This window comes from Streptomyces sp. NC-S4 (assembly GCF_054353315.1).
The window spans coordinates 8212611-8439118 of sequence record NZ_CM135937.1; the positions used below are offsets into that span (position 1 = coordinate 8212611).

At 73.6% G+C, this 226508-nt stretch carries 204 protein-coding genes, 1 tRNA gene and 4 pseudogenes (2 of these 209 cut by a window edge); 110 read left to right on the forward strand and 99 right to left on the reverse strand.

Annotated features, from left to right (window positions below):
• Positions 1–449: the 3' portion of a hypothetical protein gene (locus ACXNSR_RS36760; RefSeq protein ID WP_458639668.1), read on the forward strand. The gene continues 55 nt to the left of window position 1, outside the view; 449 of the gene's 504 nt are visible here — the last part of the coding sequence; the start codon falls outside the window, past its left edge; its stop codon occupies positions 447–449.
• A 15-nt stretch (positions 450–464) separates the two neighbouring features.
• Here the strand turns inward: ACXNSR_RS36760 and ACXNSR_RS36765 are convergent, their stop codons facing one another.
• The gene (locus tag ACXNSR_RS36765) at positions 465–917 is read right to left on the reverse strand and encodes a MarR family winged helix-turn-helix transcriptional regulator (protein WP_458639669.1); all 453 of its coding nucleotides are present in this window, start codon (positions 915–917) and stop codon (positions 465–467) included.
• A 190-nt stretch (positions 918–1107) separates the two neighbouring features.
• On the opposite strand from ACXNSR_RS36765, the gene ACXNSR_RS36770 reads away from it, so the two are divergent.
• From ACXNSR_RS36770 to ACXNSR_RS36780, 3 genes are all read left to right on the forward strand, one after another.
• Positions 1108–2340 (forward strand): MFS transporter, encoded by a 1233-nt coding sequence (locus ACXNSR_RS36770; protein WP_458639670.1) that lies wholly within the window; start codon positions 1108–1110, stop codon positions 2338–2340.
• A gap of 64 nt (positions 2341–2404) precedes the next feature.
• Positions 2405–2833, forward strand: a complete 429-nt coding sequence (locus ACXNSR_RS36775; protein ID WP_458639671.1) for a GlcG/HbpS family heme-binding protein — start codon at positions 2405–2407, stop codon at positions 2831–2833.
• Positions 2834–2895: 62 nt separating this feature from the next.
• A complete protein-coding gene (locus ACXNSR_RS36780) occupies positions 2896–4533 on the forward strand; it encodes a beta-N-acetylhexosaminidase (RefSeq protein ID WP_458639672.1) in 1638 nt (545 codons plus the stop codon).
• A gap of 30 nt (positions 4534–4563) precedes the next feature.
• Here the strand turns inward: ACXNSR_RS36780 and ACXNSR_RS36785 are convergent, their stop codons facing one another.
• Positions 4564–4872 carry a DUF3040 domain-containing protein gene (locus tag ACXNSR_RS36785; RefSeq protein WP_458639673.1) on the reverse strand — a complete coding sequence of 103 codons (309 nt, stop codon included), beginning with the start codon at positions 4870–4872 and terminating at the stop codon, positions 4564–4566.
• 114 nt (positions 4873–4986) lie between these two features.
• Positions 4987–5805 (reverse strand): endonuclease I family protein, encoded by an 819-nt coding sequence (locus ACXNSR_RS36790; protein ID WP_458639674.1) that lies wholly within the window; start codon positions 5803–5805, stop codon positions 4987–4989.
• Between the two features lie 218 nt (positions 5806–6023).
• On the opposite strand from ACXNSR_RS36790, the gene ACXNSR_RS36795 reads away from it, so the two are divergent.
• A complete protein-coding gene (locus ACXNSR_RS36795; protein WP_458639675.1) occupies positions 6024–6590 on the forward strand; it encodes a DJ-1/PfpI family protein in 567 nt (188 codons plus the stop codon).
• A gap of 78 nt (positions 6591–6668) precedes the next feature.
• On the opposite strand, the gene ACXNSR_RS36800 is transcribed toward ACXNSR_RS36795, so the two are convergent.
• Positions 6669–7490: a glutamate ABC transporter substrate-binding protein gene (locus ACXNSR_RS36800; RefSeq protein WP_458639676.1), complete on the reverse strand. Its 822-nt coding sequence runs from the start codon at positions 7488–7490 to the stop codon at positions 6669–6671.
• 446 nt (positions 7491–7936) lie between these two features.
• Between ACXNSR_RS36800 and ACXNSR_RS36805 the strand changes: the two genes are divergently transcribed.
• A complete protein-coding gene (locus tag ACXNSR_RS36805; RefSeq protein ID WP_458639677.1) occupies positions 7937–8491 on the forward strand; it encodes a TerD family protein in 555 nt (184 codons plus the stop codon).
• Positions 8492–8652: 161 nt separating this feature from the next.
• Here the strand turns inward: ACXNSR_RS36805 and ACXNSR_RS36810 are convergent, their stop codons facing one another.
• A complete protein-coding gene (locus tag ACXNSR_RS36810; RefSeq protein ID WP_458639678.1) occupies positions 8653–9285 on the reverse strand; it encodes a TetR/AcrR family transcriptional regulator in 633 nt (210 codons plus the stop codon).
• Positions 9286–9437: 152 nt separating this feature from the next.
• Between ACXNSR_RS36810 and ACXNSR_RS36815 the strand changes: the two genes are divergently transcribed.
• The 7 genes from ACXNSR_RS36815 (at position 9438) to ACXNSR_RS36845 (ending at position 16659) form a co-directional block, all read left to right on the forward strand.
• On the forward strand, positions 9438–10307 hold the full coding sequence (locus ACXNSR_RS36815) for a phosphatase PAP2 family protein (RefSeq protein ID WP_458639679.1): 870 nt from the start codon (positions 9438–9440) through the stop codon (positions 10305–10307).
• Positions 10304–11194: a DMT family transporter gene (locus ACXNSR_RS36820; protein WP_458639680.1), complete on the forward strand. Its 891-nt coding sequence runs from the start codon at positions 10304–10306 to the stop codon at positions 11192–11194. The genes ACXNSR_RS36815 and ACXNSR_RS36820 overlap by 4 nt, the downstream gene beginning before the upstream one ends.
• A gap of 76 nt (positions 11195–11270) precedes the next feature.
• Positions 11271–11537, forward strand: a complete 267-nt coding sequence (locus ACXNSR_RS36825) for a GlsB/YeaQ/YmgE family stress response membrane protein (RefSeq protein WP_458639681.1) — start codon at positions 11271–11273, stop codon at positions 11535–11537.
• Between the two features lie 195 nt (positions 11538–11732).
• Positions 11733–12212 (forward strand): ribonuclease E activity regulator RraA, encoded by a 480-nt coding sequence (gene rraA, locus ACXNSR_RS36830; RefSeq protein ID WP_458639682.1) that lies wholly within the window; start codon positions 11733–11735, stop codon positions 12210–12212.
• 113 nt (positions 12213–12325) lie between these two features.
• Positions 12326–13957 carry a peptide-N4-asparagine amidase gene (locus tag ACXNSR_RS36835; protein ID WP_458639683.1) on the forward strand — a complete coding sequence of 544 codons (1632 nt, stop codon included), beginning with the start codon at positions 12326–12328 and terminating at the stop codon, positions 13955–13957.
• Between the two features lie 27 nt (positions 13958–13984).
• On the forward strand, positions 13985–15703 hold the full coding sequence (locus ACXNSR_RS36840) for a serine/threonine-protein kinase (protein WP_458639684.1): 1719 nt from the start codon (positions 13985–13987) through the stop codon (positions 15701–15703).
• Positions 15704–15753: 50 nt separating this feature from the next.
• Positions 15754–16659, forward strand: a complete 906-nt coding sequence (locus ACXNSR_RS36845; RefSeq protein ID WP_458639685.1) for a squalene/phytoene synthase family protein — start codon at positions 15754–15756, stop codon at positions 16657–16659.
• A gap of 25 nt (positions 16660–16684) precedes the next feature.
• On the opposite strand, the gene ACXNSR_RS36850 is transcribed toward ACXNSR_RS36845, so the two are convergent.
• Positions 16685–17407, reverse strand: coding sequence for a transglycosylase SLT domain-containing protein (locus ACXNSR_RS36850; RefSeq protein ID WP_458639686.1), 723 nt, complete (start codon positions 17405–17407; stop codon positions 16685–16687).
• Positions 17408–17802: 395 nt separating this feature from the next.
• The gene (locus tag ACXNSR_RS36855; RefSeq protein WP_458639687.1) at positions 17803–18711 is read right to left on the reverse strand and encodes a dihydrodipicolinate synthase family protein; all 909 of its coding nucleotides are present in this window, start codon (positions 18709–18711) and stop codon (positions 17803–17805) included.
• Between the two features lie 71 nt (positions 18712–18782).
• Here ACXNSR_RS36855 and ACXNSR_RS36860 point away from each other — a divergent pair, with 71 nt between their 5' ends.
• The 3 genes from ACXNSR_RS36860 (at position 18783) to ACXNSR_RS36870 (ending at position 22361) form a co-directional block, all read left to right on the forward strand.
• A complete protein-coding gene (locus ACXNSR_RS36860; protein ID WP_458639688.1) occupies positions 18783–19769 on the forward strand; it encodes a LysR substrate-binding domain-containing protein in 987 nt (328 codons plus the stop codon).
• Positions 19770–19842: 73 nt separating this feature from the next.
• Positions 19843–20928 carry an S-(hydroxymethyl)mycothiol dehydrogenase gene (locus ACXNSR_RS36865; protein ID WP_314247657.1) on the forward strand — a complete coding sequence of 362 codons (1086 nt, stop codon included), beginning with the start codon at positions 19843–19845 and terminating at the stop codon, positions 20926–20928.
• 122 nt (positions 20929–21050) lie between these two features.
• Positions 21051–22361 (forward strand): alpha/beta fold hydrolase, encoded by a 1311-nt coding sequence (locus ACXNSR_RS36870; protein ID WP_458639689.1) that lies wholly within the window; start codon positions 21051–21053, stop codon positions 22359–22361.
• A gap of 1 nt (position 22362) precedes the next feature.
• Here the strand turns inward: ACXNSR_RS36870 and ACXNSR_RS36875 are convergent, their stop codons facing one another.
• Positions 22363–23154, reverse strand: a complete 792-nt coding sequence (locus ACXNSR_RS36875) for an MBL fold metallo-hydrolase (RefSeq protein ID WP_458639690.1) — start codon at positions 23152–23154, stop codon at positions 22363–22365.
• An 18-nt stretch (positions 23155–23172) separates the two neighbouring features.
• Here ACXNSR_RS36875 and ACXNSR_RS36880 point away from each other — a divergent pair, with 18 nt between their 5' ends.
• Together ACXNSR_RS36880 and ACXNSR_RS36885 are read left to right on the forward strand one after the other, a co-directional pair.
• Positions 23173–23934: a PIG-L deacetylase family protein gene (locus ACXNSR_RS36880; protein ID WP_458639691.1), complete on the forward strand. Its 762-nt coding sequence runs from the start codon at positions 23173–23175 to the stop codon at positions 23932–23934.
• Positions 23935–24006: 72 nt separating this feature from the next.
• Positions 24007–24840, forward strand: coding sequence for an enoyl-CoA hydratase/isomerase family protein (locus ACXNSR_RS36885; RefSeq protein ID WP_458639692.1), 834 nt, complete (start codon positions 24007–24009; stop codon positions 24838–24840).
• On the opposite strand, the gene ACXNSR_RS36890 is transcribed toward ACXNSR_RS36885, so the two are convergent.
• The 3 genes from ACXNSR_RS36890 to ACXNSR_RS36900 all read right to left on the reverse strand — a co-directional run bounded on the left by ACXNSR_RS36890 (position 24827) and on the right by ACXNSR_RS36900 (position 27817).
• Positions 24827–25630 (reverse strand): hypothetical protein, encoded by an 804-nt coding sequence (locus ACXNSR_RS36890; RefSeq protein ID WP_458639693.1) that lies wholly within the window; start codon positions 25628–25630, stop codon positions 24827–24829. The two genes, ACXNSR_RS36885 and ACXNSR_RS36890, sit on opposite strands and share 14 nt — an antisense overlap.
• A gap of 36 nt (positions 25631–25666) precedes the next feature.
• Positions 25667–26572: an SDR family oxidoreductase gene (locus ACXNSR_RS36895; RefSeq protein WP_458639694.1), complete on the reverse strand. Its 906-nt coding sequence runs from the start codon at positions 26570–26572 to the stop codon at positions 25667–25669.
• Positions 26573–26668: 96 nt separating this feature from the next.
• A complete protein-coding gene (locus tag ACXNSR_RS36900; protein ID WP_458639695.1) occupies positions 26669–27817 on the reverse strand; it encodes a hypothetical protein in 1149 nt (382 codons plus the stop codon).
• 214 nt (positions 27818–28031) lie between these two features.
• Between ACXNSR_RS36900 and ACXNSR_RS36905 the strand changes: the two genes are divergently transcribed.
• Genes ACXNSR_RS36905 through ACXNSR_RS36915 form a run of 3 tightly spaced genes read left to right on the forward strand, consistent with a single transcriptional unit; the run spans position 28032 to position 31311 of the window.
• Positions 28032–29009, forward strand: a complete 978-nt coding sequence (locus tag ACXNSR_RS36905) for an NADPH:quinone oxidoreductase family protein (protein ID WP_458643490.1) — start codon at positions 28032–28034, stop codon at positions 29007–29009.
• The gene (locus ACXNSR_RS36910) at positions 29006–30199 is read left to right on the forward strand and encodes an acyl-CoA dehydrogenase family protein (protein WP_458639696.1); all 1194 of its coding nucleotides are present in this window, start codon (positions 29006–29008) and stop codon (positions 30197–30199) included. Before ACXNSR_RS36905 ends, ACXNSR_RS36910 begins: the two co-directional genes overlap by 4 nt.
• Complete coding sequence (locus tag ACXNSR_RS36915) at positions 30196–31311, forward strand: acyl-CoA dehydrogenase family protein (protein ID WP_458639697.1); 1116 nt, start codon at positions 30196–30198, stop codon at positions 31309–31311. Before ACXNSR_RS36910 ends, ACXNSR_RS36915 begins: the two co-directional genes overlap by 4 nt.
• Here the strand turns inward: ACXNSR_RS36915 and ACXNSR_RS36920 are convergent.
• Entirely contained in the window at positions 31220–32431 is a 1212-nt protein-coding gene (locus ACXNSR_RS36920; RefSeq protein WP_458643491.1) for an MFS transporter, read from the reverse strand. The two genes, ACXNSR_RS36915 and ACXNSR_RS36920, sit on opposite strands and share 92 nt — an antisense overlap.
• 154 nt (positions 32432–32585) lie before the next feature.
• On the opposite strand from ACXNSR_RS36920, the gene ACXNSR_RS36925 reads away from it, so the two are divergent.
• The 6 genes from ACXNSR_RS36925 to ACXNSR_RS36950 all read left to right on the forward strand — a co-directional run bounded on the left by ACXNSR_RS36925 (position 32586) and on the right by ACXNSR_RS36950 (position 38658).
• A complete protein-coding gene (locus tag ACXNSR_RS36925) occupies positions 32586–33236 on the forward strand; it encodes a VC0807 family protein (RefSeq protein ID WP_458643492.1) in 651 nt (216 codons plus the stop codon).
• 5 nt (positions 33237–33241) lie between these two features.
• On the forward strand, positions 33242–34450 hold the full coding sequence (locus ACXNSR_RS36930) for an aromatic ring-hydroxylating oxygenase subunit alpha (RefSeq protein WP_458639698.1): 1209 nt from the start codon (positions 33242–33244) through the stop codon (positions 34448–34450).
• A 971-nt stretch (positions 34451–35421) separates the two neighbouring features.
• Positions 35422–36510, forward strand: coding sequence for a sugar ABC transporter substrate-binding protein (locus ACXNSR_RS36935; protein ID WP_458639699.1), 1089 nt, complete (start codon positions 35422–35424; stop codon positions 36508–36510).
• A gap of 286 nt (positions 36511–36796) precedes the next feature.
• On the forward strand, positions 36797–37336 hold the full coding sequence (locus ACXNSR_RS36940; RefSeq protein WP_458639700.1) for a GNAT family N-acetyltransferase: 540 nt from the start codon (positions 36797–36799) through the stop codon (positions 37334–37336).
• Positions 37337–37395: 59 nt separating this feature from the next.
• Positions 37396–37764, forward strand: coding sequence for a tyrosinase family oxidase copper chaperone (locus ACXNSR_RS36945; RefSeq protein ID WP_458639701.1), 369 nt, complete (start codon positions 37396–37398; stop codon positions 37762–37764).
• A 30-nt stretch (positions 37765–37794) separates the two neighbouring features.
• Positions 37795–38658 carry a tyrosinase family protein gene (locus ACXNSR_RS36950; RefSeq protein WP_458639702.1) on the forward strand — a complete coding sequence of 288 codons (864 nt, stop codon included), beginning with the start codon at positions 37795–37797 and terminating at the stop codon, positions 38656–38658.
• An 87-nt stretch (positions 38659–38745) separates the two neighbouring features.
• On the opposite strand, the gene ACXNSR_RS36955 is transcribed toward ACXNSR_RS36950, so the two are convergent.
• The gene (locus ACXNSR_RS36955) at positions 38746–39030 is read right to left on the reverse strand and encodes a chaplin (RefSeq protein WP_458639703.1); all 285 of its coding nucleotides are present in this window, start codon (positions 39028–39030) and stop codon (positions 38746–38748) included.
• Between the two features lie 97 nt (positions 39031–39127).
• Positions 39128–39451: a hypothetical protein gene (locus tag ACXNSR_RS36960; protein ID WP_458639704.1), complete on the reverse strand. Its 324-nt coding sequence runs from the start codon at positions 39449–39451 to the stop codon at positions 39128–39130.
• A 106-nt stretch (positions 39452–39557) separates the two neighbouring features.
• Between ACXNSR_RS36960 and ACXNSR_RS36965 the strand changes: the two genes are divergently transcribed.
• Positions 39558–41033, forward strand: coding sequence for a carboxylesterase/lipase family protein (locus ACXNSR_RS36965; protein WP_458639705.1), 1476 nt, complete (start codon positions 39558–39560; stop codon positions 41031–41033).
• On the opposite strand, the gene ACXNSR_RS36970 is transcribed toward ACXNSR_RS36965, so the two are convergent.
• Positions 41011–42309, reverse strand: a complete 1299-nt coding sequence (locus ACXNSR_RS36970; RefSeq protein ID WP_458639706.1) for an alpha/beta hydrolase — start codon at positions 42307–42309, stop codon at positions 41011–41013. The two genes, ACXNSR_RS36965 and ACXNSR_RS36970, sit on opposite strands and share 23 nt — an antisense overlap.
• A gap of 331 nt (positions 42310–42640) precedes the next feature.
• Positions 42641–43327 carry a GNAT family N-acetyltransferase gene (locus ACXNSR_RS36975; protein WP_150261243.1) on the reverse strand — a complete coding sequence of 229 codons (687 nt, stop codon included), beginning with the start codon at positions 43325–43327 and terminating at the stop codon, positions 42641–42643.
• Between the two features lie 540 nt (positions 43328–43867).
• On the opposite strand from ACXNSR_RS36975, the gene ACXNSR_RS36980 reads away from it, so the two are divergent.
• The 3 genes from ACXNSR_RS36980 (at position 43868) to ACXNSR_RS36990 (ending at position 46503) form a co-directional block, all read left to right on the forward strand.
• On the forward strand, positions 43868–44278 hold the full coding sequence (locus tag ACXNSR_RS36980; RefSeq protein WP_458639707.1) for a VOC family protein: 411 nt from the start codon (positions 43868–43870) through the stop codon (positions 44276–44278).
• A 33-nt stretch (positions 44279–44311) separates the two neighbouring features.
• Positions 44312–44995 (forward strand): (2Fe-2S)-binding protein, encoded by a 684-nt coding sequence (locus tag ACXNSR_RS36985; RefSeq protein WP_458639708.1) that lies wholly within the window; start codon positions 44312–44314, stop codon positions 44993–44995.
• Between the two features lie 89 nt (positions 44996–45084).
• Positions 45085–46503 (forward strand): alpha/beta hydrolase family protein, encoded by a 1419-nt coding sequence (locus ACXNSR_RS36990; RefSeq protein ID WP_458639709.1) that lies wholly within the window; start codon positions 45085–45087, stop codon positions 46501–46503.
• 20 nt (positions 46504–46523) lie between these two features.
• On the opposite strand, the gene ACXNSR_RS36995 is transcribed toward ACXNSR_RS36990, so the two are convergent.
• Together ACXNSR_RS36995 and ACXNSR_RS37000 are read right to left on the reverse strand one after the other, a co-directional pair.
• Positions 46524–48299: a S8 family peptidase gene (locus ACXNSR_RS36995; protein ID WP_458639710.1), complete on the reverse strand. Its 1776-nt coding sequence runs from the start codon at positions 48297–48299 to the stop codon at positions 46524–46526.
• 265 nt (positions 48300–48564) lie between these two features.
• The gene (locus ACXNSR_RS37000; RefSeq protein ID WP_458639711.1) at positions 48565–49971 is read right to left on the reverse strand and encodes a cation:dicarboxylate symporter family transporter; all 1407 of its coding nucleotides are present in this window, start codon (positions 49969–49971) and stop codon (positions 48565–48567) included.
• Positions 49972–50076: 105 nt separating this feature from the next.
• On the opposite strand from ACXNSR_RS37000, the gene ACXNSR_RS37005 reads away from it, so the two are divergent.
• Both ACXNSR_RS37005 and ACXNSR_RS37010 read left to right on the forward strand, forming a co-directional pair.
• Positions 50077–51693 carry a sensor histidine kinase gene (locus ACXNSR_RS37005; RefSeq protein ID WP_458639712.1) on the forward strand — a complete coding sequence of 539 codons (1617 nt, stop codon included), beginning with the start codon at positions 50077–50079 and terminating at the stop codon, positions 51691–51693.
• Positions 51690–52403, forward strand: coding sequence for a response regulator (locus ACXNSR_RS37010; protein WP_458639713.1), 714 nt, complete (start codon positions 51690–51692; stop codon positions 52401–52403). The genes ACXNSR_RS37005 and ACXNSR_RS37010 overlap by 4 nt, the downstream gene beginning before the upstream one ends.
• On the opposite strand, the gene melC2 is transcribed toward ACXNSR_RS37010, so the two are convergent.
• Together melC2 and melC1 are read right to left on the reverse strand one after the other, a co-directional pair.
• On the reverse strand, positions 52349–53206 hold the full coding sequence (melC2, locus tag ACXNSR_RS37015; protein WP_458639714.1) for a tyrosinase MelC2: 858 nt from the start codon (positions 53204–53206) through the stop codon (positions 52349–52351). The two genes, ACXNSR_RS37010 and melC2, sit on opposite strands and share 55 nt — an antisense overlap.
• Positions 53203–53589, reverse strand: a complete 387-nt coding sequence (gene melC1, locus ACXNSR_RS37020) for an apotyrosinase chaperone MelC1 (protein WP_458639715.1) — start codon at positions 53587–53589, stop codon at positions 53203–53205. The genes melC2 and melC1 overlap by 4 nt, the downstream gene beginning before the upstream one ends.
• A gap of 468 nt (positions 53590–54057) precedes the next feature.
• Here melC1 and ACXNSR_RS37025 point away from each other — a divergent pair, with 468 nt between their 5' ends.
• The 3 genes from ACXNSR_RS37025 to ACXNSR_RS37035 all read left to right on the forward strand — a co-directional run bounded on the left by ACXNSR_RS37025 (position 54058) and on the right by ACXNSR_RS37035 (position 57342).
• Positions 54058–55449, forward strand: coding sequence for a glutamate decarboxylase (locus ACXNSR_RS37025; RefSeq protein WP_458639716.1), 1392 nt, complete (start codon positions 54058–54060; stop codon positions 55447–55449).
• Positions 55450–55521: 72 nt separating this feature from the next.
• Entirely contained in the window at positions 55522–56448 is a 927-nt protein-coding gene (locus ACXNSR_RS37030) for an NAD-dependent epimerase/dehydratase family protein (protein ID WP_458639717.1), read from the forward strand.
• 33 nt (positions 56449–56481) lie between these two features.
• Positions 56482–57342, forward strand: a complete 861-nt coding sequence (locus ACXNSR_RS37035; protein WP_458639718.1) for an RNA polymerase sigma-70 factor — start codon at positions 56482–56484, stop codon at positions 57340–57342.
• Positions 57343–57381: 39 nt separating this feature from the next.
• Here the strand turns inward: ACXNSR_RS37035 and ACXNSR_RS37040 are convergent, their stop codons facing one another.
• Positions 57382–59025 (reverse strand): sigma-70 family RNA polymerase sigma factor, encoded by a 1644-nt coding sequence (locus ACXNSR_RS37040; protein WP_458639719.1) that lies wholly within the window; start codon positions 59023–59025, stop codon positions 57382–57384.
• Between the two features lie 139 nt (positions 59026–59164).
• Positions 59165–59944 carry an IclR family transcriptional regulator gene (locus ACXNSR_RS37045; protein ID WP_458639720.1) on the reverse strand — a complete coding sequence of 260 codons (780 nt, stop codon included), beginning with the start codon at positions 59942–59944 and terminating at the stop codon, positions 59165–59167.
• Positions 59945–60113: 169 nt separating this feature from the next.
• Between ACXNSR_RS37045 and ACXNSR_RS37050 the strand changes: the two genes are divergently transcribed.
• Together ACXNSR_RS37050 and ACXNSR_RS37055 are read left to right on the forward strand one after the other, a co-directional pair.
• Positions 60114–60734 carry a bifunctional 4-hydroxy-2-oxoglutarate aldolase/2-dehydro-3-deoxy-phosphogluconate aldolase gene (locus tag ACXNSR_RS37050; protein ID WP_458639721.1) on the forward strand — a complete coding sequence of 207 codons (621 nt, stop codon included), beginning with the start codon at positions 60114–60116 and terminating at the stop codon, positions 60732–60734.
• A gap of 2 nt (positions 60735–60736) precedes the next feature.
• Positions 60737–61753 (forward strand): PfkB family carbohydrate kinase, encoded by a 1017-nt coding sequence (locus ACXNSR_RS37055; protein ID WP_458639722.1) that lies wholly within the window; start codon positions 60737–60739, stop codon positions 61751–61753.
• Here ACXNSR_RS37055 and ACXNSR_RS37060 read toward each other — a convergent pair.
• The 3 genes from ACXNSR_RS37060 to ACXNSR_RS37070 form a co-directional block, all read right to left on the reverse strand.
• On the reverse strand, positions 61750–62955 hold the full coding sequence (locus tag ACXNSR_RS37060; RefSeq protein ID WP_458639723.1) for a serpin family protein: 1206 nt from the start codon (positions 62953–62955) through the stop codon (positions 61750–61752). The genes ACXNSR_RS37055 and ACXNSR_RS37060 overlap by 4 nt on opposite strands.
• An 81-nt stretch (positions 62956–63036) precedes the next feature.
• Positions 63037–64368: a glycoside hydrolase family 18 protein gene (locus ACXNSR_RS37065; protein ID WP_458639724.1), complete on the reverse strand. Its 1332-nt coding sequence runs from the start codon at positions 64366–64368 to the stop codon at positions 63037–63039.
• An 82-nt stretch (positions 64369–64450) separates the two neighbouring features.
• Positions 64451–64957 (reverse strand): DUF4352 domain-containing protein, encoded by a 507-nt coding sequence (locus ACXNSR_RS37070; RefSeq protein ID WP_458639725.1) that lies wholly within the window; start codon positions 64955–64957, stop codon positions 64451–64453.
• 205 nt (positions 64958–65162) lie between these two features.
• On the opposite strand from ACXNSR_RS37070, the gene ACXNSR_RS37075 reads away from it, so the two are divergent.
• Together ACXNSR_RS37075 and ACXNSR_RS37080 are read left to right on the forward strand one after the other, a co-directional pair.
• A tRNA-Trp gene (locus ACXNSR_RS37075) sits at positions 65163–65236 on the forward strand.
• Positions 65237–65526: 290 nt separating this feature from the next.
• Positions 65527–66903 carry a PE-PGRS family protein gene (locus ACXNSR_RS37080; RefSeq protein WP_458639726.1) on the forward strand — a complete coding sequence of 459 codons (1377 nt, stop codon included), beginning with the start codon at positions 65527–65529 and terminating at the stop codon, positions 66901–66903.
• Between the two features lie 29 nt (positions 66904–66932).
• On the opposite strand, the gene ACXNSR_RS37085 is transcribed toward ACXNSR_RS37080, so the two are convergent.
• Complete coding sequence (locus tag ACXNSR_RS37085; protein ID WP_458639727.1) at positions 66933–67331, reverse strand: VOC family protein; 399 nt, start codon at positions 67329–67331, stop codon at positions 66933–66935.
• Positions 67332–67489: 158 nt separating this feature from the next.
• Positions 67490–69139 carry a N,N-dimethylformamidase beta subunit family domain-containing protein gene (locus tag ACXNSR_RS37090; protein WP_458639728.1) on the reverse strand — a complete coding sequence of 550 codons (1650 nt, stop codon included), beginning with the start codon at positions 69137–69139 and terminating at the stop codon, positions 67490–67492.
• A 226-nt stretch (positions 69140–69365) separates the two neighbouring features.
• Between ACXNSR_RS37090 and ACXNSR_RS37095 the strand changes: the two genes are divergently transcribed.
• On the forward strand, positions 69366–69980 hold the full coding sequence (locus ACXNSR_RS37095; RefSeq protein WP_458639729.1) for an RICIN domain-containing protein: 615 nt from the start codon (positions 69366–69368) through the stop codon (positions 69978–69980).
• A gap of 72 nt (positions 69981–70052) precedes the next feature.
• Here ACXNSR_RS37095 and ACXNSR_RS37100 read toward each other — a convergent pair whose 3' ends face one another.
• Positions 70053–70346 carry a hypothetical protein gene (locus ACXNSR_RS37100; protein WP_458639730.1) on the reverse strand — a complete coding sequence of 98 codons (294 nt, stop codon included), beginning with the start codon at positions 70344–70346 and terminating at the stop codon, positions 70053–70055.
• 108 nt (positions 70347–70454) lie between these two features.
• Positions 70455–71834, reverse strand: coding sequence for a DUF7927 domain-containing protein (locus tag ACXNSR_RS37105; protein WP_458639731.1), 1380 nt, complete (start codon positions 71832–71834; stop codon positions 70455–70457).
• Positions 71835–72368: 534 nt separating this feature from the next.
• Here ACXNSR_RS37105 and ACXNSR_RS37110 point away from each other — a divergent pair.
• The gene (locus ACXNSR_RS37110) at positions 72369–73046 is read left to right on the forward strand and encodes a hypothetical protein (protein WP_458639732.1); all 678 of its coding nucleotides are present in this window, start codon (positions 72369–72371) and stop codon (positions 73044–73046) included.
• A 48-nt stretch (positions 73047–73094) separates the two neighbouring features.
• Here the strand turns inward: ACXNSR_RS37110 and ACXNSR_RS37115 are convergent, their stop codons facing one another.
• Entirely contained in the window at positions 73095–73448 is a 354-nt protein-coding gene (locus tag ACXNSR_RS37115; RefSeq protein ID WP_458639733.1) for a hypothetical protein, read from the reverse strand.
• 131 nt (positions 73449–73579) lie between these two features.
• Positions 73580–74689, reverse strand: a complete 1110-nt coding sequence (locus tag ACXNSR_RS37120; RefSeq protein WP_458639734.1) for a LacI family DNA-binding transcriptional regulator — start codon at positions 74687–74689, stop codon at positions 73580–73582.
• Between the two features lie 194 nt (positions 74690–74883).
• Between ACXNSR_RS37120 and galT the strand changes: the two genes are divergently transcribed.
• The 3 genes from galT (at position 74884) to ACXNSR_RS37135 (ending at position 77486) form a co-directional block, all read left to right on the forward strand.
• Positions 74884–75927, forward strand: coding sequence for a galactose-1-phosphate uridylyltransferase (galT, locus tag ACXNSR_RS37125; RefSeq protein ID WP_458639735.1), 1044 nt, complete (start codon positions 74884–74886; stop codon positions 75925–75927).
• Positions 75924–77084, forward strand: coding sequence for a galactokinase (gene galK, locus ACXNSR_RS37130; RefSeq protein ID WP_458639736.1), 1161 nt, complete (start codon positions 75924–75926; stop codon positions 77082–77084). The genes galT and galK overlap by 4 nt, the downstream gene beginning before the upstream one ends.
• Positions 77085–77162: 78 nt before the next feature.
• Positions 77163–77486 carry a hypothetical protein gene (locus ACXNSR_RS37135; RefSeq protein ID WP_458639737.1) on the forward strand — a complete coding sequence of 108 codons (324 nt, stop codon included), beginning with the start codon at positions 77163–77165 and terminating at the stop codon, positions 77484–77486.
• Positions 77487–77537: 51 nt separating this feature from the next.
• Here ACXNSR_RS37135 and ACXNSR_RS37140 read toward each other — a convergent pair whose 3' ends face one another.
• Entirely contained in the window at positions 77538–77972 is a 435-nt protein-coding gene (locus ACXNSR_RS37140) for a hypothetical protein (RefSeq protein WP_458639738.1), read from the reverse strand.
• Positions 77973–78570: 598 nt separating this feature from the next.
• On the opposite strand from ACXNSR_RS37140, the gene ACXNSR_RS37145 reads away from it, so the two are divergent.
• Positions 78571–79524: an aldo/keto reductase gene (locus ACXNSR_RS37145; protein WP_458639739.1), complete on the forward strand. Its 954-nt coding sequence runs from the start codon at positions 78571–78573 to the stop codon at positions 79522–79524.
• 64 nt (positions 79525–79588) lie between these two features.
• On the opposite strand, the gene ACXNSR_RS37150 is transcribed toward ACXNSR_RS37145, so the two are convergent.
• Both ACXNSR_RS37150 and ACXNSR_RS37155 read right to left on the reverse strand, forming a co-directional pair.
• Positions 79589–80464 carry an ABC transporter permease gene (locus tag ACXNSR_RS37150; protein WP_458639740.1) on the reverse strand — a complete coding sequence of 292 codons (876 nt, stop codon included), beginning with the start codon at positions 80462–80464 and terminating at the stop codon, positions 79589–79591.
• Positions 80461–83166 carry an alpha/beta fold hydrolase gene (locus tag ACXNSR_RS37155; RefSeq protein ID WP_458639741.1) on the reverse strand — a complete coding sequence of 902 codons (2706 nt, stop codon included), beginning with the start codon at positions 83164–83166 and terminating at the stop codon, positions 80461–80463. Before ACXNSR_RS37155 ends, ACXNSR_RS37150 begins: the two co-directional genes overlap by 4 nt.
• A gap of 163 nt (positions 83167–83329) precedes the next feature.
• On the opposite strand from ACXNSR_RS37155, the gene ACXNSR_RS37160 reads away from it, so the two are divergent.
• Complete coding sequence (locus ACXNSR_RS37160; protein WP_458639742.1) at positions 83330–84862, forward strand: ATP-dependent DNA ligase; 1533 nt, start codon at positions 83330–83332, stop codon at positions 84860–84862.
• 161 nt (positions 84863–85023) lie between these two features.
• Here the strand turns inward: ACXNSR_RS37160 and ACXNSR_RS37165 are convergent, their stop codons facing one another.
• The 3 genes from ACXNSR_RS37165 to ACXNSR_RS37175 all read right to left on the reverse strand — a co-directional run bounded on the left by ACXNSR_RS37165 (position 85024) and on the right by ACXNSR_RS37175 (position 87629).
• Complete coding sequence (locus tag ACXNSR_RS37165) at positions 85024–86034, reverse strand: ATP-grasp domain-containing protein (RefSeq protein WP_458639743.1); 1011 nt, start codon at positions 86032–86034, stop codon at positions 85024–85026.
• On the reverse strand, positions 86031–86282 hold the full coding sequence (locus ACXNSR_RS37170; protein WP_458639744.1) for a hypothetical protein: 252 nt from the start codon (positions 86280–86282) through the stop codon (positions 86031–86033). Before ACXNSR_RS37170 ends, ACXNSR_RS37165 begins: the two co-directional genes overlap by 4 nt.
• 366 nt (positions 86283–86648) lie before the next feature.
• Complete coding sequence (locus ACXNSR_RS37175; RefSeq protein WP_458639745.1) at positions 86649–87629, reverse strand: magnesium transporter CorA family protein; 981 nt, start codon at positions 87627–87629, stop codon at positions 86649–86651.
• 202 nt (positions 87630–87831) lie between these two features.
• Between ACXNSR_RS37175 and ACXNSR_RS37180 the strand changes: the two genes are divergently transcribed.
• From ACXNSR_RS37180 to ACXNSR_RS37195, 4 genes are all read left to right on the forward strand, one after another.
• Positions 87832–88533, forward strand: a complete 702-nt coding sequence (locus ACXNSR_RS37180; protein ID WP_458639746.1) for a helix-turn-helix domain-containing protein — start codon at positions 87832–87834, stop codon at positions 88531–88533.
• 16 nt (positions 88534–88549) lie between these two features.
• Positions 88550–88717 (forward strand): DUF6126 family protein, encoded by a 168-nt coding sequence (locus ACXNSR_RS37185; protein WP_458639747.1) that lies wholly within the window; start codon positions 88550–88552, stop codon positions 88715–88717.
• Positions 88718–88787: 70 nt separating this feature from the next.
• Positions 88788–89870 (forward strand): NAD(P)H-dependent amine dehydrogenase family protein, encoded by a 1083-nt coding sequence (locus ACXNSR_RS37190; RefSeq protein WP_458639748.1) that lies wholly within the window; start codon positions 88788–88790, stop codon positions 89868–89870.
• On the forward strand, positions 89867–90361 hold the full coding sequence (locus tag ACXNSR_RS37195; RefSeq protein WP_458639749.1) for a carboxymuconolactone decarboxylase family protein: 495 nt from the start codon (positions 89867–89869) through the stop codon (positions 90359–90361). Before ACXNSR_RS37190 ends, ACXNSR_RS37195 begins: the two co-directional genes overlap by 4 nt.
• Before the next feature lie 111 nt (positions 90362–90472).
• Here the strand turns inward: ACXNSR_RS37195 and ACXNSR_RS37200 are convergent, their stop codons facing one another.
• Positions 90473–91087 carry a TetR/AcrR family transcriptional regulator gene (locus ACXNSR_RS37200; RefSeq protein ID WP_458639750.1) on the reverse strand — a complete coding sequence of 205 codons (615 nt, stop codon included), beginning with the start codon at positions 91085–91087 and terminating at the stop codon, positions 90473–90475.
• A gap of 75 nt (positions 91088–91162) precedes the next feature.
• Here ACXNSR_RS37200 and ACXNSR_RS37205 point away from each other — a divergent pair, with 75 nt between their 5' ends.
• Entirely contained in the window at positions 91163–91756 is a 594-nt protein-coding gene (locus ACXNSR_RS37205; protein WP_458639751.1) for a DUF3995 domain-containing protein, read from the forward strand.
• A gap of 86 nt (positions 91757–91842) precedes the next feature.
• On the opposite strand, the gene ACXNSR_RS37210 is transcribed toward ACXNSR_RS37205, so the two are convergent.
• The 3 genes from ACXNSR_RS37210 to ACXNSR_RS37220 all read right to left on the reverse strand — a co-directional run bounded on the left by ACXNSR_RS37210 (position 91843) and on the right by ACXNSR_RS37220 (position 95682).
• Positions 91843–93480 carry a GMC oxidoreductase gene (locus ACXNSR_RS37210; RefSeq protein ID WP_458639752.1) on the reverse strand — a complete coding sequence of 546 codons (1638 nt, stop codon included), beginning with the start codon at positions 93478–93480 and terminating at the stop codon, positions 91843–91845.
• A gap of 72 nt (positions 93481–93552) precedes the next feature.
• Positions 93553–94197, reverse strand: coding sequence for a DUF6629 family protein (locus ACXNSR_RS37215; protein WP_458639753.1), 645 nt, complete (start codon positions 94195–94197; stop codon positions 93553–93555).
• Positions 94198–94200: 3 nt separating this feature from the next.
• Complete coding sequence (locus tag ACXNSR_RS37220) at positions 94201–95682, reverse strand: MFS transporter (RefSeq protein WP_458639754.1); 1482 nt, start codon at positions 95680–95682, stop codon at positions 94201–94203.
• A 164-nt stretch (positions 95683–95846) separates the two neighbouring features.
• On the opposite strand from ACXNSR_RS37220, the gene ACXNSR_RS37225 reads away from it, so the two are divergent.
• From ACXNSR_RS37225 to ACXNSR_RS37245, 5 genes are all read left to right on the forward strand, one after another.
• Positions 95847–99455, forward strand: coding sequence for a S8 family serine peptidase (locus ACXNSR_RS37225; RefSeq protein ID WP_458639755.1), 3609 nt, complete (start codon positions 95847–95849; stop codon positions 99453–99455).
• Positions 99456–99596: 141 nt separating this feature from the next.
• A complete protein-coding gene (locus ACXNSR_RS37230; protein ID WP_458639756.1) occupies positions 99597–100388 on the forward strand; it encodes a serine hydrolase domain-containing protein in 792 nt (263 codons plus the stop codon).
• A gap of 55 nt (positions 100389–100443) precedes the next feature.
• Positions 100444–100953, forward strand: a complete 510-nt coding sequence (locus tag ACXNSR_RS37235; protein WP_458639757.1) for a protein-tyrosine phosphatase family protein — start codon at positions 100444–100446, stop codon at positions 100951–100953.
• 90 nt (positions 100954–101043) lie between these two features.
• Positions 101044–102570: a cytochrome P450 gene (locus ACXNSR_RS37240; protein ID WP_458639758.1), complete on the forward strand. Its 1527-nt coding sequence runs from the start codon at positions 101044–101046 to the stop codon at positions 102568–102570.
• 118 nt (positions 102571–102688) lie between these two features.
• Positions 102689–103645, forward strand: a complete 957-nt coding sequence (locus ACXNSR_RS37245) for a hypothetical protein (RefSeq protein ID WP_458639759.1) — start codon at positions 102689–102691, stop codon at positions 103643–103645.
• Here ACXNSR_RS37245 and ACXNSR_RS37250 read toward each other — a convergent pair.
• Together ACXNSR_RS37250 and ACXNSR_RS37255 are read right to left on the reverse strand one after the other, a co-directional pair.
• On the reverse strand, positions 103631–105028 hold the full coding sequence (locus ACXNSR_RS37250) for a GntT/GntP/DsdX family permease (RefSeq protein ID WP_458639760.1): 1398 nt from the start codon (positions 105026–105028) through the stop codon (positions 103631–103633). The genes ACXNSR_RS37245 and ACXNSR_RS37250 overlap by 15 nt on opposite strands.
• Positions 105029–105040: 12 nt before the next feature.
• Positions 105041–105562: a gluconokinase gene (locus tag ACXNSR_RS37255; RefSeq protein WP_458639761.1), complete on the reverse strand. Its 522-nt coding sequence runs from the start codon at positions 105560–105562 to the stop codon at positions 105041–105043.
• A gap of 131 nt (positions 105563–105693) precedes the next feature.
• Between ACXNSR_RS37255 and ACXNSR_RS37260 the strand changes: the two genes are divergently transcribed.
• The gene (locus tag ACXNSR_RS37260; protein WP_458639762.1) at positions 105694–106425 is read left to right on the forward strand and encodes a FadR/GntR family transcriptional regulator; all 732 of its coding nucleotides are present in this window, start codon (positions 105694–105696) and stop codon (positions 106423–106425) included.
• 45 nt (positions 106426–106470) lie between these two features.
• Here the strand turns inward: ACXNSR_RS37260 and ACXNSR_RS37265 are convergent, their stop codons facing one another.
• The gene (locus ACXNSR_RS37265; RefSeq protein ID WP_458639763.1) at positions 106471–107406 is read right to left on the reverse strand and encodes a sigma-70 family RNA polymerase sigma factor; all 936 of its coding nucleotides are present in this window, start codon (positions 107404–107406) and stop codon (positions 106471–106473) included.
• Between the two features lie 196 nt (positions 107407–107602).
• Between ACXNSR_RS37265 and ACXNSR_RS37270 the strand changes: the two genes are divergently transcribed.
• Complete coding sequence (locus ACXNSR_RS37270; RefSeq protein ID WP_389802436.1) at positions 107603–107950, forward strand: hypothetical protein; 348 nt, start codon at positions 107603–107605, stop codon at positions 107948–107950.
• Between the two features lie 2 nt (positions 107951–107952).
• On the opposite strand, the gene ACXNSR_RS37275 is transcribed toward ACXNSR_RS37270, so the two are convergent.
• The 3 genes from ACXNSR_RS37275 to ACXNSR_RS37285 all read right to left on the reverse strand — a co-directional run bounded on the left by ACXNSR_RS37275 (position 107953) and on the right by ACXNSR_RS37285 (position 110860).
• Complete coding sequence (locus ACXNSR_RS37275) at positions 107953–108330, reverse strand: hypothetical protein (RefSeq protein ID WP_458639764.1); 378 nt, start codon at positions 108328–108330, stop codon at positions 107953–107955.
• A 246-nt stretch (positions 108331–108576) separates the two neighbouring features.
• Complete coding sequence (locus ACXNSR_RS37280; protein ID WP_458639765.1) at positions 108577–108963, reverse strand: VOC family protein; 387 nt, start codon at positions 108961–108963, stop codon at positions 108577–108579.
• 7 nt (positions 108964–108970) lie between these two features.
• Positions 108971–110860, reverse strand: coding sequence for an ABC transporter ATP-binding protein (locus tag ACXNSR_RS37285; protein WP_458639766.1), 1890 nt, complete (start codon positions 110858–110860; stop codon positions 108971–108973).
• A 140-nt stretch (positions 110861–111000) separates the two neighbouring features.
• Between ACXNSR_RS37285 and ACXNSR_RS37290 the strand changes: the two genes are divergently transcribed.
• Both ACXNSR_RS37290 and ACXNSR_RS37295 read left to right on the forward strand, forming a co-directional pair.
• The gene (locus tag ACXNSR_RS37290; RefSeq protein ID WP_458639767.1) at positions 111001–113091 is read left to right on the forward strand and encodes an AMP-binding protein; all 2091 of its coding nucleotides are present in this window, start codon (positions 111001–111003) and stop codon (positions 113089–113091) included.
• 120 nt (positions 113092–113211) lie between these two features.
• Positions 113212–113784, forward strand: coding sequence for an allene oxide cyclase barrel-like domain-containing protein (locus tag ACXNSR_RS37295; RefSeq protein ID WP_458639768.1), 573 nt, complete (start codon positions 113212–113214; stop codon positions 113782–113784).
• Between the two features lie 69 nt (positions 113785–113853).
• On the opposite strand, the gene ACXNSR_RS37300 is transcribed toward ACXNSR_RS37295, so the two are convergent.
• Positions 113854–115656, reverse strand: coding sequence for a GNAT family N-acetyltransferase (locus ACXNSR_RS37300; protein WP_458639769.1), 1803 nt, complete (start codon positions 115654–115656; stop codon positions 113854–113856).
• A gap of 95 nt (positions 115657–115751) precedes the next feature.
• Here ACXNSR_RS37300 and ACXNSR_RS37305 point away from each other — a divergent pair, with 95 nt between their 5' ends.
• Complete coding sequence (locus tag ACXNSR_RS37305; RefSeq protein ID WP_458639770.1) at positions 115752–116174, forward strand: DUF350 domain-containing protein; 423 nt, start codon at positions 115752–115754, stop codon at positions 116172–116174.
• 83 nt (positions 116175–116257) lie between these two features.
• Here the strand turns inward: ACXNSR_RS37305 and ACXNSR_RS37310 are convergent, their stop codons facing one another.
• Positions 116258–117487, reverse strand: coding sequence for an acyltransferase family protein (locus tag ACXNSR_RS37310; protein ID WP_458639771.1), 1230 nt, complete (start codon positions 117485–117487; stop codon positions 116258–116260).
• A complete protein-coding gene (locus ACXNSR_RS37315; protein WP_458639772.1) occupies positions 117484–118605 on the reverse strand; it encodes an alpha/beta hydrolase in 1122 nt (373 codons plus the stop codon). The genes ACXNSR_RS37310 and ACXNSR_RS37315 overlap by 4 nt, the downstream gene beginning before the upstream one ends.
• Positions 118606–118850: 245 nt before the next feature.
• Here ACXNSR_RS37315 and ACXNSR_RS37320 point away from each other — a divergent pair, with 245 nt between their 5' ends.
• Entirely contained in the window at positions 118851–120008 is a 1158-nt protein-coding gene (locus ACXNSR_RS37320) for a calcium-binding protein (RefSeq protein ID WP_458639773.1), read from the forward strand.
• A gap of 644 nt (positions 120009–120652) precedes the next feature.
• Here the strand turns inward: ACXNSR_RS37320 and ACXNSR_RS37325 are convergent.
• Both ACXNSR_RS37325 and ACXNSR_RS37330 read right to left on the reverse strand, forming a co-directional pair.
• Positions 120653–121123, reverse strand: a complete 471-nt coding sequence (locus ACXNSR_RS37325) for a lamin tail domain-containing protein (RefSeq protein WP_458639774.1) — start codon at positions 121121–121123, stop codon at positions 120653–120655.
• A gap of 444 nt (positions 121124–121567) precedes the next feature.
• Entirely contained in the window at positions 121568–121963 is a 396-nt protein-coding gene (locus ACXNSR_RS37330; protein ID WP_458639775.1) for a hypothetical protein, read from the reverse strand.
• 697 nt (positions 121964–122660) lie between these two features.
• On the opposite strand from ACXNSR_RS37330, the gene ACXNSR_RS37335 reads away from it, so the two are divergent.
• Both ACXNSR_RS37335 and ACXNSR_RS37340 read left to right on the forward strand, forming a co-directional pair.
• Positions 122661–123149, forward strand: a complete 489-nt coding sequence (locus ACXNSR_RS37335) for an NUDIX hydrolase (protein ID WP_458639776.1) — start codon at positions 122661–122663, stop codon at positions 123147–123149.
• Positions 123146–123625 carry an NUDIX domain-containing protein gene (locus ACXNSR_RS37340; protein ID WP_458639777.1) on the forward strand — a complete coding sequence of 160 codons (480 nt, stop codon included), beginning with the start codon at positions 123146–123148 and terminating at the stop codon, positions 123623–123625. Before ACXNSR_RS37335 ends, ACXNSR_RS37340 begins: the two co-directional genes overlap by 4 nt.
• A gap of 730 nt (positions 123626–124355) precedes the next feature.
• On the opposite strand, the pseudogene ACXNSR_RS37345 reads toward ACXNSR_RS37340, so the two are convergent.
• Positions 124356–125078 (reverse strand): annotated as a pseudogene (locus tag ACXNSR_RS37345) (IS5 family transposase); the annotation flags it as partial.
• A 97-nt stretch (positions 125079–125175) separates the two neighbouring features.
• On the opposite strand from ACXNSR_RS37345, the gene ACXNSR_RS37350 reads away from it, so the two are divergent.
• The 4 genes and pseudogenes from ACXNSR_RS37350 to ACXNSR_RS37365 form a co-directional block, all read left to right on the forward strand.
• Positions 125176–125790 carry a hypothetical protein gene (locus ACXNSR_RS37350; protein WP_458639778.1) on the forward strand — a complete coding sequence of 205 codons (615 nt, stop codon included), beginning with the start codon at positions 125176–125178 and terminating at the stop codon, positions 125788–125790.
• A gap of 702 nt (positions 125791–126492) precedes the next feature.
• The gene (locus ACXNSR_RS37355) at positions 126493–126957 is read left to right on the forward strand and encodes a hypothetical protein (protein WP_458639779.1); all 465 of its coding nucleotides are present in this window, start codon (positions 126493–126495) and stop codon (positions 126955–126957) included.
• Positions 126944–127159 (forward strand): hypothetical protein, encoded by a 216-nt coding sequence (locus ACXNSR_RS37360; RefSeq protein WP_458639780.1) that lies wholly within the window; start codon positions 126944–126946, stop codon positions 127157–127159. The genes ACXNSR_RS37355 and ACXNSR_RS37360 overlap by 14 nt, the downstream gene beginning before the upstream one ends.
• 375 nt (positions 127160–127534) lie before the next feature.
• Positions 127535–127831, forward strand: a pseudogene (locus tag ACXNSR_RS37365) (hypothetical protein); the annotation flags it as partial.
• Here the strand turns inward: ACXNSR_RS37365 and ACXNSR_RS37370 are convergent.
• Positions 127788–128342: a transposase gene (locus ACXNSR_RS37370; RefSeq protein WP_458643493.1), complete on the reverse strand. Its 555-nt coding sequence runs from the start codon at positions 128340–128342 to the stop codon at positions 127788–127790. The pseudogene ACXNSR_RS37365 and the gene ACXNSR_RS37370 overlap by 44 nt on opposite strands.
• Positions 128343–128753: 411 nt before the next feature.
• On the opposite strand from ACXNSR_RS37370, the gene ACXNSR_RS37375 reads away from it, so the two are divergent.
• Complete coding sequence (locus ACXNSR_RS37375; protein WP_458639781.1) at positions 128754–129764, forward strand: hypothetical protein; 1011 nt, start codon at positions 128754–128756, stop codon at positions 129762–129764.
• Positions 129765–129939: 175 nt separating this feature from the next.
• Here the strand turns inward: ACXNSR_RS37375 and ACXNSR_RS37380 are convergent.
• From ACXNSR_RS37380 to ACXNSR_RS37390, 3 genes and pseudogenes are all read right to left on the reverse strand, one after another.
• Positions 129940–130139: pseudogene (locus ACXNSR_RS37380) on the reverse strand (Tn3 family transposase); the annotation flags it as partial.
• Between the two features lie 403 nt (positions 130140–130542).
• Entirely contained in the window at positions 130543–131223 is a 681-nt protein-coding gene (locus tag ACXNSR_RS37385; protein ID WP_458639782.1) for a response regulator, read from the reverse strand.
• Complete coding sequence (locus ACXNSR_RS37390; protein ID WP_458639783.1) at positions 131220–132587, reverse strand: sensor histidine kinase; 1368 nt, start codon at positions 132585–132587, stop codon at positions 131220–131222. Before ACXNSR_RS37390 ends, ACXNSR_RS37385 begins: the two co-directional genes overlap by 4 nt.
• Positions 132588–132703: 116 nt before the next feature.
• Here ACXNSR_RS37390 and ACXNSR_RS37395 point away from each other — a divergent pair, with 116 nt between their 5' ends.
• The gene (locus ACXNSR_RS37395) at positions 132704–133651 is read left to right on the forward strand and encodes an AEC family transporter (protein ID WP_458639784.1); all 948 of its coding nucleotides are present in this window, start codon (positions 132704–132706) and stop codon (positions 133649–133651) included.
• Between the two features lie 33 nt (positions 133652–133684).
• Here ACXNSR_RS37395 and ACXNSR_RS37400 read toward each other — a convergent pair whose 3' ends face one another.
• Both ACXNSR_RS37400 and ACXNSR_RS37405 read right to left on the reverse strand, forming a co-directional pair.
• On the reverse strand, positions 133685–134440 hold the full coding sequence (locus ACXNSR_RS37400; RefSeq protein ID WP_458639785.1) for a DUF4839 domain-containing protein: 756 nt from the start codon (positions 134438–134440) through the stop codon (positions 133685–133687).
• An 83-nt stretch (positions 134441–134523) separates the two neighbouring features.
• Positions 134524–135567, reverse strand: a complete 1044-nt coding sequence (locus ACXNSR_RS37405; RefSeq protein ID WP_458639786.1) for a MarR family transcriptional regulator — start codon at positions 135565–135567, stop codon at positions 134524–134526.
• A 145-nt stretch (positions 135568–135712) separates the two neighbouring features.
• On the opposite strand from ACXNSR_RS37405, the gene ACXNSR_RS37410 reads away from it, so the two are divergent.
• Complete coding sequence (locus tag ACXNSR_RS37410; RefSeq protein WP_458639787.1) at positions 135713–136357, forward strand: hypothetical protein; 645 nt, start codon at positions 135713–135715, stop codon at positions 136355–136357.
• 46 nt (positions 136358–136403) lie between these two features.
• Here the strand turns inward: ACXNSR_RS37410 and ACXNSR_RS37415 are convergent, their stop codons facing one another.
• The 4 genes from ACXNSR_RS37415 to ACXNSR_RS37430 form a co-directional block, all read right to left on the reverse strand.
• Positions 136404–138509 (reverse strand): xanthine dehydrogenase family protein molybdopterin-binding subunit, encoded by a 2106-nt coding sequence (locus tag ACXNSR_RS37415; protein ID WP_458639788.1) that lies wholly within the window; start codon positions 138507–138509, stop codon positions 136404–136406.
• 100 nt (positions 138510–138609) lie between these two features.
• Positions 138610–139617 (reverse strand): FAD binding domain-containing protein, encoded by a 1008-nt coding sequence (locus ACXNSR_RS37420; protein WP_458639789.1) that lies wholly within the window; start codon positions 139615–139617, stop codon positions 138610–138612.
• Positions 139614–140147, reverse strand: a complete 534-nt coding sequence (locus ACXNSR_RS37425) for a (2Fe-2S)-binding protein (RefSeq protein ID WP_458639790.1) — start codon at positions 140145–140147, stop codon at positions 139614–139616. The genes ACXNSR_RS37420 and ACXNSR_RS37425 overlap by 4 nt, the downstream gene beginning before the upstream one ends.
• Positions 140148–140310: 163 nt before the next feature.
• A complete protein-coding gene (locus ACXNSR_RS37430) occupies positions 140311–141723 on the reverse strand; it encodes a lamin tail domain-containing protein (RefSeq protein WP_458639791.1) in 1413 nt (470 codons plus the stop codon).
• A 687-nt stretch (positions 141724–142410) separates the two neighbouring features.
• Between ACXNSR_RS37430 and ACXNSR_RS37435 the strand changes: the two genes are divergently transcribed.
• The 4 genes from ACXNSR_RS37435 to ACXNSR_RS37450 all read left to right on the forward strand — a co-directional run bounded on the left by ACXNSR_RS37435 (position 142411) and on the right by ACXNSR_RS37450 (position 144683).
• Positions 142411–142626 carry a 3-oxoacyl-[acyl-carrier-protein] synthase III C-terminal domain-containing protein gene (locus ACXNSR_RS37435; protein ID WP_458639792.1) on the forward strand — a complete coding sequence of 72 codons (216 nt, stop codon included), beginning with the start codon at positions 142411–142413 and terminating at the stop codon, positions 142624–142626.
• A gap of 97 nt (positions 142627–142723) precedes the next feature.
• Positions 142724–143866, forward strand: coding sequence for an SMI1/KNR4 family protein (locus ACXNSR_RS37440; RefSeq protein ID WP_458639793.1), 1143 nt, complete (start codon positions 142724–142726; stop codon positions 143864–143866).
• Positions 143867–143989: 123 nt separating this feature from the next.
• Positions 143990–144211 (forward strand): hypothetical protein, encoded by a 222-nt coding sequence (locus ACXNSR_RS37445; protein WP_458639794.1) that lies wholly within the window; start codon positions 143990–143992, stop codon positions 144209–144211.
• Between the two features lie 76 nt (positions 144212–144287).
• Positions 144288–144683 (forward strand): hypothetical protein, encoded by a 396-nt coding sequence (locus tag ACXNSR_RS37450; RefSeq protein WP_458639795.1) that lies wholly within the window; start codon positions 144288–144290, stop codon positions 144681–144683.
• On the opposite strand, the gene ACXNSR_RS37455 is transcribed toward ACXNSR_RS37450, so the two are convergent.
• Together ACXNSR_RS37455 and ACXNSR_RS37460 are read right to left on the reverse strand one after the other, a co-directional pair.
• Entirely contained in the window at positions 144634–145857 is a 1224-nt protein-coding gene (locus tag ACXNSR_RS37455) for a trypsin-like serine peptidase (protein ID WP_458639796.1), read from the reverse strand. The two genes, ACXNSR_RS37450 and ACXNSR_RS37455, sit on opposite strands and share 50 nt — an antisense overlap.
• Before the next feature lie 12 nt (positions 145858–145869).
• Complete coding sequence (locus tag ACXNSR_RS37460; RefSeq protein ID WP_458639797.1) at positions 145870–147444, reverse strand: FAD-binding oxidoreductase; 1575 nt, start codon at positions 147442–147444, stop codon at positions 145870–145872.
• Positions 147445–147606: 162 nt separating this feature from the next.
• Between ACXNSR_RS37460 and ACXNSR_RS37465 the strand changes: the two genes are divergently transcribed.
• A complete protein-coding gene (locus ACXNSR_RS37465; protein WP_458639798.1) occupies positions 147607–148803 on the forward strand; it encodes a cytochrome P450 family protein in 1197 nt (398 codons plus the stop codon).
• Between the two features lie 779 nt (positions 148804–149582).
• On the opposite strand, the gene ACXNSR_RS37470 is transcribed toward ACXNSR_RS37465, so the two are convergent.
• Positions 149583–150815 (reverse strand): MFS transporter, encoded by a 1233-nt coding sequence (locus tag ACXNSR_RS37470; RefSeq protein ID WP_458639799.1) that lies wholly within the window; start codon positions 150813–150815, stop codon positions 149583–149585.
• A gap of 319 nt (positions 150816–151134) precedes the next feature.
• Here ACXNSR_RS37470 and ACXNSR_RS37475 point away from each other — a divergent pair, with 319 nt between their 5' ends.
• Positions 151135–151683 carry a hypothetical protein gene (locus tag ACXNSR_RS37475; RefSeq protein ID WP_458639800.1) on the forward strand — a complete coding sequence of 183 codons (549 nt, stop codon included), beginning with the start codon at positions 151135–151137 and terminating at the stop codon, positions 151681–151683.
• Between the two features lie 105 nt (positions 151684–151788).
• Here the strand turns inward: ACXNSR_RS37475 and ACXNSR_RS37480 are convergent, their stop codons facing one another.
• The gene (locus ACXNSR_RS37480; RefSeq protein ID WP_458639801.1) at positions 151789–152442 is read right to left on the reverse strand and encodes a class I SAM-dependent DNA methyltransferase; all 654 of its coding nucleotides are present in this window, start codon (positions 152440–152442) and stop codon (positions 151789–151791) included.
• A 58-nt stretch (positions 152443–152500) separates the two neighbouring features.
• Entirely contained in the window at positions 152501–154015 is a 1515-nt protein-coding gene (locus tag ACXNSR_RS37485; RefSeq protein ID WP_458639802.1) for an IucA/IucC family protein, read from the reverse strand.
• A gap of 108 nt (positions 154016–154123) precedes the next feature.
• Here ACXNSR_RS37485 and ACXNSR_RS37490 point away from each other — a divergent pair, with 108 nt between their 5' ends.
• A complete protein-coding gene (locus tag ACXNSR_RS37490) occupies positions 154124–155698 on the forward strand; it encodes an IucA/IucC family protein (RefSeq protein WP_458639803.1) in 1575 nt (524 codons plus the stop codon).
• Between the two features lie 135 nt (positions 155699–155833).
• On the opposite strand, the gene ACXNSR_RS37495 is transcribed toward ACXNSR_RS37490, so the two are convergent.
• The gene (locus ACXNSR_RS37495; RefSeq protein ID WP_458639804.1) at positions 155834–156958 is read right to left on the reverse strand and encodes a DUF6183 family protein; all 1125 of its coding nucleotides are present in this window, start codon (positions 156956–156958) and stop codon (positions 155834–155836) included.
• Positions 156959–157132: 174 nt separating this feature from the next.
• Here ACXNSR_RS37495 and ACXNSR_RS37500 point away from each other — a divergent pair, with 174 nt between their 5' ends.
• Positions 157133–158743, forward strand: coding sequence for a sulfatase-like hydrolase/transferase (locus ACXNSR_RS37500; protein WP_458639805.1), 1611 nt, complete (start codon positions 157133–157135; stop codon positions 158741–158743).
• Positions 158744–158770: 27 nt separating this feature from the next.
• Here the strand turns inward: ACXNSR_RS37500 and ACXNSR_RS37505 are convergent, their stop codons facing one another.
• The 6 genes from ACXNSR_RS37505 to ACXNSR_RS37530 form a co-directional block, all read right to left on the reverse strand.
• The gene (locus ACXNSR_RS37505) at positions 158771–159085 is read right to left on the reverse strand and encodes a hypothetical protein (protein ID WP_458639806.1); all 315 of its coding nucleotides are present in this window, start codon (positions 159083–159085) and stop codon (positions 158771–158773) included.
• A gap of 83 nt (positions 159086–159168) precedes the next feature.
• Entirely contained in the window at positions 159169–159975 is an 807-nt protein-coding gene (locus tag ACXNSR_RS37510) for a DUF6234 family protein (protein WP_458639807.1), read from the reverse strand.
• A 68-nt stretch (positions 159976–160043) separates the two neighbouring features.
• On the reverse strand, positions 160044–160655 hold the full coding sequence (locus tag ACXNSR_RS37515; protein ID WP_458639808.1) for an amidohydrolase family protein: 612 nt from the start codon (positions 160653–160655) through the stop codon (positions 160044–160046).
• 121 nt (positions 160656–160776) lie between these two features.
• Positions 160777–161643 carry an SDR family oxidoreductase gene (locus ACXNSR_RS37520; protein ID WP_458639809.1) on the reverse strand — a complete coding sequence of 289 codons (867 nt, stop codon included), beginning with the start codon at positions 161641–161643 and terminating at the stop codon, positions 160777–160779.
• 72 nt (positions 161644–161715) lie between these two features.
• Positions 161716–162207 (reverse strand): hypothetical protein, encoded by a 492-nt coding sequence (locus tag ACXNSR_RS37525; protein WP_458639810.1) that lies wholly within the window; start codon positions 162205–162207, stop codon positions 161716–161718.
• 173 nt (positions 162208–162380) lie between these two features.
• A complete protein-coding gene (locus tag ACXNSR_RS37530; protein ID WP_458639811.1) occupies positions 162381–162908 on the reverse strand; it encodes a MarR family winged helix-turn-helix transcriptional regulator in 528 nt (175 codons plus the stop codon).
• 187 nt (positions 162909–163095) lie between these two features.
• On the opposite strand from ACXNSR_RS37530, the gene ACXNSR_RS37535 reads away from it, so the two are divergent.
• From ACXNSR_RS37535 to ACXNSR_RS37545, 3 genes are all read left to right on the forward strand, one after another.
• Positions 163096–163914, forward strand: coding sequence for a GntR family transcriptional regulator (locus tag ACXNSR_RS37535; protein WP_458639812.1), 819 nt, complete (start codon positions 163096–163098; stop codon positions 163912–163914).
• Between the two features lie 367 nt (positions 163915–164281).
• A complete protein-coding gene (locus tag ACXNSR_RS37540; RefSeq protein ID WP_458639813.1) occupies positions 164282–165343 on the forward strand; it encodes a quaternary amine ABC transporter ATP-binding protein in 1062 nt (353 codons plus the stop codon).
• The gene (locus ACXNSR_RS37545) at positions 165343–167136 is read left to right on the forward strand and encodes an ABC transporter permease/substrate binding protein (RefSeq protein ID WP_458639814.1); all 1794 of its coding nucleotides are present in this window, start codon (positions 165343–165345) and stop codon (positions 167134–167136) included. Before ACXNSR_RS37540 ends, ACXNSR_RS37545 begins: the two co-directional genes overlap by 1 nt.
• 133 nt (positions 167137–167269) lie before the next feature.
• Here ACXNSR_RS37545 and ACXNSR_RS37550 read toward each other — a convergent pair whose 3' ends face one another.
• Positions 167270–169474, reverse strand: a complete 2205-nt coding sequence (locus ACXNSR_RS37550) for an MMPL family transporter (RefSeq protein WP_458639815.1) — start codon at positions 169472–169474, stop codon at positions 167270–167272.
• 239 nt (positions 169475–169713) lie between these two features.
• On the opposite strand from ACXNSR_RS37550, the gene ACXNSR_RS37555 reads away from it, so the two are divergent.
• The 5 genes from ACXNSR_RS37555 to ACXNSR_RS37575 all read left to right on the forward strand — a co-directional run bounded on the left by ACXNSR_RS37555 (position 169714) and on the right by ACXNSR_RS37575 (position 173760).
• A complete protein-coding gene (locus tag ACXNSR_RS37555) occupies positions 169714–170943 on the forward strand; it encodes a sensor histidine kinase (RefSeq protein ID WP_458639816.1) in 1230 nt (409 codons plus the stop codon).
• Positions 170940–171608 carry a response regulator gene (locus tag ACXNSR_RS37560; protein ID WP_458639817.1) on the forward strand — a complete coding sequence of 223 codons (669 nt, stop codon included), beginning with the start codon at positions 170940–170942 and terminating at the stop codon, positions 171606–171608. Before ACXNSR_RS37555 ends, ACXNSR_RS37560 begins: the two co-directional genes overlap by 4 nt.
• A 143-nt stretch (positions 171609–171751) precedes the next feature.
• On the forward strand, positions 171752–171982 hold the full coding sequence (locus ACXNSR_RS37565) for a hypothetical protein (protein ID WP_458639818.1): 231 nt from the start codon (positions 171752–171754) through the stop codon (positions 171980–171982).
• 57 nt (positions 171983–172039) lie between these two features.
• Entirely contained in the window at positions 172040–172723 is a 684-nt protein-coding gene (locus tag ACXNSR_RS37570) for a hemerythrin domain-containing protein (RefSeq protein WP_458639819.1), read from the forward strand.
• Positions 172724–172848: 125 nt separating this feature from the next.
• Positions 172849–173760 (forward strand): TIGR03619 family F420-dependent LLM class oxidoreductase, encoded by a 912-nt coding sequence (locus tag ACXNSR_RS37575; RefSeq protein ID WP_458639820.1) that lies wholly within the window; start codon positions 172849–172851, stop codon positions 173758–173760.
• Here the strand turns inward: ACXNSR_RS37575 and ACXNSR_RS37580 are convergent.
• Positions 173738–177178 carry a BTAD domain-containing putative transcriptional regulator gene (locus tag ACXNSR_RS37580; protein ID WP_458639821.1) on the reverse strand — a complete coding sequence of 1147 codons (3441 nt, stop codon included), beginning with the start codon at positions 177176–177178 and terminating at the stop codon, positions 173738–173740. The two genes, ACXNSR_RS37575 and ACXNSR_RS37580, sit on opposite strands and share 23 nt — an antisense overlap.
• Positions 177179–177288: 110 nt before the next feature.
• The gene (locus ACXNSR_RS37585) at positions 177289–178512 is read right to left on the reverse strand and encodes an FAD-dependent oxidoreductase (protein ID WP_458643494.1); all 1224 of its coding nucleotides are present in this window, start codon (positions 178510–178512) and stop codon (positions 177289–177291) included.
• A gap of 149 nt (positions 178513–178661) precedes the next feature.
• Between ACXNSR_RS37585 and ACXNSR_RS37590 the strand changes: the two genes are divergently transcribed.
• Positions 178662–181109 carry a glycoside hydrolase family 31 protein gene (locus ACXNSR_RS37590; protein WP_458639822.1) on the forward strand — a complete coding sequence of 816 codons (2448 nt, stop codon included), beginning with the start codon at positions 178662–178664 and terminating at the stop codon, positions 181107–181109.
• Here the strand turns inward: ACXNSR_RS37590 and ACXNSR_RS37595 are convergent.
• Positions 181106–181642 carry a DUF6817 domain-containing protein gene (locus tag ACXNSR_RS37595; RefSeq protein WP_458639823.1) on the reverse strand — a complete coding sequence of 179 codons (537 nt, stop codon included), beginning with the start codon at positions 181640–181642 and terminating at the stop codon, positions 181106–181108. The genes ACXNSR_RS37590 and ACXNSR_RS37595 overlap by 4 nt on opposite strands.
• Before the next feature lie 192 nt (positions 181643–181834).
• Here ACXNSR_RS37595 and ACXNSR_RS37600 point away from each other — a divergent pair, with 192 nt between their 5' ends.
• Entirely contained in the window at positions 181835–182743 is a 909-nt protein-coding gene (locus tag ACXNSR_RS37600) for a LysR family transcriptional regulator (protein ID WP_458639824.1), read from the forward strand.
• A gap of 153 nt (positions 182744–182896) precedes the next feature.
• Here the strand turns inward: ACXNSR_RS37600 and ACXNSR_RS37605 are convergent.
• The 3 genes and pseudogenes from ACXNSR_RS37605 to ACXNSR_RS37615 form a co-directional block, all read right to left on the reverse strand.
• Positions 182897–184018: pseudogene (locus ACXNSR_RS37605) on the reverse strand (MFS transporter); the annotation flags it as partial.
• Entirely contained in the window at positions 184015–184614 is a 600-nt protein-coding gene (locus ACXNSR_RS37610; protein ID WP_458639825.1) for a TetR/AcrR family transcriptional regulator, read from the reverse strand. The pseudogene ACXNSR_RS37605 and the gene ACXNSR_RS37610, both read right to left, overlap by 4 nt.
• Positions 184615–184666: 52 nt before the next feature.
• Positions 184667–185629 carry an NADP-dependent oxidoreductase gene (locus ACXNSR_RS37615; RefSeq protein ID WP_458639826.1) on the reverse strand — a complete coding sequence of 321 codons (963 nt, stop codon included), beginning with the start codon at positions 185627–185629 and terminating at the stop codon, positions 184667–184669.
• A 124-nt stretch (positions 185630–185753) separates the two neighbouring features.
• On the opposite strand from ACXNSR_RS37615, the gene ACXNSR_RS37620 reads away from it, so the two are divergent.
• Both ACXNSR_RS37620 and ACXNSR_RS37625 read left to right on the forward strand, forming a co-directional pair.
• Positions 185754–186818 (forward strand): GlxA family transcriptional regulator, encoded by a 1065-nt coding sequence (locus tag ACXNSR_RS37620; protein ID WP_458639827.1) that lies wholly within the window; start codon positions 185754–185756, stop codon positions 186816–186818.
• Complete coding sequence (locus tag ACXNSR_RS37625) at positions 186815–187057, forward strand: DUF6158 family protein (RefSeq protein ID WP_458639828.1); 243 nt, start codon at positions 186815–186817, stop codon at positions 187055–187057. The genes ACXNSR_RS37620 and ACXNSR_RS37625 overlap by 4 nt, the downstream gene beginning before the upstream one ends.
• Before the next feature lie 378 nt (positions 187058–187435).
• Here ACXNSR_RS37625 and ACXNSR_RS37630 read toward each other — a convergent pair whose 3' ends face one another.
• Both ACXNSR_RS37630 and rpmG read right to left on the reverse strand, forming a co-directional pair.
• Positions 187436–187684: a type B 50S ribosomal protein L31 gene (locus ACXNSR_RS37630; RefSeq protein ID WP_458639829.1), complete on the reverse strand. Its 249-nt coding sequence runs from the start codon at positions 187682–187684 to the stop codon at positions 187436–187438.
• 31 nt (positions 187685–187715) lie between these two features.
• A complete protein-coding gene (gene rpmG, locus ACXNSR_RS37635; RefSeq protein WP_458639830.1) occupies positions 187716–187880 on the reverse strand; it encodes a 50S ribosomal protein L33 in 165 nt (54 codons plus the stop codon).
• A gap of 109 nt (positions 187881–187989) precedes the next feature.
• Here rpmG and ACXNSR_RS37640 point away from each other — a divergent pair, with 109 nt between their 5' ends.
• Together ACXNSR_RS37640 and ACXNSR_RS37645 are read left to right on the forward strand one after the other, a co-directional pair.
• Complete coding sequence (locus ACXNSR_RS37640) at positions 187990–188571, forward strand: TetR/AcrR family transcriptional regulator (RefSeq protein ID WP_458639831.1); 582 nt, start codon at positions 187990–187992, stop codon at positions 188569–188571.
• A 47-nt stretch (positions 188572–188618) separates the two neighbouring features.
• Complete coding sequence (locus ACXNSR_RS37645) at positions 188619–190139, forward strand: MFS transporter (protein WP_458639832.1); 1521 nt, start codon at positions 188619–188621, stop codon at positions 190137–190139.
• Here ACXNSR_RS37645 and ACXNSR_RS37650 read toward each other — a convergent pair.
• Positions 190102–191478 (reverse strand): helix-turn-helix domain-containing protein, encoded by a 1377-nt coding sequence (locus ACXNSR_RS37650; protein ID WP_458639833.1) that lies wholly within the window; start codon positions 191476–191478, stop codon positions 190102–190104. The genes ACXNSR_RS37645 and ACXNSR_RS37650 overlap by 38 nt on opposite strands.
• Positions 191479–191616: 138 nt before the next feature.
• Here ACXNSR_RS37650 and ACXNSR_RS37655 point away from each other — a divergent pair, with 138 nt between their 5' ends.
• Positions 191617–193005, forward strand: a complete 1389-nt coding sequence (locus ACXNSR_RS37655; protein ID WP_458639834.1) for a M64 family metallopeptidase — start codon at positions 191617–191619, stop codon at positions 193003–193005.
• Positions 193006–193023: 18 nt separating this feature from the next.
• On the opposite strand, the gene ACXNSR_RS37660 is transcribed toward ACXNSR_RS37655, so the two are convergent.
• The 4 genes from ACXNSR_RS37660 to ACXNSR_RS37675 form a co-directional block, all read right to left on the reverse strand.
• A complete protein-coding gene (locus ACXNSR_RS37660) occupies positions 193024–194487 on the reverse strand; it encodes a hypothetical protein (RefSeq protein WP_458639835.1) in 1464 nt (487 codons plus the stop codon).
• A gap of 34 nt (positions 194488–194521) precedes the next feature.
• Positions 194522–194863 (reverse strand): hypothetical protein, encoded by a 342-nt coding sequence (locus ACXNSR_RS37665; RefSeq protein ID WP_458639836.1) that lies wholly within the window; start codon positions 194861–194863, stop codon positions 194522–194524.
• Positions 194864–195012: 149 nt separating this feature from the next.
• Positions 195013–195201: a DUF6381 family protein gene (locus tag ACXNSR_RS37670; protein ID WP_030718106.1), complete on the reverse strand. Its 189-nt coding sequence runs from the start codon at positions 195199–195201 to the stop codon at positions 195013–195015.
• Positions 195202–195329: 128 nt separating this feature from the next.
• The gene (locus ACXNSR_RS37675; protein WP_458643495.1) at positions 195330–196076 is read right to left on the reverse strand and encodes a VOC family protein; all 747 of its coding nucleotides are present in this window, start codon (positions 196074–196076) and stop codon (positions 195330–195332) included.
• A gap of 244 nt (positions 196077–196320) precedes the next feature.
• On the opposite strand from ACXNSR_RS37675, the gene ACXNSR_RS37680 reads away from it, so the two are divergent.
• The 5 genes from ACXNSR_RS37680 (at position 196321) to ACXNSR_RS37700 (ending at position 201178) form a co-directional block, all read left to right on the forward strand.
• Positions 196321–197298: an isopenicillin N synthase family dioxygenase gene (locus ACXNSR_RS37680; protein ID WP_458639837.1), complete on the forward strand. Its 978-nt coding sequence runs from the start codon at positions 196321–196323 to the stop codon at positions 197296–197298.
• A 91-nt stretch (positions 197299–197389) separates the two neighbouring features.
• Positions 197390–198568 carry an alpha/beta hydrolase family protein gene (locus tag ACXNSR_RS37685; RefSeq protein WP_458639838.1) on the forward strand — a complete coding sequence of 393 codons (1179 nt, stop codon included), beginning with the start codon at positions 197390–197392 and terminating at the stop codon, positions 198566–198568.
• A 143-nt stretch (positions 198569–198711) separates the two neighbouring features.
• Positions 198712–199245, forward strand: coding sequence for a GNAT family N-acetyltransferase (locus ACXNSR_RS37690; RefSeq protein ID WP_458639839.1), 534 nt, complete (start codon positions 198712–198714; stop codon positions 199243–199245).
• 191 nt (positions 199246–199436) lie between these two features.
• A complete protein-coding gene (locus ACXNSR_RS37695; RefSeq protein WP_458639840.1) occupies positions 199437–200060 on the forward strand; it encodes an ankyrin repeat domain-containing protein in 624 nt (207 codons plus the stop codon).
• A complete protein-coding gene (locus tag ACXNSR_RS37700) occupies positions 200057–201178 on the forward strand; it encodes a YncE family protein (RefSeq protein ID WP_458639841.1) in 1122 nt (373 codons plus the stop codon). Before ACXNSR_RS37695 ends, ACXNSR_RS37700 begins: the two co-directional genes overlap by 4 nt.
• A 24-nt stretch (positions 201179–201202) precedes the next feature.
• Here ACXNSR_RS37700 and ACXNSR_RS37705 read toward each other — a convergent pair whose 3' ends face one another.
• Complete coding sequence (locus tag ACXNSR_RS37705) at positions 201203–201481, reverse strand: hypothetical protein (protein ID WP_458639842.1); 279 nt, start codon at positions 201479–201481, stop codon at positions 201203–201205.
• Positions 201478–202233 (reverse strand): HNH endonuclease family protein, encoded by a 756-nt coding sequence (locus ACXNSR_RS37710; protein WP_458639843.1) that lies wholly within the window; start codon positions 202231–202233, stop codon positions 201478–201480. Before ACXNSR_RS37710 ends, ACXNSR_RS37705 begins: the two co-directional genes overlap by 4 nt.
• Positions 202234–202435: 202 nt before the next feature.
• Here ACXNSR_RS37710 and ACXNSR_RS37715 point away from each other — a divergent pair, with 202 nt between their 5' ends.
• The 5 genes from ACXNSR_RS37715 to ACXNSR_RS37735 all read left to right on the forward strand — a co-directional run bounded on the left by ACXNSR_RS37715 (position 202436) and on the right by ACXNSR_RS37735 (position 215381).
• The gene (locus ACXNSR_RS37715; protein ID WP_458639844.1) at positions 202436–203302 is read left to right on the forward strand and encodes a DUF4132 domain-containing protein; all 867 of its coding nucleotides are present in this window, start codon (positions 202436–202438) and stop codon (positions 203300–203302) included.
• Between the two features lie 23 nt (positions 203303–203325).
• Positions 203326–208227, forward strand: a complete 4902-nt coding sequence (locus ACXNSR_RS37720) for an ATP-binding protein (RefSeq protein ID WP_458643496.1) — start codon at positions 203326–203328, stop codon at positions 208225–208227.
• Between the two features lie 112 nt (positions 208228–208339).
• Complete coding sequence (locus ACXNSR_RS37725) at positions 208340–209500, forward strand: ATP-binding protein (protein WP_458639845.1); 1161 nt, start codon at positions 208340–208342, stop codon at positions 209498–209500.
• Positions 209497–213507, forward strand: a complete 4011-nt coding sequence (locus tag ACXNSR_RS37730) for a vWA domain-containing protein (protein ID WP_458639846.1) — start codon at positions 209497–209499, stop codon at positions 213505–213507. The genes ACXNSR_RS37725 and ACXNSR_RS37730 overlap by 4 nt, the downstream gene beginning before the upstream one ends.
• Positions 213504–215381 carry a hypothetical protein gene (locus ACXNSR_RS37735; protein WP_458639847.1) on the forward strand — a complete coding sequence of 626 codons (1878 nt, stop codon included), beginning with the start codon at positions 213504–213506 and terminating at the stop codon, positions 215379–215381. Before ACXNSR_RS37730 ends, ACXNSR_RS37735 begins: the two co-directional genes overlap by 4 nt.
• Here ACXNSR_RS37735 and ACXNSR_RS37740 read toward each other — a convergent pair.
• Positions 215368–215823: a MarR family transcriptional regulator gene (locus ACXNSR_RS37740; protein WP_458639848.1), complete on the reverse strand. Its 456-nt coding sequence runs from the start codon at positions 215821–215823 to the stop codon at positions 215368–215370. The two genes, ACXNSR_RS37735 and ACXNSR_RS37740, sit on opposite strands and share 14 nt — an antisense overlap.
• A 114-nt stretch (positions 215824–215937) precedes the next feature.
• Here ACXNSR_RS37740 and ACXNSR_RS37745 point away from each other — a divergent pair, with 114 nt between their 5' ends.
• Positions 215938–216804, forward strand: coding sequence for an alpha/beta fold hydrolase (locus ACXNSR_RS37745; protein ID WP_458639849.1), 867 nt, complete (start codon positions 215938–215940; stop codon positions 216802–216804).
• Between the two features lie 34 nt (positions 216805–216838).
• On the opposite strand, the gene ACXNSR_RS37750 is transcribed toward ACXNSR_RS37745, so the two are convergent.
• Positions 216839–217336 (reverse strand): HAD domain-containing protein, encoded by a 498-nt coding sequence (locus tag ACXNSR_RS37750; RefSeq protein WP_458639850.1) that lies wholly within the window; start codon positions 217334–217336, stop codon positions 216839–216841.
• Between the two features lie 24 nt (positions 217337–217360).
• Between ACXNSR_RS37750 and ACXNSR_RS37755 the strand changes: the two genes are divergently transcribed.
• Entirely contained in the window at positions 217361–218095 is a 735-nt protein-coding gene (locus ACXNSR_RS37755; protein WP_458639851.1) for an MOSC domain-containing protein, read from the forward strand.
• A gap of 30 nt (positions 218096–218125) precedes the next feature.
• On the opposite strand, the gene ACXNSR_RS37760 is transcribed toward ACXNSR_RS37755, so the two are convergent.
• Positions 218126–218632, reverse strand: a complete 507-nt coding sequence (locus ACXNSR_RS37760; RefSeq protein ID WP_458639852.1) for an RICIN domain-containing protein — start codon at positions 218630–218632, stop codon at positions 218126–218128.
• A 229-nt stretch (positions 218633–218861) separates the two neighbouring features.
• Between ACXNSR_RS37760 and ACXNSR_RS37765 the strand changes: the two genes are divergently transcribed.
• Positions 218862–219533, forward strand: a complete 672-nt coding sequence (locus ACXNSR_RS37765) for a hypothetical protein (protein WP_458639853.1) — start codon at positions 218862–218864, stop codon at positions 219531–219533.
• On the opposite strand, the gene ACXNSR_RS37770 is transcribed toward ACXNSR_RS37765, so the two are convergent.
• A complete protein-coding gene (locus tag ACXNSR_RS37770; RefSeq protein ID WP_458639854.1) occupies positions 219517–221145 on the reverse strand; it encodes a carboxylesterase/lipase family protein in 1629 nt (542 codons plus the stop codon). The genes ACXNSR_RS37765 and ACXNSR_RS37770 overlap by 17 nt on opposite strands.
• Before the next feature lie 167 nt (positions 221146–221312).
• On the opposite strand from ACXNSR_RS37770, the gene ACXNSR_RS37775 reads away from it, so the two are divergent.
• A complete protein-coding gene (locus ACXNSR_RS37775; RefSeq protein WP_458639855.1) occupies positions 221313–222239 on the forward strand; it encodes a hypothetical protein in 927 nt (308 codons plus the stop codon).
• 34 nt (positions 222240–222273) lie between these two features.
• On the opposite strand, the gene ACXNSR_RS37780 is transcribed toward ACXNSR_RS37775, so the two are convergent.
• The 3 genes from ACXNSR_RS37780 to ACXNSR_RS37790 are packed head-to-tail and all read right to left on the reverse strand — an operon-like array spanning position 222274 to position 224959.
• Entirely contained in the window at positions 222274–223299 is a 1026-nt protein-coding gene (locus ACXNSR_RS37780) for an NAD(P)/FAD-dependent oxidoreductase (protein ID WP_458639856.1), read from the reverse strand.
• Positions 223296–223850 (reverse strand): isoprenylcysteine carboxyl methyltransferase family protein, encoded by a 555-nt coding sequence (locus ACXNSR_RS37785; protein WP_458643497.1) that lies wholly within the window; start codon positions 223848–223850, stop codon positions 223296–223298. Before ACXNSR_RS37785 ends, ACXNSR_RS37780 begins: the two co-directional genes overlap by 4 nt.
• A gap of 47 nt (positions 223851–223897) precedes the next feature.
• Positions 223898–224959 carry a type III polyketide synthase gene (locus tag ACXNSR_RS37790; RefSeq protein ID WP_458639857.1) on the reverse strand — a complete coding sequence of 354 codons (1062 nt, stop codon included), beginning with the start codon at positions 224957–224959 and terminating at the stop codon, positions 223898–223900.
• A gap of 76 nt (positions 224960–225035) precedes the next feature.
• Between ACXNSR_RS37790 and ACXNSR_RS37795 the strand changes: the two genes are divergently transcribed.
• Positions 225036–225920: a UbiA family prenyltransferase gene (locus ACXNSR_RS37795; protein ID WP_458639858.1), complete on the forward strand. Its 885-nt coding sequence runs from the start codon at positions 225036–225038 to the stop codon at positions 225918–225920.
• A 34-nt stretch (positions 225921–225954) separates the two neighbouring features.
• Here ACXNSR_RS37795 and ACXNSR_RS37800 read toward each other — a convergent pair whose 3' ends face one another.
• On the reverse strand, positions 225955–226508 hold the 3' portion of the coding sequence (locus tag ACXNSR_RS37800) for a PHP domain-containing protein (RefSeq protein WP_458639859.1). The gene runs 481 nt beyond the window's last position; only the last 554 of its 1035 coding nucleotides appear in the window; the start codon falls outside the window, past its right edge; the stop codon is at positions 225955–225957.

A 226508-nucleotide genomic window follows, 5' to 3' on the forward strand; every position in this document is an offset into this window, starting at 1 on the left:
AGGCCCTCGACGCGCGCGCGGACAGCATCGACGTCCGCCGGCTGCGGCCCGCGGAACCGCCGGGGGCGCACCCGCGACGGCTGCCGATGGCCGGGCTGCGGCGGTTCGCGCTGCCGCTGGCGGGCCTGGCGGCGGCGGCCGCCGCCGGGATCGGCTACCTGCTCCTCGCCCCGGATCCGTCACCCGGTCCGGGGCTGCCGGCCACTCCGCCGCGCGTCACGGCGCCCGGCCCGTCCCCGCAGGACCCGACGTCGCCCGCCCCGCAGCCCTCCGGATCCGGGCGGCGGACCCCGTCCGTGTCCACGCCCCCGACCGGGTCGCCGAGCCCGTCCCCGTCGGTCCCGGGCTCACCGAGGGCGTCGCGGTCGGAGCCGCCGTCGGCGAGCCCGTCCAGCGCGCGGCAGGGCGCCGCCACCTCCTCGCCGCCGCCGAGCCCCACCCCGCGCTAGCGCGGGGCCGCCCGGTCAGTTCCGGAGGTTCTCCACCGCCGTGACCAGCGGGGCGAGTTCGGGGTTGCGCGAGGCCTCGTCCAGGGCCTCGCGCAGGGCGGTGTCGTTCGTGGGGCGGGCCGCGGCCAGCAGGGCCAGGCCCGCCTCGCTGACGTCGGTGTAGATGCCCCGACGGTCGGTGTCGCAGATGTAGCGGTTCAGCAGGCCGCGGTCCTCCAGCCTGCTCACCAGCCGGGTCGTCGCGCTCTGGCTGAGCACCACCGAGTCGGCGACCTGGTGCATCCGCAGGTGTCCGCCCGGCCCGTTGTGCTGGCGGCTGAGGACGTCGAGCAGCGAGTACTCGCGCACGCTGAGGCCGTGGCCGTTCTGCAGGGCCCGTTCGATGTGCGCCTCGATCCGGCCGTGCAGGAGCGAGAGGGCGCACCAGCCCTGGGAGAGGGCGGTCAGCGCGCTGTCCGTGGCCGTCATGGGCTCCTCCATCGAAGCGTCGAAGCGTGCCGTGCGGGCGTGTGAACACCAGGATATGCCACCTCTGCAATAGCCCGCGCTTGCAAATATCCCGCGTCTGCAATTAATGTGGACGCACGTAAACGGCGGCAGCATCGATGGACGCAGGCCGCATCCGCACCACCACAACCTCCCTGAAGGGCACCTCCCCATGCCTCTCGCACTCCTCGCCCTCGCCGTAGGGGCCTTCGGGATCGGCACCACCGAATTCGTGATCATGGGCCTGCTCCCCCAGGTCGCCGGCACGTACGGGGTCTCGATCCCCACCGCGGGCTTCCTGGTCACCGGCTACGCCCTCGGCGTCGTCCTCGGCGCGCCCCTCATGACCGTGCTCGGCACGCGCGTTCCCCGCAAGCGCATGCTGATGCTGCTCATGGGCCTGTTCATCGCGGGCAACGTGCTCTCCGCCCTCGCCCCTGCCTTCGGCCTCATGCTGGCCGGCCGTGTCGTCGCCTCGCTCGCCCACGGCGCCTTCTTCGGCATCGGCGCGGTCGTCGCCGCCGAACTCGTCGCCCCCGAGAAGAAGGCCGGCGCGATCGCCATGATGTTCACCGGACTGACGGTCGCCAACGTCGTCGGCGTCCCCCTCGGCACCTTCGTCGGGCAGACCCTCGGCTGGCGCGTCACCTTCCTGATCGTCGCCGCGCTCGGCGTCGCCGGTCTGCTCGGCATCGCCCGGCTGGTACCCGAGCTGCCCCGACCCGAGGGCGGGGTACGGATCCGCCGCGAGCTCGCCGCCTTCCGCAACGTCCAGGTACTGCTCGCGATGGCGATGACCGTCCTCGGCTTCGGCGGCGTCTTCGCCGCGATCACCTACATCACGCCGATGATGACCGACGTCGCCGGCTTCGCCGACACCTCCGTCACCTGGCTCCTCGTCCTCTTCGGCCTGGGCATGGTCGCCGGCAACCTCATCGGCGGCCGGTACGCCGACCGCGCGCTGATGCCGATGCTGTACGTGGCCCTGGGCGCCCTGGCCCTCACCCTCGCCGTCTTCACCCTCACCGCCCACACCAAGGCCGGCGCGGCCCTCACCCTCGTGCTGATCGGCGCCCTCGGCTTCGCCACCGTGCCGCCGCTCCAGAAGCGCGTCCTGGACCAGGCCGCCGGAGCGCCCACCCTGGCCTCCGCCGTCAACATCGGCGCCTTCAACCTCGGCAACGCCCTCGCCGCCTGGCTCGGCGGACTCGTGATCGCCGCCGGCCTCGGCTGGACCGCCCCCAACTGGGTCGGCGCGGCGCTGGCCGCCTCCGCCCTGGTGCTCGCCCTCGTCTCGGGCGCACTGGAACGCCGTACGTCGCGGCGCGCCGCCGGTGACGGGCCCGGCGCCGCCGTGGCGGCCGACGCGTCCGGGGCGGCCGTGGCCGTCCCCGCCCACCACTGATCCGCCGCCCTCCCCGTACGCACGCACCCCGTACGCACCCCCCGCTCGCAAGGAGAAGCACCGCATGTCCACCCGCACCCGCACCGCCGTCGCCCCCCTGACCACCGGGGACGCCGAGCTGCTCGTCGCCACCGCCGAGGCCGCCGCCGAAGCGGCCGGGGCCACGGTCAGCGTCACCGTCCTCGACGCCGGTGGCCACCTGCTCGCATTCCGCCGCGACGACCGCGCCGTGCTGATCTCCGGCGAGACCAGCACCCGCAAGGCCTACACCGCGCTCCAGCTGAACGCGCCCACCGCCGACCTCGTCGACGCCGTCCTGCCGGGCAGCCCCTTCCACACCCTGCCCACGGCCCTCGACCGGCCCCTGCTGTTCATCGCGGGCGGACTGCCCGTCCACCGCGACGGCCGCCTCATCGGCGCCATCGGCGTCGGCGGCGGCGCCCCCGACCAGGACCACGCCTTCGCCGCCGCCGCGCGGGACGCCCTCGTCTGAGACCGCCGGGTCGCGGGCCCGTGTCCCGCGTGCCACGTTGGTACGGGGGACACGGGCACATGATGAGCACACCGAGACGGCACACGAGGGTCCGCACCATCGCGACGGCAACGGTCGCCGCGCTGGTCACCTTTGCCCTCCCGGGCTGCACGGCCGCCTCGGACGAGGCGCGCGCCCGCGGCCCCGCGGACTCCTCCACCGCCCCCGCCGCGACGGCGGCGCGCCCGGCCGAGGCCGCCCCCACCCCCACCCCCACCCCGAGCCCGACGTACCCCCTGTCCACCGCCCCGCGCACCATCCCGGCGGTACGGGAGCACGTACCCGCCCGCGGGCCCGGCTGGAAGCCCACCCCGGATGCCCGCGTGGTCGTCGCCCCCGACGACACCGCCGCGCTCTCCGACGAGGCGAAGCTGCTCGCCGGTGAGCTGCGCATCGGGTACGGGGAGTCGGCGGCGCCGCGGGCCGGGGACGTGCAGCTCTCCCTGGACGCGGGAGCCGCGGGCGGGCCGGAGTCGTACACCCTCGACGTCAAGGACGGCCGCGTCCGGATCAACGGCCCCGACCAGGCCGGGGTCTTCTACGGCACCCGCACCCTCAAGCAGGCGGTCAAGAGCGGCGGTTCGGCCCCCGAGGGCACCGTGCGCGACGCCCCCGCCAAGCCGCAGCGCGGCCTCAACCTCGACATAGCCCGCAAGTACTACTCCCCGGACTGGATCGAGGACCGGCTGCGCGAGATGGCCGACCTCAAGCTCAACCAGCTCGGCCTGCACTTCTCCGACGACCAGGCCTTCCGCATCCAGTCCGACACCCACCCCGAGATCGTGTCCACCCCGCACCTGACCAAGGCGCAGGTCCGCGAGATCAACGCGCTCGCCGCCCGGCTGCACATCACGGTGGTTCCCGAGATCGACTCGCCCGGCCACCTCGGCGCGGTCCTGCGCGCCCACCCCGACCTGCAGCTGCGCGACACGCAGGGGCGGGCGGTCAAGGGGGCCGTCGACATATCGAACCCGGCCTCCGCCAAGCTGGTGGACGAGCTGCTGCGCGAGTACATTCCGCTCTTCCCCGGCAAGGCCTGGCACCTGGGCGCCGACGAGTACCAGGCGCTCGTCTACCGCGACCCGCAGGCCTCCTTCCCCCAGCTCGCCCGCGCCGCCCAGCAGCGGTACGGGCCCTCGGCGCGGGTCCAGGACCTCGCTACGGGCTGGCTGAACGACCGCGCCGCCGTGGTCCGGCCGTCGGGGAAGGCGCTCAAGGCGTGGAACGACGGGTTCTTCGCGGGCGGGGTGACGAGCGCCGCCAAGGACATCCAGGTCGAGTACTGGACCGGCAAGGAGAACGGTGCCCGGCCGCCGCTGGAGTACCTGCGCGAGGGCCGCAAGCTGGTCAACCTCAACGACGAGTACCTCTACTACGTGCTGGGGGAGCCGAACCAGTTCACGTACCCCACCGGGAAGCGGATCTACGAGCAGTGGACCCCGCTCGTCCTGCGCGGCACGACCCCCGTACCGGCCTCGTACGGGCCGCAGATCCTGGGCGGTCGCCTCGCCGTCTGGAGCGACCTGGCCGGCGCCCAGACCCAGGCCCAGGTGGCGGCCGGGATCCGGACGCCGCTCGCCGCGCTCTCCCAGAAGGTGTGGGACGCGCGCACGCCCCAGCTGCCCTGGGCAGACTTCAAGACCCTCGCCGACCGGCTCTGACCCGGCCCCGGACGGCTTGCGCCGCGGACCCTACAGCTGCCCCGTCCGGTCGACGCGCCGGCGACGGCGCTGGAGCCACTGGCCGACCAGGGGCAGCGCCAGGACCACCGCCGACGTCCAGACGGCGGCGAAGACCCAGATCAGGAGCCGGGAGACGGTGAGCGAGGCCGCCACGAAAAGCACCGCCGCCACCGCACCGAGCAGCCAGGCGGCCACGGTGCGCTGACGACGGTGCGACGTGGACCGCAGGATCCGGTCGAGGGAACGGTCACTCCTGAGTTCTGCCTCGATCGCGGAGAGGGCGCGCTGCTCGCGGTCCGAGAGTCCGGCTCCGTCCATCACGACGTACCTCCGCCGGCTGCTGCCGTCGGGCGCGGGTCGCAGCCTCTGGCCGGGAAATACCCTGCCTGACGCTGCCCAACCCCGCGGGGACGCCGTGACCGCGGGCCCCGGTCACCAGATGGAGTCGACCCACTCCGGGTGGTCGACGAACGGGTTGCGGTTGTGCTGGTACCGGTCGAATATCACCTGGTTGCGGCGCTGCTCGAAGGCGTCCGGCGGGTCCATCCGGTTCCACTGCTTCAGCAGGCTGATCCGGCCCATCGCGGGAGCCGAACCGTTGTTGACCTTGTCGTTCAGCTCCAGGTTCGCGAAGCCGTCACCACCGTCGTAGCGGACGGCCATGTACAGCAGCATCCGTGCCACGTCGCCCTTGACCGCGTCGCGCGGCTCGAAGGAGTCGGCGTCGGTCAGGCTGCCCGGTGCCTCGGCGACCGGGCTGCCGCCCTTGTCGAAGTCCTTGTTGCCCCGGGTGCTGTTGACGGTGACGTCCTCCGGGCGCAGGTGGTGCAGGTCGGTGCCCGGGCCGGTGGCGGTGCCGAAGTCGCCGTGGCTCTTGGCCCAGACGTGCTCGCGGTTCCAGTCGTTGGCCCCGCCGCCGTTCGCCGCCTTGGACTGGGAGCGGCCGGAGTAGACGAGGATGACGTTGTTGGGGTTCGCCGGGTCCTCGTCGGTCACCTTCAGGGCGTTCCACACACCCTCGTAGGTGACCTTGGACTGGGTCTTGATGATGTCGTGCAGGGCGGCCTTCAGGGCGGGTCCGGTCTTGCCCTGGGCGTTCGCGTAGTAGTCCGCGTACGGGTCCGCCGCTGCGGCCGCCGGGTTCTCCGCGGCGGCTTGGCGCTGCTGGCCGGCGGACGCGGCCGCCGGTACGGCGAACAGGGCGGCCGCCGCGAGGCAGGCCGCCCAGGGGGTCAGGCGCGAGATTCTCATCTGGTGGGGGGTACCTCTCCTTACGCACCGTCCCCGCCCGGGGAATTGGCGGAGTGTCAGTGGCAGTGCGAGGGTCACATTGTCATGTGCCGAACAGGTGAAGGCCATGTGTCGGGAGTGGGTGATCTTCGTGTGTGCCGGGCGCGCGCCGCGGGCAGGGTAGCGATGGCCCCGGGTGGGGCCCGAGCGACCGTGACCAGCCCTATCTGGAGCAGCCCATGGCAGTGAAGATCCTCATCGTGACCGGCGACGCGGCCGAGTCGCTGGAGGTCCTGTATCCGTACCAGCGCCTGCGCGAGGAGGGGTACGAGGTCCACATCGCGGCGCCGCAGGCGAAGAAGCTGCGGTTCGTGGTCCACGACTTCGAGGAGGGCTTCGACACCTACACCGAGAAGCCCGGCTACACCTGGCCCGCCGACCTGGCCTTCGCGGACGTCGTCACCGAGGACTACGCGGCCCTGGTAGTCCCGGGCGGCCGGGCGCCGGAGTACCTGCGCAACGACCCCGAGGTGCGCCGGATCCTGGCCGCCTTCGCGGAGTCCGACAAGCCGATCGCGCAGATCTGCCACGGCCCGCTCATCACGGCCGCGGCCGGGGGCCTGGCCGGCCGCCGGGTCACCGCGTACCCGGCGCTGGAGCTGGACATGAAGGCGGCCGGGGCCGAGTTCGAGGACTCCGAGACCGTCGTGGACGGCACCCTGGTCTCGGCCCGGGCGTGGCCGGACCACTCGCGCTGGATGCGGGAGTTCCTGACCGTGCTGCGCGGCAAGGCCCCGGTGGCCTGAGCCGGACCGCGGAGCACGCACAGGCGGCCGTGACCCCCGTGCGAGGGGGTCACGGCCGTCGGGTCGTGTCCGCGGGCGTCAGCTCACGGGGGTGATCGCCGGAGCCGGCTCGTACTTGTAGTTCGCGCCGAAGTTCTTCTTCACGGCCGCCTCCCAGGAGCCGTCGGCGACCATCTTCTTCAGCGCGTCGTTGATCTTGCCCTGAAGCTCCTTGTTGCCCTTCTTGACGCCGATGCCGTAGTTCTCGTTGCTCAGGCTCTGGCCGAGCAGCTTGAACTTGCCCTCGTTGCCCTTGCGGGCGGCGTACCCGGCCAGGATGGAGTTGTCGGTGGTCATGGCGTCGACCCGGCTCTCCTGGAGCGCGACGACGCAGTCCGAGTACCCGCCCATCTCCAGCAGGCCCGCCTTGGGGGCGAGGTTCTTGCGGAGGTTCTCGGCCGAGGTGGAGCCGGAGACCGAGCAGAGGCTCTTCGAATTGAGGTCCTCGGCCTTGGTGATCGAACTGTCGTTGGCGCGGGTCAGCAGGTCCTGGTGCGCGACGAAATACGGGCCGGCGAAGTCGACCTTCTCCTTGCGCTTGTCGTTGATCGAATAGCTCGCGACGACGAACTTGACCTCGTTGTACTGGAGCAGCAGCTCGCGGTCGTTGCTGTAGACCTGCTTGAATTCGATCTTGTCCGGCTTGTAGCCGAGCTCCTTGGCCACATAGGTGGCGACGTCGACGTCGAATCCGGAGTAGGTGCCGTCGGTCTCGCGCATGCCTATGCCGGGCTGGTCGAACTTGATGCCGATGGCGAGGGTCCCGTCCCCCTGGTCCCCATCGTCGAAGACGCCGCACCCGGAGGCGGTCAGGGCGATCGCGATCACTGCGGCGACCGCACCGGCCTGGGGAACCTTCATGCTGCACTCTTTCCTGGGGAACGCGGGACGCGTCACCGGGATTGCCGGTGGCGTGTGGAACCGCGCGAATGTGGGGGACGTCTGGACGCGTGTACGAGGAAGCTAGGAAGCGGAACGGCTTATCGTCACTACATTTGAGGAAAACTTGAGGATAACGATCCGGACAGTTGCCGATCGGGGGGTTGGCGCAGGTCGGAGTGGGGGAAAGGGGCGGGCGCGAGGGCGGGTCCGGCGTGGTCGGACGGGAATGCTGCGCTATTGGGTTAAGGGGTGTAAATCGGTTTTGTCCGAAGAGTGCGGCTGCCCGAAATCCGGTATGCGCGGGCTCCCGCCCCAGCGGGCGGCCGAACCGGCCGAAATGGCCGGAAATATAGGGTCGTTCGGGTCGGGCCGGGGGGCTCGTGGGATCATGGACGGGCAATGCCCGTGAACGAAGGGGGAGTTCGGTGACCGGTGTACGCAAGGGGCTGGCCAAGGTGGAGTTCGCGCTGCGGTGGGACCCCAGCCCGGCGGGTACGCCCGCGAACGACCTCGACATAGTCGCCGCGGTCTACGGCGCCGCCGACCCGCACGGGACGCCCGTCCAGCTCGTGCACTTCGGCAGCCGGTCGCCCGACGGGACCATCACCCTGAACCGGGACAGCCACACCGGCCAGGGCTTCGGCTTCGACGAGGTGATGACCATCGAGCTGCACCGGATGGCACCGGAGTCGAGCCGGGTGGTGGTCGGCGTGGTCATCCAGAACGCCGACGCCGACGCCGACGGCGGCGTCGCGGGCCGTACGAAGACCTTCGCGGACATCGGCGGCACCGGGTTCCGGATCCGCGAGGGCCACACCGACCTCGCCCAGGGTGACTTCGCGGCCGTGAGCGCCGCCACCGCGGCCACCGTCGCCGAGTTCACCCGCGACGCCTCGGGCCCCTGGTCCTTCGGCCTGCGGCTGCACGGGTTCGAGGCCGACCCGGAGGCGTTCGCCCGGACGATGGGCGCGCTCCGCTGACGCCGCCCGTCCGGGCGGGCGGGTGCGGAGCCGCGAGGGCCGGGCGGCGGCCACCCCTGGGGTGAGTGGCCGCCGCCCGGTCCGGGTGGCGCGCTGCCGCCGTCCCCACGAGGCAGCGCGGGCAGGTCGCCGTCAGGTCATCGGGACGGCGGCCCGCCGGTTCAGGGGGCCGGGTCGGCCGGGAGCCCGGTGGGGCGGGCGGGCGCGAGCCCGAGGGACGGGAGCATCACGGCGTCGACGAACCTGACCAGGTAGTCGGCGTCCGCGTACCGCCCCTCCAGCACCGGCCGGATCCGCAGCACGCCCATCAGCTGGGCGGGCAGGAACTCCACGGCCGGATGGTCCGCGGCGATCTCGCCGCGCGCCACGGCCCGTCCGACCATCTCGGCGAACGCGGCCAGCTCGGGCTCGACCAGCGCCTCGCGCAGGGCGGCCTGGAGTTCCTCGTCGCTGAGCACGGCGTGCCCGAGGGCCTGTGTCAGCCGGGTGTCCCTGCCGGAGGTGCCGGCCGCGATCCGGGCCGCCTCGCGCAGGTCGCCGGCCAGTGACCCGGTGTCCACGGCGACGAGGGTGCCGCGCCGGCCCGCCCGCAGGGCGGCGGCGACGAGCCGCGGCTTGGTCTTCCACTGCCGGTAGAGCGTCGACTTGCCGCAGCTGGCCCGGGCGGCGACGCCCTCCATGGTCAGGGCCTCGTAGCCGGACTCGCGCAGCTGCTCCAGGACGGCGTCGTAGAACTCCTGCTCACGCTCCGGGGTGATCTTGGAGCGGCGCGCGGGGGTCGGTGGCGACGTCATGGATGCGGCTCTCCTCAGGGGCGCCTCGGCGGCAGTTCCACTACGGAAGTGTACGGGAACGCGACCGTATCGGTACACCAACGTATCGATACGCCAATGTATCGATACACTGGCGTGTCGCTGTGCGCGTCAACAGGAAGAGAGACCGGGGGATGAGCTCCCACACCACACCTGCCGGGCCGGCAGCCGGACCGAGAGCCGCGCGCCGCCGCCTCATACGCGAGCTGCTGCTCGTCGTGGGCTTCTTCACCGTCTACAAGGCGGGCCGGCTGCTCTCGACCGACCGCACCGACGAGGCCTTCCGCAACGCGGCGCGCACATGGGACGCCGAGCGCTTCCTGCACCTGCCCGGCGAGGGCGCGGTCCAGCGGCTGCTGCTGCACGGGGACGCCCTCGTCACCACCGCGAACACCTACTACGCGGGTGTCCACTTCCCCGCGACCGCGCTGTTCCTGATCTGGCTCTACATCCGGCGCCCGGCCCACTACCTGTGGACGCGACGCGTGCTCGCCGGACTCACCGGAGCCGCCCTCGCCCTGCACCTGGCCTTCCCGCTCGCACCCCCGCGACTGCTCGACGCCGCGGGGCTCATCGACACCGCACAGGTCTACGGCCCCGCCGTCTACAAGGCCGCACCGGCCGAGGACACCCTGGCGAACCAGTTCGCCGCCATGCCCTCACTGCACTTCGGCTGGGCGCTGATGCTCGCGCTCGGCATGATCGCCGCCACCTCCTCGCGGTGGCGCTTCCTGTGGCTGCTGCACCCGCTGCTGACCCTGCTCGTGATAGTCGGCACCGCCAACCACTACTGGCTCGACGCCGTCGTGGCCGCCGTCCTGCTCTGGGCGGCCCTGCTGCTCGTCCCGAAGCCGCGCACGAGCGACCCGGATCCGGACCGGGGCAGGGACCCGGATGACCCGGACCGGGAGCGGACGGCGGGCCCGGAGCCCGGCCGGGACCTCCCCGTACGCGGCCTGCCGAGCCCGCGGGGCGCGGACGCGCCCGTAGGAGCCGGACGATGAACGACACCGCCCTCGCCGTCGGACTCTGCCTGGCATCGGCCGTGGCCTACGCGGCCGCCGCCGTCGCCCAGGAAAGGCTCGCCCGGGCCGCCGTCGCGCGCACCGCCAAGGCCCTGCTGGGCTCCGGCGCCTGGTGGTGGTCGGCCGGGCTGAACGCCGCCGCCGCGCTGCTGCACGCGGCCGCCCTGCGCTACGGCCCCCTGACCCTGGTGCAGCCGCTCGGCGCGCTCACCCTGGTGGCCGCCGTCCCGCTGGGGGCGCGCAGGTCCGGCCGCCGGGTGGTGGCCACCGAATGGCGGGGCACCCTGGCCACCGTCGCCGGGCTCGGCCTGCTGCTCCTCCCGGCCTCCGGGCCCGCCCCCGACGACACCCTCACGCTGATCGAGGCGCTGGCCGTCTCCGGCGCGACCCTCGCCGTGATCATGATGCTGACCGCGGAGAAGGATCCGCGCTCGGGCCTGCGCCACGCGACCGCCTCCGGGCTGGCCTCCGCGGCGGCCTCCGCCCTGACCCAGACGGTGGCCGTGGCGGCCGGTCGCGGCGGAGCCCTGCTCAGCTTCCGGGTCGTCTCCGTGGCCCTGCTCGTCATGGTCTTCGCCGTCGGCGGGATGCTCCTGTCGCAGCGCGCCTACCGCGGCGGACTCGGCGCCCCGCTGGCCGTGGTGAACCTCGCCAACCCGCTGGCCGCGGCCGTCATCGGCATGGTCCTGCTCGGCGAACGGCTCCAGGGCGGAGTGCCCGGGCTGCTGCTGGCCGTCGCCGGGGCCTTCCTGGCGGCGCGCGGGGTGGTCCTGCTCACCCGGACGCCCGCCGCCGGTACGGGTCCGGGCGCCGGCCCCGTACCGGGTGCCGAGCTCCCCGTACCGGTCGGCCGCGTGGCGGTCTGAGCGGCGGAGAACCGATCCGCCGCCGGGCGCGTCCTCCCAGGAGAACACCCGAACGACAGAAGCGGAGTGACGGGACATGGGGATCGTCAGCTGGATCATCCTGGGACTGCTGGCCGGGGGCATCGCCAAGGTCCTGCTGCCCGGCCGCGACCCCGGCGGCCTGATCGGGACCACTCTCATCGGCGTCGCCGGAGCCTTCATCGGCGGCTGGCTGTCGGCGAAGTTCCTGGACAAGCCCATCCAGACCGAGTTCTTCGACCTCGCCACCTGGGGCTCGGCCATCGCGGGCTCACTGGTCCTGCTGATCGGCTACCGCATCCTGTTCGGCAACTCCCGCAACTGACCCGGCGGCACGGCGGCACGGCGGCAAGCGGTCCCGGCCCCGGCGCCGACCTACCGTCCGCCCGTCGGGTTCCGGCCGATCCGGGCCGCCCGTGCCGGGTCCCCGGGACACCCCGTCGCGCCGGACGACCGGCGGACTACGCCGGCCGCACCACCGCGACGCACCCGCACGAGCAGCGAGGAAACCGGTAGCCAGATGAGTGTCACCCCCGTCCCCACCGCCGACCTGTACGACGAGCACGGCGAGGCCCTGGCCATCTGCGCCACCGCGTTCCGCCAGTTCGGCGGCCGCCGGCTGTTCGCCGGCCCCGTGCGCACCGTGCGCTGCCACGAGGACAACGCGCTGCTGCGGACCCTGCTGCACACACCGGGCGAGGGCGCGGTCCTGGTCGTGGACGGCGGCGGCTCGCCGCGGACCGCCCTCGTCGGCGACCTCATCGCGGGCGCGGCCGAGGCCAACGGCTGGGCCGGTCTGATCATCAACGGCTCCGTCCGCGACAGCGTCGCCCTCGGCGGGCTGGACCTCGGCATCAAGGCGCTCGGCACGGTCCCCCGCAAGAGCGGCAAGACCGGCGACGGCGCGGTCGACGAGCCCGTCACCATCGGCGACGTCACCTTCCGCGCCGGGGACACCGTCCACGCGGACGACGACGGCGTGGTCGTCCTGCCCCGCTGACCTCCGGACCGCCGACCGGCGGGCCGGGCCGGGGCCGGGGCGGTCCAGAACCGGCCAGGGCCGCAGCACCGGCCCTGGCCCGGCCCCGCCGGGCCGGGCTTCACTGCGGGGCCATGAGACGACGACACAGGTTCACCGGCCTGCTCGGCGCGATCGCGCTGACCGCCGCCACCCTGGCCGCCGGGGGACCCGCGAACGCCGCCGGGACCCCGGCCGCGGACCCGCCGCCCGCCGAGTTCGGCACCGACTGGCACGACCCCCTCACCGCGGCCCCGCCCGTCGCCCGGCCCGCGACGCGGTCCTGCCAGGTGACCCTCGCCGAGGCACAGTTCCGCGACTTCACGCCCTACCGGGGCAGTTACGCACCGCCCGCCGCCTGCGGCACGGGCGGCTGGGCCAAGGTGGTCCTCCGCCTCGACGGCAAGGTCAGGGGCCGCCAGTACGACCGCCTCGGCCACCTCTCCCTCGGCGGGGTCGAGATCCTGCGCACCTCCACCCCGCAGCCCTCGCCCGACGGCATCACCTGGTCCGTGGAGAAGGACGTCACCCGCTACCGCGACACCCTCGCCCGCCCGCAGCCCGTCGAGATGCTCATCGGCAACGTCGTGAACGACACGTACACCGGCGTCATCGACGTCAGGGCGACCCTGACCTTCTACGCCGCCGACGGCCGCAACCCGGCCCCGGACACCCCAGACCGCGTCCTGCCCCTCACCTCCCCGTCGGTCACCACCCCGCGCAACACCGAGCGCCTCCTCGCCGAGGTGTACGCCACCGGCTCGGGCGGCGGCTGCGAGGAGTACTGGTACATGACCACCCCCGACGCGGCCCCGTACTCCTGCAAGGCCGCCGACGGCCCGTACCGCGAGGTCCGGGTGTCGGTCGACGGACAACTCGCCGGCATCGCCGCGCCGTTCCCCACGGTCTGGACCGGCGGCTGGTCCAACCCCTTCCTCTGGTACGTCACGCCCGGCCCGCGCGCCTTCGACGTCCAGCCGATCCGCTACGACCTCACCCCCTACGCCGCACTCCTCAACGACGGCCGGCCGCACCGAGTCGAGGTCTCCGTCGCCGGGGTTCCCGCCGGGCAGAGCGGCTGGAGCACCCCCACCAACCTGCTGCTCTGGCAGGACGAGGCCCGGGAGGTCGTCACCGGCGCCCTGACCCGGTACGAGCGGAGCGAGCCGGCCGGCCACTCCCGGTGGACTCCCGCCGCCCCCGGCGGGCAGCACCGCCTGGACACCGAGGGCAGCCACCGGCTGACCGTCGCCGGACACCTGAACACCTCCCACGGCCGCGTGGCCACCACCGTCACACGCGACGTACGGGGCACCTCCGTGCACCGCTGGACCGACGGCGAGAACCAGGACGCGCTCACCGCCACCTGGACCGAGGAGGAGAGCGTGACACGAGGGGCGGTCACCACACGGACCGACCGCACCTACACGATGGACGGCGAGACCACCCTCGGCGCCGGCGACCGGCTGCGCACCGTCCTCTCGCTCGGCGACCGCGCCGACACCGTCACCCTGCGCGGCGGCAGGGTCCTCGACCGCTCCCGGCTCGACGACCGGTACACGGGCGACGCCACCTACACCGCGAACGTCCCGCGCGACCAGCGGCACGCGGTCGCCACCACCTCCGCCCGCTACCGGTTGTACGGGTCCTCAGTACCCGGCGGGTGTTACGACCGGACGGTGGCCACCGCTCAGGGCACGCTGACGGTGGACCGCCGACACTGTTGAGCCGGCCGCCCCCTACGATGAGCGGCCATGGATAAGAGTGAGGCCGGCAGACAGCTGATCGACGGCCGTTTCGAGCTGGTCGCCCCCTTGGGCAGCGGGGGCATGGGCACGGTGTGGCGCGCCCGCGACATCGCCCTGCATCGTGAGGTCGCGCTCAAGGAGGTGCGCCCGCCGGACCCGGCCACCGCCGCGGCCCAGCCGGGCCTCGCGGACCAGATGCGCGAACGCGCCGTCCGCGAGGCCCGGGCCCTCGCGCGTCTCGCCCACCCCCACGTCGTGACGATCCACCACATCGTCGAGCCCGCGGAGGGCACGGACGGGCACCCGTGGATCGTCATGGAGATGGTCCGGGGCGGCTCCCTGCACGACCGTCTGGAGTCCGGCCCCATGCCGCCCGCCGAGGTGGTGCGGCTCGGCCTCGACGTGCTGTCCGCGCTGCGCGCCGCGCACGCCGAGGGGATCCTGCACCGTGACGTGAAGCCCGCCAACGTGCTGCTGCGCCCCGACGGGTCGGCCGTGCTGACCGACTTCGGCATCGCCGCGCTGCACGACTCCACCGGACTCACCGCGACCGGCGTGCTGATCGGCTCCCCGGAGTACATCGCGCCCGAGCGGGTCCGCGGGGAGGAGGGGCTGGCCGCCTCCGACCTGTGGTCGCTCGGCATGCTCCTGTACGTGGCCGCCGAGGGCACCAACCCGCTGCGCCGGGCCACCAGTCTGGCGACGGTCGTCGCGGTGCTCGACGAGCCCATCCCGGCGCCCGTGCGCTCGGGCCCGCTGGGGCCCGTACTGGAACGGCTGCTCGTCCGGGACCCGGCCGCGCGGCCCGACGGGGCGCAGCTGGAACAACTGCTCCGGGAGGCGAGCGCCGCTTCCGGATCCGGCTACGGGCCTGCGGCCTCCACGCCGGTCGCCGCCGCGCCGGCCGTGTCCGCACCGGCGGTCTCCGCGCCGACCGCGCCGGCCGCGTCCGCCGTCCCGGGGCAGTACGGCCCGTACGGCGGCCCGTACGGCTCGCCCACCCCGCCGCCGTACGGCCACGGCGCCTCCCCCTACGCGGCCCCCACCGCGGCCGTCGCGCTGACGCCCGCACCGCGCAGGCGCCCCGCCCTGATCGGCGCCGCCCTCACCGTGGTGCTGGCGGCCGCGGTCGTCGGGATCGTCCAGTTGATTCCCGACGGGAACTCCGGGGGCGACGACGCCGCCGACTCCCGTGCCACCCGGCCCGCCGTCGCCACCCCGGGCGGCACCGCCGCCGCCACCCCCGGTGCGAAGGCGAGCACTGCCAAGACCGACACGGCTCGCGGCAGCATGCTCACCCCGCAGAACATCCGGATCGCCCTGGACGCGCTCAAGGAGAAGACCGGCACCACCACCTTCGTGGACCTCAAGGTCTACGAGGGCTACGTCCTCGCCTCGATCCCCACCGCCCCCGGCGCCGATACCGTCGACGCCTGGCAGTACCGCGACGGTGCCGCCAAGCGCACCGGCCCGGACGGCACGGTCGAGGAGGGCGAGCCGCTGATCGACATGGCCACCGTCAACTGGGACGCGCTGCCCGGCCTGCTGGAGCAGTCCAAGAAGGACCTGGGCGTCGAGAAGCCGACCTCGACCTACGTGATCGTCGAACCCTGGATGATGGACCAGGTCCCCTGCATGCGGCCCTACATCACCGACGAGTACGGTCGCGGCGGCTACGTGCTCGCCGGGATCGACGGCAAGGTCAAGAAGGTCACCAAGCTCTGACATCGTCTACCCGTACGCACGTACGGTCCGACGCGTTCAGGAGTACGACCATGCCCAGTTGGCGCACCACCCTCACGGGGGCCGGCATATCCGGCCCCCGGCTGCGCGACGACTACACCCACGCCGCGCGCCGGGTGCTCCGCCGTGAGCCCGCCCCGTACCTGGCGCTGCGGCTGCTCGCCGCGCCGCCGCTGGTGCCCGCTCTCGCGGCGGGTCTCGCCTTCATGAACCTGGTCGACGACGTCGCCGAGACCGGCACCCCGCAGCAGCGGGCCGCCGGTCTCGCCGCGTTGTCCGAGCGGGTGGAGGCGGCCCTGGAGTCCGGGGACAGCCCCGACCCCCTGCTGCGGGCCTACGCGCACGCGGTGGACTCCCGGGCCCTGCCCCGGCACTGGGTCTCCCGCTTCCTGCGAGGCGCCGCCACCGCAGAGGCCGCCTTCGACGGCTTCGCCGCGGAGGAGGACTTCCAGGCGTACCTCGACGCCTACGCGTGGCCCGGGGTGCTGGTCTTCACCGGGCTGCAGTACCAGGGCGGCCCCGACCCGGAACAGGCCGCGGGCTGGCGGCGGTTCGTCGACGCCGCCCAGCGCGTGGACTTCCTCGCCGATCTCCACGGCGACCTCGCGGACGGCCGGCTCTGCATCCCGCGCGCCCGGCTCGACGAGCACCGGGTGACCCGGTCCGACCTGGAACAGGCCCGCGACACCCCGGCCGTACGCGCCCTCCTGGCCGCCGAGTGCCGGCGGGCCCGTGCGGCCCTGGACGCCGCCCGCGGCATCGGCGGCCTCGCCGAACCCGGGCTGCGTCCCGTCATCGCGACCATGACGGAGCTGATGGCGCACCAGCTGACCGCCGTGGAGCGGGCGGGTGCCGCCGCCCTGCGCCGGGACATCGGCTACGGCGTGGCGGCGCCCCTGCGGATCCTCGTCCGCGCCGCCCGCCGTCGCCTGGTGTGAACCGGCGCGGGAGTTCCCCGGTTTCTCAGTAGGCCCCGTTGACGTTGTCGATCGAGCCGTACCGCGCGGCCGCGTAGTTGCAGGCGGCGGTGATGTTGGCGACCGGGTCGTAGGAGTTCGTCGAGGTGCCGGGCACGTGGTAGGCGCGGAACGTCGGATCGATGACCTGGAGCAGTCCCTTGGACGGGATGCCGTTCCGGGCGTTGATGTCCCAGTTGTTGATCGCCAGCGGATTGCCCGAGGACTCCCGCATCACATTGCGGTGAATTCCGTTGTAGGAGCCGGGAATACCGTGCTTGGCCATGACCGCGAGGGACTCGCGGATCCACCCGTCGAGATTGTTCGGGTAGGCGGTGGCGGGCTTGGCGGCGGGCTTGGCAGCGGGTTTGGCGGCGGGCGCGAGGGTGGTCCGGGCGGCGGACCTGCTCGCACGGTCGGGCTCCGCCTGGGTGCCGAGCTGCAGCTTGATGCCGGGTCTGATGATCGACGGGTTGTCACCGACGACGCTCCGGTTCGCCGCGTAGAGCTGCTGCCAGCCGCCGCTCACGGAGTGCTTCGCCGCGATCTCCGAAAGGGTGTCGCCCGCGACCACGGAATACGTCGTGGGGGCGGCGGCCGTCTCCACCGCCCCGGCGGTGGTCGCACTGATCAGCGGGAGAGTGAGGGCCGCGCCACTGGTGCCGGCGAGCGCCAGCCTGCGGGTGATCCGGTGGTGCTTCGGCCGACGGTGCTTACCCTTTGCAGGCATGGCGGAATTCCTCACGTGGGGGGACGGGAGATCCCGGGCGGGGGGCCGTATTCGGCAGCTGACCACCAGGAACGAGGTGACCGTAGGCGAGCCCGCCGCGCGGGAACAAGACCCGAATTCCACCGATAGATCGACATCTCGCTATCGGTCGGGTAAATGACCTTGAAGGGGTATCGGCGCAATAGCCGATTCCCTTTCCGGGAAAAGGGAATCGGCTGTCTGTCGGAAATGATGTTGAGATGTCCGGTGTGTCTCACATCACGGGTCGCCGGCCGGACGGCCAATACGGTCAAGTCCGCCCGCTAAGCGCCTCATTCGGGCGACTCGCCCTTAGGTGTCAAATCGCCCATCCAGGACTCTTTCCGGCGGAATTTCGACCGCTGTGCGCCCCGGTGTCACGCCAGCCGGCCCAGGGCGGCCGTCAGGGCCGCCACCGCCCCCGGCGAGGCCGGCAGCAGGGGCAGCCGGACGTCCGGGGTCGGGATCCGCCCCTGGGCGTGCAGGACGCCCTTGACCACCGCCGGATTGGGCTCGGCGAACGCCGCCGCCGACATCCGGGCCAGCGCGTGCCCCAGCGGCCGCGCCCGGGCCACGTCGCCCTCCCGCCAGGCGGCGGCCAGCTCCACGAAGCGCTCCGTCGCCAGATGTGCCGAGGCCAGGATCCCGCCCACCGCACCCATCGCCAGCAGCGGGGACAGGTACGCGTCGTCACCGGCCAGCACCTCGAACCCGGCCGGCAGGTCGCCGAGCAGCGCCACCGCGTCCTCGCCGATGCCGCCGCCCGCGTACTTCACGCCGACGACCCCCGGCAGGGCCCCGAGCGCCCGCAGCGCGGCCGCGTCCAGGGGCTGCCCCGTCCGGTACGGGATGTGGTAGACGATCAGCGGTACCGGGCTCACCTCGGACAGCCGCGCGAAGTGCGCCAGCACCCCGGCGGCCGCGGGCCGGACGAACGGCGGCACGGTCACCAGCGCCGCCCGCACCTCCGGCCACCGGGCCAGCCGGGCCAGCGAGGCCTCGGCGGCGCGGGTGCCGCCGGCCCCCGCGCCGACGGTCAGCGCTGCGCCCCGCTCCCCGCAGACCCGGGCGCACACCGCCGTGACGAGGTCGCGCTCCGCCTCGTCGAGAGCGGCCGCCTCCGCGGTGGTGCCGAGCGCGACGATGCCGGCGGCGCCCGCGTCGAGCACCTCGTGGGCCAGCGCCTCCAGCGCCTCGGAGGCGACCTCCCCGGTGCGGGTGAAAGGAGTGATCAGCGGTACGTGGATCCCGTGCGACGGGAGGTTCTCTGCGATGTCCTGTGCCATGCCCCCGAGCCTTGCCTGCCCGAAGGATCAAATCCAGTTCGCTTTTCTTACCCGACCCGTAAGCTGAGCCGATGCTCGATGTACGACGCCTGCGCCTGCTGCGCGAACTCGCCCGCCGCGGCACCATCGCCGCCGTCGCCGAGGCCCTCAGCTTCAGCCCTTCGGCGGTCTCCCAGCAGCTCGGCGTCCTCGAACGGGAGGCCGGCCTGCCCCTGCTGGAGCGCACCGGCCGCGGGGTCCGCCTCACCCCGGCCGGCCAGAACCTGGTCGGACACGCCGAAGCGGTCCTCGAACGGCTGGAACGGGCCGACGCCGACCTCGCCGAAGCGCGCGGGGGCCTGGCCGGAGCCCTGCGCATCGGAGCCTTCCCCACCGCCACCCGGGCCATCGTCCCGGCCGCGCTGACCGCCCTCGCCCGGCGCCACCCGGGGCTGGAGCCGATGGTCTCTGAGACGGACCCCGCGGCGGTGGCGCACGCCCTGCGAGCCGGGGACCTGGACGTGGCCCTGGTGCACGAGTACGACTTCGTGCCCGCCGGGCCCGAGCCGGGCCTGGCCACCGAACCGCTCTACGCCGAGGCGATGTACCTGGCCGCGCCCGCCGCCGAGAGCCCCGTCCCGCCCGGTGGAACCGCCGAGTCCGGGGAGCCCGCCGAGTCCGGGGGAACCGCCGAGTCCGAGGGGTCCGACCAGGGCGCGGTCCTGCGCAGACACGCCCGGGCGCCCTGGATCACCGCCACCCCCGGCACCCTCTGCCACGCCATGACCCTCCGGGCCTGCCAGGCCGCCGGATTCACCCCGCGGGTCCGCCACCAGGTCGACGAGTTCGCCACCGTGCTCGCCCTCGTCGCGGCGGGCCAGGGGGTGGCCGTCGTACCGCAGCTCGGGGTCACGGGCCCGCCCGATCCGGCCGTACGCCTCACCCGCCTGCTCATGGAGCGCCGCACCCGGCTCGCCTTCCGCAGCGGAGCCGGCGCGCACCCGGCCGTGGCGGCCTTCGGCACCGCAGTTCGGGCCGCCGTACCACCGGATCTGGCCGGGTCGCGCGCCGGAACGTGACACAACTCCCGTACCGCGTGCCGTCCGTGTACGTTCGTTGATCCAGACGGATACGATCAGAGCGGGGTACGACGTGACGCATCGCGTACGAGGGGTCATCGCCCGGAGCAAGGGCGCACCGGTGGAGACGACGACGATCCTCGTGCCCGACCCGGGACCCGGCGAGGCCCTCGTCCGGGTGCAGGCCTGCGGGGTCTGCCACACCGACCTGCACTACCGTGAGGGCGGCATCAACGACGAGTTCCCCTTCCTGCTCGGCCACGAGGCCGCCGGAGTCGTCGAATCGGTCGGCCCGGACGTCACCTCCGTGGCCCCCGGCGACTTCGTGATCCTCAACTGGCGCGCGGTGTGCGGCACCTGTCGCGCCTGCAAGCGCGGACGCCCCTGGTACTGCTTCGCCACGCACAACGCCACCCAGCCCATGACCCTGGAGGACGGCACCCCGCTCTCCCCGGCCCTCGGCATCGGCGCCTTCGCCGAGAAGACCCTGGTCGCGGCCGGCCAGTGCACCAAGGTGGACCCGGCCGCGGCCCCGGCCGCCGCCGGACTCCTCGGCTGCGGAGTGATGGCCGGCCTCGGCGCCGCCCTGAACACCGGCAACGTCGGCCGGGGCGACTCCGTCGCCGTCATCGGCTGCGGGGGAGTGGGCAACGCGGCCGTGGCCGGAGCCCGCCTCGCGGGCGCCTCGCGGATCATCGCGGTGGACCTGGACGACCGGAAGCTGGAGTGGGCCCGGGGCCTCGGCGCCACCCACACCGTCAACGGGCGCACGGAAGACGTGGTCAAGGCCGTCCAGGCCCTGACCGGCGGCAACGGCGCGGACGTGGTCATCGACGCCGTGGGCCGCCCCGAGACCTACCAGCAGGCCTTCTACGCCCGCGACCTGGCCGGGACGGTCGTCCTGGTGGGCGTACCGACCCCGGAGATGAAGCTCGAACTCCCGCTCCTCGACGTCTTCGGCCGCGGCGGCGCCCTGAAGTCCTCCTGGTACGGGGACTGCCTGCCCGAGCGCGACTTCCCGCTCCTGATCGACCTCTACCTGCAGGGCCGGCTCGACCTGGACGCCTTCGTCTCCGAGACCATCCCGCTCGACGGCGTCGAGGACGCCTTCGCGCGCATGGAACGCGGCGAGGTCCTCCGCTCGGTCGTCGAGTTCTGACCTCCGGGCGGACCCCGCCGGATCGGGTCCACCTAGACTCGCACCACACCCCGCGCCCCGCCGGAACCCGGCCGGGGCGCGGCCCTTCGTCGCCCACTACCTCGTACCCCTGGGGGCCGTCCGTGACCGTCGCACACAGCTACCGCCAGCCCGGCACGGTCCTCACCGACCACCGGTTCTCCGTCCCCCTGGACCACGCCCGCCCGGACGGGGAGCGGATCGAGCTGTACGCCCGCGAGGTCGTGGCCGCGGGCAAGGACCCCGAGGCGCTGCCCTGGCTGCTCTACCTGGAGGGCGGTCCCGGCTTCGGCGCCCGCCGCTTCGTCGGCCGCCAGGCCTGGCTGGAGCGCGCGCTGACCGAGTACCGGGTGCTGCTCCTGGACCAGCGCGGAACCGGCCGCTCCACCCCGGTGAACCGGCAGACCCTGCCCCTGCGCGGCGGCCCCGCCCAGCAGGCGGAGTACCTCGCCCACTTCCGCGCCGACTCCATCGTGCGCGACGCCGAGGCCATCCGCCCCGGCCTGACCGGCGGTGCGCCCTGGACCGTGCTCGGCCAGAGCTTCGGCGGCTTCTGCACCACCCACTACCTCTCCACCGCGCCCGAAGGCCTCACCGCCGCCCTGATCACCGGCGGCCTCCCGTCCCTGACCGCCGGCGCCGACGAGGTCTACGAGGCCGCGTACCCCCGCATCGAACGCAAGAACCGGGCCCACTACGCCCGGTACCCGATGGACGTCGAGCGCGCCCGCGCGATCGCCGCCCACCTCGCGGAGCGCCCGGCGGAACTCCCCGGCGGCCACCGCCTCACCGTCGAGGGCTTCCAGTCCCTCGGCATCCTCCTCGGCGGGGGCGACGGCAGTCACCGGCTCCATTACCTGCTGGAGGACGCCTTCGTACCGACCCCCGCCGGACCCGCCCTCTCCGACGCCTTCCTGGAGAACGTCCGCGCCGAGCTCTCCTTCGCCGGGCACCCCCTCTACGCACTGGTCCACGAAGCGATCTACGCCCAGGACCCCGCCGCTCCCACCGCCTGGGCCGCCGAACGGGTACGAGCCGGCCACCCCGGCTTCGACGCGGGCAAGACCCTCGCGGGCGACGAGCCGCTGCTCTTCACCGGCGAGACCATCCACCCCTGGCACTTCACCACCGACCCGTCCCTCGCCCCGCTGCGCGAGACCGCGGACCTGCTGGCCGCCCGCACCGGCTGGCAGCCGCTCTACGATCCGGCACGCCTGGCCGCCAACGAGGTGCCGGTGGCCGCCGCCGTCTACCACGACGACATGTACGTGGACACCGCGCACTCGCTGGAGACGGCCCGGTCCGTCCGGGGTCTGCGGACCTGGGTGACGGACGAGTTCGAGCACGACGGCATCCGCGCGGGCGGCACCCGCGTCCTGGACCGCCTGCTGTCCCTGGTCCGCGACGAGGCCTGAGTCAGCCGGGCTCCACGAACGCGCGGGTCAGGTGCGCGGTGGCCAGCAGGGCGCCGCGCCGACGGGCCCGCGCCAGCAGGTCCTCCCGGGAGGCCCGGGCGGTCTCCCGGTCGCGCTCGTGGGAGTACGCCACCGCCGGGTCGGCCAGCTGCACCGCGTGCACCAGTACGTCCCCGGTGACCATCACGTCCCGGGCCCCGGCGCCCCGGTCGACCAGCACCGACTGGTGCCCGGGGGTGTGCCCGGGCGTCGGCAGCAGGGTGATGCCGGGAGCCAGCCGGTGGGTACCGGCCACCTCGTGCAGCTGCCCGCTCGCCCTCAGCGGCGCCACCGTCCAGTCCCACACCGGGTCCGCCCGGTCCAGCCCGGCCACCTCCGCGCGCTGCACCACGTACCGGGCCGCCGGGAAGAAGGGTTCCCCGTCCTCTCCCGACGACCAGCCCGTGTGGTCCTCGTGAAGGTGGGTCAGGACCACCGCCTCCACGTCGGCCGGGGCGATCCCGGCCACCGCGAGGGCCTCCGGCAGCCGCCCCGGCACCGGCGCCCAGGCCGCGGCGGGGGACCGCGCCGGGCCGACCCCGGCGTCCACCAGCACCCAGCGGCCGCCGGGCCGGGCGATCGCGAAGCACCGGAAGTCCAGCCGCCACGCCCCGTCCGGCCCGGACGCGCCCGGATCCAGCTCCCCGGCCCGCTCCCACGCTGCCTCGCCCGCCTCCGGAAAGGCGGTACGGGCCGGCTCGAAGAAGATCCCCGTGGCGTCGAGCAGCGCCACCACCCGCCCCTGTCGGTCCATTCGCCTATTGTGCGAGACATGACCGAACAACCTGACCAGCAGCCCGCCTTGCAGCCCATGCCCACCGACTGGACGCGCGCCCTCGCGGTGGTCGCCCACCCCGACGACCTCGAGTACGGGTGCGCCGCGGCCATCGCGCACTGGACGGACGGGGGCCGGGAGTTCGTCTACCTCCTCGCCACGCGCGGCGAGGCGGGCATCGACAGCATCGCCCCCGCCGACTGCGGTCCGCTGCGCGAGGCGGAGCAGCGGGCGAGCGCCGCGGTCGTCGGCGTGTCCGAGGTGGAGTTCCTGGACTACCGCGACGGCGTCGTCGAGTACGGCCTCGGCCTGCGCCGGGACATCGCCGCCGCCATCAGGCGGCACCGGCCCGAGCTGATCGTCACCCTCAACCACCGCGACACGTGGGGCGGCGCGCAGGGCGGCGGCTACTGGAACACCCCCGACCACAAGGCCGTCGGCCGGGCGGTGCTGGACGCGGCCGGGGACGCCGGGAACCGCTGGATCTTCCCCGAACTGACCGAGCAGGGCCTGGAGCCGTGGAACGGAGTGCGCTGGGTCGCGGTCGCCGGATCCGCCACCCCGACGCACGCGGTGGACGCCGGCCCCGGGCTGGAGCGCTCCATCAAGTCCCTCCTGGAGCACAAGGCGTACATCGAGGTGCTCACCGACCAGGACCCCGAGGAGTACGTCCGTACCTTCCTCACCGGGAACGCCGAGCAGGCCGCGGCCCGGTTCGGCGGCCGGCCGGCCGTGGCGTTCGAGGTCTTCCCCCGCTGACCGGCCGCCCCTAGTCTGACGATCCGTCAGTTCGGCGGGTCGTCAGCCATCGGGCCGGGGGTGCGGGACACGGTGATCGACACCATCTCCACGGAGATCGCGGAGGGTGAGGAGCGGATCAGGCTGGAGGCCGCGGACGGCGTCGCGGTCCTCACCCTGTGCCGCCCGGACCGGCTCAACGGCTGGAGCTGGGAATCCACCCGCCAGCTCGGCCTGCTCGCGGACCGGATCCGCTTCGACACGTCCGTACGGGCGGTGCTGCTGCGGGCCGAGGGACGGGCCTTCTGCGCGGGCATCGACGTGACCGCCCCGGGCGGCGCCATCACGGGCGACTCCCCGGCCGAGCGCACCCGCAACTACTACGAGGGCATCCGCTGGGTGCACGAGCGGTTCGCCGTCCTCGCCCGCCTCCCGCAGCCGGTGGTGGCCGCCGTCCAGGGCTACTGCCTCGGCTTCGGATTCGAACTGGCGCTGATGGCCGATGTCCGGGTGGCCGCCGAGGACGCCGTCTTCGCGCTCCCGGAGGCCGGGCTCGGGGTGGCGGTGGACGCGGGCGGCGACCTGCGCATCGCCCGCGAGGCGGGCGCGGGCTGGGCCAAGTACCTGGCCCTGACGGGCCGGCGCATCGACGCCGCGACGGCACAGCGGCTCCACCTCGTCCAGCTGGTGGTCCCCGGCGAGGACCTGGAGGCCGCCGCCCGCGCCGTGGTGCGGGAGATCGCCGACAACGCGCCGCTCGCCGTCCAGGGCATCAAGCGCGCGATCGACGGCTACGCCGACGCCACCCTCCCCTCGGCGCTCGACCGGGTGGCGATGACGGCGGCCCTCACCCTCACCTCGGAGGACTGCCGGGAGGGGTACACCGCCAAGGCGGCCCGCAGGCCCCCGCGCTTCAGCGGAGGCTGAGCACCGGCCGGGTCGAGAACTCCTCGTACATGCCCTCGCCGTCCGGGCCGTACGTGAACTCGGCCGCGTACGGATTGCGGTTGGCGGTGGCCAGCGGCAGCCAGCCGAGCAGATCGCCGTACCCGCCGCAGACGGCCTCCCCGCCGTCGCCGCCGTGCACCCGGGCCGGGTCCGCGCTCAGCTCCGTGCCGTAGCTGTCGTAGGCGATGTGCAGCCCGAAGGCGTTCGGTTCGTGCCGCGGGCCGGCGCCGCCCCCGTACGACGGCTCGTCCAGGGGGCACTCGTTCCCCCACCGGAACAGGGTGCCGGCCCCGGCCCCGCAGGCGTGCTCCCACTCGTCGGCGCCGGGCATCCGCAGCCCCTGCGCCGCGAGCGCGGCCGGCATCCCGGCCGCCTCCTCGGTCAGGGCCTCGTCCTCCACGGCCATGAGCACGGTGGCCAGCGTCGCGGTGCGCGGCGGGCTCAGTACGTCGGCGAGATAGGCCTTGAGGTCCTCGTGCCCGTACCCGTACCCCTCGTCCACGCTCGCCGCGAAGTCGGCGGCCTGCGCGGGGGTCGGCTCCCAGGCGTCCGGGTCGAACCCCAGCCGCACCGTCCCGCCGGGCACGAGGGCGAACTCCCGCCCCCCGCGCTCGATGCGTACGCGGTGCAGCGGCCCGCCCAGGTGGCCGACGGCGTCGAGCAGCACCACCCGGCCGCCCACCTGCGCGGCGGCCTCGTGGGCGAGACGTCCGGCGGCGGCCGGGTCGAGCGAGCGCCAGCGGTCGAGGGTCAGATCGGCGAGAGACATGGTCCGATCCTCGCACCGCCCACTGACAGCCGGCGTTCAGGGGGAGGGGGTGAAGGGGCCGCGGCCCAGCTGCGTGCGGACCGGGACCACCTCGGGGTTGACCACCGACCGGCGCTGCCAGTTCGCCCCGTCCACCACCAGCGTGTGCCCGGTGATGAACCGGGCGTACGGCGAGGCCAGGAAGGTGGCGGCCCAGCCCAGTTCGCGCGGCGCGCCGACGCGCAGGGCGGGCTGCCGGGCGTCCCGCGCGCCGGGCGCGGCGCGCCCCAGGCCGCCCCGGATGTCCTCGGTCATGTCGGCGTGCGGGAACAGCCCGGGTACGAGCCCGTTGATCTGGATCCCGTACGGGCCCCACTCGACGGCGAGCGTCTCCACCAGGCTCTTCACCCCGGCCTTGGCCGCGGCGCTGTGGGCGAAGCCCGGCCCGCCCGTCCAGGCGTACGAGGCGCCGATGTTCACGATCGAGCCGCCGGTGCCCGCGGCGAGGTGGCGGCGGCCGAACTCGCGGGTCATCAGCCAGGTGCCCGTCAGGGTGATGTCGACGACCGCCCGCCAGGCGTTCGGCGACAGGTCCTCCGCCGGGGAGGGGAAGTTCGCGGCCGCGTTGTTGACCAGTACGTCCGGCAGGCCGAAGGCGGCCTGCGCGGCGTCGAAGACCCCGGCGACCCGCTCGGGATCCCTGATGTCGCAGACGGCGGCCGTCACCCGGCCCGCGCCGGGGACGGCCGCCAACTCCTCGCGCGCCGCCTTGAGCTGATCGGCGCGCCGGCTCGCGATCACCAGATCGGCGCCGAGCCGGGCGAACTCGGCGGCGATGGCCTTGCCCAGCCCGGTGCCGCCGCCGGTCACGAGGACCACCTGGCCCTCGAAGGTCCCGGAGGGCAGGGCGGCGGCGCCGAGCGCCGGGGGCGCGGGCAGCCCGCGCCGGATCTCGTCCGTCATGGGGCATCGATAGCGCGCGGGCGCCGAGATCGCCATCCCCCGGACCGGGCGGACCGGCCGCACCGGCCCGGGAGCGGGGTCCGCGACCCCTGGCGGTCAGCCCTTCGGGGCGTACGCCTGCTTGCTCGCGCAGGTCCAGACCACGGCCTTGCTCTCGCGCGTCTCCCGGTCGGTCATCATCCCGGCGACGCGGTCGTCGTCGGTGGCCGCGAAGGCCCGGCTCAGCGGCACGCCCGGGGTTCCGGCAGGGAAGGGCAGCACCAGCGGCTCCCCCTTGCCGGGCCAGTAGACGGCCTGGAAGAAACTGGGCCAGCTCTCCTCGAAGTTGGTGGCCGTGCCGACGGCCACGTTCGTGGTCGGGCTGCTGCCGGAGAGCTCCAGGTCGTGGTAGCCCTTGGCCCGGCCCGGGTCGGTGGGCAGCGCGTCGTACGGCTTCTTCCAGACGGCCGGGGTCAGCTTCGGGTCGTTGCGGTAGTAGTAGTCCTCCAGGCCCACCACCCGGCCGCGGTCGTCGATGTCCCGGCCGACCGTCGAGAACGAGGAGTGGTAGCCGTTCCACACCTCGAGGCTGTAGGGCGGGTAGCCGCCGGCCGGCCAGACCACCGGAAAGGTCTTGGTGACCATGATGTCGTTCTCGGCGTCGAAGTACGCGCCGGAGACCGTGCCGAGGATGTCACCGCGCTTGTTGATGCCGCTCAGCGAGGTGACCTTGCTGCCGGCGATCGCGTCGGCCGGGACCGGCAGTTCGCGCACTACCTTCCCGTTCACCCACTCCTTGGCGACGCCCTTCTCGGCGTAGACGACCCGCCCCGACTCGTTGACGTCGACGTCGAAGACACGTCCCTCCAGGCCCGGAGAGCCGAGCGGCTCGGAGGTCGTGGAGCCCTGCTGGTGGGTGAACGCGACCATGGACTGGTCCGAGGTGCGGGTGGCCGTGCCCACCATCAGGCCCTTGGCGCTGACCGCCTTGACGCTGCCGCGGTCGAAGCCGGCGGGCAGCGGGACAGGGTGGACCGTGTGCTCGGCGCCGGTCCAGTAGACGGGCAGGCCGGCGCTGTCGCCGACCACGGTCCCGCCGGTGCCGAAGCCCACCGCGGTGGAGCCCGTCGACCCGGGCAGTCCCGGAAGGATCTCGATCCCCGGAGTGCAGGAGGCCGCCGTGCCCGCTGCCGAGGCCGGACCGGCCGCGGTGATCAGGCCCGCCAGAACGATCGCGGCTCCGGCCGCGGACATGCTTCTTCTCATGTGGTGGTCCCCCCTGGACAGGTGCTGTTCCCCGTTGAGTCATGACACGTGCACGCCACATGTTGCCTGATCTTGAGACGGATGTGGCCTGAATGACGCGTGTTGATCCGGACCGGATGGTTCTCCACCTCGACCGATGGTTCACAGGAGGGCAAGCGACCGCTTAGTATGCGCGCGGAGCGTGTGGTTCATCGACGGCGGCTGGAGGCCCCGGATGCAGGCATGGCGAGTACATACCCCCGGCGAACCCCGAGAGGCACTTCGTCTCGAAGAGATTCCCGAACCGGTGCCGGGAGAGGGCGAGGTGCGGCTGCAGGTGCTCGCGGCGAACCTCAACTTCCCCGACGCGCTGCTCGTCCGCGGCCAGTACCAGATCCGCCCGCCGCTGCCCTTCACCCCCGGCGTCGAGATCTGCGGCCTCACCGACGACGGGCGCCGCGTCATCGCCACCCCGAGCCTGCCCCACGGCGGCTTCGCCGAGTACGTCATCGCCTCCGAGCGGGCCCTGCTCCCGGCCCCCGAGAGCCTGAACGACGCCCAGGCCGCGGCCCTGCACATCGGCTACCAGACCGGCTGGTTCGGCCTGCACCGCCGGGCGCGCCTCCAGCCGGGCGAGACCCTCCTCGTGCACGCCGCCGCCGGCGGGGTCGGCAGCGCCGCCGTCCAGCTCGGCAAGGCCGCCGGGGCCACCGTCATCGGGGTCGTCGGAGGCAAGGCCAAGGCGCGCACCGCCGAGGAACTCGGCTGCGACCTGGTGATCGACCGTACGGCCGAGGACGTCGTCTCCCGGGTCAAGGAGTTCACCGGCGGGCGCGGCGCCGACGTGATCTACGACCCCGTGGGCGGCGCCTCGTACACCGCCTCCGCCAAGTGCGTGGCCTTCGAGGGCCGCATCGTCGTCGTCGGCTTCGCGAGCGGAGACATCCCCGCCCCCGCCCTCAACCACGCCCTCGTCAAGAACTACGCGATCCTCGGCCTTCACTGGGGCCTGTACGCCGCGAAGGACCCGGCCGCGATCCTGGCCTGCCACACCGAACTCACCCGCCTCGCCGACGAAGGCGCCATCAAGCCCCTCGTCAGCGAACTCGTCGCACTCCCCGCCGTGGCCGACGCCGTGCAGCGGCTCGCCGACGGGACCACCACCGGCCGCGTCGTCCTGGCCATGCCCCGGCAGCCGGGTGTGTCCCGATGACCGCGATCACCGCCGAGCACCTGCTCGCACGCGTCCGGGGCCTGCTCGCCGCGCACCCGCCCGCCGACACCGACCGCGCCGACTTCCTGCGGGCCCGCTTCGACGCCGGCCTCGCCTGGGTCCACTACCCCGAGGGCCTCGGCGGACTCGGCGCGCCCCGCTCCCTCCAGGCCGCCGTCGACGCCGAACTGGCGGCCGCCGGCGCACCCGACAACGACCCGCGCCGCATCGGCATCGGCCTCGGCATGGCCGCCCCCACGATCCTCGCGTACGGCACCGACGAGCAGAAGCGGCGCTTCCTGCGGCCCCTGTGGACCGGCGAGGAAGTATGGTGCCAGCTCTTCAGCGAGCCCGGTGCAGGATCCGACCTCGCCGCGCTCGGCACCCGCGCGGTCCGCGAGAGCGGCTCCGGCGACTGGATCGTCGACGGCCAGAAGGTGTGGACCTCCAGCGCCCACACCGCCCGCTGGGCCATCCTGATCGCCCGCACCGACCCCGGGCTCCCCAAGCACCAGGGCATCACCTACTTCCTCTGCGACATGCACGGCCCGGGCGTCGAGGTCCGGCCGCTGCGCCAGATCACCGGCGAGGCCGAGTTCAACGAGGTCTTCCTCACCGGCGTCCGCATTCCCGACGCGCACCGCCTCGGCGCCGTCGGCGAGGGCTGGGCGGTCGCCCGCACCACCCTGATGAACGAGCGGGTCTCCATCGGCGGCATGCGCATCCCGCGCGAGGGCGGCATGATCGCCCCCGTCGCCGCCGCCTGGCGCGACCGCCCCGAGCTGCGCACCCACGCCCTCCACCAGCGGCTCCTGGAGCTCTGGGTCGAGGCCGAGGTCGCCCGCCTCACCGGGGAACGGCTGCGCCAGCAGCTCGCCGTCGGACAGCCCGGTCCCGAGGGGTCGGGCATGAAGCTCACCTTCGCCCGGCTCAACCAGGAGATCAGCGGACTGGAGGTCGAACTCCTCGCGGAGGAGGGCCTCCTGTACGACGACTGGACCATGCGCCGGCCCGACGGCGTCGACTTCACCGGCCGCGAGGCCGGCTACCGCTACCTGCGCGCCAAGGGCAACAGCATCGAGGGCGGCACCAGCGAAATCCTCCTCAACATCGTCGCCGAACGCGTCCTCGGCCTGCCCCCCGAGCCGCGCGACGACAAGGACCTCGCCTGGAAGGACCTGAGCCGATGACCACCCCGGCGGCACCGAGCGACCTGCTCTACTCCCAGGCCGAGGAGGAGCTCCGCTCCGCCGTGCGCGCGCTCCTGGCCGACCGCTGCGACGCGAGGAGCGTCCTCGACCGGGCCGGTACGGACCGGCCGCACGACCCCGCGCTCTGGCACACCCTCGCCGTCGGGATCGGCGCGGCCGGTCTCCTCGTCCCCGAGAAGCTCGGCGGGCAGGGCGCGAGCCACCGCGAGGCGGCCGTGGTCCTCGAGGAGCTCGGCCGGGCGGTGGCGCCCGTCCCGTACCTGACGAGCGCCGTGCTCGCCACGGAGATCCTGCTCGGCTGCGACACCGCGGAATCCGCGGCGCTGCTGCGGGAGCTGGCCTCGGGTCGCACCGTGTGCGTCCCGGCCGTGCCGCTGACCCTGGCTCCGGGCGCGCCCCTCCCGGCCTCCGTCCACGACCTCGGCGACGGGACCCTGACCGGCGCGGTCACCTCCGTGGCGGACGCGGTGGCCGCCGACGTCCTGCTGGTCCTGGCCGACACCGGGCTGTACGCCGTCCCGGCCGCCACCGCGGGGCTGGCCCCCCGGGTCCCGCTGGACCTGACCCGCCCGCTCGCCACCGTCACCCTGGAGGCCGCGGCCGGCACCCGGCTCGCCGACGCCGGAACGGCCCGGGCGGCCGTCGCCGGAGCGCTGCTCTCCGGGGCCGGACTGCTCGCCTCCGAGCAGCTCGGGCTCGCCGAGTGGTGTCTGAAGGAGACGGTCGGCCACGTCCGGGGCCGCCACCAGTTCAACCGCCCCGTGGGTTCCTTCCAGGCCCTCAAGCACCGCCTCGCCCGGCTCTGGCTCGACGTGGCCTCCGCGCGCGCGGCGGCGCGGGCCGCGGCCGACGCGCTGGCAACCGAGGCCCCCGACGCCCCGCTGACGGTCGCCGTGGCCCAGGCCTACTGCTCGGGCGTGGCCGTCCGCGCCGCCGAGGAGTGCGTACAGCTGCACGGCGGGATCGGCATGACCTGGGAACATCCGGCCCACCTCTACCTCAAGCGGGCCAAGGCCGATTCCCTCGCCCTCGGCACGGCGGGCCACCACCGCGGCCTGGTCGCGGACTTTGCGGAACTCCCCGCGCCGTAGTACGGCCGTGGTCTTCGCCTGACAGGTCGGCAGCTTTCGGCGGTGTGCGGCCGCGTCGTCCCCAGGGGCCGGTGGGGATCGGCGTTGTCCGCGGCGGCGCCAGTACGACCGGTGCAGGATGTGGCCACTGTTCGCCCGTGGCCGGGTGAGGCGCGTGATCAGGCGTCGGATTTCGGGGAGGAGAGGGGATGAGCGGGGTGGATCCGTCTCTGCTGTCCCGGCGCCAAGTTCCCTGGCGCGTGGGCGGCGATGACGCGAGGGTGATGTGGCGTTGCCCGCCGGGGTTCAGCAGGGACACCACGGGCAGGAGCAGGCCCGCGGCAGCGGCCGTCAGCAGCAGCGCGGGCCGCAGGACCGGATCCCCCGCGGCGGTCCGCACCCCGTCGGCCGCCCCTGCCAGGAGGCCCTCCCCGTGAGGGGACCGTTCGACGTCGAGGGCCGGCCGGACGCAGACGAGCACCACGAGGACGATCGCGAAGGTGACCGCATCGGCGACCGCCGCGCCGGTCAGCCCCGCGGACGCGACGAGCAGGGCGCCCACCGGAGCCCCGAGCAGCGAGGCCATCTGGCTGCCGGCCTGCTGCATGGCCAACGCCCGCGGGAGTTGCTCCTTGCCCACCAGGCGGCGGGGCATGGACCCGGTGGCCGGCAGGTAGAACGCGTCGACCGTGCCGATGACGACGGCGACCGCGACGAGGAGCCAGGGTGACGCGCCCAGGCGCAGGCCCATCAGGGCCAGTACGAGCGTGGCCGTGAGCATCACGGCGTCCCCGGCGATCATCACCCGGCGAGCGCCGAACCGGTCACCGACCGCACCACCCGGCAACAGCAGCAGGGTGCGCGGAAGGGTGATGGCGGTCAGGACCAGGGCGCCCGTCCCGCCACTATGGGCACTGGCTGCCCAGCCGAGCGCGAAGTACAGGACGGCATCGCCGAGGAGCGAGGCACGGGTGCCGATGAGCCAGACGAGATAGACGCGGGGAAGGGCGGCCGGGCGTGCTTGACGTGAAGCCCCGCCGCCTCGGCCCGGTCTTGCTTCGGCGGGACCTCGGCCGGCAGGCTGCCGGAGGTCGCTGGGCTGCCTGCCGGTCGGTGTCAGGGGCGCCCCTGAGCTCGGGATATTGAGGGCAACCGCCCCGCATCGGCAACTTGGCTAAATAGGTACATCAAAGGATGTACCTCACATGTCGTCCCTCGCGTCGATTCGGTGATCCCTGCAGGTCTCTACGGTTTTTCGTATGGCATCACTGAACGGTGGGACCGGAACACAGGACATGCCGGCGTGGCGGACAGTGGCCACTCCGATCCTGTTCGCCGTGGCTCTTCCACTGGCCGTGTTCTATGCCCTGCGGTCGCAGGGGATCGGACAATGGCTGGCACTGACCGCCAGCGGGGCGGTCCCGGCGGTCCGCATGGCCATCGTGGCCGCCGCACGGCGTCGCGTGGACAGCTTTGAGGCGTTCATGATCGGCATGCTGGCGGTGCGCGTCGTGACGTCGCTGCTCGTCGGCAGTCCCCGGGTCATCCTCGTCAAGGACGCCGGACTCTCGGCGGCCGCCGGGCTCTGGATCCTGGGCTCGCTCCTCGTGGCGAAGCCCTTCGCCTTCCAGGCCGGCCAGTCCTGGCACGGGCCCGCCGCCGCGCGCACCCGGGAAGCGGCCTGGAGCGTCTCGCCGGCGTTGCGCAGCGGACTGACCCGGCTGACGGTCCTGTGGGGCTGCGCCCAACTGCTGGACTGTGGTGCAGGAGTGCTCGTCGCCCTGCTGCTTCCGGTGGAGTCGGTTCCGGCACTCAACCGCGCGAAGGGACTGGCGCTGCTGTGCGTCGTCGTCCTCGTCACCGTCTCCTACAGCCGCCGCTACGGGCGGCGGCACGCACTGTCCCTCTTCGGTTCGTCACCCCTGATCACCAGAAGGGAAGGCTGATCACCATGACTCTCCACCGGACTGAGGCCAAAGAACCCACAGCCCCCTCATCCCCCGCCCCCGAGAGACTGCGCGCGACGCTCGCGGAGCTGCGGCGTCTGGCCGGACTCCCGCTCGAACGCGGCCAAACGCTGCCACCCCAGGCCTACACCTCCCCCGAGCTGTACGAATGGGAAGTCGAACGGATCTTCCGGCGGGAGTGGCTGTGCGTGGCGCGGGCCGAGGAGATTCCACAGCCTGGAAGTTACCTGCGGTTGGACATCCTCGGCACGCCACTGGTGATCACCAGGGACGAGGAGGGCGAGCTGCATGCCCTGTCCCGGGTGTGCCGCCACCGGTTCATGGACCTCCTGCCGCCGGAGACCGCGCCCGAGCACGGCTGCCTGGAACGGCTGACCTGCCCCTACCACACCTGGACCTATCGGCTGAACGGCCAGTACGCGGGGCAGCTCGCCGGTGCTCCACTGATGCAGCGGGTCGACTTCGACCGGGCCGGCTGCCGGCTCCCGGCGCACCGCGTCGAGGTCTGGAACGGCTTTGTCATGCTCAACCTCGACCCCGGTGCGGGGCCGGCGGCTCCCGAATTGCACGGGCTGGACCTGCGGCTGACCAGCCATGGCATCGCGAACTGGGTGAGTGTCCACACCCAGACCTGGGAGGGCGTACCCGCCAACTGGAAGGTGGCGGTGGAGAACGGCTCCGAGAACTACCACCACATGGGTACGCATGCGCAGAGCCTGGATCCGGTGCTCCCGGGCCGCTACACGGAAGTCGACGAGTGCGACGGTCGCTGGTTCACGATGTTCACCCCACTGTCGGACGCCGAGCGGGGCGGCACGGGTCTGGGAAGGCATTCAAGATCCGGCCGGGGATCGCGGCCGGGGATGCTCATCGCCGGAATCTTCCCGCAGTTCGTCCTGGCGGTACTGCCTGACAGCGCGATCAGCATCCGCTGGCTGCCCACCGGTCCCGCCACCCACGACACTCGGATAACGGCCATGGTTCCGCCCGGAGTGCCGGACACACCCGGTTTCGCAGAGCAACTGGTCGGCATACGCGCCCAGATCGCCCGGATCCAGGAAGAAGATCTGGTGGCCGTCCGCGGAGTTCAGCGTGGCCTGGCCTCCCACCCGACCCCGTCCAACGGCCGGTTCTCCCATCTGGAACGCCCGTTGTGGCAGTTCCAGCGCTACCTCGCGGAGCGACTGCTGTGACCGCTGCCAGGCATCGCCGCCCGCGTCGGCCGCATACGGGAAGCGGGGTGCGCAACCTGGGCCGTCCGGCGCGGATCCTGTGCGCTGACGCATCAGGGGTGCACGAGGCGGGGGCGGCGCTGTCCGCTCTGCGCGTCGTACGCGGCCAAGCCGGGCCTGGGTGAGCCCGCTGGTGGATACCGCGCTCGCCGCTGTCGATGTCGCCGCGGTCGTCTGCGAAGTCCGTAGTACCTTCGCCCGCCGCCATGTCCTGGCGGTTCAGAACACGATCCGCGCCGCCCGCGCCACGGCGGCCCCCGCGTGGGACGGAGCCCCGGCCACGACCGCATCGGCGGCGGTGAGCCCCTGTCGGGGCCGGGCGAGCCGGACCCCTTCGGGGCGCGTGCGGGGCGCCCTGCCTGTTGAGACCCACGGGCGCACCGAAGTCGGCTGACGCCGACAGCCCGAACGGACCGCCGTTCCGGGCGGCCCTGCATCTTGGGCGATGTCCTCGCCCGCTCGGCACAGCGGGGAGACCTCGATCCGGAGGAGACGGCCGACCAAGGCGGCACGGCCCGGCAGACTCGCGCCGCCGTCACGCGAATGCCCGGTGCCGCCCAGGCCCGGTGCTCTGGCGTGATACTCACTGGCGCACGCCCGGGTCGCACTTGGCCCTGGCAGCACGGCTCACCGCCGCCTGGGACGGCACGGCGGCACCCGGGCCGACGGCCTCTGAGGGAGTTCACCCTGCCAAAAACGGTGGGTGATACCCATGGACGGCGCCGTTGACCTCGCACCCGGCGCACCCCCGGATCGTGCCGTGCGTCAGCGGCGAAACCGCTGCCGTCTCACGGGAAGGCTCGCTGGAGCTCGGTTCCGGCCGCGACGTGTACGCTCCCGCGGAACGATGCCCTCCGGCTCAGCGGAAAGGGCACGGTGTTCCGCGCCACCTCGGCCGTTCGAGCACGGCCCCATCAGGGAGGTCCCACCGCATGAACCCGTATCTGCGCACCCCCACTGCTCTGACCGTGCTGGCGCTCACCGCCACCCTCGCCGCCTGCGGCACCACCGAGGAGGGCACCGCGAGCGGGAACAACAACGTCACGATAGGCCTGCTGCTCCCCGAGAACGAGACCGCGCGGTACGAGAAGTTCGACAAGCCGCTGATGGAAAAGAAGGTCGCCCTGCTGACCCTCGGCAAGGGCAAGGTGGTCTACGCCAACGCGATGGGGGACGCGGCCAAGCAGAACGCCCAGGCCGACGCGATGATCGCGAGCAAGGTCGATGTCCTGGTCGTCGACGCGGTGGACTCCAAGGCGATCGCCGGCGCGGTGACGAAGGCCAAGGCGGCCGGCATCCCGGTCGTCGCCTACGACCGCCTGGCCGAGGGCCCGGTCGATGCGTACGTCTCCTTCGACAACGAGGACATCGGCCGCCTCCAGGGCAAGACCCTGCTGGATTCCCTGGGCGACAGAGCCAGAAACGGGAAGATAGTCATGATGCACGGCGCCCTCACCGACCCCAACGCCGCCCGCTACAAGACCGGCGCCCGCGCCGTCCTCGACGGCAAGGTGAACATCGGCAAGGAGTACGACACCGCCGAGTGGAAGCGGGAGAACGCGAGCGCCAACATGACGGCGGCGATCTCCGCACTCGGCAAGGACAAGATCGTCGGCGTCTACTCCGCCAACGACGGCATGGCCGGCGGGATCATCTCCGCCCTCAAGGCCGCCGGCGTCTCCCCGCTGCCGCCGGTCACCGGTCAGGACACCGAACTCCCCGCCGTGCAGCGAATAGTGGCGGGCGAGCAGTTCATGAGCGTCTACAAGCCCTACTCCCGCGAGGCCGAGTCCGCGGCCGAACTCGCCGTCCTCCTCGCCCAGGGTGAGAAGATCGACGGAATCATCAATCAGGTGGTCAGCAGCCCCACCACCAAGCGCGTCCCCTCCATCCTCATCCTCGGCGTGTCCGTGACCCGCGACAACATCAAGAGCACCCTGGTCCTCGACAACGTCTACACCGTCGAGGAGATCTGCACCGAGGCCCTCAAGGCCGCGTGCGACGGGATCGGCCTGGAGTAGGACGGCAGGCGGTCGGGGCTCCGTCCCGGCCCGCCGGAACTTGCTCCGCAAGGACTCCCCGGAGGGGCCGCCGATCCCGCGGTCCGGCCGGCGGACATGCCGGCCGTGGCGGCGGCGCCCGCCGTCCCCACGGCTACGGCGACCCCGGTCGGCAAGTGCGCCGGCAGCACGAAGGACATCGACGGCACCGGCCGTGACGGGCCGTGTGCCCGGCCCGGTGCGGGGCCCCGGCGCCCGCACCCGCCCCGCCTCCGGCGGGTTCCGCGCCGCTCCATATCCTCGCCCCATGACGGCCACCATCACCGCGCTCTCCGCCGCGGAACTCCGCGCCCACCGTGACGAACTCGCCGACCTGCTGCTCGCCGTGGTCGACGGCGGATCGTCCCTCGGCTTCCTCGCCGGGTTCGACCGGCAGGACGCCGCCGCCTGGTGGGACTCCCTGCTGCCCGCCGTCGAGGACGGCTCGCTCGCGCTGTGGGTCTCCCGCACCGGCGGCGACGGCCGGATCGACGGCACGGTCAGCTGGTCCCGGGAGACCAAGGCGAACGGCCGTCACCGTGCCGAGCTGCGCAAACTCATGGTCCACCCGGCCGCCCGCGGCCGGGGCACCGCCCGCGCCCTGCTCGCCGAGGCCGAGTCGGCCGCCGTCCGGGCCGGGGTCGTGCTGCTGTTCCTGGACACCGAGACCGGCAGCGGAGCCGAGCGGGTCTACCGCTCCGCGGGCTGGACGGAGGCCGGCACCATCCCCGACTACGCCACCGACCCGGAGGGCCGGCTCCACCCCACGACCCTGTTCTACAAGCAGCTGCGCGGCGCCCACGGGTGACCTCGCCCGCCGCGCGGCGTTAGACCCGTAGCCGCCGGCCACCGAGCGAGGGAGTCCGTATGTCCGCAGCAGCGCCCGCCGCACCACTGACCCGCCGCGCGGTCCTCCGTACGGCCTTCACCGCGGCCGTGCTCGCCGGTACGGCCGCGGCCCTCGCCCCCGTACTGCGCGCCCGGCGCCCCCGGCAGACCCTCACCCCGGCGCCGCTCGCCGAGGAGGAGACCTACCGCGGCCGGCACATCGCCGTCGACGTCGCCGGGGTCCGCATCGACGGCCGCCCGCTGCACGTCATGCGCCGGGCCGACGGCAGCTATCTGAGCGGGATCAATCACTTCCAGTCCTATTCCACGCCACTCGAACTGGCCCGGGCCGCCGTCGACGAACTGGGCACGGCCCAGCTCGCCCTCGCGGCCCCGCACCACGGCTGACCGACCCTCGGGAACGGGAGGAGCCCCGCGTTGCACACCCGGCAGAACCAGAAGAACCTCACCAGCGCCCAGAAGAAGCGCTTCACCACGGCGGTGCTGGCGCTCAAGCGCAGTGGCGCCTACGACGCCCTCGTGCGCACCCACGACAAGTACTTCGTCCCCGACCGCGACCGCAAGCTGCGCGTCGGGCACATGTCCCCGTCCTTCTTCCCGTGGCACCGCCGCTATCTGCTGGAGTTCGAGCGGCAGTTGCAGGAGATCGACCCGGGCGTGAGCGTCCCGTACTGGGACTGGACCGCCGATACCAGCCCGGTCTCCTCCCTCTGGGCGGACGACTTCCTCGGCGGCACCGGCCGGGCGAGCGACCGCAAGGTGATGACCGGGCCGTTCGCGTACGACACGGGCAACTGGACGGTGACCGTGGGCATCACCGAGTCCGCGTTCCTCACCCGCAACCTCGGCCGGCCGCAGAATCCGATCACCCTGCCCACCGCGGCCGAGCTCCAGTGGGCGATCGACGACCCGACCTACGACGTCTCCCCCTGGGACTCCACCGCCACCGCGGGCGGTTTCCGCAACAAGCTGGAGGGCTGGTCGGCCCCCCGGAGCGAGCGATGGCGCAACCACAACAAGGTCCACCAGTGGATCGGTGGCCACATGACCGGCGGTACGGCCCCCAACGACCCGGCGTTCTGGCTGCACCACGCCTTCGTCGACCTGATCTGGGACCGCTGGCAGCAGCAGCACCCCGGCTCCGGCTACCTACCCGCCGCCCCGCTCGCGCTCGGCGACCTCCAGCGCGGCCGGGTGATCGCGATGGACGAGCCGATGCCGCCGTGGAACGTCACCCCGCGCGAGATGTCCGGCCACCGGGGCCTGTACCGCTACGAATGACGCGGCGCGTGCCCCGCGCGCAGCGGGCACGGGGAAGGGCCCCCGCCTGGTGGCGGGGGCCCTCGCGTCGATCAGCCGTTCAGGCGATCAGTGGCCGTAGTCGCCACCCTCGGTGTGGTGGTTGCCGCCGCCGGAGGCGTTGACGCAGGTGTTGCCGAACGCCGGGTTCAGCAGGGCGATCACGTTCACGGTGTTGCCGCAGACGTTGACCGGGACGTGCACCGGGACCTGGAGCAGGTTGCCCGACAGGACACCGGGGGAGCCGACCGCCGCACCGTGCGCTCCGGCATCGGCGGCAGCCAGACCCGCACCGGCGACCACGGCGCTGCCGGTGACAGCGGTGATGGCCAATGCCTTCGCGATACGCGACATCAAGATCTCCTCATGAGAAATGTGGGGCGCCACAGGACCTGTGGCATTTGACATGGCATACAACGCGGGAGAGGCCAAGGGGTCACGGCCTGTGCGCCTACCCGGTGACGGAAAACCGGACGGAGGCGAAGTACGGCCGCACCTGGCCGACCTCCCCGGGCCGCAGGACCCGCAGGGCCCGGCCGGAACACCGGGGGCCCTCGAAGAGGGTCGCCGAGCTCCCGGTCCCGTTGGAGACCGCCCGGGCCCCGCCGCCCTCCGCCTCGACGCACCCCCGCGGCGCGGTGAGGCCGTGGACCCGGTCGTCCTGGCCGACGTACTGGAAGTCCGGACCGGTGGCCGCGTGCGCCGCGCCGGGCAGGAGCGAGGTGCCCGCCAGGAGCAGGGCGGGCACGGCATGGTGGATACGCAGGAATCGCATGCCCGTCCAACCGGACCGGGCCCGGGCCCGGTCACGCCTTGTCACCCGATGGACGGCTGTGCGACGGTGCGGCGTGCGACCGGCACCGTCATCGCAGGAGGACGAGATGAGCGCAGAGGCTGCCGCCGACGGCCGCCGCCGGCCGCGGGCCCGGACGGCGACCGGAGTCGTCGAGGGCCGGACCGGGCCCGGGGGGACGGCCGTCTTCCTGGGCATCCCGTACGCGGCCCCGCCCGTCGGAGCCCTGCGCTTCGCGGCTCCCGCGCCCCCGGCCGCCTGGGACGGTGTACGCGATGCCGCCGCCTACGGGCCGACCGCGCCCAAGGTGCCCTACCCCGACACCTTCGCGGCCCTGCTCCCCGACCCGGTGATCCCCGGGGACGACTGCCTGACCGTGAACGTGTGGACCCGCGACCCGGCCCCCGGAGCCCGGCTGCCCGTCATGGTCTGGATCCACGGCGGCGCCCACACCCGCGGCTCCTCGGCCGTCCCCGTGTACGACGGCTCCGCCTTCGCCCGCGACGGGGTCGTGCTCGTCTCCTTCAACTTCCGCCTCGGCGTACTCGGTTACGGGCTCTTTCCCGGCGCCCCCGCCAACCGCGGCCTGCTGGACCAGATCGCCGCCCTCGCATGGGTCCGCGACAACATCGGGGCCTTCGGCGGGGACCCCGACCGGGTCACCGTCTTCGGTGAATCCGCCGGGGCCATCAGCATCGGCGCCCTCCTGGCCGCCCCGCGCGCGGCCGGGCTCTTCACCCGGGCCGTCCTGCAGAGCGGAGCCCCCGAGGCCCTGCCCCGCCCCCGGGTGCGCGCCATGGTCCGGCGGATGGCCTCGCTGCTGAAGGTGGAGGCCACCGCCGCGGCCTTCACCGCCGTCGCCCTGCCCGACCTGATGGCCGCCCAGGCGGCCGTCCTGCGCAGGTCGGGTCCCCTCCTCGGCGGACCCGCCTTCGGCCTGGTCACCGACCCGGACACGGTCCCGGCCGACCCCCTCGACACCCTGTGCGCCGCGGCCGCCTCCAGTGAGGTGCCGCTGATCCTCGGCTGGACCCGTGACGAGTACCGGCTGTGGCTCGCCCCCACCGGCGGGATGCGGCTGCTGGACCGGCTCGGCCCGCTCGCCGTGGCGCTGGCCCGCGCCCGCTCCGGCAAGGACCGGGCGGCCGTACGGGCGCTGCGCGCCGCGCTGCCCGCCGCGAGCCCCGCCGAACTGGCCGGACAGCTGATCACCGACCGGCTGCTGCGCGACCCGCTGCGCAGGCTCGCCGGGGCGCCGCGGGCGGCGCCGAGCTTCCTGTACGAGTTCGGCTGGCTCTCCGGCCTGCCGGGTCTGGGCTCCTGCCACGCCCTGGAGCTGGGCTTCGTGTTCGACACGCTCGACGTGCCGGAGGCCGCCTGGCTGGCCGGTCCGGACACCCCGCAGGCGCTGGCGGACGAGATGCACGCGGCCTGGGTGCGGTTCGCGGTGACGGGTGATCCGGGCTGGGCGGCCTGGAACGGCGACGGCCCGCCGAAGGTGTTCGGCGGGCCGGAGCTCGATGGTGCGGGGGCGTCGGTGACTACTCGACGGGCCCTTCCATGACCTTGCTGATGTACTGGACCGGCCCCTCGCCCATGTTCGGCACATAGGTCTTGGCGTTGTGCTGGCCGCCCTTGATGACCTTCAACTCGGCGTGGATGGGGCCCTTGTTGCCGTAGGTGGCGACGAACTTCTGCACGTCGGGCAGGGTCTTCTTGTTGTTCTCGCTGTCGCCGACCTGGAAGGCGAGGTAGACCTCGGGGCCCTTGGTGTCGATGAGCTGCTTGGCCAGCAGCTCCGGGTTGTTCTCGGCCTTCTCCTTGTCGTGGCCCTTCCACAGGGAGGAGTCCGGGACGATGTCCGGGCCGGAGGCGATCACGGCCTTGAACTTGTCCGGGTGCTTCAGCACGGCCTTCAGACCCGCGAACCCACCGGTGGAGGAGCCCATGAAGGCCCAGCCGTCACGGGACTTGACGGTGCGGAAGTTCGCCTTCATCAGGTCCGGGACGTCCTCGGTCAGCCAGGTGCCCATCTTGGGCTGGCCGGGGATGTCGGAGCCGTCCCAGTAGACGCCCTTGTCGTCCGGCCCCGGGTTGAGCACCGGCATGGCCAGGATGAAGGGCTTGCTCTTGCCCTCCGCGTACCACTTGCTGATGCTGGTCTGGAGACCGAGGTCGGTGCCCATCCAGTAGTTGCTGGGGTATCCGGCGCCGCCCGGGAGGGCGATCAGGACCGGGAAGCCGCTCTTGGCGAACTTCGGGTCGTTGTACTCCTTGGGGGCCCAGACCCAGACCTTGCCCTTGAAGCCGGACTTCTTGCCGTCCAGCGTGGTGACGGCCACGTGCGTGCCGTCGGGGAGGGTCATCGTGTTCTTGAACTCGGCCGTCGGGCCGGTCGGCATGAGCATCTTGGAGTTCGGCGGCGGAGCGTCGTTCTTCTTGCCGCCCCCCGAGGGCGTCTGCCCGAAGGAGACCGAGGAGCCCTTGTCGGTGAACGGGGGTATCTCGTAGTGGTTCAGCACGAGCGCGGCTATACCGGCGAGCGCGAGCACGGAGGCGCCCGCGATCAGCCACCGGCGCCCCCGCGACCTGCGGCGCGGCGGCTCGGGCTCCTCGTGGTGGCCCTGCTGCCCGTACTGCGGCTGCTGCCCGTACTGCTCCTGCGGTGCGTACTGCGCCTGCTGCCCGTACTGCGCCTGCTGCCCGTAAGGCTGCTGGGGGCGGCCGGGCGGCGGCTGCTGTCCGTACGGCTGGCCGTACTGGTCGCCGTGGGGCGGCTGGGGTATCTGTCCTTCCGGCCGGTACGGCTGGTACTGCTGCCCGTCGGGTGCGTACGACATGTGCGGTGGCTCTCCGGCTGGTGCTGCCCCAGAGGGGCGGGGTGGTCTGACTGCTGGGTCCTTCCGTTCGAAGGATGAACGAAAGCATGTCAGGGTTCCGTACTTTCCCTACTCTTGGGGTGCCCTGGGGGAGGCCATTGCCCGGCACCCTACGACCGGTGGAGTCGTGACCCCGTGACGCCGCGGAGCCGGCCCATGACGTTCCGGCGCCGGACCGGCGTCCCGCCGGGCGAACGCGATCGGCCCTCGCCGCGGCTTCCTCGACCGAGGAGGCCGCGGCGAGGGCCGTGGCGGGAGTGTTCTTCCGTTCTGCGGTCCGGCTCGGCGCCGGTTACGCGGGGATCAGGGTCTTGCGGCGCCGCTTGCGCTGCGCGCCCGCCGACAGCCTCAGCTCGATGATCGACCGTACGGCCGGCCACTCCTCGTCGAGGATCGAGTAGAAGGCCGTACTGCGGACGGCGCCGTCGAGCCCCCGCGAATGGGCCCGGCGGACCCCCTCGCACGTGAAGCCCAGACGTTCCATGGCGGCCCGCGACCGGCCGTTGCGCGCGTCCGCGCGCAACGAGATGCGCCGTACCCCCCAGGTCTCGAAGGCATGGCGGAGCATGAGCAGCTTCGCCTCGGTGTTGATGCCGGTTCCCTGGGCGCCCGGGGACAGCCAGGTATTGCCGATCTCGGCGGCATCGGGGATCGCCGTCGCCGGATCGCCGAACGGGACTCCGGGCACGGCGGGCCAGACCAGAGGCCCCTGCCAGTAGTCGAGTTCCAGGAACCGGGTCGAACCGACGACCCGCCCATCGGTGGCTCTGACCACCGCGAACGGGAGCGATCGACCCGCTGCCTGATCGGCGAGGGCACGTTCGATGTACTCGTGTGACGCCTGCACCCCGTGGGGCACGGGAGTGAAGGCGTAAGTCGTACGATCCTCGGCCCCGGCCACGGCCAGAGCCTCGGTGTGGTGGGGGGCGAGGGGCTCGAGCCGCACGGTGCGGCCCGCGAGGTGTACGGGTACGGGCACGGAGCCTTCGGTCCTTCTGGGCGGTGGGGTGGTTGCACAGTCTGCGTCCATGACGTCGCCCCCCGTGCAAAACACGAGTGAAAGGCAACCGGCTGTCAGGTGAACGCGAGTGGCTCAATGTAGCTCCTTAAAGTCCTCTCATGAACCCCCAATTTGGCAATGGCGTGACACTGATTTCCGGGGACTCGGATCCTCGCCCCGGAGGGCCCGTAATCATGATCGACGGACATCCCTTCAACCGCACGGCGTGTGCCCCCCGGACGGCCGCCCCGGCGCCCGCCGGATGCCACACGATCATGTCTGACCTGCGATGATGCGGATCGGGCCGGGTGACTCCGGGCAAGGCCCCGCCCGGGGGTCCCGCAGCCGGGGCCGCCGCTGTCCCGCCCCGCCCGGCCGTCGAACGCGTGACCGTCGACGGTGTGTCCGTGGAGGGCCCGGCCACGCGGGAGGGACGACTGCGCCACCCGGGTCCGGTACGGCCCCCGCGGGGCCGCCGTAGAGTCGGGGCGAGGCTTCCGTCCGTCGAGGAGGACGTTCATGCTGCGAGGGTTCGCGACGATCAATTTCTGGGCCGACGACCTGGAGGCCGCGAAGGCCTGGTACACCGAGCTCCTCGGGATCTCCCCGTACTTCGAGCGGCCCGGGTACGCCGAGTTCCGCATCGGTGACTACGAGCACGAGCTGGGCATCGTCGACCGGCGCCACGCCCCGCCGGGCGCCGCGAAGGACCCGGGCGGCGCGGTGGTCTACTGGGCCGTCGACGATCTTCCCGCGGTCCACGGGCGGCTCCTGGAGCTCGGGGCGACGGAGTACCAGCCGGTGACCGCGCACGGGGACGGCGCCTTCGTCACCGCGGCCGTCACCGACCCCTTCGGCAATGTGCTCGGAATCATGCGCAACCCGCACTACCTGGAGGTCCTCGAAGGGGCGACCCCGGACCCGGCCTGACCCCGGTCCCGTGCCGCTGAGATCATTTCGGATATGGACGACGTACTGCGGCGACTGGCCGCCGTAGGACCCTTCTTCACGGCCCCCTGCGGGCAGGAACCGCCCGGCCCCGGCTTCCGGCCGCTCACCGCGCTGTACGGGGAGGGGCTCGGGCCGTACGTGGCCGAGGTGGGCCGGCGGATCGGTACCGGGCCGGGCCGGGTGGCCGCCTCGACCGCACAGTTCGGGATCGTCTCCCGGCTCTGGTCGCTGGGGCTCGGGTGCGCGGCCCTGGCCGGCCGGGTGCCGGACCTGTCCGCCGTCCGGGTGTGGTGGCGGCTGCCGGACGCGGGATCGCTGCAGCTGTGGCTGCCCGAGCCCGCCCCCGGCCTGCCGGCCGAGGCGCTCGGGGGGAACGTCCTGGCGAACGTGGCCGTGCTCGACGAGGGCCTGCGCGAGCGTTTCGGGGTCTCGCCGAAGGTCCTGCGGGGGAACGCGGCGTCCGGGCTCGTCGGGGCGCTGCGCGTGCTGATCGACCGGGTGCCGGGCGGCGGGGCCGTGGAGCTGGCGGGTGCCCTGCTGGCCGACGGCGGACCGCTGGCGGGCACCGGTACCTTCATCCACGAGGAGGGGCTCGGGGTGGCGTTCGTGCGGCGCAGCTGCTGCCTCTACTACCAGGTGCCCGGAGGCGGGCTCTGCGGCGACTGCGTGCTGCGGGCGGGGCGGCGGACGGGCTGACGGCCCCCGGCCGGTGCGCGCGGCCGTTCGGAGCAAGGGAGGGCGCGCCGCGCCCCGGCCCGCCACGGGCCCGGCGTACGGTCCGCTGCATGACCGCTCGCACAACGCCCCAGCCCTCCGCACTCACCCGCCGCGCGGCCCTGACCGGCCTCGCAGCGGGTGCCGGGGCGCTCGCCGTCGGGAGCGGGTCCCGCACGGCGGCCGCCGCAGCCGCCCCCGCTGCCGCCGCGCCCGGGCCGTCGGCCAAGGCCGTGGATCCCACACCCGGGGCGATGAAGCTCTTCGACGATCCGGGCTTCAACTTCGCGGGCCTGCTCGCCCTGGGTGCGGCCGGCATGCGTGCCTCCGAGGTGGGCGAGGTGCTGACCGCGGTCAACGCGATCAACGCGGCGGGGCCGTCCGAGCAGACGTTCAGCGACACCTTCCGTGCCTGGGGGGACCGGCTCGCCGCGCCCCCGGCCGCCGGCCGCCACGGCCACGGTGCCCCCTCGCAGACCCGCCGCTTCCGGTCCCTGCGCGCCGCCCAGTACTACGCGCAGGCGCTGTTCTACGTGCTCGGCACCGACCACCCCGGTGACGAGGAGGCGGTCTACCTGGCCGGGCGGGGGGCCTGGGACACCTTCGCCGGGCTCTGCTCACCGGCCGCCGTCCGCGCGGAGGTCCCGTACGGCAGGACCCACCTGCCGGTCTGGTTCTTCCGCCCGGAGGGTCCCGCCGAACCGCGCCCCACCGTGATCCTCACCAATGGCAGCGACGGCCAGAACCTCGACATGTGGACCTACGGCGTGGCCGCCGCCCTCGGGCGCGGCTGGAACGCCCTCGTCTACGACGGACCCGGCCAGGGCCGGCTCCTGTTCGTGGAGGAGATCCCCTTCACCACCCGCTGGGAGAAGGTCGTCGGCCCGCTCGTCGACTGGCTGGAGCGCCGCAAGGACGTGGACAGCGGCCGGATCGCGCTCACCGGCCTCAGCATGGGAGGCAATCTGGTCGCCCGGGCCGCAGCCTTCGAGCACCGCCTCGCCGCCGTCGCCTGCCAGCCGGGCTGTGTCAGCCCCTGGCTGGGATTCGACGCGGAGCTGCGCGCCATCGTCACCCCCGACAAGGAGGAGACCAACCGGGTCTGGAACGAGGAGGTCGTCCCGGAGCTGACGCCGCAGCTCGCCTTCACGGTCAAGAAGCGCTTCGAGATCTTCGACAGGCAGGCACTGCGCCAGGCCCGCGAGGGCGTCGTGCCCACGGACATCTGGACGCCCGCGCAGGTGGCCATGGGCCTCGACATCACCAAGGTGGTCGGGCGGATCAAGGCCCCGACGCTCGTCCTGGACTACGACTCCGAGCTGTTCTACCCGGGCCAGCCGCAGCAGATGTACGACCTCCTGCGCACCCGCCGCGAGTACGTGAAACTGACGGAGGCCACCGGGGCGCAGTTGCACTGCTCCCCGATGGCCCCGCAGCAGCACTGCGACGTCGTCTTCGACTGGCTCGCCGACGTGCTGCTCAGGCGCTAGCCGGACTTCCGGAGGACCTCCTAGAAGGTCAGGTTCCAGGAGTCGATCTTGCCGGTGTCGCCGCCGGCGTTGTCGTTGACCCGCAGCTTCCAGGTGCCGTTCGCGACCTCGGAGGAGGCGTTGACGGTGAAGACCTGGTTGATGTTGTCGGTGCTGCCGCCCGCGCGGTTGTGCACGGTGTAGACGGTGCCGTCCGGCGCGACCAGGTCGACCTTGAGGTCACCGATGTAGGTGTGCACGATGTTCACGCCCACCTTGAGGGTGGCCGGGGCGTTGCCGGTGACACCGCTGACGGTGATCGGGCTCTCCACCGTGGTGTTGTCGCCGATGGCGACGTCACCGGTGTTCTCGAAGTACTTTCCGGGCGGCGGGGTGCTGCCGACCGCCTTCAGCGCGTCGACCTGGCCCTCGCCGAAGAAGCCGTTCTTCGCCGTGGTGCCCTTGCAGCGGCTGTCCGACGGGCAGGCGACGTCGTTGGCCTGGGTGGCCAGCTTGTCGCGCAGCTGCGCCGGGGTGATGCCCGGGTTGGTGCTGGCCAGCAGGGCCGCCACACCGGCGACGTGCGGGGACGCCATCGACGTACCGCTCATGGTGCCGTACTTGCCGCCCGGCTGGGTGCTGTAGATGCCGACGGTGTCGCCGCCCGGGGCCGTCACGTCGACCACGTTCAGACCGTAGTTGGAGTACGAGGCCTTCGCGGTGGTGCCCATCGCCGAGACCGTGACCACGCCCGGGAGCTCGGTCGGGATGTCCAGGCAGGCGTTGGTGATGGTGCGGGTGACCGGCGTCGAGTCGTTCGGGGACTCGGTGTCGGTCGTCTTGTTGGCCAGGTCGATGTTGGAGTTGCCGGCCGCCGCGACCTGCAGCGAGCCCTTGCCCTCCGCGTACTCCTGGGCGCGCTTGACGCCCTCGATGATCGCGGCCTGGTCGGCGTTGTCCGGGCAGTTGAACTGCCACGGGTCCGTGTAGTAGCTGTTGTTGGTGACCTTGAAGCCGTGGTCACCGGCCCACATGAAGCCGCAGACGGTGTTCTCGGCGAAGAAGAGCGAGGAGCCCGGCTCGGCGATACGCACCGAGGAGATCCGCACGCCCGGGGCCACGCCGATGACGCCCTTGCCGTTCTTGGCGGCGGCGACCGTACCGGCCACGTGCGTGCCGTGGGTGCCGACGTCCCGCCAGGCGCCGGTACGGGTGTCCGGCTTGCCGTAGGCGCAGGACGCGGAGTCCGCCGCGTTGAAGTTCGGGGCCAGGTCCTGGTGCTGGTCGTCCACACCGGTGTCCAGGATGCCGACCTTGACGGAGGCGGAACCGGTGGTGACGGCCCAGGCCTGGTCGGCCTTGATCTGGGTCATGTCGGCGCGGACCGGCTCGCCCGAAGGCGTGGTGGCCTGGGCCGGGTTGGCGGGAAGCGCCGGGTTGTAGGCGTCGGCCGGGACGTCCGAGGTGCGGGTGGCGCCGACCTGCTGGACGCCGCTCACACCGCGCATGGTGGTGGCGAAGGAACCGGACGCGGAGTGGGCGACGATCACGCCGATCGCGTCGTAGTACTGGAACACCGTGCCGCTGTTGGCGGTGACGGCGTTGCGCACCGCCGTGGTGTCACCGGGAGCGGTGATCACGAGGTAGGCACGGGTACCGGCAACCCAGGTCGCACTCTGGGAAGTCGGGGCCGCGACCTTGGGGGCGGCCGCCGCGGGGGCGGGGGCCGAGGAGCCGTTGGGAGAGACCGGGGCGGTGCCGGCGAGCGCGGCGGGAGCCCCGAAGGCGAGTGCCGCGCCGAGCGTGGCGGCCAGCACGAGGGTACGTCGAGGTCGGCTGGATATGTGGGGTATCAATGCGTCCTCCGAAGACCCGGTGGTCAGGCCGGGTCGAACGAAACAAGTGGTGGACGCAAGATGTCATGCACACAGCCTGTTACGGAAGTACCTTTTACAGCCGCGGGGTTCGTATATCGGTGGCCGAATACCGACTATGGGTGCAAGTACGGAGAATGCGGCGGCCGACCGGGCTGGGCACCGTGGGGGCGAGCCCTGCCCGGTCGGCCCGCGGGGGGCGTACCGGCTAGACCGGAACCCCGTCCTTGGGGTGGCCCGAGGGCTGCGGCACGGAACTCGAGGTTCCGTCGGAGTCCGCGGAAGCATCGGACTGCGCGGCCTCGCCCTGCGGCGCGGCCCCGTGCCCGTCGTCCACCAGCGTGCTCTCGTCGAACGGCAGCCGTCCCGCGAGCACTTCGCCGGCGCGTGCGTGGTCGAACTCCTTCGTCCACGTTCCGATGAGCACCGTGGCGACCGCGTTGCCCGCGAAGTTCGTCAGGGCCCGGGCCTCGCTCATGAACCGGTCGATGCCCACGATCAGGCCGACGCCGTCGACCAGTTCCGGCCGGTGCGACTGCAGTCCGCCGGCGAGGGTGGCCAGGCCCGCACCGGTCACCCCGGCCGCGCCCTTCGAAGCGATGATCATGAACAGCAGGAGCGAGATCTGCTCGCCCAGCGCCAGCGGCTTGCCCATCGCCTCGGCGACGAACAGCGAGGACATCGTCAGATAGATGGCCGTCCCGTCCAGGTTGAAGGAGTAGCCGGTCGGCACGGTGATCCCGGTGACCGGCCGGGAGACGCCCAGGTGCTCCATCTTCGCGATCAGCCGCGGCAGCGCCGACTCCGAGGAGGACGTCGACAGGATCAGCAGGAACTCCCGGCCCAGATAGCGCAGCAGCGCGAAGACGCTGACCCCGGTGCACACCCGCAGCAGCGTGCCGAGGACCACGAACACGAAGAGCAGACAGGTGGTGTAGAAGCCGATCATGATGACGGCGAGGGACTTCAGCGCGTCGATGCCGGTGGCCCCGACCACCGCCGCGATCGCCCCGAAGGCGCCCACCGGGGCCGCCCACATGATCATCGCGAGTACCCGGAACACCATCTTCTGCACGTGCCCGATGCCCCGCAGCACCGGCTCGCCCGCCGCGCCCATGGCCTGCAGCGCGAACCCGCAGAGCAGCGCCACCAGCAGCGTCTGCAGCACCTCGCCGCCGGTGAAGGCGGACACCAGCGTGGTCGGGATGATCCCGAGCAGGAACTCCGGCGTGCTCTCGGCCCCGCCCGCCTTGGCCTGCGCCTCGCCCGCGCTGCGCGCCGCGTCGGTCAGGTGCAGCCCGCTGCCGGGGTCCAGGAGGTTGCCGACCAGCAGGCCGATGGCCAGCGCCACCGTGGACATGACCATGAAGTAGCCGAGGGCGAGACCGCCCACGGCGCCCACCTTGGCGGCCTTGCGCACGGATCCGATGCCCAGCACGATCGTGCAGAAGATCACGGGCGAGATCATCATCTTGATGAGGTTCACGAAGCCCGTGCCGAGGGGTTTGAGCTCCACGGCCACGCCGGGGGCGGCGAAGCCGACCGCGATGCCGAGCAGCACCGCGGCGATCACCGCGATGTAGAGATAGTGCGTTCTGTCGCGCCTGGCGGCCACGATGCCTCCTGGTGGTGAAGTCGTCCGGGGAGACCATCGCCCAGGGCTGTGACCCCGGTCACCCTTGCGTTCATTGAGTTCACGACCCGGTGCACACTGAGCGCCATGTTCCGCTTCCCTCGCCCCCCGCGCAGCCTCGCCGGGCAGCTCTTCGCCATGCAGGTGCTGCTCGTCGCCGTGGTCGTCGCGGGCTGCGCCGTCTTCGCGTACGCGACCGCCCGAGGCCAGGCCGAGGAGGCCGCCCGGCGCCAGGCCGGAGCCGTGGCCCGGGCGGTCGCGGACTCGCCCTCCGTACGGGAGGCCGTGCGGGGAGCGGCACGCGGGAGCGACCCCTCGGTCGAGCTCCAGCCCTACGCGCAGAAGGTCCGCGTGGACTCCGGGGTCGACTTCGTGACGATCATGGCCCCGGACGGCCGGCGCTGGACCCACCCCGACCCGCGCCGGATCGGCGAGCCCTTCATGGGCAACACCGCCCCGGCACTGCGCGGCGAGACCTTCAGCGAGACCTACACCGGCACCCTCGGTCCGTCCATCCGCGTGGTCACCCCGCTGGAGGACGGCGGCCGGATCACCGGCCTGGTCAGCGCGGGCATCACCGTCCGGGCGATCAGCGACCGGCTCGGCGCACAGCTCTCCGCCCTCGTCTGGGTCGCGGGCGGCGCCCTCGCCCTGGGCGGTGCGGGCACGTACATCGTCAACGCCCGGCTGCGCCGTCACACTCATGGCATGAACGCGGCAGAGCTCAGCCGGATGTACGACTACCACCAGGCGGCCCTGCACGGGGTCCGCGAGGGGCTGCTCATGCTCGACGGGCAGCGCAGGATCACCCTGATCAACGACGCGGGCCGCGAGCTGCTGGGCCTGCCCGGCGACGTCACCGGCAGCGGCGCCGCCGACCTCGGGCTGCCCGCCCCGCTCACCGGCGCGCTGCTCGCGGACCGGCCCCGGGTGGACGAAGTCCACCTGACCGCGGACCGGGTGCTGGTGGTCAACAGCTCGCCGGTCGCCGGCGGCGGCCGCCGCGGCACCGTGGTCACCCTGCGCGACCACACGGAACTCCAGGCGCTGACCGGCGAACTGGACCACGAGCGGGGCTTCACCCAGGCGCTGCGCTCCCAGGCCCACGAGGCGGCCAACCGGCTGCACACCGTCGTCTCGCTCATCGAACTCGGCCGGGCGGACGAGGCGGTCGACTTCGCCACCGCCGAGCTGCAACTCGCCCAGGCCCTCACCGACGAGGTGGTCACCGCGGTGGGGGAGCCGGTGCTGGTGGCGCTGCTGCTGGGCAAGGCCGCCCAGGCGCACGAGCGGGGTGTCGAGCTGGTCGTCACCGCGGACAGCCGCAGCCTCGCCGAAGGGGGCGGGCTGCCGCCGGCCCGGGACCTGGTCACCGTGCTCGGCAACCTCATCGACAACGCGGTCGACGCGCTCACCGCCGTACCGGGAGGCCGGATCGCGGTGACGCTGCGGCCCGAGCCGGACGAACTGCTGCTGCGGGTCGCGGACAACGGGCCCGGGCTGCCCGAGGGGGTGGACGTGTTCCGCCGGGGCTGGTCCGGCAAGGGTGAGGGCCGCGGCCTCGGCCTCGCGCTGGTCCGGCAGGTGGCGGAGCGCTACGGCGGCGCGGTCGTCGCCGCGCAGGGCCCGGGCGGTGGAGCGGAGTTCACGGTCCGCCTGCCGGTCGTGGCCACGCCCGCCACGGGTCCGGGGGGTCCGAGATGAGCGGGGCGGACGTACGCGTGCTGATCGTCGAGGACGACCCGGTGGCCGCCGACGCGCACGCGCTCTACATCGGCCGGGTGCCCGGCTTCACCGCCGTCGGCGCCGTCCACTCGCTCGCCGAGGCCACCCGGTTCCTCGAACGGACCCGCGTCGACCTGCTGCTCCTGGACCTCGGCCTGCCCGACGGGCACGGCCTGCGCTTCGCGCGCGGGCTGCGCGCCGCCGGACATCCCGTCGACGTGATCGTGGTGACCTCCGCGCGGGACCTGGCCGTGGTCCGCGAGAGCGTCTCCCTCGGCGTGGTCCAGTACGTACTGAAGCCGTTCGCGTTCCCCACCCTGCGCGAACGGCTCCTGCGGTACGCCGAGTTCCGCCAGACGGCGGGCGAGGCGGCCGGCCAGGACGACGTCGACCGGGCGATGGCCGCCCTGCGCGCACCCCGCCCGGCCGAACTCCCCAAGGGGCTGAGCGCCCCGACCCTGGACCGGGTCGCCGCACTGCTGCGGTCGGCGGCCGAGGGGCTGACCGCAGCGGGGGCGGCCGAGGCGGCCGGGATCTCCCGGATCACCGCCCGCCGCTACCTGGAGCACCTGGTCGACACCGGCCGCGCGGACCGAACCCCCCGGTACGGCCAGGTCGGCCGCCCCGAACTGCACTACCGCTGGCTGGCGGCAGAGGGCGCGGCGGCCGGCTCGGTGTCGAAGGTGTAGAACTTCCGGTGGTCCAGCATGTCCGCCGGGGTCACGTTGTTCCAGGGCCGCATGGTGTCGTTCAGGTCGACGACGTTCTGCGTGCCCGCGCCCGGCAGGTACGTGGACTGGGGGTGCTTGGCCTGCCAGTCGGCCCACAGCTTGTCGATGAAGGCGTGGTGCATCCAGAACACCGGGTCGTTGGGGGAGACCCCGGTGGACATCTGCCCGCCGACCCACACGTGGACCCGGTTGTGCAGGTTGGCGCCGCGCCAGCCCTCCAGGTTGTTGCGGAAGCCGTTGGAGGAGCTGTTCCACGGCGCCATGTCGTAGACGGGCATCGCGAGGACGGAGTCGACCTCGGCCCTGGTCGGCAGCTGGGCGACGGCCGCGCCGAGGTCCCGGCGCAGGTAGGCGCGCCCGTCCACCCGGACATTTATGTTCCACTTGCCCGTCGCGTACGCGAACGGACCGTCCATGACCTGCCCGTCGCGAGCTCGCCCGGTGCCGCCGAGGAAGTCGGCGGCGAAGAGGGAGGCGCGGGAGGTCCGGTCCACGGTCCAGTCCCAGTAGGGGAGCGCCACGCTCGCGTCCACTTTCTGCAGCGCCTCCTCGAACTCCAGGAGGAAGCGCCGGTGCCAGGGCAGGAAGGAGGGGGAGCGGTGGCCGACGCGGTCGCCCGAGTCGGTGTCGCTCATGATGAAGCCGTTGTGGGTGGTGACGAAGCGGTCGTAGCTGCCGTTGCGCTTGAGCTCCAGCAGCGCCGAGGTGAAGGCGCGCTTCTCCTCGGGGGTCAGCGTGGCCTGGTTCTTGCGGACGGTCATGCCGCACCTCCGAAGGGAACGAGGGCGGCGCCCTGGAGATCGCGGACGGCGGCGCGGGCGAGCAGCTTCGGGTCGGCGAAGGTCTCGTAGTGGTTGATGACGCTGATCCAGCTGCCATCGGCGTTGCGCATGATGTGCAGTTCCCGGCCGTCTATTCGGACGGTGGGCTGGCCGGGCGAGTGGTGGCCGCCGTGGTGGCCGCCACCGCCGGCGGTGATCTGGATCCGACGGCCCTGGTAGACCTCGTCGACCGTGCCCGGGGTGGTGGGCTCGGTGGTGGTCGCGGCGGCGTTCGTGGCGCCCGCGGCGGCGGCGGTCAGACCAAGGGCGGTGAGGGCACCTGCAGTTGTCCCCAAGGCCTGACGGCGAGTGATCTTCTTCATGATCCGAAGAGGTATCAGGACTCGGGACGGGCTTGGCCTGTATCCGGACATCGACGGATAAGTTTCCGATCGAACAACTTGGATGATCTTCCCGTCCGGAGCGGCTCCGGAGGCTCGGACGGGAAGATCTGCGGAATGAACTCTACTGGACAGTAATTTCTTCTGGACGAGGGGGGCGGTATGTGCGGGATCACACTGCAGAGTCGGCCGGAAGCAGAGCGTCAGGCCCGGGCCGGCGCGGAGGCGGGTGACTCTGCGGTGGCCGCGACGGGGACCTCCGGATGATCTTTGATGAACACGACCCGCCGATCGCGGCCGAGTGGGCCGGGCCGAGCGGGGTGCCGCCTCCGTGCCCTGTTGCCGGCGGGTGTCGAGTGGTGTCCGGCGGGGCCGCCGCCGGCGGAGGTCTCGTCGACCGGTCGGTCCGCCTTCTGGGGTATAGGTCGTATTTGCGCATATAGTCCCGACATGGCTCTTCATGAGACGAAGGACGCACGCGCCCAGGACGCCGACACGGACGTGTTCGCGTCCACGCTGAGCGGCCAGATCCTCCCCAAATACAGGATTCCTGAGGACCACTCACCCACCGAGGTCGTCTACGAACTGCTCCGCAACGAGCTCCTCCTGGACGGCAACGCGGCCCAGAACCTGGCCACCTTCTGCACCACCTGGTCGGACGAGGGCGTGCACCGCCTGATGAACGTCTGCCTCGACAAGAACATGATCGACAAGGACGAGTACCCGCAGACCGCCGAGATCGAGTCCCGCTGCGTCAACATCCTGGCCGACCTGTGGAACGCCCCGGCCGGCGCCACCGCCGCCGGCTGCTCCACCACCGGCTCCAGCGAGGCCGCCATGCTCGGCGGCCTCGCCCTCAAATGGCGCTGGCGCGAGCGCCGTCGCGCCGCGGGTCTGCCCACCGACCGGCCCAACCTGGTGTGCGGTCCGGTCCAGGTCTGCTGGGAGAAGTTCGCCCGCTACTTCGACGTCGAACTGCGCCAGGTCCCGATCGAGGCCGGCGCCACCGGTCTGCAGGCCCATCAGCTCGCCCAGTACGTCGACGAGAACACCATCGGCGTCGTCGCCATCCTCGGCGTCACGTACACCTGCGACTACGAGCCCGTCGCCGAGATCGCCGCCGAGCTCGACCGGATCCAGGCCGAGCACGGCTGGGACGTCCCCATCCACGTGGACGGCGCGAGCGGCGGGTTCGTGGCGCCCTTCCTCCACCCCGACGTGGTGTGGGACTTCCGGCTGGAGCGCGTGGCCTCCGTCAACACCTCCGGCCACAAGTACGGGCTCGCGCCGCTCGGAGTCGGCTGGATCGTCTGGCGCACCGCCGACCTGCTCCCCGCCGACCTCGTCTTCAACGTCGACTACCTCGGCGGCGACATGCCGACCTTCGCCCTCAACTTCTCCCGTCCGGGCGGCGAGATCATCGCGCAGTACTACCTGTTCCTGCGCCTGGGCCGGACCGGCTATCGGCGGGTCCAGGAGGCCTGCGCCGACACCGCCCAGTACCTCGCCCGGCAGATCGCCGACATGGGCCCCTTCACCCTCCTCTACGACGGCCGGGGCGCCCTGCCCGCCGTCTCCTACAAACTCACCGACCCGGACGCCACCCCCTTCAACCTCTACGACCTCTCCGACCGGCTGCGCATGCGCGGCTGGCAGGTGCCCTCGTACCCGCTGCCCGCCGACCGCGACGACACGGTCATCCAGCGCGTCCTCGTCCGGCACGGCGTGACCCGCGATCAGATGGCCCTGCTCGTCACCGACCTGCGCGCCGCCGTCGACCACCTGACGGCCACGCCCCCGCCCGAACCGGCCACCGCGCCGCGGTCCGGCTTCCACCACTGACCCGCGCCGGGTTGTAACGCGCGTCATACCCCACAGGTGTCACGTTCGCCGGGGGCATCCGGTCCCCTGGGTATGAACGAGACCAAGAACGTACTGCTGGCCGGGGCGAGCGGAGTCCTGGGACGTCACATCACCGAGGCGCTCACCCGGGCCGGCCACACCGTGATCGGCCTCGGCCGCGGAGCCGGGGCCGCTGTACGGGCCGACCTGATGGACCGGGACGGGCTGCTGCGCGCGGTCGAGGGCATCGAGGCCGACACGGTGGTGCACGCGGCCACCGCCCTGCGCACCGCGACGATGCGGCACAAGGACATGTTCGCCACCGACGACCTGCGGGTCACCGGCACCAGGAACCTCATGGAGGCCGCCCGCGCGCTCGGCGCCCGCCGTGTCATCGCCGAGTCGATGGTCTTCGGCTACGGCTACCGTGACTTCGGGGACCACGTGATCACCGAGGACTCCGACCCGTTCGCCCCGACCGGCGACCGCGCGGTGGAACGCCACCTCGAAGGCATGCGGGTCAAGGAGGAGCTGATGCTGGGCTCCGCCGGGATCGAGGGCATCGCGCTGCGCTTCGGACTCTTCTACGGCGCCGGCGGCACCGAGCCGCTCGTGGAGATGCTGCGCCGGCGCAAGGTGCCTGCGGTCGCCGACCACGGACGCGTACTGCCCTGGGTCGACCTGGCGGACGCCGGCCGCGCGGTGGCCCTCGCAGTCGAGGGCGGCCGCCCGGGGCGGGCGTACAACATCGTCGACGACACTCCGACGGGATTCGGCGCGCACATCCGCAAGGTCGCCGAGGTGTACGGCACCCCGAAGCCGATGACCGCGCCCACCTGGCTGATGCGCCCCTTCCCCTACGCGCACCGGATGGTCACGGCCGGCCTGCGGGTGTCCAATGCACGGGCCAGGGCCGAGCTGGGCTGGGCGCCGAGCCACGCGGACTGCGCCGAAGGACTGCGCGCGCTCGCCGGAAGCCGGCCGGCCGACCTCCCTTGATCATCTGAGTCCGTGAATGACACCGTAGTGATCATGAGTGACAACTTCGAGGAGCACCGGCGCCTGCTGTTCGGTACGGCCTACCGCATGCTGGGCAGCGTCGCCGACGCCGAGGACATCGTGCAGGACGCCTGGCTCGCCTGGCACCGCGCCGACCGCACGGCCGTCGAGAACCCCAGGGCCTACCTGGTGCGCACCGTCACCAACCTGAGCCTCAACCGGCTCAGGTCGGCCCAGGTCGTCCGCGAGGCCTATGTCGGACCCTGGCTCCCCGAGCCCCTCCTCACCTCGCCCGACATCGCCGAGGAGGCCGAGTTGGCCGACACCGTGTCCATGGCGGTCCTGGTCGTACTGGAGACCCTGACCCCGACCGAGCGCGCCGTGTTCATGCTCCGCGAGGTGTTCGGGTACTCCTACGCAGAGATCGCCGAGGTCGTCGGGAAGTCCGAGGCGAGCGTCCGCCAGTCCGCGCACCGGGCCCGCGAACACGTGCGCGCCCGCCGCCCCCGCTTCACCGCCAAGGCGGCCGAACAACGGGAGATCGTCGAGAAGTTCCGGCAGGCCTGCCTCGGCGGGGACCTCGGCGAGGTGCTCACGGTCCTCGCCCCCGACATCGTCTCGTGGGCCGACGGCGGCGGCATCGTCACCGCCGCCCGCCGTCCGCTGCACGGAGCCGACCACGTCGCACGCTGGTGGCTCGGCGTCCTGGCCAAGGCCGGGGCCGGGGCCCGCGGCGGTACGATGCGCCCCGCCGAGATCAACGGCGAGCCCGGCCTGCTGCTCGTCCACGACGGCGCGACCGTCGGAGCCATGACCTTCGAGGCCGCCGACGGCCGGATCACCGCGCTGCGCGTCAGCGTCAACCCGGAGAAGCTGCGGGGACTTCGGCCCTGACGCCCGGGCCCGGCTCCACCGGGCCGGGCCGGCCGCTTCCTACCGGGCGCCGAAGTTCTGGGTCCACCAGGGGCCGCCCGAGCCCTGGTGGATGCCCACGCCGATGTCCTTGAAGGAGCAGTTGAGGATGTTCGCCTTGTGGCCCGGGCTCTTCATCCAGGAGTCCATGACCGACTGGGCCGTCTGCTGGCCCCGCGCGATGTTCTCCCCGTACGTCGACCAGCGGTAGCCGGCCGCGGTCGTGCGGTCGCCCGGGTCCTTGCCGTCGGGGCTGGTGTGGTCGAAGTAGTCCCGGGCCGCCATGTCGTCGGAATGCCCCTGAGCTGCCGCACGCAGCTGCGGGTCCTCCTTGAGGGGGCCGCAGCCGGCCGCCGCCCGCTCGCTGTTGACCAGGGCCACGACCTGGCCGGCGATCCCCGACGGCGGCGCGGGCGCCGGCTTGGCCGCCGAGGCCTTCGGGCTCGGGGACTTGCTCTTGGACTGCGTCGGGCTCGGGCTCGCCGACGGGCTCGGCGAGGCGGAGGCCGACGCGGAGGGCGAGGGGGACGCGGAGGGGGAGGCCGACTCCGAGGGCGGAGCGGCGGATTCGGTCGCCGAGAGCGCGGCCAGCGGGGTCGCGGGCGCCGCGGCGCCCTCCTTCGTGCCACCGGAACCGGGCAGTCCGCCGAGGTAGACGAGCCCGCCGCCCGCGACGCAGGCGGCGAGCACCGCACCGCCGACCACCCGGCGGCGGCTCTGCCGGCGCTTGCGCAGCGCGCCCCGGCCACCGCCGCCCACGTCGGCCACCGGGGTGAGCTGGGTCGCCGCGTCGTCGAAGCCACCGCCGAAGCCGCTGCCGTGGCCCCCGTCGAGACCCTCGGCGAAGGCGACGCTCGCGGGGGCGAAGCCGACCGCCCCCGCCGTCTTGACCCCGGCGAGCAGGGCCGCCGAGACCGGTACCAGGGCCAGACCGGCCAGCAGTCCCTCCGCCGGGACCAGGCCGTTCCACAGGCCGGAACAACGTACGCATTCACGGGCGTGCCGGGCTATTCGCTTGCGCCACAGCGCCGAGGGCTGACCGTCCCAGCTCGCCAGCACGGTCCGCAGCTCCTCGCACGGCGGCTGGGTGTCCAGCGCGCGCTCCACCACCCGGGCCGACTCCAGCTGTGCCTTCATCCGCTGCACCCGGACCGCCGTGTGCTGCGGGGACAGCTCCAGCGCGCCCGCCACCTCCGCCCGGGTCAGCTCCCCGGCGCACTCCAGCCACCACAGCGACAGCAGTGCCCGGTCCTCCGGCTCCAGCCAGCGGGTGGCGCGGGCCGTCTCGCGCCGCTGCCCCGCGAGCTGCAGGCGGACGACGGTCAGGTCGACGAAGTCGGCACCCGGGTCGGCGACATCGCTCGCCGCCTCCAGCGTGCTCTCGCCGAAACCGCTCTGCCGGGCCTGCCAGTGCGCCCGCACGCGGTTCATCGCTATCGCCACCAGCCAGGACCGGAAGCTCTCGTCCGCCCGCAGGCCGCCCAGCCCGTCGAGCGCCCGCAGCATGGTGTCCTGCACCACGTCGTCCACGTCGACGGAGCCGTTGAGGGCCCGTCCGACGATGTTGTAGACGAGCGGGAGATGGGTGCTGACGAGCTCGTCCTGCGCGCGGGGGTCGCCCGCGCGGGCCGCTGCCACGAGCGCTGCGGTGTGCTCTGTAGTCATGTGATGTTCCCTGTCCGTACCGGCGGTCGATGATGCCCGACACATGGGAGACCGCCGGCGGGGGCGTCGATAACAGTTATCCGGAAGAATTTTCCCGAAGAGTTTCCGGGGCCTTGCACCGGGGCCCTCCATCGGGGGGTCACAGCAGCGGAGCCAGGGCCTCCGCGGCCGCGCGCAGGACCGGCGCGTACGCCTCGATCTCCTCGCGGGAGACCAGGAAGGCGACGGCCGTGACGCTGACCCCGCCGACCGGACGGCCCGTCGGACCGGGGATCGCCGCGCCGATGCAGCGGATGCCGGGCTCGTTCTCCTCGTCGTCGAGGGCGAAGCCCCGGGCGCGGACCGCCGCCAGTTGGGCGTGCAGGGCCCGTGCGGTCGTGAGCGTATGGGGCGTGCGGCGCGGCAGCCCGGTCGCGTCGATCAGTTCCCGTACCTCCTCGGCGGGCAACAGCGCCAGGACGCTCTTGCCGATCGCGGTCGTGTGCAACGGCATGTGCATGCCGACGCGGGAGGCCGTCCGGAAGGGCTGGTCCTCGCTCTCCAGCTTGCGGATGTACGTGATGGTCCGCCCGCTGTGCAGGGCCAGATGGACCGTCTGACCGGTGGCCCGCCGCAGTTCGCCGAGGACGCGCCCGATGCTGGCCGGCTCCTCGGCGGCCACCAGGGCGGACAGCCCGCGCAGCCGCGGCCCCACCCCGTACCGGCTGTCGGCTTCCTGGCGCACGAAGCCCTGGTCGATCAGCGAGGCCAGGATGCGGAAGGTGCTCGACTTGGGCACCGCGGCCGCGGCCGTCACATCGGCGAGGCGGTGCGGGCCGCCGGGCGCGGCCACCGCCTCCAGCACGCGCAGGGACTTCTCCAGGGCGGACCCGGCCGCGGAGGTCCGCCCCGCGCGCCCGCCCGCGGCTGCTCCATCCATTGACACGAACGCTCCTGGCGTGGGTAGGGTCCAGACCGTAAGGTCCGCCATACGGTACGCCGTTCCACTACGTGGAACAAGCGCGCGGAGCGAAGGGGAGGGTCCGTTGCCCGATCACCCGTCAGGCCACCGGTCGGGCCAACCGTCAGGCCACCTCAATCTCTATGAGGTGCTGGCGGCCCAGCGCGTGCTGCCCGTGCTGCGTGACCCCGATGCCGACGAGGCCGTACGCCGTACCACCGCCCTGCTCGCCGCCGGCTGCCGCGCGGTCGAACTCACCACGTCCACCCCCGGCTGGGCCGCCGCCGTCACCCGCACCGCCCCGCTGAGCGACGCCCACGGCCGCCCCGCGCTCATCGGCGTCGGCACGGTCACCACCACCGCGCAGGCGGAGACGGCCCTCGACGCGGGCGCCGCCTTCCTGATCTCCCCCTATCCGGCCCCCGAGGTCCGCGCCGTGGCCGTGCGCCGCGAAGCCGTATTCATCGAGGGCGGGTTCACCCCCGGCGAGATCGCGGCCGCCGTCCGGGCCGCCGGAGCCGCCAAGCTCTTCCCGGCGCACGCCGCAGGCCCCGGATTCGTCCGTTCCCTCCGGGCCGTCCTGCCCGGGGCGGTGCTCGTCCCGACCGGCGGCATCCGGCCCGCCGAGGTCCCGCACTGGCTCGCCGCCGGCGCGACGGCCGTCGGGATCGGCAGCGGCCTGCCGTCCGACCCGGGCGAACTGGCCGCCGTGTTCGCCGGCGCGGCCCCGCCGTGCCGCGGATCCGGCGACACCGCCGAGGGGCACTGACCGTGGCCGGACGGGCGGACGCGCGCTACGACGTCCTCGTGCTCGGCGAGGTCCTGGTCGAGATCCACACGGGCACCGCCCTGCGCGAGGCCACCGACGGCACCCCGGCCCGCATCTCCTACTCCGGGGACGCCCTCAACGCGGCCGCCGCCGCGGCCGCGGCCGGCGCCCGTACCGCGCTGCTCGCCGTGGTCGGCGACGACGAACTCGGCGTCCCGCTGCTGCGCCGCGTCGCCGAACTCGGCGTGGACATCACCCACGTGCGCCGCGCCCCGCGCCCCAATGGTGCCTACCTGCTCTCCGCCGACACCGAAGGCGACCGCGAGTTCGTCTACTGGCGCACCCGCAGCGCGGGTTCCACCCTCGCGCCCCGCCACATCGACACCTGGCGCGGGCTGCTGACCCGCTGCGGAGCGCTCGTCACCAGCGGCATCACCGGCGCCCTCTCGCCGAGCAGTCGCGACGCCGTAGTGGCCGCGGCCCGCCTCGTGCACGGTGCGGGCGGGCACGTGACGTACGACCCCAACTTCCGCTCCCGGCTGACCGGCCCGGCCGGGGCCCGGGAACTCCTGGCCGAGATCGCGCCGCTGACCGGGCTGCTCAAGACCTCCTGCCCGGCCGACGCGCGGGCCCTCGTGGACACCGCCGACCCGCGCGCCGCGGCCGCCCGCTGCCGCGCGCTGGGCGCCCGTACGGTCGTGGTCACCGCGGGCGCGGACCGGCTGCTGCTGGACGACGGCACCGGGGCGGAGTACCTTCCCGTGCCGGCCAATCCCGAGCCGGTGGACGCCACCGGTGCGGGCGACTGCCTCACCGGCACCACCACCGCCCGGCTCGTCCTCGGCGACTCCCTCGCGGACGCCGTCGCGTACGGCGCGGCGGCCGCCTCCCTCTCGGTGTCCGGCCGGGGCGGCACCGGACGCGTCCCCGCCTTCGGCGAGACGGCGGCGCTGGCCGCCGCCCACCGCCGCTCCGGCCGGACGGCGCGGGCCCGGCAGGATCCGGAGGAGACGGCCTAGAAGTCGTCGGGCTCGGGCTCGTACGCCTCGGGTTCGGCGACCCAGCCGGCCGCGAGCACCAGCCGCGAGGTCCGGTGGACGGCCAGGAACCCGAACGGCCTGTCGAAGTTCACCTCGGCCCGGCGGATCCGGTACCTGGGCCGCGTCGGCGCGCAGCCCGCGGCGATGCCGAGGGCGGTGACGGCGGCGGCCTCGAAGCCCGTGGCCTCGAACCGGGCCATCGCGGACTGCCGTGCCGAAGTGATCGCCAGCGGCCGGGAGCTGACGCCGGGGAAGTGGCCGCGACCGGTGTCGGTGGCGGTCTCCAGCCCGAACAGCCGGGCGTGCTCCAGGAGGTCGTGGTCCGACCGCACCTCGAAGGCCACCGTCTGGATGTCCAGCCGGGGTTCGGGGGAGTGGGCGGCCACCGTGCCGACCGCCAGCCCCGGACCCGGGCGCCCGTCCGGGAGCAGGCTCGCCCCCGTGGCGGGCAGGGCCCGCGTGACGGCGGCGATCCCGGTGGTGAGCGTGCCGCCGGCCGGCGCTTCGGGCTCGCCCAGCACGAGGTGGACGTCCACGCCCGCCGCCCCGACGACCTCCAGCAGGGTGACCGCACCGGTCGGGCCGTGCGCCACCCGGACCCGGTCGAGCAGCGAGGTGCTGCGCTGCAGCATGCGCACGCAGCGCCCGGCCCACGGGCCGGCGTGCGGCTCCCCGATCCACTCGCCGAACGGCTGGATCCACCGCAGCCGCAGCGTGAGCGCGGAGGCCAGGACCATCAGGGTGCCTTCGTCCAGGCCCGCCGGCATGTGCTCGATCAGCCCGTCGGTCTGCTCCGACGCCCATGCGTCGAGCGCCTTGGCGTCGGCCTCCGGGTCCCCGGTCAGCGTTCCCCGGGCGCCGGACGGGAGCTTCGCGGACCAGTCCTCCTCCAGCGGCAGCCCGGCACCGGTCCACAGGCCGGTCGCGGTCCGAAGGCCCCGTACGCCGGCCAGGGCGGTCAGCAGCTCCCGGGCGGCCCGGCCCGCGGCCTCGGCGGGTATGTCCAGGGCCTGCGCCAGTTCGGCGCGGGCCGGGCCGCCCGAGCCGTCCGCGAGCAGGGCGAGCAGCGGCCAGAGCCCGGCCGCGGTGAACACGGTGCCCGTGTCCCCGTCCGGGGTGTGCGCGGCCGCGGCCCAGCGCGCCGTCAGCCGATTGACCGCCCGTACCGTCGAGTTCCTCATGCGGGGGAGCGTACGTGGTGGGACGCCGCCGGGCCGGACGGTTTTCCGCGGCCCGGCGGCGCCGGTCCGGTGCGGCCCGGGTCAGCGGCCGCGCAGGCCCCGGTCGACGGCCGTCATCAGCTCGCCGTCCGCGGTGTCGGCGTCGAGCGACCAGAACATCGCACCGCCGAGGCCGTGTTCGCGGATGTACCCGGTCTTGGCGCGCAGCACCTGCGGGTCGTCGTACGTCCACAGGGTGGTGCCGTCGAAGAGCCAGGCGTGGCCGCCGCGCCGGTCCCGGTGGATCGTGTAGGTGCCGGAGTCGGCCAGCTTCTTCAGTGCCTTGTAGTCCTCGTACCCGGCGGACCAGGTGGCCGGTGCCGGGCCCGTGGCGGGCTGCCCCATGCCGTCCCCGCCACCGGTGACGCCGGTCCAGCCCTGCCCGTAGAACGGCATGCCCACAACCAGCTTGCCCGCGGGCGCGCCGCGCCGGAGCCAGGCGTCCACGGTGCCGTCGACGCTGAAGTCGCCGCGGGCGCGGAGGGCGGACTGCTGGGCGGTCCTCGGTTCGCCGGAGACGTGGAAGTCGTAGCCCTGGAGGGTCACGAAGTCGAGGTCGCGCATGATCCGGCGGACGTCGAAGCCCGCGTCGATTTTGGCGGGGGCGGTCGGGACGAAGGCGGTCAGCTCGTACGCCGTCTTCTTCTTCTGGCTCCGCGCGTACGCGTCGAGCTGCGTGCGGAACTCCTTCACGAGCGCGGTGAAGTTCTGCTTGTCCTCGGGCCGGTACTTCGTGTCGGTGTCACCCGCGGAACCGGGCCACTCCCAGTCGAGGTCGATCCCGTCGAACACGCCGGCGGCGGCTCCGGCTCCGCCGCGGGCGCCGTCCTGGGGAAGGTTGCCCTTGATGTAGAGGTCGATGCAGGACTCGACGAAGGCCTTGCGGGAGGCCGGGGTGAGTGCGGCGTCCGAGAAGTGCGTGGACCAGCTCCAGCCGCCCAGTGAGATCAGCACCTTGAGGCCGGGGTGCCTGGCCTTGAGCTCGCGCAGCTGGTTGAAGTTGCCGGCCAGCGGCTGCTCCGCGGTGTCGGCCACCCCGTCGACGGAGTTCGCCGCGTCCAGCGGGCGCACGTAGTCGGCCCAGGCGTCGGCCTCGCCGGGTACGTTCCCGGTGAAGCACTTGCCCTGCGGACTGACGTTGCCGAAGGCGTAGTTGATGTGGGTGAGCTTGTCGGCGGAGCCGTTCGCCTCCAGGTCCTGTACCTGGAAGTCCCGTCCGTAGACACCCCATTGGGTGAAGTAGCCGACCTTCTTGTACGGACGGTCGTGGCCGTGGCCGCCGGCGGCCTGCGCGGCGGCGGCGGGCGCGAAGGCAGTCAGCAGGGAGAGGGAGCAGGCGGCGACGGCCAGCCTGCCGAGCATGCTGCGGCGCATAGGCTTCCTTTGCGGATGCGGGGAGCGGGGCGTGTGCGCGTGCGCTGTGCATGCCGGAAACTATTGGTCTGGACCAGCGTGGTCAAGAGGGCGGCCGGAACCAGCCCGGCACGACCCGGGGCAGCGGCAGGCTCCAGTGGCCCACGTCGTCGGCGAGGCCGCCGTTCAGGGCGAACTGGACCGCGGCCGGTTCGGCGTCCGCCGGGATCCGGAAGGTGATGAAACCCTCCGCCGTGCCGCCGGGTTCGAGCGCGACGGTCCCCGGAAAGGCCGGCCCGGCGGTGGTGGGGACGTCGTCGCCGGTGAACCGCTGCCCGGCGGTGTCCAGCAGATGCGCGGCCCGCGCGGGGGAGTCCTCGTAGACGGCGGTCCCGGTGTTCTCCAGGCGGAAGCGGGTCGCGACGAGCCGGTCGCTCCCCGTGGGCTCCGGACCCGCGGGCACGGCCGGGTCCACCACCTGCGCCAACGTGACGTCGAGCCGCTGGCCGGGCCCGTTCCCGGCCAGGGAGATCGTCTCGCCCGAGCCGCCCGGGGCCGCGCCCAGCAGAGTGGGCGCGAGGAGCGCGAGCGCCAGGAGAGCGCCCCGCACGCCCCGCACCCGCCCCGGTCGCCGACCTCGAGGCATGACGGAACCTCCCGCTCCACGGGTCCCCTCCCCACGATCCTCCGCACCCCGCGGTCCCGCCACCCGCGCCGGCCCGGCAGGTCCAGCGCCCCCCGCGAGACTCGCGCCCGGTCGAGGCGGGAATTGATTGGATCTCCGGGCGCGTCCGTGTCATGGTTGGTCCCACCGAAGGGGTGTAGCTCAGCTGGTCAGAGCGCCGGTCTCCAAAACCGAAGGCCGCAGGTTCGAATCCTGCCGCCCCTGCGACACGACAGCACACCTGTCGAGAACGCCCGGCCGGGAGCGCATCTCCCGGCCGGGCGTTGCTGTTTCCCCGGATCGGCAGCCGTCGGAGGTCCACCCCGACACGGGCGCGCCGGGCATCGGCTACCTTCCTCCGGATGGGGACAGACGCACGGCGGACCGCCGATGACGACCGGTGGCGGGCGCGGGACTAGGGGCCGCGGGCGGAACCGGGCCTGCGGCGGGCCTGGCTCAAGGGACTCGGTTCCAACGCCGCCACACCGGACGACCTCCGGATCCGGCTGCTGGACGTGGACCGGCGGCTGGGCCTGTACCTCCTGGCGCGCCGCGACCTGCCCGCCGCCCTCGTCGACGCCGCCGTCGACCACCCGGACCGGCACGTGCGCGGCCGGCTCGCCGAGTGGCCCGCCTGTCTCTCGCTCTCGCCGGAGCAGTGGTCGCGGCTCGTCCTCGGCGAACCGGGCGGCGCCCGGCGTCAACTCGTGCTCCAGGCCGCGGCCGCCACCGGGCGGGGCCTGACGGCCGAGGCGTACGGGACACTGGCCGCGGACCCCTTCGGGCCGGTCCGGGAGGAGCTGGCCCGGATGCTGCCCGCCCTGCCCCTCCCGCTGCGCCTCGCCCTGTCGGCGGATCCGCTCCCGCGGGTCAGGGCCGCGGCCTGCGAGGCCGGCTGGCGCGACCTCGACGAAACGGCCCGGGCGCGGCTCGCGGCGGACCCCGCCCCCGAGGTGCGGACCGCGGTCACCCTCGCCCGGCACGAGGAGGCGCCGCTCACGGCGGAGTTCTACGACGCCGCGCCCGGGGCGGGCCGCCTCGTCGAGGGCCACCGGCTGGACCGGGAGCTCGCCTCCCGGCTCTGCGCCGACCAGGACCCGCAGCGGCGCCTGGACCTGGCCCGCAACCCCTACCTGGACCCCGACCTGGTCGACGTACTCGCCGCCGACCCCGACGGCGACGTACGCCTCGCCGTGTCCACGCGACCCGAGCTGACGGAGGAGCGGCGGGCCGCCGTACCGGTGGACATCGACCCGCGGGCGATGCGGCGGCCCCTCGCCTGGGTGGTGGCTCTGCACGGGGACGAGGAGGCCGTGCGCCGCCTCGCGGAATCCCGGCACCTCCTGGTGCGCAGCAGCGTCGCGACGGCGCGGCGGCTGCCGCCGGACGTGGTGGAGCGGCTGGCCCGGGACGAGGACCGGGTCGTACGGCTCCTGCTCGCCGAACGCTGTGACGACGCTCCGGCGGACATGCTGCTGGAGGTGTGGCAGTGGTGGAACGGGAGCCTGTCCACCCCCGACCGCCCCTACGGGCACCCGAACTTCCCCCGCCGCGACCTGCTCCGACACGCCGGCGACCCGCATCCGCGGCTGCGGCAACTGGCCCTCGACGACCCGGACTCGACGCCCGCCCTGGTGGAACGGTTCAGCGGGGACGAGGACGCCGAGGTACGGTTGCGCGCCACCACCGACCCGCGGCTGTCGCCGGACTCGGTGGTGCGGATGCTCGACGACCCCGACAGCGCCGTGCGCGCGATGGCGGCACGGCATCCACGGGTGCCCGTACCCGTCCTGATCGCGCTGCTCGGCGACGAGGGGACGGCGGAGGCCGCGGCCAGGAACCCGGTGCTGCCGGTGGCCGTCATGGAGCGGATGACCGTCACCGGGGCATGAGGTGGGCCCGGCCCGGCCCGGCGCGGGGGCTACTCGGCGTCCGGCTCCTGGTAGCCGTACGGGCGCGTGATGATCTCCATGAAGTGGCCGTTCGGGTCGGTGAAGTACACCCCGCGGCCGCCGTCGTTGTGGTTGATCTCGCCGGGGTGCCGGCCGTGCGGGTCCGCGAAGTACGGGGCCCGCGCCGACCGGATCTTCTCGAACGCCGCGTCGAACTCCTCCTCCGAGAGGAGGAACGCGTAGTGCTGCGGGGTGATGGACCCGTCCGGGACGGTCGCGAAGTCCAGGGTGACGCCGTTCGCGGTGTCCACGGGGATGAACGGGCCCCACTCGGTCCCGACCTCCAGGCCGAGGACATGTGCCAGGAAGGTGGCGGACTCCCGGTTGTCACGGGAGTGGATGATCGTGTGGTTCAGATGTACGGACATGGGTGAATGCCTCCGAAAGGCACGTCACGGCACCTCCATGCCTCACCCGGTCGGTGACCGGCACGCGATGCCGTGATCACGATCCTAAACACCCGCTTCGGGCGAAGTCCACCCTCTTCGGCCCGGACCCCGCTGCTTGCCCGGCCGCGCCCGCCGGCTCAAGAACTCCCGTACACCGCCTTGACGTTGTCCTGAGCCGGGTGCGTACGGCCGGCCGGGCCCGCCGCGAAGACCCGCAGCAGGTTCTCCGTCACCCGCGTGGTCAGCGCGCCCGACCGCGCGTCCAGACCGTGGTTCTTCCCGTTCCGGCCGTCGCCCGTCGCGTCCAGGGCCTCTACCCAGCGCATCGTGCCGGTCGCGAACACCCCCGCCCCGCTCGCCACCGTGTAGTAGGCCGTGTCCTGGTGGCTGGGCCGCCCCTCGCACACCACGGGGGAGTGGGCCAGGATCTCGATCGGCCGGGGCGTCGGGAAGCTGGTGTCCACCTTGTCGTACTCGACCCCGACCAGGTGCTCGAAGCGGTCGCCCGCCCGCGCCCCGGTGCCCTCGAAGAGCCAGTGCCCGGGGTTGGTCACGACGTACGGGGCGTCCACCGGATAGCCGTCGTAGATCACGCCGAGCAGCGAGCTCTCCGGGTCCGCGCCGGGCACGGAGCGGAAGTCCACCGTCGCCGGCTGGCCGCGCTTGAATCCCGGGTCCTGCTCGTAGGACGACTTGTAGCAGACCAGCGTGCGGTCCGGCCCGAGGTCGGAGGGCTCCAGCCGGATCCGGCGGTAGCAGCAGTTCGCTCCCAGGATCGCGATGTTGGTGCCGGCGTCGCGGGCGGCCGTGAAATGGGCCCGCTGCTCCGGCGACCAGTACTCGTCGTGGCCGAGCGAGAGCACCGCCGCCGCCCCCTCCAGGAGCCGCTTCTCCCGTGCCACGTCGGTGGTGGTCGTGTAGGCGAGGGGTATGCCGAGCCGCTCGGCCAGCGCGATCAGCGGAGCCTCGTAGACCAGGAACAGGCCCGCGCCGTCGTCGTACTCGTACGGCCGGTCGAAGCTCACGGCGAGGGAGCGGGAGGCGAAGCCGCCGCTGGGGCCGTCGTAGCTGCCGTAGCCGCCCCAACGGTTGTACGCCTGCCAGGTGGCCACCGCGTTGACCACGACCGTACGGCCGGCGGTCGAGGCGGACCGCACGGTGATCGGTACGAACCGCCGGCCCTCGCCGCCCTGGGCGTCCAGTCGCAGCAGGTAGCTGCCCTCCGGCCAGTCCGTCGTGGCGACCGTGGCGCTACGGGTCCACCGGGTGCGGACCATCCTGGTACCGGCGTCCACCGTGTGCTCCGGCTGCCGGACCCCGGGCAGTGCCTCGGAGCGCCACACCAGCCGGGCCCGGGCCCCGCCGTACCAGCCCATCCGGTAGGCGGACACGGTGAACCGCGGCGCGGTCGTCGACACGTGCAGCCCGAAGGACTCGCCGGGCAGGACGCTCACCCTGTCCGCGAACCCCTCGATGGCCCGCGCCGGGCCGGCCTTGCCCACCGGCCAGTCGGCGTGGCCCGGACGGGCGTTCTCGGCCGCGACGTCGAGACCCGGGATCCCGGCCGCCGACGGCTTCCCGCCCGGGGCGGCGGACTGCGACGCCGTCCCGGACCGCGGCCCCGGCCCGGCTGCGCCGTCGTGGCCGCCGTCGGCGTCGCCGTTCGAGCAGCCGGCCAGGACCCCGAACCCCGCAGCCGTGGCCGCGCCCGTCGCGAGCGCGAGGAACCGCCGCCTGCCTGCGTCTTCGCCGTCCGCGCCGGGCCCGGCCGAGTACATCTGATGCATGGAGGGCACGTTATGTGATGCTCTGGCCCACACTTCCATCGGCCTGCTCGACGGACCCGGCGGCCGGGCGCGCCGCCGGACGGTCCGAGCCTCCGTGGCCGGATCGGCGCTCTGACCGAGAGCCGCCCGGGTGTGCTCAGCTGCTTGCCGGCACCTGCCGGGCGTCGTCGGCCGGGGTGTCGTACCGCCCGTAAGCACCCCCGTACCCCTTGACCTGGGAGGGAACATGCCTCGTACCAGCCGATCGGCGGCGGTCGTCGCAGCCACCGCCGTCGCTTTCGCCGCGGCCCTGACCGGAACCGCCGGGGCCGATGCCACCAGCGCGAGCGCGCCCCCGGCCGCACCCCGGCCCCTGTACTGGGCCGCACCGCCGCAGGGCACGGCGGTCGCCGCGCCGCAGCGATTACTGAACCAGCCCGTACGGATCACCAACGACTTCGCCAAACGCCCCACCACCCAGTGTCTGGACGTGGACGCGAACGGTGGCGGCAACGGAACCGTCGTCCAGGTCTGGCAGTGCAATGGCACCAGCCAGCAGCGTTGGTACCTCTGGAACAACGGCGCGCTGGAGAGCTACCGCTTCCCGGGCAAGTGCCTGGACGCCGACCTGAACGGCGGTGGCCGCAACGGCACCAAGGTGCAGATCTGGGACTGCAACAACACCCCGCAGCAGAGCTGGTCCCACCCCTCGGGCGACCGTGCGATCTACAACGCGCGGTTCTACGGCGGCGGCAACATCGTCATGGACCGCGACGCGAACGTCGTGGGCAACGGAGCCCGCGTCCAGCTGTGGCAGAAGAACTTCCAGTCACAGCAGTGGTGGGACATCTGGGCCGACTGACCTCGACCGCACCCGGTCGGTCACGGCAGGCCGGCGGCCGGCCGCCGGCTCCTACGGCCCTCCGCCGACGGCTCAGTGCCGTCGGCGGTCGGCGGCCCGGTCGTCGTCCGACCCGCGCGCGGGGTTCGTCACGAACCGGCTCACGCGGTACCCGGACGGATACTCCAGGCGGCCGCACAGCATGTCGATCCGAACCATCGACACATCGGTGCCCGCCTCCCGGAGCCGGCGCAGGTGGGTGCGCAGCTCCGCACTGTCCCGGGTCTCGAAGACCACTTCCCATCGTCCCGCGTCCGGTGACGTGCGAGCAGCGAGCCGCTGCCACTCGGCCGCCTGCCGCCTCTTCCGCTTCCGCTGTCCTGGCATCGGCCCAGAGTCCCCGGGCGGAGCCTCGGAAGCAAGGCAATTCCGGGGAGGGCGCAGCTCCACGGGGTGCGACCCGCTGTCTCACCGTTCCGTGGCGGGGCAGTGCCGTCAGTGACCGGAGGCGGCCCGGTCCTTCGGGTGGCCGGCTTCGTCGGCGTGGCCGTGGCCGTGGCCGTGGTCGGGACGGTGGTCGGGCTTGTGGCCGTGGTCCGGCTCGTGGCCGTGGCCGTGGCCGGGCTTGTCGCAGTCCTTGTGGCCCTTCTTCTTCTTGACGTCGATCGTGACGGTGCAGCCGCGTGCCGTCGCGCAAGTCCCGCCCGGCGCGGTGGGTGTCGCGTAGTTGACCAGGGTGTGGTCGCCGGTGTCCGGAGAGTTCACCCGCACCTGGTAGGTGACGGTCGCGGTGCCGCCGGGTGACAGGGTTCCGGTCCAGGTCAGTGTGTTCCCCGTGACCTCCGCGGAGCCGGTGGTGGCGGTCAGTGAGCCCGGCACGAAGGTGGCGTCGTCCAGGACGTCGCTCAGATCGTCGGTGAGGTCGCCGTTCGCGGCGACGGTGCCCGTGTTCCTGACGGTGAGCCGGTAGGTGATGGTGTTGCCCTCGTTGACCGGCCCGGTCGGCGATGCCGACTTCGCCACCGTGTAGGCCGGCACGACGCAGCTGCCGCTGTCCTGCGCGGAGCTGGCCCCGTAGAAGCTGCGGCCGGTCGCCTCGATGGTCGTCACCGGCAGCGGCGCGGTCGACGCCGTGGTGGGCAGACCGGTCAGCAGGTTGATGTCGCCGTTGGAGGCGAACGAGTAGACGGACCCGGCGGACTTGGCCGCACCGAAGGTCTGGGGAACCGTCCCGATCTGGATGATGGTGTTGTCGGGGCGGATCCGGAACACCGGGGACGGGCTCGTGGTGTCCAAGGTGCCGAAGGCCAGGATGTCGCCGTCGTCCAGGGTGATGAAGTCACCCGCCGAGACGACACCGGCCGGGAAGGAGACGGGGAACGGCGTGGAGACGCCCGTGGCCGGGTCGATCAGGAAGATCTGGCTCGTGTTGAACGAGCCCGTGATCAGCATCCCGTCCGCGCGGGAGGTCAGACCGTTGACGGCAGGGACCGACGTGACCGCTGCGAGCGGTCCCGAGATGGGCCGGCTCGCCGTCTCCGCACCAGTGACCGGGTCGATGGAGTAGAGCGTGGCCGAGCCGGGGGATCCGGGGAAGTCGACCCCGTACAGCGTTGATCCGTCGGGGCTGAACGCGATGTCGCCGTAGTCGCGGACCAGGGGGACGTTGCTGAGCGCGTTGCCCGTCGTGTCGTACTGGATCAGCCGCCGGTCGTTTCCTCCGGTGTTCGCCCACAGCGGCGTCGGCGGGCACACCGCGCGAGCCTTCGACGCGGCGACACCGGCGGAGGCCGATGCCGCGCCCCTGTCCGCCGAAGCGATCCCCGCGGGACCCGTGACGGTCAGGACGAGGCCGATCGCCGCACTCGTCAGCACGCGTCGCAGGACGGTCTGCCGGCAGCACACCATGAAGACTCCTCAGTTCTTCCGTCTTCCACGGGAACACGGTTCGTGTCTTGCGGCCGGCCCGGACCACCACGGCCGGCCGGCCCGTCGGACCTGGGCGAGACAGACACTCCGATGCCCATCGGTCCCGGAACCACCGTGCGCAACGGGGGAAAGTCCCCCTTCCGGGCCATCACCGCCACCTGAACAGCCCGTGGACCGCCTCTCGGGCAGGGCCCGCTCCGAGGTGCTCCGCCGAGGTGCTCCTCCGGGGTGTTCCTCCAGGGTGCTTTCCGGCCGAAGTGGCGGGCCCGCCGAGTGTCGGGCCGCAGGGCGGTCCAGGTCGGGGCCGCGGGCGTACGACCTGAAGTGAACCGACCTGCCCGATCCGGCACTTGTCCGGCTCCGAGGTGCGTGGAAGCATTCCACCGCGCCTCCTCCGGAGGCCGGGGCGGATCGGTCTCGGCACTCCACACGTCATGGTTCCGCCCCGTGAACGAACAGACAGCCAGGAGTGCATTCCTCATGGTCCGATCGAAACTGCGGACGTTCCTGCTCGGTGCCGGCAGCGCGGCCGTCATGCTGGCCGCCGTCCTCCTCCCCGTCGAGGCGTCCGCCGCGGCCCCGCCCTCGGGCACGGTCGCCGGATTCTGGGCCTGCACCGTCCCGCCCGGCTACACCTACACCACGACTTCCAGCACTTCCTCCTGCGGAAGCAGCAACACGCGGTACTTCGTCCAGCCGCCCACGGACAACCTGTGGGCGTGCACGCTCCCCGCCGGCTTCACCTACATCTCCGCACAGAACACCTCGGACTGCGGGCCCGGCGGCAGCAGGGTCAAGTACTACCTGCGCACCCCGACGACGAACCTGTGGGCATGCACCGCGCCCGCCGATTTCACGTACATCTCCGTGCAGAACACCTCGGACTGCGGGCCGGGGAGCGGCACCAAGTACTACCTGCGCACCCCGGAGACCAACCTGTGGGCGTGCACCCTGCCCACGGGCTTCACGTACATCTCGGTGCAGAGTACGCAGAGCTGCTCGACCAGCGGGACCCGCACCAAGTACTACCTGCGCACCCCGGAGTCGAACATGTGGGCATGCACCGTCCCCCCGGGGTACACGTACATCTCCGCGCAGAGCACCAACGACTGCTCGATCAGCGGGACGACGACCAAGTACTTCATCCGGGCCTTCTGACACTCCCCGCGCCCCGGTTCCGACGCCCGCCCGCGCCTCTTGCCCGCCTCAGCGGAACTCGTGGACCACCTGGATCTGGCCGACGATGCGGGCGTTGAAGTCGTTCAGCTCCTCGGCCGGAACCCAGAGTTCGAGGATCGTCCGCCCGCCGGCCTGCTGGACGGGATATCGGCTCAGGAACTCCGACTCGACCTCGAACCGGGTGACGAAGCCGGCGCCGTCGTGCTTCACGTTCCAGTCCCTCGCGATCCTGATCGCGTAGTCCTCGTTCAGGACCGGGTAGAAGATCGGCTGCTCGGGCAGCCGGGGCGGCCAGGCGCGCCAGTCCAGCTCGCGAACCAGCTCCAGCTCCTTGGGGCCGGTGGGGCGCCACAGGGTCGTCGTCGGTCGCCGGCCGGTCATCTGCATCGCTCTCTGAACGTGGGCCGCCGGTACGGCGGGTCGGGACACCGGACGATACCGGTGCCCCGAGCCCGGCAGCCACGCAGTTTCCGCGCCTGCCGACCCCATGACCAGCTGTTACGGGACGAACCTCAGGAGCGGATCGTCAGGCGCGGGAGCAGCCCCACGTGCTGCCGGGGGCCGGTCTGCGGGCCGGCGGTGGTCAGCCGGTCCAGCAGCAGGTCCGCCGCCCGCCTGCCCACCTCGTGCTTGGGCGGTGCCACCGCCGACAGCGGTACGCCGGCCAGCCCGGCCACCTCGTCGTCGTAGGCGATCACCGTCAGGTCCTCCGGCACCCGTACGCCCCGGGCCTGGAGCCTCGGGAGCAGCATGATCGCGTCGGTGTCGCTGTGGACCAGCGCCGCGGTCACCCCGCCCGTCGTCACCGCCCCGCACAGGTAGTCCAGGGTCCGGGCGAACAGGCCGGCCTCCGAGAGCGGGCCGCCCGGTCCGGCGGGCGGCCACGGCGGCGCCGGTTCCAGACCGAGGGCGGCCACGGCCGCCTCGTAACCGGCGCGCAGCCGTGCCGTCGCCGGGGTGTCCCGGCCGGCGAGCGCGATCCGCCGGTGCCCCAGCCCCGCCAGGTGCCGGACCGCCCCGGCCGCGCCGTGCGCGTGGTCGGACGCCACCCGGTCCAGGTCGGCCGCCGGATGCCCCGGAGGGGCCCAGCGCTCCACCAGTACGGCGGGAACGGGGAGCTCCGCGGTCCAGGCGCCCTCCCCGGCCCCGGGTGATCCGGTCTCCCAGTTCGGGGTCAGCAGCAGCCCGTGCGCCCCCGTGGACAGCAGCCGGTCCGCCTGGATCCGGTCCTCGCCGGTCAGGTACCGCGTCAGGCCCACGGTCAGCCGGGCTCCCCGGGCCTCGACCGCCTCGCGGGCTCCGCGCACCACATCCGTGTAGTAGTGGTCGGCCGTCGGCACCACCATCCCGACCCTCAGACAGGCCGCCGGACCGGCCGACTGACCGCCCCACGGACCCGCCGCCGTCCCCGCCGCCGAGGCCGCCGGGCGCCCCGGCTCCACCCGCCCGATCCCCCCGTGCATCCGCCGGATCTCACCCCGCGCCGCCATCGCCTCGATGTCCCGCCGCAGCGTGACCGGCGAGACGCCGAGCTCCCGGGCCAGGTCCGTCACCCGCACGGTGCCCCGGGCCCGGACGAGTTCGAGCACGCGGGTCCGGCGCTGGTTCACGTGCGGTCTCAAGATGTCCCCCTGCGGTCTGCGCGGTCCCTCCCGGCAGCGGCATCATAAGGAACGCCCCCGATCGACCGAACGCCGAACGGCCCCTCGCGGCAAGCGGCGTGGACTGCCCGCCGTGCACCGAACGGCCGTTGCGCGGCCGGCCCGGCCCCGGCCCGCACCCCGGGTCGTCACCCCGGGGTGAGAGAGTTCCTTCCGTGAAGCGCACCAGCACCCGCCTCGCCGACGGCCGCGAGATCCTCTACTACGACACCGGCGACGGCGCCGCCCGCGCCTTCCCCGACACGCGTCCGCTCGACGCGTCCACCACCGCGAGCAGCTCCGAGGTACGGCGCGATCCGCTGCTCGGCGACCGGGTCGTCATCGCCTCCCACCGGCAGGGCCGCACCTACCACCCGCCCGCAGAGGCCTGCCCGTTGTGCCCCTCCACCCGTGGACGCGCGAGCGAGATCCCGGCCCCCGACTACGAGGTGGCCGTCTTCGAGAACCGCTTCCCCTCCCTCGCCGGCGCCACCGGCCGCTGCGAGGTCATCTGCTTCACCCCCGACCACGGCACCTCCTTCGCCGAGCTCGACGAGGAGCGCGCCGCGCTCGTCCTGGCCGCCTGGACCGACCGCACCGCCGAACTCTCCGCCCGGGCAGGCGTCCAGCAGGTCTACTGCTTCGAGAACCGCGGTACCGAGATCGGCGTCACACTCGCGCATCCGCACGGCCAGATCTACGCCTTCCCCTTCGTCACCCCGCGCACCACCCGGATGCTCGCCACCGCGGCCGCCCACCGCGAGCGCACCGGCGGCAACCTCTTCGAGGAGGTCCTGGCCGCCGAGCGCGCCGAAGGCACCCGCGTCGTCCTCGAAACGGAGCACTGGACCGCGTTCGTGCCCTACGCGGCGCGCTGGCCGTACGAGGTCCACCTCTACCCGCGCCACCGGGTCCCCGACCTGCCCGCCCTCGGCGACGGGGCCCGCGCCGAGTTCCCCCGGGTCTACCTGGAGCTGCTGCGCCGCTTCGACCGGCTCTTCGACCGGCCCGAGCCGACCCCGTACATCTCCGCCTGGCACCAGGCCCCGGCGGGCGAGGGCCGGGCCGACTTCGCGCTCCACCTGGAGCTCTTCACGATCCGCCGGACGGCGGACAAACTGAAGTACCTGGCCGGGACCGAGTCAGGCATGGAGGCCTACATGAACGACGTCCGGCCCGAGGACGCGGCCGCGCGGCTGCGAGAGGTGGCGAGCGCGTGAGCGGGTCGGCACAGGACGGTTTCCGGCAGCTGTACGGGTACCCGCCCGAAGGGGTCTGGGCCGCCCCCGGCCGGGTGAACCTGATCGGCGAACACACCGACTACAACGACGGCTTCGTGCTGCCCTTCGCCCTCCCGCAGCGCACCGAGGTGGCCGTGGCCCGGCGCACCGACCGGATCCTGCGCGTCCACTCCGCCGACGCGCCCTCCGGCGCGGTCACCCTCGACCTCGCCGGCCTCGATCCGGCCCGCCCTCCGCAGGGCGCCGAGAGCTGGGCCGCCTACCCCGCCGGGGTCGCCTGGGCCCTGCTCGACGCCGGCCTTCCGGTCGGGGGCGCCGATCTGCACGTACGGTCCGAGGTGCCGACCGGCGCCGGCCTGTCCTCCTCCGCCGCCCTGGAGGTGGCCACCGCGCTGGCGCTCACCGACCTGTACGGGATCGCGCTCACCCGCCCCGGACTGGCCGCACTGGCCCGGCGCGCCGAGAACGCGTACGTCGGCGTCCCCTGCGGGATCATGGACCAGACGGCGTCGGCCTGCGCGACCGAGGGACACGCCCTCCACCTGGACACCCGCAGCCTTGAACAGCGCCACATCCCCTTCGACTGCGCGGCGGCCGGACTGCGCCTCCTCGTCATCGACACCCGGGTCAAGCACGCACTCGCCGACGGGGCCTACAGCCGGCGCCGGGCCTCCTGCCACCGCGCGGCCGAGGCCCTGGGCCTGCCGGCCCTGCGCGACCTCCCGTACGAGGAGCTGGAGCAGGCCCTGGCCCGCCTGGAGGACCCGGTCGGGCGCAGCCGCGTCCGGCACGTCGTCACCGAGAACCGACGGGTCCTGCGCATCGAGCAACTACTGCGCGAGGGCCGACTGCGAGAGACGGGGCCGCTGCTGACGGAGGGTCACCTCTCGCTGCGCGACGACTACGAGGTGTCCTGCCGGGAGCTGGACCTGGCGGTCTCCACGGCGAACGCGGCGGGCGCGTACGGCTCCCGCATGACGGGCGGCGGCTTCGGCGGCTCGGCGCTGTCCCTGATCGACGCGGACGCCGAGCGGTCGGTGACCCGGGCGGTGACGGACGCCTTCCGCCGAGCGGACCTCACACCACCCCGCATCACGACGGCCTCCCCGTCCCCCGGCGCCACCCGCCTCCTCTAGCCGGACGTACCCAGGGCCGTGCGCGTCGATGAGCGCCTGCACGGTCGTCCGGACCGGGCGCACGATTACGATCGGGCCGTGGAAGATCGCGAGGAGTACGTGAGATACCAGCAGGACCGGATCGTGCTGGCGGCGGTCGGGGCCCACCTCGATCCGCAGATCGGCAAGATCAAGGTGCGGCTGCCCCGGTCCGTGGCCGAGTCGGCGGTCGCCGCCTGGGACCGGGACGAGCTGGGCACGGTCGGCGAGGAGAGCCGCGCAGAGTACGAACTGCGTGAGGACGCCGCCGAGCTGGCCTTCATCGGTCTGGCGATCTCCTCGTCCGGGGTGTGGGACGGCGAGGAGGTCGTCGTCGACCTGGACGTCGTCCACGTCGCGGCGGCCCTGCGGGCGGCGCGGTAGGTCCGGCTGCCGCACCGGCAGGGCCGCGGATCGCCGCGGGGCGCGCGAGGGTCAGGAGGACGGGGACGGCAGGGACGGCTGTGTGGCGCCGGGTACCGGGCCGACGAGCTTCGGGTTGTCCTGCTGGGCCGGTTCCACCGGCTGGACGTCGACCACGGTCACGCCGGTACCGGGCCGCTGCTCGCCGATCAGTTCGCCACGGTGCCGCATGACGAACCCCACGGAGAGCGGTACGGCGTGGACGGCGTCGTTGACGTAGACGTCCTCGGTGTAGTCGTAGCGGGCCGAGGACCAGCACGCTTCGCATCCCGCTTCGGGCTTGCCCTCGAACGTCCACCGCAGGGTGACGCGGTAGGTGACGGGGTCGTCGCCGTATCCGGCGGTGAAGCGCACCTTGCCGCGGCCGGTGCGGTGGTCGGTGGCGCACATGTCGACCGTGACCGTGCCGTACGCGGGGACGCCCTCGGGAGTGGGCAGCTGGGGCACGGTGCGCGCGCAGCCGGTCCCGGGGGTCTCGCCGGCGCCTCCGCCCGTGCCCCCGCCTCCGGGACGGCCGGTGGGCGTGGCGGGACGCGGGGTCGGCGTCGGGTACGGGCTCGGGGCGACGGTGGGGACCGGATCGGGAGTGCCGGGGAGGGGTGTGCCCGAGGCAAGGGGCGTGGGGCGGGTGGTCGGCGGGGCGGACGGCCCTCTGGTGGGCGAGGCGCTGGGGACGGGGCCGGGGGTCTCCTCGGCGTTGACGGGCCCGGCGAATAAGGCGAGGACGGCGGCCGCGCAGGTGGCGACGGCGGCGGCCGGTATCAGCTTGCGGTTCACGGGTTTCCTTCGGGTCGGGCCGGTCCCCGCACCGGACGGGGCGTGGGACGTTCGGTCAGGACGCAGCCGCGGCCGGCCGGCCGGGCGGCGTCATGATCCACGCGGTCAAACTACCCGGAGCGGCAGAGACGGCCGGTGGGGGTGCGGCCCGAGCGTGTCGCACGATGTTCACAGCCCACTGTGTGCAATCCGGTCCGGCGCCCGGGGGCGGGAGCCTAGACTCGAGTCCAATTGATCATGTACTCGTCGAGTCGGAGGAAAGAACCGCATGCGCTATCTCCCCCTGGGCAGTTCCGGACTCCAGGTCTCCGCCGTCGGCCTCGGCTGCAACAACTTCGGCGGCCGCCTGGACGCCCAGGCGACCCGCGCCGTCGTCGACGCCGCCCTGGACGCGGGCATCACCCTCCTGGACACCGCCGACATCTACGGCAACGCGGGCGGCTCCGAGACACACCTCGGGCAGGCCCTCAAGGGCCGTCGCGACCAGGTCGTCCTCGCGACCAAGTTCGGCTACGACGGCGTGGACATGAAGTACGGGCCCGCCGCCGGTTCCCGCGGTGGCCGCGCCTACATCCGGCGGGCCGTCGAGGAATCACTGCGCCGCCTCGACACCGACCACATCGACCTCCTCCAGCTGCACAGCCCCGACCCGGCCACCCCGATCGCCGAGACCCTGGCCGCGCTCACCGAGCTCGTCGCCGAGGGCAAGGTCCGCTACATCGGCCACTCCAACCTCTCCGGCTGGCAGCTCGCCGAAGCCGCCCACGTCGCCCGCGAGACCGGATCGGTCCCCTTCGTGTCGGCGCAGAACGAGTGGTCGCTGCTGGAGCGGTCGGTCGAGCGCGAGCTGGTTCCGGCCGCCCTCCACTACGGCGTCGGGGTGCTCCCGTACTTCCCGCTCGCCAACGGCCTGCTGACCGGCAAGATCCGCCGGGGTGCGCCCGTACCGTCCGGCTCCCGCCTCGAAGGCCGCGACTCGTACCTCACCGAGGAGCGCCTCGACGTCGTCGAAGCGCTGGCCGCGCTCGCGGAGAAGCACGACCGGACCGTCCTCGAACTTGCCATCGGCTGGCTCTCCGCCCAGCCCGGCTGCGCGTCCGTGATCGCCGGAGCCACCTCCGCCGAGCAGGTGCGCGCCAACGCGGCCGTCGCCGACCGTCCCCTGGACGCCGAGCTGCTCGCCGCGATCGATGCGATCCCGGGGGCGGGCAAGCCCGAGTGACCGCTCGGCCGGGCGCCCCTCTCCACGAGGGGCGCCCGGTGCCGCGCCGTTGCGTCACGCCCCGTCAGGACACGATGTCCTTGCGGGAGAACCCGCGGAAGGCGAGTGCGAACAGCACCAGCGCGTACGACACCGACACCACTGCCCCCTTGACCATCCCGCCCCACTCCAGCTGCGGCTGCAGCGCGTCCGCCCATGCGAACTGCCAGTGCGCCGGCAGGAACTCCCGCCACGACCCGAGCGCCGTCACCGCGTCCAGCACGTTGCCGACGATCGTGAGCCCGACCGCCCCGCCCACCGCGCCCAGCGGTGCGTCCGTCCGCGTCGACAGCCAGAACGCCAGCCCCGCCGTCACCAGCTGCGACACGAACACGAAGGCCACCGCCAGCGCGAGCCGCGGCACGGTGTCCCCGGCCGCCAGCGCCCCGCCCGCCGGGAGCTTGAGCGGCCCCCACCCGTACGCGGCCGTGCCCGCCGCCAGCGCCACCACCGGCAGCAGCACCATCGCCGCCAGGCTGAAGCCCAGCGCGACCACCAGCTTGCTCCACAGCAGCCGCGCCCGGGGCACCGGCGCGGCCAGCAGGTAGCGCAGCGAGGACCAGCTCGCCTCCGAGGCCACGGTGTCCCCGCAGAACAGCGCCACCGGCACCACCAGCAGGAAGCCTGCCGAGACGAACAGACAGGTGGCGGCGAAGTTCGCCCCCGAGGCCGTCGCCGTGTCGATCAGGGTGATCCGGCCGTTCCCGCCGCCCCGGCTGCCCGGCCCGCCGCCGACCGCGAACGCGATCATCAGAATGAAGGGCAGCGCGGCCAGCACCCCGCCCATCACCAGCGTCCGCCGCCGGCGCCACTGCCGCAGTGCCTCCACGCGCAGCGGCAGCGTACGGCTCGCCCGGTAGCCCGGAGCCACCTCCCGCACCGTCGTCGTCGCCGTACTCACGCCGCACCTCCGATCAGGGTGAGGAACGCGTCCTCCAGTCGCCGGTGCGGTCCCACTCCGCTCACCGGCACCTCCAGCCGCACGAGTTCGGCGATCAGCCCCGCGGCGGTCGCGCCTTCGAGCCGTACGAGCAGCCCGTCGTCGGCGGCCACCACGGAACCCACTCCCTCCAGCGCCGCCACCTTCTCGACGCACACCTCGTCCACCGGCTCCGCCAGCGTCACCAGCAGGGTGTCCCCGCCGCCGGTGATCTCGGCGACCTCGCCCGCCGCCACCCGCTGCCCGCGGTCCATGACCACCAGGTGCGTACAGGACTGCTCCACCTCCGACAGGAGGTGGCTCGAGACGATGACCGTCCGCCCGCCCGCGGCGTAGCGGATCATCACGTCCCGCATCTCCCGGATCTGCGGCGGGTCCAGACCGTTCGTCGGCTCGTCCAGGATCAGCAGGTCCGGCATGCCGAGCATGGCCTGCGCGATCGCCAGGCGCTGGCGCATGCCCTGCGAGTACGTGCGCACCGCGCGCTCCAGCGCGTCGCCGAGCCCCGCGATCTCCAGGGCCTCCGCCATGTGCGAGTCCTCGGCAGGGCGGCCGGTGGCCTGCCAGTACAGCTCCAGATTGGCGCGGCCCGTCAGGTGCGGAAGGAATCCGGCGCCCTCCACGAAGGCCCCCACCCGTGACAGCACCGGCGCCCCTGCCCGTACCGCGTGCCCGAACACACGGATCTCCCCGGCGTCCGGCGAGATCAGCCCCATCAGCATCCGCAGGGTGGTGGTCTTCCCGGCGCCGTTGGGCCCGAGCAGGCCCAGGACCTGCCCCTTCTCGACGCGGAAGGACAGGTCCCGCACCGCGTACCGGTCCTGCGCCTTCGCGTAGCGCTTCGTCAGGCCGGTGATCTCCAGCGGTACGTCGGCCAGTGCGGGGTCCGGCTGCGAGGCGCCCGGCCCCGGCCCGCCGGCGCCCCGGCCGGTCCGCCGGATCCCGAGCAGCGCCGCGGCCAGGGCCACCGCGCCCAGCGGCAGCCACCAGGTCCAGGCGGGCAGCCCGGCCGAGGCGGTCCGCACCTGCGCGGCGACGGGCACGGCCAGCGGGCCGTCCACGGCGACGGTATAGGTGGCCGGCGCCGCCGGGGTCGCGTAGCCGAGGTCGGTCGCGGCGATCACCAGCCGCAGCCGGTGCCCGGCCTCGACGGAGTGGTCGATCGCGGGCAGCCGCAGCCGCACGGTCGTGCCCTCCCGCGCGTTCTCCACCCGCACCGGGGCGACCAGCTGGCTCGGCAGCACCTGCTGACGGCCGTCGGGCCCCACGTCGTACACCTTGCCGAACAGGACGGCCGAGCCGTCCTCGGCGCTCGACCTCACCTTGAGGGTGAGGGTCGGAGTGCCGGTGACCGTCACGTCCTCGGTCAGCGGCGCCGACTCGAACCGGGCGTTCTGCCCGGGGAAGTCCAGGGAGAGCCCGGCCCCGAAGGCGGCGAGCTGCCCGCCGATGCCCGGGAGCGCGGACAGGGCGGGAGGCGCGCCGCCCGCCGGATTGGCGAAGGTCTGCTCCGGCCCCGTCAGGGCGAACTCCCGGGGTCCGGATTCCAGCCCGGGGTACCGCTCGCCGGTCGCGCCGCGCAGGGTGACCGTACCGTCGGTGGAGTCGATGCCCCCGGAGCGCGTCACCCGGAACGCCGGGCCGGTGTCGGCGCCCTCGTCCCCCTTGAGGTGACGGTCGAACCAGGAGGCCACCCGGGCCTCGACCCGGTCGGCCTCGCGCATCCCGCCGTCGTGCCCGCCGGCCGCCCAGTCCACGGAGACGGGCGCGCCGTTCGCCGCGATGGCCTTGGCCATGGCATCGGCCTGGTCCAGCGGGAAGAGGGAATCGTCCTGGCCCTGCACGATCAGGGTCGGCACCTTGATCCGGTCGCCGACCGCCGACGGACTGCGCTGCTCCAGCAGGGCGCGGGCCTCGGGATCGGGCTTGCCCGCCACCGCGACCCGTTCGTACATCGCGCAGAGCTCGGGCTGGAACCGTCCGCAGCCGGGTGCGGCGGCGGAGTCCGGCCGCTGTCCGGGCAGCGCCCGCTGCATCCCGTCCGTCGAGCCGCTGGTGAAGAAGATGCCGGACCAGAGCTTCTTGAAGACGCCGTTCGGGAAGAGGGAGTCCGCGAGGTTCCAGTACGTGATCTGCGGGGCGATCGCGTCGACCCGCGGGTCGTACCCGGCCGCGAGCAGTGAGATCGCGCCGCCGTAGGAGGCGCCCGAGATGCCGACGCGGGGATCACCCGCGGCGTCGAGCCGCACCTCGGGCCGGGCGGCGAGCCAGTCGACGAGCCGGGAGACGTCCTTGACCTCGTAGGCGGGGTCGTTCAGGCCGATCCGGCCCTCGGAGCGGCCGAAGCCGCGCGCCGACCAGGTCAGGACGGCGTACCCGTCCCGGGCGAGGCGCTCGGCCTGCTCGCGGACATCGTCCTTGCTGCCGCCGAAACCGTGCCCGAGGAGGACGGCGGGACGCTTCTGCGCACCGTCGCCCGCCGTGAAATAGGAGGTGTCGATCCCGGCGCCGGGCATGTTCACGATCTGGTCCTGGCGGTGCACGGCGGGTTCGTCACCGGCCGCGGACGCGGCCGTCCACGTACCGGCCCCCGCCACGACCGCGAGCGCGGCGGCGCCCGCGAGCAGACGGTCGCGGCGGCGCCGGGGCATTCGGAGCTTCATATGGGCACCCTAAGGGCCCTTTCACCGGGCTCCGAGCACCCACAGGCGGAACCGCCCACCTTCTCGAGGCGTAGGCCGGGCCCCGCGTGTACCGCACCTGCGGTACACGTCCCCGGCCCGGCTCCGACCTGCGCGGTGCGTCCGGGGGCGGGAGGATGGCCGCATGCTGCTGGCCGACGTCGCGCGCGTGTCCCGGGAGGTCGCCGACACCTCCGCACGGTCGGGCAAGAGCGCCCTGCTCGCCGGGCTCTTCGCCGCCGCGCCGCCCGAGGAGGCCGGCCTGGTCATCTCCTACCTCTCCGGGCGCCTCCCGCAGGGCCGCCCCGGCATCGGGTGGCGCACGCTCGGCCAGGAGGTGGAACCGGCCGCGGAGCCCGCCCTGACCGTCCGCGACGTCGATACCGCGGTCGGCGAACTGGCCGCGGTGACGGGCACCGGGTCCGTCGAGCGGCGTGCCGGGATCCTCGCCGACCTGCTGGGCCGGGCCACCGCGGACGAGCAGGTGTTCCTGCGCGCCCTGCTGTCCGGCGAGGTGCGCCAGGGCGCGCTCGACGCGGTGGCCCTGGAGGGGGTGGCCGCGGCCGCCCGCGTACCGGCGGCCGCGCTGCGCCGGGCGGTGATGCTGGACGGCTCGCTGCCCCGGGTGGCGGCGGCCGTACTGGCCGACGGCGCGCAGGCGCTGCGCGCGGTCACGCTGCGCGTGGGGCAGCCCGTACAGCCGATGCTGGCGGGCACGGCGAAGTCGGTCGCCGAGGCGCTGGCGGCGCTCGGGCCGTGCGCGGTGGAGGAGAAACTGGACGGGATCCGGGTCCAGGTCCACCGGGAGGGCGAGGACGTACGGGTGTACACGCGCTCCCTGGACGAGATCACGGGGCGGCTGCCGGAGGTGGCGGAGCTGGCCCGGTCGCTGCCGGGGGAGCGGTTCATCCTCGACGGGGAGGTCATCGGACGGGCGGCGGACGGCCGCCCCGTCCCCTTCCAGGAGATCGCGAGCCGGGTCGGCTCCCGGGTCGACGTCGACGCCGCCCGGCGCGCGCTCGCGGTCGCCCCTTACTTCTTCGACGTCCTGGCGGTGGGCGAGGACGTCCTCCTCGACCTGCCGGTGCGCGAGCGGTACGCCGCCCTCACCGCGCTCGTACCGCCGGACGCCCGGGTCCGCCGCCTCGCCGTCGAGGACCCGGCGGAGCAGGGCGCCGAGGCCGAGGAGTTCTGGGCCGAGACGTTGCGCCGCGGCCACGAGGGGGTTGTCGTCAAGTCCCTGGACTCGTCCTACGCGGCCGGCCGGCGCGGCAAACACTGGCTCAAGGTCAAACCGGTGCACACCCTGGACCTGGTGGTCCTCGCCGCGGAATGGGGCCACGGGAGGCGCACCGGCCTGCTGTCGAACCTGCACCTGGGAGCGGGCACCGGCGACGGGACGTACGCCATGCTCGGCAAGACCTTCAAGGGGCTCACCGACGAGATGCTGCGCTGGCAGACGCGACGGCTGCGCGAGCTGGCGGTCGAGGACGACGGCTTCACCGTCCGGGTCCGCCCGGAACTGGTCGTCGAGATCGCCTACGACGGCCTGCAGCGCTCCTCCCGGTACCCGGCCGGCGTGACCCTCCGCTTCGCCCGCGTCGTGCGCCACCGCCCGGACAAACGGGCGAGCGAGGCGGACACGGTAGCCGCGGTCCTGGCGGCCCACGGCGGCTAGGCCGTCTCTTCCGGATCTTGCCGGGCCCGCGGCGTCCGGCACCGCGCCCGGCCGCGTTGTCGGGGCGCCCGAGTACGTCCAGTACGCGGTGCGTCCCTCCGCCTTGCCATCCACGGCACCGGACGCCGCGGGCTCGGCCGACAAGATCCGGAAGAGACGACCTAGCGGCACCCGCCTCCCGCTGCGGCCGTCGACACCAGGTAGTCGGCGAAGTGGTCGGTCAACGGCTCACCGGTGATGGGCTCCAGGAACAGGAACTGCCCCTGCGGGTTGACTTCCAGCCAGACCGGTTCACCTTCCGGTGTGAGCTTCAGGTCGATCACGCCCATGCGCAGCCCGAGCCGGTCGAGCACCGTGCGGACCCGCCGGGCCAGATCCCGGGGGACCGGCCAGCGGGAGATCGGCACGCTGAGGTCGGGGCGCCAGTCCAGCTCCTCCGTCTCGATCAGCGCCGCGAACATGCGGTCGCCGAAGCAGTTGAGCCGGATGTGGTGCCGACCCGGAACGTACTCCTGGTACGTCGCGGGGCACACGGCGTAGGACTCCGTCGGCAGCGCCTGCGGGTTCTGGATCCACTGGGTGTAGAGGGACGGGCCGCGCGCGCCCACGACGGGCTTGACGATGACCCGCCCGACGTCGCGGGTGAACTCGACCACCTCGTCGCGGGATTGGGTGATCAGCGTCCGCGGAACCCGGAAGCCGGCCTGCCGGGCCACCCACAGCTGGTAGACCTTGTCCGACGCCCGGTCGGTCGCCTCCGGCGGCGAGATCCACTCGCCGCGGAACGAGGCGGCCAGGATGCCCGCCAGCGCTCCGCGGCAGTCGTTGTTGACCAGGCTGACCTGCTGCGCACCGCGACCGTCGTCGGGCGGCGGGGCGGACGGCGACGGGCCGGACGGCGCCGACGCGGACACGGTGAGCTGCTGGTCCGCCCGCGCGCGGCGCCACCACAGCAGCTCCGCCTGAGCCAAGGGCACGGTCCCTCCCTCCGACGTCGGCACCGCGGCCGAGGCGCCGGATCCATCGGGCTCCCCGGACAGCTGCCAGGTCAGACCCGGTCTGCCGCTCACCGCGTCGCACTCCACGATGTGGAACTCCCGGCCGCGGGCGCGCACGGCGTGCTGTACCGCGATGGCGTGCAAGTCGTCGCGGAACGACAGTGCCAGGATCATGCCGCGTCACACATGTCGGAGCAGCAGTGGGGGCCGCACCCGGTCTCACAGGCGTGGGCCGCCATGATATCGGCGGAGATCTCCAGTCCGGTGGTCGTCCGCACGGCCTCTTCCCAGGCGCGCAGCTCCTCCGGTGTCTTCATCTCTACGTATCCGGTTGCCTGGGTGCTGAACACCACCGGCGGGGCGGTGTTGGTGAAGTCTGCGCGCTTCTGGTCCAGCGGCTCGCCAAGCTTGAAGCCGTTCATGGTGACGGCCTCCCTCGCTCGTCTGTCTTCCCCCGAGTCCGGATGTGGAATGCCTTCTCCTTCCACTGAACCACCTTTGTATGCAGGGCGCATCCGGCCGGGGTGCACTGGTCGACCCTTCAACTAACCACCTGGGAAGGTGCGTTCGGGGCGGAGGGCGATGGCTGAAGGTTTCTCGCTCAACCATGAGGCTGTCTCAGGAGCGGACTGCACAACCGGTCAGGACGAGGGCGGGCGGACGGCATCTGCCGAACAGGGTCCGTTTCGGACGGAGAAGGCGCCGGCGTTCCGCCGGGTCCGGAGACGGCCGTGCAAGGCGGCCCGGGGACCGGATGCGCAGTCATGACGTCGCACGGGCGCTGCCGCCTACTCGTCGTCGGGGTCGCTGTCGTCCTCGCGGAGCATCCGCCACAGGCGGGTGCGGTGGAGGACGTAGAGGGCCACGAGCAGGAAGACCACCTGCAGGCCCACGGCGAGCAGCCAGAAGACGGCTCCGCTCTCCAGCTCGTCCGTCAGATAGGCGAAGTTCATGCCGAAGAACCCCGTCAGGAAGGTCAGTGGCAGGAAGATCGTCGACACCACGGCCAGGCGGTTGATCACTCCGTTCTGGTCGCCGGACACCAGGGAGGCGTAGCTGCCGAAGGCCCGCCGGGCTGTCTCCTGGAGGGATTCGATGTCCGTGAGCACCAGGTTCGCGGTGCGCCGGTACTCACGGACGAGCTGCTGGCGTTCCTGGTGGAAGCCGCGGTTCATCACCCGGCGCGTGACGCTCTCCTCCGCCACCCGGTGGTAGGGCAGGAGGGTGTGGTGGAGCAGGGCCGCGGTGCGCCGCAGCCGCGACAGGCGGTAGAGCTGCTCGGGATCGCGCCGGCGGAACATGGCGTCCTCCAGGTCCTCCACCTCCAGCAGGGCCTGGACGGCGGCCCGGCGGTAGGTCTCCATGGCCTCGTCGAGCAGCAGGAACAGCATGGCCACGGAGTCCGGCGGACTTTCGAGCGGGAAGCGGGCGGTGACGTTCCCGATCAGCGGGGCCGGCCCCCGGTGCACCGTGAGGAGGTACCGCTCGGTCACCAGGGCGTGCACATGGACGACCCGGTCCGCGTCGACCGCCGGGACGACGAACGCGCCGCTCTCCCCGAAGATCTCCGCCCGGGCGGATTCCCCCCTCCGCCCGAGCCACGCCAGGTCCTCGTCCTCCAGGCCGAGCAGATGGGCGAGCGGCGGTTCGTCGGACGTGCCGTCCTCGGGCAGTTCCACGTTCACGAACAGGAAGCGGGACGTGGCGAGACGCTCGCGTGCCTCCGACACGTGACCGCGGGTCAGCGTGCCCTCCGGCATGGACAGCATCGATACGATCATCGTCCCTCGCCGTAGGTCATCCGGTGCCGTGGCTCCCAGCCTGTACGGAGGGGGACCCCGCGCAACCGTGGTGACGCATTCGCCCGGCGGCGGGCCCTCGAACAGGTGAGGCCGGTCCGCCCGCGGAGGAGGGTTTGCCTCAGAGGCAAGGTGGTTTGCCAGGCAGGCAAGAATCTGGCTCAATCGGTGTATGACACCCGGATCCGACACCGGCCCCGGCCCTGGAGGCGCGGCCGGTCCCGACGAACCGGCGGACGAGCTGCCCGCCGTGGCCCCGCAGCTGCGGGACCTGCGCCGCCGCGCCGGGCTCACCCTGGAGGCCGCCGCCGCCCGGGCCCGGCTCTCGCCGGCCCACCTGTCGCGCCTGGAGACCGGTCGGCGCCAGCCCTCGCTGCCGCTCCTGCTCGGACTCGCCCGCACCTACGGTACGACCGTCTCCGAGCTGCTCGGCGAGACCCCCGCCGTGGCCGATCCCATCGTACGGGCCGGCGGACCGGGCGCCCGCGAGGCCGACGGCTGGACGTACTGGCAGGCCGGCGGCTCCGGGCGGGGGATGCAGGCGCTGCGCGTGCACGTGCCCCACGGCCGCAGCCAGGGTGAGCTGGTCCGCGTACATCCCGGTGAGGAGTGGCTGTACGTCCTGGAAGGGCGGCTGCGGCTGCACCTGGGCGAGGCCGAGCACCTGCTGGAGCCGGGGGACAGCGCGCACTTCGACTCGCTCACCCCGCACCGGATCGGCGCGGCCTCCGCGGGCGGGGCCGACCTGCTCTTCGTCCACACGCTGCTGCAGAGCAGCCTGGCCGGGCTCTGCCTCGGCGGCGCCGCCACGACCGGACCCACCACGACCGGACCCACCACGACCGCATCCACCACGACCACGCACCACCGATAGCGGAGGAGCCGTACCCATGTCCCAAGCCGAGAAGCCCGCGCCCGCGCCCGCGACCCTGCGGGCCCGCTTCGAGTCCAAGTTCCCGCGCGGCCTGATCATCCGGCTGATCGCCTACTTGTTCGTCGGCCACCTCTTCGCCTTCTTCGTCTACCTCCTCTTCGTCCTGGGAGGCCAGAACCAGTAGCCGCAGGAGGCGGACGAGTTCGGGCCGCGCGACTCTGGCAACGTACGGGACCTGTGGCTACCCTCCGCGCATGATTTCCACGGTTGTCTGGGGTACCGGCAACGTGGGCCGTCTGGCGATCCGTGCCGTCGAGGCCCATCCCGCGCTCCAACTCTGCGCAGTCATCGTCCACAATCCAGCCAAGGTCGGCCGCGACGCGGGAGAACTCGGCGGGCTCGACCGCCTGTTGGGGGTCGAGGCCACCGACGACGTCGAAGCCGTGCTCGCCGCCCGCCCCCGGGCCGTGGTGTACGCCGCGTCCGGGGACATCCGGCCCGACGAGGCGCTCGCCGACATCACCCGCGCCGTCCGCTCGGGCGCGGTCGTCGTCAGCCCCGCCCTGTACCCGCTCTACGACCACCGGAGCGCCCCGCCCGAGTTCCGCGACCCGGTGCTCGCCGCGATCGCGGAGGGCGGCGGCTCGCTCTTCGCCTCCGGCGTCGACCCCGGGTGGGGCAACGACGTCCTTCCGCTCCTGCTCAGCGGACTCGGCACCACCGTCGACGTCATCCGCTGCCAGGAGATCTTCGACTACTCCACCTACGACCAGCCGGACTCCGTCCGCAACCTCATCGGCATGGGCCACCCCATGGACTTCGAGCCGATGATGCTCATGCCCTCGATCCCGACCATGGTGTGGGGCGGGCAGATACGGATGATGGCCCGGGCGCTCGGGGTCGAACTCGACGAGATCCGCGAGACGTCGGAGCGCCGCGCCCTCGACACCACCGTGACCACCCGCACCATGGGCGAGTTCGAGGCCGGCACCCAGGGCGCGATCCGCTTCGAGGTGCAGGGCATCGTCGAGGGCGAGCCGCGCATCGTCATCGAGCACGTCACCCGCATCCACCCCTCGTGTGCACCGGACTGGCCCGTGCCGCCCGACGGCGGCGACGGCGCCCACCGGGTCGTCATCGAGGGCCGCCCGCGCATCGAGGTCACCATCGAGGCCACGGACGAGGGCGAGAACCGCTCGGCGGGCGGCAACGCGACCGCCGTCGGCCGCCTCGTCGGCGCCATCGACTGGCTCACCGAGGCGGAGCCCGGCCTCTACGACGCCCTCGACATCCCGCTGCGCCCCGCCGTCGGCAGACTCGGAAGGAAACAGTCATGAGGATCGACATCCCCGAAGGCCAGCACCCGATCGAGTACGTGTGGGGCGACATGGTCCCCGGCATCGGCATGGCCGCGGCGAACTTCTCCCTGTCGGTGTACGCCCACACCACTTTGGGCCTGCGCGAGTTCGAGGCGGCCCGGCTGCGCGTCGCGCAGATCAACGGGTGCGTCTTCTGCCTGGACTGGCGCACCGAGCGGGACGGGGAGAAGGTCGAGGAGGAGTTCCCCGAGGCGGTCACCGAGTGGCGTACGACCGGTGCGTTCGACGAGCGCACGCGGCTGGCGGCGGAGTACGCCGAGCGGTACACCCTCGACCACCACGGTCTCGACGAGGAGTTCTGGGACCGGATGACCGCGCACTACAGCCAGCTGGAGATAGTGGAGCTGACGATGAGCATCGGGTCCTGGCTGGCCTTCGGCCGGCTCAACCACGTGCTCGGCCTGGACAGCGTGTGCATGCTGCCGGGTCAGCCGGCTCCCCGGCCCTGAGCCGGCGTCCGCCCCTGAGCGGACGCCCGCCCCGCCGTCCGGGCCGCTCCGCGCGATGCGGGGACGGCCCGGACGGCCCGCGGACGCCGCACTGCTGATGCCCCGGCCCGCTCACTCACCGGCTGCGCCGCCGGCCGTTGGCGCCGTCCCGGGCGGGGTCCCGAGCATGGCGATCAGGTGGTCGAGCGCCGCTTCCGCGGCCGGTGTGCCGGGCAGCGTTTCGGGGGCGATGTCGGGCGCGGTGCGGCGCAGGTCGAGCCAGCCCAGGTAGGCGGCGTACGCGGCCAGCGCGCGGTGGCGGGCCTCCGCCGGAGCGAAGCCCAGGTCGGCGAAGACGGCCCCGAGGTACGCGATCCGGGTACGGGTCACCCGGTCGACCACGTCGGCCACGGCCGGGTGGGTGTCGCGGGCGGCGCCCAGTGCGGGCTCCAGACCCGCGATCTCCTCGTCGCCGAGTGCGGCGAGCAGCAGGGAACGGGCGCGCGTCCAGGGGTCCGCGTGGGCGTCCGAGGCGGTGATGACCTCGGTGGTGGCGTGCAGCTCCCAGGTCTCCAGCGCGGCGACGAGCAGGGCGTCCCGGTTCTCGAAGTGCCAGTAGAAGCTGCCACGCGAGACCTCGAGCTCACGGGCGAGGACGTCCACGGCGACGGCCGAGACGCCGCCCCGGGAGAACGCCCGCAGCGCCGCCATCGTCCAGTCCTCTTTGCTCACTCGCCCCTTCGCCATGATCCGTACAGTAGTGTACGGATCATCCATACAGCACTGTATGGAAACCGGCGGGATCGTGGGGAAGGGGTACCGATGGACACGGAGACGGGAGCGGGCCGGGGGACGGGCGCGGATGCGGGCGCGGGCGCGGAGCATCCGGCTGGGGGCGGTGCGGGCGCGACGGCACCGGTCCGGGCGGCGGCGGTCGCGGCGGCGGGCGGCCTGGCCGCGGCCGCGGCCCTGCACGCGGTCTGGACCCGCTCGCCCTGGCCGCTGAGTTCCCCGGCGGAGCTGGCCGAGGTCGTGGTGGGGACGGGAGAGGACGGGCTGCCGTCCGCCGCGGCGACGGCCGCGGTGGCCGGGCTCCTGACGGCGGCCGCGGGTCTGGTGCTGGCCGGCGCCCGGCCGGACTCCGCGCTGGGCCGCGCCCGGCTCGTCCGGGCGGGGCTGTGGACGGTCTGTGCCGTGCTCGCGGCGCGCGGGCTGGGCGGGCTGGCCGTGTCCGGCCTGGACGTCCAGCAGGCTCCCGCCCGGTACACGGCGATGGACCTCCGGCTGTACTCGCCGCTGTGCCTCGGCCTGTCGTTCCTGACCGGCTACGTCGCGGCACGCACCCGAGGGGGCCGGCGGCCGCTGAAGGCCCTTCGCCGGGCCGCGACCGGGCGGGCCGGCGAAGAGCGGCGCTAGCTCCGCTGTCGGGCCGAGCCGCACCGGCTCGGCTCGGCCCGGGGCGTTCGCACGGGTGCGTGGCGCGTGGTGCGTGGCGCGTGCGGCTACAGGTCGGTGGCGATGATCTTCTCTATGTTGCGTTCGGCGAGCGCCGTGATGGTGACGAAGGGGTTCACGCTCGCGTTGCCGGGGATGAGCGCGCCGTCGATCACGTACAGGCCGGTGTAGCCGTGCAGGCGCCCGTAGTTGTCGGTGGCCCTGTTCAGGACCGCGCCACCGAGCGGGTGGTAGGTGAGGGTGTCGTTCCAGATCTTGTTGCCGCCGAACAGGTCGGTCCGGTAGATCGTGCCCTCCTTCGAGTTGATCTTGTCGAAGATCGTCTTGGCCATGGAGATGGACGGCTGCTTCCAGGCGGTCTGCCAGTTCAGCTCGGCCGCTCCGGTCGCCGCGTTCCAGGTGAACTCGGCGCGGTTCGGGTTCTTGGTGATCGACAGGTAGAACGAGGCGTACGTCTCGATCCCGGTGGGGAGCGGTGCGACCTCGGCGAACGCGCCGCCCGCGTCCCAGTTGTCGATGCCGGAACAGGGGATGGTCGACTGGAGCTTGCCGGTCGGGTCCCACAGGTGGTTGGCGCGGCCGCACATGACGTTGCCGTTCTCGCCCCAGCCCTTGCCGACCTCGCCGTTGAGGTTCGGCAGTGCGCCCGTGGCCTTCAGTTTGACCAGGAGCTTGCTCGTGCCGACGCTGCCGGCCGCGAAGAAGACCCGGTCCGCGGTCACCGTCTTGGTGGTCACCGTGTCACCGGTGGTGTTGATCTGGTCGATGGCGACCGTGTAGCCGCCGCCGGCTGCCGGGGAGACCGAAGTGACCCTGTGCAGGGCGGAGATGGTGACCCGGCCGGTGGCCCTGGCCCGGGCGAGGTAGGTCTGGACGAGCGACTTCTTGCCGGCGTTGTTGCCGTAGAGGATCTCGCCCGCCAGGGCCGACTTGGTGACGGTGCCGGCGGCTTCCGCCTTCATGTAGTCCCAGTCGTACACGTCGGGTACGAAGGTCCAGGCGAAGCCTGAGCGCTGTGCGTGCTTGCGGCCGACGCGGGAGAACTGGTAGCAGTCGGCGGTGTCGAACCAGGCCGGGTCGATCATGCCGACCCCGAGCCCGGCGTTGGCCCTCGGGTAGTAGGTGGCGTACATCTCCTCGGCGTCCACCGAGGGGAGGACGGCGGCGAAGTTGGCGCGTTTGGGCGTGACCGCCATACCGCCGTTGACCAGCGAACCGCCACCGACCCCGCGGCCCTGGTAGACCGTGATGCCGGCGAAGTCCTCGGCGTCCAGGATCCCGGTGTACTTGGGGACGTCCTTGTCGATCGGGAAACCGAGGAAGTTGCTGAGCGGCGCCTTGGTCCGGGTGCGCAGCCAGAAGGAGCGGTAGTCCGGGCTCGTCACCTTGGGGAAGATCTTGCCGTCCGAGCCCGGCGTGTCCCAGGACATGCCCATCTCGATCATCTGCACGTCCACCCCGGCCTGCGCCAGCCGCAGGGCGGCGACGGAGCCGCCGTAGCCGGTGCCGATGACCAGGGCCGGTACGCGGGCACCGTCGGCGATCGAGGCGGATGGGGAGGCCGCCTGCGCCGGGGTGACGTGACCAGCCAGGGCCACAGCGCCGATTATGGAACCAGTTCTACCAAGGAATCCGCGGCGGGAGATCCCGTTCGAGCTCTTTCTGGGCAGCGCGTTGTCGCTCATGTGACGTTCCTCACTCGTGGGGGAATGGGAACGAGTTCTACTGCTGGCCGCGTGTGAAGTCACTACATACGTCTAGGAAACTTTCGGTCGATCGCGTGACAGCGCCACGGTCTGCGGGCGCCGGATCCAGCCCCAGACCAGCAGTGACGCGACCGCCGCGAAGGCGCACCAGGTGGAGGCGAATTCCAGCCGCCACAGCGCTGAGCAGGCCAGTGCCCCCGCCGCCAGCACCATGCCGAGGATCCGCAGGCGCCGGTCGCCCCCGAGCAGCAGCGAGCCCAGCGTGGCGAACAGGTAGCCCGCCAGCACCAGCGGCATCCACGGAACATTCACGCCGTAGCCGATGGTGCGGCCCCGGATCTCGGCGGTCACCGGCCGCGTCGCGAGGCAGTACGAGAGCACGGCGGCGGTGGCCAGACCCGTGGCCAGCGGTGCCCACAGCCGGCGCCGGACCCCGGGTGCGGCCGCCAGCAGGACCCCGGCCGGCACCCAGAGCGCCAGCAGCGGCAGGGCGATCACCGCCCAGGCCGTGGCGGCCGGGGAGCAGCCGCCGCCCGTGCGCCACACCGCGGCCTCCACCAGCTGGTGCGCGCCGAGCAGCAGCGGCAGCGCGGCGACGGGCAGGTCACGCGCCCGCCGCACCCGCGCCAGGCACGCGATCCCGGCGGCACAGATCGCCGAGCCCGCCACCAGATCGGCCGTCGCGCTCCAGCACACGGGTCAGCCGGACTCCTCACGGGGTTCGAGCGGCGGGGCCGACACCGCGCAGTACGTGTGACACTGCGGGTGGCACGCCTCGGGCGCGGGGGAGCGTACGGTCGCCCAGGCCAGGGCGGCACCGGCCACGAACGCCCCGGTGCACCAGAGCATCGCCCGCCCGAAGGCGGCGTCGAACTGGGTCGCCGAGCGGTAAGACTCCGGCCCCATCCCGGACAGCAGCGGCAGCGCCGCCACCGCGAGCAGCCCGGCCACCCGCGCCGCCGCGTTGTTGATGCCGCTGGCCAGGCCCGCCCGGCCGGGGTCCACGGAGGCGAGCACGGTCGACGTCAGGGGGGCCACCAGGGCCACGAGGCCCATGCCCATGACGACCATCGCGGGCAGCACGTCCCGTACGTACGAGGCCGCCGGCCCCACCCGCAGCATCAGCAGCGTCCCGGCCGCGCACAGCAGCGGCCCCACGGTGAGCGGGACGCGCGGCCCGATCCGCTCGCCGAGCTCACCCGAGCGCGCCGACAGGAGGAGCATGAGGAGGGTCGTCGGCAGCATCGCGGCCCCGGCGGCCAGCGCCGAATAGCCGGACACCACCTGGAGCTGGAGCACGACGAGGAAGAAGAACCCGCCGATCGCCGCGTACACGCACAGGGTGACGAGGTTGACGGCGGTGAACAGCCGGGACGCGAAGATGTCCGGCGGCACCATCGGGTCGGGCCGGCGCCGCTCCACCAGGACGAAGGCGATGCCCAGCAGGACCCCGAGCACGGCGGCGGCGATCACCGCCGGCGCGCCCGACCGGGCCTCGATCAGCGCGTAGGTGACCAGCCCCAGGGAGACCGCGCCGAGTGCGGCCCCGGCCACGTCGAACCGCCCGCGCGCCTGCGGGTCCCGCGATTCCGGTACGTGCCGCAGGGCGACCGGCACGCACACCGCGGCCAGCGGCACGTTCAGCAGGAACACCCACCGCCAGCCCGGCCCGTCGACCAGCCAGCCGCCCAGGAACGGCCCCACGGCCGCGCCCACCCCGCCGAGCCCCGACCACAGGCCGATCGCCCGCCCCCGGTCGTCGGCGCGGATCGACGCCTGGATCAGGGCGAGGGAGCCGGGCGCCAGCAGCGCCCCGCCGATGCCCTGCAGGGCTCGGGCGGCGATCAGCACCCCGGCGTTCGGCGCGATGCCGCACAGCAGTGAGCCGACCGCGAACCACACCACGCCGAGCACGAAGATCCGGCGCCGCCCGAAGCGGTCGCTCAGCGACCCGCCGACCAGGATCAGCCCGGCCAGGGTCAGCAGGTAGGCGTTCACCGTCCACTGGAGCACCGCCAGGTCGGCGTCGAGGTCCTCCCCGATGCGCGGCAGCGCCACGTTCACCACGGTCCCGTCCAGCATGGCCATGGTCGAGCCCAGCACGGTGGTCAGCAGGATCCACCGGCCGCGTGCGGACGCGATCGGGACACCGGCTCCGGACGGCTCGGCGGGCGCAGTCATGTCTTCAGGCTGGCGCGCGCGGCCGGTGCGGGCCACCGGGGCGCACCGCGGGACGGCCGAAAAGCCACCCTTGTAATGAGCATGACGTCTCCTTCACCATGACCCGCGCACGTCACGCGCACCCTTCCCGCACATCCCGCACACGGCGTACGAGGAGACAACACGTGGCCCAACGCGACAACCGGCCCTCACGGGCCTTACGGCCCACAAGGCCGGTCAGGCCCGCACGGTCCTTACGCACGGCGCTCGCCGCCCTCACCTCGGTCCTGCTCCTGCCGATCGGCGCGGGCGTCGCCGCGGCCGCGCCGGACCCCGGCCCCGGCGCACCGACGGCGGCCGAGCGCAAGATCGAACCCAAGCTCCGCACCCAGCTCGACGAGTCCGCCAAGGCCGCCTTCTGGGTCTACCTCGACAGCGCCGCCGACCTCACCGCCGCGGGGAAGCAGCAGACCCGCGCCGCCAAGGCCGAAACGGTTCTGCGGATCAAGAAGGACCACGCCGCGCGCAGCCAGGCCGACGTCATCAAGGCCTTGCAGGGCGCCGGCGCCGACTACACCTCGTACTGGATCGTGAACGCCGTGCGCGTCGTCGGCAGCCAGAAGCTCGCCGGTACCCTCGCCCAGCGCCCCGAGGTCGCCCGGATCGACGCCGACGACAAGGTCGACCTCCCCAAGCCCACCGCGGGCAAGCGGGAGCAGGCCGTCGCCGACGCCATCGAGTGGAACATCGACCGGATCAAGGCCCCGCAGGTCTGGGACCAGGCCGGGGTGCGCGGCGAGGGCATCGTCGTCGCCAACATCGACAGCGGCGTGGACTACACCCACCCGGCCGTGAACAACCAGTACCGCGGCAAGAAGGCGGACGGCACCTACGACCACGCCTACAACTGGTTCGACCCGGCGGGCGTGTGCACGACCGCGGCCCCCTGCGACAACAACGACCACGGCACCCACACCATGGGCACGATGGTCGGCGACGACGGCGGCGCCAACAAGATCGGCGTGGCCCCCGGCGCCAAGTGGATCGCGGCCAAGGGCTGCGAGTCGAACTCCTGCTCCGAGGCCTCCCTCCTCGCCTCGGGCCAGTGGATCGTCGCCCCGACCGACCTCAACGGGCAGAACCCGCGCCCCGACCTCGCCCCGCACATCGTCAACAACTCCTGGGGCGGGAGCGGCGGCGACACCTGGTACCAGCAGATCGTCGACACCTGGCGGGCGGCCGGCATCTTCCCGGCCTTCTCCAACGGGAACGCCGGCCCGAGCTGCAACACCGCCGGCTCGCCCGGCGACTACGCCAGCTCCTACAGCTCCGGCGCCTTCGACATCAACAACGCCATCGCGTCCTTCTCCTCGCGCGGCGCGGGCCCCGGCGGCATCGTCAAGCCGAACATCGCCGCCCCCGGCGTGAACGTCCGCTCCTCCGTCCCCGGCGGCGGGTACGAGGCCTTCTCCGGCACCTCGATGGCCTCGCCGCACACCGCGGCCGCCGTCGCCCTGCTCTGGTCCGCCGCACCCGCCCTGGAGGGCGACATCGCGCAGACCGAGTCGCTCCTGGACGGCACCGCCCTGGACACCGACAGCAGCCAGTGCGGCGGCAACGCCGCCGACAACAACGTCTTCGGTGAGGGTCGTCTCGACGTCCTCGCCGCCGTGAACGCCGCCCCGCGCGGCGCCATCGGCTCCCTCGGCGGCACCGTACGCGCCGGTGGCCAGCCCGTCGCGGGCGTGAAGATCACCGCCGACGGCCCGATCGACCGTACGACCACCACCGGGGCCGACGGCACCTACCGCTTCACCTCCCTCTCGGTCGGCGACTACGCCCTGACCGCCGCCAAGTTCGGCTACGGGCAGCAGACCGGTACGGCCACGGTCACCGAGAACGCCACCGCCACCGGCGACTTCACCCTCACCCAGGCGGCCTCCGGCAAGCTCACCGGCACCGTCTCCTCGGCCGCCGGACCCGCCGCCGGCGCGTCCGTCACCATCGCGGACACCCCGGTGACCGCGACCACCGACGCCCAGGGCCGCTTCGAGGTCACCCTGCCGCACGGCACGTACGACGTGAACGCCACCCACGCCTCCCGCTGCGTCACCGGCGGCACGGCCAAGGTCACCGTCGCCGGCGACGCCACCGTCGCGGTGAACCTGCCCGAACGCACCGACGGCTACGGCTACGCCTGCGCCGCCGCCGGCGACCGCCCGTACGCCGAGGGCACCCGCCAGCTCGCGCTCACCGGTGACAACACCACCGAGCGCGTCGACCTGCCCTTCCCGCTGCCCCTGTACGGCAAGACGTACGGCCAGGCCTGGATCGGCACCAACGGCACCGTCAGCTTCGGCGGCAACAACACCGGCGACATCAACGGGGACATCCCGAGCACGGCCACGCCCAACGCGGCCCTGTACCCGTTCTGGGACGACCTCGTCGTCGGCGCCCCGGGCAGCGGCTCCGGCGTCTTCACCGGCGTCACCGGCACCGCCCCGCACCGCAGCTACGTGATCGAGTGGCGCCAGGTGTCCCACTGGTCGGCGCAGGCCGACAAGTTCTCCTTCTCGGCCACCATCGGCGAGGACGGCACCGTCTCCTACTCCTACAAGGGGACCGGCGGCACCGGCATCAAGGGCGGCTCCACGGCCACGGTCGGCGTGGAGAACGCGGCCGGCACCGACGCCTTCAAGTACTCCTTCAACACCGCGGTCATCACGGACGGACTCTCCATCGCCTTCCGGACCACCAAGAGCGGCGTGGTCGCGGGCCGGGTGCTCGACGCCAACGACGGAAACGGCGTCGCGGGCGCCACGGTGACCGTCGGCACGGGTGACACGGCGGTGTCGGCGACCACGGCGGCGGACGGCGGATACGTCGTCCAGAGCCCGTCGGGCGCGCGGGCCGTCTCGCTTGCGGCGCCGCAGTACGAGTCGGCCACGGCGACGGTGGACGTCAAGGCCGCCGACGTCACGGCGGTGACGCAGTCGCTGCGCACCGGCAAGGTGACGGCCTCCAAGCCGTCCCTGGAGGTCGTCCTCCCGGCGAACCAGCAGCGGACCCGGACCCTGGAGCTGACCAACCCGGGCCTCGGCACGGAGTTCACGGTGTCCGAGGACGCGACCTGGCTGACCGCCACACCGGCGACCGGCACCCTCGCGACCGGAGCGAAGGTCCCGCTCACCCTTTCGGTGGACACCACCGGACTGACCCCGGGCGCGGTCCTCACCGCCGACCTGAAGATCACCTCGGCGAGCGGCCGGACCCCGGTGCTCTCCGTCCCGGTCAAGGTCGTCGTCCCGCGCTACCAGGTCGGCCTGGACGCGGGATCCGGCTACACCAGCACCGACGGCCTGGGCGACTCCTGGTCCCCGGACCGCAAGTACACGCCCGGCTCCTACGGATACCAGGGCAACAGCACTGTGGAGGCCACCGGCCGCACCATCGCCGGCACGGACGAGCAGCGGCTGTTCCGCAACGCCCGTGAAGGCATGTACGAGTACCGCTTCGACAACGTACCGAACGGTACCTACACGGTGGAGCTCGGCTTCGCGGAGCTCTCCTCCACCAAGCCCAACAAGCGCGTCTTCGACGTCCTGGCCGAGGGCACGCAGGTCCTGCCCTCCCTGGACATCTCCCTGGAGGCGGGCACCTACAAGGCCCTGACCCGTACGTACACGGTCACGGTCACGGACGGGGTCCTCAACGTCCGCTTCGTCACGCACAGCGGATTCGGCAAGCCCCTGCTGAACACCCTGCGGGTGACCGACCGCCCCGACAAGAGCTAGTCCGGCCGGCAGGACACGGGGGCGGGGTGCCCGCGTGCGCCCCGCCCCTTCCTGCTGCCGCGGGGCATTCGGGTGGCGGGAGCGCGGACTTCGCGGCGGCCTGCCGGGAGGCCGCAGCCCGGCTCGTTAACGTGGGCGACCATGACCCCCCTGTGCGACCAGGCCACCGCCGTCCGGGCCCTCGTGGAGTCCGCCGACCCCGGGGCGGTGTGGGCCGTCGGCGGACCCGAGGGCCTCCAGGCCGGTTCGGACGGCGGGCACCCCGCAGACGCCGCCCTCGACGTGGACGGCCTCAGCGGCGTCCTCGCACTCTGGCCGGTCATCGGCAGCCTCGTCGACGAGGGCGCGATGCGGCTGCACACGCCGCTCGCCGCCTACGGGGACACGGCAGCCGAGGGCGTCCCCGCCGGGACCACCGCCCACCATCTCCTCACCCATCCGGGCGGGACCGCTGCCCTCACCCACCTCACGCGCCTCGCCGAGCAGCTCTCCGGCAGCCCGCTCGCCGACCTCGCGGCCGCCCGGGTCTGGCACCCCCTGGGCATGACCGGCACCCGTTTCACCGACGGCACCCTCCGCGCGCCCCTCGCCGACGTCGTCCGCTTCCTGCGCCACCTCCTGGATCCGGGGGACCCGGTGGCCCCGGGAGATCCGGTGGACCCGGGCGACCCGGTGGCCCCGGCGGGCATCAGCCGGGCCTGGACCACCGAGTCGCTCCGGATCCGCACCGGTGAACTCACCCCGGCCCGCGGCCTGCTCTGGGACCCCGCCCCGCACGGGGTCTGGACCCACCACGCCCCGCAGGACGGTGGCCCGGCCCTGTGGGTCTCCCCGCGCCACCACCGCTGGGCCGTCCTCCTGCCGACCGCCGGTCCGGGTGCCCCGCGCCACGCCTTCCGTGAGGCGGCCTTCGCGTCAACTGCCCCTGAATGAAGGCCTGTTGCGTGCGATCCTGGAGGCCGGCCGTCCCCCAGGAGGCACCGACAAGATGAAGAAGACCCGCCGACGCGACCGGGACGTACCCGGGCCGGCTTCCCCGTGGGACGAGATCGCACCGGGCCTGTGGATGGGCGGCCACTACTGGACCGACCCGGCCGGTGAGCTGCGGCCGGTCGTCGTGGGGGAGGAGTTCGACCTCGTCATCAGCCTCTTCACCCGGACCGGGCACGGCCCGGGACATCGCGCCGAGCACGTCGTGGTGGAGATCCCGGACGCCGAGCTGACCAGCGACCAGCTCCACACCGTCCAGCGCCTCGCCCGTACCGCGGGACTCGCCCTGGACTCGGGCCTGACCACACTGGTCCGCTGCCACTCGGGCTACAACAGGTCGGGCCTCGTCGTCGCCCAGTGCCTCGTCGGCCGGGGACTGACACCGGAGGGGGCCATCGCCCGTGTGCGCCGCGGCCGCTCGCCGTGGGCCCTGAACAACGAGGCCTTCACCTCCTACCTCACCGCCGGACTCGACGTCGCGGCGCTGCTGGTCGGGCTGGACCCCTGAAGTGGTCCTCGGGGCGCGGAGTGCGCAGGTGGGACGTACGGTGATGCCGTTGTCGCCGAGCGTTGCCGCACCCGCCACGGAGGTACACGGATGCGTACGGTCCAAGGGGCCGCCCTCGACGGGCTCCGAGCCCGGGTACGGGCCCTCGCCGCCCGGCGCCGCCCCGAGCGGGCGGGCCGCTCCCCCCGCGGTGGGGCGCCGCTCGCGGACCGCGGGCCCGCCCTGCAGGGACCGGTCGCGCAAGCCCCCGGACGGCGCACGTCCGGGGGGCAGTCGTCGCGGTACGCGGCCCCGGCCCCGGAAACCGCGGCCCGGGCGGCCCTCGCCGGCTTCGGCGTCCTGCTGCGGGGCCTGACCCGGCCCCGCCCCGGCGAGGTGCACACCTCCGCCGCCGTGCTGCGGGCCCTGCGCGCACGGCGCGGGGACGCACCCGCCCTGGTCCGCACCCGCTCCGGGCGGACCGTCCTCGTCCTCCTCGACCCGCAGGACCTGCGCCGCTTCTACGCCGAGCCCGTCGGCGTCCTCGCGGCGGCGACGCCGGACAAGTGCCGGGGCCCGAACCCCGGGAATCCCGTCGAGTCGGCGGACACCGCCGACTCCGGCGATTCCGCGTGCTCCCGCGGCGAGTTCGCCGCGGAGCGACGCGAGGCCGGCGCCGAGGTGCTGGCCTCGGGCCGGCCCGTGCACCCCTCCCACGGGCCCTTCCTCGCGGCCCTCGCCGAGGAGGCCCGGCACCTGACCGGTTCCGGCCCGGGGACCGCCGCCGTCCCCCTCGACCTCGCCCGCGCCCGGTACGCCGTGCACCGCGCCGCCCGGCGGATCGTGCTCGGCGACGCGGCAGCCGCGGACGAGCAGCTGAGCGGATGGCTCACCCACCTGCGCGCGGAGGAGCGCGGCTCGCGCGGCGGCCGGGTGCGCGCCGCCCGTTCCGTGCACGACAGGGCCCGCGCCCGCATCGCCGAGTACGCCGCCCTCGCCGACGAGGCCACCCTCGTCGGGCGGGCCGCCCGCCACGCCGGCCCGGCCGGAACCCTCGACCCCGTCGGTCAGGCCCAGCACTGGCTGCTGGCCATGGACGCCGTCCCGGACACGCTGCTGCGCACCCTGCTCCTGCTCGGGGCGCACCCCGCGGAACAGGACCTGGCCGTGGCCGAGGCCGCGGCCGAAGTCGCCGCCGACGCGCACCGGGGCGAGCTGCCCCGGCTGCGGGCCTGCGTCCGGGAGTCCCTGCGGCTGTACCCGGTGGTGCCCGACCTGATCCGCGTCACCCGCGCCGAGACCGAGTGGCGGGGCGTGCGCTACCCGGCCGGCACCTCGGTGCTGGTGCCCGCCGCGTTCCATCAGCGCGACCCCGAACGGGTACCGGCCGCGCACGTGTTCGTACCCGGCCGGTGGAAGAATCCGGGCGCGGACCAGGACATCCGGATGGCGCCCTTCGGCCACGGCGGCGGCCGCTGCCCGGGCGACCAGCTCGGTCTGATGGCCACCGCCGCGCTCTGCGCCGAGGTGCTGCGCGGCCATCGGGTCGCGGGCACCCGGCCGGTGCTGGACCCGGTGGGGCCGCTGCCCGCGATGCTCGACCCGCGTGGCATCCGGCTCACGCTCACCCGCCGCTGAGGGCGTCCGGCACCCGCCCCGGTTCCGGTCCCCGTTCGAGCCCGACGCCGTCCGACCCGGTCCGACGCCGTCCGACCCCGTCCGTCCCCGAGCCCCAGCCGAACCCCACGAGGATCACATGCCCGACGCCGCGACCTCCGCGTCCACCGCCCCGGACATCGACCTGCTCGACGCCCCGTGCCGCGCCCTCGCCGAGGCCGCCGACGCGGTCGGCGAGGCCGCCCGTTACGCCTCCGGCCTGGCCTTCGGGGTACGGCTGCCCGCGGCCGCCCTCGCGCGGGGCGGCCGTACCCGGCTCGGCTGGCGCACCCTGCTGCGTACGCTGACCGACCCGTCGGGCCTCGGCTGGGCCCCGCGCGGCCGGGGCGTGGCCCGGGCCGGGCGGCTCGCCGGCATCCTGGCGGGCCGGGAGAGCCTTGCGATCAGCATCGCCGTCTGCGGGCTGAAGGCCCGGATCCGGGCCGCGAGCGCGGGCCGTCCCGAGCTGTTCGACGATCCGGACGCGGCCGCGGTCCTGGGCGCCGTCGGGGCGGGCCGCCAGGGCGAGGCCGTCCGGCTGTTCCGCGCCGTCATGCGCGAGCGCGGCGCCGAGCACGCCTTCGCGCTGCTGGCCCCGTCCTTCGCCGACATCCTCGCCTGGCACGCACTGACCGACGCGAACCCCTTCAACGACCACGCCGGCTGGCAGGTCGCCACCGGCCGGGCCGAGACCGCCGAACCGGCCCTCGGGCTGGGCGCCGCCTTCTGGGCCTTCTGCGACCCGGGTACGGGTCTGCCCGAAGGGCCGGCCGCGACGGGGGCCGTGACGGGGACCGCCCCCACCCGCGGCCCGGCCCGCCGCCGGGTCACGAACCGGCCGCCCCGGCCGGCGCCGCTGCCACCGGACGGCGGCCTGAGCGGCCGCGCCGCCGCACTGCGTACGCACGCCTTCCGGCTCTACGGGGTTGCCGGGACGCGGGACTGGCACGGTCCGGAGACCGAGGCCCTGCGGGCCGAGGTCACCAGGCTCGCTGCGCGCTGCGCCACGGCGGCCGGCGGGTTCGCGCTCGCCGCGGCCCAGCTACAGGACCAGTGACAGCAGCAGCACGAGGCCCAGGCCGACCACCGAGATGATGGTCTCCATCACCGACCAGGTCTTCAGGGTCTGCCCCACGGTCATCCCGAAGTACTCCTTGACCAGCCAGAAGCCGGCGTCGTTGACATGGCTGAAGAACAGCGAGCCGGCCCCGATGGCGAGGACCAGCAGTGCGGTCCCGGTGGTGGACATGTCCGTCGCGAGCGGGGCCACCAGCCCGGCGGCCGAAATGGTGGCCACCGTCGCCGAGCCGGTGGCCAGGCGGATGGCCACGGCGATCAGCCAGGCCAGCAACAGGGTCGGTACGGCCCAGTCCTTGGACACGTCCAGGATCATCTGGCCCACGCCGACGTCGATCAGCGTCTGCTTGAAGCCCCCGCCGGCGCCCACGATCAGCAGGATGCCCGCGATCGGGGCCAGGGACCTGTCCACCGTGGCGGAGATCCGCGTCCGGGTGAAGCCGGCCGCCCGGCCGAGCGTGAACATGCCCACCAGGACGGCCGCGAGCAGCGCGATCATCGGGGAGCCCGCGACATCGGTCACCCGCTGCACGGGGCTCGCGGGGTCGTCGACCACGATGTCGACGAGAGCCTTGACGAGCATCAGAACCACCGGGAGCAGCACGGTGAAGACCGTGGCCCCGAAGCGCGGGCGGTGCTCCAGCTCGGCCGAGGGCCGCGCCGTGATCATGTGCTCCGGCGCCGGGATGTCCACCCACCGCGCCGCGTAGCGGGAGAACAGCGGCCCGGCGATGATCACGGTCGGGACCGCCACGAGCACCCCGAGCCCCAGGGTGACCCCGAGGTTCGCGTGGAGCGCGTCGATGGCGACGAGGGGTCCGGGGTGCGGCGGGACCAGCCCGTGCATCACCGACAGGCCGGCCAGCGCCGGGATGCCGATCCGCATAAGCGAGTAGTTCCCCCGCTTGGCGACCAGCAGGACCACCGGGATCAGCAGCACGATGCCGACCTCGAAGAAGAGCGGCAGCCCGATCACCGAGGCGATCAGCACCATCGCCCAGGGCATCGCCCGGCCCTTGGCGCGGGCGAGGATCGTGTCCACGATCTCGTCCGCGCCGCCCGAGTCGGCGAGCAGCTTGCCGAGGATCGCGCCGAGTGCGATCAGTACGCCGACGCCCGCGACCGTGGCGCCGAGCCCGGCGGTGAAGCTGGCGATCGTCTTGGCCAAGGGGGCGCCCGCGAAGACTCCGAGGGCAAGCGAGCCGACCGTCAGGGCCAGGAAGGCGTGCAACTTCAATCGGGTGATGAGCAGGACGATGACGGCTATGCCCGCCAGGACGGCTATCCCCAGCTGGGTGTTCCCGGCCGAGGTGATCGGTCCGGTGGCGGCCGCTGCCAGAGTCTCGACGTTGAGACCGGTCACGGTGGGGATTCCTCAGTTCTCTTGTGCGGGCAGTCGGCGCAGAGCGGCCAGCGCGCGCTCGGTGATGTCCTCCGGGGACCCGGACACGTCGACGACGACGCCGAGTTCGTCGTCCTGCAGCGGCTCCAGCGTCGCGAACTGCGAGTCCAGCAGGGTGGTGGGCATGAAGTGGCCCTTGCGCTCCGCCATGCGCTTCTCGATCAGTGAGCGCTCACCGGAGAGGTGGACGAAGACGGCCCCGGGAGCCGCGGCGCGCAGCCGGTCGCGGTAGGCGCGCTTGAGGCAGGAGGCGGCGATCACACCGCCGCGCAGGCCGGCGCGGTTGCGGATCCACTCGCCGATGGCGTCGAGCCACGGCCACCGGTCCGCGTCGTCCAGCGGGATGCCGGCCGCCATCTTGGCGACGTTGGCCGCCGAATGGAAGGCGTCGCCCTCCGCGTACGGGATGCCGAGCGCCTCGGCGAGCAGTTGCCCCACGGTCGTCTTGCCCGTGCCGGACACGCCCATCACCACAATGACGCGCTGGGTGCTCACGTCTACCTCGCTGTCCTCGTCGACATCGGTTCGTGTGGCACCACTGAAGCGTATTAAGTACGACGTATTCAAGCCTCAGGTCAGAAACATCACATCTTTTGCCGCCGGAGGCGTCACCGTACGCTTACGCCATGACCACCGAAGGCAGTCCCGGCGAAGCAGGTCCCGGACAGGGGCACGGGCTCCACGCCCACGTACTGGACACCCTCGGCCTCGCGATCACGGCGGGGGAGTACCTTCCGGGCAGCGTCCTGCGCACCGACGAGATCGCCGAACGCTTCGACGCCTCCCGCACCGTCGTACGGGAGGTCGTCCGCGTCCTCGAGTCGATGCACCTGGTCGAGTCCCGCCGCCGGGTCGGCGTCACCGTGCGCCCCACCGACGAGTGGAACGTCTACGACCCGCGCGTGATCCGCTGGCGCCTGGCCGGCCCCGACCGGCCCCGGCAGCTGCGGTCCCTCACCGTGCTGCGCTCCGCGATCGAGCCGGTCGCGGCCGGACTCGCCGCGACGCTCGCCACACCGGAGCAGTGCGCCGAGCTCACCGAGGCGGCTCTCGGCATGGTCCGTACCTCGCGCGGCCACCAGCTGGAGGGCTACCTGCGGCACGACATCGCCTTCCACCGCGTGGTGCTGAACGCCTCCGGCAACGAGATGTTCGCCCGCCTCGGGGACGTCGTCGCCGAGGTCCTGACCGGACGCACCGAGCACGAGGTGATGTTCCACGATCCCGACCCCGCCGCCGTCACCCTGCACGTCCAGGTAGCCGAGGCGGTGCGCGAGGGCGACGCGGCGCGCGCCGAGGCGCTGACCCGCCGGATCGCCGTGGGCGCGCTGGAGGAACTGGACGTACTCGCGCCCTGAGCACCGTGCCGCGGCCCGCGAGAGGCGGCCGCGGCACGGGAACCGTCAGTTCCCCAGGGCCGCTTCCGGGTGCCCGGCGCCCGGCCCTCGGACATCGAGCGCGGCGATCTCGAGCGCGCCGAGGTGTTCCGGTTCCGCCACGATGTCGATCTCGGTGATCAGGCCGTCCTCGATCGTGAATCCGAGCACCAGGGACAGGCGCCCCAGCGGGGCCATCGCCAGGCCGACCACTCCGTCGACCAGCGCCGGCGCCGTGGACCGGGCCCGCTGCACGGCGGCCATCGCGCCCGTGGCGACGGTGACGGCGCCGCGGACGAGGATCGGTGCGGGGCTGGGGACGACGGCCTTGTCGGCGCGGAGCACCACGTCGGGGTGGAGCAGGGCGACGAGCGCGTCGAAGTTCCCGCCGCGGGTGGCGGCGAGGAAGGCGTCCACCACGCGGCGCTGGCGGGTCAGATCGGCCTCCGGCACCACCGGGGCCCCCTTGACCCGGCGGCGGGCCCGGCTGGCGAGCTGCCGGGTCGCCGCCGGGGACTTCTCGATCAGCGGGGCGATCTCGTCGAAGGGAACGGCGAACAGGTCGTGCAGCACGAACGCGAGCCGCTCGGCCGGTGCCAGCTGGTCGAGCACCACCAGCAGGGCCAGCCCGACCGAGTCGGCCAGCAGGGCTTCCTGCTCGGGGTCGACGGGTTCGACGGTGGCGGTGCGACCGAGGGCGGGGGCGGAGGGGTACGCCTCCATGGACTCCTCGCGCCGGGACTCGCGCGAGCGCAGCATGTTCAGGCAGACGCGCGAGACGACCGTCGTCAGCCAGCCGCCGAGGTTCTCGACACCGCTGACATCGGACCGGTCGAGACGCAGCCAGGCTTCCTGGACGGCGTCATCGGCCTCGGCGAGCGAGCCGAGCATGCGGTAGGACACCGCTCTCAGATGGGAGCGGTGCTCTTCGAAGCGTTCCGTCAGCCATGAATTCTCGTCCACCGGTCCCCCGTATCGATCGCGCGCACCCGATCACCAAAATAGATCACGCGGAAAAGTGTCCTGGTGAGGGGGAGTTGGAGCCGTCCCCGGCCGGGACCGGCCCGGCCCGCCGACTGCTGGATAATGACCCCCGAACAGCAGGAGCGAGTGGAGACGCCGGATGCACAGCGTGTACCGGCAGGAGAGGGAGCCCCCGATGGACGTGCAGCACTTCGAGCGGATCACCGCATTCATCGAGGCGCGGCTCACCCCGCTGTTCGACGAGGCGACCGGCAGCGAACACGGCTTCGCCATGGACGACACCTCCCGCGCCCTGCGTGCCCTGCGCAACTCCGTCCTGGAGGCCTCCGCCATCAAGGGCCTCATCGAGAAGAGGGAATCGGCCGAGCCCGCTATGCGCCGCGTCATCGACCAGTCGGTGGAGCACAACTGGGACGTGCTGCGCGGCATCGCCCGCCAGTGGGAGGACCACGCCGACTTCCGCCACGAGTTCAAGCACCACGCGTGGGAGCTCGACCACCACCACGCCGCCGTGGAGGCCTGACCTCACCGCGGCGCATCGAGGACTCCGCGCGCGGCGACTGCCGCGCGCAGGAGCCCGGCCGTGGCGGCCTGTTCGGCGGGCGACGGCGACAGCACGCCGTTCTCGGTCATCAGGGAGTGGAACTGCTGGCGCTCGTACGGAACCCCGGGCGGCAGCGCCGCGATGTGCCAGTGCAGGTGGGCGTTGCCCCGTCGGCTCCCCTGGCAGCCCACCGCGTCGACGGTGAAGCCCCCGTACGGGGACGCTCCGCCCGGCGCCCCGAAGGTGAACACCCGCCGCAGGAAGGGCCCTCGGGCGGCGATGTCCGAGGCCGTCGCCGTGAGGTCGAAGGCCTGGCCGACCCGCACCAGGTGGGACACCTCCGACGCGCGGTGCGTCATCGGGCAGAGCACGGGGCCGCGCCGGCGCGCATCAGCGCGAACACGGTGGCGACGAACTCGGGCGGAACCCGGCGGCCGTCCGGTCCACGCGCCGGTTCGGGTGCGCGTACGTGACGCGGGTCCCCGCCGTGCATCGGCGCGCTCCGCGGCCCGTACCGCAGGGCCCCGGCGCGCAGCAGGCCGTCCGGCGTGTCGCCGCGCCCTGCCCTCGGCGGAACGTCCCATCGGCGTCCCCGGCGGGAGGGATCAGGCGGCGCCGCCCAGCGACTTGCGGGGCGTGGTCTGCTGGACCGCCCAGCCGTTGCCGTCGGGGTCGGAGAAGTAGACGAAGGAGCCCCACGGCAGGTCCTGGATCTCCGTCACCTCCACCCCCCGGCCGCGCAGGTCCTCGTACGCCTCCTCGATGTCGGTGACGACGACCTGCATGTTGTCCAGCGACCCGGGGGTCATCCGGGTCAGCCCCTTGCCGATCGCGATCGAGCAGGCCGAGCCCGGCGGGGTCAGCTGGACGAAGCGGATGTCCTCGCTGACGGTGACGTCGTGGTCGGCGTTGAAGCCGAGCTTCTCGTAGAAGGCCTTGGCCCGGTCCACGTCGGTGACGGGGACGGCGACGAGTTCCAGTTTGATGTCCATCACAGGATCATGCGCCCGGCACCGGCGCCTCGCCGCCCGACACGGCGAACTGGGTGCGGTACAGCTCCTCGTACCGCCCGCCCGTCGCCAGCAGCTCGGTGTGCGTGCCCCGTTCCACGATCCGGCCGTCCTCGACCACCAGGATCAGGTCCGCCGCCTGTACGGTCGACAGCCGGTGCGCGATCACCACCGCCGTCCGGCCCGCCAGGGCCTCGCCCAGGGCCTCCTGCACCGCGGCCTCCGAGGTGGAGTCCAGGTGCGCGGTGGCCTCGTCGAGGACCACCACCCGCTGCCGGGCCAGCAGCAGCCGCGCGATGGTCAGCCGCTGCCGTTCGCCGCCCGAGAGCCGGTAGCCGCGCTCCCCGACCACCGTGTCCAGTCCGTCCGGCAGCGAGGCGACCAGCCCGTCCAGCCGCGAGCGCCGCAGAGCCTCCCAGATCTCCTCCTCGGTGGCCGCCGGGCGGGCCAGCAGCAGGTTGGCGCGCACCGATTCGTGGAAGAGGTGCCCGTCCTGGGTGACCATGCCGAGCGTTTCGCGGATCGAGTCGGCCGTGAGGTCCCGTACGTCGATGCCGCCGAGCCGGACCGCGCCCGCGTCGGCGTCGTAGAGCCGCGGCAGCAGCTGCGCGATGGTCGACTTGCCGGCGCCGGACGAGCCGACCAGGGCGATCATCTGCCCCGGCTCGGCCCGGAAGGACACCTCGTGCAGCACCTGCGTACCACCCCGGGCATCCAGGGTGGCGACCTCCTCCAGGGAAGCGAGCGAGACCTTGTCGGCGGCCGGGTAGCCGAAGGAGACCCGGTCGAACTCCACGGCCACCGGCCCCTGCGGCACCTGCCGGGCGTCCGGCCGCTGCGCGATCAGCGGCTCCAGGTCGAGGATCTCGAAGACCCGCTCGAAGCTCACCATCGCGCTCATCACCTCGACGCGCGCACCGGCGAGGGCGGTCAGCGGGGCGTACAGCCGGGTCAGCAGGAGGGCGAGGGCGACGACGGATCCGGCGTCCAGGGAACCGCGCAGGGCGTAGAACCCGCCCAGGCCGTAGACGAGGGCGAGGGCCAGCGCCGAGACCAGGGTGAGGGCCGTGATGAAGGCCGACTGGGCCATGGCCGTCCGGATCCCGATGTCCCGCACCCGCGCCGCCCGGGCCGCGAACTCCGCGGACTCGTCGGCGGGCCGCCCGAACAGCTTGACCAGCGTCGCGCCGGGGGCGGAGAACCGTTCGGTCATCTGGGTGCCCATCGCGGCGTTCAGCGCGGACGCCTCCCGCTGCATCGCCGCCATCCTCGCGCCCATCCGGCGGGCCGGCAGTACGAACACCGGCAGCAGCACCAGCGCCAGCAGGGTGATCTGCCAGGAGATGCCGAGCATCACGGTGAGTGTCAGCACCAGGGTGACGGTATTGGCGACCACCCCCGACAGGGTGTTGCTGAAGGCCCGCTGGGCCCCGATCACATCGTTGTTGAGGCGGCTGACCAGGGCCCCCGTCCGGGTCCGGGTGAAGAAGGCGACCGGCATCCGCTGCACGTGGTCGAAGACCGCCGTCCGCAGATCCAGGATCAGCCCCTCGCCGAGGGTGGCTGAGAGCCTGCGGGTCAGCAGTCCGAGCCCGGCCTCCGCGACCGCGATCAGCGCGATGAGCAGGGCCAGCCGGGTGACCGCGGAGCTGTCGCGGCCGTCCACGATGGCCGTGACGACCCGGCTGGCGAGCACCGGGGTGGCCACCGCGAGCAGGGCGGTCACCACACTCAGCAGGAGGAAGAGGGTGAGCCCGCGGCGGTGCGGGCGGGCGAAGGCGGCGACGCGGCGCAGACCGGCCCGGGAGAGCGGGCGACGGTCCTGCTGGGCGTTGATCGCGCTGTGCAGCGACGTCCAGGCGGTGACTTCCATGTCCATGACCCGCACGCTAGGACCTCAACCGAACCTCAGGTCAAGCACTCGGTGCGGGATCGCCCGCACGGGGCGCCAACTCCCTTCCGGACGGCGGATCGTGACGACCGCCGTCCGTTGTCGGGGCCCGATGGCATCATCGGTCCATGACGCAGGGATCCGAGTCCGTACGCTCCGGCAGACGAACCACCGACACCGTCCTGCACCGCTTCGAGCAGTGGGCCCGGGACACCCCCGGGGCCCGCGCCCTCATCGCAGGCGCGGACAGCCTCACCTACGGGGAACTGGACGCGCGCGCCGACCGGTTGGCGCACCGCCTGCTCGGCTCCGGCCTGCCGCCCGGCGCCCTCGTCGCCGTGGGCACGGCCCGGCAGAGCGAACTGGTCGTCGCCCTCCTCGCCGTCCTCAAGGCCGGCGGGTCCTACACCCTCCTCGACGTGGCGAGCCCGCGCTCCGGGCGCCGGCAACTCACCGCGGCCGAGCCCCTCGTCCTGCTCACCGACGCCGCCCAGCACGCCGCCCTCGACAACGGCGGCGGCCCCCGGGTGATCCGGCTCGACGCGCAGGCCCCGGCGATCGGCGGGCCGCGCACCGAACGGCCCGCGGACCGGCCCGCGGAGCAGTCGGAGGCCCCGCCCGCGGACCGGCTTCCCGGGGCGCCCGTGGCCGCACCGCCGCCCGGCCGCACCGCCGCGGTCCTGTTCACCGGGTCGGCCGAGCCGCGCGCGGTGCCCGTGAGCCACGAGCTGCTCCTCGCGGCCCACGAGTCCTGGGCCGAGGTGGCCCGGCCGACCCCGCAGGACCGGCACCTCTTCACCGCCGGGCCGGACGTCACCGCCTTCGCCGCGGGCTGGACCCGGGCCCTGTGCTCGGGCGGCTCCCTCGTGCTCTCCCCGCGGCCGGCCTGGCAGCCGGGGGACATCCGGGCGGCCGTCGAGACCGACCGCGTCACCGTGCTGCACACCGATCCGGCCGGCGCCGCCCGGCTCCTGATCGAGGACGCCGGACGGGCAACCCTCACCCCGGCCGCCCATCTCGGCGCCGACCCGGCCTGCCGGTCCCTGCGGCTGCTCGCCGTCTCGGGCGCCCGCCTCTACCTCGACGAGCAGGCGACCCTGCAGATCCGGCTGCGCCCCGGCGCACGCGTGCTCAACGTCTACGGACCCGCCGAGTGCGCCGGTATCGGCACGTGGTTCGAACTTCCGCAGCTGCCGCACCCGTTGGACGACGCGGAACGGATCTCCCTGCTCGGCACCGCGTTCCCCGGCTTCCGGGCCGAGGTGCGCGGCGGGGAGATCCGCATCCTCCCGCCGGACGGCGCCGACGCGGTACCGACCGGCGACCTCGGCGTTCTCCGCGAGGACGGACTGCTCGAGTACGGCGGCCGGCTCCGGGACCGGATCACCCTGCCCGGAGGCCGCCTGCTCGACCCGTACCCCGTCGAATCCGCCATCCGCAGCCACGAGGGCATCGGCGCGGCCGTCCTGAAGGGGGTCGACGGCCCCCGCGGCCCGCGCCGGCTCGTCGCGTACGTGGCCCCGCCACCCGGCGGGCCGGCCGGGGCCCCGCTGCCGGACATCGAGGAACTGCGCGACCACCTGGCGGGCAAGGTGCTCCGGGAGGAGTCCCCGCGCACCGTGATCCGGCTGCGCGCCCTGCCCCGCACCGCGGCGGGCCAGGAGGACCGGGACGCCCTGCCGCTGCCCGTCCTGCCCGTGGCGGCGCGGAGCGCCGGAAGCAAGTCCGGCAAGTACGGTGCAGCCCCGGGCCGGGGCGAGACCTCTGCCGGCTGCGCGGCCGGCTGCGGGGGACTCGCGCTGGGCCTCCTCGCCCTGATCCTGACGGACTTCCTCTGGCCCGGATCGACCGACCTCGGCCGGGTGCCGCAGCCCTGGGCGTTCCTGTTCTTCGTGCTCTACCTGTTCGAATGCGTCGCCTTCGGCATCGGGGTGGTGTTCCTGTTCGGCGGCCGCGCCCGGATGCTGCGCCAGCGCCGCAGCCCCTCCCTCACCGTGGCCGCCCATCTGGCCGTGTCCTACCTGCTGTTGTCCTGGTGGCCGCAGGACAACTTCTACCGGCTGGCCGCCAAACAGGACTGGCCGCGCCAGGCCGCGCTCGTCTACGCCTTCAACATCCCGCTGATGATCGCGGGCGCCGTCGTCGCGGCCTACGCCGTCAGCAGGCCGGCCGACCCCTTCGACTTCCACGACCCCACCGACGACTGGCCCGATCGCTGACCCGCGCCCCGGGCGGGTGGACCGGCCGCCCCGTCCCCCGCCCCGGTTTGGTCCGATCGGTCAGATCTGCCGGAGGGTCGCACCGAGAGGCTCCGGGCGGCGGCCGGGCCGAGGTTATGAATGACATCGGATGACGGTCTCGTCACCCGGCAGTCCATGGGCATCGACCTCAGGAGCCACACGATGCGCCCCATCAGAGCGGCCTGTTTCGGCGCGGCCACCACGCTCGTCACCCTTCTCGCCTGTGCCCCTGTCGCGGCCGCCGCCGCGACGGACCCCGCCTCCGCCCACGACAAGGGCAAGGAGCGGGTCATCACCCTCACCGGCCGGCTCGCGGAGCAGTCGCGCTTCCCCGTCAACCCCGGCGGCGCCGCCGCCCAGGGCGACCGGACCGTCTTCCGGTCGAACCTCTTCGACGAGGCCGGCAACCAGGTCGGCGAGACCGGCGGCACCTGCACCACCACCCGGGTCGACAACGGCGGAGCGGAGGAGTGCGTCGTGACCTACACCCTCCCGGGCGGTCAGCTCTCCGTGCAGGGGATGGTCTTCGGCAATCTCGTCCCGGGCCCTCCCCCCTCGTTCGACAACGCGATCACCGGCGGCACCGGCGAATTCGACCGGGCGCGCGGTTCCGTCCACGCCGACACGATCGCTCCGGGCACGAGGCGCTTCACCATCCACCTCAAGCACTGACCGGCCGGCCCTGCCCCGCCCGGGGAGAGCGCCGGCCACGATCGGCGACGGGCCACCCGGCCATGGAGATCACGATCTACGGTCGGAGGGCCGGGTCGGGCCGAACATCGCCCCGACCGCCAGGGCCTCCGACCGCACCAGTGCCTCGGCCGCGTCCAGCACCTCCCTGCTGCGCGCGGCCACCAGCACACCCAGCCAGGGCGCCGGTTCGAAGGCCGCGGTCGGGATGGCGGGCACGAACACCGCCCCGAGCTCCGCACAGCCCCGGGCCAGGGCCGCGCACCACTCGTCCAGCAGGGCCTCGGGCAGCCGCGCTCCCAGCTCCACCCGGTCGGCGATCCGTACGAGGTGTCCCGCGCCCCGCAGCGCGTCCAGCCGGGCCGCCACCATGAAGGCGATGGACGGCCCGGTCAGGCGCAGGTTCGTCTCGGTCGGCGCGAGCCGCCCCGCCCCGTCGGCGACGAAGTCCACGTCGAACCAGCCCCGGTAACCGGACTCCGCCAGCTCCCGGCCCACCGCCGCGCCGAAGGCGCCGAGGGACTTCTCCGCCCACGCCGGCACCACCCCGGGCCCCACCGTGGCACCCCGGTAGCAGCCGTCCGCCACGTCCATCACCGCCCCGCCCACCTCGTGCGCGTGGCCCGCCCCGTCGACGAAGCCGTCGTACGTCAGATCCCGCGGCCCCTCGTCGGCCCCGGACGCCGGACCGCCGACGTACTCCTCCACCAGCAGCGGCCCGCGCGGCAGCCGCCGCAGCACGGCCCGCGCGCCGCCCGCGGCACGGACCCGCTCGGGGGTGACCACCGTGGTGCCCGAACCCCCGACACCGTGCTCCGATTTCAGAACGGTGCTCTCGCCCGCCCTGGTCCTGGCCGCCAGCATCCGGACCGCCGCCCACCGCCCCTCGGCCCGCCACTGCCGGGGCAGCACGATCCCGGGATGCCCGCCGTCCGCCAGGATCCGCCCGAAGAGGGCGTGCGCCGCGGACTTCGACTCGTAGCGCAGCTCCCCGGGCCGCCACGGCAGACCCGCCAGTCGTGCGAACGGCCCCGTGCGCCCCCACGGTACGAGGGGCAGCCCGGCCCCGGTGAGCAGCGCGGCCAGCGCCGGCCGGGCCCGTACGGCATCGGCGAGCCCGGGATCCGCGTCCAGCAGACCGTCGTACACCTCGACCCCGGTCCAGCCCAGCTGGCGGCAGACCAGCTCGGTCCAGCCCCGCGGCACCGGCCGCGGCAGCACCAGCACCGCGGGGTGGGGACTGTAGAAGGCGGCGAGGCACGCGTAGTGGTGCGCCGGCCGCTGCTCCGGGTCCAGGGTGGTGTCGGCGAACTGGGCGTTGAACTCGCCGACGTTGCCGAGGTGCACGGCCCGCCCGCCACCGGTCCAGGCACGTGCCCAGTCGGCGAGCGGGACGGGAGCCGTCTCGAACCGGACCAGGGCCGGACCGCCGGATTCCGCGCCCGGAGCTCCTGCAGCGCCCGTGGCCACCGCCCCCATCGCCCGGTAGAAGCCGACCGCGTGCGGATCGGAGTCGATCACCAGTCGGCGCACCCCCAGGTCCACGGCCCGCCGCAGCGCGTCCCGGTACAGCAGCCGGCCCACACCCCGGCCGATGGCGGACGGCTCCACGAAGAGCAGCCCGAGCGCCGCCACCGGGGGAGCGCCCTCCAGCGAGGCGACCCCGAGCACCTCCCCCCGTCCGTTCTCGGCCACGACGACACGGCGGGCCGTCACGTCGGTGGCCCGGATCCGCAGTTCCGGCGCGCACGCGGCCAGGAAGGCGGCGTCGTACCCCCAGTGCGCCTTGGACCGCATCACCAGCCCGGTCAGGTCCTCGGCCTCGGTGGGCCGCGCGGCCCTGACCTTTACCAATTGCTGACCTCCCCATGGTCCGGGTCAAGGCCGTGCGATAGATTCGGCCTCCCCACGGCACATATTTTCCCACCCACGCGGAGACAGGCTTCTCAATGAGCGACATCATCAACGGACTTGGCCGCACCAGCGCCTACGGCGCCCTCGGCCTGGTGCTGCTGATCCTCGGCATCGTCCTCGTGGACGTGCTGACGCCCGGGAAGCTCCCCAAGCAGATCTGGGAGGAGCGCAACCGCAACGCGGCCCTGTTCCTCAGCTCCGCGCTCCTCGGCATCGGCGGCATCGTCTTCACCTCGATCTGGACGACGTACGCGGACTTCGGCAAGGGCCTGCTGTCCACCGCGGCCTTCGGCGTGCTCGGCCTGATCCTGATGGCGGTGGCCTTCCTCGTGCTCGACCTGGCGACCCCCGGCAAGCTCGGCGCCATCGTCGTCGACCCGGAGCCCCACCCGGCGGTCTGGGTCTCGGCCGCCTGCAACCTCGCCGTGGCCGCGATCGTCGCCGCCTCGATCGCCTGACGCGGAGCACCCGTACGCGACGAGAGCGCCGCTCCCCCGAAGGAGCGGCGCTCTCGCCGTATCCCGGTCCCACCGGGTCCCGCTCAGGCGAGGCCCAGTGCGAACACCGCGAACCCGGCCGCCAGCAGCCCGGCCACGGTCCGGCGCAGCCCGCTCGCCCGGCGTCCCTCCCGCAGGGGGACCTCGAACCGGCGCGCGTAGCGGGCGATCGCGACGAACAGCACCGCGAACACCGGCATCCACGCCATGCGTGCCGCGATCCAGCCCAGGCTGTCCGGCGCCGTCGTGAGCCCGGCCAGTTCACCCGCGAACGAGCCGGGCACGGCCGCGGCCAGCATCGCCGTCTGGTGCCAGCACAGGATCGTCATCGCGGACAGGTTGATCACGACCACCGGAGCCCACAGCGCGGGCCGCGCCAGCAGCTTCGCCAGCCGGTCGCGCAGGAGGATCGCCGCGCCCGACTGCGCCGAGGCCAACGCCAGTACCAGGAGGGACGGCGGGTGCGAGTTGGTGCGCGCCGCACCCGGTACGCCCACCATCGACGCCGGATAGTGGAACACCGCCAGCAGCGCGGCGAACAGCAGCGTCCCGCCCGCCAGCAGCAGCCAGGCCCCGCGCCGCCCGATCCGCCGCTCGCCCCAGGAGACGCCCAGCTGGTAGGCGAACAGCCAGCCGGGCAGGACGTTCAGCAGGGCGACCCACGACGGTACGGACTCGGCGAACGGCCCGTAGCGCAGGAAGTCCACCACGGCGACCGAGCCGAGCAGCGGGGCGGCGGCCCAGCCGCCGAGGCGCCGCGCCGCCCGCACGCAGTACGGGGTCAGGGCGGTGACCACCACGTACACCCCGACGAACCAGAGCGGTTGGACCACCAGCGTCGCGCCCGTCCGCAGCGAGGCCTCCGGCACCCCGGCCGCGTACAGCACCGGCGCGGCCAGCGCCCACACCGCGGTCACCCCGAGCACCGGCCGCCCCAGCCGGACGACGCGGCCCTTCAGCCAGGCACCCGTGGACCCGCTGCGGCGCGCGTAGGAGAGCGCCGAGGCGTACCCGCCGACGAGGAAGAAGATGCCCAGCATCTGGAGCACCCACCCGGCCGGGGCCAGACCGCCGAGCGCGGACAGCGGGCTGGCGTTGTGCAGGCCGCCGTCGGAGTCGAGAGTGAAGCCGCCGAGCAGCCAGTGGCCGGTGGGTACGGCCAGCAGCGCCAGGGCGCGCAGTCCGTCGATCGCCCGGTCGCGGTGGGCGGGGGTCCGGCCGTCGATCCGCGCGGCGGCCTCCCGCAGCGGGGCCAGGGTGGTGGAGGCGCTCATCGGGCCGTTCCTGTCGCGATGGCGGCGAAGGCCGCGAGGGACTGGGTGCCGGGCATGAAGTAGCCGGTGTGGCCCGCTACGTCGGCCGCCGGCACCCGACGGGCGCCGAAGGCCGCCGACGTGGGGTCGGCGCCGTGGCCGATCCCGGCGAGCTCGACGTTCGGGACGTCGGCGATCCAGTCGGAGGGGCCCCGGGCCGCCCAGACGCGGGCTCCGGTGCCCAGGGCGGCCGCGTTGTCGGCGCGCATTCCGGGGGAGCCGAGGGCCACGATGTCGGCGGCGTCGGTGTGCCGGGCCGCGAGCCCGCACACCACCGAGCCGTAGCTGTGGCAGAACAGCGCCGGGTCGGGCGCCCCGACCGCGTCGAGTCCCGCCGTGAACCGGGCCAGCCGGGCCGCCCCGGCCCGGGCGAGGCGGCCGTCGGCCGCGTCCAGGCCGACGCCGACGGGGGTGGTGTACCCGATCCACGCGACGACGGCGGTGGCCCCGCCGGTCCCGGTCCCGGTCCCGGTCCGGGCCGCGGACCCGGAGCCCGTCCCGGACCCGGAGCCCGACCCGGTCCCGGACCGGGTCGCCTCGCGCAGGGCCCGGGCCATCCCGGCCGGGCCGGTGTGGGGCTTGCGCGGGGCGTCGTAGCCGGCGGCATCGTTGTCCGAACCCGGCACGATCACCGCGACGTGCTCCGCGTGCTCCAGGTCCCCGAACACCTCGGCCACCTGGCCCCGGCCGCGCGGGTCGAAGGCCAGGATCTGCCGGTCCGGCGCGGCGAGGGAGGCGTACCGCGGATCCCCCGTGGCGGCCACGGCGATCCGGTTGGCCTCGTAGCGCAGGGGGAGCGGCGCCCCCTCCAGATTGCCCACGACCGACGGGTGCGATCGCAGCAGGTCCCGGCGCGCGGCGTCGTCCAGCCCGGCGAAGAAGGCGGCCACCTCGTGCGGCGCGGCGGTCGCCGGATCGGGCAGCGCCCGGCCGGACACCGTGTCGGCCAGCCAGGCGGCGGTGCCCGGCGGCGGTCCGGTGACCGCCACCTGGCTGTCGCCCGAGGCCCACCCGGCGGTCCCCCCGACGAGGGCCACCGCCAGTGCGGCCGTGCCCAGCGTCCTTCCGAAGCGGCGCATGCCCCTTCTCCTCTCTCCTCGTGACGAGGGGGAAGGTAGGTAGGGGGTATCCGCGCCCACGTCCGACCGTGGAGCCAAGTCGGATGTCATACCCCGGTAGGGGGTGGAGGAGACGGCGTTGCTCCACGGGTGCGATCCGCGTCAGCCGTCTGCCCGAACCCGTCAGTGTGTCGGCGTCGACGGGGCCCACACCACGACTAGGCATGGTGATAGTCCGACTAATTGCGGCAAAGGGAGTGCAGACGATGGCCCACCGGGAACATCAGCCCGCGGCCCGGCCGGGACACGGCCCGCGCCGGGTGGCCGCCGCCGGCTTCGCCTGCGCCCTGGCCGCCGGGTCCCTCGTCCTCCTCGGGCCGGGGGACGTCAGCGCCCGGGCGGTGACCTGCTTCGGCGTCCCCGCCACCCTCGTCGTCACCACGCCCGGCGCGACCACCGAAGGGACCCCGGGCAACGACGTGATCGTCGGCACTCCGGGCCCGGACACCATCCACGGCCAGGGCGGCGACGACCTGATCTGCGGGCTGGCGGGCGACGACATCCTCATCGGCGGGCTCGGCAACGACCAGATCGACGGCTCCGCGGGCGCCGACCAGCTGCGCGGCGACAGCTTCAGCCCGACCGGCAACGCCACGGGAGGCGGCAACGACCGCCTCCTCGGAGGCGACGGGGACGACCAGTTCACCGGCGACAGCTACGCCCCCGGAGGCACCGCCGAGGGCGGTGGAAACGATCAGCTGATCGGCGGCCCCGGAAACGACCGGCTGACGGGGGACAGCAGGGGACAGAGCGCGGTGGGCGGCGGGGTCGACCGGATCGACGGCGGCCCCGGCGACGACGCCCTGCTCGGTGACTCCGGCGCGTTCGCCGGGAACGCCACGGGCGCCGGGAGCGACGTACTGCTCGGAGGGCCCGGAGCCGAGACCATCACCGGCGACAGCGAGGCCGCGCGCAACGCGATCGGCAGCGGCGGCGACGACCTGCTGGACCTGGGCGCCGACGGCGGGGTCTCGGCGATCGGCGACCACATCGTCACCAGCCCGGCGGGGGGCCGCGCGATCGGCGCCGGGAACGACCGGATCATCGGCGGTGCCTCCGACGAGTTCCTCGTCGGGGACAGCGCCCAGGCGGACGCGCGCCGCACCACCGCGGGCAACGACACCATCAGCGGCGGCGCCGGGAACGACCGCGTCTTCGGCGACAACGTCGACCTCACCGGCACGGCGAGCGCGGGAACGGCGGGAGGCGCCGACTTCCTCGACGGCGGCGAGGGCATCGACACCCTCAAGGCGGGCCCCGCCGGCGACTTCCTCACCGGGGGCCCGGACGGCCCGGACTCCTGCGACGGCGAAGGCGGCACCGACTTCGCCACGGGCTGCGAAACCCTGGCCGGCCTGCCCTAGGTGTGTGACTGCCGGACCTTGTCGGCCGAGGCCGAGGCCGAGGCGTCCGGTGCCATGGGGCTGCTCGGTCCCGGAAGGGCCGTACCCGTACTCCTCACACTCCTACTGGCCGGGGCCAAGTTGCCGGACGCCGGCTCCGGCCCCGGCGCACCGACCGACCCCGATGTCACTCCAGCGCGATCAGTTCGGCGAAGCTCGAGCAGCTGCATCGCCTCTTCCGCACACCCCTGGGCGCGGCCAGCGCCATTCACACGGCCGCGTACTCGCCGCTGCCCGGCCCCCACCTGGCGACCGAGTCCGGCAGCGACGCGCTCGACGTCTTTGCCACCGCACCCGCCCCGCACTCACCACCGACAGCAGTCAGCTCATGCTGCCCCACCCCTGCACCACCGGCAGCCCGACCCACCCGTACCCAGGACAGGCAGACCTCGACGCCGAGGCGAACTCCCTTCTCGCCTTCTCCACCTGGACATGGCCGTCAGGTCCCTCGGCAATCGTGGCAGGGGCTGGTCGGCCCGTGCTGGTCGAGCCAGCAGTCTTCCCATTGTGCGCAGCGGTGCGGGCCGTCGCCCGGTGGGGGTGACGGCCCGTGTCCGTGTGCCGGTCAGTGGCTGGTTGCCGAGTGGTCCGGCTGGGGGTGGGGGTTAGCGGCGGCGGCCCCAGGTTTCGGTGTCGATGGTGCGGCCGCGGTCGTCGCGGAGGGTGGCGGTGTCGGAGTGGTTGTCCCAGACGTAGTCGCGGCGGTCCTGGAAGAGGTCGGTGCGGGTGTCGCGGCCGTGGCCGGTGTGGATGCGGATGGTGGCGCGGGGGGCGATGCGGACGTTGTCGAAGCGGTAGCGGTTGCCCTCGCGGTCGCGCAGGGTCCAGCCGCGGAGGCTGATGCCGTCGCGGGTGGTGTTGGTGATCTCCACCCACTCCGCGTTGAGGGAGCGGTTGGAGCGGTCCTCGCGTCCGGGGCTGTCGGCCTGGACCCGGCTGATCTCCACCCGCGGACGCTGGTGGTGGTGGCGGTCCCCGTCCGCGGCGGACGCCGGCAGTGCGGCGGCCGAGACGGCCGCGCCGGCGGCCAGGACGGTGGCGGCGATACGGCGTACGGAGGAAGAAGCAGAAGACATGGGTGACGCTCCTTCAAGAATAGTGCCCCACCGGCCGAAACAGAAGGGGTGGAGGCGGTTCGGTATCGGACCGGAGCGGGCCGAGGGCCACACTCTCGACCCGGCACGGGCCCCGCCGCAGCCCGCGCCGGCGCCGGTTACCGGATACGGACATATCCGTCACAGTCGTTTTCCGGATGCACGCATTCCGCCCGAGCGTGCCCCTGACATTCACTGAGCGCTACACCCACCCGCCCCGCAAACCGGACATCGAGGCCGGCGCGCTCCGGCGCACGACCGGGCGCACTTCTCTCCTGCCTCACCCGCCCGGAGTAGTTGATCAGGTAACAACCGTTCTGCGGAATTCTTCGCACACCAGCCCGCGCATCGCACGTGTTTCCCATCCCGGGGTGGGCTCGCGGCCCTTGCTCTGACCCGAGAAAGCCCGATGCCGACCGGGTGTTGTCACCTGTCCCGCGCGGTCAGAAGGAGCATCAGGGCCGTGGAGCGGGTGGTCCCGAGCCCGATGGGCAACGTCTCGGCGGACACGCCGTCCTCCGCCGGCACACCGGCCGCCTCCCGCCCGACACGAGCGGCGATCCGCTCCAGCACCCCGATCGCACGCAGCACGGCCAACGGCGCGTCGTCGGTCGTGGCGGTCGGATGCCCGGTGATCTCGACCAGGAGGGCGGCCAGCGGTTCGGGCAGCGGTGCCGCCTTGTCGCGGACCAGGGGCAGGTGGGCGTTCCAGTCCGCGAGCGGCCCGGTCAGGTCGACGTCCGCCTCGTACAAGGGCCGGTCGCCGAACGTCGCCCAGTCCAGCGGGTACTCCGCCGCGCCGCGCCATCCGCACGCGCACACCGCGCGGAGCGCCTCGGCGCGTGGCCGCGCTCACCGGCAGCCGGCGAGCATGCAAAGGGCCGCCACCTGTCGACGCGGCGGCCCTGACCTTCGGACCGGTCTACGGGGCGGGGGTGAACTCCACGTCCGTGCCGCCACAAAACCGGCCGCGATGCCCAGCAGCCGGTCCCGCTCGGCCTCGTCGACCGCCGGGCCCCAGTGGAGCTTGGTCGCGGTCCACTCCGCGCCGTACCGGCACAGTGCATCCGGCGCCGGCAACAACCACTCCGCCGGGTCCTGATCCGCCTCGTGTCTCACGAACGATCGTTACCCGACAACCCGGCCAGGTGGCGAGGTTGTTCTGGGGGGTGAGGGTGTGGGGATGGTCCGGGCCCAGCACCCCTGGCATCGGCTCTGGCAAGGCGTACGGGTGCGGAATGCTCACCCTGGCACGGCCGGCCAGCTGAGCGGGACGCCAGTCGAGACCCGCCCCACCCGGCAGCAGGATCCCCGGGCCCGAGGCGGTCATTCCATTGTGCGCCCGCCCACGGTCATGCGACGGGATACCTGGGTACTTGTTGGCAGGGGCAGGTGTTGGACTCACTGACAGTCTTCAACAAGGCAGCGTGATCACGAGGGGTGGCGACGGCATCCGGCTGGGCCCGGTCGTGCCGTCGAGGGAAGTGCAGAGAAGCTGAGCGCTGGAAGGGAGCAGTAGGTGGGTGACTGGATCCCCCGCGAGGAGTGGGTGAAGACGCAGCCTCAGGCGCTCGTGGCGTCGTGCGTCATGCTGCTGGATGGTCAGGACCGAATGCTTCTACTCCGGTACGGCCCCGGTCAGGGGGACGCCAGCGGGACGTGGTGGCTGCCGGGCGGCATGGTCGATGAGGGCGAGAGCCCGTGGCCGGCGGCCCGCCGGGAGATGGGCGAGGAGACCGGCCTCACCTTGGGCTCGCAACCCTGCTTCATCGGCATCGACCACAGGGCCAACGTCCTCGGCACCGGACCCGTCGTGGACTACTTCTTCGCCGCGAGGCTCGCCGCCGGTCAGCAGATCCGGCTCAGCCCCGAACACGACCGGCACGCCTTCCACCACCCCGACGACCTCCCGGATCCTCTCGCAGCGAACCGTCAGACGCTCACCGCGCTCCATGCCGCAGCGCTGGCCGGCCGCGCCGCTTATCTGCAGGAGGGGAGGCCGGCATGAGCCGCATCCGAACAGCCGCGACCGGCTTGGTCGTCCGCGACGGCAACGTCCTGCTCGTGAAAGGTGACTGGCCTCAGCCGGATACCTGGCTGCCTCCTGGTGGCGGACAGAAGCTGGGCGAGCCTCTGCACCGCACTGTCGAGCGGGAGGTGCTGGAGGAGACCGGTGTGACCGTGCGCGCCGGACAGTTGCTGTTCCTGCGTGAACACATCCCCGCCAATCACGAGCCCGGTCCGATGGCGTACGACCGCAACCACCGGGTTGATGCGCTGTTCTGGTGCGAGGTCGTATCGGAGCCGTCCACGCTGGGCGGGAGCATGCCGGACCCGACCCACACCGGGGTCGAGTGGGTGCCGCTCGACGAAGTCGGCGGGCTGCGGATGATCCCCCTGTACCTGCGCGACCGGCTCACTCATGTCGTTGCCCAGGCCTCTGCCGGTACGTGGCAGACGAGGTACCTGGGCGACATGGCCTGACCTTGACGTTTGTCTAACGACGGCGGGCGGCACGTTGCCCCAGACCCCGTCGGTCCGGGGCGCTGACCGCCAGGAGTGCTGCCGCTCCGCCAGCCACTGCCTCCAACGGAGCCAGAACTGTGCAACATGGGGGGGGTGATGCAGGTGGGCGTGGGGTGTAATGCAGTGTGCGCCGGGCCCTGTGCCGAAAACAGGACGCAGCCTTCGCAACCGACTTGGCAAGTCCTCTTTGCCCGCGAGGGGCGTGGGAGGGGACAGGCAGAAGTCGCCTGCCCCCGCCGGTTGTCTCAGGGCCCGAATCTGGCCTGGTCGCCATCCACGTAGATCACGAAGGGCTCAACCACTGGGGCGGCTTCGCTCTCCAGCGGACGTAGTTCTACTCCGCGGTCACAGATCTCCTTCGTAGCCCAGCCCTTATCTGGAGGAAACCCCTCCCTCGCGGCGTCATTCTGCACATCGAAGAGGGGGCGGACTGCCTCCCAGCCTTCCAGCGGTTCGAACGTGCACGTGCTCCAGGCCTGGTCAGGGGTAGCCAGATGAAGGAGGCCTACCAGTTCCCCTCCCACATACATCCGCCAATGCTCGGTCCTGATCTTGTCGGACTGCACGCGTCTACCACCCCGTCCCCATGTCCTTCAACAGTTGCTCCAAGCTTGTTCCTGGCAGCCAGTACCAGACGACCGCTTCTTCGATGACACGCCACTTAGGCGACGTCTCAGTTGGGGAGGAGGCGGCGGTGAAGCCGACGGCACCCAGCAAGCCAGGACACAGTGCGCTCGACTACCCACCGGTGGCGGCCGAGCCGTTGCGAGGACTCGGTGCCCTTGCGAGCGATGCGGTGGCGGATGCCGCGTGCGCGGAGCCATCGGCGCAAGTGGACGTAGTCGTATCCCTTGTCCGCGTGCAGTTTCGCAGGCCGTCGTCGGCGGGGTCCACGGCGAGATCGGATCGGTGGAATCCCGCGCACGAGCGGCTCCAGGCCGAGGCTGTCGTGCATGTTGGCGCCCGAGACGCCCAGTGAGAGAGGCAGACCATTCTGGTCGGTGATCAGGTGGATATTCGATCCGAGTGCGCCGCCGTCGGTCGGATTCGGTCCTGTCAGCGGCCCCCATTTCACTGCCCTCAGGCTCACTGAGTCGATCGCACACCTCGACCAGTCCAGTTCCCCGGTGGTACCCAGTTCGTCGAGGATGATGCGGTGAAGCCTGGCCCAAACCCGGGCTTCGGTCCAGTGCGTGAATCGGCGGTGGACGGTCTGCCAGGACGCGCCGAACGTGGGTGGGAGCTGCCGCCATGTGCAGCCGGACGTGGCAACGAAAAGGATCGCGGCCAAGACTCCACGGTCGTCAGCCCTGCGACGTCCGCCGCCTTGTGGACGCAGCGGCGCTACGGGCATGACCCGGAGGAAGAGCTCCCACAAACTGTCCGGAACCAGCCGCCGCACCATCTCCATGCCGAGACAACGAGAACCCCGGCCAACCGTCGACACGAGGGGTGCTCGATGCTGGCACAGCCATTCCCGGCCACCATCTTCAAGGGACACGAACGCCATGACCGACTATCTGCAGGCCGTCTTCGCCATGCTCGGCCCAGCGGAGAACCGCTACGACGATCCTGCTGCCTGGCTGCACCTGGAGCAGGAGATCGACAGAAAACTTCCCGCCGACTACAAGGCGATCGTCGATGCGTACGCCCCCGTCCAGCTCAACGGGAGCCTCTACCTTTCGTCCCACCCGGCCTGTGCCTGGCGAAACCTGGGGCAGGCGATCCGGTCGGATGCGGAAGGCTGGTCCGAGTGGCGGTCATGGGAGTCCGACGATCTGGACCCAGACGCCGATCCAAGAGTGATCTGCAACCGTTCCCAGATCACCTTCGGTTCCTCCGACGGCCTCATCCCTCTTGCCAGCACGGACCAGGGAGCCGCTGTCTTCCTGGCTCCAGAAGTCCACGGGCATTCCGACGGAATCGTGGTCCAGGGCTCGGAGGGCGACTGGGCCGGCCACGCCATGGACTTCGCCGAGTGGCTGTATCGCTACCTGACCGGCGAAGAGATGGCCGGCTGGGCCAGCGCGGCCCTGCGCCCCGGTCCCGTCCTGCTGGAGTACCTCCCCACGGGACCTCACGAGCGGACCCGCGAGGCGTACGGACCGGCCCGAGACATGTGAGTTCCGAGCCAAACGAGACGACGTCTTAGCCAACACCTCCCTGTCCCGAAAGCAGTCTCTTCCGCATCTATCCCATACAGATCTCGAACGTACGAGGGGACGGAGAGGTTATTCCAGGCCTGGGCGAGCTCCGATCGGAGCCGGTGAAGCCGCCGTTACGGTGTTACCAGGTGTAGATGCCTCCTTCGGCTACAGCGCCGAAGGCTGCCCCGATTCCGGCACTGACGCAAAGGGGGCAGACACCGGATGGGTCAGGCTGGTTGACAGGGGCGTTGTTGGCGTACGCGTAGGTGGAGGAATTCGCCGGCGAGGACATTTCCGGCCGAGGGCCTGGGCTGGTGAAGCGGCCGTGGCGCGAACTGCTCGCCGCGGACTGGCCGCAGCTGCGCGCGATCTGTGAGCGCGATGTCGTGCACCGGGTGGGCATGATCGGCGAACACGGATGAGCCACGACCATCGAGAGCCTGCACCCGGGCATCGAATGGAACGCAGGCGGTATCGAGATCGACTTGTTCCGAGGCGGAACAGTCCGCCTCACCGGCGACGGTCTCCTGCTGATCCCTTCGGTCTTCGTCGGCATATCGCCGCCCACCTGGAAGACCCCTGGCCCAGGACCTTGGTCTATCGTGCCCGCGGCACCGCCGCCCTGTGGGGTGGACGACTCGGCGCGAGTGCAAGTCCGCGCAGACCGAGGCAAGGGCGGTGGCCAAGCTTCTGACGGACGCGCACACCGGTTTCGAGGACCTGAAGAAGAAGGTCGAATCAGCGCGGGACGACGCGGTCGCCGCAGGCATGGCCGTCTCGGCAGCGGGACGCGCGACCTTCGACTTCACGCGGGTCCAGGATCCGGCGCAGGCGCGGACCCTGCGACGTGACCCGGACCTGAAGAGCGTGGAGGAGTCCTGGACCGCGTACATCGCCGCGGCGGTGAGGGCCGTGGAAGAGTTCGACAGGGCTGTCAAACAGGCGCTCGAAGCCGTGGTCGTGGACGGAAACATCCTCGACGGCACCATTGGGGGGTTCAACGCCTCGGCCAGTCCGGTCATCCCACCGACGGGGTCGGCGCGGAGTGAGCAGAAGTTCACCGACGCCGAAAAGTGGATCTTCGAGGAGATGAAGCGGAACGGAACCCGATCGAATCCACGTCGTCCTGATGCATCCCCGTAACCGGGCCGATGCGGATCAGCCGTGGCTTCAGTTCGGGATGACCCTCCCGATTTCCGCAGATGACCCGGCGGACCAGGCCGAGCACCTCGAAGCGCGGCTGATCGCAGGCGATCCCCGTTCCACTGTCGAGGTCTGGGGAGGTTCGCATGATGCCGAGCAACTGGGCTACCCATGGCCGCCGGTCGACCCGCTGTCCATGTGAACACAGCGCAATTGAGTGGCTGTTGTCTTTCCGGACTTGAGGACCGCGTTCTCGCTGGTCAGGCATAGGGTCGTCGGTCTCGTGGGAGTGGTGACGTGTCTCGTTGTCACTCGGGTGGAGGTCGGGGATGCCGTCAATCGTTGGGCTTCTGGAAGAGCGCGAGCTCACTGCACGCCGTCGCGTGGACGCACTGCGGGAGGAGGCCGACCGTATCGACGCCGAGCTCGCCGTGGCCGAGCAGGAGTGGAGCGAGTGGGTCATCGCCCGGTCGCGCGTCGGCGAGGTACTGGCTCGGGACGACGACAACGCCGACGGTCCCGATGCCTGCGACGACCTGGGGATCCCGGTGAACAGCAGGCCCGGCCCGAGTCTGCGGAGTCGGCGAAGGCGAAATCGGTGGTGCCGATGTGGCATGCGGGACTGGGCTGGTCGGCACTGTCGGTGGACTATCAGCGCATCCTGGGGGTCCTGGCCGACCGCGATCGGCTCGGTCAAGGTCCGCTTTCATGCCAGGAGATGGCCGCCTGCTTCGGCCTGGAGGTGGTGCCGGTGAAGGTGGAGGCGTTGCGGTCGAAGGCGAAGCGGCTGGTGGCCCGGGACTGGCTGGCCGAGCCCGCGCCGGGGCGGTTCACTCTCGCGAAGGACGTGGCCGGGCCAGTCGGCGGGTCATGAGCAGGGTCATCGACCAGTAGATCATCGCCTCGGCATCAGTGCTGGTGCGGCGTTCGAGGTCCCGTACCAGGCGGCGGGTGCGCATCAGGTGGGCGAAGAATCGTTCGACGATCCACCGCTTGGGCAGCACCACGAACCCCTTCTGGTCGTCGCTGCGTTTGACGACGGCCAGGACCAGCGCCAAGGCGGTGAGGCAGAAAGCGATGAGTCCGCCGGTGTAGCCGCCGTCGGCCCAGATGAGCTCCAGCAGGTGGTGCGCGTCGGCCACTTGGGCGAGCAGCACCTCGGCGGCGGCGCGGTCACCGACATCCGCGGCGGTGACCACCACCCCGAGCAGCAGGCCAAGCGTGTCGACGACGACGTGCCGCTTGCGCCCATTGATCAGTTTGCCGCCGTCGAAGCCGCGGCTGTCGGCGCCGACGACGGCGTCGGCCTTGACCGACTGCGAGTCGATCACGCCCGCGCTGGGCTCGGCGTCCCGGCCCGCCCGGGTGCGGACATTGACGCGCAGCCGGTCGTGGAACTCCTAGGACTTCGACGGTCCCCGAACTGTGCAGGAGGCCCTGCCTCTACGCGCCGACTGCCCGTAATCACCCGATCGAGACTTCCGTCCGATCGGCAAGCACCCTGATCGTTTCGACAACGGTCGGCGCACCGCACCGTAAATCCGCCCCGGGCTGACACTCACGATCCGGCTTCCCCCGCGCGGGGGAAGCCGGATGATCCGTGGGATGGATGTGATCAGGGCGGGTGACGCGGAATCTTGGAGCGTCGGCAATCCGGATACACGGGGGTCACGGTGGTTGTTCCTGCGAACTCGGAGACAGGTGGCGTTCCTAAGCCGCCGACCGCAAGCCCGGGGCGGATGTTGTGGTGGCGGCGGTGGCCCGTATGGGCGCCCGTGGCAGCCGCATCCTGGGGCGTGTTGTACGCCGCTGTCGAGGTCACCTGGGCGGTGACGGGCACCACCGTGCAATGGAAGGAGCACGCCGCGTACGCGCCGGGGGTCCAGCTCTTCCTGGCGGCCCTCGCGCTCCTGGCCGGCGGCGCCTGCCTCGCCAGCACCCGAACTCTCGCCAAGCTCGGCCGGGTCGCGGTGGCGACGGCACTGATCGTGGCACTCCCGGTCTTCGTCGTGGGAATGAACGGACTGCCGATCTATTTCGTGACGATTACGACGCTCTCGGGGATCGAGAGCGCCACCGGGCTGACCCAGGTGCTGTTGAACACGTCCGGCGCCACCTTCCTGCTCCTGGTCGGTTTGTCGTACCGCCGACGGCTGCGCGGCGACTGCCCGCGATGTGGGCGACCGCACGCCGGCGCCAGCGACGGCTCGCTTGCCCACCCAGCCGCCTCCCGAGCCCCTAGGCGGACCCGCATCGCGGTGTACCTGCTCATGTGCGGACTCCTGCCGTGGGCGGGAGCCAAGACCATCTGGACGCTGGGCGGCAACACGCTCGGCGTCGCGGGCGACGACTGGCAGAGGACGACGAGCGTTGGTGCGTCGGGGCCGTCGAAGGCAACTGCGTCGGCGGGGATCGACGTGACCGTGCTGGCGGCGATGGTCGGGATCTTCCTGCTGCTGGGGCTGCTGTACGTGTGGGGGCAGGTGTTCCCCCGCTGGACGCTGTTCTTGTCCGGACGACGGGTCCCGCGCCTGCTGCCCTTGATTCCAGCTTGGCTGACCGGTGTCCCACTGGCGATGTACGGGGCCGCCATCCTCATCATGGTCCCGCTCATGGCTGCCGGTGTGCTGCCCAAGATCAAGCCGTCCCCGCCCTTCACCACCAGCTCGGGGATCACCTGGTTTGCCGAGTTCGGCGGCCTGGCATTCGGCGGTCTGGGCGTCGGCCTCATCGTGGCCGCCCGCTCCTATGCCGCCCGCACCCGCCCCGTCTGTGCCAGCGCCACGGCACCAGAGAGGCCCAAGTAGCCGGGTGCCGGAATGTCAGCTTCCCGCTGGCGATCAATGAGCAGCCGCTGCAGTTCCCGGTCGAAGCGCGCAAGATCGCCCGTCAGGCCGATTGGGCCTTCGCACGCCCGGCACCGACCGCGATCGCCCGAGCAAGACTCCCGTTCGATCGACAAGCCCCACGATCGGTACGACAACGCCCTCTGAGATTGCGGTGCTTGAGCGGCGAGAGCCGGGCGATGTCCTCGCCCGGGATCTCGTGGCTCTCTCGGCGCGGAACTTGGCGACGGCAGCTTCGATGTACTTCGTCGTCCAGAGCACGAAGGCGTTGAGGACCAGGCCGAGCGCGCCGAGCTGGTCCTCCATCCCGTCGCGGTACGCCTGGCGGATGGTGCCGATGTCCGGCCCCACGTCTCGATCTTCTTCAGGTTCACGCGTTGCGGGCGAGTGGCTGCAGCACCCCGTACGTCCCCGTCTCCCCGGGCCCGCCAAGGCCGGGGGGAGACCGGCAAGGCGGAGGCGCACCGTGTACTGGGCGTACTCGGGCGCCCCGACGACGCGGCCCTGTGCGGTGCCGGGCGTCGCGGGCCCGGCAAGGTCCGAAAGGGACGGCCCACGGGGCCTTGCGGTGCCCGCGGCGCACGCGCCGAGCGGCGATCCCTGATCCGGCCCGGCCGGCAACGCGCCCCCGAGGCCCCGTGCCTTCGGGGCCGGGCCCGGTACTCGGGTGCGCCTCGGCCCGTGCGCACGCATGGCGGACCGGAAGGGCAAGGGCGCCCTGCGGCGGCACCGGGCGGGCTCAGCCGGAGTCGCCCGGCCGGACCAGCCCCGCCTCGTACGCGAAGATCACGGCCTGGGCCCGGTCCCGCAGGTCCAGCTTGGCCAGCACCCGCCCGATGTGCGTCTTCACCGTCTGCTCCGCCAGCACCAGGTGCCCCGCGATCTCCTGGTTCGACAGCCCGCGCGCGATCAGCTCCAACACCTCGGTCTCGCGCGGGGTGAGCCCCTTCAGCCGCAGAGCCGGGTCCTTGCGCGGCGCCGGGCGGTGCTGCACGAAGTCCGCGATCAGCCGTCGGGTCACCGAGGGCGCCAGCAGCGCCTCGCCCGAGGCGACCACCCGGACCGCAGCGATCAGATCGGCCGGCGGGGCGTCCTTGAGCAGGAACCCGGAGGCGCCCGCGCGCAGCGCCTCGTACACGTAGTCGTCGATGTCGAAGGTGGTCAGCATCAGCACCTTCGGCCGGTGTACCACCCCGGGCGGGGGATCGAGGATCTCCCGGGCGGCCGTGAGCCCGTCCATCTCCGGCATCCGTACGTCCATCAGCACCACATCGGGGTGCGCGGAGCGGGACACCTGCACGCCCTGCCGCCCGTCGGGGGCCTCGCCCACCACGTCGATGTCGGCCTGCGCCGACAGCAGGGCGGCGAACCCGGCCCGCACCATGGCCTGGTCGTCGACGATGATCACGCGAATGGTCAACTGGGGTCCTCGGTCGGATCGTTCAGGGGCAGCCGGGCGGCGACGCGGAAGCCGCCGTCCGGCAGCGGGCCCGTGTCGAGCGTCCCGCCCGTCAACCGTACGCGCTCGCGCATTCCCACCAGACCGTGCCCCGTGCCCGAACTCTCCAGCTCCACCACGGAGTCCCGCGCCGGACCGTTGACCACGAGCACCAGGACCTCGTCCTCGTCCACCGTCACCGAGACCCGGGTGGCGGCGCCGGGCGCGTGCCGCACCACGTTGGCCAGGGCCTCCTGCACGATCCGGTACGCCGACAGGTCCACCGCGGGCGGCGCCGCCCCGGCCGCCCCGGCCGCCAGCGACAGCTCCACCGGCTGCCCGGCCCGTACGGTCGCCTCCACCAGCTGCTGGAGCCGGTCGATCCCCGGCTGAGGGGCCCGCGCCCCGTCGGTGCCGTCCGTCCCGTCAGATCCGCCCGCGCCGTCGCCGCGCAGTACGGTCAGCAGCCGCCGCATCTCGCCCAGCGACTCCCGCGCGCTCGCCGCGATCGCGGCGAACTCCTCCCGTACGGGCTCCGACATGCCCGGAACCCGATACGGCGCCGAATCGGCCTGCACGGTGATCACCGACATGTGGTGGGCCACCACGTCGTGCAACTCGCGTGCGATCCGGGCCCGTTCCTCCAGCAGGGTCCGCCGGGACCGCTCCGCCTCGCTGATGCTCTCCTGCTCGGCGACCCGCTGCTGCGCGTCACCGACCCCGCGCAGCGCGCCCGTCAGGACCAGCATGACGCCGCTGAGCACGAAGAGCAGGGCGTTGGTGTTCATCACGCCCGCGGGCTCGGAGAAGCCCAGGACGGTACCGACGAGGCCGGTCACCAGCCACACCCCGACCAGGGTCCGGACGGGCTCGCGCAGCCCCAGGCAGGCCATCAGCACCAGGTAGCCGACGATGGTCATCGGCGGCCACGGCCAGGAATGCCCGGCCATCTTGTCGGCACCGACGAGCAGCACCGCGGCGACGGTGTCGGCGGCCAGGACGACGATCCAGGCGTGGAGCGGCCGGGTCAGCGCGAGGAGCAGCGGCACGGTCTGTGCCACCCCAAGCGCGCCCGCCCAGCCGCCGCCGACCCCGTAGTCGTCGGTCAGCACCGTGATGGTCACCGGCAGCAGGGTGACGACGAAGATGCCGACGACGACGAACGGCAGCGCCCGCTGCCACCGCCCGGGCGCCCGGGCGAACAAGGGCTGCGCCGCCCCCGCCGGGGTGCGCAGCACGACGGCGAGCCGCGCCAGTGCGCCGGGCATCCGGGCACCGGCCGCCGGGGAGGGACGGGTGCGTTCGCGAGTACGGCCGCGCGGCCGGTTCCGGGGTTCGTCGCTCATGATCGGACCAGCCTATGCGCCGGAGGCCCCGGAGGCCCCGGAGGCCCCGGACGGCCCGGACCGCCCGGAGGCGGGTGGGGCTAGGCTGCGTGCAGTCGATCATGGGGGATACGGGCATGGGTGCCGCGGCGGCGTTGGAGAAACTGGTGCCGGTGCTGCTGGCGTTCGGCGGCGGGGTACTGCTCGCCCGCCGGAAGATCGTTCCGGCCGAGGCCTCGAAGGTCTTCTCCGACTACGCCTTCCTCTTCGCCGTCCCCTGCTACCTCTTCGGCAACATCTACGCCAGCGACCTCGGAGCCCTGTTCAACTGGCGGGCGATCGGCGGCTATGCCGGGGCCGCGGCCCTCGCCGTGGCGGCGGTCGCCGTGGCGGCGGTCGTCCACGGCCTGCGCGAGCCGCGCGACGTGGCGCTGCGGGTGATGGCGGGGGTCCAGGTGAACACCGCCTACTTCGCCGTACCCGTCTTCATCACCGTGTTCGGCACGGCGGCGCCGATCTTCCCGATCCTGCTGTTCCAGGTCTGCGTACTGTCCCTGGTCGTCATCGCCCTCATGGAACTGGGCCGCGCGGGCCCGGCGGCCGGCGGTCCGGGCCGCCGCCTCTCCCGCGCCGTCGGCGCCTCGCTCGCGACCCCGCTGGTCCTCGCCTGCAACGCGGGGATCCTGCTGAACCTGCTCTCGGTACGGGTCCCGGCCGTCGTCCTGGACGGTGCCGCCTTCGTCGGGGACAGCGCCTCCCCGGTGGCCCTGTTCGCCCTCGGCCTCCACCTGGGCGGCCTCGGCCTCGACCTGCGGGGCACCACGGGCGAGGAACTCGCCCTCATAGGCTTCAAGTGCCTGGCGTTCCCGCTGCTGACCTGGGCGGTCTGCGGGCTGCTCGTCGGCGTCCGGGGCGAGTGGCTCGCGTACCTCGTCCTGATCGCGGCGATGCCGACCCCGCAGAACCTGTTCATCTTCGCCCAGCGCTACGACGTCGGCGTCGACCTCTCCGCGTCGATCGTCATCAAGAGTTCGCTGGTGTCGCTCCTGCTGCTGCCGCTGTGGCTGCAGGTCGTGGCCGCGTGAACGCCCGTGCCACCAGCCCCGGCCCCGGCCCGGCTACCGGGTTCCGGTCGAGACGGGCTCGAGGAAGAAGAGGCACTGGTCCGCGTTGAACCCGCCCACCTCGGCGACGAAGTGGAACCGGTCGCCCGGGCCGACGGCGGCGGGCACCTTCTCGCCGGTCAGCTTCAGGTCGAGGATGTTGACGTCCTCGTACTTGAAGGCCGGGCCGGCCGCTGTTCGCGGCCCCTCGTCGCCCGGGCCCAGCAGGAAGTCGTAGCGGGTGTCCCGGTCACCGTGGGGCGCCATGTGCACGATCGACCCGTCGAACGCGACCGTCCGGCCCTTGTGCCCGGTCGCGAAGTCCAGGTTCGCGTCGTCGCACGAGTCCGCCTTCAGCAGCGCCGCGAACTCGGGATTGTTCTGAGGCGTGATCACATCAGTGGCAGCCGGCCCGGGCGAAGCCGAAGCGGAAGCCGAAGCCGGGGCCGGCGCAGCGGAGGGCTTGCCGCTCGCAACGGCCGTCGACGTGCCCGACGCGTTCTTCTGCTCGCCTCCGTCGCCGTCCTCGAGCACAGCGGCCGTGGCGATGACGCCGGCCAGGACCACGAGGACGGCGACCACCGCGCCGATCAGACGCCACGGCGGGGGCGTCTTCGGCCGACGGAAGTCGAGGCTGGAGCGCAGCATGCCCTGCGTCCGGTCGACGAGTTCCCAGCCGTCCTTCTGCATCTTCGAGATCACCGGGCCGTCGGCGCCGCGAACCGTCCGCACGGTCTTGTACTCGTACTCGTGCTCGATCTCGTCGGCCATGCGGCTCCGCGTCCCCCGATCGGACTCTTCACACCAGATGCCTCGCGAGCATAGGGGACTCCGCGAAGAAGGCGGGGCCGTGTTCAGGTGCCGGACGGGGCCGAACCGCCCGAGTTCAGCAGGGTCGAGCCGAGCTGCGTCACCGTATGGAGGGCGGTCTTCCGCTCCCGGGTGAGGGTGGTCAGCCCGGCGGCGCGCAGCGTGGTGGCATGCTCGCTCGCGCTGGCCGGTGAAATGCCCGCCCTCCGGGCGAGCTGCGTGGTCGTGCACGCCGGATGGTCGGCTATTACGCACAGCACGACCGCCCTGGTACGGCCCAGGAGCGCGGACAGGGCCGGTGGCACAGGAGAATCGGCCCGGCGTGGATCGGCCGGGGGAGCCCACAGACCGACCGCCTCCACCGGGGTGTTCAGCGCCGGATACACCATGACCACGGTGCCGGACCAGTCGTCGTCGAACACCTGGGGAACCGGACCGCAGAACACCGACGGAGCCAGCACGAGCGGACGACCCGCCAGGTGGAAGTCGGTCTCCGGGTGGACCAGCGGCCGGTAACCCGGGATCTCCAGTACGGGCGGCTTCCACACGGCCATCGGGCGCAGGCTGTCCAGCAACGCCCCCACCCCGCCCTCCACCATGAGCCGCCCCCGCCGGGCCACTTCCCCCTCCAGGTGCCGTTGGATCCGCCCCCAGTACGGGGCCACCGCGACGCGGTGGCAGTCCTGCAGCGAGGCGACCAGCCTGCGCACCGCCCGCGGGTCGGCATTCATCGCTTCGGCCAGCCACGGCGCCCGCCACCTGTCCCTGGGCGGAAGCACGGCGAACTCCGCGCGCAGCCGACGGTCCGGCGCACTGCTCAGGCGCTGCAGCCCCTCGTCCAGGGAGCCCGCCGAGCCCACCAGGGTGAACAGATCCACCAGAGCTCCGGCGGGACGGCTGAGGAACCGTGCCGTGTCCGGCCCGTCGCTGGTGACCAGCGGGCCCGTGCGCGTACGCCAGCCGCCGAACAGCGCCTTGCCGTCACGCCGCTGCAGGTTCCACAAGCTCAGCTGCGTCTCCGCGAGCGGACCCAGCACCGTGACCCTCACCAGCGCCAGATCCTCCGCGGCGAAATGAAACCGCAGCACGTCCACCCCCTCGCCCGCCCCTTTGGGCGATGCTCCCCACCGCCGTCGATTCGGGACAGACCGAAACGAGTCGACTGCTCTTCCGGCCCGGGTGAATCCTGTTCGGCGAGGGGCGGGATCCGGGGCCGTCCCAGGGGAGGCACACATGTTGGCCGAGGAATACGGGTACGCGATATCGCCCACACCGGCGGCACAGGTGCGGGGCGTGGCGCGCAAGGCGCAGAACGCGCTGGAGCCGGGCTACGCGAGCAGGATCGCCCAGGGCCTCGCGGGCGGGATCGTCGTGACGGTGGCGATGATGGTGATCTTCCACATGCCCTTCGTACTGGCCGGGATGAGCGGCGCGATCGGCTTCGCCGTCGTCTGGCCCACCGAGCTGGGGGCCCGGAGGAAGCACGCGCTGAAGACGCTGGAGCAGGAACCGTGGCAGGTGTGGCCGTGCCGACTGGAGGGGGAGGCCAGTTCGGACAACCAGGCGCTGGTGGGGGCCCTGGTCCAGCTGCTGGCACCGGACCGCACCCCGGTCGCCGCGTTCCGCGGGTCCATGTCCCCCGAGGACTGGCTGTCGGTGCGCGACGGGCGGGGCGTGGTCTGGTTCTGCGGGGACCTGCGGGTCGGCGGCTGGATCGCGCTGCCCGCCCGACCCGCGTCCTCGCTGTTCCGGGCCGTCCCGGCGCCGGACATCCTCGGCGCCGGGACGCCGACGACCGGCGCGCTGGTCGGGCTGGAGGACGCCGCCATCGCGATGGCCACCAACGAGACCGTGTGGGCGTGGATCGGCGAGCCGTAGCCGCTCGGGACGGTTCCGGCCGAGGCCGGTGCGCCGCGCACCGGCCTCAGCCGATGGCCGCCAGGACACGGTCCGGGGTGAGGGGGAGTTCGCGGATCCGGCGTCCGGTCGCGTGGTGGAAGGCATTGCCGATGGCCGCCGCGGTGCCGACGACGCCGATCTCGCCGATGCCCTTGCCGCCCACCGGGTTGAGGTGCTCGTCGTGCTCGTCCAGCCAGTGCACCTCGATGTCGGGCACGTCGGCGTGGGTGGGTACGTGGTAGGAGGCGAGGTCGTTCTCGGTGAAGTCCCCGAAAGCCGGGTCCATGGTGCTGTGTTCGGTGAGGGCCATGCCCAGCCCCATGACCATGCCGCCGACGAACTGGGAGCGGGCGGTGAGCGGGTTCAGGACGCGGCCCGCCGCGAAGACGCCCAGGAGCCTGCGGACCCGGACCTCGCCCGTGACGGTGTCGGCCTGCACCTGCACGAAGTGGGCGCCGAACGCGTGCCTGGCGTACGGGGACTTCTGCTTGGCGGAGGCCGTCGTATCGGCCGCGACGGACACGCCGGCCTCCGGGATCGGGCCGGAGCGGCCGGCGAGCAGGTCGACCAGGCTCGTGCAGGCGTCGTGGACCGCCCATCCCCAGGAGGCCGTACCGGCCGAGCCGCCGGCCACCGAGCCCTGCGGCAGCGCGGAGTGGCCGATCTCCACCGTCACCCGGTCCAGGGCGACCCCCAGCGCGTCGGCGGCGATCTGAGCCAGGACGGTGCGGGCTCCGGTGCCGAGGTCGGTGGCGTTGGTCTGTACGAGGTACCTGCCGTCGGGGAGGGCGTGCGCCCGTGCCGAGGAGGGGGCGACGTACACCGGGTAGGTGGCTGCCGCGACCCCGGTGCCGATCAGCAGCGGGCCGTCCCGGCGCGGCCTGCGGTGCGCGGCCCAGCCGAACCGGGCGGCCCCCTCGCGCAGGCACTCCACCAGATGGCGGCTGCTGAACGGGAGGCCGCTGTCGGGTTCCGCGGCGGGCTCGTTGCGGACGCGCAGCTCGACCGGGTCGATGCCGAGGGCGCAGGCCAGCTCGTCCATGGCCGACTCCAGGGCGTACATGCCTGGACACTCGCCGGGCGCCCGCATCCAGGAGGGCGTGGGCACGTCGAGGGGCACGACGCGGTGGGTGGTGAGGAGGGCGGGCGCGGCGTACATCACGCGGGCGGGGACGGCGGCCTGTTCGACGAACTCCCGGACGCGGGAGGTGTGGGTGGTGACCTCGTGGGCGAGGGCGGTGAGCGTGCCGTCCGCACGGGCGCCCAGGCGCACGCGGTGCAGGGTGGGCGCACGGTGGCCGACGACGGCCGCGAGGTGGCGCCGGGGCAGGGCGAGGGTGACGGGGCGGCCGGTGTGCCGTGCGGCCATGACGGCGAGGACGACGTGCGGGCGGGGCGTGCCCTTGCAGCCGAAGGCGCCGCCGACGTGCTCGGAGACCACCGTGACGCGGTCCGCGGGCAGCCCGAAGAGGGAGGCCAGGGTGGAGCGTACGAAGCCGGACCCCTGGCTGGAGTCGTACACGGTGAGGGTGCCGGCGTCGTCGTCCCAGTGAGCGGTCGCGGCGTGGGGCTCCATGGGGTGGTTGTGCAGCGGCGGCACGGCGTACGCGCAGTCCACCCGGACCGGCGCGGCGGCGAACGCGGCGGCCGCGTCGCCCTTCTCGCGGTGGGCCGGATAGCCGCCGTTGACCTGTTCGGGGGTGTAGGCCGCCGGGTGGCCGGTGTGCAGCACGGTGTCGTGGGGCTCGGCGTCGTAGCGGACGCGGACGGCGGCGGCCGCGGCCCGGGCGGCTTCCGGGGTCTCGGCCACGGCCAGGGCCACGTACCAGCCGCGGTGGGGCACTTCGGGGTCCTGGAGCACGTGGAGGGTGGGGTCGTCGGAGGGCCCCAGCCGGGGCGCGTCGTAGGGGGTGAGGACGCAGAGGACACCGGGCAGCGCGAGCGCGTCGGCGGTGTCGACGGCGGTGACGCGGCCGCGGGCCGCGGTGGCGGGCACCGGCCAGGCGTACGCCCGGTCCGGCAGGGCGTGCTCGGCCGCGTAGCGGGCCCGCGCGGTGACCTTGTCCGGCCCTTCCAGGCGGATGACGGGGCTGCCGAGGGAGGGCGCCGGGGCGGCGGGGCTGGGGTCCATGGCGGTCCTCGCGATCGGGGCGGGGGCGGGGGCGGGGGAGGGGCGGGGAGGTGAGGGGCAGGGCGGGGAGGTGAGGTGAGGTGAGGGGCGGAGGGACGGTTCAGGGGCGGGAGCCGCGGGAGAGGGCGTTCCCGGAGAGGGTGTCGAGCACGTCGCGGGCGAGGTTGCGGGCGAGGGGGACCTTGAAGGCGTTGTCGCGCAGCGGCTGCGCCGCGTCGAGCTCGGCCGCGACGGCCTCCCGTACGGCGCTCTCGGTGAAGGCGGCGCCCAGCAGCCGCTCCTCGGCGGCGGTCGCGCGCCAGGGGCGGTGGGCGAGCCCGCCGAAGGCGAGCGCGACATGGCGGACGCGTCCCCCGGAGAGGTCGAGCACGGCGGCGACGGAGGCGAGCGCGAAGGCGTACGAGGCGCGGTCGCGGGCCTTGCGGTAGCACGACGGAAGACCGGCACGGTCCGGCGGGAGCGTGACCGCCGTGAGGATCTCGCCGGGCTCGATGACGGTGTCGCGTTCGGGGTGGTCGCCCGGCAACCGGTGGAAGGCGGTCGCGGGCACCGTACGGGGGCCGTCGGGGCCCTGGAGTTCGACGGCCGCGTCGAGCGCGACGAGCGCCACGGCCATGTCGGACGGGTGGGTGGCGATGCACTGCGAGGAGTGGCCGAGAACCGCGTGGTCCCGGTGGACTCCGTCGCGGGCGCCGCAACCGGTGCCGGGCTCGCGCTTGTTGCAGGGTTTGGCCACGTCCTGGAAGTAGGGGCAGCGGGTGCGCTGGAGCAGGTTGCCGCCGGTGGTGGCGACATTGCGCAGCTGGGCCGAGGCACCGGCCAGGAGCGCCTGGGACAGGGCGGGGTAGCGGGTGCGTACGAGGGGGTGGCGCGCGAGGTCGCTGCCCCGCACCCCGGAGCCGATCCGCAGGCCGCCGTCCGCGGTCTCCTCGATGGAGCCGAGCGGCAGGCCGGCGAGGTCGATGAGGGTGTCGGGGGCCTCGACGCCGAGCTTCATGAGGTCCACCAGGTTGGTGCCGCCGCCGAGGTAGCGGGAGCCGGGCCGCGCGCCGTGGGCGGCGATGGCCTCGGGGAGGCCGGTGGCGCGCACGTACGCGAACGGCTTCACGCGCCCACCCGCCCGTCACCGGGAGCCAGGGCGGCCACCACGTCCTGTACGGCGTCCACGATGCGGGGGTAGGCGCCGCAGCGGCACAGGTTGCCGCTCATCGCTTCGGCGATCCCGGAGCGGCCGAGGTCCGCGGCCCCGGGGTCGGCGGCCGCCTCGGCGAGCAGTCCGGCGGCGGAGCAGAGCTGGCCGGGCGTGCAGTAGCCGCACTGGAAGGCGTCCCGTTCCATGAAGGCCTCCTGCAACGGATGCAGGCCGCCCGTCTCGTCATCGGCCAGCCCCTCCACGGTGGTGACCCGGGTACCGTCGTGGGCGACGGCGAGCAGCAGGCAGCTGTTGGCGCGCCGGCCGCCGACCAGGACGGTGCAGGCGCCGCACTGGCCGTGGTCACAGCCCTTCTTCGCGCCGGTCAGGCCGATGTGCTCCCGCAGCAGGTCCAGGAGGGTGACGCGGTGGTCCACGTCGAGCTCGTAGCGACGGCCGTTCACATGCAGCCGGATGCCGGAGTGGGTCTCCTGCCTTGGATGCACCACTGTTGCCCCTTTGCCCGGGAATATCGATAGACCTTCCTCGGATAACCGGCGGGGGCGGATCTCACACCTCCTGTGTGGGACAAGCGGGTGCCCGGCGGCGGACGCGCGGTGCCCCCGCGCCCCTGTCGGGGCACGGGGGTGTCAGGGGCGGGCGCCGGTGTCAGGGGGTGCAGTTCACGGTGCCGGCGCGCAGTGCGTGGCCGCCGTCGTTGGCGTCGTCGGACCATAGCACCGGCTTGCGGCCGGCGGTGCAGGTGGACTGGGGGGCGATGGCGAAGCCCTCGTTGTTGTAGTTCGGCATGCCCGTCGGCCGGTCGTGGACGGCGGTCGCGGTGAACCTGCCCTGGGCGTCGATGCCGAGGACCGAGGTCCGGCCCTGGCAGGTGTCGTCGCAGGCCGCCCACAGGTGGCCCGTGGCGGGCTCGAACTCCAGGTCCATCACGCCGGTGAAGCCGCTGGCGATGGTGGCGACGCGGGTGTAGCCGCCGCCCGACAGGTCCAGGGCGTAGGCGTACACGGTGCCGTTGGCCTCGACGCCGGTGAAGAACAGGCCGCTGCCGTGGCCGGGGTAGGACGCCGGGTCGTAGACGGCGCCGGTGTGCTCGTCACGGAAGCCGTGCGCGGTCAGGAACGAGTCGGGCACCCACGAGAGGGCCTCGGGCCCGGCATTGGCCGCCAGGGAGGGCAGGTCGGCGGTGAGGTTCCACTCGGCGGTCGCGTTCAGCGAGGAGGCGCTGGAGGTGGTGTCGTAGCGGAGGATCTTCGGCAGGCTCGTGGAGCCGTTGCCGTTGTCGCGTTCGGTGGCGACGAACAGGCCGTCGGGGGTGACGACCACCCCCTCGGCGTCGGGGTCGCCGCTGCCGTTCGCGTAGTGCAGGGCCTTGCCCGCCGCCCAGCCGCCGACCGGGTCGGGACGCCATGCCGAGCCGTTGGGCACGAGCCGGTAGAGCTTGCCGGGCCCGTTGTTCACCGCCCAGAGCACGCCGGCGCTCTCGAAGGACAGGCCGCTGAGGTTCTCCCCGAACACGTTGGAGGCGTCCGCGACGGTGACCGCGGAGTCGCCGGGCCAGGGTCCCGGTGCGGGCTGGCCGCCGCCGGAGGTGCCGCAGATGTTCGCGGCACCCTTGGACGCGGCGGTCGTGGTGGTGAACGTACCGGTGCCGTCCGGGCACCGGCCGTAGCTGGTCGTCGCGTGGGCGGTCCAGGCGTAGGAGTCGACCAGGGTGGAGCCGCCCGCCGTGAACAGCCGCGCGGAGTCGGAGCTGCCCAGCCCGAACGAGGACTCGACGTCGAGAGCGAGGAAGGCACCCGGGGCCAGCGAGGTGTTCTTGGCGATCGTGTAGGAGTGGGAGTTGTCGTTGTCCTTGACGACCCACTTGGAGATGTCGACCGCGGTGGTCCCGGTGTTGACGAGCTCGATCCAGTCACCGGGGCTGCCGCCGCTCGACTCGACCTCGTTGATCCGCACCGTCGGCAGGGTGTGTGCCGAGGCCGGCGCACCGGACAGGCCGACGGCCAGGACGGTCAGGGCGACGGCGATGATGTGGGCTTCTCTACGCCAGTTCGTACGCAACGGCCGGTCCTCGTCTCATGGGTGGGCAGGTGAGCGCGCCCGCGCTCCCGGCGAAGCGTGGGGCACGGCGGCAGCCGCGGGCTGAACACGCCGCGAACAGCGCGGGTAGCCCAAAGAACGGGCCTGCTCTCCTCGCTCCTCGCACCGACTGCTCCCCGGCTCCGCCTGGCCGTCCGCGGGGCCACCAGCGGGGCCGGGGCACAGTCGTTGTCCGCGTGCGAGCACGGCCGACCGGCTTCGGCACGGCTGTCCGGCCGGGAAGGGCGTGGAGCGTTGGCCGCGGGAGCGGACGGGCGGAGCGTGCTGGTGACGGGACGGCGACGGGAGGCTTCGGCCGGATGATCGTGTTCCGTCCGGCGGGAGCGTGCTGGGACGTGATCGCCGGTGCACGCGATGCGGACAAGGCCCGCGACCTCGCGGCGGATGCCGCTTCTCCCGCTGGCACCTCACCCGCGACCGGCTGCGCACCGGACTGCCCCCTGACCGGCGCCGACCTGGGTGCGGCTCTCCCGGCGGAGGCCTCGCCCGTGCCGGGCATGACCGGTTCGGTGTTCCTCGCCAACTCCGCGGGATGGCCCGCCGCCACTCCTTACGACCCTCACCACGCCCCCGACCACCCCGAGGCCCTCACGTTGACTCCGAGGCCCTGCTGGGTTCCTTCGTCGACCCCGACGTCCGGGCGGGCCAGTGGCTCAAGGAACAACACGTGGACGTCCGCGACCTCGAACCCGCCTGCGTCCACCAGTCGTCCGTGCCCCGCGCACCGGGAACGCCGCCGCTGCGACCGTGACCCTCCAACTCGCCCACGCCGCCGCCCACGACCGGCTGGCCCCGGGCGAACGGGTGGCGCTCTTCGGCCTCGCCGGCGGCGCCGGCGGCGCGGTCGTGCTGCTGCATTGGTGACACCCCAGGCGTCTCCTGACGCGGCCACCGGGGTGACGGCCGCCGCGGCCGTCACCCCGGCAGGCCGTTGTCGGAGGCGTGGGGCATGCTCGGTGCCATGAGTTCTCCTGTGCCGTCGGTCCGTTCGTCGTGGGACCGCATAGATGCCTGGCTGCGCGTGCACGCCCCCGCCTCGTACGAGATCCTCGCGCCGCCCGCGGACCCCGACCGGATCGAGGCGGCGCAGGCGCAGATGGGCCTGCGTTTTCCGGCCGACCTGGTCGACTCCCTGCTGTGCCACGACGGCCTGCTGAAGTGGGGCACCGTCCTTCCTGGCGAGCCGCCTCAACCGGTAGAGCTGATCGTGGACCACTGGCGGATGTGCGAGGAGATCGCGGGTGACGACGAAGACCTCCGCGGGTCCTCCGGGCCGTCGGACGAGCCCTGGTGGCACGTGCGCTGGATCCCTTGGGCCCACGGCGACGGGGACGCGCAGGTGATCGACATGCGCGAGGGGCCGGAGCAGGGACGGCTGGGTACCGCCTGGCACGATGGCAGCGGCGCCTTCGAGGACGGCTGGCCGTCGCTGGCCGCTTATTTGGCGGAGGTGGCCGACGTACTGGACCACGGCGGCACGGTCGACGGCTGTGCGCCCTACCTGACCCGCGACGGCGAACTGTGGTGGACCGTCGAGGGCGACACCGACCTGAACGGGGCGCCGTTGACGCCCGCACCCGCTCCGGGGAGGGCGCAGGCCCTGGCGGCGCAGACCGGTTGGAGCCTCGCCGAGCTGCTGGGACCTCCCGTCGGGCCGCCGGGAGACGGCGCCGCTGCCATCGAGGTGGTCGCCCGTGACTGGGGCGTCGTCCTGCCGGCGGACTACGTGGCCGCGGCAGCCGCCTACGGCGACGTCGTGATCTCCGACTACGTGTACTTCTGCGGCGCCCGGAAACTGCGGAGTTACGGGGAGGAGTGGAGCCGTCTGCTTGCGGACTCCCGCTCCGTGCCCTGCCCCGTCCTGCCCGCGCCGGGAGGAGCGCTGCTCTGGGGCCACACGGTCGAGGGCGACCGGCTCTTTCTGGTCCCGCGGGCGGACGGTACCTGGACCGTGTCGGCGTTCCGCCGGGGGTGGGGCGACTGGCACGAAACGGGGCTCGGCTTCGGCGAGTGGTTCCGCGGAGCCCTCGCCGGTGCGCTCGCCACCGACTGGCTGCCGGAGTGGGTGCCGGGTCCGCATCCCCTGGAGCGAGTGGAGTCGTAGGACCGCCCATTGATCCAGGGTGTCGCCCGTGCCCGGGGATGGCCTGGAAGTGAGCGCCACGCGGGCCTGCCGGGCAGACTGGTCCCGAGTGATCGAGGTCGAGGTCGTGGTCGAGGGGGAGCGGTGTCGCGGAAGGCCTGGTGGTGGGCGGGGGCGGGATGGCTGGCGCTCGTGCTGTCGGGCGGTGCGCTCACTCTCTACCTGGACGAATCCGAGAAGCCCGGTCCGGGGTCGACCCACTGGGAGCGGGCTCCCGTCCCGAGCGGTACGCCTTCGCTCTGTCCCGGCCCGACCGCGGAGCCCGGGGCCGTCCCGCAGCCCTGTTTCCACTGGGAACGCGGCTGAAGGGTGCGGGCGACGACCGGGAGACGGTGGCATCCGCCCGCACGTACCCCGGGCGGCATCGGCTCGTTGACCCGGCATGGAACTGCCGACCATCGCGGCGCCGGGCGTCGGTGAACGGGCCGATGCCGTGGCCGATGCCGCCTGCCACCTCTACGACACCATCGCCCCTTGGCGGTCCGGCGCGCCGGGCGGATGGAGCCGGGCCGCCGCCGAGGACGCCGTCGAGGCGATCGAGACCACCGCGCTCGCGCTCGCGTCCGTCGGCCCGGGCACCGAGGTGGTCCTCGCACCCGTCCACGCGGCCCTCGCCGACCTGCGTCGCCGGCTCGACCTCGCGCCCGCCGACGCGCTGAGCGGCGACGGGCTTGCGGCGACCCCGCGTACGGTCGGCAACCCGCGCCGGACCCGCTGGGCGCGGGTGCTCACCGCCGCGCCTTCGCCCCGGCAACCGCCTTCTCGTACAACTTCCTGATGTCCGCGCCGAAGTAGGAGCTGTACGAGGTGTCGGCCTTGTCCCCGCCGGTCTTCCAGCCGCCGATGACCCCCACCACGTCCCCGGTCCCGGTGCGCGCGTCGTAGCCGCTCAGGAACGGACCGCCGCTGGTCCCGCCGGGATAGCCGGTGCAGTCGATCCGCAGGAACGATCCCGGGATCCGTGCGTCGGCACTGGTGAACTTCGTCGTCCGGTTGACGCAGACGCGCGGCCGGGCGGCAGAGGCCGGATAGCCGATCAGCGTGACCCGCGCGTGCGCGTAACCGGCGCCGGTCTTCAGCCGGTTCCCGCCGACCACGGCCTCCACCGGGAAACCGCGGGCGTCCGGACCCACCTGGGCGAAGGCCGCGTCGAGGGCGGCCGCGCGGTCGACGCCCTGGGAGCGGTAGCGCGGGTCGATCCAGATCCTGGAGCGCCCGCCCGCGTCCCGCAGGACCGGGAACATGCCGTACGGCTGCGGCTTCGCCAGCGTGTACTGCGGTACGAAGGCCACCTGCTGGGTGTCGGAGCCGAGCAGGCAGTGCGCCGCGGTGAGCACCAGGTCGCGGCCGGGGGAGGAGACCACGCTCGCGCTGCAGAAGTACGTCCCGCCGGCCTTGACGAGGAACATCCGGCCGGCGACCGGGATACCGTCGAAGTTCTGCCCGATGCCGGGGGTGAGGGCCGGCAGCCGCGGAACGGTCGGGGGTGCCGGGGCCGGCAGCGGAGCCGGAGCCGGAACCGATGGCGCGCGGGTCGGCGTGGCAACGGCAGTGGGCGTGGGAGTGGGCGAAGGGGTCGGCGCGGGCGCGGTTGTGGCGGCCGGCAGCGGCGCCTCGGCCGGATCGCCGGGGTCGTCGAGGTCGTCGAGGTCGGTGGGTTCGGTCGGCTCCGGCGGTTCGGGCAGCTCGGCCGGCGCGGCCGGCACGGGATCCACGAGTTCGGGCGGTGCGGGGGGCAACGGGGCGGCTGAGGCCATCCGTTCGGCGGTCCAGAAGGACTGTGCCTCACGCGCCGACCAGCGCCCGACGGCCACCGGGGCGGCGACGCTCCCGGCCCCGGCCACGCTCCCGGCCCCGGCCACGGCCCCGGCCTCCGCCTCGGCCACGGGCAATGGTCCTCCCGGGACCAGCAGGGCGGCCGCCACCACGGCCATCGTCAACGTACGTCGCATGCCGGACACTCCCTAAAGGGCCTGGGGGAAACGGAAGAGCCGGTCCGGGTCGTGGACACGCCGGACCTCCTGCAGCCGCGCGAGGTTCGGGCCGTAGTAGGCCTCGCGCCAGCCCGTGAGCTTCGGGTCGGTGTAGTTCTGGTACGCGCGGCCGCTCGCCCACGGGCGCAGGTCCTGCCAGAGCCCGTCGAGCCAGCCCTGGTGCCGGGCCACCTCGGCGGCCGGTGCGGATTCGGGCCAGTAGGCGAGGTACTGGGCGAGGAAGGCGCTGTCGCGGTGCACGAAGGCGGTGGCACCGGCCGGGACGCGGTTCACCGCACCGCCGCAGACCCCGTCGAACTGGACCACGCCCAGGCCGCCCCGGGGCACGCTCGTCCCGTACCTCCGCACGGCGTCCAGGACCGCGCCGATCGCCGCGTCGGGCAGCCCGCCGCCCGCCCAGAAGTCGGACCGCGCGGCGTACGAGTCCCTGCCGAGCCGCCCCTGCGGGTCCCGGCCCGGCAGGGTGCCCGGCAGCCGGCACTGCGCGGGGCTCAGCTCCAGGCAGCCGGACATGGCCCGGACGGTGTCCTCGTGGCTGCGTACGGCGGTCCAGCTGTCCTGCGGAGCCCTGCCGACCAGGTCCGACAGCCGGGTCAACTGCCGCTCCAGCTCGTGGCGCCCGTCGAGGCACACCACCCGCACCGCCGGTGGCGCCCCTGCCCCGGTCCCGGTCCCGGCGCCGGTCCCGGTCCCGCCACCGGCCCCGGCCTCGGCGCCCGCCTCGACGGTGAACTCCACCTGGCTCCAGAACGGGTCCGGCAGCCCGGCCAGCCAGCGCTGCCAGCCGCGCAGCACTGCCGCGGAGTCGGCGCCGGGCCAGTGGAGTTCGGCAGTGGCGCACGCGCCGACCGGGTGCGTGCGGAAACGGAACTCGGTGACCACGCCGAAGTTGCCGCCGCCACCGCCGCGCAGCGCCCAGAACAGCTCCGGATCCCGGTCGGCGGACACCTCGCGGACGATCCCGTCGGGGGTGACCACCCGGGCTCCGGTGAGCCGGTCCGCGGTGGTCCCGTACGCCCGCGAGGCCAGGCCCAGACCGCCGCCGAGGGTGAGTCCGGCGATGCCGACGGAGGGGCACAACCCGGTCGGGACGGACCGGCCGTGCGGGGCGAGGGCGGCGTGCACGTCCCCGAGCCGGGCCCCGGCACCGACCCGTACGCCGCCTCCTTCACCCGCGCCGTCGACCGACACCGCGGCCATGGCCCCGGTGTCGACCACCAGCCCGGCGGATCGCGTGGACCAGCCGGCGTAGCTGTGTCCGCCGCCGCGCGGGACCACGGGCGCGGCCGAGCGGCGGGCGAAGTCCAGGCAGACGGCCACGTCCCCGGCGTGCGCGGGATAGGCCACCGCGGCCGGGGCGACGGTGTCGTACCGGGGCTGGAACAGCCTGCGGGCTTCCGGGTAGTCACGGTCCCCGGGGAGCACCACACGCCCGTCCATCCCGCGCGCCAGCGCCCCGTAGTCCGGGGTCCTGGCCGCCGCGCCGACGGTGGCGAGGACGGCCGCGGCCGCGCTGCCGAGGACCTGGCGGCGATTGAGGCTCATGCCTCCTTCCTGCCACCGCCCGGGCCGATAGCCGTGCAGGCGGGTCCCACACGCACCGGGGTGCCCCCTGAACGGCGCACAGCCGAAACGGTTCTGCTCGTCCTACGGTCGTACCGCGACCGGCGACCCCCGATCCGTGAACGGCCGCCGTACGCTGCCCCCATGGCCCTGGTGGATCTCAGCACGCACGCCGACGCGTTCAACGCCGACCCGTACCCCTTCTACGACGCGCTGCGCGCCGCCGGACCCGTCCACCGGCTGGTGCTCGGCGGCGAACGCACCTGGCTGGTCGTCGGCCACGAGGAGGCCCGGCAGGCCCTCACCCATCCGGGACTGTCGAAGGACTGGCTCGGCTCCGGGCCGTTCGCGAGCACCATGCCCGTCCAGGCCGTGGCCACCAGCATGCTGGACACGGATCCGCCCCGTCACACCCGGCTGCGCCGCCTGGTTGCCGGGGAGTTCACGGCCCGCCGCGTGGAGTCCCTGCGCCCCCGCGTCCAGCAGATCACCGACGAGCTGCTCGACGCGATGGCGGCCCGGCCCGACCGCCGGGCCGACCTGATCGCGTCCCTCGCCGTACCGCTGCCGATGACCGTCATCTGCGAACTCCTCGGCGTCCCCGGCCTGGACCGGCAGCGCTTCCGCTACTGGTCGAGCGAGATCGTCGCCCCGCTCGACGGCGTCGGCGCGGACCCCCGGGCCGTGTCGGAGATGACCGCGTACCTCCTCGAACTCGTCGCGGCCAAGGCCGAGGATCCAGGAGAGGACCTGCTCAGCGCGCTGATCCGCACCCGCGACGAGGACGGCGGACGGCTTTCCCCCGACGAGCTGATCGGGATGGCCTTCCTGCTGCTGGTCGCGGGCCACGAGACAACCGTCAACCTGATCGGCAACGGCGTACGGGCCCTGCTCGCGCACCCCGGCCAGCTCGCCGCGCTGCGCGCCGACCCGGACGGGCTGATCGACGGGGCGGTGGAGGAGATGCTCCGCTACGACGGCCCGGTCCAGCACGCCACGTACCGCTTCGCCGCCGCGGACCTGGAGCTGGGCGGCGTCACCATCGCGGCGGGCTCCTCCGTCCTGGTGGCCCTCGCCGCGGCGGACCGCGATCCGGCCCGTTTCGCGCAGCCCGGGCCGGGCGTCTTCGACATCCGCCGCACCGGCCCGGGCCACCTCGCCTTCGGTCACGGCATCCACTTCTGCCTGGGCGCCCCGCTCGCCCGGATGGAGGGACGCATCGCGGTCCGGGCCCTGCTGGAGCGCTTCCCGGACCTCGCCGACGATCCGGACGCGGGCCCGCCCGACTGGCTCCCGGGCACCTTGATGAGGGGCGTGACACGGCTGCCGCTGCGCTGGTGAGCGCCGGGCCCTTCGCGAGCACGACGCCGTCGTGGCGGAGCCACGCCGCCGCCGGTGCCGGCCCGCGAGTCCGGCGGCCCGTGCTGAGGTGTCGTGACGGCGCGGTCCGGGTCGAGGGTGGCGATCCGCGACTGCGCTGGGCGGTTTCCTTCGGACCACGGCGCCGCCGCAGCTGCCGACGGATCGCCTCGTCAACCAGGACCGCGACCGCCGTCGAGCGAGGCCTGCCGACGGGGCGTGGGATGTGGGCCAGAGCCATGAACTCCTCGAATGCGAGCGGCCGCTGGCGGCCGTCGGCCACCGGGCGGACCCTGGTGGTCGGTCCGCCGCGCGACCGCCCCGAGGTCACGGTCGGGCGCGCTCAAGTGGTCTCTTTCTGATCTTGCCGGTTGAGCCCGCGCCGCCCGGTGCCGCGCATCGCCGGGCGGCACGGGCCAGGCAGGATCCGGAAGAGACTGCCCGGTCGGGCGGGTCCCTTCTTGGCCGGCTCCGGCGGCGCGCCGGTGTGCTCGCACGGTCGTGCAATCGACCGTGACGACTCGGTCCGGCCCGGCGAGCGGGGCGGTGAACACCGTCCGCCCAGGCCGCCGTCCGCCGGCACGTCGCCCGGATCTGCAGCCGGTCGTGGTCGGCGGCCCGCGGCTGCGGGAGCGCGGCGCGCGTCCGCCGCAGGTGGCCGACGGCCACGCGGCCCCGGTCCGGCGCCGCGTACCCGCACCGCCGATGTCGGCCGCCGCACCGCGCCGTGTCGCACCGCACCGCGGATCGACCTGTCCGTCTCATTTCTGACGCAGGCGACGGATCGGCTTGAGGACGAGACCCACGGTCCCCGCGGCGCAGACACCCACCGCGCACACCGCCGCGGCGGGCGTGGCCCCCTGGGCGTCGGCGAGTGCGCCGAGCGCGTTGTTGCCCACCACCAGCGCCAGACTCTGCACGAGCACCAGCAGCGACTGCACCCTGGCCAGGTGGGTGTCCGGGATGTTGGTCAGCACCAGCGGACCGATGTGGCAGGCGAACATCCCCGAACCCGCACCGACGACGATTCCTCCGGCCACGGCCAGGGCAGCTGTATCGGCCAGGGCCACCGCGGCGATCCCCGGCGCCGACACGCACAGCCCCAGCGCCGCACCCCTGCCGATCCGGCGCATGGTGCCCCGCCGCGAGACCACCAGCGCCACAGCGATCATCCCCAGGCCCTGGCCACCGGCGACCAGACCGGCCGTCCCCGCGCCCCAGCCGTGTTCCCGCGCCAGGAGCGGGTTCAGCAGGGACACCACGGGCAGGAGCAGGCCCGCGGCAGCGGCCGTCAGCAGCAGTGCGGGCCGCAGGACCGGATCCCCCACAGTGGTCCGCACCCCGTCGGCCGCCCCTGCCAGGAGGCCCTCCCCGTGAGGGGACCGTTCGACGTCGAGGGCCGGCCGGACGCGGACGAGCACCACGAGGACGATCGCGAAGGTGACCGCATCGGCGACCGCCGCGCCGGTCAGCCCCGCGGACGCGACGAGCAGGGCGCCCACCGGAGCCCCGAGCAGCGAGGCGATCTGGCTGCCGGCCTGCTGCATGGCCAACGCCCGGGGGAGTTGCTCCTTGCCCACCAGGCGGCGGGGCATGGACCCGGTGGCCGGCAGATAGAACGCGTCGACCGTGCCGATGACGACGGCGACCACGACGAGGAGCCAGGGCGACGCGCCCAGGCGCAGGCCCACCAGGGCCAGTACGAGCGTGGCCGCGAGCATCACGGCGTCCCCGGCGATCATCACCCGGCGAGCGCCGAACCGGTCACCGACCGCACCGCCCGGCAACAGCAGCAAGGTACGCGGAAGGGTGATGGCGGTCAGGACCAGGGCGCCCGTCCCGCCGCCATGGGCACTGGCCGCCCAGCCGAGCGCGAAGTACAGGACGGCATCACCGAGCAGCGAGGCACGGGTGCCGATGAGCCAGACGAGATAGACGCGGGGAAGGGCGGCCGGGCGTGCTGGGACGGGCCGGGCGGTGTCGAGGGATGCCATGGGCGCTGACGCTAAAGCCCTCGAGCAGGTCGAGGGCAAGCACCTCGGACGGGATCGGGGTCGATCCGTTCGATCGGCAGCCGAGGTCCCGAACAGTTCGCGCCGGTTCTCCGGCTCCCCCTCCGGGGCCGCTCCCGGCGACCCGTTCGACGTGTCACGGCAGGTCATGAAGCGCCCGTCGCAGGACGCGGAGACCACTTACTCGCGACAACGCATGCCGTATACACCGACCCTGGCCGAATGTGCCTCTGGCTCATGCACAACGGAGACGGAAGCATCCACGCTGTCGGTCGGAACGTCCATGAGACAGGAGTGACCCGTGTTTGCTCGTACGTCACGTATCGCCATTGCGGCAGCTGCCACCGTCCTCGCCCTGGGTACGGCCGCGGCCACCGCGAACGCGGCACCCGCCCCGAGGAACTGCGTGCTCGACATCGATTCGGGCGGCATGCGGTGCTTCGACACGTTCCAGGAGGCCGTCACCGCATCCACCGGTGGACGGATCACCGACGCGCCGCTGTCGGCGAAGCACATCGACCAGGAGCTGGCCGACCGCCTCAAGGCCTCCTCCGGCGCCACGGGGGCGGAGGCCGTGCAGCTCGGCGTCGTCTACACGGACTCGAACTACGGCGGCTCCGCGCTGGTCCTGACCGGCGGCAGCGGCTGCCGGAGCGGTAACGGCCGGGACGCCCAGATCAATCTCGAAGGGACCTGGAACAACTCCGTCAGCTCGCTGACCACGCTGTCCTGCTGGCTGGAGTTATGGGATGCCCCCAACACCTCCGGGGTCCACCAGGAGTACCAGCAGTCGACCTCCTACATCGGGGATGCGATGAACGACCGGGCGAGTTCGATCGCCCTGCTCTAGCCACCGGCACGCAGTGGCGCCCCGCCCCCGGCCCGCCTCCGCGATCCGAGGGGGCGGGGCGCCGCGGCCCGGCACGCGCCCCTGCTCGCCCGGCGGCGGCGGGGCCTACGCCTTGCGCGCCAGCAGGAAGCCCTGGGGGCAGGCTTCCTCGGGGCCCGCCCCGCGGACCAGGCGGGCCACCTCCGTCAGTCCGGCCCCGGCCAGCAGGCCGGCGATCAGCTCGGGCGGGGTCCGGTACACGTGGAGGTCGACCGGATGCCCGTACGCGTGCTCCAGCCGGACCAGCTCGTCGCCCGCCTTGAAGGCGATCAGGAGATGGCCGCCCGGCGCCAGCACGCGGGCGAACTCCGCGAACAGCGCGGGCAGCCCCGAGGGCGGGGTGTGCACGGTGGAGTACCAGGCCAGCACCCCGCCGAGGACCCCGTCGGCCACGTCCAGGGCGGCCATCGACGCCACCTCGAACCGCAGCCCCGGATACGTACGGCGGGCCACCGCCACCATCGCCGGGGACAGGTCGACGCCGAAGACCCGTACGCCCAGACCGGCCAGATGCGCCGTCACCCGGCCCGGGCCGCAGCCCAGGTCGGCCACCGCCCGGCCGCCGCCGCCCGCGTCGTCGCGCACGTACTCGGCGAAGGCCGCCAACATGGCCCGGTCCAGCGGCTTCCCCGCCAGCTCGGCGCTGAGCAGCCGCGCGTAGTCGACGGCGACGGCGTCGTAGGACGCCCGTACGGAGCTGAGGTACGAGGTCTCTGTCATGCCCCTGAACAGTAGCGTCCGGAGCCCCTCCGAGGGGAAACCGGTCGAGTGCTCCCGCTCACCCCCCGACCAGCGGATTGGGCAGTTCCGCCCACTGATCGCCCGGAACCCCGGGACTGAGCCGCATCAGGGTGAGCGCCTTGGTGGGCAGCGTCCCGGTCAGCAGCGCCCCGGTGTCCGAGGTGGCCGGCAGCGCGGCCACCTCCGCGAGGGCCTCGGCGAAGGCCCCGGCCGAGCCCGCCGTCGCCCCCAGCGCCCCCGTCAGCAGGGACCCGAAGAGCTTGCGCCGCAGCACGGTCACGTCGTCGGTGACCAGCCTGCCGGACAGGGGCGGCACCGGCAGGCCGTGCCGGGCCAGCCGGGCCGGGCTGATCCGGATGTCGGCGAGGTCGCGGTAGACCAGCCGCAGCGGGGCGCCGGTGGGGGAGAGGACGACGAGGAGGTTCTGGCCGTGGGCCTCCAGGGCCACCCCGAGCTCCAGCACCCGCAGGCACACCGAGAGCGCGAGCCGGGCGAACTCGGCCCGCCAGGCAGCCGAACGCGCCGGGCCGTAGGAGGCCAGGGCCGCCACCGGCAGCACCCGCTCACCGGCGGCCGCGTCCGCGTACACCTCCGGAGGCTCGCGCAGTACGGCCGCCAGGTCCGGGCTGTGCGCGGTCGTGGCGCCCAGCGTGCGGGTGATGTGCAGCCGGCCGTCGAGCCGCTCGGCCAGGCCCTGGGCGAAGGCCGAGACGGCCGCCGCCGTCTCGATCGAGTAGACGGAGATGTCCCGAACGGACGAGGTCAGCCGGGCGCTCAGCGCGGTCTTCACATGAGCCCCGCCGTCGGCGGGAGCCAGCGTGCGCAGCGCCATCAGCGGATGCGCCGCGAAACCGGGCAGTACCCGCTCGTGCTTCAGCACGTGCGCCGCCTGCCACGGATGCACCGGGACCAGGACCCGCCCCGCGTCCCGCAGCTCCTCCGGCCAGTCGCCGGTGACCAGGCATTCCTCGGTCCGTACGGCGACCAGCCCGAGCTCCACCACCGGCCGGTGCTCGGGCGCGTATGCCAGCTGCTCGGCCACCGAGAAACCGGGCCGGGAACGGCAGTTCGGATGGTAGGGGTGCCCGTCGACCACCCGCTGCTCCCACTCCCAGGTGGTCCGCGGGGCTGGGTCCTCCCCGGTGGCCGGCTGACCGGCCCGGGAGAGCGCGAGGGAGGCCGTACAGCCGTCCAGCTCGGCGGCGAACCCTTCCCCGTGCGGCACCTCGAGGGCCGCCACCAGCCGCGCGGCCTGCCGGTAGGGCCTGCCGTCGAGCAGCAGCTCGCTCACGTAGGGCCCGGTCGCGTACGGATCCGGCAGCGGGCCCTCCAGCCGGGCGCCCCCGGCCAGCAGCAGCGCCAGGCCGTCGGGCGCGTGCTCCCGGCCGACGATCCAGGGCAGGGGCTCGAAGGCCAGAGCCCGCCACAACCGGGTCAGCACGGCCGCCCGGGCACCGGCGAGCCCGGCGGCGTAGGAGGGCCCGAGCGACGGGCGTACGCCGGCCAGTTCGGCGGCGACGGCCTCTTCGGCCGGGGAAGGGGGAAGATGCATGCTGAGGCTCCGGCATCGGAATATCGCTTTACGGGATGATCAAGTAATGATTGCGGATACCGAAGATCACGACTGGTGGTTACGCCCTGCGAACCTCCGGCGCACCGGATGGACCGAATGGAACCAGTGGACCTCAACGCCGCCGCCGACGCGTACGCCGCCGCCCCGCTCCTGAACTGCCTGCTCAGGGAGGCCGCCGAACCCGCCGAGGGCCACGGCACGGACACGGGTGCGGGAACGGACGTGCGCGTCCACCGCCTGCGCGGCAGCGGACGGCTGCTCCGCGTGCGCGGGGGGCGCCGGCCCGAACGCCCCGAACTGCGCACGGCGGACGGCTGGCACCCGCTCAGCCACACCGAACTGGCCAAACTCGTCTCCGACGAACTGGGCCGGTTCACCGGTGTCCCCAACGACGAGCTCCCCGTCGAGATCACCGACAGCCGCGACGCGATCGCCGCGCTGCTGGCCGCCCGGGCCACCGCCGAACCCCCGGCGGACCCCTACCTCCGCTCCGAACAGTCCCTGGTGATGGGTCACCCCCACCACCCCGCGCCCAAGGCCCGCGGCGGGGCGCCGGCCGGGAGCTGGCTGCCGTACGCGCCCGAGGCCTACGCCCGTTTCCCGCTGGTCTTCCTCGGGCTGCGCGAGGACCAGAGCGCCGAGGAGGGCGGCCCGGCCGCCGCCGCCGCGATCGACGCCCTCGCCGACGCCCTCGACGGGCCGCGCCCGCCCGCCGGATACCGGCTGCTGCCCGCCCACCCCTGGCAGCTCGACCTGATCGGCGAGCGGCCCGCGGTGCGCGAGGCCTTCGCCGACGGGCGGCTGCTGCGGCTCGGCACGACCCGGCGGCCCGCCTGGCCGACCGCCTCGATCCGGACCCTGTACGTACCGGACCCGACGGCCGACCTCTTCGTGAAGTTCAGCCTCGACGTCCGGATCACCAACGACGTGCGCCGGCTGTGGCGCCACGACCTGCTGAAGCTGCGCCGCACCGATGCGGCCGTCGAGGCCGGTTTCGCCGCCCTGCGCCGGACCGGCGCGACCGCCGCCTGGCTGCCGGACCGCGGCTACCGCACCGCCGCCTTCGCCTTCGAGGAGCTCGCCGTCCTGGTCCGCGACGGCCTGCACGCGCACACCGTGCCCGGGGCCACGCCGTTGCTCGCCGCCGCCCTCGCCGAGGGCTACCCCGGAAGCCCGCCCGCCGGGGCCACCGACCCGGTCCGCTGGTGGCGGGCGTATCTGCGCCAGGTCGTGCCGCCGGTGCTGGAACTGTTCGCCCGGCACGGCATCGTGCTGGAGGCCCACCTCCAGAACACCCTGGTCGCCGTCGACGCCGACGGCCTGCCGGTGCAGGCCCTCTTCCGGGACGCGGAGGGGGTCAAGCTGCCGGCGGACCTGCCGCGGGCGGATGCCTGGCAGCGCCTGGTCTACTGCCTGGTCGTCAACAACCTGACGGAGATCGCGGGCGCGCTGACCGGACGCCACCCGGACGTCTCGCCGCTCCTGTGGCCGGCCGCACGGGAGGAGTTCCTGCGCTACGACGCCACCCGCGGGCTCCCCGAGATCGCGGAACTGCTCGCCGCCCCGACCCTGCCCGGCAAGACCAACCTGCTGCTGCGCTGGACCCGCGCGGACGGCGCGGACGCCCGCTACCTCCCCCTGCCGAACCCGCTGCGCGGCTAGGCCGTCTCTTTCGGATCCTGCCGGGCCCGCGACGCCCGGCCCGCGTGCCGCGGCGGGGAGACGCCCGCGGCCCCGGTGCGGCATCCGGACTCGGGGCCGCACCGCGGACACATCCCGAAGGCAGTGGCCAGGACGTCAGTCGGTGTCGGTCGCGGCCAGCACGGACAAGTGCCGATGCCCCGGTGCGAGGGCGGCCAGACCGATGTCCCATGCCACTTGCTCGAACCACTTCGTCTCGGCATCGAAGACGTGCCAGGTACAGTCCCGCACGCGTGCTTCGACGTCCTCGGCCGTGGCGCCTTCCGGACTTCGGGACAGCGCGGCCATGGACTGCCAGGCCGCAAGGCGGCCGTAGGCCCCGAACGAGCCGGAGTTGTAGGCCCCTCCCGTGGACGCCGCGGCGAAGAGCAACTGCCATGCCCGGGCCGGAGGATGGACGTCGACCGACAGAGGGGCCTTCTTCCCTGCCCCGTGCAGACACTTCAGCCCCAGTGCCAACAGCGCGTTCGGCACCGCCCCGACGCTCAGCGGCTCCGCAAACTCAAAGACCCGCGCCTCGATGCGCCCGTTGGACTCTTCGGCCCAGTTCGCCACGGCCTTGGCCATCGCGGTGGCAGTGGCAGGCTCGGTCGTCTCCTTCACCGACGGGACACGCCCGTCGCCGATCGCCGCCGGCTCGCGGCTGTCCGGCGGCCCGTACGGCATCGAGTGACTGCTGCCACCGCTGCCGTAGCTCGGCAGATCCGCACACCCCTCCACGTCGGACAGCGCCAGCGGCAGCCGGCCCAGGGGGTGATGGCGCCAGTGCGGCGACGTCGCCCAGCCCGCGATGCCCGGCGTGGCCGCGATGTCCACGCCCCTGAGCACCAGTTCGTGGACCAGACAGGCCCGGAGCTCCTCCGAAGCGTGGCCGGAGAACGCCACGGCCAGGTCCGCCGGCTCGTGACCGGAGGCCAGCAGCGAGGCCGCGTAACGGTCCAGCTTCCTGTCGGCGACCTCGGCCGAGGAGACCAGCCGCAGCGCCTGGGAGGCGTTGTCGGCGCCAGGGGTGGTGGCCAGTAGCCGAAGCACACGATCGAAGACGCTCCGGTACTGCCACAGTTGCCCCTCGGAGCCGTACGTCCTGGCGAGAGCGATGCCGAGGTCCGCGGGGAAGGCGACGTCCCCCTGCGCGAAACGGTCGTCGACCGCCGCCCACACACCGGTGACGTTCTTCAGGCTCGGCAGCTCCGCCACGATCTTCTGTATCTGCTCGTTCACGACCGCGAGCCTACGGCGGACACGGGTTCACCCGGACGGCGCAGGGCGGCCGTGTCCTCGCCCGACTTGCCCGGCCGGAGATCTAGATTCGGCCCGGGACGCACCACCGTGCGCCCGTGCCCGGTGGTGTGACGCCCGGGCGGGCGCCCGGATCACCGTGAGGGATCGAGGGCCATGACACGACGTCCGAACATCCTGATGATCGTCACCGACGAGGAACGCGCGGTGATCCCCCGTCCGCCGGGCTTCTCGCTGCCCGCCCGGGAACGGATGGCGGAGCGGGGCGCCACCTTCGAGCGGTACTACACGGCCTCGGCCATGTGCAGCTCCGCCCGATCCGTCATCTACACCGGGCAGCACCTGCCGCTGACCGAGATCTACGACAACGACAACATGCCGTACATCCGCCCGCTCGACCCCCGACTGGGCACCCTCGGCACGATGCTCCGCGAGGCCGGCTACTACTGCACGTACCAGGGCAAGTGGCACCTCTCCAACGCCTACGTCACCCCGCAGAACCCCGGTCCCACCACGAACGCGCTGGAACCGTACGGGTTCAGCGAGTTCAACGACTGGGGCGACATCGACGGCGGTGCCTGGGCCGGGCTCAAACTCGATCCGGTCATCGCCGGCCAGGCCGTGGGCTGGCTGCGCAACCGGGCCCCGGTCGTGGAGGCCGACCAGCCCTGGTTCATGGCGGTCAACTTCGTCAACCCGCACGACATCATGAGCTTCGACTACGGCGGCTCGTCCCAGGTGCGGCTTCCGTTCGGACTCGCGCACGCCGTCGTGGCCAAGGCCGCCGCCGACGTTCCCGTCTACCGGCGCCGCTGGGACCTCGACCTGCCCGCCGGCCTCCATGACGACCTGTCCGGCGCGGCCCCGGCAGTGGCCGAGTTCGCGCGGATGCTCGACATCGTCTTCGGCCCGGTCGCCGACGACCGGCACTGGCGCGAAGGCCTGAACTTCTACCTCAATGCCATCCGGGACGTGGACCGCAGCATCGAGCTCGTCCTCGACGCACTGGAGGCCTCCGGGCAGGCCGACCGCACCGTCGTGCTCTTCACCTCCGACCACGGGGAGATGGCCGGCTCCCACGGCCTGCGCCAGAAGGGCGCCCTCGTCTACGACGAGAACTTCCACGTCCCGTTCATCCTGAGCCACCCCGACTTCCCGCGCGGCGCGCGCATCGAGGCCCTCGCCTCCGCCGTCGACATCGCCCCGACCCTGCTCGAGTTCGCCGGGGTGAACCCGGCCGAGGCCGCCACCCGCTACCCCGCGCTCAAAGGCCGTTCCCTGACCGGCGGCACCGTCCGTGACGGGGTCCTGACCACGGTCGAGTCGGTCACGGGCCTGGACGCCTCCTTCTGGTTCGAGTTCGCCGACCCCGCAGCACCCCGGCGGATCGAGTCCGGTGACCTTCGCCCGGACTGGACCAAGCGCGGTTTCCTGCGCGGCTACACCGACAGCCGCTACACCTTCGGCCGCTATTTCTCCCCGCTCAACCCCAACCGCCCCACCAGCCCCGAGGCCCTGTACGCCCAGAACGACGTCGTCCTCTACGACCGCGTCGAGGACCCGCACGAGATGCGCAACCTCGCCGCCGACCCCGCCCACCGCGATCTCGTCGCCCGCTACAACACCCTGCTCGAAGACCTCATCAGTGCCGAGATCGGCACCGACACCCGCGCGTGGGTCACCGAACGCCCCCACCTCCTGGGCTGGCCCACCTGGCACGGTGACACCGACCGACCGGTGGCCGCGGCCGCGTCGGCCCGGCCCTGAGCCGAAGGCACGCCGGGCTTCGAGCGGTCACAGGCCGGCGACGTCCCCGGCCTTCCCGAGCGCGGAGCCGAGCCCGTCCACCACCGCGTCGTGCCGCCTCGCGCGGGCCGCCCGGTCCGCCGGTACCAGCCGTGCGGCGGTCTGCACGGCGTAGGCGTCCGGGTCCCCGAAGGCGGCCCGCGGGTGCTCTCCCGTGTCCGCGCAGTGGGTCGTGACCTCCTTGACCGCCCGGAGCACTACGGGCCGGTCCACGCCCGGCTGCATGGCCAGACGTACCTGGAAACGCGCCATCCACTTCTCGCGGTCCTTCTCCGAGTCCGTCGGCCGGTCCTTCTTCGCCATGTGCTCTCCCAGGTGATCGCAGCGGTCCGTCGTGGGGTGGGACGCCGGGGCGCCGAAGCGGGTTGCGAAGGCCCGGCGGTCGGTCAGTGACCGGCGGGCGGCTCGAAGCAGCCGCCCTCGGGGTAGGGGCCGTTGGTCTTCACCTGGTAGTTGGTCCTCTGGACGAAGGCGGTGACGCAGGCGTCGTCATGGACACGGACACCGACCAACGCGCCCTCGGGCGTGACGTAGTGGTCCGTTTCGAAGCGCGGGCCCATGTCCCGTACGGTGAGCGTTCCGCCGAGCCACTCACCCCCGGGCCCGAACCGTTCCTCCTCGAACCCGAGGTCGAGCAGGGCCGTCCGCACGGTCTGCGGATCCCACGTCCCGGCCTCCCAGAGCCGCTTGAGGACGGGCTCGATACGGTCGGCGTCCTTCTGCGCGTCCTGCTCGCTCGCGGGAGACATGTCCCCCGCGATGCGGAAGCCGTTGTTCTCGCGATAGCGCGAACTCGCGCCTTCCGGCGCCGCCCCGGCCGGGCTCGGATGATCACGGTCCCAGTCGTGTTGCGCGATGATCAGCAGCGCTCCCGCCAGGGCCGCGGCGGACAACTGTGACAGCACCGTCCAGCGCGCACGGAACACGAGTGCGACGACCGCGATCACCAGCACGGTCACGAAGAAGTTCTGGATCCGGGCCAGGTGGGCGAGGTCTGCCGCGTCGATCCGTTCCTGGTCGCCCTGCGCGGCCCAGACCTCCATGCCGTACCCGAGCATGTAGTCCAACGCGAGCCATCCCACGCCGAGCAGTAACAGGGGAATGCCGATGGCCAGGTCCGCGGCGAGGGGCGTCCGGCGCGACCAGGGTCGCAGGCCGCGCCGGGGCCGGGGCCCGGTCGGGGAATCAGTCATGTCCGCATCATGTCGGGCCTGCGGAGAGGAGACATGAGTACGCGTACTCATCGGCCACCCCTTTGTGATCACCCTCGGAGCGCCCGGAGCATCCGGAGCGTCCGGAGTTTCTCCGAGGGGTCACGGCGGGAGAGGCCCAGCAGGTCCGCCGCGTTCGTGTCGAGGATCGCCGCGGCCCCCTCCCGGGCGAGGCCCGTCTCGGAGACGTGGTCGACGGACCGTACGAAGACCTCGTCGTTCTCGTACGGGAAGTCCGTGCCGAGCACGAGACGGCCGGCCCCGAAGCACAGGACGGTGCCGCGCCGGTCGAGCTCCTCGTGGACGGGATGGAACAGGGGATCGGCCAGGGTGCGGCCGAGTACGGTCGTGGTCACGCCGACGCCGGCCGCGCCGAGGTCGTCGGGGGCACGGGTGACCTCGCGCAGCGTGGCGTCGACGTGGGGGAGGGGCCTCGCGGCGAAGACCCGGAACCGGTCCGCGAAACGGGTCGCCCGCGCGGCGTACGAGTCGTTCGCCGCGCGGGCCGGTGCCACGGCCTCGGCTTCGCCGGGCAGGTGCGGGGACTGCGGCGCGACGGAGAGCACCTGGAGGTCGATGCCGGCCCGGTCCATCAAGGCGAACCGGTGGTCCAGATCGGCCTCGGTCGCGTCGGCGCCGAGTTCAGGCAGTCCACGGTCCACAGGTGCGCGTGGACGTCGATACGCAGAGCGCTCACCCTTCGACGGAACGCCCTTCGCGCGGCGCGGGCCACTCGACGGCCCCGTCGGCCGGCCCGGGTCCTGATGGCCCCGCCGCGGTCCGCTACCGGTGGAAGTGGGCGCGGTGCTCGTGGAGGAAGGCGTCGAGGGTGCGGGGCGGGCGGCCCAGGACGTCGCTGACGGTGGTGGTGGGGGTCTCCGGCCGGGTGACGGCGAGCTGCTGGATCTCCGTCACGTGGTCGGCCAGCCAGGCGGGCATGTGGGCGTGGCGCAGGAGGTTGTCGCGCATTTCGTCCGGGGTGAGGTCGACGTAGCGGATCTGCCTGCCGGTCAGGGTGGTCAGCCGTGCGGCGAGTTCGGGGTGGGAGACGGCTTCGGGCCCGGTCAGCGGGTAGGTGCCGCCGGCGATGTCCGGCCGGGTGAGGGCGGCGGCCGCGACGTCGCCTATGTCGCGGCAGTCGACGTAGTTGAAGGGCGCGTCGCCCGTGGTGCCGAGGATGACGCCCTGGGCGACGGCGGGAGCCAGGCGCAGGAGGTTCTGCATGAACGCGTAGGGGCGCAGGACGGTGTGGGTGAGGCCACTGGCGCGCAGGTGCTCCTCGACGGCGTGGTGTCCGCGGGAGACGGCGACCGGCGAGTCGGGCTCGGCGGCAGGCGCGGAGACCTTGACGATGTGTCCGATGCCGGCGTGGGCGGCGATGTCGACGACGCGGGTTTCGAGTTCGACCTGTGCGGGGCCGTTGGCCATGGCGAGGAAGAGCTGGTCGGCGCCCTTGAACGCGGTGTGCAGGGAGTGGGGGTCGGTGGCGTCGGCGTACTGGACCTCGACGGGCGGCCGGTGCGCGCCGGTGGTGCCGGGGATCGGCGCGTGCGGGGTCCGGGTCAGTGCGCGGACGGGCGTGCCGAGGGCGAGGAGGCTGTGGAGCAGGGCGTTCCCGGTCGCTCCGGTCGCTCCCATGACAACGATCATCGTGTGCTCATTCCTTCGTGTTCTTTCGTGTTCCTCGGTGACACCCCGGCCGCGGATGCGGCCGGGGTGGGCTCATGCCGGTGGTGCCGTGGTGGTGCCGCGCCAGCGGAGGGTGACGATGGTGGTGGCGAGGGCCGCGGAGACGGGCAGGTCCACGCGCAGGCGCTCCAGCCACGGGGCGGCGGGGACCGGGGTGTGCACGGGCAGCCACTGGGCGGTGAACCACCCCAGCAGGGCTGCCGCGGCGACGGTGGTGATGACGAGTAGGGCGGTCAGGAGTCCGCGCGGCGCGGTGAGGGTCCACCGTCGGGGCTGCCCGCCGTGCCGCAGCCAGGTGCCGACCAGGAACGCCACCACGGCGGAGGTGCCGGCGATGGAGGTGCAGGCGGCCACGGCCAGGTCCCGCTGACCGGTGAGGACCCCGGCGGCACCGGCCGTCAGCGCGGGCGCGGCGTAGGAGGTCAGCACCTCACGCCACAGCGTGAACGGCCGGGGGGACTGCGGTGGCCGGGACGGCCGGGGGGCCGCTCGGTCGGGGCTGGTTCTGTGCTTCGGGGCGGTCATGCCGGCCTCTTTCCGGTTCGGTGAGGTAAGCAAAAGTGAGGGGAGGTGAGGGAGGTGACAGGCTGCGGCGGTGGGCCGCAGGCCTGCCTCACCATGGTAATTAGGTGGCTAACCATTACTGCGTGAAAAGGGCCCCGTCCCGTGGAACGGAGCCGAAACGGCCGCGGGTGGGGTCAGTCCGCCGCCAGGGCCGCGCTGCCGCGCACGACGCGGGCGAGCAGGTCCAGGAACACCGTGCGCTCCTCGACGGAAAGGTCGCCCACCATCGCCTCCAGCCGTCCGAAGTGCTCGGACGCCATATCCCGCAGGCGCTGCGCCCCCCGGGCGGTCAGGACGGCCACGGTGCCGCGGCCGTCCTCCGTGGACGGGCGGCGGGCGATCAGGCCCTCGCGTTCCAGGCCGTCCAGCAGGCCGGTGATCGTCGCCCTGGAGACGCCGAGGTCGACCGCGAGGTGCGAGGGGGACTTCTCCCCGCCGTGGTCCTCCAGGTCGGCGAGCAGGCGGTAGCGCCCCGTCGACAGGCCGAACCGGGCGAAGTGCGCCTCTGCCGCCCGGCCGACCCGTGCGCCCGCCGAGATCAGTCGCACTGCGACCAATACCGCCTGGGGATCGACCTCCAGGCCGTAGTGCTCGACCTGCCGCCTGGCCTGGTCCAGGGTGGGTGCTTCACCGTCCACGCCGTGCGTGTCGTCCCTCGTCATGGAAGTAATATGGCGGCTAACGATTCGCCCTGTCAAGGGTTCTGATCATCGGGGAGCGGCTGTGCGTGGGGGCGGAATCGGCCAATCCGTGCCGCGCGCCCGATCCGCCCTCACCAACAGGTATAGACCAATGCTAGGTTGGTCGGGCAGACCGCGCAGTCCTTGACCACCCGTCAGAGGAGAAGCCATGCCCTCCCCTTCACGGGGCGGCGGCCAGGCCGCCATGCCCAAGTACCAGCGGATCGCCGCAGCGCTGCGCCGCGATCTCGACCGCGCCGCACGCACCCCCGGCGGCAGACTGCCGTCCGAACGCAGCCTCGCCGCCCGCTACCAGGTCAACCGGCAGACCATCAGGGCTGCCCTCCAGTACCTGCGCGAGGACGGCCTCGTCGTCACCGGCCGCCGCGGCACCCGCCCCGCCGCCCCCGTCCCCGCCCTCGGCGCCGTTTCCGTCCTCCCGGCCCCCGCGCTCTCCGCGGAACCCTCCGCGGGGCCCGCACCGACCCGGAGCTGGGTCACCTTCGTCACCGTCCCGCCCTCGCTCGGCACGCTCCTCGGCATGACCGGCGGCGACCGCACCCTGGTCCATCACCACCGCGACCGCGGCCCGGCCGGGGAGACCGTCCGGGACGCCGTCACCTACCTCAGCCCCGGAGCCGTCGCACGGAGCCCGGAGCTGGCCGCCCTCCGGAACCGGACGGCGGCGGCGACGGCGACCGCCCGCGCACAGGACCTGACCCCCCTGCACCACTGGTTCGACCGCGCCGCCGCGGCGGGCCGGGTCGCCGAGACCCTCACCGTGACCCGCGTCACCCACCCGCAGGCCACCGCCCGGACCTCAGTCCCGCCCGCCGCCCCGGTCTGCGGCCTGACCGTGCGCCGCACCCTGCACGACAGCTCCGGCCGGCTGCTGGCCGTCACCGACCTGGCCTTCCCCACCTGGGACCGCCTCACCTTCCACCGCGACCGCCGGGACCACGCGACCACCGGTTTCCGCATCACCTGACGCCCCGACCCGCACTGTGGCCCCGGCCACACCCCGGGCGGCGGAGTGCCGGGCCCGGCCGCCGGTCCGGCCGCCGGGCCGCCGCCCCAACTCCCCTCCGGGGGACGGGCGTACCCGACCGCGGTCATCCGCGACCGCCCGCCCGGGCCCGCAGCGCCGCCTGCCGGGCCCTCGCACCCCCGCACGTGAGGAGGATCACCCCGGTGTTTGCCCATGTGAATGCAGGGCATCGGCGCTGCTGGAGCGGAACCATGTCCTCCGGCCCCTCGGGGCACAGGACGTGGCGCACACGGGCAGATCCCGTCCCGCTCCACGGCCCGCCGCTCCGCCGGCGCGCGCCGTTCTTGGTACGACCCGTGAGGTGTATGTGTCCACGCTCCAGGCCGAGCACGTCTACAAGGTGTTCGGGAGGCGCCCCGCCGACAGCGCGGCCGCCGTCCGCGCGCTCGAAAGCGGCGCGGGCCGCGACGAGTTGCGCGCGGACGGGACCACCGCTGCCGTGATCGACGCCTCCTTCGACGTCCGGCCCGGCCAGATCTTCGTCGTCATGGGTCTGTCGGGATCGGGCAAGTCCACTCTGCTGCGCATGCTGAACGGCCTGCTGGAACCCACCGCGGGACGCATCCTCTTCGGCGGTCAGGACCTCACCGCGCTGAGCGCGAACGAGCTGCGCCACGTACGGTCCACGAAGATCTCCATGGTCTTCCAGCACTTCGCGCTGTTCCCGCACCGCAACGTGCTGGAGAACGCCGGCTACGGGCTGGAGGTGCAGGGCGTGCCCCGCCCCGAGCGCGAGCGGCGCGCCGCCGAGGCCCTGGCCCTGTGCGGGCTCGAAGGCTGGGAGCGGTCCTGGCCCGACGAGCTCTCCGGCGGCATGCAGCAGCGGGTCGGCCTCGCCCGGGCCCTGGCCACCGACGCCGAGCTGCTGCTGATGGACGAGTCCTTCAGCGCGCTGGACCCGCTGATCCGCCGCGACATGCAGGACCAGCTGCTGGAGCTCCAGCGGACCCTGAAGAAGACCATCGTCTTCATCACCCACGACCTCAACGAGGCCATGCGCCTCGGCGACGGCATCGCCGTCATGCGCGACGGCCGCATCGTCCAGCAGGGCACCGCCGAGGACATCCTCACCCGCCCCGCCGACGACTACGTCGCCTCCTTCGTCCAGGACGTGGACCGCTCCCGGGTCCTGACGGCCGACGCCGTCATGGACGATCCGGAACCGGCCGCCGACGCCTGCGACTGCCCCACCGTCACCGCCGCCACCCCGCTCGCCGACCTGTGCGCGGTCAGCGCCCGGGTCCCGCACGCGGTCGCCGTCACCGGCGCGGACGGCGCCGTCATCGGCTCCGTACCCCAGGACCGCCTCATCGCCTTCATCGGCGACGAGCAGCGGCCCCCGATGTACTGCGCGGAGGTGGCCGCCTGATGCCCCGCCTGCACCTCGGCGCCTGGGTCGACCACGGGGTCGACTTCCTCCAGAGCCACCTCTCCTGGCTGTTCGAGGCCATCACCGTGCTCGTCACCGGCCTCTACGACGGCATCGACGCCGTCCTGTCCGCCCCCGCCCCGCTGCTCTTCGCGGGCATCCTGGCCGTCGCCGCCTGGTGGCTGCGCGGCCTGCTGGCAGGCCTGCTCGCCTTCGCGGGCTTCGCGCTGGTCGACTCCCTCGGCCTGTGGGAGGACGCCATGTCCACCCTGTCCCTGGTCCTGGTCGCCACCCTCGTCACCCTGGCGTTCGCGATCCCGCTCGGCATCTGGGCCTCCAGATCCGATCGGGTCAGCGCCCTCCTGCGGCCGGCCCTGGACTTCATGCAGACCATGCCGGCCATGGTCTACCTGATCCCCGGCATCATCTTCTTCGGGGTGGGCGTGGTGCCCGGCATCATCGCGACCATCATCTTCTCGCTGCCTCCGGGCGTGCGGATGACCGAGCTCGGCATCCGCCAGGTCGACGGGGAACTCGTCGAGGCCGCCGAGGCCTTCGGCACCAGCCCGCGCGACACCCTCGTACGCGTCCAGCTCCCGCTGGCCCTGCCCACCGTCATGGCGGGCGTCAACCAGGTCATCATGCTGGGCCTGTCCATGGTGGTCATCGCCGGCATGGTCGGCGGCGGCGGACTCGGCGGCGCCGTCTACAAGGCCATCGGCAATGTCGACATCGGCCTCGGTTTCGAGGCGGGCGTCTCCATCGTCATCCTCGCCATGTACCTGGACCGGATGACCGGTGCGCTCGGCCGCCACGTCTCCCCGATCGGCCGCCGTACGCTCGCCAAGGCGCGGGCCGCCGCGACCGGCGCGGCCAAGGTGTGGAACCACCGCCCCCGGCCCGCGTACGCGATCAGCGGCGCCGTCGTCCTGGCGCTCGTCGCGGGCGGCCTGAACACCTTCGGCGGCTCCGCCGCCGAGGACGGCCCGGCCGGGGCCGCGAACATCGGCAAGGGCCGCACCCTCTCCGTCGGCTACATCCCGTGGGACGAGGGCATCGCCTCCACCTTCCTGTGGAAGGAGCTCCTGGAGCGCCGCGGTTACAAGGTCGACGCCCGCCAGCTGGAGGCCGGGGCGCTCTACACCGGCCTGGCCGGCGGTCAGCTCGACTTCCAGACCGACGCCTGGCTGCCCGTCACCCACGCCCAGTACTGGGAGAAGTACGGGAACAAGCTGGAGGACCTCGGCTCCTGGTACGGCCCCACCTCGCTGGAGCTGTCCGTGCCCTCCTACGTGAAGGACGTGCGCTCGCTCGCCGATCTCAAGGGCAAGGCGGACCGGTTCAAGGGCCGGATCATCGGCATCGAGCCGAGCGCGGGCGAGATGTCGATCCTCAAGGACGAGGTCCTGAAGGACTACGGCCTCGACGGCGAGTACCAGGTCGTCGACGGCTCGACGCCCGGCATGCTCGCCGAGCTGAAGCGGGCCTACGAGAAGAAGGAGCCCGTCGCGGTCGTGCTGTGGTCCCCGCACTGGGCGTACTCCTCCTACGAGCTGACCAAGCTCGAGGACCCGAAGGGCGCCTGGGGCAAGGGCGACGGCATCCACAGCCTGGCCCGCAAGGGCTTCGGCGAGGACGAGCCGAAGGTCGCCGAATGGCTGAAGTCCTTCAAGCTGACGGAGGAGCAGCTGACCGGCCTCGAAGCGAAGATCCAGCAGACCGGGAAGGGCAAGGAGCAGCAGGCGGTCCGCGCCTGGCTGCAGGACCACCCCGAGGTCGACCGGCTCGCGTAGTACCGCGGGCGGCCGGTCGGCCGGTCGGCCTGGCGGCCCCCGGCCGTCCCGCAGCGAAGGCGCCGCCGCGCGCAGGACCGTACGTCGGTACGGGTCCTGCGCGCGGCGGCGCCTTTCGTGCGTCCGGGGCGGCTCAGCCGACCAGCACCCGGTCCGGGGCCTTCCAGGCGTCCGGGTCGGAGTCCTGCGTGCGGGGGCGCGGGCGCACCGGCCACCACATGGACCTGCCCAGGAGGGTGGCGAGCGCGGGCACCAGCACGATCGACAGGACGAAGGCGGAGAGCATGATCCCGAGGGCCGTCGCGAAACCGATCTGCTGGGTGGAGGGGGCGGGGGTGACGGCCAGGCTCCCGAAGGAGGCGGCCAGTACCAGGCCCGCCGTGGCGATGGCGGGCGCCGTGTGCCGCACGGCGCGGCCCACGGCGGCGCGGGCCGGACCGGGCCGGGCCATCTCCTCCCGGATCCGGTCGCTCATCAGGATGTTGTAGTCGGTGCCCAGCGCGACCACGAACAGGAACAGTACGAGGGGCAGGGTGAAGTCCACCCCGGGCCGGTCCAGCGCGTGCTGGAACACCAGGGTCGAGGCGCCGAGGGTGGCGGCGAACCCGAGTCCGACCGCGGCCAGCAGGATCACCGGTGCCAGCAGGCTGCGCAGCAGGGCGAACAGGATCAGCGCGATGAGCGCCGCCGCCACCGGGAAGACCACCCGCAGGTCCTTGTCCACCGCCGTCGCGATGTCGGCGAAGACCGCCGCGGTGCCGCCCACGTGCACCTCCGTACCCGCGGGCGTCCGAGCCAGGGCCGTGGTCCTGACCGGGCCGGTCACCAGGTCGCGCGCCTCCTGCCGCTGCGGGTCGGAGGTGAGGAAGAGGTCGATCCGCGCCGCCCGCCGGTCCTTGCTGAGCACCGTGTCCGCGACCTGGCCCACCCCGTTGACCCCGGCGAGTGCCTTGGACAGTCCGTCGAGTCGTTCGACGGTCAGGGCGGCGCCGTCGGAAGCGGTGACGAAGACGCTGGTCGGGTCCGACACGCCGGCCGGCAGCGCGCGGGCCACCTCGGCCGCGGTGGCCACGGCGGCGGTGCGCTCGCCGCCCCCGCCGCCCTGCCCGTAGTCCATGCGCATCCCCACGACCCCGGCGGCCAGCGCGGCGAGCAGCGCCACCGAGGCCAGGACCAGCACGAACGGGCGGCGCGCCACCCGGTCGCCCATCCGCGCGGCGGACCCCGGGCGGGGCTCGCGCTCCAGGGCCCGGGAAGGCCAGAACATCCTGCGGCCCGTGACCGCCAGCATGGCCGGCATCAGCGTGAGGCTGCCGAGCAGCATCACCAGTACGGACAGGGCGATGGCCGGCCCGAGGACCCGGAACTGGCCGAAGGAGGCGACCCCGAGCGTGGCGAAGGCGGCGACGATGGTCAGGGCGGCGGAGGTGATGGCCGTACCCACCCGCCCGGCGACGTGCGCGGCCGCCTCGCGCCCGGACTGCTCGGGGTGTTCGCGCAGTTGCTCCCGGAAGCGGAAGAGGAGGAACAGGAAGTAGTCGATGCCGATGCCCATCAGAACCACGCTGATCAGACTCGGCGTCGATTCGGACAGTCCGATCCCGGTCAGCAGTGCGGCACCGACCACGGCCCCCGCCGCGGCGCCCCCGATGACGCTGACCGCGAGCAGGGGCAGCAGGGCCGCCAGGGCGCTGCGGAAGACGAGTACGTGCAACAGGACGATGACCGCGAGCATGGCGATGCCGACGACGGTCGCACGGGTCTTCTCCGCGTCCGCCGAGTCCACCCGGTCGGCGATCCCGCCGGTGAAGCCGGTGCGCAGGCCGTCCTCCGCCAGGGCGTCCCGGGCCGAGTCCCGGAAGGCCCGGTAGGTGTCCTGCACCCCGGGGTCGGCGGGGTTCCCCGTCAGTTCGACGGACAGCAGCCGGAAGGAGCGGTCGGGCGCCGTCATGGCCGGGCTGACCCGGGGGACCTGGGAGTGGTCCTGGGCCAGCGGCATCGTCTCCTCGGTCCTGGGCATGGTGACGCGCTTCCCGGACAACCGTCCTGCCTGCGCGTCGATGAGCTGCTCGTCGGCGGCGCTCAGCGGCGCCCCGTCCGAGCGGGCCACCAGCACGGTCAGGAGGTTCGCGTCCGGCCTCGCCCCGAACCGCTCCTCGGCGATCTTCAGAGCGGCCGCCGAGTCGTACTGCGCGGGCAGGAACCCGGCGTTGCCGGTCTGGACGGCGCGGAAGACGAACGCCTGGCCCAGGACGGCCGCCGCCAATCCCAGGACCGCCCACAGGGCGATCACCTTCCACGGACTTCGCGTCGAGAATCCGGTCAGGGCGCGGATCACATTTCCTCCGGTCTGTGCGGTGTCGGCCAGGGGTGTGTGGCCTGACCCCAGACCATCAGGGGCGAGCGGGCGAAACGTCGGGTCGAGGGAGGATCCGTACCCCGGGACCAGGGTCCGGCCGGCCGCGCCGACCAGGACCCGGGTCCTGGTCCGGGCCCCGACCGTGGTCGGGCGGCACGGCCGGCGGCCGGTGCCAGAATGGATCACAGGGGGACAGGAAGGACGGCATGGGGGTGGGCATGGGTGCGGGAACGCGTACGGGCACGGCTTCGGACACGGGCACGGCTTCGGACACGGGCGCGGAGGGGGCCGTCGAGCGGGGGCCGTGGACGCGCAACGACGCGCTCGTGGCGATAGCCGCCGGCGCCACCGACCTCGTCGGCTTCTCCCTGGGATCCCTGACCGAGGGCGGGTCCCTCAGCGTGACCGCGGCGGCCCTGCTGGTCGTCTCGGCGATGACCCTGCTCGCCCGGCGCTCCCACCCGCTGCCGGTCCTCGCCGCCGTACTGGGCTTCGGAGCCCTGGTGAACCTGGCCGCGCCACTGTCCCCGCACTTCAGCCTCACCCTCACGATCGCCCTCTACTCGGTGGTCAGGGTGAGCCGCCCCGCCGTGGTCGCGGTGACGGTGGCCGCAGCGGTCCCGCTCGTGTCCGCGGGCCAGCGCGGCTGGCCCCTGCCCTACGGCTGGTGGGGTCTGGCCGCGAACGCGGTGGCCGCCCTCATGACGGTCACCGCGGCCTTGGTGGTCAACCACCGGCAACGGGAGGCCGAGGCCCAGCGGACGCTGCTCGCCGACCGGGCGGTGGCCGAGGAGCGCCGCCGGATCGCGCGCGAACTGCACGACATCGTCGCCCACCACATCACCACCATGCAGCTGATGGCCGGCGGGGCGCGGGCCAACCTGGCGTACGACCCCGAGGCGTCCAGGGAGGCGCTGGTCACCCTGGAGGACTCCGGACGCATGGCGCTGCGCGAGATGCGCCAACTCCTCGACGTGCTACGGGCCGGGGAGGAACCGGAACAGACTCCGCCGGCGCCGCAGCCCGGGGCGGACGATCTCGGCCGGATCATCACCGAGTCCCGGCTGGCCGGCACGGAGACCGAGTTCACCGTGGACGGGCCGGTCCGCCCGCTCCCGCCCACCGTGGGTCTCACCGTCTTCCGGATCGTCCAGGAGGCCCTGACCAACACCCGCAAGCACGCGGGCCGGGCGCGGGCCCACGTACGGCTCACGTACCGCGGGGACGAGGTGGGCGTGGAGGTGCGCGACGACGGAGCGGGTGCACAGGCACCGCCCGCACGCCTCACGGCGCGCTCCGGGTACGGTCTGATCGGTATGCACGAGCGGGTCGCCCTGCAGGGCGGGACCCTGGAGGCCGCCGCCCTCGCGGGCGGTGGATTCCGGGTGGCGGCCCGGATCCCCCTCCCGGTCCAGGACTCCGCCCGACGAGAGGAAACGCACGGATGATCCGGGTACTCATCGCCGACGACCAGCCGCTGGTGCGGCGCGGCCTGGCCCTGATCCTGGGACCCGACCCCGAGTTCGAGGTCGTCGGCGAGGCCGAGGACGGGGCCCGGGCCGTGGCCCTCGCCCACGAGGTACGGCCCGACGTGGTCGTCATGGACATCCGCATGCCGGTCATGGACGGGGTCAGGGCCACCGAGGAACTCGCGCGCACGCTCCCCGGGACCCGCGTCCTGGCCCTCAGCACCTTCGACATGGACGAGTACGTGGTCGCCGCCCTGCGGGCCGGCGCGTACGGCTTCCTGCCCAAGGACATCTCCCCGGAGGAGCTCATCGCCGCGGTCCGCATCGTCCACACCGGCGAGGCGGCCGTCGCGCCGCGGCTGCTCAGCCGGCTCCTCTCCGCCTACGTGCGCACCCCCGTGCGGCCGCGGCCGTGGGCGGCCGAGACCCCGGTCGAACTCACCCCGCGCGAGCTGGAGATCTGGCGGCTCCTGGCCACCGGCCGGGGCAACGCCGAAATCGCCGCGGAACTGGACATCAGCGTCTCCACCGTCAAGAACCACATCACCGGCATCTTCGGCAAGCTGGGCGTCCGCGACCGCGCCCAAGCGGTGATCGCGGCGTACGAATCGGGCCTGGTGGAGGCCGGCAGCGGGAGCGGTTGATCACCAAGTGCCCCCAAGAGGACCGGATTCCCCCTGCTGACCGCACCTCCGGCAGGCCCGAACACTGGACGATTCGCCCGTGCGCACACGGGCCCGCCCGTGGCACAGTGCGATCAGCCCAACCGCACGACCAGGGAGCCTCCATGCGCGATCCGCACGCCAGGCCGCTCACGGCCGCCCCCGAGTGCCTGCCGGACCCCCGCCCGCTGCCCTGCTGCCCGGTGTGCGCACAGGCGCCGGAACGCATCTCCTGGCGCCAGCGCCCGGGGCGGCCCGTGACCCTCGTCTTCGACCCCTGCGGCCACCGCTGGTCCTCTCCGGCCCCACCGGTCCTGGCGGTCACCCCGCCGCTCCCGCCCCTCCCACCGTCCTGAGGGTCGTGGCAAGTCGGTTGCAAGTGCGGTGCAACCGGCCTCCGAAGACTGGTCCTCATGAACGCGAACAACCCCTCCGTTACCGCCGTCCACCCCTACACCCGCGAGATGGCGATGATCCACCAGGTGTTCCGCCGCGAGTCGCGCCTCCTGGCCGAGCTCGTCCAGGAGGTCCGCCCCGCCGACACGGCCCGCGCCCGGATCCTCGCCGAACACTGGCGCCTCTACTCCGTCGGCCTGCACACCCATCACACCGGCGAGGACGAGATGCTCTGGCCGGTCCTGCTGCCCCACCTGGACCTCGACGCCGAGCAGGTCCTGGCGATGGAGGCACAGCACCACGAGCTCGCCGAAGGGATCGCCGAGGTCCAGCGGCTGATGGACCGCTGGGAGGCGCAGGCCCGGCCCGAGGACCGCGACGAACTCGCCGAGGCGCTGCGTACGCACCACCGGCAGCTGTGCGCCCACCTCGACGAGGAGGAGCGGGAGGTCATGCCGATGGTCGCCCTCCACGTGAGCGAGGAGCAGTGGCACGCGCTGGGGGAGCGGGGCCTCGCCGAGACGCCGCGGAACCGGCTGATGATCGCCCTGGGCGCCATCCTGGAGGACAGCTCGCCCGAGGAGCGGCAGGAGTTCCTCGGCCGGCTGCCCCTCCCGGCCCGCGTGCTGTGGAGGCTCCTCGGCCGGCGCCAGTACCGCCGCGAGACCGCCCGGATCCGCGGCGGGCACACGGCCGCCTGACGTGCCGTGCCGTCCGGGTCCGGCCGCCCGCCCCCGAGGCCCGCTGCCGGATCCGCGCCCGGCCCACCACGCCCACACCCGCGCCCACCCCCTCCCGCCCCGCACCGATCGAGGAACTCCCACCGATGCGCATCGGATTCTCCGTCCCCCAGTTCGGCCCGTTCGCCGACCCCGACCGCACCGCCGCGATGTGCGCGGCGCTGGAAGCACTCGGCTGTCACAGCCTCTGGGTGGCCGACCGGCTCCTGGCCCCGCTCGACCCGCCCGAGGGCTACCTCGGCGGGCAGCAGATGCCCGCCCGGTACGGCACCCACCTCGACCCGCTCCTGACCCTGGGCCTGGCGGCCACCGCCACCGAGCGCGTGCGGCTGGGCAGCAGTACCCTCAACGCCCTGTGGCAGCCGCCCCTCGTACTCGCCCGGGCGCTGACGACCCTCGACCTGATCAGCCACGGACGCCTGGACGTGGGCATCGGGCTGGGCTGGATGCGCGAGGAGTACGAGGCCGCCGGGGTGCCCTGGCGGGGCCGCGGCGCCCGGCTGGAGGAGACCCTCGACGTCCTCGAAGCCGTGTGGTGCTGCGATCCGGTCTCGCACACCGGTCCCCTGTGGACCATCCCCGAGTCGACCGTCCTGCCCAAACCCCGGCAAGGTCCGAGGCCGCCGGTCCTGCTGGGCGGCTTCACCCCGTACGCCCTGGAGCGGGTCGGCAGGCGCGCCGACGGCTGGCTCGCCGCCTCGATGCCCCTGCCCTTCTTCCACGCGCTCTGGGCCGTGGCCGTCGAGGCCGCCGAACGGGCCGGCCGGGACCCGGCGGGGCTGCGCCGGGTGTTCCGCGTCAACCCGGACATCACCACTGCCGGGGCCGACCCCGCGGAGACCCACCACCGCGGGACCGTGCGCCAGATCTGCGACCACCTCGAGCAGATGTGCACGGCGGGGACCGACGAGGTGCTGGTGGACCTCCAGCTGACGACGGACTCGCCCGAGGAGTACCTGGACCTCGCGGCGGCGTTCATGGCAGAACTGGCCGATTAGCCCCTGCCCCGGGCCACTCCTGCGCGGGCGCCCGCGGCAGTTCGGCCAGCCCGGACCGCGCCGCGCCCGCCCAGTGCGGGGAGTCCCACGCGGCGGCCACCCGGGCTGCCTCGAGGTAGTGCTCCCGGGCCTGTTCGGGACGCTCCAGGAACCGGGCCAGGTCGCCCAGGGTCTGGGCGACGGGCCGGAAGACGAGGCTGAGGCTGCTCGCACTGCCCGCCAGCCCGCGCAGGGGCAGCAACTCCTCGTAGACCTCGGCCGCCGCCGCCCGGTCGCCGAGGGTGATGGCGGCCCTGCCGCGCAGCGCCGCCAGGATGGAGAAGCAGAAGTCCCGCCGGATCGGCACGCGCCGGGCGAACACCTCGCGGGCGGTGTCGGGGCGGCCCGCCGCGTGCAGCGCGAGAGCGGTGATGGCCTCGTTGAGGGGCTGGTACTGCTCCCACACGGCGAGCAGTACGGGCAGCACCTCGGTGATCCGGCCCTGCTGCAGCCGGATGCACCCGACGGCCAGCGCCGCCAGCCCGCTGAGGTCCACCGCCCCGCGCGCCCGCAGCTCGGCTACCGCCGTCCCCAGGTCCCGCTCCGCGTCGTCGAAGCGCCCCTGGGCCATGGCGAGCAGGGGGCGGCGCAACTGGGCCACCGCGAGCGCGCCCTGCAGCTCGTACGTGCGGGCGATCTCGTCCCCCCGTACGAGGCACCGCTCCATCGCCGCCGGGTCGTTGCGGGCGGCGGCGATGCGGGCGGCGATGTACGCCGTCATCCAGGAGTACTCGGGGCTGTCCTGGGACTCGGCCACCACGCCGAGTTCCCGGTGGAGCTCCAGGTAGGTCCCGGGTTCGAGTTCGCAGTCGACCCGGCGCAGCATCGACGCCAGCGTCAGGCCGCGCAGCCGGGGCTCGTCCAGGGTGCGGGCCAGCTCCACGGCCTGCCGGGACACGGCCACGGCGCGGGGATCGGTGTCGTCGAGCGCGTCGGCCAGCTGGTCGAGGAGCAGGCACCGCTGCCGGTCGGTCGGACCGGTGCCCTCCAGCAGCCTCCCGAGTTCCTCGACGGCCTCGGGGTCCGACGCCGCGTACGCACGGACACGCCAGGGCGTCGGTTCGGTCCAGGTCGTGTAGGCGGCGGTCAGCAGGTCGGCGCGGCCCTCCCCACGGGCCACCCGTACGGCCTGCTCCTGCGCCTCACGGGCGGGTACGACGGCCCCCATCCGGATGCGGCAATCCACCAGCTGGCCCAGCAGCATCACACGCAACTCAGCGGGATCCTGGTCGGCGAAGGCCGCCGGATGGTCGGCGAGCAGCCCGAGGGCGGCGGTCAGCAGGACTTCGGCATTCTGCGGGGCGTAGCGGCGCACCGCCTGCTCGCCCGCCAGCCGCGCGTGGTGGACCGCGGGCCCGGCGTCGGCGGTCACGACCGGGGCCGCCCGCAGCAGGTGGTGGGCCGTCGTGGCGACGTCGTCCGAGCCGAGGGCGATCAGGGCCCTGCCCAGACGGGAGTGCATCCGGGCCAGCCGCAGGCGGGTGAGGTCGCCCTCCAGCGTGTCCCGCACGAGGGCGTGCGTGAACCGCACCGTGCCCGGACGCGGCTCGGTCAGCAGTCCGGCGGTGACACCCGCGTCCAGGGCGTCGAGGAGCTGCTCGGCGTCGCCGTCCGAGGCGCGCACCAGCAGGGCCACCGCGGCCTCGCGGCCGGCGACGGCCGCCAGGCGCAGGCCGGCCGTGACGGTCGGCGCGAGCAGCGCCAGCCGGCGGCGCAACACGTCCTGGACCCCCTGCGGCACGCGGGCCAGCGCCCGCTGCTCGCCCTCGCCGGCCAGCAGCAGCGAACTCTCGTGCAGGTAGAAGGGATTGCCCCCGGCCCGTTCGGCCAGGGCCGCCGCTGCGTGCTCGCTCATACCGGCCGTGCCGCGCCGCAGCAGCTCCTTCGCCTGGACGTCCGACAGACCGCCGAGCGCCATCCGTACGGGCGAGCAGGCGGCCAGGCGGGCCAGCGCCCCCGTCAGCTCGCCCTCTCCGGTGCGGTACGAGCCCACCAGCAGCAGCGGTACGTCGCGCAGCTGCTCGGCGCAGAGCAGGAACAGTTCGATGCTCTCCTGGTCGCCCCGGTGCAGGTCGTCCAGCACGATCGCCAGCGGCTGCCGCAGAGCCGTGTCGCGCAGCCAGCCGAGCAGCGCCCGGTGCAGGCGGAAGCGCCGGGCCGGGCTGCCGTCCGGCTGCCCGGAGTCCCCTTCGGTGCCCGGAGCCAGGAGCGGAGCGAGTTCACCGGCGTACGGGCCCGGCGGTGCGGCCTCCGCCAGTTCCGGCAGCATGTCGAACCAGGCCCGGCCGGGCGGGGCGCCGTCGGTCTCCGGGCAGTGCCCGGACCCGACCAGCCAGCCCTGCTCGGGCAGTTGACGGACGGCGGCGTCCAGCAGGCTCGACTTGCCGATGCCGGCCTCACCACTGACCACGACCACCTGGGCCCGGCCGCCCCGGGCCCGGTCCGCCGCGGCGGCGAGCCCGGCGAGCTCCACGTCGCGGCCCAGGAGCCGGTCGGCCGCCAGCAGCGTCGGCGTCCCGCCTCCGTGTGCCGCGGCCGGGGCCGGGCGGCGCGCCGCCACCACGGTGCTCGCCACCCCGGCGGGGGCGGCGGCCGGGGCAGGCACCCCGGTGGCCCGGTGAAGCGCGTCCAGACGCTGGTGGAGCAGGGCCTGTTCCAGCTCCAGCAGAGCGGGCCCCGGCTCGACGCCGAGTTCCTCGTCGAGGACGTGCCGGGCCCGCCGCAGGGCGGCCAGGGCGTCCCCCTGGCGGTCACGGGCCCACAGAGCGAGGGCCAGCAGCCGCCAGCCCTCCTCGTGCAACGGCTGTTCCCGGGTCAGCGCGCCCGCGTCGGCGAGTGCCTGAGCGGCCTGCCCGCAGCCCAGCCGGGCCGCGGCGAGCCGTTCGCGGGCGCTGCGGTGTACCTCCTCCAGCCGGGCGCGCTCACCGGCGGTCCACGGCTCGTCCGAGAACTCCGCGTACGGCTGTCCGCCCCACGCGGCGAGCGCGCCGGCCAGGCCGTCGGCGGCGAGGTGGGCCGCCAGGCCGGCGTCCGAGCAGGCCGCCACCCGGCTCTCGAACGCCCAGGCGTCCACGGCGTCCTGTTCCACGGCGAGGGCGTAGCCGTAGGGCGCGCTGACCAGGAGTCGCGCAGGCGTGCGCGGGGCCCGTCCCGGTTCGAGGGTGCGCCGCAGACGGGCGATGTAGGCATGGAGGGAGGACTGGGCGCTCGACGGGACGCGCGTCGGCCACAACCGCTCGATGATCCGTTCCGTGGGGACCACCGCTCCACGGGCGAGGAGCAGTTGGACCAGGACCATCCGTGCGAGCCGGCCGCCCGCGTCGACCTCGCGGCCGTCCACCTCGACCCGGAGCGGGCCGAGCACCTTGAGACTGATCATGACAAGAACATCGTAACCGGCCCCCACCGCCCGACCGCCGCACGGACGCCGGGCCGGCTCTTGCGGAACCCGCCCGGCCCGCGCCTCTTCCTGCCTCCCGGTGAACGGCGTCAGGCGCCGCGGGCCCGTCCGGCGCCTTGCGAAGGCAGCGTCCCGGCAAGTCCGGGGCGGGGGCCGGCGACGGCCTCGGCGAGCAGGCGGCGGCCGGCCGCCGTGATGAGGGCGCCCCGTACCGCCGTGTCCCGTACGGCGCGGGCGGGTGCCGAGCGCAGGGTCCAGGCACGGGTGGCGAGGTCGGTGCGGGCGAGGACGCCCAGTGCGTCGGCCCGGCGGGCGCGGCGCCAGGCGGCGAGCGAGACGTCGGCCGGGCCGCCGCGGGCGGTGGCGGCGGGCAGCGCCGCGGCGAGCGAGACGGCGTCCCGCAGCCCGAGGTTGAGCCCTTGACCGCCGATCGGGCTGCACACGTGGGCCGCGTCACCGATCAGCAGCACCCGCCGCCGCCCGTCGGGCGCGGCGAGGCGCCGGTGGGTGCGGAAGGTGCTGGTCCAGCGGCATTCGCGGACGGCCGCCGTCCACCCGCGGGCCGCCGCCTCGGCGGCGATGTCCTCCGGGCCGCTCGAACCCCCGCCCGCCACCGGGCCGTGCGGCAGGTGCAGCACGACCCGGGCCCAACCGTCGAGGTGCATGGGGAGCACGACGAGCAGGCCGCGCGGACCGCCGACCATGTGGACCCGGGTCGGGTCCAGTGAGGGATCCTCCACCCGCAGGTCGGCGAGCTGCCACGCACCGGCGTACGTCCGGCCGCGGAACGCCGTGCCGGCCAGGGCGCGCAGGGTGCTGGACGCGCCGTCGGCCGCGACGACCCAGCGGGCGCGCACCGGCCCGAGGGCGTCCGACCGTACGGTGACGCCGTCGGCGTCCTCGTCGACCGACCGGACGGCGGTCGAGCGGTGGACGCGCACCCCCGCGCGCTCGGCCTCCGCGGCGAGCAGACCCTCGGTCGCGCACTGCGGCACGGTGAGGATGTACGGGTACGGGGAGCGCAGCCGGGCCAGGTCGAAGCCGCCGAGCCGGCGCCGCCCCGACCACATCTCCACCGCGTCCACGCGCCGGCCGAGCGGGAGCAGGGACTCGGCCAGTCCGCTCGGGGTCAGGGCCTCCAGCGTCCGCGCGTGCAGGTCCGTCGCACGGGACTCGGTGACCGGCCCGGGACGGCGTTCCAGCACCACCACCTCGAGACCGGCCCGGGCGAGCAGCAGGGCCGCGCCGAGCCCGACCGGTCCCGCCCCCACCACTGCCACGTCGTAGATCACCATGCCGCGCACTCTATCCAGAGCGCGCCGCTGCCTGACAGATGTTCAAAGATGCGTGATGGAAGTCGACTTCGAGCATCATCTTTCACTGATGCCCGCCGGAGCGCTATCTTGCCGGGAGCATGCCAAGGAGCTGTGTCCGTGTCCCGGACCGCACGAGGAGCTGCCCCATGAGACTGCCAAGCATCCGCAGGAGCCAGGGTCGGCAAGGCCCGCCAGGCAGCCGGGTACACCCGGCGCGGCGACGGCGCAGGCGGCGCACCCCGGCCGCCGCCCTGCTCGCCGCCGCCCTCACCGTGGCGGGTCTGGCCGCCGCCGGACCGGTCGCATTACCCGCCTCGGCCACCCCCACCGCCCCCGCCGGTGCCGCGGCGACGGCGGGGGACGTCACCGGTTTCACCCGGTCCGGGAACACGTTCACCGTCAGGGCGTCCGGCGGGGCCAGGGCCCGCGTGGTCGTCGCCCGCGCCGACATCTTCCGCCTCTGGCTCTCGCCCGACGGGTCCTTCACCGACGACCCGGCGGGCACCGACCTCGCGCCCACCACCGATTTCGGCCCCGTGGCCACGAGCTGGTCGGACGCGGGCGCGTACTACCGGATCACCACCGGATCCCTCTCCATCCGGGTCAACAAGAAGCCCCTGCGGTTCTCCGTCTTCCGCGCCGACGACACCACCCCCGTCTGGCAGGAGACCCGGCCCACCAGCTGGACCGGCGGCCGGACCACCCAGTACCTGGCCCGGGGCGCGGACGAGCAGTTCTACGGCACCGGTCTGCGCCTGGGCGAGTGGGCGCTGCGCGGCAAGGACGTCCCCATCGCCGTCGACAACAAGTGGCGCGAGAACGACAACGCCAGCCCCGCACCCTTCTACATGTCCACCAACGGCTACGGCGTCATGCGCAACACCTGGGCCCCGGGCTCGTACGGCTTCCACGCCCCCACCACCCTCACCCACGACGAGAAGCGCTTCGACGCCTGGTACTTCACCGGCGACTCCCTCAAGTCCGTGCTCGACGCCTACACCGACGTCAGCGGGAAGCCGTTCATGGCGCCGATGTGGGGCTTCGAGCTCGGCAACGCCGACTGTTTCAACGCCTCCAACCCCGACTACCAGGGCGATCACGGCCGGCTCCGCCACCAGAACACCCCCGACGTCGTCGGCTACGCGGCCGACGCCCGCGCCGCCGACATGCCCTCGGGCTGGTTCCTGCCCAATGACGGCTACGGCTGCGGCTACACCGCACCCCTCAAGTCGACGGTGGACGCCCTGAAGGCCAAGGGCTTCCAGACGGGCCTGTGGACCTCCACCGGCCTCGGGTCCATCGCCGACGAGGTCGGTACGGCCGGCAGCCGGGGCGTCAAGACCGACGTGGCCTGGATCGGCGGCGGCTACAAGTCCGCCTTCCAGGGCGTCCAGCAGGCGGTCGACGGCATCGAGCAGAACTCCGACGCGCGCCGCTACGTCTGGACCGTCGACGGCTGGGCGGGCACCCAGCGCAACGCCGTCGTCTGGACCGGCGACACCTACGGCACCTGGGACGACATGCGCTGGCACGTGCCTGCCATCACCGGAGCGGGTCTCTCCGGCCTCAACTACGCCGCCGGAGACATCGACGGCATCTTCGGCGGCAGCCCGAAGACGTACACCCGGGACCTCCAGTGGAAGGCCTTCACCCCGGCCTTCATGACCATGTCCGGCTGGGGCGCGACCGGGCCCTCCGCGGGCTACCACGACAAGCAGCCCTGGCGCTTCGCCGAGCCGTACCTGTCCATCAACCGCAAGTACCTGCAGCTCAAGATGCGGTTGATGCCGTACCTGTACACGATGAGCCGCGTCGCCCACGAGAGCGGCGTGCCCAGCACCCGCGCCATGGTCCTGGAGTACCCCGACGACCCGGTCGCCCGCGGCAACCTCACCAGCGGCCAGTTCATGGCCGGCGACTCCTTCCTGGTCGCACCCGTCGTCTCCGACACCTCGGTCCGCGACGGCATCTACCTCCCCGCCGGGACCTGGACCGACTACTGGACGGGCCGGACCTACGCGGGCCCGGGGTGGCTGAACGGGTACCGGGCGCCGCTCGACACCCTGCCGCTCTTCGTCAAGGGCGGCGCTGTCGTCCCGATGTGGCCGCAGATGAACCACACCGGCGAGAAGCCCGTCTCCACCCTCACCTACGACATCCACCCGCGCGGCGCCTCCACCTTCAGCCTCTACGAGGACGACGGCCTCACCCGCGCGTACCGGTCCGGCGCCTACGCCCGTCAGCGGGTCGACGTCACCGCCCCGACCGCCGGGCCCGGCACGGTCACCGTCTCCGTGGGCGCCCCCACCGGCGGCTACACCGGCAAACCGGCCACCCGTGGCTACGAGTTGACCCTCCACGTGGCCACCGCACCCGCCACCGTCACCCTGGACGGGACCCCCGTGCCGGGCCTGGCCTCCAAGGCCGCCTACGACTCCGCCGCGTCCGGCTGGTACTTCGACCCGGCGGACCGCTCCGGAGTCCTGTGGATCAAGACCGGCAGCAAGGCGGGAGCCTTCACCGTCTCGGCCTACGGCACGAGCGTCCCCGCGGCGGCGGCCCTGCCCTCGTCCACCGGCCGGCCCGCCCCTTAGGCCGTCTCGCCGAGCACGGCCCGGCACTCCCGCCGGGCCGGCTCGCTCAGCAGTCCGCGCAACCGCGTGAACAGGGAGAGGAGTTCGGCTCCCCACGCCTCGCGGAAGGCGGGATCGATCCGCGCGAGGTCGAGCTCGTTGGCCGCGGACAGCTCGGCGAGGTCCCGCCGGAGCTCCAGGGCGGGGGAGTGGACGCGGCCGGTGAACCGGTCGCGGAAGGACGCCTCCTCGTGGGCGAGCGTCGGATACGAAGCCGCGCGGTCGCAGGCGGCGTACAGGTACACGATCTCCTCGGCCTCGTCGCCGATCACCGCGGCCAGTTCGGCCCGCCGGGCGAGCGGCAGCAGAGCGCCGGGGAAACCGTCCGTGCCGTAGAACGCGTGGCACAGGCCCGCTCGCTGGAGCGCGGGCCGCGCCCCCCAGGACCGGAGGAGCCCCCGTACGCGCTCGAGGTGTGCGAGGAGGGTCCCGCCGGGGTGGGTGATCTCCTGCGCGCCGAGCGTCCGCAGCCATGCGACGGCGTGATCCGACACCGGCGTGTCCCTCCGGTCGAAGCGGTCGGGCCGGGTGGGTCGACACCCGGCCCTGCCCGCGCCTGGGTTCCGGACCCCGTGGCGCGGGCAGGGACGGGTTGCCGCCCGGGCCCTGCATCGATCTTGATCCCATCCAAAACCCAAGTCAATCCTCCGATTTGCTCCCAACTCCCAAGCGATACCTTGGGTCTTGTGACCCTTGATGATCTTCGTGTGTTCGTGGCCGTCTGCCGGGCCGGCAGCCTCAGCGCAGTGGCCCGCGACCTCGGCTGCACCCAGTCGGCCGTCAGCCAGCACGTCCGCCGCCTGGAGAAGCAGACCGGCACGAGCCTCCTGGAACGCCACGCCCGTGGCGTTCTGCCCACCGAGGCCGGCCGCATCCTCCAAACGGCCGCCGCCGACGGCATCGCCGGACTCGACGGCGCCCTGCGCCGCGTGGACGAGCTCGTCCACGGCGGTGGCGGCACGGTACGCATCACCACCGGCGGGACGACGGTGCGGCACTTCATGGCCGAGGCCGTCGTCACCTTCCGCCGCCGCCACCCCGGGGTGAGCCTGGAGTTCCAGACCGAGAACTCCATCCGCAACTGCCTCGACGCCCTCGCCGCCGATGCCCTCGACCTCGCCTGGATCACCATCGGCGGCCCGGTCCGCGGCATCGAGCTGCGCCCCGTCATGGAACTGCCCTGGGTACTCGCCGTCGGCGCGGACGACCCCCTCGCCGCCCGCACCCGCATCGACCCCGCCGACCTCGCCGGCATCCGCCACATCCGGCTCCCCAGGAACTCCGCCTCACGCGCCCACCTCGACGCCGCCTTCGCCGAATCCGGCATCCGGGTCAGCTCCGACACCAGCGTGGCCGACTGGGACACCGCCCTGCTGCTCGCCGAACTGGGCCTCGGACACGCCGTCGTGCCCGCGCTGCCCGGCTGGCGGGTCCCCGGCTCCGACGGCCCGCTGCGCCTCGTGCCGATCCCCGCCCTGCCGCCGCTGGCGGTCGGCTGGGCCGTCCGCCGCTGGGCCGCCCTCGCCCCGCCCGCCCTGGCCTTCGCCGAGGAGGTCGACCGCAGCTGCCGGGCGCGCGCCGCCGGGCAGCAGTGACGCCGCCACCAGACCCACCGCCGCCAGCGCGGCCGGCGCCATCAGCGCCGCCGACGACGAGCCGTGCTGCCCGGCGCTCGCGGCGAGCGCGATACCGAGGGCCGGGCCGACGTTCATGGCCGTCTGCTTGAGCCCCCCGACGACCCCGGCGTATCCGGCCGGGGCCTCGCCGACCACGGCCCCGGTGGCCGTGACCATGACGGTGGTGAACCCGGCGCCGAGCACCCCGAAGGCCACCGGGGACGCGGAGCCCAGCCCGGCGATCCCGGCGACGACCAGCCCCGTACCGGCCAGCGCGGTCCGGCGCGCACCGAACCGGCGCAGCGCCATGCTCGCCACCGGCGCCCCCGCCACCATCAGCGCGGTCAGCGGCAGCACCCGCACACCGGTGGCCAGCGGATCCAGCCCCTCGACGTCCTGGAGCCGGAACGTGGCCGTGAACAGCGCCCCGAACATGCCCCCGGAGACGAGCAGCAGCAGTCCGATCGAGGCCGTCACCGCCGTGGACCGGGCCACGGCGCGCGGGACGAACGGCAGCGCGGCCCGCCGCTCGCGGCGTACGAACAGGGCCGCGAGCGTGGCTGCGGCCCCGAAGCCGATGACGGTGGGCGCGGCGGTCCACCCGTACCCCGGCACGCCGACCAGCGCGTGCACGAACGCCGCGAGGGCGGCGGCGAGCAGAGCGGCTCCGGTGAGCTCCGGGCGCCCGCGCTCCCTCCGCTGCGGCGCGGGGGCCCGTACGACGAGGGCGAGCGCGGCGATCACCAGGGCCACCGGCACGTTGATCACGAACACCGCCCGCCAGTCCCACCGCGCGACCAGCACGCCCCCGAGCAGCGGACCGGCCGCCGCGGCCAGTCCGATCGCGCTGGTCCGCACCGCGACCGCAGTGGCGAGCCGCTCGGGCGGGTACGCGAGCCGCAGCAGCGCCAGCGTCGCGGGCTGCAGCAGTGCGCCGAACACGCCCTGCGCGGCGCGCAGCACGACGACCCAGCCGATGCCGGGCGCGAACGCGATGCCGGCCGAGGCCGCGGCGAAGCCGAGGACGCCGACGAGGAACAGCCGGGCGTGCCCGTACCGGTCGCCGAGGCGCCCGGCCACGACCAGGAACGCGGCCACGGCCAGCAGATAGGCGGTGCTGGTCCACTGGACCTGCGCCACGCTCGCCCCGAGGTCGCGCCGGAGGCTCGGCTGGGCCACGGTCAGCACGGTGCCGTCCAGCGCGACGAGCATGGCTCCCGCCGCGCTGACGAGGAGGGATATCCGCTGCCTCATACGGGCTCCGGGCCGAGGTGCGCGTCGACGGCGGCTGCGACGAGCCGTTCGACGCCGTCGGCCGGCGCGCCGCCGAGGGCCAGCTGCAGGCTGCCCCAGCGCCACAACTGCGCCACGCCGTGCAGGTTGGCCCACAATGCGGCGGCGGTGACGGAGGGTTCGGCCGCGCCGCAGCTGCGGACGAGCGTCACGAGGAGGCCGAACATCGGGAGGGTCGACTCCCGCAGCCGAGGCCCCTCGGAGGGGCCCTGGCCCGTACTGTCCAGCAGGTCGTGCCGGAACATCAGCGCGAACATCCCCGCGCGCTCCAGCGCGTAGCCGACGTACGCGCATCCGATCGTCCGCACCCGCTCCCGCGGGGACAGCTCCGGCGCGCCGGCCGACGCCGCGATGCGCACCCCGAGATCCTCGAACCCGCGCCGGGCGATCGCCGACAGCAGGGACTGGTGCGTGGGGAAGTACCGGCGCGGCGCCCCGTGCGAGACACCCGCCCGGCGGGCGATCTCCCGCAGCCCGACAGCGCCGGCCCCCTCGCTCAGGACGAGCTCCACACCTACGTCGATCAGCCGCTCCCGGAGCGGTCTCTCCTGGTCCATGGACACTGTCTACCAAGGCGAGTAGACAGTGTCTACTCGCCCTGCCGGCGTGTCAGACCACGGACAGGACGATCTTTCCCCGGGTGTGTCCGCCCTCGCCGAGCGCGTGAGCGCGGGCCGCCTCCGCCAGGGGGACCACCGCGTCGACCCGGACCCGCAGCCGGCCGCTGTCGACCAGGGAGGCGATCGCGCACAGCGCGGCCCCATCGGGCTCGACGAGCATGAACACCGCCCGCACCCCGGCCGCACGGGCCCGTTCGGAGGGGAAGGTCCCGTCCGGGGGCACGATCGAGATCAGCGTTCCGCCGGGCCGCAGAGTGCTCAGGGAGCGGGACCAGTAGGCCGGCCCGACGGCGTCGAGCACGACGTCGACGTCGCGCACGGCCTCCGCGAAGTCCTGGCGGGTGTGGTCGATGAGTTCGTCGGCACCGAGCGCGTGCAGGAAACCGTGCCCCGCCTCACGGGCGGTGCCGATCACGTACGCGCCCCGGGACTTGGCGATCTGCACGGCGAGGTGGCCGACCCCGCCGGCCGCCGCGTGGATCAGGACGCGCGTGCCCGGCCCGATGCCCGCCGTATCCACCAGGGCCTGCCAGGCGGTGAGGCCCGCCAGCGGGAGGGCCGCCGCGTGGATGTGGTCGAGCCGTTCGGGGCGGTGGGCGAAATGGCGGGCCGGGGCCGTGACGTAGTCGGCGTAGGCGCCGGCCGGATGCGGGAAGCGCGGCATGCCGAACACGGCGTCACCGGGACGGAACACGGTGACGCCGCGGCCGACCGCCTCGACGACGCCGGAGACGTCGAAGCCCAGGGTGAACGGGGGCGTGGCTCCGGTGGAGAACAAGCCCCGCGAACGGATCTGCCGGTCCGCAGGGTTGACGCCCGCGGCGTGCACACGGACCAGGATCTCCGTCGGGCCGGGACTCGGCCGCTCGGTCTCGGTGAGCCGGAGCACCTCCGGTCCGCCGGGGCGGTCCTGGGTGACGGCGCGCATCATCGGACGGGCTTCGTGGCTCATGGTGATCGCTCTCAAGAGGGATATCAGGGTGTTCGTACCCCTTCGCCGGGGTACGTTCCCAGGCTGCCGTGAGCGGGCGGGACCGGATAGCGGCCCGATGGCCAACACCTGAAAGGATCGGGTCATGCACCGCATCGGAGTCCTCGCCCTGGACGGTGTGATGCCGTTCGAACTGGGTATCGCGGCGCGCGTCTTCGGCGCGGCCCGCGACCCGGAGGGCAACGCCCTCTATTCCGTGACCACGTGCAGCCTCGACGGCCGGCCCGTGCGGACGGACGCCGACTACCGGCTCGCCGTCGGCCACGACGCGTCCGTCCTGGCCGACATGGACACAGTGGTCGTCGCGCCCTCCCGGGGCCTGGGGCCGATCCGCACCGAAGGCCGCCTCCCGGACGCCCTGCGCACAGCCCTCGCCGCCCTCCGCCCCGGCACGCGGATGGTGGCGATCTGTACCGGTGCCTACGTCCTGGCCGCCGCGGGTCTGCTCGACGGCCGTCCGGCCACCACCCACTGGCGCGAGGCCGACCGGCTGCGGCGGACCTTCACCCGGGTCCGCGTCGACCCCGACGTGCTGTTCGTCGACGACGGCGACGTGCTGACCTCGGCCGGGGTCGCCGCCGGCATCGACCTGTGCCTGCACATCGTCCGCCGCGACCACGGCAGCGCGATCGCCAACGAGGTCGCGCGCTCCTGTGTCGTTCCGCCGTGGCGCGACGGTGGGCAGGCGCAGTACATCCGCCGTCCCGTTCCCGTGCCCACGGCCGGCGGTACCGCGCCCACCCGCGCCTGGGTCCTGGAGCGGCTCGGTGAACCCCTGGCCCTGGCCGACATGGCCGCGCACGCGAAGGTCAGCGTCCGGACCTTCACCCGCCGCTTCCGGGACGAGGTCGGAGCGAGCCCCGGGCGATGGCTCGTGCAGCAGCGGATCGAGCGGGCCCGGTACCTGCTGGAGACCACGGACTGGCCGGTCGACACGGTGGCCGCCCGTGCGGGCCTGGGCACCGGGGCCTCGCTGCGTCAGCACCTGCGCACCGCCCTCGGCGTCTCTCCCCAGGCGTACCGCCGCACCTTCCGCGCGACGCGTCCGGCCCCGGAGGCCCTGCCCCGTGGTGCGGGGCATGATGGAGTGGCCGGGGAGGTAGGCCAAGTCCGATCCCGTGGCCCGGCGGAGGAGGTGCACGTGCCATGACGGAGCACGACGGCGGTCCCTCGGCGCAGAAGCTGGAGGAGGGCCGGCTGCTCAAGGAGCTGGAGGCCATCCACCGCACGCGCCACGAGACCCTGTTGCACGGGTCCGACGACGCCCTGGTCACCCATACGAAGCGGATGAACGAGCTGGAGCACGAGTACGTGCGCCGCCACCCGCAGCGGGCCCAGACCGCGGGCCGCACCCGCTCGGGAGCCCGCGCCCGCGCCACCGGCGACTAGGCCGTCTCTTTCGGATCTTGCCGGGCCCGCGACGCCCGGCACCGCACCCGGCCGCGTTGTCGGAACGCCCGAGTACGTCCAGTACACGGGCGCACCTCCGCCTTGCCGTGCACGGCACCGGACGCCGCGGGCTCGGCCGACAAGATCCGAAAGAGACGACCTAGCGGCGGCGATCAGGACCGGCGTCCGGGTCCGGTCCGGGACGGCCGGACGGTCGGGAGGCGGGGTCGAGGAGGGCGCCGAAGGCGGTCGGCAGGCACTTCCACGCCTCCGGCCCCGGCGGCGAACCCGGCCTCGGTCGGCGTGCCCGGGATGCCGGCCCAGCGCGGCGGCCGCACTGCGCATGGAGCCCGCCGCTGGCGGTGACGACGGGCAGGGTCACCGTTTGCTGCCGTATCGGCGCTGGAAGCGTTCGACCCGGCCGGCGGTGTCCAGGACGCGGGCGGTGCCGGTGTAGAAGGGGTGGCTCTGCGAGGAGATTTCGACGTCGATGACGGGGTAGGTGTTGCCGTCCTCCCATTCGACCGTCCTGTCACTGGTGGCTGTCGACCGGGTGAGGAAGGCGAAGTCGGCGGCCTTGTCGCGGAAGACGACGCGGCCGTAGGCGGGGTGGATTCCGGGCTTCACGGTGCGCTCCTTCGGGAGGTGTGGGGCGGGGTCAGCGCTCTTCGCGGTAATCGACGTGCCGGCGGACGACCGGGTCGAACTTGCGCAGCACCATGCGGTCGGGGTCGTTGCGCCGGTTCTTGCGGGTCACGTAGGTGTGGCCGGTCCCCGCGGTGGAGCGGAGCCTGACGATCGGGCGTACTTCGTTGCGTGCCATGAAGGCAGTATACGGAAATGAATCCCATTTTCAATAGAGTTCGGCAAGGGAAGCACCTTTGCCTCGGATGAGACAATCTTGTATCGTTCGAGGCGGAGGAGGCTCACTCATGGTGAACGAAAAGGAACTGCTGGACGGCGCCGCCCGCGTCCTGGCCGGCGATCACAGCGCCTCGATGGTGCAGATCGCCGCCGGCATCGGCACCAGCCGCGCCACGCTGAGCCGCCGCTACGCCACCCGCGAGGCCCTGCTCAAGGCCGTCGCCGTCCGGGCGATCGAGGTCGTCGACGGGTGCCTGGCCCCGCTCGACTTGACCCGGAGCGCCGACGCGGCCGCCTTCGACGCCGCCATCGAGGAACTGGTCATCGCCCTGATGCCCGCCGCCCACCTCTACGGCTTCACCTCGCGCGACGCCACCGTCCTCGCGGACCCGGAGTTCCGGGCCGGCGTGGACCGCCAGGACCAGCAGGCCGTCGCCTTCATCGCGCTGGGCCAGCGGCTGGGCCGGCTGCGTGCGGACCTGCCGCCGTACTGGATCTGGTACTCGCTCTGGGGCCTGCTGGACGCGGCCGCCGAGGGCGTGCGCGACGGCCACTTCGCCCCGCGCCAGATCGGCCGGCTGGTGCTGACCTCCTTCCTCAGCGGGACGCGGCCGCTCGCGCCGCCCCCCGACGGCGCTCCCGCGCCCTGAAACACCCCACCGCCGTGCGCGCCGTGCGCACCTCTGAACGGAACCTCATGCACACCCCCGCGCAGGCCCCCCACCGGTGGATCGTCCTGGCGATCCTCTCCGGCAGCCTCCTGCTCATCTCCATGGACACCACGATCCTCAACGTGGCCTTCCCCTCGCTCGTCGACGACCTCCAGCCGGGCGCCGTACAGCAGCTGTGGATCATCGACGTCTACGCGCTCGCCCTGTCCGGACTGCTGGTCACCGCCGGGGCGCTCGGTGACCGCTGGGGGCGCAAGCGGCTGCTCATGGCCGGCTTCGGCATCTTCTCGCTCGCCTCGCTCATCGCCGTGCTCTCCACCGAGGCCTGGCACGTCATAGCCGCCCGCGCCCTGCTCGGCATCGGCGGCGCGGCCATCATGCCCGCCACCGTGTCGATCCTGCGCACCGTCTTCACCGACGCCAAGGAGCGCGCCTTCGCGCTCGCCGTCTGGGCGGCCGTCTTCGGCGGCGGCATGGCCTTCGGGCCGGTCGTCGGCGGACTGCTGGTCCAGGACTACGGCTGGCACTCCGCCTTCCTCCTCAACCTCCCCGTCGCCGCCGTCATCGTCGCGGCCGGTCTGCGCTACCTGCCCGAATCGCGCTCCCCGCGCAGCGGCACGTGGGACTGGTGGGGCGTCGGCCAGTCCGTCGTCGGCATGCTCGCCCTCGCGGGCGGAATCAAGCAGCTCGGCAAGAGCGGCATCACCGACCCGCTGCCCTGGGCCCTGCTCCTGGTCGCCGCCGCCCTGCTGACCGTCTTCGTACGCCGCCAGCTGCGCCTGGACCACCCGCTGCTGCAGGTACGGCTGTTCGCCAAGCCCGCCTTCAGCGTTGCCGCCACCGCGATCTTCCTGCCCATGGTCGGCATGGGCGCGATCCTGTTCCTCGTCACCCAGTGGTTCCAGTACGGCGAGGGCTACACCCCGCTGGAGGCCGGACTGCGCCTCCTGCCCGCCCCGCTCGCGCTCATCGCCGCCTCCATGGTGGCCCCCTCGCTGATGCACCGCTTCGCCATCCGCCACGTGCTCGGCGCCGGTCTGGTCGTCCTGGCCGTCGGCATGGCACTGCCCTGGACCTTCCAGCAGTTCACCGACCTCGGCTACCCGGCCTTCGCCGCCGCCCTGACCGTGATGGGCCTGGGCGCCGGTCTCGCCACCACCGTGGCCTCGGTGACCCTGGTCTCCGCCGCGCCCGCCGCCGAGGTCTCCAGCGCCGCCGCCATCGAGGAGACCTGCTACGAACTCGGCTCGGCCATGGGCGTCGCCGTCCTCGGCTCCACCGCGGCGGCCCTGTACCGGGGCAACCTGCCCGCCCTGGAGCTGGACGGCCCGAGCGCCGCGGCCGTGCGGGGCTCCGTCGGCGAGGCCGCGCACACCGCCGAACGCATCGGCGGCGCCGTCGGCCAGGCCCTGCTGGACACCGCCTCGCACGCCTACACCCTGGCGATCACGCCGGCCTTCCTGCTGGCCGCCGTACTCGCGGTCACCGCGGCGGCCACGACCTGGACGCTCATTCCGCGGGACCTGCAGCCGACCGAGAACCACTGACGACGGGCCGCACCGCGGGCGCGGCGGGCGCCGGGCCCAGCGTGGTGGTGCCGGGCGCCGCCCGGTGCCCGAGGCCCGTGCGGTACGCGTCCATGGCCGCCTCGACCCGGCCCGTGCGCCGCAGCAGATCGCCCAGCAGCCGGCACAGGTCCGCGAGATCGCCCGACGCCCCGCTGCGCTCCAGCAGCGCCAGCGCCTGCACGTAGTGCTCCTCGGCCGCCTCCGGCTCACCGCGCTCCTCGGCCATCAGGCCGAGGAGCCGGTGCGCGCCGCCCGCGTGCACGGCGCCGTGACTGTCCCCCAGCTCCAGCAGCGCCGAGAGCAGCCCGGCGGCCTCCTCGTACCGGCCGCGCCGGCGCAGTACGTCGGCCAGCTCGACCTCCACCTGCGCCGTGTAGAGCCCGGCGCGGCGCGCCGACAGCATGTCCCGGGCGATGCGCAACTCCCGCTCGGCCGAAGCGAGGTCACCGTTCTGCGCCTGGACGTAGCCGCGCATCCAGTGGCAGTGCGCCAGATCGGTCCGCAGCCGCAGCTGCCCGTAGATCTCCTGGGCCTTCGCCAGTGAGGCGTCGGCGTCGGCCACCCGCCCACCGGCCAGGAAGGTCCGGGCCACCTGCCGGTGCATGCCCGCCACCAGCGCCGGATCGCCGACCTGCGGAGCCAGCGCGAGCGCGAGCTCGGCGGCGCGGGCGGCGCGGGCATGGGCGCCCATGTCGAGGTACGGCCCGATGATCGCGGCGTTGAGCAGCACCAGCGCCTCGGGATCGGAGAGCCCGCTCGCGCCCAGCTCGTCGATGGTGGATTCGAGCAGGTAGCAGGCGTAGCGCAGTTCACCCGCGAGCAGGTGGGCGACGGCCCGGCCGCGGATCGGACGGGCCCGGCGGGGGAGCGGTTCGTCCGCGAGGAGGCGCTCGGCCGCCTCGAAGTGACCGATCGCGTCGGGCAGTTCGCCGGACTCCAGGGCGCAGTCGCCGAGTCCGAGCCGGGCCTCCGCCTGTTCGGGGACCAGTCCGAGGTCCTCGGCCTCGCCCAGCAGCCGCCGGTAGCGGGCGGCGGCCTCGTCGGCCGCGCCCGTGGCGAGCGTCTGCTGGGCGTCGGTGAGGGCGAGCCGCAGTTCGGTGGCCAGGTGGGCGGGGCGGCCGGTGGCGAGCTCCTCGTACGAGGTGCCCAGGCGGGCGGCGAGGAAGCGCAGCGCGGTCTCGGAGGGGCGGACCTTGCCCGACTCCAGCGTGGAGATATAGGCCGAGGTGTAGGAGGGCTCTGCCAACTGGCGCTGAGTCAGCCCGAGTTCACCGCGCATGCGCTGCACCCTGCGGCCGATCCGGGCCGGTTCGTCCATGAATTCCCCCTGGTCGCTGGAACTTCCCAGTATTCAGCGGGAGCAGGCATTGCGCACCTCCCGTGCGCCACCTAGTTTAAGCAGCCGATTCAACCTGCTTAACAGACCATTTAACTTCCGTTCCCGGGGGAGTACTTCATGGATCCAGTCAGAGGTTCGGGCAGCCGTCCCGGCAGGCGACCGGCCGTGCGCTCGGCGTTGCGCGCGGCCGCCGCGACGATCTGCGCGGCCGCCGCGCTGGTGGCCGCCGGACCGGCCGGCCCCGCCGGCGCGGCCCCCGCCCCGGCAGGGCCGCGGGTCGAGGTCGAGATACCCGGGCCGGAGCACGGTGGTGACGCCGGATCGGGCCACACCCGCGTACCGGCCACGGGCAGCCCCGCCAAGGCCTCGGGCCGGCTGTCCCCGGCCGAGCGGTCGGCCGACGGCCAGGTCACCAAGACGATCGACAACGGCTCCACCGCCGACCGCCTCGACGTCGTGGTCATCGGTGACGGGTACACCGCCGCCGAACTGGACCGGTTCCACACCGACGCCCGGCAGAAGTGGGCGGAGGTGACCGCAGTCGAGCCCTACACCACGTACCGGAACCTCTTCAACGTCTGGACGGTCGACGCCGTCTCGCACGACTCCGGAGTCTCCGGCGACCCCGACCCGGCCACCGTCCGCGACACCGCCCTCGGCTCGTACTTCTGGTGCGAGAACATCGAGCGGCTGCTCTGCGTGGACCAGGCCAAGGTGGACGCCTACGTGGCGAAGGCGCCCGCCGCAGACCTCGTCATCGTCCTGGCCAACAGCGCCAAGTACGGCGGAGCGGGCTACAACGAGCCCAGCGCCACCCTCGGCTACGAGGGGATATCGACGGCCTCCGCGGGCCACCCGAAGTCCGGCCAGGTCGCCATCCACGAGACCGGCCACTCCCTCGGCAAGCTCGCCGACGAGTACTTCTACCCGGGTGTCCCGGACTACGAGAAGTACACCGGCCCCGAGCCCGGCGAATCCAACAGCTCGGCCCTGCCCGCCGACCGCATGGCCGCGCAGCGGGCCAAGTGGTACCGCTGGCTCGGCGAGGAATCACCCGACGGGGGCACGATCGGCGCGTACGAGGGCGGCAACTACTTCGTGACCGGGCTCTACCGGCCCACCGACAACTCCCTGATGCGGGTCCTGGGCAAGCCCTTCAACCTGCCCGGCGTCGAGTCGATGATCGCCGGCTTCTACCAGCACGCGCGGATCGCCACCCCGCTCACCCCGACCGACCGCACCCTGCGGCTGCGCCACACGGCGAAGGCCTCCGTACCGAAGCTGTCCGGGGCGGACGGCCGGCAGCTCGTGGTCCGCTGGTACCTCGACGGCCGGGAGCTGAAGCGCTTCGAGGGCCGCACCGAGGTGCCGGTGGCACAGCTGTGGCTCTTCGACCTGCGCACCCACCGGCTGACGGTCACGGCCGAGGACCGCACCCCGTCGGTGCGCGATCCCAAGGTCGTGCGCACCCTGCGCTCCTCGGTCGACTGGAACGTCCGGCTCTGAAGGTCACCGGGCCGGGACTCACAGGTCCGCGACGGCGAGGACCGCCTCCATGACCTCGTGGGGGAGACGGGGCGAGCCGGCGGCCGCCCGGGCCGCGCGTACGTCCGTGTCCCCGAGCAGGAGGAGAAGGGCCGGGACGGGTGCGTTCGCGTGGGCGGCCGCCTCGCGGCGGACCCGGGCGTCCTCGTCCAGGGCGAGGCGTTCGACGAGTCCGGCGGGCAGCCCGGGATCCCGTAGGGCCAGGGCCCGCATCCTGGGATCGGGATCGGTCGCGAACCGGCGCATGGTCTCGGGAGGGAAGACTGCGTTGTCGGCCGGGCGGCCGGGTCGCTTGCGGTCCTCCCTGTGCCGGCGTTCGAGGCGTTCGGCGGTGTCCGGGGCGAGGACGGACACCGCGGTAGCCATCGTCGTACGGACGCTGCTCTCGGGGTCGTCGAACAGTCGCGCGACCGCCGTCGGTGGCAGGGCGTCGCCGGCCGCCGCGGCCGAGCGGCGGAACACCTCGTACGGCGAGTCGACGTGGGCGGCGGGATCCTCCCGCACCCACGGGGCGATCCGGATGCTCAGATCCATCATCGCCATGGAGCAGAAGAAGTCCTGTTCGTCCGCGCCGAGAAGGTCGGCCCTGGCGCGCCTCGAGCCGGCGAGCAGGCCGGCGTGGATCACCGCGCGCAGCTCCTCGGGGGTGTCCCGGCGCAGGAGGACCTTGGCGCGGACCAGCGGGTCCTCGTCGCGCCCCAGCCGTTCGACCAGAGCAGTGGGGAGACCTGGATGCTCCGCCAGGGCGCCGCGCACCTCGGGATCCTCGTCGGCCGCCAGCTGTCGCGCCGTGCCCGGGTCGAGGTCGAGGTGGGCCACCACACCCGCCCGGGTGACGGGATCGGCGAGCAGTCCCGGGTGGAGGTCGGCGGGCGGTACGGGGTGGGGCGGCCGGCGGAAGTAGGTCGCGCAGGCGGCCGCGCGAACCGTGGCGTCGGGGTCGGTCAGCAGGGTGCGGCGGACGTCCTCCGGGGCGTCGGTCCACCACTGCGCGAGCTCGGCGCGGACCGTGGGATCCGGATCGGTGGCCAACCGGGCGCGCAGATCGGACGGGGACCGCCCGTTGGCCGCCGCGGCCTTGCGCACCTGCACGGACGGGTCGGCGGCGAACGCCTCGGCCAGGTCCCTCGGGAGGGGCGCGTCGCGGCTGGCGAGGGCCGATCGGACGCCGGGGTCACCGCTGCGCACCAGCTTGCGCTTGACGACGGGCGGAAGGTCCGGGTTGCAGGCGAGCGCATGGCTCGCCGTGCGGTCACCGAGTTCGCCGATCTCCTCGGCCAGGCGCTCCGTCAGATCGCTCCGCCACCTCGCCGCCTCGTCGCGGGCCCCGCGGTGGTGGAGCAGCCGCCGCAGCAGAGGAACCGGCAGCCGGGTGTTCCGGGCCAACGCCTCCAGAACCTCAGGGAGGTGGACCGGGACCGGAAGGTGCGGCGGGGTCTGCATAGCCGATCATCCTATGGTCCCGGCCGTTCGGTGCTCAGAGCGGCTGCTGTTCGACCACGCTCGTGCCACTGCCCTCCTGGGACTCCCAGGTCCACGTCTCCTCCAGGCGCAGGCGCCCGTCGGGAAGCTCCGTCAGGAGCGAGGTGCAGTGCCCGGACGCGGTGGTGCCGTCGAGGCGGAGCTGGACGTACCGGAAGTCGATGGTGCGGCCGGCCCGGGTGCCGACGAGGTAGCCCATGGCCACGTCACCACCCCGGTATTCGGCCCATATCCGGTCGTCCTGCTCGTGGTACTCGAACCGGGTCTGACGGCCGACCTGGCCGGGGGACTGGTCGGCCACGGGGGCGAAGACGAGGCCGTCGAGCGAGCGCGCCACGGGTGACTCCTCAAGGAAGGCGATCCGGGGCAGCAGCCTAGGTCCATGATCCCCACGGGCCAAGCCGGTATCGCCGTCGGCCGGTGTCCGCGGCGAGGGGGATCGCGGCGGGCACCGGCCGGTGGGGGTGCGTGGAAGAGGCGTGCGGGCTACATGGGGTCCATGCCCCGGTCGTCCATGCGGCCCTCCTGCTCGCTCTGCTCCTGGAGGCGGCGGGCCTTCTCCTTCAGCCGGCGGCGCTCCTCCGGGTCGGTGGACCGCTCGGCCGCGTCGTTGAGCTCCTTGGCCTTGGCGCGCATCTGCTGGGACCGGCCGCGGGACTCACCTGAAACGCTCATGATCGCTCCTCGGATCTGTGGGGGAGAGCGGGCGGATTCAGCGAACCAGTCCTGCCGTGCGCCCGCATCTCGAAGCGTCACCGAGTGTGAGCCGCCCCCCCCCGCAGGCGGACGACGGACGGGGACGGTCAGTCCGTGTCCGACCCGAGGGCGGTCGTGAGGGTGAACAGGGCCCCGTCCGGGTCGCGGAGCGTCACCCACCGCTCCGTGGCGTTGGAGATGATGTCCGAGACGGCCCGCCCGCCCAGCGAGACGGCGGCCTCCATCGCCGGACGGAGCTTCGGCACCCGGAAGTGCACGTGCCAGCGCGGCCGGGTGTGCGGGGAGTAGGAGGCGATCTCCACGGGGCCGCTGTTCAGGCGGGCGACCGGTTCGCCGTCCTGCCGCAGCACGACCTGGTCCTCCTCGTACGAGACCTCGCAGCAGCCGGCGCGGCCGGTGGCCCACTCCAGCACCGCGCCGTAGAACATCGCCGCGTCCAGCGCGTTCCTGGTGCGCAGTTCCAGCCAGGCGGGTGACGGGCCCCTGCCGACGCGCCAGTCCGCCTCCACATTGCCCTCCCAGATCCCGAAGACGGCACCGTCCGGGTCGGCGACGAGCGCGGCGCGGCCGGCGTTCGCGAAGGAGACCGGGCCGACCGCGATCGTGCCGGTCCGCTCCCGGATCCGGTCCACCGCCACATCGGCGTCGTCGACGGCGAAGTACGGGGTCCAGGCCGCGGCGACCCCCAGGTCCGCGGCCAGCGCCCCGATGCCCGCCACCGGCACCCGGCCCTGGAACGCCACCGAGAACGCCTCGCCGAGGCGGGCCGGGCGGAACCTCCAGCCCACGACCGCACCGTAGAAATGCTGGGCCGTGCCGAGGTCGCGCGTCATCAGGCTCACCCAGCACGGGGCCCCGAAGACTTCCTTCGTCGAAATCTCCACCGTTCGCTCCGTCTCTGGTCAGCCACCACTGCCTCTCCCATTTTGCTGCTTATCCGGACGATCTTCGCGATCCACGGCGGTGAATGTCCACAGAAGGTGTCCGAGAATCACGCTCCGTGGCGATCCTCTCCGGTGGCGTGCGGCGATAGCCTCGGTCCCGGACGCGCCCGCAGCCCCGGAAGGCAGGTCTCCCATGGCCGCATCCCAGATTCCCGTGATCGACCTCGGGCCATGGCGGTCCGGCGGGCCCGGGGCCCGCGCCCGTACGGCCGCCCGCGTCGACGGGGCCCTGCGCGAGGCGGGCTTCCTGCTGGTGGCCGGGCACGGCGTGGACCCGGAGCTCCCCGCACGGATCCGGGAGGCGGCGGGCCGGTTCTTCCGGCTGCCCGCGAGCGCCAAGGCCCCGTACGCCGTCCCGGTCGGCGGCCGCGGCTGGCTCGGGCCCGGCGCGGAGGCCAACAGCTACGCGGAGGGGGCGGCCTCGCCGCCCGACCTCAAGGAGTCCTGGTCCTTCGCGGCCGAGGACCCCACCGGGATCCCCTCGGTGGACGCCGAATGGTTCGCGCCCAACGCATGGCCCGCCGAAGTGCCGGAGCTCCGTCCGCTGGTGACGGAGTACCTGCGCCTGATGCGGTCCCTCTCCGACGAACTGCTGGAGCTCCTCGCCGTCGCACTGGGCCTCGCCGAGGACCATTTCACCCGCCACACCTCACACCCCACCTGGGGGTTCAACCTCAACTGGTACCCGGGCACCGAGGTCGTCGGCCCGCCGCTGCCCGGCCAGTTCCGGATCGGGGCCCACACGGACTTCGGCACCGTCACCGTCCTCGACCGGCAGCTGGGCGCGGGCGGGCTCCAGATCCACACCGACGCCGACGGCTGGCAGGACGCGCCCTACGACCCCGCGGCCCTCACCGTCAACATCGGCGACCTGATGGCCCGCTGGACCGGCGACCGCTGGCGCGCGGGCCGCCACCGCGTACTGCCCCCGCCCGCCCACACCCCGGCCGAGGAACTGATCTCCCTCGTCTACTTCTACGAGTGCGACCCCCACACCCGGGTGGAGTCGCTGCCCGCGCCGGTCGGCCGGATCGTGCACGACCCCGTCGACTCGCACACCTACCTGAGGGGCAAGCTCGACGCCATCAGCGTGACTACGACCCAGGAGTGACCCGGCCGCCCTCGCCTCCCTCCGGGGTCCGACGGCGGATCCACCTCAGAGGCTGACGATCCACCAGAACCGGGCCCATAGCGTGAAGTTCATGAAGATCCGCAGAACAGCCTCCGCCCTGGCCCTGGCCGCGATCCTCCTGCCCCTCCCGCTCGCCACCGCCGGCACCTCGGTCGCCGCGGACAGCCCGGTCGCCGCCGGGCCGCCGTCGGCCGCCGACCGCCGCACGACGGTGGAACTCCCGCGCCCCACCGGCCGTTTCGCCGTCGGCCGGGAGGACCTGCACCTGGTGGACCGCAGCCGCACCGACCCCTGGGCCGGCTCCGGGCCCCGCGAACTGATGGTCACCATGCGCTACCCGGCACGCCACGACAGCGGCCGGGCCACCCGCTACCTCACCCCCGAGGAGGCCCGGCTGCTGCTGGTCCACCGCGGACTGGAACGGGTGATCCCGGTCGAGACGCTGACCGGCACACGGACCCATGGGCGCACGGACGCCCGGCCCGCCGCCGGCCGGTACCCGCTGATCGTCCTCTCCCCGGGGTTCACCGCCCACCGGGCCACCCTCACCGCGCTCGCCGAGGACCTCGCCTCCCGCGGCTACGTCGTCGCCTCCGTGGACCACGCCTACGAGAGCGTGGGGACCGCCTTCCCCGGCGGGCGCGTGCTCACCTGCCTGGCCTGCGAGAAGGTCCAGGACGATGCCGGATACCGCACGCTCGGCGCCACCCGCGCCCGTGACGTGACCTTCCTCCTGGACCGCCTCGCCGGCCGCAACCCCGTCTGGCGCCACGCGGGACTGATGGACAAGGGCCGCATCGCGATGGCCGGCCACTCCATCGGCGGTTCCTCGACCGCCGCCGCGATGGCGGCCGACGCCAGGATCCGGGCCGGGATCAACATGGACGGCGGCTTCTCCACACCGGTCCCCGCGGCCGGACTCGGCGGACGCCCCTTCATGCTGCTCGGCGCGCAGCAGCGCGGCCCCGGCGGCAACGTCAGCTGGGACCGCGACTGGCCGCTGCTCGACGGCTGGAAGCGCTGGATCACCTTCGCGGGCTCCGGCCACTTCACCTTCACCGACTTCCCGGCGATCGGCGAACAGCTGGGCCTGCCCGACGCGGAAGCCCCGCTGCCCGGCGGCCGCTCCGTCGAACTGACCCGGCGCTACGTCGGCGCCTTCTTCGACCAGCACCTGGGAGGCCGCCCGCAGCCCGTGCTGGACGGCCCGTCCCCGGACGCTCCGGAGGTCGCCTTCCACACCCCCTGACCCGGGAGCGCGGGGCAGCGGGGCAGCGGGGCAGCAGGGCCGCGCCGTGGCCCGCCGGGGCCACGGCACCGGCCGGCGCACCCCGCCGTCCTGCCGCGACGGCCGATTACCGCTGGTCGGCGGAGATTCGGCAGGATGAGGGCATGACCGAGATCCGTACCCCCCGACTCCTCCTCCGCCGCTGGACCGACGACGACCTCGTCCCCCTTTCGGAGATCAACGCCGACCCCGAGGTGATGCGCTGGATCGGCGACGGCGAGACCCTCGGCCTCGACGAGACGGCCGAGGAGATCGAGCGCTGGGAGGAAGAGTGGGACGACGAGGGCTTCGGGCTCTTCGCGGTCGAGCTCCTCGCCTCCGGCGAGCTCATCGGTGCCGTGGGCCTCTCCGTCCTGGAGGACCTGCCGGACGCCCGGGCGGACGTGCAGATCAGCTGGCGGCTCGGCCGCCAGTACTGGGGCCAGGGCTATGCCTCCGAGGCCGCCCACGCCACCTTGGAGTTCGCGCTCCAGGACCGCGGCCTGGACCGCGTCGTCGCGGTCAACCGGCTGAGCGACACCGATTCCGAGAACGTGATCCGCAAGCTGGGCATGGCCACGGAACGCGACACCACCGACCCCCGGTACGGGACCTCGGTGCGGGTCCACGGCATCGACCTCACCGAGTACGAGGCCTGATCCCCGCCCCCTGCTCCACCCCCTGATCCGCGCGGCCGCATCGGCCGATCGGCCGACCCCGGGCTCCTCCGGACCGCCCGCCCCCTCCGTCCACCGGGCGGACCCGCCGGGGGCTGCGGCACGGCGAGCATGGACCGGGGGAGCGGGAGGACGTACCCGGCCCTCCCCGCCCCGGAGCCGAGAGGGACACCATGAACGCGTACGACCGACTCCTGCTCGACGGGGCCCGCCGCGGCGACGCGGCGGCGGTGGGCGCGGCGCTCGCCGCGGGCGCCGCCGTGGAGGCCCGCGACGAGGAGCTGCGCACACCGCTGCTGCTCGCCGCGCTCGGCGACCACGTGGCCGTGGCCGAACTGCTGGTCGCCGCCGGAGCCGACCCGAACGCCCCGGACTCCCGGGAGGACAGCCCCTGGCTGGTCACCGGCGTCACCGGCAGCGTGCGGATGATGCGTCTGCTGCTGCCCGCCGGGCCGGACCTGCGCCGGCGCAACCGCTTCGGCGGGACCTCCCTCATCCCGGCCGCCGAGCGCGGACACACCGCGTACGTGCGCGCCGTGCTCGACGCCACGGACGTCGACGTCGACCACGTCAACCGCCTCGGCTGGACCGCCCTGCTGGAGGCGGTGATCCTCGGCGACGGCGGCCCGCGCCACGAGGAGGTCGTCGCGGCCCTGCTCGCCGCGGGCGCCGATCCGCTGCTGCCCGACCACGAGGGGGTGACCCCGTACGAGCACGCCGTCCGCCGGGGCTTCGCCGGCCTGGCGCGGACCCTGAAGGCCGCTGCCGCGGTGGCGCGATCCGGGACCGGCCGGTGAACCGCCGTCCGCCGACCCGCTCCAGCGGCGCCCTCGCGGCGCTCGCCGCGGCCCTGCTGCTCGCCTCCTGCTCACCGGACACGGCGTCCGCGCCGCCGGCCCCGGCGCCCTCCGCCGCCTCCCCGCTGCCCGCCACCGCCCCCACCCCGCACGGGCTGCTGCTGACCGCCGACTTCGGGGCCGACACCGTGACCTTCGTCGACCCGGACCGCGGCGCGGTCGCCTCGGTCAGGGTGGGCAGGGCCCCGTACGGACTGGCCGTGGGCCCGGACGGCCGGGCGTGGGTCGCCACCGCCGAGGGCGTGGCCGTCGTCGACACGCACACCCGCGCACGGCTGGCCCTGGTCCCGCACCGCACCGCCACCGGCCCGGTCACCGACGGCGAGTACCGCGGCGGCGGCATGGGCATCGCGCTCTCGCCCGACGGCGCGCACGCCTATGTCGGGGTCAACGTGCCCGGCACCACCGGGGTCCTGGAAGTCCTCGACACCGCGAGGAGCGAGGTCACCGCCGTCGTACCGGTGGGCCGGCGCCCCTTCGACGTGGACGTGTCACCGGACGGCGCCGAGGTCTACGTCACCGGCCACGACTCCTTCGACGTCACCGCCGTCGCCACCGGCACGCTGCGCCCCCGCCGGATCCAGGTCGCCCCCTACGGCACCGAGGGCGGGCTCGGCTCCTGGCTCAAGCCGCACTACACCGTCGTACGCCCCTCCGACGGGAAACTGCTGCTCCCCTTCGAGGGCGAGCGGCTCGCCGTGGTCGACCCGCGGACCGGGCGGACCGCGATCGAACCGATGACCGCCGACACCCACCAGCACGGCGCCGCCGGCACGGCCGACGGCCGGCTCCTGGTGGTCGGTACGGGCGCCGTGCTGCCGGGCGACGGCCGGGGCCCCTCACTGACGGTCCGTTCCCCGGACGGAGCCGAGCGGGTGTACCCGCTCCGGGGACCGCACGAGGACGTGGCCGTCTCCCGCGACGGCCGGACCGCCTACGTCACGGGCGGCTACACCCGGGACGGCTACTGGAACGGCATCACGGTCGTCGACCTCGACACCGGAGCCACCCGCCGACTCGGCGCGGGCGCCCGGCCCCTGGGCATCGCCGTCCTCTGAGCCGTCGCCCGGGCCGTCCACCGATCAGGCGTCCCGGCCCGGCGCCACGGCCCCGCCGCCCGCGCGGATCGCCGCGAGGGCGGCGGCGTGCAGGGCGGCCGGATCGCCCCGATGGGCCCGGGGGCTGCCCGTGAGCGTGTACCACTCGTCGGCGTCCTCGTACTGGACGTCGAACCGGACCAGGCCCCCGGCCGCCTCGGTGCTGCGCAGCGTCAGCGGGCCGGTGATCACGCCGACCTCGTCGGTCATGGCACCGCCCGGCCCGGCGAGCACCCCGTCCTGCCACCGGTGCGGTCGCGTCATGAGGCACAGGTGTCCAGCATCGTGGTGAGCATCTTCTTCTCCGGTTCGGTGACGGTCAGTCCGTACGTGGATTTCACGGTCGTCCAAGCCCGCCCGTACTGGCACCAGCTCGCCTTGTCCGGCGGCTGCCACAGGTCGGGGCTCTGGTCGCCCTTGGAACGGTTCGAGGCCGCGGTCACGGCCAGCAGCTGAGGATGGGTCAGGTCGTTGGCGAAGGCCTTGCGCCGTGCGGAGTCCCAGCCGGCCGCGCCGGAGCGCCAGCCCTCGGCGAGCGGCACCATGTGGTCGATGTCCATCTTCCCCGCGTCCGTGACGACCACCCCGTCGTAGAGGCTCTTCCAGTTGCCGGACACGGCCCTGCACTCGGCGTCCCGGGTGACCCCGGTGCCGTCGCGCTCGAGGACCACCTCACGGGTGTCGCACTTGTTGCCCTGCTGCGCCCAGTGCGTGAACTTGTCCCGGCTGTAGCCCGCCATCGTGCCGACCGGGGCGACCACGAGCGCCGCCAACTGCGTCCGCGCCACGGCCACGCCGACCATGCCCGGCAATACGTCCCCACCGGCCGGTTTGGCGTCGCCGCCCGGTGTCTCCGGCGATTTCGGGGACTGTGGCGCCGCCGTGGACGGCGAGCCCGCGGGCGCGGACGCCTTGGGGTCCCCGCCGTCCGGCGCGACCGCACCGGAGCACCCGGTCGCGGCGGCCAGCAGCAGCGCCACCAGCACCGCACCCGGCACACGTATCTGACGTCCCATAACCCCACCCCGAGCCGGTACCGCTCCGCACGCTGTCCCGGAAACACTACCCAGAACCGGACAATCAACCTACGGAGGGCCCTCCGGCGGGCGTTGTCAGTGGCTCTCGCTAGTCTCCCGGCATACCGCAGCTCAGGGGGGTCGGCTCCCCCCTGTCAGGGCTGCGCGGAACCGGACAGGACAGGCGGAGGGGCACAGTCTGATGGCATGGCTGGCAGCGGGCGAGGGGTACGAGATCGCCCTGGTGGAGGGACGGGTGGCGGCACGGTCCACCACCGGGCGGACGGCGGGGCGGCAGTTGAAGACACTGCCCAAGGCCCTGAAGGACCATCCCGAGGTGGACCGGCTGCGCCGGCTGGCCGAATGGCTCGACCGGCACGAGGCGGCCTGCGCCGCACAGGTCGACAGCTGGATGGTCTCCTCGCTGCCCGTGCCGACCGAACTGCTCGCCCGGGTCTGGCCGGACGAGGCCTGGCAGAGCGCCCTGCGTGACGTGGCCGTCGTCGGCGACGACCCCGACGAGGTGGGTTTCCTGCGCGACGCCACCGCCTCCGGTGAGCTGAAGGTGGTCAACCTCGACGGCGAGACCGTCCGGCTCTCCCCCCGCACGGTGACCCTGCCGCACCCCGTTCTGCTGCCCGACCTCGACGACGTACGGGACTTCGCGGCCGAGCTGGGCATCGTGCAGCGGGTCGAGCAGATCCACCGGGCCACCTGGCACAAGCCCGCCGCGGTCGCCGCCACCGCCACCGAGGTCCGCGACTACGCGGGCGGCTCCTTCCCGACCCGCTTCAGCCTCGCGGCCCGGGCCACGGGCCTCGGCTACCGGGTCTCCGGCGGCTACGCCACCTGCAAGGTCCGGGACTCCGGGACGGGCACCGAGGCCGCCGTGTGGATCGGCGAACCCTATTACGACGACGAGACGACCACCGGCGCACTGAGCTGGCACGACGAGGACGGCCGGGCGGTACGCCTGGCCGAGGTCGGACCGGTGGCCTGGTCCGAAGGCATGCGGATGGCCGCGGCGCTGTACGCCGGGCGCAAGATCGAGGAGGGCGGGGACGCGTGAGCACCAACCAGGAAGACACCGACATGAACAAGGCCGAACTGCTGCTCAAGGCCGGAGCCGTACTGCCGTCGGACACCACCGGCGCCGGCCCCGACGTCGTGGAACTGACCGCGCGCGCCTACCGCCACCCGGGTCTCGCCGACGACCGCGTCGTGGTCCGGCTCGCCCCCGGCGAACTGGGCGCGGCCGAGGACCTCGCCGCCGGCTTCCTCGGACTCGTACGCGAAGAGGGCGAACCGCCCGTCGTCGGGCTGAGCAAGCGCCAGGCCCTGGGCTTCCCCGAGTGGGTCCTCGTGCACCACCCCGAGGACGGCCACCACGCCCTCGCCGTCGTCCCCGAACTGGACCGGATCGCCCGGCAGGCCAAGACCAAGCCCAAGGCCGCCCTCGACGCCTGCCTCGAACTCGCCGGCCGCCTCGCCGCGTCCGTCCCGCACTTCCTGCCCCTCTTCCACGAGCAGGCCGCACGCCTCTTCCTCGCCGTGGAGAACACCACCTACGCCGCCCAGCTGTTCGGGCGGGCCCGTGCCGCCGAGGCCCAGTACGGGCTGGCCATCGACGAGGACCGGCTCGACGCCGTCTTCCTCGAGTTCGCCCTCGTCGGCGCCCTGCCGGTCAAGGTACTCACCGGCTACGGCAAGGCCCTCGCCGGCCGCGTCACCCCCGCCGAGGCCTACGACCGCTTCCGCCGCCTGTGCGTGCGCCGCACCGCCGGCGGGCTGCCGCCCTCCGCCCAGGCCGCCGCCGAACTGCGCCGCCTCGCCCGCGCCGCGGGTCTGACCGGCACCGAACCCGAGCAGGACTACCTCGCCGAACTGCTGCCCCTGCCCGCCACCCTGCGCGCCGCGCTCGGCTGGTGGAAGGCCCACCGCAGCGCCCTCGTGGCCCTCGCCCGCCGCGTTCCCGCAGTCCGCGGCACGCTCCTCGGGCTGACCCCGCCCAGCGGCGACGGCGGCGAGTTCACCACCCTGTGGCTGGAGATCCTGGAGGAGTCCGGCGCCACCGCCGGCCTCGCCGACGGGAACCTGCCCGCCGAGCAGCGCTGCGCCGACGGCACGGCCGGCTGGCTGGAGCGCTTCCACGCCGCCCGCCACTCCGGCTGGGGCAGCCGCCCCACCCTCCCGCTCCTCCTCGACATCGTCGAACGGTGCGCCGGGCAGTTGCGCACCGAACTCGCCCGCCCCGAACGCGAAGCGGGCCTGCGGATCGGCGTCGAGGACACCGACCTCCTCGACCTGCTGCTCGCCCTGGACGTTCCGGTCGCCGACCCCGAGGCCGGGAGCGAGCACCGCCGACACCGCTCCGACCACCTGCACCTCTCCGAGTGGGCCGGCCGCGACCAGCGCCGCGACCTGCTCGCCCTCGCCGCCGACCAGCGCTTCCACCCCGCCTTCCGCCGCGCGCTGAGCAACCTCGGCGACGGCAGCGCCGACGTCGTCCGGTGCGTCGCCGCCTCGCCCGGCGGCCGCCCGCTGCTGGCCGAGTGGATGCGCGACGTCGCCCTCGCCTCCACCGCCGCCGGTCTCCCCGGAGTCCCCGACGCCATCGCGCGGCTGAGGTGGCTGCCCACCGAAGCCCTGGAACTCGCCCCCGAGGAAGTGGCCGCCGCCGCGGCCGCGGACCTCGCCGAAACCCTCGCCCGTACCCTGCGCGGCGGCCTCTTCGAGGAACTGGCCTGGCCCTCCTGGGAGGAGGCCCTCGCCGAACTGAGCCCCGGCCGGGGCCAGGACGCCCTCACCGTGGTGGAGGCCTGGCCGTACCTGATCGTCGCCAACCAGACCCAGGTCCGGGTCATCGACGCCGACTCCACCGTCCTCACGCACGACCTGCGCGTGCCGACGGGTACCAATTACAACTACGGTTTCCACTACGTCGACGGGGAACTGCTCGTCTTCTGGTCCTCCTGGAGCACCAACGGGACGCAGGGCTACTGGCACCACTCGCCCGGCACCGTCTTCACCCTGGACACCGACCGCAGCCACTGGTCGCTGCGCAGCGACCACCTCTCCCTGCCGCTCCCCGGCGGCGGGCGCACCACCGGCGGCGGAGTCCTGCACCGCGGCGACACGAAGCTCCCGGACGAGCGGCCCCTGCTGTCCGACGGCACCTCGTACTGGGTGTGGTTGCGGCGTGAGGAGCAGAACGAGACCGGCTGGTTCGAGTACGACCCCGTCGGCGGGACCCACGGCCGGTCCTCCATGCCCGCGTTCTTCGCCGACGCACTGCGCGCCGACCCGCACACCGGCCACCGCGCCGGGTCCTCCAACTGGCTGCGGCCCACGCCCACCGTGGCCGGCTCGGTGCTCGGCGAGCCCACCGACGGCCTGCTCGGCTGGTGCACCGTATCGATCCGCGACCACGGCTGGGAGGGCACCGACACCGGCGGCCGCACCGTAGCCGTGCCCGAGGGCGGCAACGTGCCCGTCGCCGGCCTCCTCTTCCCCGGTGACGACCGGCCCCGCGCCCTGTCCCAGCACTGGCGGGAGCTGAGCATCACCGACCCGGATGGGGTGACCACCGCCCGCTCGCGCGACGGCCACCGCCGGCGCTCCGCCTTCGGCACGGGCAGCGTGGACCTTCCGCCGCTGTCGCACTGGTACGCCCTGCGCCCGCGCGACACCGAGGGCTCGGCCGTCCTGCGCGCCGCCGACCGGGAGACCGTGGCCGCCCTGCTGAAGACGGCCGCCGCGGCCGAAAAGGCCGCCGACCTGCCCGAGCTGGTGAGCGCGGCCCTGCCGGCGATCACCGCCCCCGAGATCATCGCGGGTGTCGTCGAGGTCCTCCGCTTCACCCTCACCCAGCAGAAGGCCCTCGACGAGATCGCCGCCCGGCTCCACCCGGACGACACCCCCGTCGAGGAGCGCGAGCAGGGACCCGGCGACCGGCTGATCGCCGACGGGCTCAGCGGTCTCATCGGCTCCGGCTACTACCGCTGGGGCGGCGAGAGCGACGCCGCCCACTACACGCTGAGCGAACTGGCCGCCGCCCGCGCGCGGACCGACGCCGCCCCGGTGCCCGGCCTGCTGCACTTCGACACGCCCGCACTGCCGTACTGGTCCTTCACGTGGACCCCGCTGCTGGACCAGCCCGCCGCCGTCGCCTACCGGGCCGTCACCGTCGCGCCCACCGACGAGCAGCGGGAGGGCCTGCTCACCCTGCTCGGCGCGGTCGACGCCCTGGGCCTGGCCTCGGCCGAGGGCTCCGCGGACCACTGGCGCCGGGTCCTGCTCCGCCTCGAGCGGCAGCACCTGCTCACCCCGGACGGCGAACGCAACGTCCACCACCGCAGCCTGCTGCCGCTGGGCGGCGGAGCCGTCCTCGCACTGACCGAGCACAGCGAATCCGTACCCGAGGGCCACGAGTTCGGCGCCCTGCTGTACGACCCCACGGGCACCTTCGCCGTCCCCGGCCCCTACACCGTCCGCGGCGACGCCCCGCTCGGCGACCGCGAGCGCGGCGCCGACTGGCTGACCGCGTTCCTCCGCGCGGCAGCCGAGCACGGTCCCGCGCCGTTGCGCCCCGAAGCCGCGGACGAGTTCGCGCGGCTCACCGGAGTCTCCGGCACCCTCGCCCGCCTGGTGCTCGCCGGCTTCCCGGGCGTCGACAGCTACGAACGCAACTTCCTGAGCCCCGAACTGCGCACCGCCCTCGGGGTCAAGGCCACCGACGCCGCGTACGCCCGCGACGAGCTCAAGAACCTCGACGTCGAGCTGCGGCGCGCCGTCGTCGGGGCCCTGCTCCCCGCCGATCCGGCGAAGCTGTGGAGCGAGGGGCCCGACGTCGAGGCCGCCGCCGAGATCTGGAACCGGCGCGTGGGCCGCCGCACCCCCGTCCCCGAGTGGCTGAGCACCGAAGCCGCCCGCGCCGTGGGCGGCAGCTGGCCCGCGCACCGCGCCCTGGCCGCGCTGCTCGACCCGGCCGCCTCGCGCGAGCTCTCCGTCGACGTCCCCTGGACGGTGAAGGGCGATCACGTGGAGCCCGCCGAACCGGCCACCGAACCCTTCACCGCGACCGTCCTGACCGGAACCACGGCCATGGCGTCCTGGCTGGCCCACCGGCTGCCCGCGGGCGATTCGGTACGAGCGGTCCTGCCGCCCGTACTGACCGCCGTACGGCAGCGGCTCGCCGCACCCGAACTGCTCCTGGAGATCGGGCACTACACCAACCTGCCCGCCTTCCGCTCGGCGGCCGGTACGCCGACCGAGACCGGCGAGGGCTTCGAACGCTACGGCGCCGTCGTCATGGCCACCCACGACGACATGCCCAAGCCCGCCCTGCGCCCGGCGCTGCTCGACTCCACCGGCTCCGACCCCTACCTGCCGCTCCTGCGCGGCGAGGAACAGCGGCCCACGCCCGCGGAGACGGCGCTGCGCACGGCCCACGACCCGCGCTTCGCCGCGCTGCTCGCCGATCCGGGCGCCCCGGCGGCCGGTGCGACGGACGCCGACGGCACCTGGTGGCCGCAGGACCCGAGCCGCTCCGTCCCCGACCTGGTGGCGGAGGCGGGCGACCGGCACGGCCTGGGAGCCGACGCGGCCACCCTCTACCTCATGCTGCTCGCCATGCCCGACCCCACCGACCGCAACACGGCACGGTGGACCGGCTGGAAGCCGGCCCGCCTCAAGGCCGCCCGCGCCGAACTGGCCGCCACCGACCTGGTGGTGACGGCCGGCCGCAGCCGGGCCGGGCGCTCGCTGTTCCTGCCGGGCGGCTGGGCCGACATGCCCTCCCCGACGCTGCCCGTGGAGCAGTGGAAGCTCCCCATGTACGGCCTGAGCACGGGTGGCCGGCCCCCGCTGGGCGTGCTCGTCCCGGCCGAACCCGCCGCCGAGCTCTACCGCCGCGCCTGGCAGCGGGTCCAGGAGGGCGACCTGCCGCGCTTCGAGGAGCTCAAGGTGAAGCGCACCCGCGCCCGCCGCCGCTGAACCGGCCCGCCCGCCCCGGGCCGCCGGGGACCCCCGGCACGGCGCGGCGCACCTGCCCGCAGGTGCGCCGCGCCCCCGCACCGACCTCCCGCCACACCTTCCAGAGGAACCGATGACCGTCACCGAAGAAACCGCCCCCGCCGCCCGGCAGGTGCTGCCCGCCGAGGAGCGCCACGCCGCCGAGCTCGCCTTCCTCGCCGCCCAGGACCCCGGCCCCCGCCCGCCCGGCTGGGCCCTGACCCCGCGCGCCGTCGTCACCTTCGTCTGCGGCAGCGACGGAACCGAGCTGGCGCTGCCGGGTCGCCGCCGCGCCGGACTCCCCGCCAAGCTGGTCATCACCCCCAAGTTCGTCGGCGAACGCGCCCTCGTGGAGCGCTGCGTCGTCACCCTGGCCGGCGAGCGCGGCCTGCTCCTGACCGGCGAGCCCGGCACCGCCAAGTCGATGCTGTCCGAGCTGCTGGCGGCCGCCGTCAGCGGCACCAGCGCGCTCACCGTCCAGGGCACGGCCGGCACCACCGAGGACGCCTTCCGCTACGGCTGGAACTACGCCCTGCTGCTCGCGCAGGGCCCCACCCCGCAGGCCCTGGTCGACTCCCCGGTGCTCGCCGCCATGCGCACCGGCCGCGTCGTCCGCGTCGAGGAGATCACCCGCTGCCTGCCCGAGGTACAGGACGCGCTCGTGTCGATCCTGTCCGACCGGCGGCTCAGCGTGCCCGAACTGACGGCCACCGAGGACGCGGTGGTCTCCGCCGCCCCCGGCTTCACCGTCATCGCCACCGCCAACCTGCGCGACCGCGGCGTCTCGGAGATGTCCGCCGCCCTCAAGCGGCGCTTCAACTTCGAGACCGTCGCCCCGATCGCCGACGCGGACGCGGAGGCCACGCTGATCCGCCGCCAGGCGGTGGCCGCCGTCCAGCGGGCCGGCGCCGCCTTCGGCGTCGACGACGCCGTGCTCGACGCGCTCGTCACGGTCTTCCGAGACCTGCGCTCCGGCCGTTCCGCCGAGGGCTGGGACGTGGAACGCCCCGGCACGGTCATGTCCACCGCCGAAGCCGTCCAGGTGGCGGCCTCGCTCGGGGTCGCCGCCGCGTACCTGCCGGGCGGGGACGTGCTGGACCTGCTGCCGGGGCACCTGCTGGGCGTCGTGCGCAAGGACGACCCGGCCGACCACGGACGGCTGCTGGGGTACTGGGACGGGCCGGTCCGGCGCCGCGCCGAGGACGGTTCACCGATGTGGCGCCGCCTCTGGGACCTGCGCGGGAGCCTGCGTTGACGCACACCGACCCGCGCGCCGCGGTGGACGCCCTCGCCGCGGCCCGCGAGCCCTACCTCATCGGGGTGCGCCACCACAGCCCCGCGCTGGCGGCGGTGGTACCGGCGCTGCTGGACGCCTCGGGCGCCGACGTGGTGTGCGTCGAGCTCCCGGCGGAGTTCCAGTCCTGGCTGGAGCACCTGGCCGACCCGGAGACCGTCGCCCCGGTCGCCCTCGCGGGCACGGGGGAGGACGGCCGCCTCGCGTTCTACCCGTTCGCGGACTTCTCCCCGGAACTGGCCGCGATCCGCTGGGCCCGGGCGGCCGGCGCGGCCGTCATCTGCTGCGACCTCCCCCTGTCGGACCGCGGCTGGACCGCCCCGGCCGAAGTCCCGGGCCAGGGCCCGGGCCCGGCTCCTGCCGGTGGGACGTTCGCGGATGCGCTGACCGCCGCCGGTACGGGGCGCGAGGGTGACGACCTGTGGGACCGGGCGGTCGAGGTCCTCGCGCCGGGATGCTCCCCGGAGGCCGTGCGGCGTGCGGCGCTCGGCGTCGGCTGGGCGCTGCGCTCGGACACGAATGCCGTACCCGCGACGGACCTGGCCCGCGAGGCGCACATGCGGAGCGTCATCGCGGGCGCCGTCGCCGCGGGCCACCGCGTGGCGGCGGTGATCGGGGCATTCCACGCCCCGGCCCTCCCGGACACGTCCGCCGACGCCTCGCCGGCCTCCGGCCACGATGCCGTGCCCGGCAACGGCCGGGCTTCCGGCTCCGGTACCACCTCCGGAGTCGGGTCCGGCTCCGGTACCACCCCCGGCGTCGGCACCGGGTCCGGCACCGGACCCGACTCCGGGTCCGGCACCAACTCCAACTCCGGTTCCGGACAGGGCCCCGCCGCCGACGTCGGCACGGGGTCCGCCTCCGGCACCGGGTCCCCTTCCGATACTGGCACTGGCGTCGGCTCCGGTCACGGATCCGCCTCCGCTTCCGGCACCGGAGCCGGCCACGGGCCCGCCTCGGGGTCCGGCAGCGACGCCAACTCCGGCTCCGGCCAGGGGCCCGCCTCCGGTGTCGGCCATGGGGCCCCCTCCGGGACTGACACCGGCTCCGGCCATGGGCCGGGTTCCGGTTCGGGGGGCGAGGGTGGTGGGGCCGGCGCGGCCCCCGGGCCGAAGGCGGTCGTGCCGGGTCCTCGGGACCGCAGGGCCGCCGCGGACGCGGCGCCCGCCGTCACCTCCTTCGTTCCGTACTCCTTCGACCTGCTCGACTCCCGTTCCGGCTACCCCGCCGGGATCCGGGATCCCCGCTGGCAGCAGGCCGTCCTCGAAGCCGGCGGTGACCCCGACCGGGTCCGCGAGGCCGCCTCCGTCGCCGTCACCGGGCTCTGCCGGGAGCTGCGCCGCGCCGGGCACACCGCGGGCACCGGCGAGGCCGCCGAGACCCTGCGGCTCGCCTGCGACCTCGCCACCCTGCGCGCGCTGCCCGCGCCCGGCCGCGGCGAGCTCCTCGAAGCCGTCACCACCGTCCTCGGCCAGGGCGAACCGCTCGGCCGCGGCCGGGCGCTGGCCCGTGCCCTCGAGGCCGTGCTCGTCGGCACCTCCCGCGGCCGGATCACCCCGCACGCCCCCCGCTCCGGACTCGGCCCCTCCGTCGAGGCCGAGCTCGCCGCCCTGCGGCTGCCGTCCCCCGAGGACCCCGCGCCCCGCGAGATCCGCCTCGACCCGCTCCGCTCCGCCCTCGACGGCCGCCGCGAGGTCCTGCTGCAGCGGCTCCTCGTGTGCGGTGCCGCCTACGGGGAGCCCCTCACCGTCGCCGCCACCGGCGACGGCACCGCCCTCGGCACCAAGTGGCGGCTGTCCTGGACGCCTTCCGTCCCGGCCCGGCTGGACCTCGCCGGGGTGCGCGGAGTCACCGCCGCGCAGGCCGCCGCCGGCACGCTGCGGGACACCGCCCGCCGCGCCGCCGCCGACGGCGGGCCGACCCCGGCGCAGATCCTCGCCGGGCTGGCCGCCGCCGCGCGGTGCGATCTGCCCGAGCTGGTCGACGTACGCCTCCACGAGGCGGCCACCGCCCTGCCGCAGACCGCCACCCTGCCCGAACTCCTGGACGCCCTCGACCTCCTGGAGGCCCTCCACCGCGGCCACCTGCCCGGCACCTCGGACGCGTCCAGGGCGGCCGCCGCCGCGCTGGCGGGCGACCTCCTCGAGGCGGCCGTGCGCTGCCTGCCCGGCCTCGCCGGGAGCGAGGACCCGGCCGACGCGGTCGCCCTGGTGGCCCTCGCCGACCGGGCCGCCGCCCATCACCTGGGCCTGCGCACGGACGACGCCCTCGCCGCCCTGGCGGCCGACGCGGCGCCGATGATGCAGGGCGCGGCCCTGGCGGTGCGGGTCCTGCTCGACCTCGACCCGGCCGAGGCGCTCGGCGACCGCGCCGCCGGCTGGATCGACGGCGCGGGCACCGCCGACAGCCGGCGCGCCCTGACCCGGCGGCTCGGCGGGCTCCTCACCGCCGCCGGGCCCCTGCTGCAGTCCTCCCCGGCCGCCCTCACCCCGCTCCTCGACCGCGTGGAGCACCTCGCCGACCAGGACTTCCTCGACCGGCTCCCGGCACTGCGCGGCGGCTTCGACGCCCTCTCGCCCGCCGCCCGGGACCGGTTGCTCGACACCGTCACCGAGCGCCTCGGCGACCGGATCGACCTCGCGCTCGACGCGTCACCCGCCCTGCTCGCCCTGTGGGCCGCCGCCGACGCGGCCGGACTCGCCGCCCTCAAGGCCCTCCCGCTGCCCGGAACGGAAACGCAGGCACCGGCACCGGCACCGACGCCGGTGCCGGTGCCTGTGCCGGCCGAAGCCGCCGGGGCGGCGGCAGCCCCGCGCACGCCGGCCCCGCGGACCGACGGCCCGCGGCTCGCCCCCGCCGACCGCTGGCGCCTGCTGCTCGGCCGCGAACGGGACCGGCTCCCGGCCGGCGCCCGCCGCTACGCCCACGCGCTGGACGAGCTCTACGGAGCGGGGCGCGGCGAAGGCGCCTCCGACCTCGACCTCGGCCGGGGGCGCGGCCAGAGCGGCGGCCAGGAGGCCTCCTTCCCCACCGCCCGGGAGTGGTCCGAGGAGTTGGAGGCGCTGTTCGGCGCCGACGTACGCGAGGAGGTGCTGGCGGGCGCGGCCGAAGCGGGCCGCACCGACGTCCTCACCCAGCTCGATCCGGCGGCCGTACGACCCTCGGTGGAACTGCTGAGCTCCGTGCTGTCCCTCGCCGGCGGACTGCCCGAGGCCCAACTCGTCCGGCTGCGCCCCCTGGTCAGGCGGCTCGTCGACGAACTCGCCAAGGAGCTCGCCACCCGGCTGCGGCCGGCCCTCTCGGGCCTGGCCACCCCGCGCCCCACCCGGCGGCCCGGTGGCAAGCTCGACCTGGCCCGCACCTTGCGCGCCAACCTCGCGCACACCCGGCGCCGGGACGACGGCAGCGTGGTCGTCGTCCCGGAGCGGCCCGTCTTCAGCACCCGGGCGAGCCGTGAGGCCGACTGGCGGCTGATCCTGGTCGTCGACGTCTCCGGATCGATGGAGGCCTCCGTCATCTGGTCGGCGCTGACCGCGGCCGTACTGGGCGGCGTACCGACCCTGTCCACCCACTTCCTCGCCTTCTCCACCCAGGTCGTGGACCTCACCGACCGGGTCGAGGACCCGCTCTCCCTGCTGCTGGAGGTCCGTGTCGGGGGCGGCACGCACATCGCCGCCGGTCTCGCGCACGCCCGCACCCTGATCACCGTCCCGAGCCGCACCCTGGTCGTCGTGGTCAGCGACTTCGAGGAGGGCGCGCCGATCGGCGGGCTCCTCGGCGAGGTCCGCGCGCTGGCCGCCTCCGGCGCCCACCTGCTGGGCTGCGCCGCGCTCGACGACGAGGGGACGCCCCGGTACTCGGTCCCGGTCGCGCGGCAACTCGTGGCGGCCGGAATGCCCGTGGCCGCCCTCAGTCCCCTCGCCCTCGCCCGCTGGGTGGGCGACCGCCTCCGTGGAGAGTCCCGTTGAGCACCGAACTGCCGCCCGTCGCACCCGAGGTGCTCGCCGAAGCCGTCGAGAACCTCACCCCCCGTCTGCGCAAGAAGCTGGACGCCGCCACCGAGGGCTGCGCGGCGGGCGCCGTCTTCACGGCCGAGGGCACCGTCACCCTCCGCTTCGGCGAGGACGCCCTCGTCACCCTGAGCCCCGGTCCGGGGGGCACGATCACCACGGCGGACCAGGCCGCGTGCAGCTGCCTGCTGGCACCGCGCTGCCTGCACCGGGCCGCCGCCCTGGGCGCGGCCCCGCTCGCGGACACCCCGCCGGAGCCGGTCGCGGCGGCCGAACCCGGCCCGCCCGCCGAACCCGCCGGATCCAAGGAAGCCACCGGGACGACGGAAACCACCGGGTCGACCGAAACCACCGGGCCCGCGGATCCCGGCGAGTCCGCCCCGGCCCTCACCGCCGCCCAACTGCGCGCCGCCGGCGCCCTCTGGCACGTGGCCGCCGAGGCGCTCGCCGCCGGGGTCACCGCCGGTGGAGCGGTGGTCCAGGCCGAGTTGCTGCGCGCCGCCCACACCGCCCGCCTCGCGGGGCTCCCGCGCGCCGAGGCGGCGGCCCTACGGGTCGTACGCGGCCTGCGTGCCGCCCGCGAACGCCGGGCCGGCCAGCGGCTCGGCGACCTCACCGGGGCGTTCCGCGAGCTCCTCCACACCGCCGGGATGCTGGCCTCGGGCTCGGCCGACCCCGCGCTCACCGGCATCAGCCGGCGCGCCTACGCGCCCGGCGGCAGTCTCCAGGTGCACGGCCTGTGCCGGGAACCGGTGCTCTCCGCCACCGGGTACGGCGGCGTCGTCACCCACCTGCTGGCCCCGGACGGCATCCCCTACTCGGTCTCCGACGTCAGGCCCGGCGGCCTGGCCCGTGCCCGGGGCGCCGGTTCGGCCTCCGTGGCCCTCGGCGGCGCCACCCTCGATCATGCCGGCCTCGCCCGCGGCGGCCTGCGCATCGTCGGCGCGACCGTCTCCCCGGAAGGGCGACTGGGCGCCGGACGCGGGGTCAGGGCGACCCCGCTGCCCGGCACCGCCTGGACCGAACAGCCCGCCGCGCGGCTCTTCGCCCGGCCGGCCGCCGAGGCGGTCGCCGAGCTGCTCGCCGCCCCGGACGCGGCCGAGTCCGCGCTGATCGGCTGCGACGTCACCGTCGTCGGCGCGGCCGGCGCACACCTCCTCGTGCGCGAGACGCGCCCGGACGCGCCGCTGCTGAGGCTGGTGCCCGCGCATCCGCACCCGGAGCTGGCGCACACCGAGAACCTGCGGCGCATCGCCTCGTACCCGGGGCTCCTGCTGCGGGTCCTGGGCCGCCCCGACCTGGACCGCACCGCCACGCTGCGCCCCCTGGCGGTGGGCCCGGTGCCGGGCGCGGAGCACACGCTGCGGCTGCCCGAGGAATGGCTGGGCCGGGCCGACCTCGGCTACGACCGCCTCCAGGGCGCGCACTTCCCGCGGGGGGAGGCCGCCCCCGTACCGCTCCCGGCGGCCGAGGGCCCGGACCCGCTGGCCGACTCCCCGCTGTGGCGGGTACGCCGCCTCCTGGAGACCGGGGTCGCCGGTGGCCGCCGCGCCGTCGCCGAGGCGGCCCGCGGCGCGGACTCCCTGGCCGGCGCCTCGTACGGTCCGCTGCGCCGGGCCGGGCTCACCGGGGCGGCGGACCTGGCCGCCGCGCTGGCCGCCGAAGCCGACCGCCGTCCCCGCGATGTCTTCGGCCGGCTGGCCGACCCCTCGCCCGACGGCTACGCCTGGGCCTGGCTGGCCGCGGCCACCCATCTGGTGGCGGCGGAGCGCTGTCTGATCGCCGCGTCCTGGGCGGCGACCCCGGGCGCAGCCCCGGTCAGCGGGCCCTGACGGCCGGGGTCAGCCTGCGGGCCAGCAGCTCCAGGGCCGCCGTGACTTCGCGGACGGTGTCCGGGTCCGGGGCGGTTCCGTCGGGCCCGGTCAGTGCCGCGGTGAGGGCGTCGTCGATGGTGGTGGCCCGGACCTCGGCGACCCGGGCGGAGGGCTCGGCGGCGGGCCGGACCAGCCGGCGGCGCCGGTCGGCGGGGTCGGGCTCCGTGTCGACGGAGCCCGCCTGCTCCAGCCGGGCGACGGCCGTGGAGACCTGACTCTGCGGCAGGCCCGTCCGCGCGGCGATCTCGCCGACCGTGGTCCCGGGGTGGGAGACGACGTCGCCGAGGACGACGACCACCGAGCGGACCGGTCCCGGCGGTCCCGACTCGGGCCGGGGCATCGCCTGTTCGCCGATCTTCATGAGGGCGCGTCCCAGGAGGAACGCTTCGACTCCGTTCATGGGCAGCAGAGTACATCTGAATAGATGCATCTATCTTGATGCATCTATTTAGATGGATTACTGTCGTGCCGTCGGCCGGAAAGACCGACGACACCTCAGGAAAGGGGACCCGCCATGCCCGCGACCGTCGCTTCCGCCACCACCGTCACCCGCACCCGCACCCTCGCCGTCCCCGGCGCCACCCTGCACTTCCAGGTGGCGGGGCGCGGTCCCGTCCTCCTCCTCTCCCAGAGCGGCGAGGGCGACGCGGACCGCACGGTCGACCTCGTCCCGCACCTGACCGACACCTTCACGGTCGTCACGTACGACCGCCGGGGCCTGTCGCGCAGCACCCTCCACGACCCCGCCGGGCCCGTCACCATGGCCGAACACGCGGACGACGTCGCCCGGCTGCTCGCCGAGGTCGCCGACGGGCCGGCGCTGATGGCCGGGTTCAGCATGGGCGCCGCGATCGGCCTCCAGGCGGTGGCCCGCCACCCGGGTCTGCTGCACACCCTGATCGCCCACGAGCCCGTGATGCCGAACCTGCTGGCCGCGGCGGACCGCGCGGAGCACCTCGCCGAGCTGACGGCCATCCAGGACGCCTACGCGGCCGGGGGGCTGTCGGCGGCGTTCCCGGCGATCGCCCGGCACCTGGGCATCGACCCGTCGCACGACGAGACCGAGGACGGCCTCACCCCCCAGCCGATGACCCCGCGCCGGCAGGCCAACTTCGGCCACTTCATCGCAGCGGAGTTCACGGCCGTCACCACGGACGCCCTGGACCCGGCAGAGCCGGTACGGGCCGCGGCGCGAGCCGGCACCAGGATCATCGCGGCGACGGGGCGGACGACCCGGCCGACGGTCCACACCTACCGCTGCGCGCAGGCCCTGGCGGCGCGACTGGGCGCCGAGCCGGTCGAGTTCCCCGGCGGCCACAACGGCAACACCACGTTCCCCCGGGCGACGGCGCGGACACTGAAGACGCTCCTGGGCCGGTGATCCCCGGCGGGGCCCGCGCGGTGCCGGCCGGTGGCTACGCCGACCGCAACCAGTCGCGCAGCACGCCGAGGTCGGCCTCCGCCAGTCCCCGTCCCGGATCGACCCGGTGCAGGAGCGCCCGGCCCGGGTGGCGGGCGGCCACCCAGGCCCGGTCGGCGCCGGTGATCTCGTCGTCGACCCAGATGAAGGGCCGCCCGGCGGCGTGGGAGAGGAGCGCGGGTGTCTTCCAGTGGATCCCGCCCCGCCCGTCCTCCTCGGCGGGCTCCGGCCAGACCACCATGGGCAGTTCCGGCAGGCCGAGCCGGGGCGCGACGCACTCGTTGGCCTCCGCCCCCCAGGTCGTGGCCCACACCGGCTCGCAGGGCAGCGCCGCCAGCCGGGGCCCGAGCGTCGGATCGATCCGGGCGAGCAGGGGATTCGTGTCGTCGCCGGGCGGGTACGGGCCGGCGCCGAACGGGATCAGGGGGCCGTCGACATCGAGGTAGAGCAGGGGCAGGGGCAGGGGGAGGGGAAGGGCCGTGGAACCGGTCATACGGCCACGGTAGTCCTCCCGGGCATGGGAAACGATCTTGATGTGGCGGGTGTGATCGAGCGGCTGTGGCGGTATCCGATCAAGTCGACCGGCGGCGAACGGCTGCACAGGGTGGACGTCGACGAACGGGGTCTGGTGGGCGACCGGCTGTTCGCCGTGCGCGACGCGCAGGGCAAGTTCGGCTCGGGCAAGAACACCCGGCGCTTCCGGCGGATGGACGGCCTGCTCCACCTGGGTTCCCGCTACCCGCGCGGCGTCTCCGGGCCCGATCCGGGTGCGCCGGAACTGCTCGACCCGGCCGGGAGAGCGGTGGCCGACCCCACGGCGTACCTGCGTGCCCACCTCGGCCGTGACGATGTGGAGCTCGCCCGCGAGGGGGACGTCTCGCACTTCGACCAGCTGCCGCTCAGCGTCCTCACGACGGCCACCCTCGACTGGATCCGCCGCGAGGTGCCGGGCGTACCGGTGGACGAGCGCCGGTTCCGTCCGAACATCCTCGTGCGTACCCCGCCCGGCACCCCACCCTTCGTCGAGGACGAGTGGATCGGGTCCGAGGCCGTCGTGGGTGACACCCTCCGGATCGAGTTCCTGCGCTCCAGCGAGCGGTGCGTGATGACGAACCAGGCCCAGCGGGACCTGCCGCACTCGCCGCTGATCCTCAGGGCGATCGCCAGGGGGCACGGCAACCGGCTCGACGCGCTCGCCCGGATCGTCCTGGCGGGAACGGCCCGGGTCGGGGACCGCGTCGTGCTCGTCTGAGAGCGGGAACCGCCCGACGCGCCTCAGCCGTTACCGGGCGGGAAACAGGCGGAAGCGCGAGTTGGAGCCGTTGTCGGAGCACGGGGCGAGACGCATGACATCGCCCACGTTCTGACCCGTCATGGTCGAGCAGTTCTTCGACGCCGCCTTCGGCTGGAACTGGTAGTAGTTGCCGAAGTCGACACCGACGATGTTGAAGGCGCTGTCGTTGCTGTCGCACTTGTAGAGCTTGATCTCGGCGCCGACCGCGCCGCCGCTGGTCCAGTTGTTCAGACAGAACTGCGGCCACGCGGCGCTCTGGATCTTGAAGTGGTGGGCGCCGGCGTCGACGCGGTTCCACTTCTGGGCGTTGGTGCCGTTGCACCACCACTGCTGGACGACCTGCCCGTTGTACGGGTTGCTCTGCGGGATGTCGAGGCAGAGGCCGTCCGAGATGTTGATCGTGATGTTGTTCTGGGTGACGGCCTGGGCCGGGGCCGCGGCCAGGACGGTGCCGAGGGCGGCGGCGGCCAGAGCGGCCATGGCGGCAGTACGCATGCGCATGAGGATCCCCGAGGGTGTGTCGATGGCGGAGGACGAGCCCGGCCCGGCCGGACCGGACGGCGTCAGGAGCGAACGTAGCCAGCTCATCGGCCCTTTTCCCGTCCCAGAGCCCCGTGGGACGTCCCGGGACGCAACGCGGTGCGCCCGTGTGAGGCGGCTCGCGACCACGAGGTGGAACCCGCGGCGCCGTGATCGCCTCTTGTTCGCCGAAGGGGGGACGGAAATGACGAAGACAGCGGTGTCCGTGACCGGGAGGCTGGTGGCGGCGGGGCTCCTGTGCGCCGCCCTGGCGGCGTGCGGGACCACAAGGGCGGGAGAGGCCGCGCCGCCCGCGGGGGTATCCGCGCTCGCCACGGCGGAGTGCGATCTCGACGTGCCGACGGACCAGGAAACGGGCGGGCCCGCGGGCCCCCCGACCGACGAGGAGACGGGCGGGTACGCGGGTCCGCCCACCGATCAGGAAACGGGCGGGTATGCCGGTCCGCCCACCGATCAGGAGACGGGCGGGTATGCCGGTCCGCCCACCGATCAGGAGACCGGTGGATACGTGGGCCCGCCGACCGACGGCCGGATGACCGACGGCGGTGGCCCCTGCGGCCCGGCGGACTGGTTCGACATGACCCGTGACTTCACCGCCTACTACCTCAAGCACAAGGCCGACGACGGCTACGACGACTCCGAGGTGATCAAGGAGGTCCGCGTCCGCAAGGTGCGCGCGGTCGGCGAGGCGAGGATCACCTTCACCACCGAGGAAGTGGGCAAGAGCCGGGGCGACGCCGCACGCGCCATGGCCAAGTTGTTCGCCGACTGGCGGCACCAGGTCTACGGCGACACGGGCACCGTGACCCTCCAGACCGCGACGGGCGGGCGGCTGAACATCACCGAGCGCTGGTGACCTCGGGCCACCGCACGTCCCAGAGCGCGCAGTGGTGCTCCGCCCGTGCGTCCACCGTACGGATCCCGCCCGCCCCCGGCGCCAGCGACAGAACCCGGGCAGCGGTCCGGTCGCCCGGCCACCGCGGTGCTCCCGGCACCGCCGGAACGCCCGTGCGGGCGAAGGCCGTCCAGTAGTCGGTCATCCGGTCCGCGAGCTGCCGCTGCGGTCCCGTCAGCGGCACGATCGTGAAGAGATAGGGCAGTTCGAAGCCGTGGGCCGCGCCGTAGGGCAGGTCCGGGGGCTCCGGCAGGCCCGTGAAGTCGGGCGCGCTCCGGTCGCTGAACCGGTACGTGTACACCGGCACGAGCCGGCCCAGCGCCGCGCCGTCCCGCAGCGTCGGGCAGACGAACGACACGTCGGTCAGTACGGCGGCCCACGCCACTGCCGGGCTCGCGAAGGCGGACACCGGATAGGCGGCCTCCACCGCGCGGGCGGTCGGCGCGTCGAATGACAGCTCCAGCCGGGCCCGGTAGGCGGCCCCGTCGGGGATCGGATACGCCGCCAGCGTCTGTGCGAGGAAGAGGCGCATCTCGTCCAGGGTGGCGCCCTGGACGACCGGCACCCGGTGGAACCGGCCGGCCTCCAGTGCCCGCCGGGGCTCCAGCGGCAGCGTGCCGTTGCCGTAGGAGAGCAGCGAGAAGCGCTGCATCAGGTCCGCGGTCACCAGGGCGCCGGTGTCCAGCCCGCGCAGGCAGTCCAGCACCCTGCCGGGCCGGTCGCAGCCGAGCCGGGCCGCCGCCAGGGCGCCGTCCGCGACCGTGCGCCGCTCCGGCACGAAGGGCTCGTACGTGCCGAGGCCGGGCAGCAGGGACCGCGGCGGTGTCGTGGTCGAGCACGATCCGCTCTGCACGATCGCCCGGTGGAACAGGCCCGCCGAGGCGGGGGAGACGAGGTGCGCGCAGACGCTGAGGGCTCCCGCCGATTCGCCGAAGACGGTGACGTTGCCCGGGTCCGCGCCGAAGCGCGCCGCGTTCGCCCGTACCCAGCGCAGCGCCGCCCGCTGGTCCGCCAGGGCGAAACCGGGCGCGCCGCCGAGCTCCGGATGGCCGAACAGGCCGAAGACGCCCAGCCGGTAGTTCACGGTCACCACCACGACGCCGCCCCGCGCGGCCAGCCGGTCGGGCCGGTAGGCGTCACCCGAGCCGCTGAAGAAGCCGCCGCCGTGGAACCAGACCATGACGGGCCGCCCCCTGCCCCCGGCGGCGGCCCGGCCCGCCGGTGCGGTGACGTTGAGGTACAGGCAGTCCTCCGAGCCGGTCGGCCCGCCCGGTCCGATGGCGGGCAGCTGCGCACAGCGCGGACCGGGCGCCCCGGCATCGCGTACGCCCGCCCAGCGCGGCGCCGGCTCCGGCAGCCGCCAGCGCAGCCGACCGGTCGGGGGAGCGGCGAAGGGGATTCCCTCGAAAGTGTCGTAGGCGCCGTGCCCCAGACCGCGTACCGGACCCCGGTCGGTCGACACGACGGGCCGCCCGGGCCCTGGCGCGGCGCCCAGCAGCGACACCACGACGGGCAGCAGGACGAGGGCCAGCAGCAGGGTCCACCGGCGGCGGATCCGGCCGAGGTCGGTCACGGTCGACGCCCCTCCCCTTCGCGGCCCGGATGGAGCCCCCGTTTGACCGCCCCGAATGGCGCAGTGAGCGAAAGTGGCACCCAATGTAACAAGGCGTGTGCTTCCCGTGACGCATGATGACCGGCGCGCGATCGCGTGGACCCGCGCGTCGGCGAACGGAGTTTTCCATGGACGACCCGATCACCCTCGCGGCGAACGAGTACGAGGACCGCCGCGTGACCCCCGACCCCATAGCACCGGACGAGCCCACCGCGCCGCCCGTGCGGACCCTGCTGGAGACGGCGGCCACTTGCCGTCCGGTCGAGGAGGTCACCGCGCTCGTGAGCCTCCTCAAGGAGGGCGGCCCGCTGCCCGACGCCGGACACGACGCGCTGCGCACGGCCGCAGTGACCCGACCGGTGCAGGACGTACGAAGGATGGTCGCCCTCCTGGGCGAGTCGCCGCAGGAGGTGGCCGAGGCGGACCCGACGCTGCGCGCCGCCGCCGTCGGGCGGTCCATCGAGGACGTCGCCCTGCTGGTGACCGTCCTCGGCAAGGAGGACTCGGCCGAGGCGGAGCGCCGGGGCCGCGCCGGGCCGTCCGCCGACCCGCTCGAGTCGAGGCCGAGGTACGAGGAGCCGTACGAGCCGCGGTACCCGGAGCCGAACGACGCCCCGTACCCGGAGCCGCCCCGGCGCGCCGTCCCCGCGAGCCCGCCCGCCGCGTCCCGCGGCCGGGCGCCGCAGGGCGTGCTGCGCTGGCCGGTGGCGATCACCCTGCTGGTCTGCGGAGCCCTGCACCTGCCGAACGACCTGACGGCCGTGCGGTTCGCCGGCCCTGTCGACTGCCTGCCCCTCCTCGTCATCGTGCTCTGTCCGGTGAGCGGCGCCCTGGTGGCGCTCCGGGACACGGCGGCGGTGTGGCGGGCGGGCGCGGCCACCGCCCTCGGCGTGGTCGCCCTGCACGTGCTCGGCGGGTCGCTGCGGTACGACCCGCTGGCGGGCGCGGTGGGCGGCAACCTGGCCTGGGCCGGAGTCGCCGTCGTGCTGTGCGCGGCGGTCGGCGCGGTCCTCGCCGGCCTGGCCCTGCGCAACCGCCGGGAGCCCTCGGCCTGACCGGCCGCGGGTTCCACCGCGGCAGCGGGGGCTCTCACGCGAGCAGGTTGACGGCTCGGGTGAACACGCGGGGGAGCCGGGCGGCCGCCGGGACGATCCGGGGCGCGAGCCGCGGCTGGTGACGGGCCCACAGCAGGGACGAGGTGAGCGCGCGGTAGCTGCGCGACAGGTCCCGCCAGGCCTGCTCGTAGGCCTGCGGACGCCCCGCCCGGACGCACCGCACCAGTTCGCCCGCCGCCGTCACGGCCAGGGTGAGTCCCTCGCCGGTCAGCGCGTCCACGTACCCGGCCGCGTCCCCCACGAACAGCACGCGCCCCGCCACCCGTACGCGGGCCCCCTGGCGCAGCGGCCCCGCCCCGCGCACCGGCGTCCCCTCCGCCGCGGCCAGCCGCGCCGCCAGCACCGGGAACCGGGCCAGCTGTACGTCGAAGGGGGCCTGGTCGGAGGTCAGGACGGCCACGCCGATCCGGTCGGGTGCCAGCGGGGTGACGTACGCCTCGCACCGCGCCGACCAGTACACCTCGACGAGGTCGCTCCAGGGCTGGGCGGCGTAGTGGCGGCGCAGCCCGTAGCGGGCCGGGCGGCGGGGCGCGGGCGGCGCCGACAGGCCCAGCCCGCGACGGACGGGGGAGTGCAGGCCGTCCGCCGCGACCAGGTAGCGGGCGGTGAGCCCGGCCGCGGCGATTCCGTGTACGTCCTGGCGCACCTGGTCGACGCGCCCGGGGAGCACCCGTACTCCGAGCTGCGCGGCGCGCTCGGCCAGTGCGGCCTGCAGTTCCGTGCGCCGTGCGCCGAGCCCGGGGCCGGACCGGAAGAGCCCCTCGGCGTGGCGGCCGCTCGCCCCGTCGACGTAGCGGATGCCGTGGAACGGCTGCCCGGTCACGGGGACGCCCAGCTCCCGGAGGCGGCGTACGCCCCCCGGCATCAGGCCCTCCCCGCAGGCCTTGTCGATGGGGGTGGGCCGAGGCTCCACGACCACGGTCTCGAGGCCGGCGAGCGCGCCGTGGATGGCGGTGGCCAGTCCGGCCGGGCCACCGCCCGCGATCAGCAGGTCGATCACGAGGCGGCGCCGGCCGAGTGGACGGAGGCGGGCGCCCGCAGGCGGCCGCCGTCGGTCAGGGCGGCGTCCTCGCAGCCGATCCGTACGCGCAGCAGCATCAGATTGAGCACGGTGAAGCCGAGCGCCGTCATCCAGGCGGAGTGCACGAGCGGCAGCGCGACGCCTTCCGCGACCACGGCCACGTAGTTGGGGTGGCGCAGCAGCCGGTACGGTCCCCTCTCCACCAGCGGCAGTCCGGGAACGACCAGTACCCGGGTGTTCCAGCGCTTCCCGAGGGTGGCGATGCACCACCAGCGAAGGCCCTGGGCGGCGACGGCGACGGCGAGGGCCGACCAGCCCAGCAGCGGGACGAACGGCCGCCCGGTCACCCAGGGTTCCACCACGCAGCCCACGAGCAGCGCGGTGTGCAGGGCGACCATGGCCGGGTAGTGGCCGCGGCCGTACTCGCGGCCGCCGCGGGCGAGGCTCCACGCGGTGTTGCGGCGGGCGGTGATCAGCTCGGCGAGCCGCTCGGCGGCGACGATCCCGATCAGCAGCAGGTACGGGGTCAGGGAGGCGGAGGCGGAGGCGGTCGGGGCGGGGATCGAGATCATCGGGCTCACCAGCGCAGGAGGACGAGTTCGGAGGCGAAACCCGGACCGAAGGCGAGCATCAGCCCGACCGATCCGGGCGGGGGCGGGCCCGCGCTCTGGACGCCGTCCAGGATGTGCAGGACCGAGGCGGAGGAGAGGTTGCCCACCGCGGCGAGCGAGCGCCGGCTCGCGGCGAAGGCCGACTCCGGCAGCGCGAGGGCGTCCGAGAGCGTGTCGAGGATCTTCGGGCCGCCGGGATGGCAGATCCACGCGTCGACGTCCGCGGGCTTGAGGTCGTGCGCGGCGAGGAAGGACTCGACCTCCTCGGCCACGTGCAGCCGGACCAGGTCCGGGAGTTCGCGGCCCAGCACCATGCGCATCCCCCAGTGGCCGATGTCCCAGCCGAGGAGGTGCTCGGTGCCCGGGTACAGGTGGCTGCGGGCCGCCACCACCTCGGGTCCGGCGCCGGTGGCGTGCAGGGGATGGTCGCGGCCCACCGCCACCAGGGCACCCGCGCCGTCGCCGAACAGGGCGCCGGCCACCAGGTTCGCCATCGAGGCGTCGGTGGACTGCAGGGTGAGCGAGCAGAGCTCGGTGGACAGCAGCAGTGCCGCATGGCCGCTGCGGCCCGCCAGATGGTCGTGGAGATGGCCCACTCCGGCGGCGCCGGCCGCGCAGCCGAGACCGAAGAGCGGTACCCGCCGTACGTCGGGACGCAGGCCGGCGCGGGTGGCGAGACGGGCCTCCAGCGAGGGCGTCGCGACCCCGGTCACCGTCGTCGACATGACCAGATCGACGTTCCCGGCGGCCAGGCCGGCGTCGGAGAGGGCGAGTTCGAGGGCCCGGGTGCCGAGCTCCAGGGCCGTCTCGATGAAGAGGGCGTTCGTCGCGCCGAAGTCGTTGCCCGGGCCGTACCGCTCCAGCGGCAGCGCGAGATGTCGGCCGTCCACGCGCACCGAGCCGTGGACGCGGCGCAGAAGGGCGGTGTCGGAGCCCGGCGGCAGGAAGCGGGCGAGCGCCTCCGTGATCTCGGACTGGGGATGGTGATGGGGCGGGAACACGCTGCGCACTGCCAGAACACGTGTCATTCGGTCACCATAGAAAACAACTGACACAACGTTATGAATCAGGCGAACCGGGCGCGGCGCCGCGTAGCGTGTCGCCGTGCCCGCGCGAACCGCCCAGACCGGCGAGAACACCGAAGCCGCCGGGAGCGCAGCGCCCGGCCGCGGCCCCGGCCACGCCCTCGTACGGGGCCTGGCCGCCGCGTGCCACCCGCTGCCCGCGGCCGCCGTCACCCTCTTCGCCGCCGCCCTGACGGCCGCCGCGGGGCAGGGTCCGGCGCGGGCGGCCGTGACCGTGGGTGCGGTGGCCGCCGGACAGCTGTCGGTGGGCTGGTGCAACGACCGGGCGGACCTGCGGCGCGACCTGGCCACGGGCCGTCGGGACAAACCGCTCGTCGCCGGTGCGGTGTCGGCCGCGGCCGTGACGCGGGCCGCGGCCGTGTCGCTGCTGCTCTGCGTCGCGCTGTCCCTGGCCTGCGGGCCGCTCGCCGCCGCCGCGCACCTCGTCGGTGTGGCGGCCGCCTGGGCCTACAACCTCCACCTGAAGGGCACGGCCGCCTCCTGGGTCCCGTACGCCCTGGCCTTCGGCCTGCTGCCCGCCTTCGTCACCCTGGGCCTGTCCGGCGCCCCGTGGCCGCCGCCCTGGCTCATGGCCGCGGCGGCCCTCCTCGGCGCGGGTGCGCACTTCGCCAACGTGCTGCCGGACATCGAGGACGACCTGGCCACCGGGGTGGCGGGACTGCCGCAGCGGCTGGGCCGGCGGGTCTCGGCCGCGCTCGCCGGCCAGCTCGTCCTCGGCTCGACCGCCGTCCTGGTCCTCGGACCACCGGGGCGGGTGACGGCGTACGGCTGGACGCTGCTCGCCGCGACCGCGGCGGGGCTGCTCGTCGCGGCCCGTCGGCCCGTCGGAAGGCTCCCGTTCCTGGCCGCCATGGCGGTGGCCGGAGCCGATGTGATCCTGCTGGTCGTCGAACTCCGCCCGTGAACCGCCGGGCCTGCGCGGGCCCGGCGGACGTCCTTCAGGGCATCTCGCGGGTGCGGGTCCAGGTCAGGAGCGTGTCCGCCGGCCAGGTGTTGATGACGCGGCCGGCCGGGACCTCGCACTCCACGGCCCTTTCGCAGCCGACGATCTGCCAGTCCAGCTGGCCCGGGGCGTGCGCGTCCGTGTCGATCGCGAAGAAGGTGCCGGCCGCGACGGCGAGGCGCAGCAGGCGGCGCGGCGGGTCCAGCCGCTCGGGCCGGCTGTTGATCTCCACGGCGGTACCGGCCTCCGCGCAGGCCGCGAAGACGGCCTCGGCGTCGAACCGCGACTCCGGCCGGGTCCGGCCGGTGACCAGCCGTCCCGTGCAGTGCCCCAGGACATCCATCAGCGGGTTGCGCACGGCCGCCAGCAGCCGACGGGTCATCGCCGGCGGGTCCATCCGCAGCTTCGAGTGGACCGATCCGACGACCAGGTCGAGCCGGTCCAGCAGCTCCGGCTCCTGGTCCAGGGCCCCGTCGTCGAGGATGTCGCACTCGATCCCGGTGAGCAGCCGGAAGGGCGCCCAGGTGTCGTTGAGCTCGGCCACCACCC

Coding starts and splice junctions, on each gene's coding strand:
- ACXNSR_RS37565 (WP_458639818.1), top strand. CDS start 171,752: ATGCGCGATCCGCACGCCAGGCCGCTCACGGCCGCCCCCGAGTGCCTG.
- rraA (WP_458639682.1), top strand. CDS start 11,733: ATGAGTGTCACCCCCGTCCCCACCGCCGACCTGTACGACGAGCACGGC.
- ACXNSR_RS36815 (WP_458639679.1), top strand. CDS start 9,438: ATGAGCTCCCACACCACACCTGCCGGGCCGGCAGCCGGACCGAGAGCC.
- ACXNSR_RS37485 (WP_458639802.1), bottom strand. CDS start 154,015: ATGCATCTTCCCCCTTCCCCGGCCGAAGAGGCCGTCGCCGCCGAACTG.
- ACXNSR_RS37750 (WP_458639850.1), bottom strand. CDS start 217,336: ATGACCGGTTCCACGGCCCTTCCCCTCCCCCTGCCCCTGCCCCTGCTC.
- ACXNSR_RS36855 (WP_458639687.1), bottom strand. CDS start 18,711: ATGGCACAGGACATCGCAGAGAACCTCCCGTCGCACGGGATCCACGTA.
- ACXNSR_RS36990 (WP_458639709.1), top strand. CDS start 45,085: ATGACCGCTCGCACAACGCCCCAGCCCTCCGCACTCACCCGCCGCGCG.
- ACXNSR_RS37670 (WP_030718106.1), bottom strand. CDS start 195,201: ATGAGCGTTTCAGGTGAGTCCCGCGGCCGGTCCCAGCAGATGCGCGCC.
- ACXNSR_RS37520 (WP_458639809.1), bottom strand. CDS start 161,643: ATGATCGTTGTCATGGGAGCGACCGGAGCGACCGGGAACGCCCTGCTC.
- ACXNSR_RS37195 (WP_458639749.1), top strand. CDS start 89,867: ATGAGGATCGACATCCCCGAAGGCCAGCACCCGATCGAGTACGTGTGG.
- ACXNSR_RS37620 (WP_458639827.1), top strand. CDS start 185,754: ATGCACCGCATCGGAGTCCTCGCCCTGGACGGTGTGATGCCGTTCGAA.
- ACXNSR_RS36810 (WP_458639678.1), bottom strand. CDS start 9,285: ATGACGTCGCCACCGACCCCCGCGCGCCGCTCCAAGATCACCCCGGAG.
- ACXNSR_RS37765 (WP_458639853.1), top strand. CDS start 218,862: ATGACGAAGACAGCGGTGTCCGTGACCGGGAGGCTGGTGGCGGCGGGG.
- rpmG (WP_458639830.1), bottom strand. CDS start 187,880: ATGGCACGCAACGAAGTACGCCCGATCGTCAGGCTCCGCTCCACCGCG.
- ACXNSR_RS37005 (WP_458639712.1), top strand. CDS start 50,077: ATGTTCCGCTTCCCTCGCCCCCCGCGCAGCCTCGCCGGGCAGCTCTTC.
- ACXNSR_RS37165 (WP_458639743.1), bottom strand. CDS start 86,034: ATGATCCTGGCACTGTCGTTCCGCGACGACTTGCACGCCATCGCGGTA.
- ACXNSR_RS36935 (WP_458639699.1), top strand. CDS start 35,422: ATGAACCCGTATCTGCGCACCCCCACTGCTCTGACCGTGCTGGCGCTC.
- ACXNSR_RS37745 (WP_458639849.1), top strand. CDS start 215,938: ATGCCCGCGACCGTCGCTTCCGCCACCACCGTCACCCGCACCCGCACC.
- ACXNSR_RS37090 (WP_458639728.1), bottom strand. CDS start 69,139: ATGCATCAGATGTACTCGGCCGGGCCCGGCGCGGACGGCGAAGACGCA.
- ACXNSR_RS37295 (WP_458639768.1), top strand. CDS start 113,212: ATGACATCGGATGACGGTCTCGTCACCCGGCAGTCCATGGGCATCGAC.
- ACXNSR_RS37275 (WP_458639764.1), bottom strand. CDS start 108,330: ATGACGCACCGCGCGTCGGAGGTGTCCCACCTGGTGCGGGTCGGCCAG.
- ACXNSR_RS36795 (WP_458639675.1), top strand. CDS start 6,024: ATGGCAGTGAAGATCCTCATCGTGACCGGCGACGCGGCCGAGTCGCTG.
- ACXNSR_RS37190 (WP_458639748.1), top strand. CDS start 88,788: ATGATTTCCACGGTTGTCTGGGGTACCGGCAACGTGGGCCGTCTGGCG.
- ACXNSR_RS37610 (WP_458639825.1), bottom strand. CDS start 184,614: ATGGACCAGGAGAGACCGCTCCGGGAGCGGCTGATCGACGTAGGTGTG.
- ACXNSR_RS37100 (WP_458639730.1), bottom strand. CDS start 70,346: ATGCCAGGACAGCGGAAGCGGAAGAGGCGGCAGGCGGCCGAGTGGCAG.
- ACXNSR_RS37705 (WP_458639842.1), bottom strand. CDS start 201,481: ATGACGCGACCGCACCGGTGGCAGGACGGGGTGCTCGCCGGGCCGGGC.
- ACXNSR_RS37470 (WP_458639799.1), bottom strand. CDS start 150,815: ATGGCATCCCTCGACACCGCCCGGCCCGTCCCAGCACGCCCGGCCGCC.
- ACXNSR_RS37395 (WP_458639784.1), top strand. CDS start 132,704: ATGGGTGCCGCGGCGGCGTTGGAGAAACTGGTGCCGGTGCTGCTGGCG.
- ACXNSR_RS37535 (WP_458639812.1), top strand. CDS start 163,096: ATGCCCTCCCCTTCACGGGGCGGCGGCCAGGCCGCCATGCCCAAGTAC.
- ACXNSR_RS36840 (WP_458639684.1), top strand. CDS start 13,985: ATGGATAAGAGTGAGGCCGGCAGACAGCTGATCGACGGCCGTTTCGAG.
- ACXNSR_RS36945 (WP_458639701.1), top strand. CDS start 37,396: ATGTCCGCAGCAGCGCCCGCCGCACCACTGACCCGCCGCGCGGTCCTC.
- melC2 (WP_458639714.1), bottom strand. CDS start 53,206: ATGACCGTCCGCAAGAACCAGGCCACGCTGACCCCCGAGGAGAAGCGC.
- ACXNSR_RS37790 (WP_458639857.1), bottom strand. CDS start 224,959: ATGACACGTGTTCTGGCAGTGCGCAGCGTGTTCCCGCCCCATCACCAT.
- ACXNSR_RS36880 (WP_458639691.1), top strand. CDS start 23,173: ATGACCGAACAACCTGACCAGCAGCCCGCCTTGCAGCCCATGCCCACC.
- ACXNSR_RS37760 (WP_458639852.1), bottom strand. CDS start 218,632: ATGCGTACTGCCGCCATGGCCGCTCTGGCCGCCGCCGCCCTCGGCACC.
- ACXNSR_RS36895 (WP_458639694.1), bottom strand. CDS start 26,572: ATGACGGACGAGATCCGGCGCGGGCTGCCCGCGCCCCCGGCGCTCGGC.
- ACXNSR_RS36770 (WP_458639670.1), top strand. CDS start 1,108: ATGCCTCTCGCACTCCTCGCCCTCGCCGTAGGGGCCTTCGGGATCGGC.
- ACXNSR_RS37115 (WP_458639733.1), bottom strand. CDS start 73,448: ATGACCGGCCGGCGACCGACGACGACCCTGTGGCGCCCCACCGGCCCC.
- ACXNSR_RS37040 (WP_458639719.1), bottom strand. CDS start 59,025: ATGACTACAGAGCACACCGCAGCGCTCGTGGCAGCGGCCCGCGCGGGC.
- ACXNSR_RS37060 (WP_458639723.1), bottom strand. CDS start 62,955: ATGAGGAACTCGACGGTACGGGCGGTCAATCGGCTGACGGCGCGCTGG.
- ACXNSR_RS36960 (WP_458639704.1), bottom strand. CDS start 39,451: ATGCGATTCCTGCGTATCCACCATGCCGTGCCCGCCCTGCTCCTGGCG.
- ACXNSR_RS37690 (WP_458639839.1), top strand. CDS start 198,712: ATGACCGAGATCCGTACCCCCCGACTCCTCCTCCGCCGCTGGACCGAC.
- ACXNSR_RS37110 (WP_458639732.1), top strand. CDS start 72,369: ATGGTCCGATCGAAACTGCGGACGTTCCTGCTCGGTGCCGGCAGCGCG.
- ACXNSR_RS37025 (WP_458639716.1), top strand. CDS start 54,058: ATGGCTCTTCATGAGACGAAGGACGCACGCGCCCAGGACGCCGACACG.
- ACXNSR_RS37685 (WP_458639838.1), top strand. CDS start 197,390: ATGAAGATCCGCAGAACAGCCTCCGCCCTGGCCCTGGCCGCGATCCTC.
- ACXNSR_RS37085 (WP_458639727.1), bottom strand. CDS start 67,331: ATGTCCGTACATCTGAACCACACGATCATCCACTCCCGTGACAACCGG.
- ACXNSR_RS37575 (WP_458639820.1), top strand. CDS start 172,849: ATGCGCATCGGATTCTCCGTCCCCCAGTTCGGCCCGTTCGCCGACCCC.
- ACXNSR_RS37460 (WP_458639797.1), bottom strand. CDS start 147,444: ATGAGCCTCAATCGCCGCCAGGTCCTCGGCAGCGCGGCCGCGGCCGTC.
- ACXNSR_RS37510 (WP_458639807.1), bottom strand. CDS start 159,975: ATGACTGATTCCCCGACCGGGCCCCGGCCCCGGCGCGGCCTGCGACCC.
- ACXNSR_RS37155 (WP_458639741.1), bottom strand. CDS start 83,166: ATGAAGCTCCGAATGCCCCGGCGCCGCCGCGACCGTCTGCTCGCGGGC.
- ACXNSR_RS37525 (WP_458639810.1), bottom strand. CDS start 162,207: ATGACCGCCCCGAAGCACAGAACCAGCCCCGACCGAGCGGCCCCCCGG.
- ACXNSR_RS37400 (WP_458639785.1), bottom strand. CDS start 134,440: ATGGCCGACGAGATCGAGCACGAGTACGAGTACAAGACCGTGCGGACG.
- ACXNSR_RS37500 (WP_458639805.1), top strand. CDS start 157,133: ATGACACGACGTCCGAACATCCTGATGATCGTCACCGACGAGGAACGC.
- ACXNSR_RS36845 (WP_458639685.1), top strand. CDS start 15,754: ATGCCCAGTTGGCGCACCACCCTCACGGGGGCCGGCATATCCGGCCCC.
- ACXNSR_RS37560 (WP_458639817.1), top strand. CDS start 170,940: ATGATCCGGGTACTCATCGCCGACGACCAGCCGCTGGTGCGGCGCGGC.
- ACXNSR_RS37570 (WP_458639819.1), top strand. CDS start 172,040: ATGAACGCGAACAACCCCTCCGTTACCGCCGTCCACCCCTACACCCGC.
- ACXNSR_RS37280 (WP_458639765.1), bottom strand. CDS start 108,963: ATGGACATCAAACTGGAACTCGTCGCCGTCCCCGTCACCGACGTGGAC.
- ACXNSR_RS36910 (WP_458639696.1), top strand. CDS start 29,006: ATGACCGCGATCACCGCCGAGCACCTGCTCGCACGCGTCCGGGGCCTG.
- ACXNSR_RS37640 (WP_458639831.1), top strand. CDS start 187,990: ATGGTGAACGAAAAGGAACTGCTGGACGGCGCCGCCCGCGTCCTGGCC.
- ACXNSR_RS37580 (WP_458639821.1), bottom strand. CDS start 177,178: ATGATCAGTCTCAAGGTGCTCGGCCCGCTCCGGGTCGAGGTGGACGGC.
- ACXNSR_RS36775 (WP_458639671.1), top strand. CDS start 2,405: ATGTCCACCCGCACCCGCACCGCCGTCGCCCCCCTGACCACCGGGGAC.
- ACXNSR_RS37660 (WP_458639835.1), bottom strand. CDS start 194,487: ATGCAGACCCCGCCGCACCTTCCGGTCCCGGTCCACCTCCCTGAGGTT.
- ACXNSR_RS37655 (WP_458639834.1), top strand. CDS start 191,617: ATGGATCCAGTCAGAGGTTCGGGCAGCCGTCCCGGCAGGCGACCGGCC.
- ACXNSR_RS37210 (WP_458639752.1), bottom strand. CDS start 93,480: ATGAGCGACAACGCGCTGCCCAGAAAGAGCTCGAACGGGATCTCCCGC.
- ACXNSR_RS37220 (WP_458639754.1), bottom strand. CDS start 95,682: ATGACTGCGCCCGCCGAGCCGTCCGGAGCCGGTGTCCCGATCGCGTCC.
- ACXNSR_RS37455 (WP_458639796.1), bottom strand. CDS start 145,857: ATGCGACGTACGTTGACGATGGCCGTGGTGGCGGCCGCCCTGCTGGTC.
- ACXNSR_RS37200 (WP_458639750.1), bottom strand. CDS start 91,087: ATGGCGAAGGGGCGAGTGAGCAAAGAGGACTGGACGATGGCGGCGCTG.
- ACXNSR_RS37235 (WP_458639757.1), top strand. CDS start 100,444: ATGAAGAAGACCCGCCGACGCGACCGGGACGTACCCGGGCCGGCTTCC.
- ACXNSR_RS36890 (WP_458639693.1), bottom strand. CDS start 25,630: ATGTCTCTCGCCGATCTGACCCTCGACCGCTGGCGCTCGCTCGACCCG.
- ACXNSR_RS37645 (WP_458639832.1), top strand. CDS start 188,619: ATGCACACCCCCGCGCAGGCCCCCCACCGGTGGATCGTCCTGGCGATC.
- ACXNSR_RS36850 (WP_458639686.1), bottom strand. CDS start 17,407: ATGCCTGCAAAGGGTAAGCACCGTCGGCCGAAGCACCACCGGATCACC.
- ACXNSR_RS37145 (WP_458639739.1), top strand. CDS start 78,571: ATGCGCTATCTCCCCCTGGGCAGTTCCGGACTCCAGGTCTCCGCCGTC.
- ACXNSR_RS37035 (WP_458639718.1), top strand. CDS start 56,482: ATGAGTGACAACTTCGAGGAGCACCGGCGCCTGCTGTTCGGTACGGCC.
- ACXNSR_RS36875 (WP_458639690.1), bottom strand. CDS start 23,154: ATGGACCGACAGGGGCGGGTGGTGGCGCTGCTCGACGCCACGGGGATC.
- ACXNSR_RS37545 (WP_458639814.1), top strand. CDS start 165,343: ATGCCCCGCCTGCACCTCGGCGCCTGGGTCGACCACGGGGTCGACTTC.
- ACXNSR_RS36800 (WP_458639676.1), bottom strand. CDS start 7,490: ATGAAGGTTCCCCAGGCCGGTGCGGTCGCCGCAGTGATCGCGATCGCC.
- ACXNSR_RS37480 (WP_458639801.1), bottom strand. CDS start 152,442: ATGACAGAGACCTCGTACCTCAGCTCCGTACGGGCGTCCTACGACGCC.
- ACXNSR_RS37555 (WP_458639816.1), top strand. CDS start 169,714: ATGGGTGCGGGAACGCGTACGGGCACGGCTTCGGACACGGGCACGGCT.
- ACXNSR_RS37290 (WP_458639767.1), top strand. CDS start 111,001: ATGACGCAGGGATCCGAGTCCGTACGCTCCGGCAGACGAACCACCGAC.
- ACXNSR_RS37350 (WP_458639778.1), top strand. CDS start 125,176: ATGACCGACTATCTGCAGGCCGTCTTCGCCATGCTCGGCCCAGCGGAG.
- ACXNSR_RS36900 (WP_458639695.1), bottom strand. CDS start 27,817: ATGAGAAGAAGCATGTCCGCGGCCGGAGCCGCGATCGTTCTGGCGGGC.
- ACXNSR_RS37320 (WP_458639773.1), top strand. CDS start 118,851: ATGGCCCACCGGGAACATCAGCCCGCGGCCCGGCCGGGACACGGCCCG.
- ACXNSR_RS37180 (WP_458639746.1), top strand. CDS start 87,832: ATGACACCCGGATCCGACACCGGCCCCGGCCCTGGAGGCGCGGCCGGT.
- ACXNSR_RS36905 (WP_458643490.1), top strand. CDS start 28,032: ATGCAGGCATGGCGAGTACATACCCCCGGCGAACCCCGAGAGGCACTT.
- ACXNSR_RS36970 (WP_458639706.1), bottom strand. CDS start 42,309: ATGTCGTACGCACCCGACGGGCAGCAGTACCAGCCGTACCGGCCGGAA.
- ACXNSR_RS37260 (WP_458639762.1), top strand. CDS start 105,694: ATGACCACCGAAGGCAGTCCCGGCGAAGCAGGTCCCGGACAGGGGCAC.
- ACXNSR_RS37310 (WP_458639771.1), bottom strand. CDS start 117,487: ATGAGCGCCTCCACCACCCTGGCCCCGCTGCGGGAGGCCGCCGCGCGG.
- ACXNSR_RS36940 (WP_458639700.1), top strand. CDS start 36,797: ATGACGGCCACCATCACCGCGCTCTCCGCCGCGGAACTCCGCGCCCAC.
- ACXNSR_RS37185 (WP_458639747.1), top strand. CDS start 88,550: ATGTCCCAAGCCGAGAAGCCCGCGCCCGCGCCCGCGACCCTGCGGGCC.
- ACXNSR_RS36820 (WP_458639680.1), top strand. CDS start 10,304: ATGAACGACACCGCCCTCGCCGTCGGACTCTGCCTGGCATCGGCCGTG.
- ACXNSR_RS37675 (WP_458643495.1), bottom strand. CDS start 196,076: ATGACGCGCGACCTCGGCACGGCCCAGCATTTCTACGGTGCGGTCGTG.
- ACXNSR_RS36965 (WP_458639705.1), top strand. CDS start 39,558: ATGAGCGCAGAGGCTGCCGCCGACGGCCGCCGCCGGCCGCGGGCCCGG.
- ACXNSR_RS37285 (WP_458639766.1), bottom strand. CDS start 110,860: ATGGACATGGAAGTCACCGCCTGGACGTCGCTGCACAGCGCGATCAAC.
- ACXNSR_RS36915 (WP_458639697.1), top strand. CDS start 30,196: ATGACCACCCCGGCGGCACCGAGCGACCTGCTCTACTCCCAGGCCGAG.
- ACXNSR_RS37650 (WP_458639833.1), bottom strand. CDS start 191,478: ATGGACGAACCGGCCCGGATCGGCCGCAGGGTGCAGCGCATGCGCGGT.
- ACXNSR_RS37740 (WP_458639848.1), bottom strand. CDS start 215,823: ATGAACGGAGTCGAAGCGTTCCTCCTGGGACGCGCCCTCATGAAGATC.
- ACXNSR_RS37030 (WP_458639717.1), top strand. CDS start 55,522: ATGAACGAGACCAAGAACGTACTGCTGGCCGGGGCGAGCGGAGTCCTG.
- ACXNSR_RS37415 (WP_458639788.1), bottom strand. CDS start 138,509: ATGGACCCCAGCCCCGCCGCCCCGGCGCCCTCCCTCGGCAGCCCCGTC.
- ACXNSR_RS37230 (WP_458639756.1), top strand. CDS start 99,597: ATGACCCCCCTGTGCGACCAGGCCACCGCCGTCCGGGCCCTCGTGGAG.
- ACXNSR_RS37490 (WP_458639803.1), top strand. CDS start 154,124: ATGGACCGAATGGAACCAGTGGACCTCAACGCCGCCGCCGACGCGTAC.
- ACXNSR_RS37680 (WP_458639837.1), top strand. CDS start 196,321: ATGGCCGCATCCCAGATTCCCGTGATCGACCTCGGGCCATGGCGGTCC.
- ACXNSR_RS37160 (WP_458639742.1), top strand. CDS start 83,330: ATGCTGCTGGCCGACGTCGCGCGCGTGTCCCGGGAGGTCGCCGACACC.
- ACXNSR_RS37245 (WP_458639759.1), top strand. CDS start 102,689: ATGCCCGACGCCGCGACCTCCGCGTCCACCGCCCCGGACATCGACCTG.
- ACXNSR_RS37530 (WP_458639811.1), bottom strand. CDS start 162,908: ATGACGAGGGACGACACGCACGGCGTGGACGGTGAAGCACCCACCCTG.
- ACXNSR_RS36780 (WP_458639672.1), top strand. CDS start 2,896: ATGAGCACACCGAGACGGCACACGAGGGTCCGCACCATCGCGACGGCA.
- ACXNSR_RS36860 (WP_458639688.1), top strand. CDS start 18,783: ATGCTCGATGTACGACGCCTGCGCCTGCTGCGCGAACTCGCCCGCCGC.
- ACXNSR_RS37775 (WP_458639855.1), top strand. CDS start 221,313: ATGGACGACCCGATCACCCTCGCGGCGAACGAGTACGAGGACCGCCGC.
- ACXNSR_RS37315 (WP_458639772.1), bottom strand. CDS start 118,605: ATGCGCCGCTTCGGAAGGACGCTGGGCACGGCCGCACTGGCGGTGGCC.
- ACXNSR_RS37625 (WP_458639828.1), top strand. CDS start 186,815: ATGACGGAGCACGACGGCGGTCCCTCGGCGCAGAAGCTGGAGGAGGGC.
- ACXNSR_RS37045 (WP_458639720.1), bottom strand. CDS start 59,944: ATGGATGGAGCAGCCGCGGGCGGGCGCGCGGGGCGGACCTCCGCGGCC.
- ACXNSR_RS37725 (WP_458639845.1), top strand. CDS start 208,340: ATGACCGTCACCGAAGAAACCGCCCCCGCCGCCCGGCAGGTGCTGCCC.
- ACXNSR_RS37175 (WP_458639745.1), bottom strand. CDS start 87,629: ATGCTGTCCATGCCGGAGGGCACGCTGACCCGCGGTCACGTGTCGGAG.
- ACXNSR_RS37615 (WP_458639826.1), bottom strand. CDS start 185,629: ATGAGCCACGAAGCCCGTCCGATGATGCGCGCCGTCACCCAGGACCGC.
- ACXNSR_RS37755 (WP_458639851.1), top strand. CDS start 217,361: ATGGGAAACGATCTTGATGTGGCGGGTGTGATCGAGCGGCTGTGGCGG.
- ACXNSR_RS37065 (WP_458639724.1), bottom strand. CDS start 64,368: ATGCGCCGCAGCATGCTCGGCAGGCTGGCCGTCGCCGCCTGCTCCCTC.
- ACXNSR_RS36790 (WP_458639674.1), bottom strand. CDS start 5,805: ATGAGAATCTCGCGCCTGACCCCCTGGGCGGCCTGCCTCGCGGCGGCC.
- ACXNSR_RS37340 (WP_458639777.1), top strand. CDS start 123,146: ATGAGCCGCATCCGAACAGCCGCGACCGGCTTGGTCGTCCGCGACGGC.
- ACXNSR_RS36955 (WP_458639703.1), bottom strand. CDS start 39,030: ATGTCGCGTATCGCGAAGGCATTGGCCATCACCGCTGTCACCGGCAGC.
- ACXNSR_RS37010 (WP_458639713.1), top strand. CDS start 51,690: ATGAGCGGGGCGGACGTACGCGTGCTGATCGTCGAGGACGACCCGGTG.
- ACXNSR_RS37305 (WP_458639770.1), top strand. CDS start 115,752: ATGAGCGACATCATCAACGGACTTGGCCGCACCAGCGCCTACGGCGCC.
- ACXNSR_RS37360 (WP_458639780.1), top strand. CDS start 126,944: ATGCATCCCCGTAACCGGGCCGATGCGGATCAGCCGTGGCTTCAGTTC.
- ACXNSR_RS36825 (WP_458639681.1), top strand. CDS start 11,271: ATGGGGATCGTCAGCTGGATCATCCTGGGACTGCTGGCCGGGGGCATC.
- ACXNSR_RS37450 (WP_458639795.1), top strand. CDS start 144,288: ATGGAACTGCCGACCATCGCGGCGCCGGGCGTCGGTGAACGGGCCGAT.
- ACXNSR_RS37095 (WP_458639729.1), top strand. CDS start 69,366: ATGCCTCGTACCAGCCGATCGGCGGCGGTCGTCGCAGCCACCGCCGTC.
- ACXNSR_RS36985 (WP_458639708.1), top strand. CDS start 44,312: ATGGACGACGTACTGCGGCGACTGGCCGCCGTAGGACCCTTCTTCACG.
- ACXNSR_RS37715 (WP_458639844.1), top strand. CDS start 202,436: ATGGCATGGCTGGCAGCGGGCGAGGGGTACGAGATCGCCCTGGTGGAG.
- ACXNSR_RS36930 (WP_458639698.1), top strand. CDS start 33,242: ATGACTCTCCACCGGACTGAGGCCAAAGAACCCACAGCCCCCTCATCC.
- ACXNSR_RS37205 (WP_458639751.1), top strand. CDS start 91,163: ATGGACACGGAGACGGGAGCGGGCCGGGGGACGGGCGCGGATGCGGGC.
- ACXNSR_RS36785 (WP_458639673.1), bottom strand. CDS start 4,872: ATGGACGGAGCCGGACTCTCGGACCGCGAGCAGCGCGCCCTCTCCGCG.
- ACXNSR_RS37710 (WP_458639843.1), bottom strand. CDS start 202,233: ATGGGACGTCAGATACGTGTGCCGGGTGCGGTGCTGGTGGCGCTGCTG.
- ACXNSR_RS37170 (WP_458639744.1), bottom strand. CDS start 86,282: ATGAACGGCTTCAAGCTTGGCGAGCCGCTGGACCAGAAGCGCGCAGAC.
- ACXNSR_RS37390 (WP_458639783.1), bottom strand. CDS start 132,587: ATGAGCGACGAACCCCGGAACCGGCCGCGCGGCCGTACTCGCGAACGC.
- ACXNSR_RS36765 (WP_458639669.1), bottom strand. CDS start 917: ATGACGGCCACGGACAGCGCGCTGACCGCCCTCTCCCAGGGCTGGTGC.
- ACXNSR_RS36835 (WP_458639683.1), top strand. CDS start 12,326: ATGAGACGACGACACAGGTTCACCGGCCTGCTCGGCGCGATCGCGCTG.
- ACXNSR_RS37270 (WP_389802436.1), top strand. CDS start 107,603: ATGGACGTGCAGCACTTCGAGCGGATCACCGCATTCATCGAGGCGCGG.
- ACXNSR_RS37465 (WP_458639798.1), top strand. CDS start 147,607: ATGGCCCTGGTGGATCTCAGCACGCACGCCGACGCGTTCAACGCCGAC.
- ACXNSR_RS36980 (WP_458639707.1), top strand. CDS start 43,868: ATGCTGCGAGGGTTCGCGACGATCAATTTCTGGGCCGACGACCTGGAG.
- ACXNSR_RS37410 (WP_458639787.1), top strand. CDS start 135,713: ATGTTGGCCGAGGAATACGGGTACGCGATATCGCCCACACCGGCGGCA.
- ACXNSR_RS37720 (WP_458643496.1), top strand. CDS start 203,326: ATGAACAAGGCCGAACTGCTGCTCAAGGCCGGAGCCGTACTGCCGTCG.
- ACXNSR_RS37440 (WP_458639793.1), top strand. CDS start 142,724: ATGAGTTCTCCTGTGCCGTCGGTCCGTTCGTCGTGGGACCGCATAGAT.
- ACXNSR_RS36925 (WP_458643492.1), top strand. CDS start 32,586: ATGCCGGCGTGGCGGACAGTGGCCACTCCGATCCTGTTCGCCGTGGCT.
- ACXNSR_RS37695 (WP_458639840.1), top strand. CDS start 199,437: ATGAACGCGTACGACCGACTCCTGCTCGACGGGGCCCGCCGCGGCGAC.
- ACXNSR_RS37590 (WP_458639822.1), top strand. CDS start 178,662: ATGAGACTGCCAAGCATCCGCAGGAGCCAGGGTCGGCAAGGCCCGCCA.
- melC1 (WP_458639715.1), bottom strand. CDS start 53,589: ATGAAGAAGATCACTCGCCGTCAGGCCTTGGGGACAACTGCAGGTGCC.
- ACXNSR_RS37325 (WP_458639774.1), bottom strand. CDS start 121,123: ATGTCTTCTGCTTCTTCCTCCGTACGCCGTATCGCCGCCACCGTCCTG.
- ACXNSR_RS37240 (WP_458639758.1), top strand. CDS start 101,044: ATGCGTACGGTCCAAGGGGCCGCCCTCGACGGGCTCCGAGCCCGGGTA.
- ACXNSR_RS37505 (WP_458639806.1), bottom strand. CDS start 159,085: ATGGCGAAGAAGGACCGGCCGACGGACTCGGAGAAGGACCGCGAGAAG.